Genomic DNA, 228623 nt, shown 5'->3' on the forward strand with positions numbered 1-228623 from the left:
CCAATCCCTTGACCAAAGCCTGATCAGAAAACCATATTTAAACGTGGCTCACTTCTCGGTGGAAAAACCGGCTCTGTTCCGCGTGAAAACCAACATTGAAGTCCAGATCGCCGGTCAAAAGAAAGCCGCTGTCCATGTTGCGTCGGAAGGCATGGGTAAGCATGTCAACCGCAATAAGAACGTCGACTTTCTTCTGTTCGTTCCCTTTCTTCTTTCGATAACGCGCATCGCCGGTGTAAACATGCAAGCCATTGACGCGTGAAGCCGCCGACAGCTCTTCATTGATAAAGCTAGATCGTCCGGCGTAGTCCTCGTCGGTCTCACCATGCAGTCTTACGGGTACCGCGTCGTATAGAAAGACCTTCGTATAATCACCTCGGAGACGCTTGTAATCGATCTCGAATTTTTGGCCGCTGAATAGCCTTTGAGCGGTCTGCTCTAAGTGCGCTCGCAACGAGCCGGCATCGACGAAAAAATAGGTTACCTGATGTTTCACATTGGCCGTTGAAAAGGACATATTGGGAATCCGTCATCTTAGCTTGCTGCGAGATACGCTATCCTTCTTATAATAAGTTGAGGCCTTGAAGGTAAATCCACCGATAGGTCATGGGCAAACCTCGGGCGAGGAGCGGAAAATCTGTAAGCGCCGACGTCATAGGCATTTCGCAAGGTCTGCCGGTGGTTTTCCCTCCAGGGCAAACCTCAAATTGGTTTTGGTGCGCCGTAGATGTTCGAAATCGGATTGTCGCCCACTCGGACGGGCCGAGGCTACTCTTAGGGTTTTCAATGATTTGAATGTCTATAAGACGATTTTAAAGCGGATTTGAGGGCGGTGCTGAAATTTCGCGTTTCCGGCGCGCTACCGGCGCTATTTTCGGCTTTTTGCTGCCGCGCGCTGTCAAATCTTACCTCGCGCGATTTTCCCGCACATACGGCGAAAGCCCTTGTTTTTCTGAGCTTTATCAATCAATCCCGCATATTCCCGGTTAATCCCGAATATTCCGGTTACTGGTGGCGGACAACAATCATGCAGCTGTTGGCCGATTGCATCGAGCCGATCGATGGTTTCCTGGTTCATAGCCGTCTCCTTCACAGGTCAATTCGGCAGGGGTGCATATGCCAATGCATGGTGCGGCTTATTTGTTCCGGGCGAACCTTATCGACGCGCGGTAACTGTAACCGGTATACCGCCCAACTTTGACGGGGAGCTATTTCGGATATTCATCCGGACGCCCATAGGAGTTGTGGGCGAGAGTGCCCTCACGCAAACTCGACGCCCATGCTGTTGATTTTGCGCCAGCGTACTGCACATGCCATCAATCTCTCGTCCGAAAGTTGCAGGTCGAAGGTGTTGGGTGCTGCGAGAGGATTTTCGATTTGGATCAGGGCGCCGGTATCGGACAAGTTTCGCACGAGGCAATCGAAGACCGAATGTCCATCGTTGAAGATAATTTTTGCGCCGAGAAGCGTTCGCTTTCGGGTCGCTACCCGGCCTTCGGGTGAGAATGCCGTCATGGGATTGGCTCCTTGACTTTTGTTTTTGCTAATATGGCATGTTCTAATATCCAAGAGATTAAAGAGAACCCGCAAATTGAGCACTTTCCACTTACTAGGGTGGTCGGGAGGCTAGTCCAAGTGTTGGGTGAATGCCCGTCGGTCGGAGCTTGGCGCAGCCGGAATGCATTGGCACTTCCCCATTCCCGAGAGGCCATCCTTCGGCACGCTTTCCGTTGAAAATATCTCGGCAGAGCCGGATGGACGACGTCGCCGGCGAACAACCCGCCGTCATTTGCGTTGTATTTTCAAATGGCCCATGGAAATCCACGCGACATATCTTGCAAGACGAAACCTGCTCTGGCACCGTGCTGCCATAGGGGATCGGGATTTTCAATGAAACTGTTTTTGGCGGCGGCCACCATGCTGGTGGGCGCCAGTTCCGCGATGGCGGCAGACGATGCCGTGAACAATGCGTTCCGGGTCTGCAAGATGATCGACAATACCGGCTTGTTTACAGCGCCGTGCCAGGTGTCCAGCCGCAGGTACGCCGTCATGGTGACAATAGATCTGCCGAGCGCCGACGCCAGAAAGGCCTGCGCGCAGATTACCGGCGTGGTTTCGTCAAAGGGGCTCCATTTCCCTGGAGGAGAATGGACCGTGCAGATCAAGTCACCCACCAGCGGCGACAAATCCATCGCATTTTGCAGATTGCCGAAATAGAGCAACTCCAGGAAAACTGATTAAAGGTTTTCCGTCCGGAACCGCGAAAAAACAAAGAGATAGAGTGTTCTCGCGATTCAAGAAAAAGCGGAGGGGCTCTAACGTCGTCAGGCCGAGGCGTTCAGTTCCTCTTCGGCATAGGTAAGCTGCAGTTCAATCTGCACCGCATGCATGAAGAGGCCTGCTTGCCGCGAGATTTCGCCGTCTTCCACTCCCTGTTCGCGCAAGGCGTTGGCAAAGATTGCCATTTCCGAACGCCAGAAGCGGTTTGCCGCTTCGCCATTTAGCTGCTGAAGGGCTGCGGCACACCGCCTGACATCACTGGTACGCCTGTCGGCCGGGAATGGTAGAAGCGACATATTCTCTCCGTCTTTGGCAGGGCGAATCGCCTGCCTCTGTTGGCAAGATCGCCGGCACTCGTTCACAAAAAGTGAATAATGTCAGAGAGATCCCGCATGCCGCGGGAAGGGCGGGATGATTTCATTGCATGACGGATATGCCAGCCTCCCGTGCAGCCTTGATCAAGGCCTCCCTTACGGCTTCGGCTGGGACGGCACCAAGCATCGCTTCGAGGCAGATCCGCACTGCCGCGACATATTCCTCGCCATTTTCCACCGGCCAATATTCCAGCAGCAACTCCGCCGCCTGATGCACTGAATTGATACGGCGGGTTCCGCCGTTCTCTCCCATGACAAGCGTGATAGCCGGAAATGGGCGTAAAGTGTTTCGTTTCAAAACGTATTACCTCCGAAACATTCATGCTTCGGTAAGACTGCAAGAAGCGTTCCGGACCGTAAGTCTTGCCCGACGCCTTCGCATTTGGGCCGCCATCAAAGCTCCGCGAAAACCGCGAGGATCTGACAGCGGTTTGAGAATGGATTGAACGTCGCGAGAGCTCTAATCCAATACGTTCGCTTCCACGCAGGCTGCGATGAACATCTTCCTGGCTTTATCACTCAGCAGGGGATCGATATCGGCTTGGAGGCAGAGGCTTCGGGCGGAATCATATTTTTCGCCTCTGATGGCCGGCCAACGGAAAAGAAGGTGATTGTGGGCTTCCCTAGGGCTTCGGACGGCCTCGGGCATTCCATAGCCGATGCGCAAATAGACTGGCTCGTGCCAGCGGCCATCGCCGGCACTAAAAATACTGGTCATTTCGATGATGCTCCGAAATTGCATCCCCCAACTCCTGCCGGGGCAAAAAGTTTCGCAATATCCGGAAAATTAGTCATTCTGCGCGGGAAAGCGGTCCGATCATACGGCAATAACCGGGAGGACGGTCATCCGCGACAGTGCCGCGATTGGTGCGCCCAGTCGCGCCGGCTGGTTCGCTGAACCATTCCATAACGAGACATGCGGCATGTCCCGTCCCCGAATGGATGAAAGAGGGCGATCGTTTTTACTGAACGACCGGCATTTCCAGAGGGACGCCAGCCTCGGATGCCGCGGCGACAAAGCTGTTGCGGGCCTCCAGTGATTGTCCCTGACCTCTTTCGACGTCGGCACAGATTTGCAGTGCCATCATGAACGCCCTGCCCTCCGCGACGGGCCATGCGTTCAGCAGCATGTTCAGTGCTTCTTTCGTGTTTGCGACCGTATAGACTTTTCCGGTACGCTTGCAGATGACCATGATGGGATTATTCCAGTCTTTATTATTCATGGCACGGGGCTCCGATCCGACGCGGCCGCAATTAACGCTACGGTGCGTGAAATCTCAAGTTAATTTCAAGACCATATCTGGAGCAGTCCGGAATTGTTTCAATCGCCGGGAAATCAATTCGAGTGCCAGCGTGATCAACTTTCGAACCGTAACTTTCGATAGGGTGTTTTTCACAGAAAATCATCGCACGGAGATTACATGCGCGGGGCAATGAGGTCATAAAAGACTTGTCGCGCGGCATGAGCGGGAGAGGATGATGGGAAGCTTTGCGGAGATCAGGGAGCGCGCCGAGAAGCGCAAGGGCGGCGCCGATGGACTGAGGGCGCTGATGCCCAGAATGCCGAACCATGAAGCGCTGCGTACGCTGCCCGACGATCGGATATTGTCGGAAATGACGCGCTACATCTTCTATGCGGGTTTCGTGCGCAACGTCATCGATTCGAAATGGACGGGCTTCGAAGCCGCTTTCTCCGGCTTCGATCCCGCCTTCCTCAATCTCGCACCGGACGATTACTGGCATGATCTGACCTCCGATGTCCGGGTCATCCGCAATGGCGCCAAAATCATGTCGGTCAGGGCCAATGCGCAGTTTGTCCGCCGGCTTGCCGACGAGCATGGCAGCGCCGGCCGCTTCTTCGCCGATTGGCCGATGGACGATCAGATCGGCCTGCTGGCTGTTCTGGACAAGCAGGGCAACCGGCTCGGCGGTATGACCGGACAATATCTGCTGCGCGCAATCGGTCGCGACAGCTTCGTCATGAGCCATGACGTTCTCGTCTGCCTGCGGCTTGCAGGCGTGCCCGTTTCGGAAAGCAAGCCCACCAAGAAGGATCTGCGGCTGATCCAGGATCAGTTCAATGCCTGGCACGCGGAGACGGGCCTGCCGCTCACCCATCTCTCGCGCATTTGCGCCTTCTCTGTCGGAATGCCAGGGGAGGAGGACGAGGCCTGATTGATCTCATCCATCGAATGATATTGGATCGCCTCGGGATACAGGAGGAGCAGAATGACGACCGACAGCAGACCCTTGGCCATCAGCGCGCCGGAGCCGCGTTCGCTTGCGCTTATCTTCACCAAGGATGCGATGTCGCTCCTTCATTCGAAATATCGCATCGTCGAAGTGGATGCGGATGATATCGGCGGGTTGGGTGACGATGTGCTCGGCGAGGCGCGCTATATCATCGGCCAGCCGCCCTTATCGAAGGAGACGCTCGACCGCATGACGCAGCTGCGCTGCATTCTGAATGTCGAGAGCAACCTCATCAACAATATGCCCTATGAAGTGCTCTTTGAACGCGGCATCCATGTCGTCACCACAGGTCTCGTCTTTGCCGAACCGGTTGCCGAAATCGGCCTTGGGTTTGCGCTAAGCCTGGCGCGCGGCATCGCCGATGCCGATCTTGATTTCCGCGAGGGCAGGGAGCTTTGGGGCGGCGATGGCAATGCCAGCGCCCGGCTGCTTTCGGGCAGCGATATCGGTATCGTCGGTTTCGGCGATCTCGGTAAGGCGCTGAACCGGGTTCTCTCCGGCTTCCGTGCCAATATCAGGGTGTTCGATCCCTGGATGCCGCCATCGATCCTGAGAGAGCATGGCGTGCAGCCCGCCAGGCTGGACGAGGTGCTGTCCGCCAGCGATTTCGTCTTCGTTGTTGCCTCCGTCACCAGCGAGAACAAGGGTTTTCTCGGCGCTGAGGCTTTCGCGAGGATGCGCAAGGGTGCAGCCTTCATCCTGCTCAGCCGGGCCGATGTCGTCGATTTCGATGCGCTGATGGCGGCGGTCGCATCCGGCCATATCGTGGCCGCGAGCGACGTCTATCCTGAGGAGCCGCTCGGCCTCGATCACCCCGTGCGCAAGCTCAAGGGCTTTCTGCGCTCGGCCCATCGTGCCGGCGCGCTCAACAGCGCCTTCAAGAAAATGGGCGACATGGTGCTGGAGGATATGGATCTGATGGATCGCGGCCTGCCGCCGATGCGCTGCAAGCGGGCCGAACGGGAAACGGTGTCGCGCATGCGTTCAAAGCCGGTGACGCGCAACTGACGGTGGTCGCACGAGGCATGAAACGGCAGGTGCATTTCCGAGTCGACTCATCTATCTCTCCCCCATAGCGTGCAGGTGGGGATATCGATGGCAAACCGGGAAATCGACATAGCATCCGTGGCGAACAAGGGTCGCGTTACGGCATTCATCGGCATCATCGCCGTGATAGCCGTGCTGATGCTCGTCTTCAGTTCGTGGTACACGATTGATCAGGGCGAGCGCGGCGTCATCCTGCGCACCGGTGCCATGGTCGGCACGGCGGAACCGGGCTTGCATTTCAAGTTGCCCTGGATCGAGACCGTCGTCAAAATCCCGGTGACCCAGCAGGTCACCTATTGGACCTGCCAGAACGGCTCGAACTGTCAGGCCAACGAGCATCAACAGATGCAGGCCTATTCGCAGGATCAGCAGCCGGCGGATATGCGCGTCACCATCTCCTGGCATGTGCCGGCGGATGCCGTGGAACATGTCTATTCGGAGTTCGGTTCGCTCGGCAATCTGGAATCACGGCTGATCGCACGGCGGGCTCCTCAGGATGTAAAGACCGTATTCGGCAAATTCACCGCCGCCTCCGTCATCCAGAACCGGGCGCAGTTCAACACCGACGTCCAGGCGGCGATCGAGGCAGGCATTCAGGGTCCGGTACAGATCGACAGCGTGCAAGTCGAGAATATCGATTTTTCGGATGCCTATGAGAACAGCATCGAGCAGCGCATGCTGGCGGAAGTCGAGGTGCAGAAGCTGCGGCAGAATGCGGAGCGCGAGAAGGTGCAGGCGCAGATCACCGTAACACAGGCCCAGGCCGCAGCGGACGCCCGTCGCGCCGATGCGCAGGCCCAGGCCGACGCCGTGAAGCTGCAGGCGGAAGCCGAGGCCGAAGCGATCCAGCTCCGCGGCGACGCCGAAGCGAAGGCAATCAAGGCCCGGGGCGATGCATTGCGCGACAATCCGAACCTGATTTTCCTCACCCAGGCGGAAAAGTGGAATGGTCAATTGCCAACCACCATGCTGCCAAACGCTTCGGTGCCGATGCTTAATCTCGATCAGCGCCAGAGCCCCGCCACGTCGGCGGAGCATGAATAGCATCGATTGCGCGTGATCAGGGAGCCGAGCTAGCGGCGGTCGAGCCGGTTGGCTAAGCGATCACCCAGCCATTGCATGCCGCAGACCAGAATGATCAGCACGATGACGACGGCGATCATGACGCCGGTTTCGAAGCGCTGATAGCCGTAGCGGATCGCAAGGTCGCCGAGGCCGCCGCCGCCGATGGTACCCGCCATTGCCGAAGCCCCGATCAGAGTCACCAGCGTCACCGTGAAGCCGGCGACGATGCCGGGCATGGCCTCGGGTACCAGTACTTCGCGGATGATCGTCCAGCGATTGCCGCCCATGGCGCGCACCGCATCGATCAAGCCGCGATCAACTTCACGCAGCGAGACCTCGGCGATACGGGCATAATAAGGGATCGCGGCGATGGTCAGCGGCACGATCGCCGCCGTCGTGCCGAGCGCCGTGCCGACGATCAGCCGTGTCAGCGGGATGAGGGCAATCAGCAGGATGACGAAAGGCACGGCGCGGAAGCCGTTGACGAGCGCGGCAAGGACGCTGTTGATCGCAGGCTGCTCGGCAATGCCGCCGCGACCGGTGACGACGAGGGCGAGGCCGAGCGGCAGGCCGATGACCAGGGAAAGGAGGCCGGACGCAGCCGTCATCCAAATCGTCTCCCAGAAGGAGCGCCAAAGCAGGCCGAGGATCACATCAGTTGTCATAGCCTAAAACCTCCACCCGGGCGGAGCGGGCTTTCAGAAAATCGCTGACCTGCGCCGGCAGATCCGGATCGCGCGTCGGGACGGCGACGAAGAAACGGGCAACGGGTTGGTTCTGGATGTGGTCGATGCCACCGTGAACCAGGCGAAAAGAGCGCGGCAGGGCAGCCGAGAGTTCTGCAAACAGTGCCCCTTGCGCGGCCGGACCGGCAAGATCGACGCTGAGGATCGCTTCGACGCCTGACGTCGGCGACAGGCGGGCGGCGATGTGCTCGGGAAGCTGCGGGCGGATGCCGCCGAGCAGGCTTGCCGTGATCTCCGTTTCGGGGTTGGCGAAGACCGTCCATACGGAGCCTTCCTCGACGATCCGTCCGGCATCGATGACCGCGACTCGGTCTGCGATCGAGCGCACCACTTCCATCTCGTGGGTGATGAGTAGGATCGTCAGGCCGAGCTTGCGATTGATATCCTTCAGCAGTGCGAGGATCGACCGCGTCGTTTCCGGATCGAGCGCCGACGTTGCTTCGTCCGACAGCAGAAGCGCCGGGCGGGCAGCTAGTGCGCGGGCAATACCGACACGCTGTTTCTGGCCGCCGGAGAGGGCGGCGGGATAGGCTTTTGCCTTATCGGCGAGGCCGACAAGATCAAGCAGCTCGCGCGCCCGTTGCAGCCGTTCGGCCTTGGCCACCCCCTCGATCTTCAGCGGTAGGGCGATGTTTTCCTCGACGGTCTTTGTGGACAACAGATTGAAATGCTGGAAGACCATGCCGATGCGGCGACGCAGCGGCTGCAGTTCCTTTTCCGAGAGGCGTGCGATGTCGCGGCCCTCGATATGGATCTCGCCGCTATCGGCGCGCTCCAGCCCGTTCAGGCAGCGGATCAGTGTCGATTTGCCGGCGCCGCTGCGGCCGATGATGCCGACGATCTCGCCACGGCGCGCGGTCAGTGAAATTCCATCAAGCGCAGGCGTCGTGCCGAACCGGCGGCGGACATCGACCAGGCGGACGATTTCGTCGCCCACCGCTCGTTCGGGCGGCGCCTGTCCGTCGATTGATGTGGCCGGGATGAAGGAATTCATGTCTGCTTCCCAATCTTCTTTTTGCGTTCGGCGCGGGTTGAGCGTGGCTTTAAACATCAAAGGCGGCCCGGGCAAGATACCCCGGCCGCCTCGCCGCTCAGCGCGGTCCCCGCGCCGTCCTGACATCAATAGGCGCTGATGCCCGTTCCCTTGTAAACCTTGTCGAACTCTGCCTTGACGGCGTCATTCTGGTAAGCCGCAACCAGCGTCTTAACCCAGGCCTCGTTCTCGCTGCCCTGCTTAACGGCGATAAAGTTGCGGTAGGGGTTGCCGTCGATCGGCTCCTGCGCAATGCGATCCTTCGGGGTCAGGCCGCTCTTCAGCGCCCAGTCGGTGTTGACGACGGCTGCGTCCAGGTCGTCGATCGAGCGGCCGACGATGCCGGCGTCCAGTTCCTTGATCTCGACGTTCTTGGGGTTTTCAACGATGTCGGCGGTTGTGGCGAGAATGCCGGTGCCATCCTTGAGCTTGATCACGCCTTCGTTCTGCAGCACACGCAGTGCACGGCCCTCGTTGGACGGATCGTTCGGTACGCCGATGACCGCACCCTTCGGAAGCTCTGCCACGGTCTTGTATTTCTTGGTGTAGAGGCCGATCGGCCAGACGCCGGTATAGCCGACGCTGACGATGTGGTAGCCGTGCTGCTTGATCTGATTGTCGAGGTAAGGCTTGTGCTGGAAAGCGTTGGCATCGATTTCGCCGCGCTCGAGGGCTTCGTTCGGCTGGGTGTAGTCGTTGAAGACGACCGTCTCGATCTTCAATCCTTTCTTGGCGGCTTCAGCAGTCACGACACGCCAGACATCTTCGTCTTCACCGCTGATGATGCCGACCTTGATTGTCTTGTCTGCCGCCAAAGATGGCGTAGAAGTCGCCGTCCAGCCGAAAACGGCGACAGCAGAGGCGAGGATGGCAGCAAGGCCGGCGCGGCGGGAAAGGCGCAGCGCGTCGAAACCTCTAGAGAGCTTTTCAGTCATGGGAAATCCTGTTCCTGATGATCGAGACCAATATCTCGTTGACGGCTTAATCATCTCAGACGCGTGTTCGCGCTGCCAAGCAGGATCATGCGTTGTGCGCCGCACTTCTGAAAAACTCTTTTCAGTGCGGTGCAAAGCGCAAACTAATTTTCTATAAATATTGTAGATTATTTATGCGGCAAATGAGATTTTGCCTGAAAAATGTGCAGATTAACGATGGATCGGGTCCTTCCAGAGGACTTCTTCCGGTTTTTCCACCGGTTCGATATCCAGATTGACAACGACCGGTTCCTGCCCGGATCGAACGAGAACACATTCCAGCGTTTCATCGCGGCTGGCATTGATTTCCTGATGCGGCACGTAGGGCGGCACGAAGATGAAATCGCCGGGGCCGGCTTCGGCGACGAATTCGAGGTTGTCACCCCAGCGCATCCGGGCCTTGCCCTTAACGACGTAGATGATGCTTTCGAGGTCGCCGTGATGGTGAGCGCCGGTCTTGGCATTGGCGTGGATCGTCACGGTTCCCGCCCAGATCTTTTCAGCGCCGGCGCGCGCATGATTGATCGCGGTCGCGCGGTTCATGCCGGGGGTTTGTGCGGTATTCGGATCCAGCGCATTGCCGGGAATGATCTTGATGCCGTGTTCGCGCCAATCGATGGGCTGAGGGTCGTGATCGTGCCCGTCGTGATGCTGATGTTCATGATCGCCGCACATGGCGTTCCCTTTGCTCTTGGGAGAGAGATTCGCGCGCCTTTCCTCGGCACCCGGTAATTTCATACTACGCGAAGTCATTCAAAAATAAAGAGAATTGCAGAAAATTCTTAAAGAGGCTTTTCAAGTCGAGATTAATCTATAGACTTGATCAAGTTAAATGACCGGTGGGAACATTTCGTGTGTGTCCCGCGTTGCGCCGGTCACGAGATGGTTTGCCGCGCCACGCCCCGTTCTTCCGGCGCGCCAAGCTGACGAAGCAGCGCTTGGGTCTCGGAGGAGAGACCATCCAATTTCATACATGCGCCGGACTTCCAATTGAAAGGAGACAGACATGTCGAATGCCTTGCCGCCCCTTCATGAGGGTCATGCACCCATCACCCTTCAGCAGCTCTTCCGCGAAGCGCTCTATGCCTTCGAGGAATGGGACAGCGAAGTAACCGAACCGATCGTGACGTTCGAAGGACGCATCCATCCCATCAGCGTTGTGTTCGAAGCGATGCGCGAATGCACAGACATTGTGCCCAACAACATTGTCTCGGCCGTAACCGAGCGGCTAACCAAGCCCTGGGAGGGCGAAGGCCCGCTTGACACGATGACCTTTTCGACGGCTGCCCGCGTGATGGGCGTTCTCGTTCGCAAAAGGCTGCTCGCCGTGAATAACGGACTCAACGTTGCCGCCCTTGCTGCAGACGCTCAGACGACGGAAAAATCCGATCGCTGAAAAGCGAAAGACCGTTTAAGGAAGGCCCGCCGGCACGCCCGCGGGCCTTCTGCATTTTCAGCGTTTGCGGACATCGAATTCCGGATCGACAGGGATCTGCATCGCCGTGACCAGATGGTTCGTTTGTCCGGCAAGGCCGATCACCGCCAGCAGCTCCGCATGCTGGGCATCGGTCATCCCTTTCGCCTTCGCGGCAGCCGTATGGGAATGGATGCAATAGCTGCAGCCATTGGCAGTGGAGACGGCAATGTAGATCATCTCGCGCACCAGCGGATCGAGCGCGCCTTCCGTCATCATGACAGCTTTCAGCCCTTCCCAGGTGCGCTTCAGCAGTGCCGGGTCGTTCGCCAGGCCGCGCCAGAAATTATTGACGAAATCGGATTTTCTCACTGCGCGAATATCGTCGAACACCGCCTTCACGGCCGGGATCGCCTCTGCCTCCGCATCATCGAGCAATTTAACCGTTGCCATTCCCTGCATCTCCTTCAGCAAATCCATTTGGGTCGGACAATAGCGCATTTTGTGGCGCTGGCGGCAGCATAGAGCCCGAATTCATGCTGTCTTTTCGATTGCAAAAATCATGCATATGTGAAAAAACTATTCACATAAGAAAATAAGGGCTCTCTGCAGAAACGACGGCAGGGTTAGGAGGAGAGGCGCTTTGAGGACGCATCCGCCTATCCGCATCGAGAGGTGATTGCTGAAATTCGAATATGCAGCTCGCATAATGTGGCCCTCTGGGAGGAGTTCGACCTCGGGTTAGAGGTTGAGAGGTCGCGATGGATTTAGAAGGAGTTTTCCAATGACGCGCATCACCAATCTTCGCGTTTTCGATTTGCGCTTCCCGACATCGCAGAGCCTCGATGGTTCGGACGCGATGAATCCGGATCCGGATTATTCGGCAGCTTATGTCATCCTCGACACCGACAAGCCGGGCCTTGCCGGCCACGGCCTGACCTTCACCATCGGCCGCGGCAATGACATCTGCTGCATGGCAATCGAGGCGATGCGGCATCTGGTCGTCGGCACCGAACTTGCGACGGTTCTGGAAAACCCCGGCAAATACTGGCGGCATCTGACCAGCGACAGCCAGCTGCGCTGGATCGGCCCGGAGAAGGGGGCGATGCATCTGGCAACCGGCGCTGTCGTCAATGCCGTCTGGGATCTGCTCGCGAAGGAGGCCGGCAAGCCGGTCTGGCGGCTGGTTTCGGAGATGAATGCCGAACAGATCGCCGATATCGTCGACTATCGTTACCTGACCGATGTGCTGACCCGCGACGAGGCCGTTGCCATCCTGAAGAAGGCGGAAGCCGGCAAGGCCGCCCGCATCGCCACGCTCGAGCGCGAGGGCTACGCCTGCTACACGACATCAGCCGGCTGGCTCGGTTACGACGATGCCAAGCTGCGCCGCCTGTGCCAGGAGGCGATCGATGCCGGCTTCAACCATGTGAAGATGAAGGTCGGCCGTGATCTCGAAGACGATATTCGCCGTCTCACCATTGCCCGCGAGGTGATCGGCCCCGATCGTTACCTGATGATCGACGCCAACCAGGTCTGGGAAGTCAATCAGGCGATCGACTGGGTGAAGAAGCTCGCCTTCGCCAAGCCCTTCTTCATCGAAGAACCCACAAGCCCGGATGACGTTGCCGGACACCGCAAGATTCGTGAAGCCATTGGTCCGGTAAAGGTCGCGACAGGCGAGATGTGCCAGAACCGCATCATGTTCAAGCAGTTCATCGCCGAGGGCGCGATCGACATCGTGCAGATCGATTCCTGCCGCATGGGCGGTCTCAACGAAGTGCTGGCGGTGCTGCTGATCGCCGCCAAGTATGGGTTGCCGGTCTGGCCGCATGCCGGCGGCGTCGGCCTTTGCGAATATGTGCAGCATCTGTCGATGATCGACTATATCGCCGTATCCGGCACCAAGGACGGCCGCGTCATCGAATATGTCGATCACCTGCACGAGCATTTCATCGACCCCTGCATCATCCGCGACGCCGCCTACATGCCGCCGGGCTTGCCGGGCTTCTCGATCGAGATGAAGCCGGAATCGATCGCGGAATATACGTTCGGGGGTTGAGCCCCAACTGTATTCGTCAACGCAAAAGCCCGCCAGATCGCGGGCTTTTGTCTTTCTGCTCAAGAGGTCGGTTTCAGGCGGACTTGTTGAGCCACTCTTGAATGACCGGCACATCGGCATCGTCAAACTCATGACCGGCGGGAACGGTTGCAAGTTCGACCTTTGCGTCGCCATCGCGCAGGCGTTCGGCCAATGGCTGAGCGTATGGGCCATACAGATCCTTCTCGCCGGCGACCACCAGCACATTGGCATCCGACATATCAGCCGCCGGCGGATTTTTGAGCACGGCCATAGAGCGCAGCAGCACGGTGCGGCGGATGAGATGCGGGTGCAGCGACAGCATGGCGTTCAGCAGGTTGGCGCCGTTCGAATAGCCGATATAGACGATGCGATCTGGATCGAGGCCATAGGCATGGATCGCGCCGTCGATGAAGGCAGCAAAGGCTTCGGCCTCGCTGGCGATATCCGCCTGATCGAAGGACATCGGCCCATTGCGGCGGAACCAGCGCGGCGCTCCTTCCTCCAGCGCACGGCCACGCACGCTGAGCAAGGTCGCATTGGGATCGATCTCGTGACCAAGCGGCAGCATTGTCGTTTCGTTGGCGCCGGAACCGTGCAGCAGAATGAAGACATTGCCGTTCGGCTCATCGGGCGTGAAGAAACGATGGATGAAGGGCAGGTCGCGATAGATGACGCGCGGCTCTCCGGGCATGGAGAACTGCGGCAGGATCACGTTCAGCTCGGCCAAAAGCTTGGGACTGTCGCCGGGAGCGAAGAGGCGCGTGCCGAGCGCTGGTTCGTCCTCGTCGATCAACATGCCAGGCGCATCCGTGGCGAGTTCGAACAGGATCTGGCCAGGTTCGCGGACATAGAGCGAGCGGAAATATTTGCGGTCATGCATCGTCGTTGGCCCGGAATCGATCGCCTGCAGGGCGGTGTGGACCGACTGCAATTCCGCATCGTCGGCGGCGCGAAAGGCGACATGATCGACGGTACCCGTACCCGGGGCGCTCGCCCAGAAGCCGCGGGCATCGCGGATGTCGAGGATATCGCCAGGCTCCGAGACGAGTCGGCTGATCGCCCCGCTGGTAGTAAGCGGCCGGTAGTCGAAATGGTCGACCAAAATGGCCTGCGTCTCCTCGGGCGTTTCGCTGAATAGCGTCGCGCCGCGGATACGGCGGATCGCGTGCTCCTGCGGAATGGTGTCGATTGCCCATGGAGCCGCCGCCTGTAGCGTGTTTGTTCCCACTAGTTTGACAATGACGCCATCCGGGTCCTTCAACCTCAGGACCGGCTCACCGAATTCCTCCGATGGGCCTTCCGGTTTGAGGCCGGCACTCAGGGCACGCGTCAGCCAGAAACCGATGCTGGCGGGATCGATGGCGAGAGAGATTTCGCCGATCTGCCCGACGCCGGCGCGGCCGGGCGAACCATCCTCCCAGACAAGGAAAGTAATCAGCGAGCCGGGCGAGCCCTTGGCGTCGCCATAGAGGAGATGAAGCTGGGTGGCGTCTTCAAAGCCGCCGGTGCGCTTGACTAGGCGCAGGCCGAGGAAGCCGACGTAGAAATCGACATTCGCCTGGACCTTGCGGGTGATCAGCGTGATGTGATGGATGCCGGCGACCATGGGATGCTCCAGATTGTTATTCGTTCTGGTCGCTATTTAGGTCGCCGCCACTGTTCAATGCAATGCACCGCCCGTGGAGGCACTGTTCACAAAAGACGCTATTGCCGCAGTTGGCGAGAGGCGAGCCTCAGTGCTCGGCGAGGCTGTCTTCCGGTGATTTGCGGCGGTGGCCGCTGATTTCCGAACCGGCTGTGCGCGAGAAGCTGGCGTTCCAGATGACAGCGAGAAGCGCAATGGCCGTGACGACGATGAAGGCGACGGAGAAGTCGACCATCTCCGGCTTGGCGTGACCAAGGAACTGTGTCGAGCCATGCAGCGCCAAGGCGGCGACGCAGATGCCGAGAGACAGCATCAGTTGCTGGAAGGTCGAGTAGAAACTCGTCGCAATGCTCATGCGGTCGCGCTCGATCTCGTCATAGGCAATCGTGTTGTAGGCCGTGAACTGGAACGACATGAAGAAGCCGCAGAAGAACAGGATCACGAAGATGACAGGCAGCGGCCAATCCGGCTTGAAGATGGCGCACATGCCATAGCCGAGCGTGCCGACGAGGCCGAAGATGATAAGGGCGGTGCGGAAGCCGAGCGTGCGCAGGATGCGAACCTGAAAAGGCTTCATCGCCATGGAGCCGAGAGCGGTCGCAATGGCGATCTGGCCGGCAGCGGCGGCCGAAAGACCAAAGCCGAGCTGCAGCATCAGCGGGATCAGGAAGGGATGGGCGCCCTGGCTGATGCGCGTCAGCGAACCGGCGATGACTGAGGTGCGGAATGTCGGCACCTTCATCAAGGAGAAATCCATGATCGGCGAGGGATGCTTGCGGGCATGGCGCAGATAGGCGATGCCGAAGAGCAGGCCGATAGAGATGAGGAAGACCGCGAGATAGCCTTCGCCCTCGCGGCTCGACATTTCGAAGCCGAAGAGCAGCGATCCCAGCGAAATGCCCGAGAGGATAAAGCCGGAGAGATCGAAGCGACCGGTGCGCGGGCCTTTCACCTCCTCGATGAACATCGTCACCAGGATGAAGCCGATAATGCCGATCGGCACGTTGATGTAGAAGATCCAGCGCCAGTCGAGGTAGGTCACGAACATGCCGCCGACCGGCGGGCCGAGAATGGGGCCGACGAGCGCCGGGATCAGCAGCCAGGACATGGCATTGACCATATCCTTGCGGGCGACGCTGCGCATCAGCACCAGACGACCGATCGGCAGCATCATGGCGCCGCCGAGACCTTGCAAAAGCCGTGCAAGGACAAGGAAGAACAGGTTCGGCGCTTGGGCACACAAAAGTGAACCGAGAACGAAAACCGCGATAGCGGAGCGGAAGACTGTGCGCGATCCGAAGCGATCGGCGATGGCGCCGCTGGCGGGAATGAAGATCGCGAGGCTGAGGAGATAGGATGTCAGCGAGATACTCATGGCCGGCGCGCTGACGCCGAAGTCTCTCGCCATGGTCGGAAGGGCTGTTGCGAGCACGGTCGCGTCGAGCTGTTCCATGAACATCGCGCTTGCTACGATAAGCGCTACTACACGAAAATTCGGTGCGGCCCGCCTGATGGGGGCGGCCTGAAATATCTGATCCGACATTGTCGGGGATCGCTCTCGATGGTGCGGTGGGGTCGCAAGACAGAACCGCAAGTCTGGTAACGGCGCGAAGGCCTGTTTGAACGGCGGTTTGTATACTCCTGCTTGCACGCGATTGCTATATCAGAAATCGCAAATCCCATTCATGGGATGAAAAAAATGACGCACATGCAGGGGCAAACGGCATCAAATGAACGTGAGGTGAATGAATAGGCGCGATATCGCGCCGAAATGCTCACGCTTGGTTTTTTCGCGTAAGATAATGTGCTCGTTTGGTCGGATGCCATAGGCAAAAAGACCGGTGCCAATTGGTGGTGGCACCGGTCCGAGTCGTCGTTTTCAGCAGGCACCGAGGCGATCAGTAGCCTTCGGCAAGCCCTGAGCCGGCACGGCTGTCCACGGCGCCGTTATAGCGGGCGCCACCGCCCTTGGCGATGTCGCTGAGGCTCTTGCCGCCGACAAGGATGCCGGCCGCCTGGCCCCAGATCGGCCAGCTGTTGTCCACCTGAACCGTGTAGCCCATGCCGGTCAGAAGCTTGATCGTATCGGGCGAGAGCGCGCGCGGCTCCATGTAGACCTTGTCGGGCAGCCATTGGTGATGGATGCGCGGCGCGTCGATCGCTTCCTGGATGTTCATGCCGAAATCGATGACGTTGATGATCGCTTCCAGCGTGATGGTGATGATGCGCGAGCCGCCGGGACTGCCGATCACCATGAAGGGCTTGCCATCCTTGGTGACGATCGTCGGGCTCATGGAGGAGAGCGGCGTCTTCTTTGGCTGGATGGCATTGGCCTCGCCCTGCACCAGGCCGTAAAGGTTGGGCACGCCGGGCTTGGAGGTGAAGTCATCCATCTCGTTGTTCAAGAGGATGCCAGTGCCGGGCGCAACGACGCCGGCACCGAAGGAGCCGTTCAGCGTATAGGTGACGGCGACGGCATTGCCGTCATTGTCGATGATCGAATAATGCGTTGTTTCGTGGCTTTCGCCGAGGCCCTTGGGCATCAGATCCTTGGAGATGCCAGCCTTGTAGGGCGAGATGCCGTCACGGATCTTCTGGGCATAGGCCTTATCGAGCAGCTTGCTGACGGGGTTGTCAACGAAGTCGGGATCGCCGAGCGCCGAATTGCGGTCGACATAGGCGTAGCGCATGGCTTCGACCATGTAGTGGACCGTGTCGGCCGAGGCGTAGCCGGTATAGGAGAGCGGATAGCCTTCCAGCACATTGAGGATTTCGCAGATGATGACGCCGCCGGAGGAGGGTGGCGGCGAGGAGATGATCTCGTAGCCGCGATAATTGCACTTCACGGGCTCGAGCTCGCGGACTTTGTATTGTTCGAAATCCTGGTTTGCGAGAATGCCGCCCTTATCCTGGCTTGCCTTGACGATGGCGTTGGCGACCGGCCCCTTGTAGAAGCCATCCGGTCCCTGATCGGAAATGCCGGATAGGGCATTGGCGAGATCCTGTTGCAGCAGCTTGTCGCCTGTCGCGAAGGGTTTTCCATCCGCCTTGGTGAAGATCGCCGCGGTGGCCGGATCGCGCGAAAGCCATGCCTTGCCCCCGTTCAGTTCGGCAGCATCGGCCTGGTTCAGCGTGAAGCCTTCCTTGGCATAACGAATGGCCGGCGCGATCAGATCCTGGCGGGACTTGGTGCCGTATTTCTCGCGGGCCGTCTCGAAGCCCATGACTGAGCCCGGAACGCCGACGGCGAGATAGCCGTCCGTGCTGGCGCCTTTGACGATATTGCCCTTGTCGTCGAGATACATGCCTTTAGTCGCCGCTAGGGGCGCGCGCTCGCGGAAGTCGAGGAAGGTCGTCTTGCCGTCGCGCATGCGGATGGTCATGAAGCCGCCGCCGCCGATATTACCGGCTGTGGGGTAAACGACGGCCAGCGCATAGCCGACCGCAACGGCGGCATCGACGGCATTGCCGCCATTCTTCAGCACTTCGACGCCGACATCGGTGGCGAGATGTTGAGCCGTGACCACCATGCCATGCTCCGCCTCGACCGGCGGCGGCGCGGCAGCTCTGGCGCTGACGGAAAAGAGAGCAAATGTGACCAGGGTTACCGACGAAATCGCCCGCTGGCGGAAGTGGCGCATGATGAATATGCCTCCCATTGTTATCTTGATGGAAAATCGCCAACGAATGACATGGCGTCGCGCGCGAAAATGGCGATATCCGCTGTCACAATTTTTTAATGGAGCGATCCCATCGCGGCCGGAAGCCGGCGCACTATGTCTTCCATGCACTACTATGGATAATTTCGGTCCTCCTGCCGCGCGGAAAATCGCTTCGCACTTGCAATATTTCTTTTATTAGTTGAATCTATTTTAGATTGTTGCTTGTCGAGGCGAGTATTGCGTGGAGGGTAATCATGGCCGTGACGAAGCTCGAGCAATGGAAGAGCGAGCGCAGGATCAAGACCAGGCCATTCATCGTTGGCGAAAGGACGCATGTCGTGGAAATCGAATGCGACCATTGCAGCCGACGTTTTCTTCGATGGGCATCGACGGCAGCCGCCTATTGGCGCTGTGACGATTGCACCGCAATTATTTAAGCTACCCGTTCCGGGGGTTACGCGATCAGCATGGCGCGGAAGTCGTTGACGTTCGTTCCCGTAGGGCCGGGGACGAAGAGATCTCCGATCGCGTTGAAGGCCGTCCACGCATCGTTGTTTGCCAGCATCTCAGCCGGAACCATTCCAGCCTTGCGCAGCCGTGCCACGGTGCTCGCATCTGCAAAGGCGCCGGCATTGTCCTCGCTGCCGTCAATGCCGTCCGTGTCCGCAGCCATGGCATGAATGCCGGTATGGCCGTCGATATCGATGGCCAGCGACAACAGGAACTCCGAGTTTCGCCCGCCCTTGCCTTTGCCTTTCAAGGTCACCGTGGTTTCGCCGCCTGACAGTAGCACGATCGGCTTGACGAAGGGCCGGTTGCGATGAAGCACCTCGCGGGCAATCGCGGCGTGGACATGCGCAGCTTCGCGGGCCTCGCCCTCGACGGCGTCGGAGAGGATGGCCGCTTCGATGCTGGCGGAACGCGCCACCTCAGCAGCAGCTTCCAGCGAGACACCGGCAGAGGCGATGACATGCACTTCATTGCCGGCAAAACGAGGATCGTCCGGGCGGGGCGCATCCGCTTCAATTTTCTCCATATGGGCGAGAACGGCCGGCGGCAGTTCGATGCGGTAGAGGCGGATGAGATCGAGCGCTTCGGCGCGCGTGCCGAGGCCGGGTACGGTCGGGCCGGAGGCCACGAGAGCTGGATCGTCGCCGGGAATGTCCGAGACGACGAGCGAGACGACCTTGGCGGGATGGGCTGCGGCAGCCAGCCGGCCACCCTTGACGGTCGACAGATGCTTGCGAATGACATTCATCGCCGAGATCGGCGCGCCGGAGGCGAGCAGCGCCTTGTTGACCGCGATTTCGTCCGCAAGGCCCAGGCCGTCCGCTGGCGAGGGAAGCAGCGCCGAGCCGCCGCCTGATATCAGTGCGATCACCAGATCGTCCTCCGTCAGGCCCTCGACAAGTTTCAGAAGCCGACGGGAAGCGACGAGGCCTGCTTCGTCCGGCACCGGATGGGCGGCTTCGATGATCTCGATCCGGCGGCAGGGGGCGGAAAAACCGTATCGCGTCACGACAAGGCCTTGCAGTGGGCCATCCCAGCATTGTTCCAGCGCGGCCGCCATTTGGGCAGATCCTTTGCCGGCGCCGATAACGATCGTGCGGCCCTTCGGTTTGGCCGGCATATGCGTGCGAATGCCGGTTAACGGATCTGCTGCACGAACCGCGGCATCGAACAGCGAGGTCAGGAAGGCGCGGGGATTGGTAACGGTCATATCGAACTGCCTGTCTTGCGATGAGCTTGTAACCATTTGGTGGCTTAACTGGCTGGAAGACGCAAGGGGTGGGAACTGCAATTGTGTACTGCGCGATGAATCCCTATGTAGAAGGAAAGGGTTTCCCGCTTTTATTTCAAGGATTTTCGATATGGCCGAACTGAAAGTGAAGACGAGGCAGACGGGCGCAACCGCTACGGTCGGCCGCACCGGCTTTCCGCATGTGACGTCGGTGACGGGCGGTGAAATCGACATCGTCACTTCACCATCGCAGCCGGGTTTCAATCCGCTTGATCTGCTCTATTCGTCGCTCTCGGCCTGCCTGGTCTTGAGCGCCCGCATGGCAGCCAGCAGCCTCGGCGTGCTCGACAAGCTCACGGAAGTGACTGCTGTCGTGACAGGGGAAAAGGCGGCGGAGGGCCTTTCTCGCGTGGAGAAATTCAACATCGCCTTCACCATCAAGGGCGATTTCAGTGATGAGGTGCGTAATGCGATCGCGCATGCGGCCGAAGATGAAATCTGCACCGTGAGCAACACTATCCGCGGCAATCCGCAGTTTTCGACAACGATTTCGGGGTAGGATGCAAGCCCCTCATCCGCCCTGTCGGGCACCTTCTCCCCGTTTTGACTGGGAGAAGGGGAAAGCGGCACCTGCTGCCCATCCCTAGCGATTTGCTTAGGCGAGGATACAGAGGTCGTCCCCTCTCCCCGCTAGCGGGGAGAGGGCTAGGGTGAGGGGTACTTCACTGCTTCGCCTGAAACTCAAACCCCTCAAGGTAAGGCCCAAGCTCCGGGTCGATATCCACCTTCACGGCATTGTTGTAGATCGCCGTCGCGATCATGATGCCGGCGAAGGCGACCAGGTTGGCGAGCGTCGGCTCGTCATAGCGGGCTTTTAGCCGCGCCCAGACGTCTTCAGGAATCGCGTTGGAATCCCTGACGATCGCCTTGCCGAATTCGATCAGCAGCGCCTCGTCGTCTGTCGGCACAATCGTTTCCGGCGTCAAGCCGGCATTGATCAGCGCACGCCGGAAGAAACCGACCGGGATGATCGAGCGGCATTCGAGTGCGATGGCATGGCAAAGGAGCCAGACGGCGCGATCGTCCAGCTCAGGGCGTAGCTCTTCGCGTAGAGGAAACCATTCCGCATAGATGCGATGCGCGACCGGCGAGTGCAGCAATGTCCGCTTCATATTCGTCATGCGGCCGCGCAGTTGCACTTCGCGATCATGCTCGGTGCGCACGGCCTCGGAAGCGGTCTCATAGTCGATCGGCGTGATATGACTCATATCAGTCTCTTATCGCGGGCTGTTACTGCGCTGCCGCAGCCGGTTTCGTGAAGAAGCGATTTTCCGGGCGCGGCAGGCCGAGGTGTTCGCGCAAGGTCGTGCCTTCGTAATCGCAGCGGAAGATGCCGCGGCGCTGCAGCTCTGGAACGACGCGGGTCGTCACGTCAAGCAGGCCTTGCGGCAGGAAGGGGAAGACGACGTTGAAGCCGTCAGAGCCTTCTTCGTGCAGCCACTGCTCCATCTCGTCAGCGATGCTCTGAGGTGTGCCGACAAAGGCGAGGCCGGCATAGCCGCCGAGGCGCTGGGCAAGCTGGCGCACGGTGAGCTTTTCGGTTTCGGCAAGCGCGATGACGCGCTCGCGGCCGCTCTTGCTGGCATTGGTCTCCGGAATCTCCGGTAGCGGGCCATCGGGATCAAACTTGGAAGCGTCATGCCCCAACGCGATCGACAGGGATGCGATGGCGCTATCGTAATGGACGAGGCTATCGAGCTTAGCCCGCTTGGCCTTTGCTTCCTCGATCGTGTCGCCCACAACGATGAAGGCGGCGGGCAGGACCTTCAGATGATCCGGATTGCGGCCGATCGCCTTCATCCGTCCCTTGATATCGGCGAAGATCGACTTGCCGTCCGCCAGGTTGCGCGGCGCGGCGAAGACCGCCTCGGCCGTTTCTGCGGCAAGCTGGCGACCGGCATCCGATTGCCCGGCTTGGACGATGACGGGCCAGCCCTGCGGCGGTCGCGCGATGTTAAGAGGCCCGCGGACGCTCAGTTCCTCGCCCTTGTGCCCGAGGACATGCATCCGCTCGGGATCGAAGAAGATGCCGCTTTCGGGATCGCGGAGAAAGGCATCGTCGGCGAAGCTGTCCCAGAGGCCGGTTACGACATCATAGAATTCGCGGGCGCGATGATAGCGCTCGCCATGTTCCATATGTTCTTCGAGGCCGAAATTAAGCGCGGCATCGGGATTGGATGTGGTGACGATGTTCCAGCCCGCACGGCCGCCGCTGATGTGATCGAGCGAGGCGAAGCGACGGGCGATATGATAGGGCAGGTCGAAGGTGGTCGACGCCGTGGCGACGAGGCCGATCCGGTCGGTGACGGCGGCCAGCGCCGAAAGCAGGGTGAAGGGCTCGAAGGAGGTGACAGTCTGGCTGCGCTTCAGGGCCTCGATCGGCATGTTGAGGACCGCCAGGTGATCGGCCATGAAGAAGGCATCGAACTTCGCCTTTTCCAGTTCCTGCGCGAAGCTCTTGATATGCTGGAAATTGAAGTTGGCGTCCGGATAGGCGCCGGGATAACGCCAGGCACCGGTATGCAAGCTGACGGGACGCATGAAGGCCCCGAGCTTCAATTGCTTCTGTTCGGTCATCGGCTCTCTCTCGAAAATCGTCGGGCTATCATGAAGTAGCGACGGCATTGCCCGTAGAGTAATGCACTACGACGTAGGCGTGCCGGCCGCGCATTCAAAGAGCCGATTTCATTTATTTGATCGCTTTCGCGGAATATTCATCCGGCTTGAGATTCCACACTGTTTTGTCCGGCGAAAACCTTGGCCAACCAATCTATGAAGACACGAACTCTCGGTGAAAGCTGGCGGCTGCGCGGATAGAGCATGGAAACAGGCGTTCGTGTTGGCGGATATTCTTGCAGGATGTGAAGCAGCTCACCCGATTGCAGCGCTTCCTCTGCGTGATAGCGCGGAACCTGGATCAGGCCGAGGCCGAGCTTGGCGGCGGAGAAATAGCTTTCGGCCGCATTGACGGAAATGGTCGACGGCAAGGTGATCTCGCGTACGGTGTTGTCGATCTGGAATTCCAGCGGCAGCAGCCCGCCCGTTGCGGACGAACGGAAACCGACCATGCGATGCCCGTCGAGCCCGTCCGGATGGGCTGGCATGCCGAACCGTTCGACATAGGCGGGCGCTGCAAGCGTCACCTCCGCCAGCATCGCGACGCGCCGGCCGATCATGTCGCTATCCTGCAGCGCACCGACGCGCAGCACGCAGTCGATCCCTTCTCGGATCAGATCGACGAACCGGTCGCCCTCGGTGATCTGCAGTTCGATATCGGGATAGGTTTCGAGGAAGGAAGGCAAGTTCGGCAGGACGAAGTGCCGCGCCAGCGTTCCGTGCACGTCGACGCGCAGAACGCCCTTTGGCTTGGCGCCGGCAAAGGCGCCTTCGGCATCCTCGATATCGGAGAGGATACGCAGGCAGCGCTGATAATAGGCTTCGCCGTCGAGCGTCGGGCTTACATGCCGCGTCGTGCGCTGCAGCAGGCGCACGCCGAGACGCGCCTCGAGCTGTTTGATCGCGTCCGTCACCGTCGAGCGGGGCAGGCCGGTGTCTTCGGCAGCCAGCGTGAAGCTGCGCCGTTCCACGACCCGGCAAAACACCCGCATGGCATCGAATCTGTCCATATTATTTGTTCGCTGATTTCGGATAGTGATGCCGATTAATGGTCGATTATCCGCCTCATGAAAAGAGGCATCTTCTCCTCATCGAAACGCGCTACGGCGCAAAGCAACGAAGGATGAGGAAAATGAGCAGCAATTCTAACAAGGTAGCAATCGTCACCGGCGCATCGCGCGGCATCGGTGCCGCCATTGCAGAGCGTTTGGCCGAAGACGGCCTCACTGTTGTCATCAACTATTCCGGCAGCGAAGCAGCCGCCGAAGAACTCGCTCGCAAGATCGAGGAAAAGGGCGGCAAGGCGCTGACCGCCAAAGCCGATGTTTCTGATGCCGAGGCTGTGCGCCGCATGTTCGATGCGGCGGAAACTGCCTTCGGCGGTGTCGATGTCCTCGTCAACAATGCTGGCATCATGCAACTGGCCAAGATCGCCGATGCCGACGACGCGCATTTCGACCGCCATATCGCCATCAACCTCAAGGGCACGTTCAATTCGCTGCGCGAAGCCGGCAGGCGCCTGCGTGACGGCGGGCGTATCGTCAATTTCTCGACCAGCATCGTCGGCCTCAAGCTGGAAACCTACGGCGTCTATGCCGCGACGAAGGCGGCGGTCGAGCTTCTGACCGGCATCATGGCGAAGGAGCTGCGCGGGCGCTCGATAACGGTCAATGCCGTCGCACCCGGCCCGACGGCCACCGATCTCTTTTTGAACGGCAAGAGCGACGAGCTCATCGATCGCATGGCCAAGATGAACCCGCTGGAGCGCTTGGGCACTCCGCGGGATATCGCCGCCGCCGTTTCCTTCCTCGTCGGCCCGGACGGCGGCTGGATCAACGGCCAGACGCTACGCGCCAATGGCGGCATGATCTGAGCCAACTTGGCGGCAGGGCAATTCCTGCCGCTCTCCAATTCATCGTCAACAACAGCCAATCCTCTGAAGGAACAGGATCATGAGCAAGCAAGTCATCGTAATCACTGGCGCATCGAGCGGCTTCGGGGCTCTGACGGCACGCGCTCTCGCCAAGGCAGGCCATACGGTCTATGCCGGCATCCGCGAAACCAAGGGGCGTAATGCGGCGCAGGTCGAGGCAGCGGCGGCTTTCGCCAAGGAGAACGGCGTCGATCTCAGAACCGTCGAACTCGATGTTGCGTCGGATGCTTCTGTCGAAGCCGGTATTGCCGCCGTCATCGCCGAGCAAGGCCGTATCGATACCATCATCCACAATGCGGGCCACATGTCGTTCGGCCCGGCAGAAGCCTTCACGCCCGAACAGTTCGCCGAACTCTACGACATCAACGTGCTTAGCACCCAGCGCGTCAATCGAGCCGTGCTGCCTCACATGCGCAGGCAAGGAAAGGGGCTGGTCGTTTGGGTTTCCTCATCCAGCACGCGGGGCGGCACGCCGCCCTATCTCTCGCCTTATTTCGCAGCCAAGGCGGCCATGGATTCGCTTGCCGTTTCCTATGCGTCGGAGCTGACACGCTGGGGCATCGAGACCGCTATCATCGTGCCGGGTGCCTTCACGAAAGGCACCAACCATTTTGCCCATTCCGGCTCGCCGGCTGACAAGGCTCGTGCCGCCGAATACGACAATGGTCCCTATGCAGGTGTTCCCGATCAGGCACTGAAGGGGCTCGCCTCGCTGGAGCCGGCCGACGCAGATGCAGCCTCGGTTGCGACCGCGATCGTCGATCTGATCGACATGCCGTTTGGCACACGCCCGTTCCGCACCCATATAGACCCCTCGGAAGATGGTGCGGAAATCGTCAATGGCGTTGCCGATCGGGTGAGGGCAGAACTCTTCCGGCGCATCGGCTTGGAGGATTTGCTGAGGCCTGTCGTCAAGAGCTGAGACCGCATTGCCATCTCCCAGTGTCAAATCGCCGCTTCTGTGCCACAGGAGCGGCGATGACTGACGTGCATCGAAACTATTTTGTGCAGGACGGCATTCCAAGCCTTAGAGTTTCGTACTAAAGCGAATCCTTCAGAGGGTCGGGAGATATCCATGGACGCGAAGGACATTGGCGAAATTGCCAGCTGGCTCATGCAGGCCGGCCTCAAGGGAATGACGGAAGTCGATATCCTCTCGGGTTTCTGCGAGCAGTGCCGTCAGCATGGTCTCAACATCGATCGGGCCATGGCGCTGATGGATACGCTGCATCCGGTCTATGAAGGGCGCGCCTTCCGCTGGGACGGCAATCAGATCATCGAGCGCGAGTTCGAATATGGCCCGACGCAACAGGGGATCGCCTCTGAAAACTGGCAGCGTTCCGCCTTCTATCATATGCTGACCACGGGCGGAGACGAGGTGCGCCGGCGCATCGGCTTCGGCGACCCGACCGATTTCTACGGGCTCGATACGCTACTGGCCGACGGTCACACCGACTATATCGCCATGATCCACCGTTTCGAAGAGGGCGGCACGATAGGCGAGATGGATTGCTTCTATTCCAACTTTGCCACCGCGCATGAGGTTGGCTTTCCGGAGGAAGATTTGCGCGTGCTGCGCAAGCTGACGCCCGCGCTGGCTTTGGCGATCAAATGTACCGGCATGAGCCGCATCGCCCGCACCATTGCCGAAGTCTATCTCGGCGAGGATGCCGCCCGGCATGTGCTTGAGGGCAAGATTACCCGCGGCAAGACCGAGCGGATTTCGGCGGCACTCTGGTTTTCCGATCTCGCCAACTACACGCGCATTTCCGATACGGCCGAACCGGATGAAATCATCCCGATGCTGAATGCCTATGCTGACGCGGTCATCTCCTCGATCCATGAGGCGGGCGGCAACGTGCTGAAGCTGATCGGCGATGGCACGCTGGCGATCTTCAAGGCTCGTAATTCCGCCGATGCCTGCGCTGCCGCCCTGATGGCGGAATCGCTGCTGCGCCAGCGGCTGCGCGACCTCAACTCGCAGCGGCAGATCGAGGGCCGGCCGGTGACGGACGTCTATCTCGGCCTGCATATCGGCGATGTCTTCTACGGGAATATCGGCAGCATGGACCGGCTGGATTTCACGGTGATCGGGCCGGCCGTCAACGAGGTCAGTCGCATCGCTTCGATGTGCCGATCGGCCGACCGCAATGTCCTGATGTCGTCGAATTTCGTCGAGGCGCTGTCAGGCCTGCAGAGCAACGATCTCGTTTCCGTCGGCCGCTATGCGCTGCGTGGCGTCAACCGGCCGCAGGAATTGTTCACGCTGCTCTCTTCGGCGGCCTGACCCGTCTGCGGTGACTGCTTTCAGCGACGGCCGGCCGCAAACATCGGGCCGCCCTTACTGGCCGGAAAGCCATAGCCATTGATCATGACGAGATCGATATCGCTGGCGCGCGCGGCAACGCCTTCCAAAAGCAACGCCTCGCCTTCGTCAACCATGGCTTTCAGCAGGCGGCTGACGATCTCTTCTGGGGTGAAGCTCTTCGGCACAATGGCTTTTTCGGTGCGCGCGGCTTCGATCATGGCCGTTACCTCAGGATCAACAGTCCGTTTGCCATCGCGGTAGGCATACCAGCCGCGGCCCGTCTTCTGGCCGAAGCGTCCCGCTTCGCAGAGCCGGTCGGCGATGACGACGTAGCGCTCTGAGGGATCGCGTGTCGCGGCCTGCCGCTTGCGGCGCGCCCAGGCGATTTCCAAACCCGCCATGTCGAACACGGCAAAAGGCCCCATCGGAAAGCCGTAGACCTCCAGTGCTGCGTCGATTTCCTGCGGCGAAGCGCCATCCTCGACCATGTATTCTGCTTCGCGGCGATAGGCGGAAAAGATGCGGTTGCCGATGAAGCCTTCGGTGACGCCCGACACCACAGGCAGCTTGCCGAGCCGTTTTGCCAGGGCAATGGCTGTCACCAGAACATCCGGCGCCGTCTGCTTGCAATTCACCACCTCCAGGAGCCGCATGATATTGGCGGGCGAGAAGAAGTGCAGCCCGACAATCCGCTCTGGCCGTTGCGTTGCGGCGGCGATCACGTCGGGGTCGAGATAGCTCGTATTGGTGGCAAGAATCGCGTCGTCGCGAACGATCGTATCGAGGTGCTGGAACAGCTCGGTCTTGACTGTGAGATCGTCGAAGACAGCTTCGATGACGAGATCGGCCTGCACCAGCAGCTGCATGTCGGCGGTGACGATCAGCCGACCGAGTCGATCTTCTCGCCCCGCAGCATCGAGGCGGCCGGATTGCACGGCCTTGTCGAGGAGGCCGGTGATGCGCTCGCGTCCCTTTTCCGCGACCTCGGCACTCTGCTCGACGCCGATGACCCGGTAGCCGCCATTGAGGGCGGAGACGGCAATGCCCGAGCCCATCAGGCCGGTGCCGACGATGCCGATGGTTTCGATCTTGCGCGGAGCGACGGCCTCCAGTCCCTCGACCTTGCCCGCGGCGCGCTCGGCGAAGAAGACATGACGCAGGGCTGCGGCCTCTTCGCTGTCGCGGAGGGCAATAAATGTGCGGCGCTCCTCGGCCAGTCCTTCTGATAAAGAGACGGTCGCCGCCAGGCGCACGAGGCGGATGGCTTCGGCCGGTGCACGCTGGCCGCGCGCCTTGCGCAATGCGTCCGATGCCGCCTTGTCGATCACATCTGTAGCTTCCGGAGGAACCGTCAGCGATCCCGTGCGGCGCAACGATGCGGCGTTGGTCATCTTGGCTTCGGCGATAGCTTCGGCGATCAGTTCGCCCTTGATCACGCCATCGATGATGCCCAGTGTCAACGCTTCGGCGGCGGATACGATGCGGCCATTGGCGATCATATCGATGGCAGCGGCGATGCCTGTCAGGCGCGGCAGGCGCTGCGTACCGCCGGCGCCGGGTACGATGCCGAGCTTGACTTCTGGGAGGCCGAGTTTCGCGGTCGGCGCGGCAAGGCGACGATGGCAGGCGAGCGCCACTTCCAGCCCGCCGCCCAGCGCAACACCGTTGATCGCGGCGACAACGGGTTTCGGAGAGGATTCGATGCGGGAGATGACATCAGGTAGATGCGGCTCGACCGGCGGTTTGCCGAATTCCTTGATATCGGCGCCGCCGATGAAGCTGGCGCCCGCCCCGGTCAACACGACGCCGGCGACTGTGTCATCTTTCTCGGCACGATCCAAAGCGGCCATCAGGCCGGCCCGGACATCGGCTGATAATGCGTTGACCGGTGCATTGTCGATGGTGACGACGAGGATCCCGTCGGCCAGCGCCGCCGAGATGGTGTCCGAAAAGCGCAATGCCGACATGAGCTGCTACTCCGTGCGATATTATTCTGGAATGACGGCGGTCGCCTGGATCTCGATCTTCGCGCGATCCTCGACGAGGGCGACGACCTGCACGGCGGCCATGGCCGGGAAGTGCCGGCCGATGATCTCGCGATAGGCCTGACCGATCCCTTTCAGATTGCCGAGATATTCCTGCTTGTTAGTGAAATACCAGGTCATCGATGTGATGTGCTTCGGCTCGGCGCCACCCTCGGCAAGGATGGCGACGACATTCTTCAGCGTCTGGCGCACCTGCTCGACGAAATCGTCGCTTTCGAATTCGCAGGCGGCATTCCAGCCGACCTGGCCGCCGACGAACACCATGCGGCCCGTCGCCGCCATGCCATTGGCATAGCCGATTGGCTTGGCCCAGCCCTCAGGTTGCAGGATGGTGTGCATTGGTCGTCTCCAGATGAGAGGTGAGTGCGGCACGGAGATCATCCGGCCATTCAATGGATCTATGCGTATCGAGCGAGGTGGCGACGACGCGGTGCCTGGCCGTCCATAGCACATGGCCGTTCGCCGAGACCTGATGTTCGAGATCGAGCGAGGAGCGGCCGACAACATGGACTGAAAGCACGAATTCGAGATCGTCACCCTGCAGGCCCGGCTTGATGAAGGTCAGATCGAGCCGCACGGTGGGGACACCGATGCGGCGGTCGTCGATCAATTTTCGCCAGGAAAAGCCGATCGAGGCGAAATAGTCTTCCAGCACTCCGACGAGGATGTTCAGGTACGAGGGGAAATAGGCGATCCCGGAGGGATCGCAATCTCCGAAGCGCAGGGGTCTGGTGGTTCTAAATGCCACGGCCGGCCTCAGTTCGAAAAGGCGGCGATGCCGGTGATGGCGCGGCCGAGGATGAGGGCGTGGATGTCGTGGGTGCCCTCATAGGTGTTGACCACTTCGAGGTTGACGAGATGGCGGGCGATGCCGAATTCGTCCGAGATGCCGTTACCACCCAGCATGTCGCGGGCAGCGCGAGCGATGTCCAACGCCTTGCCGCAGCTGTTGCGCTTGAGGATGGAGGTGAGTTCGACGGGCGGATGGCCTTCTTCCTTCATGCGGCCAAGCCGCAGGCAGCCCTGCAGGCCGAGCGTGATCTCGGTCACCATGTCGGCAAGCTTCTTCTGGATCAGCTGGTTGGCGGCAAGCGGACGGCCGAACTGCTTGCGGTCGAGCACATATTGCCGCGCCTTGGCATAGCAATCCTCGGCAGCACCGAGCGCACCCCAGGCAATGCCGAAGCGAGCGGAGTTGAGGCAGGTAAACGGACCCTTCAAGCCGGAAACGTTCGGCAGCAGGTTTTCTTCCGGCACGAAAACATTCTCCATGACCACTTCGCCCGTTATGGACGCGCGCAGGCCAACCTTGCCGTGGATGGCCGGCGCCGACAGGCCCTTCCAGCCCTTTTCGAGGATGAAGCCGCGGATGAGGCCATCCTCGGTCTTGGCCCAGACGACGAAGACATCGGCGATCGGCGCGTTCGAAATCCAGGTCTTGGCGCCGGTGAGGCTGTAGCCGCCATCGACCTTCTTTGCACGTGTGACCATCGAGCCGGGATCGGAGCCGTGGTTCGGTTCGGTGAGGCCAAAGCAGCCGATCCATTCGCCGGTTGCAAGCTTCGGCAGATATTTCTGCTTCTGCGCTTCCGACCCGAAGGTTTCGATCGGCACCATGACCAAGGAAGACTGAACACTCATCATCGAGCGATAGCCGCTATCGACACGCTCGACTTCGCGGGCGATGAGACCATAGGCAACGTAGCTCAGGCCAGCGCCGCCATATTCCGGCGAGATTGTCGAGCCGAGCAGGCCGAGCTCACCCATTTCGCGGAAGATCGCCGGATCGGTTTTTTCGTGGCGGAAGGCTTCCAGCACGCGGGGCGCGAGCTTTTCCTGCGCGTAGGAATGCGCGGTATCCAACACCATGCGTTCGTCGTCGCTCAGCTGCTCCGTCAGCCGGAACGGGTCGGCCCAGTCGAAAATCTCGCGGCTCATGTGCATATCTCCCATTGGAGCGGTTCAGTTTTACAGAGCGACTGAACCGCTCAATTTGTTTGTTCTACGCAATTCCGGACGGAAAACCGTTTCACACTTTTCCTGGAATTGCTCTATGCCTTCAAAAGTTCGCGCGCGACGATGAGTTTCTGAACTTCTGTCGCACCTTCATAGATGCGAAGCGCGCGGATCTCCCGATAGAGTTTTTCCGTTATCTCGCCCGATTTCACGCCGCGCCCGCCAAAGAGCTGAACGGCGCGGTCGATGACGCTCTGCGCGGTTTCCGTCGCCGTCATCTTCGCCATGGCCGCCTCGCGCGTCGTCGGCAACCGCTGCACGTCGCGGCGCCAAGCCGCCCGATAGGTGAGCAGTGCCGCCGCGTCGATGCCGGTCGCCATATCGCCGAGGGCGGCCTGCGTCAACTGAAGGTCGGCAAGAGTGGCACCGAACATCGGGCGCGACCGCGCGTGGGCAAGCGATTCATCGAGCGCGCGGCGGGCAAAGCCGAGGCCGGCAGCCGCCACCGAGGCGCGGAAAATATCGAGCGTGCGCATGGCGATCTTGAAGCCTTCGCCCGGTGCGCCGAGGCGGCGCGAAGCAGGAATGCGGCAATTGTCGAAACGGATCGACGCCAGCGGATGCGGCGCGATCACCTCGATGCGTTCGGCAATCGAGAAGCCGGGATCGTCGGCAAAGACGATGAAGGCCGAGATGCCGCGTGTTCCCGGCGCTTCGCCGGTGCGCGCGAAGACGGTGTAGACGTCGGCTATGCCGCCATTGGAAATCCAGGTCTTCTCACCGTCGAGAACATAGTGGTCACCATCGGAACGGGCAGCGCAGCTCATGGCGGCCACATCGGAGCCGGCGTCCTTTTCCGATAGCGCGAAGGCGGCGAGCCAGTCACCCGAGCGCACCTTGGGCAACACGGCGGCCCGCAATTCGGGCGAGCCAGAGAGGCCGATGGCGCCGGTGCCGAGCCCCTGCATGGCAAAGGCGAAATCGGCAAGGCCGTCATGCCAGGCCAGCGTTTCGCGGGCGAGGCAGACCATGCGGGAATCGATCAGCGGTTCGCTGTCGGAAGATCCAGTGGCGGCGGTGAGAAGCCCGGCTTCGCCCAGCGCCTTGACCAGCTTCCGGCATGCGCCATCGACATCGGCGTGATCGATGGAAGCAATGACGCTGGACTTTGCGAAGGCATCGACCTCGGCGGCAAACCGGTGGTGGCGATCTTCGAAGAAGGGCCAATCCAGATGGTCGCGGGTCGGGCCGGGGAGGCTGCTTGCCGTGGACATGGCCTCAATCCCCCTGGAATTCCGGCCGGCGCTTGGCGGCGAAGGCTTCGAAGGCGCGGCGGAAATCCTGCGTCGCCATGCAGATCGCCTGCGCCTGCGCTTCGGATTCGATCATTTCGTCGATGCCCATCGCCCATTCCTGGTTCAGCATGGTCTTGGTCATGCCATGAGCGAACCAGGGCCCGCCGGCAAGCGAACGGGCGAGCTTAACCGCTTCGCTCTCGAGGTCGGCGCTCGCGTGCAGTCCGTTATAGAAGCCCCAGGCCTGTCCTTCCGCTGCCGTCATCGAGCGGCCGGTAAAGAGAAGCTCGGCGGCACGGCCCTGGCCGACAATGCGGGGCAGGATGCCGCAAGCACCCATATCCGCACCGGCGAGGCCGACACGGGTGAAGAGGAAGGCGGTCTTTGCCTCGGGCGTCGCGAGCCGCAGATCGGAGGCCATGGCGAGGATGGCGCCAGCGCCGGCGCAGATGCCATCGACTGCCGAGATGATCGGCTGCGGGCACTTGCGCATTGCCTTGACGAGATCGCCCGTCATGCGCGTAAAGGCCAGAAGCTCGGGCATTGCCATGCGGGTCAGCGGCTCGATGATCTCGAAGACATCACCGCCGGAGGAGAAATTGCCGCCGGCGCCGGTCAGCACGATGGCGCGGATATCGGACGCATAGACGAGATCGCGGAAGAGATCGCGCAGTTCGGCATAGCTATCGAAGGTCAGCGGATTCTTACGTTCCGGGCGGTTGAGGCGGATGGTGGCGACGCGGCCATCTTCACTGACATCCCAGAGGAAGTGCTCAGGCTTGTAATCCTTGAAGGGCTTCAAATGCCCCTTCATCGTCATGTCCCGATCGTTCATCCCTCAAATCTCCCCACCGGCAACCGCAATTGCCTGTCCATTGATCGATGCCGCGGCCGGCGAGGCCAGCCATAGCACGGTATCGGCGACCTCTTCCGGCTTGACGAGGCGCCCCTGCGGATTGGATTTCGTGAATTCGGCAAGCGCCTGTTCGGCCGTGCGCCCGGTCTTGGCGACGATCGTCTCTATCGAGCGCTGGATGATCGGCGTATCGGTGAAGCCGGGGCAGACGGCGTTGACGGTGATACCGGTTTTCGCCAGTTCCAGCGCCAGCGAGCGGGTGAGGCCGACGACGCCATGCTTGGCGGCCACGTAAGCCGAGACGTAAGCGTAACCCTTCAGGCCGGCCGTCGAGGCGATGTTGATGATGCGTGCGCCGTGGCCACGAGCCTTTAGGTCGGGAAGGGCAGCCTGCGTCACCACGAAAAAGCCCGTGAGGTCGACCGACAGGACATGGTTCCATGCCTCGAGGCTCGTTTTCTCGAAAGGCGCGCTCGGCGCTTCCCCGGCATTGTTGACGAGGATATCGATCGGGCCGAACTTCTCACGCACCTTGGCAAGGCCCTGGGCAACGGCGTCGAGGCTGGTGACATCGAAGCCATCGACGACAAAAGCGTGCACGCCAACCTCGGCGGCAACCGCTTCCAGCGGCTCGCGGCGGCGACCGGCGAGACTGACGCGCGCACCCTCGGCGGCAAGCGCCTTGGCGATCGCGGCACCTATGCCGCTGCCGGCCCCGGTGACGAGGGCGTGACGGCCGCTGAGTTTGCCCGAAGTCGTCATATCTTCCTCACTTAGCCGGTGCTGCCGTGGCTGCGCGGGCAAGGTTGGTTTCATATTGCGTCTTGCCGGAAAGATATTGCTTCGGCCAGGGAATGGAAGTCAGCCCGATCTTGGCGGCTTCGTGCAGTGACCAGGCGGGGTCCGCCAGATGCGGGCGGGCAATGGCGCAAAGATCGGCGCGGCCCGCCGCAATGATAGAATTGGCGTGATCGGCCTCGGAGATTGCACCGACGGCGATCGTCGGGATGCCGATCTCATTGCGGATCTTGTCGGAGAAGGGCGTCTGGAACAGGCGGCCGTAAACCGGCTTTTCCTGTTTCGATACCTGGCCTGAGGAGCAGTCGATCAGGTCGGCGCCGGCTTCCTTGAACATGCGCGCGAAGATGGCCGCATCTTCCGGTGTGTTACCGCCGTCAGTCCAGTCATGGCAGGAGAGGCGGATCGAGATCGGCTTGCCCGCCGGCCAGATCGCGCGCATTGCACTGAATATCTCCAGGGGATAGCGGGCGCGGTTTTCATGGCTGCCGCCATACTCGTCGTCGCGCAGATTGGTCAGCGGCGACAGGAAACTCGACAGCAGATAGCCGTGGGCGCAATGGAGTTCCAGCCAATCGGCGCCGGTCTCGACCGCCAGTTCGGTCGAGCGGACGAAGTCGGCCTTGACGCGATCCATATCGGCGCGATCCATGGTCTTCGGCACCTGGCTGTTCTTGAGATAGGGAACTGCGGACGCCGAAATCAGCGGCCATTCGCCCTCTGGTAGCGGCTGGTCGATCCCTTCCCAGGCGAGCTTCGTCGCGCCCTTGCGGCCGGCATGGCCGAGCTGGATGCCGACTTTAGCGGCGCTGCTCGTATGGACGAAATCGACGAGCCGCTTCCATTGCGCGGCCTGCTCTTCGTTCCAGAGGCCCAGGCAGCCGGGGGTGATGCGCGCATCCGAGGTGACGCAGGTCATCTCTGCAAAGATCAGGCCAGCGCCGCCAAGCGCGCGCGAGCCGAGATGGACGATATGGAAATCGTTCATCACGCCGTCTTCAGCCGAGTACATGGCCATCGGCGAGACCACGATACGGTTGACGAGCTGGACCTCGCGCAGACGATAGGGCGTGAACATCGGCGGCAGGCAGCGGTCGTTACCGACCTCAAGGCCGGATTTTTCGGCAAACCAGCGCTCATAGCCTTCAAGCCAGGTCTTGTCGCGCAATCGAAGATTTTCGTGGCTGATGCGCTGGGAGCGCGTCAACATCGAATACATGAATTGCGGCGGCTCGAGCGTATCGGCATAGCGGCGGCCGACGACTTCGAACCATTCCATCGCATTGCGGGCGGCGTTCTGGATGCGGGCGACGTCGACGCGGCGGATTTCTTCATAGGTCTCAAGGACTGCCGGAATCTTGTCCTTCTCGTGCCCATGGATCTGGAACTGACGGGTCAGCTCGATGGCATCGTCAATGGCAAGCTTGGTGCCCGAGCCGATCGCGAAATGCGCGGTATGGGCGGCATCACCCATCAGCACGACATGAGAGTTGCCGTTGAAATGGCTCCATTTGCCGCAGATCAGGCGGTTGAAATTCAGCCAGGCCGAGCCGCGGATGTGGCGGGCATTGGTCATCAGCGAAGCGCCTTCGAGCACTTCGGAAAACAGGTTTTCGCAGAAGGCGATGGAGCCGTCCTGATCCATCTTGTCAAGGCCGTGGGCGAGATAGGCCTCTTCCGTCGTCTCGACGATGAAGGTCGAGGTCTTGTCGTCGAACTTGTAGATATGCGCCTGGAACCAGCCGTGATCGGTGCGGCGGAAATCGAAGGTGAAGGCGTCGAAAAGCTTGTTGGTGCCGAGCCAGATATAGCGGTTCGGCCGGGTGATCATATCCGGCTGGAAGACCTCCGGATAATGGTTGCGAATGCGCGAATTGAGGCCGTCCGAGCCGACGACCAGATCGGCATCCGGATAGTCGAGATCGGAATTGACGTCCGTTTCGAAGATAAGCTCCACGCCGAGCGCCTCGCAGCGGCGCTGCAGGATGTTCAAAAGCTTCTTGCGGCCGATACCGACGAAGCCGTGGCCCGAGGTGCGTTGGCGCGTCCCCTTGAACAGGACCTCGATATCGTCCCAATGGTTGAAGGCGTCCTCGATTTCGGCGGCACTTTCCGGGTCCCATTCCCGCATCGAAACCATGGTCGCATCGGAAAAGACAACACCCCAGCCGAAAGTATCATAGGGGCGGTTGCGCTCGACGACGCGGATGGAGTGCTCGGGATGGAGCTTCTTCATCAGAAGCGCGAAGTAGAGCCCTGCGGGGCCGCCGCCGATACAGACGATGCGCATCGCTTTTCCCTCCTCGTCAGACCGAAGCCGACCTCAAAATCATTTAAACTTAAAATATCTTGTCGATGCCATTCGTCAAGGCTTTTCCTGTTCGGATTTGCGGAGGGCTGATGGTCACAACATCGTGAAAATTGAGAATTTTCTTTCTAAATCAATGGGAATTTAAAAATAGTTTATGCTTAAAATTTCTTGCTTGAACATTGCGGGCTTCGGTGCGATCTTTTTTAGCAATGCCACATGCGCCGCGGGGAAACGGCTGTCGTGGCGATTTGATCGAGAAGAATGCGGGAGCAAGGCGATGCTGGGACCAACCGGTCATACCGATACATTCACGCGAGACAATCTGCCGCCTTTCGACGAATGGCCCGAGCTACGGATGGAGGGTTTCGACTATCCGGAATGGCTGAATGCCGGCTTCGAGCTGAGTGACCGGATGGTTGAGAAGGGTTTCGCCGATCACGTTGCCCTGATCGGCAACGGCCGCCGCCGCACCTACAAGGAGCTGGCGGACTGGACCAACCGCATCGCGCACGCGCTCGTCGAGAACTTCGGCGTCAAGCCCGGCAATCGCGTTCTCATCCGCTCCGGCAACAATCCCGCCATGATCGCCTGCTGGCTGGCGGTGACGAAGGTCGGCGCTGTTGCCGTCAATACCATGCCGATGCTGCGGGCAGGCGAGCTTTCGAAGATCATCGACAAGGCGGAAATCTCATTCGCGCTGTGCGATACAAGACTGCTGGAAGAGCTTGTCGCGGCGGCCAAGGACAGCCAGTTTTTGAAACAGGTTGTCGGCTTCGACGGCACCGCCAACCACGATGCGGAACTCGACCGCATTGCGCTCAACAAGCCCGTTCGCTTCGAGCCGGTGAAGACCGGGCGGGATGATGTGGCGCTGCTCGGTTTCACCTCCGGATCGACGGGCGTGCCCAAGGCGACCATGCATTTCCATCGCGATATCCTGATTATCGCCGATGCCTATGCCAAGGAAGTGCTGCAGGTGACGCCGGATGACGTCTTCATCGGCTCGCCACCGATTGCCTTCACCTTCGGACTCGGAGGTCTGGTCATCTTCCCCTTGCGCTTCGGCGCATCGACGGCGCTGCTGGAAAACGCTTCGCCGAAGAACATGGTCGAGATCATCCAGGAATATGGAGCGACCGTCAGCTTCACCGCACCGACGGCCTATCGTGCCATGCTGGCGGCGATGGAGGAGGGGGCGGATCTGTCTTCGCTTCGCATTGCCGTTTCCGCCGGTGAGACGCTGCCGGGGCCGATTTTCGAGGAATGGACGCGCAAGACCGGCAAGCCGATCCTCGACGGCATCGGCTCGACCGAGATGCTGCATATCTTCATCTCCAATCATCTCTCCGACGCCAAGCCGAATTGCACGGGCAAGCCGCTGAAGGGCTATGAGGCCCGTGTCGTCGATGACGGGATGAACGAGGTTCCGCGCGGGACCATCGGCAAACTCGTCGTTCGCGGGCCGATCGGCTGCCGCTATCTCGCCGACCACAGGCAGGCCGATTACGTGCGAGATGGCTGGAACCTGACGGGCGACAGCTTCATTCAGGATGAGGACGGCTATTTCCATTTCGCCGCCCGTTCCGACGACATCATTCTTTCGGCCGGTTACAATATTGCCGGGCCGGAAGTCGAGGCAGCCCTTCTTTCGCATGCCGACGTGCTCGAATGCGCTGTGATCGGCAAACCGGACGAGGAACGGGGTTATATCGTGCAGGCGCATGTCGTGCTGGTGCCTGGGGTCACAGGGTCGGATCTACTGGCTAAGGCGCTGCAGGATCACGTCAAGGCCGTCATCGCGCCTTATAAATATCCGCGCTCCATCGTCTTCGTCGACGCTTTGCCAAAGACAGAATCCGGCAAGATACAGCGCTTCCGCCTGCGGAACTAGGAATGCCGCAAGGCGAACGTCATGACGCGTTGATTTATTTGCCCGGATCTTTCGGGCTCCACAGCACGGTTTCGGCGTCCTTTTCGTAAGCCATGCCCTTGGGGTAGCTGATAGCCTCGAACTGCAGGCCCCAGGGTGCCTGGAAATAGAGGATCGAGTGGCCAGCTGCTGGACCGTCTGTAATGTGCAATGGCCCGAAGCGCGTCGCAACGTTTCTGCTGTCTAGATAAGCTTTTGCGGCGTCGATATCGTCGACATAAAGCGAGATGTGAAACGCGCCGATATCGCTGTTCTTCTGCTTGAGGTCCCGCTGATCGGGCGCCGAATATTCGAACAGTTCGATGTTCGATCCGAAACCGCATCGCACCTGGGTTATCTGCTTGATTTCAGCCTTGGGATCGACACCAAGCAAATCGGTCATGAATGTGCCCGTATCATCGGCAAACGGGCCGAACGACATAACGACCTCGCAGCCGAGCACGTTTTCGAAGAAATCGACCGCCTGCTTCATATCCGGCACCGTCAGTCCTGTATGGTCGTGGCCACGAAGACCGGGCAAGCCCGTGGTTTTTGTTGCTGCTGAAACAGGATCCGTCATAGGATCTTTCCTTTCCATATGCCGATGTTGTTGCAGTCTCGCTAACACCTGCAGCACATTTAATAACCTTTACGCAACGGGCGCTTCTTCCATCAGGTTTTCGCGACCAAGCCAGTGCGGGTCGACTTCCGGCAGGGGAATGGCGTCGAGCAGCATGCGGGTATAGGTGGAGGCGGGTGCGGTGAAGACGCGCTCGCAATCGCCTTCTTCTTCGACGCGACCGTGGCGCATGACATAGACGCGGTCGCAGACGGCGCGAATGACGGAAAGATCATGGCTGATGAAGGCCATCGAGAGGCCAAGATCGCGCGAAAGTTCCTTCAGCAGATTGAGAACCTGTGCCTGCGTCGACACATCGAGGCCGGAGACGATCTCGTCGGCGAGCACGAAATCCGGCTTCAGCAGGGCCGCCCGCGCGATGCCGATGCGCTGGCGTTGGCCGCCCGAGAGTTCATGCGGGTTGCGGTCGAGGCAGGCCTGCGGCAGCGTCACGCGCTCGAGAATTGCGGCCACATGGTGCTCGGCTTCTTTTCTGTCCGAAGCCAGCCTGTGCAGCAGCAGTGGCTCGACGAGGATGCGGCGGATCGTGTGGCGCGGATTAAGCGAGGCCATCGGATCCTGAAAGATCATCTGCATGCGGCGGCGCAGCGGCCGCATCTCGGAATCGGGCAGATGCGTGATGTCTCGGCCGTCGAAATGAATGCTACCTGCTGTCGCATCTATCAGCCGCAGCAGGGCGCGGCCGAGCGTCGTCTTGCCCGAGCCGCTTTCACCGACAATGCCAATCGTTTCGCCACGACGGATATCGATGTCGACACCGTGCAGCACTTTGATGCCAAGGCCTGGTGGTCCGAAAAGATGTCGCTTGGCACCATAAATGACTTCGATGCCCTTAGCGGACAGCAGATGATCGGAAACGCTCATCGGCCGCCCTCCGAAATGCCGATTTCGCGGCGCAGTTGTTCGAAGACTGCTTGCGGCACCGGCATCAGCCCGGCATCCGGCCGATCGTAACGGGGGCCAGCGGAAAGGAGCGATTTCGTGTAGACATGCCGTGGATGCGTAAGCACGTCGCTTGTACGCCCCTCCTCGATAACCTTGCCGGCGTACAGCAGCGTGACGCTGTCGCAGATCTGGGCGACGACGCCGAGATCATGCGTGACGAAGATGACGGCGGTGCCATGCGCTTCCTGCAAGCCGCGGATCAGCCGCAGGATCTGCTTCTGCACGGTGACGTCGAGCGCGGTAGTGGGCTCGTCGGCGACGACCAATTTCGGCTCCAGCGCGAAGGCGGCGGCAATCAAGATGCGCTGGCGCATGCCGCCAGACAGTTCATGGGGATAGGCGCGCAGCACGCGCTCGGGATCGCGGATATGCACTTCTTCCAGCAGCTTCAGCGCGCGCCGCCGCGCATCGCCCGATGACAGGCCCCGCTTCAACCGTAGTCCGTCGGTCAACTGAGCCTCGATGCGGCGACCGGGATTGAGTGCCGTCTGCGGGTCCTGCGGGATCAGCGAGATCTCGCTGCCCATGATGTCTCGCAATTCCTTGGCGGAAAGCGTGAGTAGATCGCGGTTTTCGAACAGGATCGAGCCGTTCGTGACGCGGACGCCGCGCGGCAGGATGCCGAGCAGGGCCTTGGCGATGGTCGATTTTCCGGCGCCACTTTCGCCGACGAGCCCGCGCACTTCGCCGCGTTCCAACGTCAGGGAAACATCGCGCAGGATCGGTGCGCCGCCGTCGCGGTCGGATACGGCGTTGAGGCCGGTAATGGAGAGGAGTGGAGATGTCATCGGCGCATTACCGGATCGAGGGCGCGGCGCAGGCCGTCGCCGAGTTGATTGAAGGCAAGCACCGTCGCAAAGAGCGCGATCAGCGGCACGACCAGGACCCACCAGCCTTGATAAATCATCTGACGCCCCTCGGCGATCATGCCGCCCCAGGTCGGCGTGTCGGAGGCAACCGAAAGGCCGACGAAGGACAGGATGGCTTCGACGATGACGGCAATTCCCATTTCCAGGCTGACGAGGGCGATCAGCACCGGCGTTACATTGGGCAGGATTTCGCTGAAGAGGATTCTGGCCCGCGAAAAGCCGATCGTGTGGGCAGCGGTCACATAATCCATCCGCGCCTGCGCCTGTGTTTCCGAGCGCACGACGCGACAGAAGCGTGTCCAGTCGATGATGACGATGGCCGCGATGACCGAATGCACGCCGGAGCCGAAGACGGCGACGAGGAGGATCGACAGCAATACGGGCGGAAACGCCATCCAGATATCGACGAGGCGGGAGATCACCTTGTCGATCCAGCCGCCGCCGTACCAGCCGGCGAGAAGGCCGAGCAGCGTGCCGATGAACGCTGCGAGCCCGGCGGCGACGAAGGCGACCGTAAGCGCGATGCGCGTGCCGAAGATGGCGCGGGAGAGCACGTCGCGGCCGAGATCGTCCGTGCCCAGCAGGAAGCCGGGATCGGCTCCCTCGATCCATGCCGGTGGCAGAGTGCCAGACATCAGATCCTGCTCCAGCGGATCCTTAGGCGCTATATAGGGCGCGAAGATCGCGAGGATGAGGAGGATGAGAATAAAGCCGCCGCCGAAGATCACCTTCGGCTCGGAAAGCAGCGCCTGAAAGCGTTTCGCGATTCTGGAGGGCGAGCGCGACATGGCGGGCGAGGTGACGTCAGCCATGGGCAAGCCTCGGATTGAAGGCCGCGACGAGAAGGTCGACCGCCAGATTGACGAGGATGAAGAGGGCGCCGAAGACCAGTACCAGTCCCTGGATCAGCGGCAGGTCGCGGTTGATGACGGCATCGATCGCCATGTTGCCAATGCCAGGATAGGCGAAGATGCGCTCGACGATGACGCTGCCGCCGATCAGGAAGGTGAATTGCACGCCGGTGAGCGCGATCGTCGGACCCACGGCATTGCGAAGCGCCTCCTGCAATACCAGTCGCAGCTCGGACATTCCTTTCAATTTGGCGAGCACGATATAGTCCTGCACCATGGCCTCGGAGAGCGCTGCCTTCAGCACACGGGCGATGATGGCGGCCAGCGGCAGGCCGAGCGCCAGGACCGGCATGACCATATGGGCGCAGATATCGGCGAAGATACCGAAGCGAAGCGTCAGCAGGCTTTCAATGAGGTAGAAGGGGGTCGCGAATTGTGCGTCGATGCTCGGATCGATGCGTCCGGAGAGCGGGAAAAGCGGAAAAAGAACGCCGAGGACCAACACAAGAGCTAGCGCCCAGACGAAATCCGGAACCGCCAGGAAAAGACCGTTCAAGCTATCGATCACAGGCTCGAAAATCGTGCGACGGGCAAGCGTGCCGATGATGGCGACCGCGCCGCCGAGAAGAATAGCCAACGCCAACGCGGCAAAGGCAAGCTCCAGCGTTGCGGGGAGGCGCTCGCCGAGCAGGGAGAGCACATCGCGCTTCAAGGAAATCGATGTCCCAAAATCGCCCGTCAGAACCGCTTTCAGCCAGAGCCAGAATTGCATGGTCAGGCTCGCATCGAGACCGTAATGGGCGCGCAGTGCGGCGATATCGGCAGGGCTTGCGCCCGGCGAGATCATCATCGCGATCGGATCTCCGGGTACGACACGCAGCAGGACGAAGACAATCACCGCCACGCCGAAGAGGGTGATTGCGGCCATGATGAGGCGGTTCAATATGGAGACTGCTATCATGCGTTATGAGTTCCGATCGCATGTGCTGACTGTAACATGGAGAGTACAGGCCTCTCATCCGGCCTATCGGCCACCTTCTCCCCGTTTTGACGGGGAGAAGGGGATAGAAGCACCCGGAGCCTTCCTTCCGACCGTTTTTCCAGACGAGGGTACAGAGGTCGTCCCCTCTCCCCGTCAGAACGGGGAGAGGGCTAGGGTGAGGGGCAGCCACATACTCAAAGCCTGATGCATCAAGCCTTCGACACGAGCGTCGGCTGCAGGGCGCCGGAGACATTCGGCGTGACCTTGAGGCTCGATTTGTAGACGATCGGCTGGGCATATTGCAGCAGCGGGATCACATAACCCTGCTCGGCAATATATTTGATCGCCGCCTTCCAGCCGGCAATGCGCTTCGTTTCGTCCTTTTCCACCCAGAGCGGTCCCAGCATGTCGTCTACATCCTTGGTCTTCCAGGCAGAGTGCGGCGAAGGGCCGAACATGGCAAAGCCCGTCGAGGTCGTCGGATCACCGATGGCGTTGCCCCAGTTGTAGAAGGCGGCCGGCCCGAGCTGATGGGCGGCACGCAGCTCGTAGTGCTTAGCGATTTCGTAGACTTCGATGTCAGCCTCAATGCCGACCTTGCGCCACATGCCGACGATCGCCTGGATCATCTCGTAATCCTTCGGCTTGAAGCCGCGGGTGGTCTTGATGGTGAACTTCACCGGCTTTTCCGGCGAATAGCCGCTGGCGGCCAGAAGCTTCTTGGCCTGTTCCGGATCGTAAGGGGTTTTGACGGAGGCGTCGTAGGCCTCATATTCCGGCGCTTCCAGCGTCGATAGCGGCTTGCCGTAGCCGCGCAGCAGCCGCTTGATGATCGCTTCCTTGTCGATCGCCATATTGGCGGCAAGACGGACATTCTTATCGAGCATCGGGTCGACATTGCTGATGAAGATCATGCCGATGTCGGAGATGGGGGTGGCGACGCCTGATAGCCCCGACTTCTTCTTCAGCCTGTCAAAATCCTCGTAGGGGATTTCCAGCGTCACGTCGGAAGAGCCGGATTCGATTTCGGCGACGCGGCTCGTCGTATCCGGCACGAACTTGAAGATGACAGTGTCGAAGGCGGGCTTGCCGCCGAAATAGTTCGGGTTTGCCTTCAGGCGCAGATAGGAATTGCCCTCATAGGCGTCGACCATATAGGGGCCAGTGCCGATCGGCTTCTTTTCGAAGCCCTGCGCGCCTACCTTGGTGTAATAGTCCTTCGGCAGGACGTAGCCGGTGAGGAAGGCCATCCATTTGAAATAGGTCGGCTCGAAGCGAACGACATCGCCAGTGATGCGGTTGCCTTCCACCTTGTAATTATTGGCGGTCGACCAGATGAACTGGATCGGGTTGCCGGTGTCCTGCTTGGCGGCGCGCTCCAGCGACCAGACGATGTCGTCGGGCGTAAACTTGGAGCCGTCATGCCAGGTCACCCCTTCGCGGACATCCATCCAGACCTTTGTCTTGTCGTCGTTCCAGCCCCAGGCCGTCAACAGGCCCGGCTGGAATTTCAGGTCCGGTCCCTGGCCGATATACTGGTCGAAGACCGAGCGGTAGATTGCCTGGATCGTCGGGTTGACGGCGGATGGGCCTGTCGTCGGATCGAAAGAAGGCAAATTGACGTTGAAGGCGATGGTCAGCGTGCCGGCTTCCGCTGCTTCGACAGGCGTCCTGCCGGCTAAAATCCCAGTCATGAATGCGGCCGCGCCGAGGCTGAGTGCCTCGCGCCGAGTAAGCTTAGTCATGGTCACTCCGTTCCCCTGTTAAGCGGCAGAAAAGCATGACGCCCAACTGCTGCTGGCGATTTATTGTCGGAATGTTTTAATCTTAAAATACATATTTTGGAGCGGCAAGCGCTTTCTCTGGTGCTTGTAAAGAATCCGATGCTTTTTTTGCATCCATATTAAATGCGTACGCATATATCTGCGCTGCAATCCGGGGAGCGAAAATTCCGATGTGGAAGAAGTAAGGCAATGGCTCGCCGCTTCGAACTTACTCCATCGAGCCGGATTTCATATTTGTTCGTTGACAGTTCAATGAAGTTCAAAATATGATTTTGCAAATGATTTAAAACAAGCCCACAAGGGCAAAGGGGTAACGTCATGGCCGAGCGATCGTTTGCGCGCGAGGTCGAGGATCTGAAGCTCGGGGAAGGCGACATCTTCCGCGGCGAGGGTATTCTCGCGATCACCAAGGCACTTCTGCAATCCGGTGTTTCCTATGTCGGCGGCTATCAGGGCTCGCCGATTTCCCATCTCATGGATGTATTGGCCGACGCCAAGGATGTGATGCAGGATCTGGGCGTCCACTTCGAGACATCAGCCTCGGAAGCGGCTGCGGCCGCCATGCTGTCTGCCTCCGTCATGTATCCGGTGCGCGGCGCCGTCACCTGGAAATCGACGGCCGGTACCAATGTCGCCTCCGATGCGCTTTCCAACCTGTCTTCGGGCGGGGTCACGGGCGGCGCACTGATCATCATCGGTGAGGATTACGGCGAAGGCTCCTCCATCATGCAGGAGCGCAGCCATGCCTATGCGATGAAATCGCAGATGTGGCTGCTCAATCCGCGCCCGAACCTGCCGTCGATCGTGCAGGCGGTGGAAGAGGGCTTTGAGCTTTCGGAAGTCTCGAACACGCCGGTCATGCTGCAGGTCGGCATCCGCAGCTGTCATGTGCACGGCCAGTTCGTCGCCAAGGATAACAAGCGACCGCCCTATACGCTGAAGCAGGCGCTGGAAAATCCTGTTCGCGACGTCAACCGCATCGTGCTGCCGCCGGCATCCTTCCTGCATGAGAAGGAGAAGCTGGAGAAGCGTTGGCCTGCTGCGGTCGATTTCATCAGGAAGCGGCAGCTCAACGAGTATTTCGGACCCTCCGAGGGTGATGTCGGCATCATCCTGCTCGGCGGCATGTATAATGGCGTGCTGCGCGCACTGCAGCAGCTCGGACTTGCCGATGTCTACGGCAATTCCGCCGTGCCGCTTTACGTCCTCAACGTCGCCTATCCGCTTGTTGACGACCAGATCGCCGAATTCTGCGCCAGCAAGAAGGCGGTGCTGATGGTCGAGGAGGGGGCGCCCGAATATATCGAGCAGTCCCTGAACACCATCCTGCGCCGCCGCGATATTCAGACCAAGGTCGCGGGCAAGGACGTGCTGCCGATGGGCGGCGAATATACCGCGCCGGTGCTGATGAAGGGCATTAAGAATTTCCTCGAAGTCCATCAGCGCGTGCTGCTCGGCAACCAGCCGCCGCTGCCGGACCCGACACCTATCCTCAACGATCCCAAGATCAAGGCGCTCGCCGAAGTCGTGCCGCCGCGGCCACCGGGTTTCTGCATCGGCTGTCCCGAGCGGCCGATCTTCGCTGCCATGAAGATGGTGGAGAGCGAACTCGGCCAGCATCACATATCAGGCGACATCGGTTGCCACCTCTTCTCGATCCTGCCGCCCTTCAATATCGGCAGCACGACCATGGGCTACGGGCTCGGGCCGGCGGCCGCTTCGGCCTTCAATGTCGCGGCGGATAAGCGCGTGATCTCCGTCATGGGCGATGGCGGCTTCTGGCACAACGGCCTGGCGACCTCTGTCGGTAATGCCGTCTTCAACAAGCAGGATGGTGTCATCCTCGTCGTCGACAACTATTATTCGGCAGCGACGGGCGGGCAGGACATACCGTCGTCGCGTGCGCTCAACCCACGCCGCAAGACCAACAATTCCATCGTCAATGCCGTCAAGGGCATTGGTGCGACCTGGGTGCGCCAGATCGACCGGACCTATGATGTCGCCAAGATGCGCGATACGCTGCGCGAGGCCCTGACCTCGAAGGAGCCGGGGCCGAAGATTATCGTCGCTTCCTCGGAGTGCATGCTCAACAAGCAGCGTCGCGTGAAGCCGCAATTCGCCAAGGCGGTGAAGGACGGCAAGCGTATGGTCAAGGAGCGCTTTGGCGTCGATGAGGATGTCTGCACCGGCGATCACGCCTGCATCCGCCTTTCCGGCTGTCCTTCACTGTCGGTCAAGCATACCGACGATCCGCTGAAGGACGATCCGGTGGCGGCGATCGATAATAATTGCGTCGGCTGCGGCAATTGCGGCGAGGTTTCCGAGGCGGCGGTGCTTTGTCCCTCCTTTTATCGTGCCGATATCATCCATAACCCTACGGGTTGGGATCGCTTCGTCGCTCGCATGCGCTCGAGCATCATCGGCTGGCTGCAGGCGCGTCGCCGCGCCGGCCGCATCGTCTTCGCAGATTGAGAGGGCGATATGAACGAGCATGTGAGCATGAGCGATCTCGGCGCCAACAGGCTTTCGACAGACAAACCGCTGTCGCTTGCCATCCTCGCCATGGGCGGGCAGGGCGGCGGCGTGCTGGCCGACTGGATCGTCGGCCTTGCGGAAGCCGAAGGCTGGATGGCGCAGACGACGTCTGTGCCGGGCGTTGCCCAGCGCACGGGCGCGACGATCTACTATATCGAAATGCTGCCGGCGAAGGATGGTCACGAGCCGATCTTCTCTCTGATGCCGACGCCGGGTGATGTCGATGTCGTCATGGCAGCGGAGCTGATGGAGGCTGGCCGTTCGGTGCTGCGCGGCCTCGTCACGCCGGACAAGACGCTGCTGATCGCCTCGACGCACCGCTCCTTTGCCGTTGCGGAAAAGGAAAAGCCGGGCGACGGCATCGGCAATGCCGAGGTGGTGGTCGATGCCACGGATTTTGCCGCCAAGCGCACCATCGCCTTCGACATGGAAACGATGGCCGTCAAGAATGGCAGCGTGATTTCGGCCTCCATGTTCGGCGCTTTGGCCGGCTCGGGTGCACTGCCGTTCGGCAAGCAGGCTTTCGAGGCGATGATCCGCGCCGGAGGCAAGGGTATCGAGCCCAGCCTGAAGGCGTTCAATGCCGCCTTCGACAGGGTCAAGGAAAAGCCGCGCGATGCGGTTTCCGCGACGCCGCCGAAGCATTTCGATGCGCTGCCTGAAACCGCCGGTCATCCGGCGCTGGACCGGCTGGTTAATCGCATCCGATCCGAATTTCCCGAAGTTGCCTGGCCGCTGCTGTTTGCCGGTGTCAAGAAGCTGACCGATTATCAGGATCCGGCCTATGCCGATGAATATCTGGGCCGTGTCGCGGCACTTCATGCGCTGGATCGAAAGGCTGGCGGCGCGAATAAGGATTTCGCCTTCATCGTGCAGGCGGCGAAATATGTCGCGGTCGCCATGGCTTACGATGATGTCATCCGCGTTGCCGATCTGAAGGTGCGTAGCTCGCGTTTCGAGCGCGTCCGTAAGGAAGTCGGCGCCAAGGACGACCAGATCGTTTACATGACCGAATACATGCATCCGCGCATGGATGAGGTCTGCGGCACGATGCCGAAGGCGATGGGCCTATGGATAGAAAACAGGCCGCGGCTGTTTGCCCGGCTGGACCGCTTCGTCAACAAGGGGCGGCGCGTTCAGACGGGCACGCTGTTCTGGTTCCTCGGCCTTTACATGGTCTCAGCGCTGCGCCGTATCCGTCGCGGCACGCTGCGGCACGCACGCGAGGTGGAGCATCGCGAGGCCTGGCTTGCGGCGGCCTCCAACCTGCTGGCCGCGAATTACGATCTCGCCGTCGAGGTGCTCGGCAACCGCCGCCTCGTGAAGGGCTATTCCGATACGCATGCGCGCGGGCTTTCCAAGTTCGACCGCGTCATGTCGGCGCTGCCGCTTCTTCGCGACCGCGAGGATGGAGCTGCGTGGATGCGGCGGTTGCGGCAAGCGGCATTGCTGGACGAGAAGGGGACGGCACTCGATGGCGCTTTGAAGACTGTGGAGACGCTGTGAGGTTGCTGAGAGCATAAGCCGCTCAGATTTCATGCTTCCTGATATTGTGCAGCACCTTGTGCAGGGTCGAGATGAAGGTGCGATATTCGGCCTCGTCGACGCCGTCGAACATTTGCAGGAAGAGGTCGTACATGGTCGGCCACACCTTCTCGAAGGCGGCGCGGCCTTCCTCGGTGATGGAGACATCGCGGATGCGCATGTCTTCGGCGCGGGGCTGGCGGCGGATGTAACCCTGTTGTTCGAGCGAGTCCAAAGTGCGGCTCATCGTCGATTGCTCGGTCACGGCGAAGACGGAGAGCTCGTTGATGGTGACGCTGGAGGAGACGCTGAGGACGGCAAGCGCACGCATCTTGGCGGTCGTCATATCGTATTCGCGCAGCTCTTCCGAAAGATTGGCGTTCCAACGCGCCATCAGCCGGTTCATGAGATAGGGCGCGAAGTGATTGAGGCCGATTTCGCCCATGGTCGGGCGCTTCGCGTTCTCATCTCGCGTGCGCCTCAAAACGGTGCCTGAAAACCGTTCCTCCATCGACGAAACTCCTCCTTCGGAAACGTGTTACTTCAGCGATGATGCGAGCAGGAAGCCGGAGCCCCCACCAAGGCCCGCACCGGGATGCGCCGAAGCGCCGATGTGGTAAAGGCCTGATATGTGGGTGCGGTGGTTAACAGATGACTTAAAGGGACGCCAGATGAAAAGCTGGTCGATGCCGCAATAGCCGCCATAGGGATCGCCGCCAACGAGGTTCATGTTCATCGCTTCCAGATCCGCCGGAGAATAGGCGCAGCGCGCGAGCTTGATGTTTGCAAAATCCTCGATATGGCTCGCAAGCAGAGCTTCGATGCGGTCGGCGTAGCGCTCGCGCACCTCTTCCGTCCAGCGGCCGTCTTCAGGCGTTTCGATCTCGCCGGCGGCATCGCCCTTGATATGGCGTGGCGCTTCGGGAAGCTGCAGCCAGAGGATCGACTTTCCTTCCGGTGCGCGGCTGGGATCGAGCGCCACAGGCTGCCCGATGCAGACCGTAGGTTCGGCAGGCAGAAGCCCGCGCTCGCATTCGTTGGCCGCACGCGAGACGCCGTCGAGGCCAGGGGTCAGGTGCAGCAGCGCCACCTTGCCGAGTTCGGCACTGGCCTTCCAGCGCGGCGGCTCGGAAAGCGCGTAGTGGATCTGCATATCGCCCTTGCCGTAGCGGTAGCTGGCAACGCCTGATTTGATCTCCGGCGGCAGCGGATCCGGCCAATCCTTCATCAGCCGCTCGTAGAGCTGGTTGGGGGTTACCGAGCAGATCACGCCGGCTTTCGCCTTCAACGTTTCGCCGTTCGCAAGACGCACGCCGTCGGCGCTGCGATTGTGGTCCGGAATGATGGCCGCGACATCGGCACTCACACGAATTTCACCGCCATGATCGGCAATCAATCGTTCGAAGGCCTTCAGCAGCTTCTCGGCGCCGCCCTTGACGATCGGCGCGCCACCCAATTCCAATGCAAAGCCGATCACCTTCAGCATTTCGGCGGAATAGGCGCTTTCGGGCCCGAGGCCGCAATGGAGCACCCAAGGCGCCCAGAGCGCATGGATATCCTCGGACCTGTAACTGGTTTCGAGATAGCCGCGTGCCGGCGTCAAAGCATCGCCAAACCAGGCGGCGAGCTTGCGCAACCCGCGGTTCCAGCCCTGCTTTGCAACAGTCTTCAGGGTCGATCCTGACCATAGCGCACCGCCAAGCAGGGAAAACAGGAATGGCGCGTCGGCCGCAAGTGCTTCCATCTCACGGGAAAAGGTCTGCCCGTCGCCGGGCGACAGTTTGTCGAAAGCGGCGATATTTCGCTGTCTGTTCTTGGAAAAGATCACATGCGAACCGTCGGGACGGAGCACGCCCGTGGGGAGCTCGGCATGGGCGAATTCCAGGCCTCGCGCCTCGAGATCCTTGCCGATGGCGCCATAGGCCGGCGAGGTCAGGAACAGCACCATGGTCGTTGCCATGACGTCGTGGATGAAGCCGGGCTGGGTGATCTCCTCGGTGCGCAGGCAACCGCCGATGCGGTCGTTGCGCTCGAGGACGAGCACCTTGTGGCCCTTTTTGCCGAGCATGGCGGCTGCGACGAGCGCATTTATGCCGCTGCCGACGATGATGTAGTCATGATCGCCCATTGCTGCCGCCCCTCATTGGCAAGATGAACAGAAAGGAGGAGCCTGCCCCAGGCTCCAGCCTATCATGCGATCAATGCCAGTGCGCGAACCGGCGAGCCCGTGCCCTTGACGAACTTCAGCGGTGCGGCGATCAGCACTGCGCCCTTGGCCGGAAGCTGGTCGAGGTTGGAGAGGCTGGCGAGGCCATAGCGATTGGCCTTGTGCATAAGGTTGTGCGCCGGGAAGGGCGGGTTCATGCCACCAGCAGAACCGGCATCGGTGCCGATCGTTTCCGAACCCCAGCCGATGATACCCTTGGTGAGCAGATATTCGATCGCTTCTGCTGTCGGGCCGGGAGAATGCGGGCCGTTTTCATCAGCGTTCAGGAAGGTTTCGGTCGAACCGTTCCGCTTGTACCAGTCTGTGCGCAGCAGCACCCAGCTGCCGGGCTCGATCGCGCCGTTCTCAGCTTCCCATTCCTTGATGCTTTCGACCGTCAGCAGATAATCAGGATTGGCGGCGGCTTCCTTGGAGCGGTCGATGACATTGACCGGCGCCACGAAGTTCTGCGGCGGGATGGTGTCGGTCGTGTTGTTCGGATTATCCTTGCCGGTGATCCAGTGGCAGGGCGCATCGAAATGTGTGCCGGTGTGCTCGCCGAGCTCCAGCCAGTTCCAGGCCCAGAAGGGGCCGTCCTGATTGTATTCCGAGATCGTATGGACCTTGACGTTCGGCGTGTTCTTGCCGAACTGTGGCGGCAGGTAGAGCACCGGTGTGTCGGGTCCGAGCGGCGCGGTGAGATCGACGACCTTGACGGAGCCCGAAAGCAGGGCCGAGGCGAGGCTGGCGAGTGTGGTAGCGGTCATTTTTTTGCGTTCCCCTTGTTGTTGCAGGATCCCGTGCGAAGAGCCTTTTTGCAGGTCTTTTGTTCAGGATCAGGCATGAAATCGACATCGCCAGACGCGGGTGCCTTTCCTCCTGGCACCGGGTTCGCGTGGCGGCGGAATGAAGGGAGCCTATGTCACAATATATGATATTGCAAGCATTCGGCTGGGGTTCGCGGCGCCAATTTTGACATAAAATCGCCGGCCATCATGAGTTTGTAAGTTACTGAAGTAAAACGGCATTCCTCGGCGTAATTCGATGAAATGTTACCAATGGTTGCTTGCGTCCCCTGTGATTCGCGCCAACGGATACTTGAAGCTTAAAACTCAAAATGTATGCATGTGATAATAATAATCACAAATCAGAAAGGGGCTGATGATGAGCTATGATGCGATCATAGTGGGGGCCGGCCATAACGGTTTGGCGGCGGCAGTGCATCTGGCTTCCAAGGGCTGGAAGGTTGCCGTCATCGAGGGAAATTCGGAGCCCGGCGGTGCAGTCAAGACGCGTGAGGTGACGCTGCCCGGTTTTCGGCACGATCTGTGCGCCATGAACCTTTCGATGTTCGCCGGCTCGGCCTTCTTTGCGCAGTATAAGAACGAGCTTCTGGCCGAAGGGCTGGGCTTTGTGCCCGCCGCGGATTGCTTCGCCAGCGTCTTTCGCGACAACACCTATCTCGGCGTCAGCACCGATCTGGAAAAGACCGCGGGAGCCATCGCCGATATCTCGCCGCAGGATGCTGCTGCCTGGCGCAATATGCTCTCGCAGTTCGGTGCGGATGCGCCGCATATTTTCGGCCTGCTCGGCTCGCCCATGCCTTCGATGGCCGCCGCCAGGGTCGTTTGGAAGGCATGGCGCGAAAAGGGAATGGGCTGGATTTATGAGACCGCGCGCATGCTCTTTGCATCGCCGCGCGATTTTCTCGATGCCCGTTTCCAGAATACCAAGCTCAAGACGATGATGGCCGCCTGGGGGCTGCATCTCGACTTCGCGCCCGACGTCGCCGGCGGCGCACTGTTTCCCTATCTCGAATCCATGGCCAATCAGGCATTCGGCATGGTGATCGGCAAGGGCGGTGCCGATACGATCATCAAGGCGATGGCGGCCGTGCTGAAAAACAAGGGCGGCGAGCTGATGCTCGGCACGCGCGTGGACAAGATCACGACCTCGGGCGGCAAAGCGACGGGCGTTGTGCTGGCCGATGGACGACGTTACGAAGCGAAGCGTGCGGTCATCGCCAATGTCCATCCGCAGATCCTGTTCGGCAAGCTTCTGGATCAGGATCCGTCACGGCAGGAGTTTGACGGCAAGATCAAGCGCTTCCGCGCCGGACCGGGCACGATGATGATCCATCTGGCGCTGTCGGGCCTTCCGGATTGGACGGCGGGCAAGGCGCTCCAGAATTTTGCCTATGTGCATATCGCGCCGGATCTCGAAATGATGTCGCGTGTCTATGCCGAGGCCATGGGCGGGCTGCTGCCGGCTGAACCTGCCCTGGTGGTAGGCCAGCCGACTGCCATCGATCCGTCGCGCGCGCCCGATGGGCAGCATGTGCTTTGGATACAGGTGCGCGTCCTGCCGGCGGAATTCCATGGCGATGCCGCCGGTCAAATCAGCGGCGCGGGTTGGGATGAGATTAAGGATATCTATGCCGAGCGCGTTTTCGATATCGTCGAACGTTATGCGCCCGGCTTGCGCGGCAAGATATTGGGGCGCTCGGTCTTTTCGCCCATCGACCTGGAGCGCGAGACCCCGAATCTCATCGGCGGCGACAACCTCTCTGGCAGTCATCATCTCGACCAGAATTTCCTGTTCCGCCCCGTTGCTGGCTATTCGCGATACAAGACGCCCGTGGCATCGCTCTACATGTGCGGGGCCTCGACATGGCCTGGCGCAGGAACGGGTGCAGGTTCCGGTTTCATGCTGGGGAAAATGCTGGCCAAGTGAGCGCCATATGACTTGACGTTCAAACCTTTGACATTTCAAATATCGTCCCCTAGATCGCTGGGATTAGCGATGCGGAACGATAGGCCGAGGCGACGTTATGACAGAGTCCGAGAGTGCAAGCGTTGATCTGGAGATCATCGTTCAGGGCGCGCAGGAAGGCAAGAAGCTCGAACTGCGGCTCTGGCTGCGGATGTTGTCGACGACCAAGCTGATTTCGCAGGAAATCCGCCGCCGGCTGCGCAATGAGTTCGGAGCGACTTTGCCGCAGTTCGACCTGATGGCGCAGCTCTATCGCGAGCGAGAGGGCTTGCGTCTTGGAGAGTTGTCGAAGCGCACCATGGTCACCAACGGCAACGTCACCGGTCTTGTCGAGAGGCTGGAGGCGGATGGCCTCGTGCTGCGTGTGACACCCGATGGCGACCGGCGCGTCACGGTCGCGAAGCTGACGGAAAAGGGCGAGACCCAGTTCAGCGCCATGGCCGCCGCCCATGAAGGCTGGCTGCGCGACATGATGGCGGATGTGGAGCCCGCGATCGTCAGTGAGCTATGGCGGGATATCGGCGCGGTGAAGTCATCGGTCAGCAACCATCTTTCCGGCGCCGACTTCGATTGATGGTAAAGCATGTCACGCAAAAGTGTGTAGCGGTTTTGCGGTAACGACATGCGTCAACGAGGGACTATCTCGCCCGCTCGTCCTTGAACTTCTTTTCGAGCACGCTGACGAGGCGGACCATTGGCCAGAGCAGGATGATGTAGATCAACGCGGCCATGATGAGCGGGGAGGGGTTGGCGTAGAAGCCTTGAGCGTTCTGTCCTTCCTTGAGCAATTCGGGAAGGGCCACAGTCGAAGCGAGCGACGTATCCTTGAACATCGACACGCAGTTGCTCGTCGTCGGCGGGATGACGATACGCACCGCCTGCGGCAGCACAACCTTATAGAGGGTGATCAGGAAGGGGATGCCGAGGGCTGCGGCCGCCTCGAATTGCCCGCGCGGCACACTTTCGATCCCTGAGCGAAAGACTTCCGCCGAATAGGCGGCAAGCACGATCGAGAAGCCGAGGATCGCCGACCACCACGCGGAAAAGCTGATGCCGACAAAGGGTAGCGCGTAATAGATCAGGATCAGCACGACCAGCATGGGCATGGCGCGCATGATGTCGATATAGGCAATCGTCAGGAGCTGCAAAGGTTTGGGAGCATAGAGGCGGATCAGGCTGATGACGAGGCCGCCGGTCACGCCGATCAGGATGCTGACGACGCCGAGCGCAATGGTCATCCAAAGCCCGCGCAGCAGCTGTGGGAAAGCCGAGATCATGACGTCGGAGTTAAGGAAGGTGTCGACGAAAGACATTGGCACTCCCGCGTGTGAAACGAAGACGAGGTTCTTGCAACCACGCCGATCGTTGCGACCGGCGTAGTTTCATTTCGATAATGATCTTTTGATCACGCTTTGGGGATAGGCAGTTCGGTGACGGTCGAGGAGCCTGCCGGCGCCTTGCCGCCGAACCACTTCTCGTGGATCTTTTCCAGCGTGCCATCCTTCTTCATCGCGGTGATAGCATCGTTGATCTTGGCGACGAGCGGCGAATCCTTGGTCATCATCAGGCCATATTGCTCGCCGGTCTTGATGCGATCCTTGATGGCGAAGCCCTTGGTCTTGACGAAGAGATACTGCATGCCGGGAATATCGCTGACGACGGCATCGATGCGGCCGGCGCCGAGATCGAGGAACATATCCTGCTGCGAGTTGTAGCCCTTGACGTCGGCAAAGCCGTGGGCGGCCTTGTTGTCATTGACCCATTTTTCACCCGTCGAGCCCGACAGTACGCCGATGGTTTTGCCCTTGAGATCGGCAAGCGCCTTGATCGAGCTGCCGTCCTTGGCGGCGACGCCCATATCGGAGTCGTAATAGGGCTGGGTGAAAGACTGCGACTTCAGGCGTTCCGGCGTAATCGTGATGGACGAGATCGCCACGTCGATGCGCTTGGAACTGGTTGCGGCAAACAGGGCCTGAAAGCCGTAGTCGGCGATGTTCGTGGTCATGCCGGCGCGCTTGGCCGCTTCGTTGACGATATCGACCTCGAAGCCTTCGAAGCCGCCATTCGCGGTCTTATATTCGAAGGGCGGGTTGTTTGGATAAGAGCCGACGTTCAAGACATCGGCGGCATAGGCAAAATGGCTTCCGCCGGCGAGGCCGACGGCGGTCGCCAGGATTAGCAGACCGCGACGAGTAATGGACATTTTTTAGTCTCCCTCTGGTTATGGCCGCGGGCTTTTCCTCTCACCCGCGGTATTCCCGTCCGCCCGACCGGCGGCCGTATCATGTCATCGCGTTGACCATGCGATCGAGCGCGATGCGCATCTGTTCGGTTTCGCGGAAGGTGCACATGCGCAGGAATGCGCGAGACGCCTCGCCGAAGTGATATCCCGGCGCTAGGCCGACGCGGGCCGTTTCGAGAATGCGCTCGCAGAGCGCCGTCGCATCGGGTTCGCCCTGCAGCGCGAAGAAGGCATACATGCCGCCGCGCGGCTTTTCGGGCAGGATGATGCCCGGTATCTTCGGCAGCTTCTCATAGGCCAGATCGAGGCCGGCCTTGATGCGTTCGCGGATTTCTGAAACCAGCGGCTCGCCTTCGCGCAGAGCGGCAGCGGCACCCGCCTGAACCATGGCCGAGGTGCCGCTATTGATATATTGCGTCATCGCGCCGAGCTGGTCGGCGACGGCCGATGGGTGCGTCAGCCAGCCGACCCGCCAGCCGGTCATAGCCCAGGCTTTCGAGAAGCTATTGATCGCGATGACGCGATCGCCGTCTTCGGCCACCTGCAGGATCGAAGGGGCGATGTCGCCATCGAAATAGAGGCGGGCATAGACCTCGTCGGAGATGATCCAGATGCCGGTGCGACGGCTGAAATCGAGTAGCGCCCGCATCTCATCGCGCGAGGCGGTCCAGCCCGTGGGATTGGAGGGCGTCGACAGGAAGATGGCTCGGGTGCGGGCATCGCAGCGGGCGAAGAGCTTGTCGAGGTCGAGGCGCCAGTCGGTATCGAAATCGAGTGACACGGCGCGCGGCTCGCCGCCGATCAGGTGGATGGCGTTATGGATATTCGGCCATTGCGGGGCGACGTAGACAACATTGGTGCCGACATCGACGAGCAGTTCAAGCGCCATATAGAGCGCCTGCATGCCGCCGGGGGCGACTGTGGTGCGCTCGATCGGGATAGGGCGGCCATGCCAGTGTGTCTGATAGTCGGACAGCGCTTCGTTCAGCGTCGCCAATCCGCGCATATTCGGGACGTAGAAGGTTGCCCCATCGTCGAGCGCCTTCTTCGCAGCATCGCGGATGAACTCCGGCGTCACGATATCGCCTTCGCCGAACCAGAGCGGAATGACGCCGCCGAGTTCGCGGGCGCGCTTGGCAAGCACGGCGATATTGTCGGTGCGCATGTCGCGGATCTGGGCGCGAATGCCTTCGAGAGCATCGCGGCCCGTCATCACGTTCGGCAGGTTATGCTGCGGTAGAAGAGACAAGAAATTTCCCCTGGGAATTCTGCATTGGAGGGTTCAAACGGCTGCGGCAACTTTCGCTTTTGCAACCCCTCAATTTCGAATGGTTATCCAAAAACAACGGCATTTCAAGGACAAATTTTAAGCTTAAAAAGTCTACCTTCCTGCTCAATTTCGCTTGCCCTTCGAAATGGTAACGCACTGATAGAAATCAGCTTTCCTTGTTCCATGGCGCATGCTTACCTTGTTTTGCGGCATCGACGCCGGCAGCCAGGCTGACGCCCAGAAACATCGTATCGCTTGCCAGTATGAAGAAGCTGATGCCGGCTTCCGACCATGCGCCGACATCGTCTGCTGAAGGTCGAAAGATGCCGACCGCGCGACCGGCGGACAGTGCGGCTTGCGTGATGGTTCTGATCGCCGCATCGAGCCTGTCCTTGCCAGCAGGACCCATGGCGTCGATCGAAACGGAGAGATCGCCAGGACCGATGAAGATGAGGTCGACGCCATCGACGGCGGCGATCTCGGCGATATTGGCAAGCCCTTCGGCTGTTTCGACCTGGATGGCAAGCACGAGTTCGGCATTGGCCTTGGCGAGGTAATCCGGAATACGGTAGCCATAGGCGGCCGCACGACCCGGACCGACGCCGCGGGCGCCGAGCGGGGGATAGCGGGTGGCCTTGACGACTGAGCGCGCCTGCTCCGCCGTCGAAACACGGGGCACGAGAACGCCTGCCGCACCTGCATCCAGAACGGCTGCAATATCCTCCGCCGCATGTCCGGGCACGCGGACCATGGCCGGAACGCGATGGACATCGGCGGCGCGGATCAGATCCTCGATGCGCTCGCGGCTGATCTGCGAATGCTCCCAGTCGATGCAGAGGAAATCGACGCCTGAGGCTGCCGTGACTTCGATGGCGACGGGATGCGGAATGGCCGCAAATGTACCGATGAGCAGCTTCTGCTCGATACAGTTCCGGCGAAAATCGCTCATCGTCATCCTCATTTTAGCGGTCTCTCAACGAGGGGTAGGTCGAAAGATACAACTGCGAAACGGCTATTTGCTCCGTACTCAGAACAGTTTTCCGTACCGATCCGGCACCGGCACGGGGGCATTGCGGTGGCGGAGTTGTTCGGGCGCCGCCACCGCTCACAGGCACGGTTTACTTGCGCCGCGCCATGATCTCGGTCAGGACCGCGTCAAACCGGGCGATCTCCTCGACCTTGTTATAATGCACCAGCGACACGCGGATGGCACCCGTTTCCATGGAAAGGCCAAGGCGTTTCATCAGGCGCGGTGCGAACATGTGGCCGTCGCGCAGGCCGATGCGCTGCTTGCCCATCTCATCGGCAAATTCCTGCGGCGTGATATCAGGCATGTTGAAGCAGATTGTGGGCACACGCTGTTCCAGGCGGTTTTCGTCGGAGATGCCGTATATGGTGGCGCCGTGGTGCTTCAAAACGGCAATCATCTCACGCGAGAGCATAAGTTCGTACTGACGGATCGCGCCCATGGCGGCGGCAAGCGCCTCGCGGCGACTATGGTCACCGGTCGGCAGGAAACGGCGGCCAAGGCCTTCGAGATATTTGACCGCCGCGTTCATTCCGGCGACGTTCTCATAGGTGAAGGTGCCGACTTCGATCTTGTAGGGCGGCACGTCCGGAATGAAGTCTTCCTTGAAGGTGGGAAGCTTGACCAGCGCGTCATAGCGGCCCCAGAGGAAGCCCATATGCGGCGAGAAATTCTTGTAGCCGGAGCAGACAAGATAGTCGCAGCCCCAGGCCTGCACGTCGATCAGGCCATGCGGGCCGTAATGGACGCAATCGAGAAAGGTTTCGGCGCCGGCGGCCTGCGCCAGCTTGCAGACGGCGGCGACATCGACGATCGTGCCGATCGAATGCGCTGTGACGGTGCAGGCGACGAGGCGGGTCTTGTCGCTGAGCAGCGGCTTCAGGTCTTCCACATGCAGCGTGCCGTCCTCGCGCATGCGCCACCAGATGATCTTCGCGCCATCGGCTTCCAGCGCCATCCAGGTGGCGATGTTGGCATCGTGATCCATGTCTGTGACGACGATCTCGTTGCGCTCGCCCAGCAGCTTGGCAATGCCGAGGCTGACAAGCCGAATGAAGGAGGTGGCGTTCTGGCCGAACGAAATTTCCTCCGGACGATAGGCGTTGACCAGCATGGCGACGCTTTCGCGCGCTTCTTCCAGATTGCGGTCGACGCCCTGGCTGTGCTGGTATTTCGCCATGCGCTGGACGTTGAAATCGATGAGGTGATTGGCAACCGCATCGACGACCGCCTGCGGCACCTGTGCACCGCCCGCATTATCGAGAAAGACGAAATCGCCAGCCTTCCGGATGGCGGGGAACATGGCGCGGATCTCGTCGACCGGGAAGCTGTTGTGGCCGGCGAATTGCGATGCGGAAGGGGCGGAGCTCATGGGATCTCGCTCTGAATATTGGGATTGAAATCTGATTTTGATCATTTGATCACAAAATACTTTAAGGTTCAACCAAATTCCTTGGTCTCTTGTTTAGGCCTGGCGGCGACCGGAGCTTGAGCCCTTGCGGGGCTCGTCCTGCGTGGCCGGGCAGTAATCCTGCAGGATTTCGTGGGTGCGGCTGATATCGGCGACAATACCGTCGCGGGCGGCGGCGAAGTCTCCGGCCTTCAAAGCATCGACGATGGCAACGTGCTCGCCGGCGGGATCGAGTTCGCCGCTGCGCATCAAAGGTTCTGCCGAGGCGGAGAGCATGCGCATATAGGGGCCGAAGCGCAGCCACAGGGTCTCGATCAATTGGAGCAGCACCTCGGAGCCCGAGGCGCGATAGATGGTGAAGTGGAACTGCTGGTTCCTGGCCATGAGATCATAGACATTAGCGCCTCGGCCGATCACATGCTGCTCCCCGGCGATGCGATCGAGCGTCGCTATGTCGCTGACAGTGAGGTTCGGAAAACCGAGCTCTGCGGCCAGACCTTCGACGGCAATGCGGGCACGGCAAAGATCGTTCAGCCGGGCAAGTGTAACGATCGGGATGCGGGCCGAGCCGTTGGCTGCGACCTCCAAAGCATTTTCAGCCGCCAGACGGCGCAGAGCCTCACGCACCGGCATATTGCTGGTTCCAAAGGTTTCAGCAAGCGAGGCGATGGTCAGCGTCTGACCGGGATCGAAATTGCCTACCATGAGCGCGTTCCGCAACTGCTGATAGACGCTCTCCTGGATCGTCGTTCTGGAGGACACCGGTTCCAGGGCTATGCGCACGCTTGCTTCCTCTCCGCTTCTCGGGACTCGTTCATGGTAGAACGAAGGGCGAGCGAAAGGAAAGGGGCCTCTCGGAGTGGCGGTCAGGCTTCCTCGGTTTCCCAGCTTTCGTCATCGGCCGGATCATTCTTCGCCCGAGGCTTGTGTAAGCCGAGCCCAACGCCGATGAGGGCAAGCGCACCGCCGATCGCATGATAGGAATGCAGTTGTTCTCCAAGCAGCGCCCAGGCCAGCGCTGCAACGACGATTGGCAGGAGATTGATCAACAGCGAGGTGCGGCTCGCGCCGAGCCTCTGGATACCGATCATCCAGCAAAGCGGCGCGAGGAGGGAGGTCGGGATTGCAGCATAAAGGATCAGCGGTAGGTTGGCGGTAGTGATTGGCGAGATATCGCCCATCAGGAAAATCGGGATCAGCAGCAAGGTTGAAAAGCCGATCTGCCAGAAAAGCTGCTGCCACATGGGAAGCGGCATCGCCCAGCGTCTCAGCATAACCCCATAGAGCGCATTTGAGAGAACGGCGATGATCATCAGGCCGTCGCCAATGTGGAAGCCGCCATTCACAAGGCGCATCGGATCACCCTGCGATGTCAAATAGATAAGCCCTATCAGCGAGATGGTGCCGCCTGCTAGGCTCGCCACGGTGAGCTTTTCGCCCGCCAGCAGGCCGGCTAGCACCGTCGAAAGAAGCGGCATTAGAGCGATCGTCACACCCATATTGACAGCTGATGTCGTCTTGGCCGCCTCGTAGGCGATGCTCTGATAGATCACCATGCCGAGGGCACCGAGGGTGGCGAGCTTCAGCCAGTGCTGCCGTAGCAGGGAACGATTGCGCCATGCCGCGCGGCCGACAAAGGGCATGAGCACGAGAAAGGCCAGCAGCCAGCGATAGAAGGAAATCGAGCCCGGCGAAATCAAGCCCGCGGATGCCTTGGTGACGACCGTGTTACCGGACCAGATCAGCACCGTCAGCAAGGGCGCAAGGCCCGCCGCGCTGACGATGGATGCGGAAGCATTCTGCTCGGTGCTCATGTGAATGGTCTCTCGTCGTCTTGTGGCTTGGGGCGAAACGAAGGAGGACGGATTGGGTTCGCCATCCCAAAGGCTTTGTACTGCCTGTCCGAATTCTGGTATATAGCGAGAATAAGACAGTCAGTAGCGAAATGAGGACATGTCCAGCAGGCCTCCACGCATCGAGGGTGATCCACCCAACCCGGTTTCCTTCCGAACCGAGAATTACAGAGCGGGTACGGTTTTCCCCAAAAAGAGCCAGCCGTGGGGCGAGCTTAATTATGCGATTACCGGCATCTGCGAGTTCGATATCGAAGGCATGCGCTATCTCTCGCCGCCACATTATGCCATCTGGCTGCCGCCGCAGACGATGCACGGCGCCGCGATCCAGCACGATCTGCGCTATGCCACCGTCTATGTCGAACGCGCTCTTTGCGCGAACTTGCCTGACAAGCCATCGACGCTCAGCATCAGTCCGCTGCTTAAGGCAATCCTGGCGGATTTTGCTGCGCGTGATGTCACCATACCTGAAACAGCCGAAGATTTGCGGCTCGCACAGGTTCTGGTCGATCAGATTCGCCTGGCGCCGCGGTGCGAGAGCTACTTGCCGCTTTCCGACGATCCGTTGCTCGGCCCGTTACTGAGCGCCTTGCAAGCCGATCCCGGCGACCGGCACTCCCTTGCGGAATGGGCGCGCCGGATGGGGACGACCGAGCGCACGCTGTCGCGCCGGTGCCAGGATGATCTCGGCCTTTCCTTCAATGAGTGGCGGCTGCGACTGAAGCTTGTTGCTGCACTGTCGATGATCGAGGCCGGAGAGCCCGTGTACCGGATTGCAACGCAGCTGGGTTACAGCAACGCGTCGGCCTTCATTGCTATGTTCCGCCGGCTCACAGGCACGAGCCCGACGCAGATGCGCTAATCTCAGGTTTCAATCAAAACGATCTCCAGCTTGTGCAGTTCTTCCGGATCGGCCATCGCGTCGATGACGGCAATCATGCCATCTGCATTGAGGGTGCAACGAAGGGCGATGCGTAGCTGTCCGTCGATGACGACGATGGCACCGACCGCGCCGTTGATGACCGCCAGCCGGGCTCCCCGCGCACGGCCCTGGAAGGTCTTGGCGACATCCATGCGCCCGCGGATTTCGCCTGCCGCCCCCATGCGGGCGGCAACCGCATCCGGACGGAAAACGGCTTCGGGATCGAGGACGGCGAGCAGCGCCTGCAGATCGCCGTCACGCGAGGCGGTGAAGAAGGCGTCGACGACGTGGCGCTGGCGGGTAAGATCGGCCTCCGTCGTTGATGGCGTGTCCTGCACGCGGCGGCGGGCGCGGCTCGCAAGCTGGCGTGTCGCGACCGCCGTGCGCCCTAGAATCGGGGCAATGTCATCGAAAGGGACGTCGAACATATCGTGCAGGACGAAGGCAAGCCGCTCGGCCGGGTTCAGCTTTTCCAACACGACCAGAAGGGCGAGGCCGACGGAGTCCGCGAGCAAGGCATCCTGCTCCGGGTCGGTGCCGTTGCCAGCCTCATGCACCACGATCGGCTCTGGAACATGGATGGTCAGCGGCTCCTCGCGACGCGATTTGCGTGATCGCAGCAGATCAAGACAGATGCGCGCCGTGACAGTCGTCAGCCAGCCGCTTAGATTTTCGACGCCGGACGTATCGCTCCTTATCAGGCGCAGCCATGTCTCCTGCACCGCATCTTCGGCCTCAGCGCGCGAGCCGAGCATGCGGTAGGCGACGGCGCGCAGATGCGGCCGGTTCGCCTCGAATTTCTCTGCCTGCCACTTTTTTTCGTCCATCGGTCACATCTCCTTATCCTCATCCGTCAAACCCATGACGAACGAAATCCGGCCGGTGTGACATCGGATCGGCAGGAAAGTGCATCGTCGGGAAATGAGCCGCAACAGGCTCTGATAAATGGAGGAAAGAAACATGCAAGCTCGTATGAAGAACCCAGTCCTTGTTCTGCCTGAAACGCTGCAAGCGCTTCTGGCCGTCAGCAATTCGATCAAGGATCAGGGTCTCTCGGAAAATATCATGGACCTCGTGCATCTTCGCATCAGCCAGATCAACGGCTGCAGCGTCTGCACGGATATGGGCTTTCGCAAGCTCCAGAAGGCCGGCGAGACGATGGAACGAATCGTCGGCGTCTCGGCGTGGCGCGAAATGCCCTATTTTTCGGATGCCGAGCGCGCGGCTCTGGCTCTCGGGGAAGCGGCCACCCGGCTTGCCGACCGGTCCGATGCCGTCAGCGACGAGATCTGGAACGAAGCAGCAAAGCATTTCGACGAAAAGGCTCTGTCGGCCCTGATCGTCTCGATCGCGATCGACAATGTCTGGAACCGGCTGAACGCCACGGTCCGGCAGCAGGCAGGCGCATCCTGGAACTGATCGTCCGCAATGAGCGCCACCGTCTTCCCACTGCATGGTCAGAAGACGGTGGTCCGCATTCTCAAGCCTCGCCCACTCGCGAGGTCACCAGCAATTTGGCCATCCAGTCCACGAAGACACGCACCTTGTTGCTCAGGTGCCGGTTGGGCGGATAGACGATATGCAAGGGCAGCGATGGTCGGGTCCAGCCGGAAAGAATGGGGACGAGCTCGCCGCGTGCAAGCGCATCGCGAGCCATGAAGCTCGGAACTTGCGCGATGCCGAGCCCCATCAAGGCCGCCTGGAGATAGCTGCGGCTGTCATTTACCGAAAGAATATAGCGCGGGCTGATTTCCAATGCCTCGTTGCCGTGTTCGAACAGAAACGGAATCGTACGGCCGGTTTGCGCGCGGAAATAGGCGACCGCATAGTGGTTGGTCTCAAGATCTTCCGGCCGTTCCGGCGTCCCATGCTTCTCGATATAAAGAGGGGCTGCGCAGGTGATGAGGTGGATCTCGCCGACGCGGCGGGCGATCAGCGACTGGTCGCTCGGCATGCCGGCGCGCAGCGCACAATCGACATTTTCGGCGAGATAATCGACAAGCCGGTCGCCGACACCGAGATCGATATGGATGTCGGGATAGCGCTGATGGAAATCGCAAAGCGCTGGCATGACGATTTTTTCGGCAAAGGCGCCGGCCATTTCCACGCGCAGGCGGCCGCTTGGCAGGCTCTGCGAATTGCTGATGCTGCCGTCCAGCTCCTCGATCTCCGAGAGGATCTGAATGGCGCGCTCGTAATAGAGCGCGCCATCGGTCGTCACCATGACGCGCCGTGTGGTACGATTGAGAAGCTTGGCGTGCAGATGCGCCTCAAGCGACTGGATGAGCGTCGTCACCGTCGCTTTCGGCATGGAAAGGGCTGCCGCGGCGCGGGTAAAGTTACCCGTCTCCACCACACGCGCGAATGCCCGCATTGCTGACAACTGGTCCATTCCATGACGCCCCTCGGCCGAAAATGAAGAGGCCGATTGTTTGTTATTCTGAATAGTCTGATCGAATGTAGGCTACTTATTCTCAGAGCGGAATAACAATATGTTGTTTCGTAAGTTGTTGCAATGCGGCATGGGGGCGCCAAAGACCGCATTTCGAGAATATGGTCACAAAGCGTGGTAAACCGCTTTTTGGATTGGGACATATTCGCTCGAGCAGACAGGGATTTGGGTTGATGAGTGCGCCGTGGAAAGATGTTGTGCTGGAAAACGTGCCTACAGGCCCGGTGGCAGCTCGGATCTACAACGGTGATGGTTTGAAGAAGGCGGCGCCGCTGGTGCTTTACCTGCACGGGGGAGCCTTTCTCGATACCGACCACGCGACCAACAGACCGGTGGCGGCAAGCCTTGCTGAGGCAGGCGCCATCGTGGTTGCAGCGGATTATACGAGCTGCAATCAGAATGCCTTTCCGAAGGTGCTGGAATGCGCCTACGGACTTCTCGCCTATCTCAGCAACAAGCGGAACATGCTTGCGCTGGGCGGGGCGAAAAAATCGCTGCTGTTTGTCGCCGGTGAGGAATCGGGTGGCAATGTCGCAGCGGGCGTCGCTTTAAAGGCGCGCGATCAGATGCCCGGTTCGTTGGACGGACAGGTGTTGATTTCGCCTTTGCTTGATCCGTTCATGGGATCGAAATCTTTCCTCCAGGCGGAGGAAAGCGGCATGCGCGAGCGCTGGACGGAGGGTTGGAACCGTTACCTGGGTTTCCTGGGCGGTGTCTGTCACCCCTATGCAGCGCCTCGATACTGTTCGCGGCTTTCGGGCCTCGCGCCGGCATTGGTGCTCACGGCCGAGGACGACCCGCTCCGCGACGAGAGCATGGAATACGGCAGTCGGCTGAAAGCGGCTGGCGTCCGTGTTCGCCAGCAAGTCCTTCCCGCCGGGACAGGCTGGCCCACCCTCTATGGCGGGCAGTCGAAGGACAAGCCTTCGTGGCAGCAGGATATCTGCTGTTGTTTCAAGGGTTTTGTCGAAGACGTGCAGGCTTGATCGACTAGGAGATCCCGTTCGCGAGGGATGAGCGCGGACTAGATCTATGTCGAAGGCATGAGACCGGAGCGATGGTCACGCGGATGCGCGGTGCTTCGGCCCCTGATTTTATTGAGACGATAGGAATTTGCGGTCCCGTATCCCAAGACGGGGCCAAAGGAGAGACTGACATGAAGTCCAACGATAAGCGCTGGGCCCTGTGGGGTGCTGGCATGGGTGTTGCTGCGGCTGTTGCAGGTGCGGCCTTCTATCTGGATTTGCCGCGCGGCGCCCAGGCGACCGAGGCGGCAAGCCAGGCTGCGAAGCCGGCGATCCCCGTTACGGTTGCCGCTGTCGAGCAGCGCGACGTAACCTCCTGGCAGGAATTTTCCGGCCGTCTGGAGGCTATCGACCGTGTCGAGATCCGTCCGCGTGTCGCCGGGGCGATTCAATCAGTGCATTTCCGCGAAGGCGCGCTGGTCAAGCAAGGCGATCTGCTTGTGACGATCGATCCGGCGCCCTATGAGGCGGTGGTTGCCCAAGCTCAGGCGCAGGTCGGGGCGGCAAAAGCCAAGCTCGATCTCGCCAAAGTGGAAATCGATCGCGGCCGGAAGCTCTTCGACAACAAGACGATTTCGCAGAGCGACATGGATACCCGCACCAGCAACTCTGCCGAGGCAGAAGCCAATCTGAAGGCAGCGCAAGCGGCCCTTCAGACTGCGCAGCTGAACCTCGACTATACGCAGGTCCGTGCCCCGATCGCCGGCCGGGTCGGCAAGATCGCCGTCACTGTCGGCAATCTCGTGGCGGCCGGCTCGACCTCGCCGGCATTGACGACGCTGGTTTCGGTCGATCCGATCTATGCGAGCTTCAGCGCCAACGAGCAGACCGTCACCCAGGCTCTGGCCGAACTGCCGACAACCGGAGGCGCTTTTCCACCGGTCGAGCAGATCCCGGTTCAGATCGGTACTGCAAGCGACAATGGCACGCCGATCAAGGGCAAATTGCAGTTGATCGACAACGAGGTCGATGCGGCGAGCGGCACCGTCAGCGTTCGCGCCGTCTTTGATAATCCGGGCGGCCGTCTTATCCCCGGTCAGTTCGTGCGGGTCCGTATGGGGCAGCCGAAGGCCGAGAATAAGATCGTCATCGATGATCGTGCAGTCGGCACCGACCAGGACAAGAAGTTCGTCTTCGTCGTGGATGGCGAGAACAAGGTCAATTACCGGCAGGTCCAGCTCGGATCGCTGGTCGACGGCCAGAGGGTGATCGAGAACGGCCTGAAAGCCGGCGAAAAGATCGTCGTCAACGGATTGCAGCGCATCCGTCCCGGTGCAGTCGTCGCGCCGCAGTTGGCCGAGAAGGTTGCGACCGCGCAGTAAGGCTTCGCCTTCTGCCCGTGGGCAGAAGGCTGACATTCCGAAATCACATGATCCGCCGGCGGCTCTCAAACCGTCGGACAGGAACTTTGCATCCGTTCTCACCCCAGAGGGGGCTTTGATATGAACATCTCCAGATTCTTTGTCGACCGTCCGGTTTTTGCCGGTGTTCTTTCGGTCCTCATCGTGGTCGCCGGCCTGATCGGCCTCAGAGCGCTGCCTATCTCCGAATATCCAGAGGTCGTGCCTCCCTCGATTGTCGTGCACGCCACCTATCCCGGCGCCAACCCGACCGTCATCGCCGAAACGGTGGCGACGCCGCTCGAAGAGCAGATCAACGGCGTCGAGGGCATGCTCTATATGTCCAGCCAGGCGACATCAGACGGCGCTCTCAACGTGACGGTCACCTTCAAGCTCGGCACCGATCCGGACAAGGCGCAGCAGCTCGTGCAGAACCGCGTTTCGCAGGCCGAGCCGCGCCTGCCCGCGGAAGTCCGTGCCCTCGGCATTACGACCATCAAGAGCTCGCCCAACTTCATCGTGGTCGTCAACCTCGTCTCGGACGGAGCCGACCACGACATCACCTATCTGCGAAACTATGCGACCCTGAACATCAAGGATCGCCTCGCCCGGATCGAAGGCGTCGGGCAGGTGCAGGTCTTCGGCGCCGGCGACTATTCCATGCGCGTGTGGATCGATCCGCAGAAGGCCGCCGAGCATAATCTTGCCGCCAGTGACATCAGCAATGCGATCAGCTCCCAGAACGTCCAGGCTGCGGCTGGCATCATCGGTGCCTCACCCAGTCGGCCGGGCGTGGATCTGCAGCTTAACGTCAATGCCCAGGGCCGCCTGCGCACACCTGAGGAGTTCGGCAACATCATCGTCAAGACGGGCGCCAATGGCGAAATCACCCGCCTTCGCGACGTCGCCCGCGTCGAGCTCGGCGCGGAAGACTATACGCTGCGTTCGCTGCTCGACGGCAAGCCGGCCGTCGCCGTCGCCGTTCTCCAGGCGCCTGGTTCGAACGCGATCGAGATCGCGAACAACGTGCGCTCGACCATGGACATGCTGCAGCAGGCCATGCCTGCGGGCGTTAAGTACGAGATCGTCTACGACACGACGAAATTCGTCCGCGCCTCGATCGAGAAGGTGATCGACACACTGCTCGAAGCCATCGCGCTCGTCGTCCTCGTCGTCATCCTGTTCCTGCAGACATGGCGTGCCTCGATCATCCCGCTGATCGCCGTTCCGGTCTCGATCATCGGCACGTTTGCGGTGATGTATGTCTTCGGTTTCTCGATCAACGCGCTTAGTCTGTTCGGCCTGGTGCTGGCGATCGGCATCGTCGTGGACGACGCGATCGTGGTGGTCGAGAACGTCGAACGCAATATCGAGAACGGGCTCAGTCCGCGAGACGCCACCTACAAGGCCATGAAGGAAGTCTCCGGTCCGATCATTGCGATCGCGCTGGTCCTCGTCGCGGTATTTGTGCCGCTCGCCTTCATCTCCGGCCTGTCCGGCCAGTTCTACCGCCAATTCGCGCTGACGATCGCCATCTCGACCGTCATCTCGGCCTTCAACTCGCTCACCCTGTCTCCGGCACTGGCATCCCTGCTCCTGAAGGGTCATCATGCGCCGAAGGATCGGTTGACGCGGATCATGGACGCGGTCTTCGGCTGGTTCTTCCGCGGCTTCAACCGGGCGTTCGGAGCCGGTTCGAAATACTACGGCAAGGGCGTCGGCGGCCTGCTGTCGCGCAAGAGCATCGTCATGGTGGTCTATCTCGCGCTGGTAGGAGCGACCTATAGCCTGTTCACAACGGTTCCAGGCGGTTTCGTGCCGTCGCAGGACAAGCAGTATCTGATCGGCTTCGCACAGTTGCCGGATGCCGCAAGCCTCGACCGTACGGAAGACGTGATTAAGCGCATGACGGACATTGCGCTGAAGCAGCCAGGCGTCGCCAATGCGATCGCCTTTCCGGGCCTATCGATCAACGGCTTCACCAATTCCTCGAATGCCGGCATCGTTTTCGTGACGCTGAAGGACTTCGAAGAACGCAAGACGCCCGACCTTTCGGGCGGGGCGATCGCCATGGCACTGAACCAGAAGTTCGGCGCCATCCAGGATGCCTTCATCGCCATGTTCCCGCCGCCGCCGGTCAACGGTCTCGGTACGACAGGCGGCTTCAAGCTGCAGATCGAGGATCGCGCCGGCCTCGGCAACCATGCGCTCGACCAGGCGGCCAAGGCGGTGATCGGCAAGGCCTACCAGACACCGGAACTCACCGGCATCTTCTCGAGCTTCCAGATCAACGTGCCGCAGCTCTTTGCTGATCTCGACCGCGCCAAGGCCGAGCAGCTCGGAGTCTCCGTCACCGACGTCTTCCAGACGCTGCAGATCTATCTCGGTTCGCTCTATGTGAACGACTTCAACGCCTTCGGCCGCACCTACAGCGTCCGCGTGCAGGCCGATGCCAAGTTCCGCGCTCAGCCGGAAGATATCGGCCAGTTGAAGGTTCGTTCGGCATCGGGTCAGATGATCCCGCTTTCAGCCCTGCTGAAGGTGGATGCCACGACCGGTCCGGAACGCACGAACCGCTATAACGGCTTCCTGGCGGCTGACATCAATGGCGGCCCGGCGCCCGGTTTCTCGTCCGGCCAGGCACAGGCGGCGATCGAGAAGATTCTGCATGAGACGTTGCCCCCCGGTATAGACTTCGAATGGACTGATTTGACCTACCAGCAGATCTTGGCCGGCAATTCCAGCGTCGTCGTCTTCCCGCTGGCGCTGCTCCTGGTCTTCCTCGTGCTGGCCGCCCAATATGAGAGCCTGACCTTGCCGCTCGCCATTGTCATGATCGTGCCGATGGGCGTCTTGGCGGCGCTGACCGGCGTCTGGCTCACGGGTGGAGACAACAACATCTTCACTCAGATCGGCCTGGTGGTGCTCGTCGGTCTATCAGCCAAGAACGCGATCCTGATCGTGGAATTCGCCCGCGAGCTGGAATTCGAGGGTCGCACGCCGGTTCAGGCTGCGATCGAAGCCAGCCGCCTGCGTCTGCGCCCGATCCTGATGACCTCCATGGCCTTCATCATGGGTGTCGTGCCGCTGGTCACCTCGACCGGTGCCGGTTCCGAAATGCGTGCCGCCATGGGTGTTGCGGTGTTCTCGGGCATGATTGGCGTCACCTTCTTCGGCATCTTCATGACGCCGGTCTTCTACGTGCTGATTCGCAGACTGACAGGCAACCGTCCGCTCAAGCAGCATCACCACAACGACAACGAACATTCGGCGGAGGTACTCCCGATCGCCGCCGAATAGGGGCCGTGCCGAGACTTAACTCCAGTACTCGACATGCCAGGGCGGGGCCGAAAGGTCCCGCCTTTTCTATGTTCATATTTTCGTTTTAGCTAATTTACCCTTATTTCGAAGAATTTGCTGGTGGTCGCTGATTTCCTTTGCATGATGGCACCAGAGGTTTATCAAGCTTTGGGAAGAGTTGATTGACGTACATCGGGCGTGGAGGCGCCCGTGGAATTTGGGAGTTGAGGCCACCGCAGCCGGAAGACCGTCGCCGCATTCGCACGGCGAAAAGGCTCCCGTTATTCTGTTTCGGTGTCCGATGCGTTCCATTCGGAGGATAGTTTATGCACGGCAGGAAGATCGCTTTTCTCGGAACGGGATTGATGGGCGCACCGATGGCGCGGCGGCTGCTCGCTGCTGGTTTTGCGGTGACGGTCTGGAATCGCGACCGGAGCAAGGCCGAGCCTCTGGCTGCCGATGGTGCGACGGTCGCCGATACTGCCGTAGAGGCTGCTCGAGGAGCGTCCGTTCTTTTCACCATGCTGACCAACGGCGGCGCCGTTGGTGAAGTCCTGTTCGGCAGCGGTGTCGCCGATGTGCTGGAGGCCGGGACGATCGTAATCGACCATAGCTCGATATCGCCGACCGTTGCCCGCGAACACGCCTTCAAACTCGCCGAGCGCGGCGTCAGGCACATCGATGCGCCGGTCTCCGGCGGTGTGGTCGGGGCGGCTGCCGGGACGCTTGCGATCATGGCCGGCGGCGATGCTGCGGTCATCGACAGCGTCCGCGATATAATGGCGCCCCTCGGGCGTATAACCCGCGTTGGTCCGAGCGGAACAGGCCAGCTCGCAAAGCTCGGCAATCAGCAGATCGTTGCAGTAACCATCGGGGCCGTTGCGGAAGCGATGCTGCTGGTCGAGGCCGGCGGCGGTTCGCGTGAGGCGTTTCGGGATGCCATTCGCGGCGGCTTTGCGGAAAGCCAGATTCTGGAGCTCCATGGCCAGCGCATGATCGAGCGCAACTTCGAGCCGGGCGGCACCGCTCGCAACCAATTGAAAGATCTCGATACGGTCCTGGCGGCGGCGCAGAACCTGTCGCTTCATCTGCCGCTGACCGAAGCCGTCCGTGCCGAGTTTGCCGAATTCGTCGAGAATGGCGGCGGCGAGCAGGATCACAGCGGTTTGCTGCAGCATCTGGAAGACAAGAATGCCCGAGGAAAGGCTTGAGGAAGAGATGAGCGATAAGGGTGCATCCAAGCGTCGTCTGCGTTCGCAGGACTGGTTCGACAATCCCGATCATATCGATATGACGGCGCTTTATCTCGAACGCTTCATGAATTACGGGATCACGCCGGAGGAGCTGCGGTCGGGCAAGCCGATCATCGGCATTGCCCAGAGCGGTAGCGATCTTACGCCCTGTAACCGCCATCACCTCGATCTCGCCAAGCGCGTGCGCGACGGCATCCGCGATGCGGGCGGCATTCCGATTGAATTTCCAACCCATCCGATCTTTGAGAACTGCAAGCGACCGACGGCGGCGCTCGACCGCAATCTCGCCTATCTCGGCCTGGTGGAAGTGCTCTATGGCTATCCGCTCGATGGCGTCGTGCTGACGACCGGCTGCGACAAGACTACGCCGTCGGCGCTGATGGCGGCTTCGACCGTCAATATTCCGGCGATCGTTCTGTCCGGCGGCCCGATGCTCGATGGCTGGCATGAGGGCGAGCTTGCCGGCTCCGGCACGGTGATCTGGCGTTCACGCCGCAAGCTGGCGGCGGGCGAGATCGACGAAGAGGAGTTCATGGAGGCGTCTCTCGCCTCGGCGCCCTCCATCGGCCATTGCAATACGATGGGAACAGCCTCGACCATGAACGCGATGGCCGAAGCGCTCGGCATGTCGCTCACCGGCTGTGCCGCCATTCCCGGCGCCTATCGTGAGCGTGGCCAGATGGCCTATCGCACAGGCCGGCGTGCCGTCGAGCTGGTTCTGGCCGATATCAAACCCTCGGACGTGCTGACGCGCGAGGCCTTCCTCAATGCCATCAGGGTCAATTCCGCCATCGGCGGCTCGACCAATGCGCAGCCGCATCTGGCCGCCATGGCGAAGCATGCTGGTGTCGAGCTTTATCCCGACGACTGGCAGGTGCACGGCTTCGACATTCCGCTGCTTGCCAATGTGCAGCCGGCAGGCGCCTATCTCGGCGAGCGTTTCCATCGCGCCGGCGGCGTTCCGGCTATAATGTGGGAGCTGTTGCAGGCCGGCAAGCTCGATGGCAGTTGTCCGACGGTTACGGGTCGGACGATGGCGGAGAACCTGAAGGGCCGGGAGGCGACAGATCGCGAGGTCATCCGTCCCTTCGCCGAGCCGCTGAAGGAGCGCGCCGGTTTCCTGGTTCTTAAGGGCAATCTCTTCGACTTCGCCATCATGAAGATGAGCGTCGTCTCGGAAGAGTTCCGCAGCCGCTACCTGCAGGAGCCGGGGCACGAGGGCGTGTTCGAGGGCAGGGCGGTCGTCTTCGATGGCTCTGAGGATTATCACAAGCGCATCAACGATCCCGATCTCGATATCGACGAAAAGACCATTCTCGTCATTCGTGGCGCCGGGCCGATCGGCTGGCCGGGATCGGCGGAAGTCGTCAACATGCAGCCGCCCGATGCGCTTCTGAAGCGCGGCATCCGCAGCCTGCCGACGATCGGCGACGGACGTCAATCGGGCACGGCCGACAGCCCGTCGATCCTCAACGCCTCGCCGGAAAGTGCGGCCGGTGGCGGCCTTGCCTGGCTCAGGACCGGCGACATCATCCGCATCGATTTCAATCAAGGGCGCTGCGACATGCTGGTGGAAGAGGCGGAGATTGCGCGTCGCAAGGGCGATGGAATTCCGCCGGTGCCGCCAGATGCGACGCCGTGGCAGCGCATCTATCGTCGTTCGGTCACGCAGCTTTCCGATGGAGCGGTGCTCGATGGGGCCGCCGATTTCCGCGACATCGCCGCCAATCCGCCGCGGCATAATCATTGACGGGGCATGGCCGGCGGCAGGGATTGCGGCGTTGCTGTTAATTTGGGTAGCTTGCGCAGCCATTAAAGTTCGCGAAAGGGAGTAGTGCAACTATCATTGGCTGCGGTTAGCTAGTCTCTTCTATTTCCGAAGGGGGTGGAGCTCTTTGGCAGAGACGATATCAGGGCGAAGCGAAGAAGAGTTCCAGGACCTTTTGAGGAGGCTGGAGCTGGCGCTGGAGGCGTCCCAAATCGGCGTGTGGCAGCATAACGTCAATGAGCAGCAACTGCTCTGGGACCAGCAGATGCATAAGCTCTACGAAACCGGGCTCCAAGAGCGCAAGGTTTCCTCCGACGTCTGGATGAATGCGTTGCATCCGGAGGATGTCGAAAGGGCCATCCAAGACTTCGATGCCGCGCTGGCCACGAAGGGTTTCTATAATTCCCAATTCCGCATCATTCTGCCAGGAGGCGAGGTGCGCCATCTGCGTTCGCGCGCGCATTACTATGAGGACGCCGAGGGGGCACCTTCCTTCATCGGCGCAGAATGGGACGTCACTGCCGACGTCCTGCTCAATCGCGAATTGTCCGGCCAAAAGGCTATCGCCGAAGCACGCGCCGTCGCCTTGGAGCACAGCCGTGCGCGAATAGAGCATGCCGCCGATCACGATTATCTTACGGGTCTTCCGAACCGCCGCTATTTCGACCGGCGTCTGGCCGAGCTGCGTAAAGACGCCTCTATCGAAACTTTGGCGATACTCCATATCGATCTCGATGGATTCAAGGAGATCAACGACAAATGGGGCCATGCGGCCGGTGATGCTACGCTGCAAAGCGCTGCCGCCCGCATTTCCGGAGCGATCACCGCCAACGATGTCGTTGCCCGCATCGGGGGCGACGAGTTCGTCGCCGTGCTGGTCAATATCAGCAGTATCGAACGGATCCAGGTGATCGCTGACGATATTTTATCGCGCTTACGCCGAGAAGTGCGTTTCGGCAATGAGATGCTGCGAATTCGTGCATCCATCGGCGTGGCGGTAGGCAAGACGAGCGGCACCGGCAATCTTTTGGCAGAATCCGATGTCGCTCTTTTCCAGGCCAAGAAACTCGGCCGCAACCGGGTGGAGTTTTTCACGCCGCAGCTCCAGTCCGATCTGCATGCGGAACGCCGTCTGGCCGACGAGCTGCGATTGGCACCTATGCTGCGGCAGATCGAACCTTTCTATCAGATCCAAGTGAATGCGCAGACTCGGCACATCGTCGGGCTGGAGGCGCTGGCACGCTGGCGCCACCCGGTGAGGGGATTGCTCAGTCCCGTCGCCTTCCTCAAGGTCGCAGACGAATATGGGATTACAGCAGAAATCGATGCCGCCGTCTTGAAACGGGCGCTGGCGGATCGGGCAGCTTGGGTTTCGCGCGGGCTTTCGCCGCCACGCATTGCCGTCAATATCTCCGGCCGTCGCCTTGCCGATCCCGATCTGATCGATGGATTGCGCGCGCTCAGAATACCGCGCGGCGCGATAGCCTTCGAGCTGGTGGAGACCATCTTTCTGGATGAGCCGGACGACGTGGTGCTTGCCAATATCGCTGGTATCAAGGCGATGGGGATCGATATCGAGATCGACGACTTTGGCTCGGGTCACGCGTCGTTGATCGGGCTCGTCAAGCTGAAGCCGAAGCGGTTGAAGATAGACCGGCAACTGGTGACCGCCGTAACGGTATCCGAAGAGCAGCGGCGTCTTGTCGGCTCCATCGTTGAAATAGCACGCGCATTGAATGTCGAGGTGGTTGCCGAGGGGGTCGAGACCGAGGACCACGCGCGCGTTCTGGCCGAGGTCGGTTGCGATGAGCTTCAGGGCTATGCCATCGGCTATCCTTCTTGCGAAAGTGAGACCGCTGCTTGGCTGAAATCAGCCGAAGCATCAACCGCGAGCTGATCCTCTTTCAGGAATGCGTCCTATGCTACTGGATCTGCAGGGCGGCGATCAGACCATAACTGATGGCGCCGAGAGCTAAAAGCGATAGTGTCGCCGCAGCGATCACCTTGCCACCGGCATGGGCGACCGAGCGAATGTTCACCGACAGGCCTAGAGCCGCCATCGCAACGACAGTGAGAATGCCGGAAGCCGTTTGCATCGGGGCCACCAGCGCATCGGGAATGAGTCCGAAGGAGCGAAGTGCCATCAGCCCGAGAAAGCCGCAGATGAACCAGGGAACCAGCGAATGGTGGCCGCTGCGTCCATCCGGCGCTGTGGTCTCGGTCTTGGTGAGGATGCCGAGCAGAAAGATGACCGGGCCTAGCATCAGAACGCGGACGAGTTTGACGAGCGTGCCGGTCTGGACGGCGAGCATCCCGACAGGGGCTGTCGCCGCCAGCACCTGCGGTACGGCATAGACCGTCAGTCCGGCGAGGGTCCCATATTGCGGTACGCTCATGCCGAAGTGGAAATAGAAAAGCGGCAGGAGAAATACGGCGACAATGCCAAGCACGGCGGTGAAGGCCAGTGCGGCGGCGATCTCCTGCGAGTCTGCCTCGATCACCGGCGCGACGGCGACGATGGCGGAATTGCCACAGATCGAGTTACCGCAGGCGATCAAGGTCGCGAGCTTCGGCGGCAGGCCGAGCGCCCGGCCGATGAGATAGGTGGCGGCGATCGACAGCACGACGACAATGGCAATGCCGGCGATCAGCCAGACGCCGGCGCCGCGGATGGCCGAAAGGCTGATGGAGGCGCCGAGAAGCACGATGGCGATTTCCAGAAGGAACTTGGCGCTGAAATCGATGCCCGGCTTCATGGCCGGTTTTAGCGGCTTGATCGTGCAAACCGCAATGCCGAGGGCGATGGCAAGCACCAGGCTTTCGATCCACCGCCCACCGAGAAGACCGGTTTCCACATGCTCTGCAACAAAGGCCAGAAGGGCAACGGCCGAGCTAAGCGCGAGGCCGGGGAGAATTTCATTTGCGCGTTGAGCGAGAGACATCGCGTGCCGTCATTCGTTTCTGATGATTGCTGATAGCTGGAAAGTCTCATCTGTCGATGTCGACATCCATCGAATATTATCCTATGTATCATTCGATAAATTAGAATGATTTCCCATGACTTTCGAACAGCTCGCAATCTTCGTCGCCGTCGCCGAGCGAGAGCATCTGACCAATGCCGCTGAAGCTATCAACCTGACGCCTTCCGCCGTCAGCTCGGCGATCAAGAACCTGGAAGCCTATTATGGCGTGGAGCTGTTTCATCGCGTCGGCCGGCGGATCGAGCTGACGGAGACGGGACGATCCTTCCTCGGAGAAGCCAGGGCGACCCTCGCACGCGTGCGTGCGGCGGAACTCATGCTTTCGGAATTGGGCGGGCTGCAGCGCGGCCGCCTTGGCCTCTATGCCAGCCAGACCATCGCCAGCTACTGGCTACCGCCCTTGCTGATGCGGTTTCGTCGCGAATATCCCGGCATCGAGCTGGACCTTACGATCGGCAATACCAGAACCGTCACCGAGGCGGTTATCGACGGTGCGGCCGAGCTGGGTTTCATCGAGGGCGAGGTGGATGCGCCGGCATTGTCGATGAAGATCGTTGCGGAGGATGCGCTTGTCATCGTCGTCCCGCCACACCATCCCTGGGCGGACGGGCGACAGCTCACCGCCGCCGACCTCATAAGCAGGACATCCTGGGTAATGCGGGAAGAGGGGTCGGGTACGCGTTCCGAATTCGAAAATGCCGTCGCAAGGCTTGGTGCTTCACCGCGTGACCTCGACGTGACGCTGGTCCTTCCCTCGAATGAGGCAGTGCTCTCCGCAGTCTGCGCGGGGCGAAGTGCTGCCGCCATTTCGAGTGCTGCGGCCAAAGCCTATCTCGGGCAAGGGCTGCTGGTTCAGGCAAAATTCGATCTGCTCGCCCGGAGTTTCCGGCTGCTTCGCCACAAGGAGCGCCATGCGAGCAAAGCCGCGCAGACGCTCGAGGCGATGTGTAAGGGCTGAGTATCGGCGAACCCGCTATCGCCGTTCGTCCCGCTGCCGGTTGGCGATGATAAGCTCGATCTCGTTGCGCTCCAGCATGGCGCGAATGTCTGCCGGCGGTTGTTCGTCCGTAACCAGAACGTTGAAGTTTTCCGGCTCGTTCAAAACGATCGGCGCGCTGCGGCCGAACTTGGCGCTGTCGGCAACGATGATGCAGTTTTCGGCGCGGCTGGCCGCCTCCCGCGAATATTCCGCTTCTTCGAGATCGTGCAGCATGAAGCCCGAGGCAGCGTTGATGGCGCCGACCGAAAGGATCGCGTGGCGCACATTGAAACGACGCAGGAAATTGGCGGCTTCCATGCCGAAAGTGCCGCCATCATGGCCGCGCAATTCGCCGCCGGCAAAGAAGACGCGATTGCCGTTGCGGGTGGCAAGCGCATGGGCGACCGCGACGGCGTTGGTGACGACGAAGAGGTTCTGATGCTTCTGCAGCGCGACGGCGATGAAGGCAGTGGTCGAGCCGACGTCGAGAAACAGCGCATCGCCATCCTCGATCATGGCCGCGACCGAGGCGGCGATCATGCGCTTGGCTTCGGCATTCTCGTTCATGCGCAGATGAAGCGGCGGCTCGATCATCGAGTCCTTGATGTGGACGCCGCCATGCACCTTGGTCACAAGCCCATTGGCCTCAAGGCTGCGGATGTTGCGGCGGATGGTTTCTTCGGAAACTCCGAGCCGTTCGGCCAGGAACTGGATGCGGCTGGCGCCGCCGGCTAACCGCAATTCCTCGAGAATCTCGCGTTCGCGATGGTTGGAGTGCTGCGGTGGCTGGGATGTGCCCGGCATGGTTCCTGATCCTGTTGTGGGTATTGATCCCAAACTTCTGTGGCTCCAACTGGCTGTCCTACCGCCGCTGGGGCCATAATGCGCGCAGCATCTATCCGGTTGCTTCGCGCCTGAGTTTTTAAGACAAATCTCACCTACGGTGAAGCGCAGTCTTTAGGATATCCATAGCTCATCCGATTGGAGACGGCCGTTCGATTCCAACAAAAAACCAAATATTCGTTTCATTTTGTGGGCTGCTTCTTGACAGCTTAACGTTTGTGGGGAACCTTCCACATCTGAAAGATGCTCAGCAGCAGGACCGGAGGGGGAATGACTGCGACAGCGGAAGACAGGATACATTCTCTCAGCCTCTGGCGCGGGCCGATCGACATCGAACCGCTTGTCGGCGGCATTACCAATCGCAACTATCTGGTCGGCAATGATGGTCGCCGCTTCGTCGTGCGGCTTGGATCGGACATTCCCGTTCATCACATCAGCCGCGCAAACGAAGTGGCTGCGAGCAGGGCTGCACATGCCGCCGGTCTTTCGCCTGCCGTCATACATCACGAGCCCGGCATATTGGTGCTCGACTATATCGATGCAAAACCGCTATCGGCCGATGATATAAGAAAGCCGGCAATGATGAGCCGCGTCGTGCTGCTCGTCCGGTCCTGTCATCGGGACGTCGCCCTGCATTTTCGCGGACCGGCAGCCATCTTCTGGGTCTTCCATGTGGTCAGGGACTATGCGGCCGTTCTCGAGGCTGGTAGTAGCCGGCACAAGTCGCGGCTGATTTCCTTCCTGGAAATTGCCGAGCGGCTCGAGCGTGAAGCCGGTCCTTTCGAGATTGCCTTCGGTCACAACGATCTGCTGGCGGCGAATTTCCTCGATGACGGCAAGCGGCTGTGGCTGATCGATTGGGACTATGCCGGCTTCAACACGCCGCTCTTCGATCTTGGCGGCCTTGCCTCCAACAATGAATTCTCCGAGGCGCAGGAAGAGGAGATGCTGGAGGCCTATTTCGAAGCTCCCGTCGCCGACGAACTGCGTCGGCGTTATCAGGCAATGAAATGTGCTTCGCTCCTGCGCGAGACGATGTGGAGCATGGTTTCGGAAATCCATTCCGACATCGAATTCGATTATTCATCCTATACAGCTGAAAATCTGCGGCGCTTCGAGAGCGCCTGGCAGGATTTTCGCAATTCTTGAGGTGACACGATGAAGGAACTGCCGGCTACAGCAAAGACCGTCGTCATCGGCGGCGGCATCATCGGCTGCTCGACCGCATACCATCTCGGCAAGCTCGGTTTTACCGATACGGTGCTTCTGGAGCGAAAGAAGCTGACCTCGGGCACGACCTTCCATGCCGCCGGTCTCGTCGGCCAGCTGCGCACCAGCGCCAACATCACGCAGATGCTCGGCTATTCCGTCGATCTCTACAAGAAGCTCGAGGCGGAGACGGGGCTTGCTACCGGCTGGAAGATGAATGGCGGTTTGCGTCTCGCCTGCAATGAGGAGCGCTGGACGGAGGTGAAGCGCCAGGCGACGACGGCACAGTCCTTTGGCTTGCAGATGCATCTGCTGACGCCCAAGGAGGCTTTCGATCTCTGGCCGCTGATGGATATCGACGACCTCGTGGGCGCCGCCTTCTTACCGACCGATGGCCAGGCCAATCCTTCCGACATCACGCAGGCGTTGGCAAAGGGCGCCCGCATGAGCGGTGTGTCGATCTTCGAGGATACGGAAGTTCTCGATCTGGAGATCGACAAGGGGCGAATCCGCACCGTCATCACCGAGAAGGGACGCATCGAATGCGAGCGCGTCGTCGTCTGCGCCGGGCAATGGACGCGGACCTTTGCCGGCCGCTTCGGTGTCAACGTGCCGCTTGTCTCCGTCGAGCATCAATATCTCATCACCGAATCCTTTGGCGTGCCGTCCAATCTGCCGACGCTGCGCGATCCCGACCGGCTGACCTATTACAAGGAGGAGGTCGGCGGGCTTGTCATGGGCGGCTATGAGCCCAATCCCATTCCCTGGGCGCTCGATGGCATTCCAAAAGATTTTCATTACACGCTGCTCGACAGTAATTTCGATCATTTCGAGCAGATCATGGAACAGGCGCTGGCGCGCGTGCCGGCGTTGCAAATGGCCGGTGTCAAGCAGCTGCTGTGCGGCCCGGAGAGTTTCACGCCGGACGGCAATTTCATTCTCGGCGAAGCGCCGGAACTGCGGAATTTCTTCGTCGGCGCCGGCTTCAACGCCTTCGGCATCGCGTCGGCCGGCGGGGCGGGCATGGCGCTTGCCGAATGGGTCGCCAAGGGCGAGCCGCCTTACGATCTCTGGCCCGTCGATATCAGGCGCTTCGGCCGTCCGCATTTCGACACCGACTGGGTGCGCACGCGCACGCTGGAAGCCTATGGCAAGCATTACACCATGGCCTGGCCGTTCGAGGAGCATTCCAGCGGCCGGCTGTGCCGTAAGTCGCCGCTCTATGATCGGCTGAAGGCGCAGGGCGCCTGCTTCGGTGAAAAGCTCGGGTGGGAGCGGCCGAACTGGTTTGCCGATCTCTTTGCCGGCGAGGAGCCGAAGGACGAGTATACGTATGACCGGCAGAACTGGTTTGACGCCGTCGGCCGGGAGCATAAAGCTGTGCGCGAAGCGGCCGTCATCTTCGACCAGACATCCTTCGCCAAATTCGTGCTGAGGGGCAGGGATGCCGAGGCGGCGATCTCCTGGATCGCTTCCAACGACGTCGCCAAGCCCGTCGGTTCTTTGACCTATACCCAGATGCTGAACGACCGCGGCGGCATCGAATGCGATGTCACCGTTGCCCGCATCGCCGAGAACGAATTCTACATCACCACAGGCACAGGCTTTGCCACGCATGACTTCGACTGGATCGCCCGCAATATTCCGTCCGAGATACATGCGGAGTTGGTGGATGTCACCTCGGCCTATTCCGTGCTGTCGCTGATGGGGCCGAAGTCGCGCGAGATATTGCAGGCCGTGACCTCGGCCGACGTTTCGAACGCCGCATTCCCCTTCGGCAAGGTGAGGACCGTCGGCATCGCCGGCTGCCCTGTACGGGCGCTACGCATCACCTATGTCGGCGAACTCGGTTATGAGCTGCATGTGCCGGTGGAATATGCCACCACGGTCTACGATGTGCTGATGGCGGCTGGGCGCGAGCACGGCCTTATCAATGCGGGCTATCGCGCCATCGAGAGCTGCCGGCTGGAGAAGGGCTATCGCGCTTGGGGCTCGGATATCGGGCCGGATCATACGCCGGTCGAGGCCGGGCTTGCCTGGGCTGTCAAGACGAGGAAGGATGTCGCGTTCCGCGGCAGGGAGGCGATCGAGCGGCAGCTGGCTTCCGGTGTGAAGAAGATGCTCGCCTGCTTCGTGCCCGACGATCCCGAAACCGTGCTTCTCGGCCGCGAGACGATTTATCGCGACGGGCAGCGCGTCGGCTGGCTGTCGAGCGGCGGCTACGGCTATACGATCGGCAAGGCCATCGGCTACGGCTATGTCCGCAATCCCGATGGCGTGACGGAGGCTTTCGTGCTTTCGGGGCGCTATGAGCTCGATGTCGCGCAGAGCCGCGTGCCGTGCCAGGTGTCGCTGAAGCCGCTTTATGATCCGCAGATGGAGCGGATCAAGGGGTGAGGTGGAAGGACTTGTTTCGACCGATGGTGACATTGGTTGGTGTGCGCCTGAAGTTGCCACTGGGATGCTAACAATGGGTTCTCATCGAGGACGAGGGGCTGTAGTTCAGACAGGGTCTTTGATATCTGGGCCGTACGTGTAAGTGACGTCACCTTCGACAAAGTCTTTTGGCCGAACCCACTTGAAATGGGATTTTATGGGTAACCCCGTATCAACTGATATCCAACTCTTAAAGTTATCCACCTGTTGGTACGATAAGTGGTGGTAGGACCAGATTTCGGTCTGGACGCCATCTATCGTTTCGCTGCCAAGATGTTCGCAGCTCTCGATATTACTGGGTTTTGAATATTGGCGTGGTTTTATGTGCCACGGTCCAGAATCATTATGCCACCACTGCTTGGTGTCAACATACAGCGTGGTGAAATGGGTCGTCCCGAGATAATCTGTGCCGACCACCCGGATTCGCGGTGTCGCATTAAATTTATCCACCATCGCCCTGATGGATGAGCATGCAGCGTCTGCAGCAAAAGCGGGTGTCATTTTGGCGATGTGGGCGTATATCGCAAGTACCGCCATCAGAGCCAAAACGTGTTTTTTCATGAAAGTCTCTCTTAGCGTGAGCGTCGATCATGGAATACCAGAGGTAGTAAAAGCTGTCACGTGGCTGATGAGAATTGCCGTCGCCCGCAGCGTCGCCGTGCAATCCACTAGTTGCTGCCTTGATTGAGAATAAATAGCTAATATGCTGTCCGCTTGCGCCAAAGGTCACTGCTGATGGCAATTTGCTCCATCGGATCGGGATAAGTCACGTCACCCTTCTAAAACCTGTGATCTCCCCATCCCATCCCAGCCATTTCCTTGACACGTCGGTACTTTCATCCTCAATCGGCATGCTGACAACTGACGGAGGCGAAAGACGATGGCGGAAGCGAACATCAAGCTTGAGGAGAGCTGGAAAGAGGCGCTGTCTCCGGAGTTCGAAAGCCCCTACATGCAGCAACTCAAATCCTTTCTCGTCGAGGAAAAGCAGCGCGGCAAGGTGATATTTCCCCGTGGCAGCGAGTATTTCCGGGCTCTGGATCTGACGCCGCTTGATGAAGTGCAGGTGGTCATCCTTGGACAGGATCCCTATCACGGCTTCGGCCAGGCGCATGGGCTCTGCTTCAGCGTACGCCCCGGCGTGCGCATTCCGCCATCTCTGGTCAATATCTACAAGGAACTGGAAACCGATCTCGGCATTCCGCCGGCGCGCCACGGCTTTCTGGAAAGCTGGGCGAAGCAGGGCGTGTTGCTGCTTAACAGCGTGCTGACGGTGGAGGAATCCCAGGCCGCGTCGCATCAGGGCAAGGGTTGGGAGCGCTTTACCGATGCGGTGATCCGCAGGGTCAACGACGAATGCGATGGCGTCGTCTTCATGCTCTGGGGCTCCTATGCGCAGAAGAAGGCCGCCTTCGTCGATACCGAGCGCCATCTGGTGCTCAAGGCAGCGCATCCTTCGCCGCTGTCAGCCCATAACGGCTTCCTCGGCTGCCGGCATTTTTCCAAGGCCAATGCCTATCTGGCCGAGCATGGAAGGGAGCCGATTGACTGGGCGCTGCCGAGCAATCCGGAGGCTCAGTGAGGCGCGGTCTTCTGGATTGCGCTTTACATCAGTGAACGATTGGAATTTATCGTTCACTCTTTGAAGACAATCCGTTTGGCACTTGAGGGCTATCGAAAGGCGGCCGACAAGACCATCTTCTGCCCATGAGAAACGCCTGCCGGTGCAGGCGAAACAAGGGGTTTAAGATGCTCAACCAGATCAAAGGTCTTCACCACGTCACCTCGATGGCCGAAGACGCCCGGACCAACAATAAGTTCTTCACCGATACGCTCGGCCTGCGCCGCGTCAAGAAGACGGTCAATTTCGACGCTCCCGATGTCTATCACCTTTACTATGGTGACGAGGTCGGCACGCCCGGCACGATCATGACCTACTTCCCGTTCCCGAAGATGGCGCGCGGCCGCCCGGGTACTGGTGAAGTCGGCAATACGGTCTATTCCGTTCCGGAAGGCGCCATCGGCTACTGGACCGAGCGGCTCGGCCAGCACGGTGTCGAGGGCCTGAAGGCCGACGAATCCTTTGGCCAGAAGCGCCTGCATTTTGCCGGTCCGGATGGCGACGGTTTCGCGCTCGTCGAGGTCAAGGATGACAAGCGTCAGCCCTGGACGCATAACGGTGTCGATGCCGAGCATGCCATCAGGGGCTTCCATTCCGTTGCTATGCGGCTCAGGGACGAAGGCGCTACTGCCGAGCTTTTGAAGTACATGGGCTACGAGGTGGTCGATACGCATGATGGCATCAAGCGACTTGCCATTCCCGGCGGCAACGGTGCCGACTATGTCGATCTCGAAACCATGCCGAACATCAACCGGGCGCTGCCAGGCGCCGGCTCCGTCCACCATGTCGCCTTTGCCGTCGAGAACCGCGCAAAGCAGCTCGAAGTGCGCAAGGCGCTGATGGATACGGGCTATCAGGTCACGCCGGTCATCGACCGCGATTACTTCTGGGCGATCTACTTCCGTACGCCTGGCGGCGTGTTGTTCGAAGTCGCCACCAACGAGCCCGGCTTCGACCGCGACGAGGATACGGCTCATCTCGGCGAGGCATTGAAGCTGCCGGAACAACATGCGCATCTGCGTGGGCTGATCGAGCAGCATCTCGAACCGCTGGAAGGCTAATCCAGGAGAGAACATCATGATGGATACGACTTATGTGCACCGGCTGAAGGCCGGTGCACCCGGAAAGCCTGTTTTCTTTACCTTCCATGGCACCGGCGGCGACGAGAACCAGTTCTTCGATTTCGCCACCCGCCTGTTGCCGGACGCCACCATCATCTCGCCGCGCGGCGATGTCTCGGAATATGGCGCAGCGCGTTTCTTCCGTCGGACGGGTGAGGGCGTCTATGACATGGCCGATCTTGCCAGGGCGACGGAAAAGATGGCGAAGTATGTCTCGGAACTGGCGGCCGAATATGGCGCATCGCAGGTGCTGGGCCTCGGCTTTTCCAACGGCGCCAACATCCTTGCCAACGTGCTTATCGAGCATGGCGATCTGTTCGATGCGGCCGTGTTGATGCATCCGCTGATCCCCTTCCAGCCGAAGGGCAATGCCAGGTTGGCTGGCAAGCGCGTGCTGATCACCGCGGGTGAACGCGATCCGATCGCGCCGGCGCCGGTCACCAAGGCGCTCGCCGATTATTTTGCGCGACAGGATGCGGAGGTTACGCTCGAATGGCATCCGGGCGGTCATGATATTCGCCCCAACGAGATCGAGGCTATCGGCAAATTCCTTGTGGCCTACGCGTAAGCTCCAAAAATGACCAGGCCACGCGGCAGACAGCTCCTGCCGCGTGGCCTGCTATTTGCCGATGAGGCGCACCATCGCCTTCGCTTGCGAGGCGGCTGCGAGTTTTCCGTTCTCGTCGAGATAGCCTGTTCCGCAGAAGCGGTTGAGATTGGCGAAATCCATACTGTCAGGCAGCGCATGCCTTGTTTCAGCAATGACCATGCGCCAAGCGCAGCCAAGCATTTTGTCAGGCTGGATTGCCTGATCGCAGCCTGTGCTCAGGCATAAAGCGACGTGTTTCTGCGCCCGATACCCGCCTGCGATGGCTTCCTCGTAATCAGCCTTCCAGCTATCCCTTGTATGTTCGCAGCGAGCCGGATTGCTGCTCTGACTGCATTGCACCGTCTTGTCGACATAGGTTTGCGCCGGCGGCCATAGCGGACCGTCGACCAGGCTGACGCAGCCGCACGCAAACAAGGTGGCTGACAGCAGGCGCAATTGATTCTCCTTCGACAAAGCCGCCGAAACCGTAGAGCGATCGCAAATATGTGCAAGATCAATGTGATCTTGCCAATAGCAACGGCGAGAAGGCGCTCCCTCGACCATCCGCGGCAACGTGTCGCGTGACCTTCCTGCAACCCTTTCCATCTTCCGGCATCCGCGAGCTTCAGCGGCGCAAGCTTTGCTTGTGGGTATCATGCCCGCCCGCTAATGCTCTGCCACTATAGGGCGGGGGGATTCCATCGTGACGCTGGCGGAACAGCAACAATACAGGCTCGGTGTGATTTATGTGGCCCTTTCGGCGCTTGCCTGGTCGACATCGGGCCTTTTCGTTCGGGCGATCCATGCCGATCTCATGACCATTCTGTTCTGCCGCGGCATCGTCTCCGGCCTCGGCGTTTTCGCGCTGTTCTTCTATATCGAGCGCCGCAACGCCTTTCGCATCCTGCGCTCCATGCGCGGCCCTTCCTTGGCCGCCACGATTTTTTCCACCGCGTCGATGATCAGCGGCATCGGCTCGATCTATTATACGTCGGTCGCCGATGCCATGGTCATCTATGCGACCGTGCCCTTTGTCACCGCGGGGGTCGCCTTTGTCTTCATCCGCGAGCGGCCGAATTCGAGGACGCTGATTGCCAGTGGCGTTGCCTTCATCGGCGTGCTCGTCATGCTTTCCGGCCATGCAAGTGATGGCGGCAGCTGGCTCGGCAAGGGGCTTGCCGCCGTCATGACGCTGACCGTCGCCTGTCTTGCCGTCGTCATGCGCCAGCATCGCAATGTGCCGATGCTGCCTGCCATGGCGCTTTCCGCCTGGTTGTGTTCCTCCATCACCTTCTGGTTCGCCTCGCCGCTTTCGATCTCCGGACAGGATCTCGGACTGATCATCGCCTTCGGCATTATCCAGAACGCCATGGGCCTCAGCCTCTATACCTTCGGCTCGCGGCTGGTTCCGGCGTCGGATGCCGCCCTGCTGACAGCGCTCGAAGTGCCGCTGACGCCCCTCTGGGTCTGGATGATTTTTGCCGAGCGCCCTTCGACGGCGACGCTCATCGGCGGGCCGATCGTGCTTGCAGCGCTTTTCGGACATATCCTGTTGGAAGTGCGGCGGAATCGAGCAGTGACATCGGCTCAGGCCCACTGACCGACTTGCCCCTTTCATCATAAAATGCTGGTATCGGCACGGTCATCAGGAGTCGGAATCGATGAAAAAGGTCTTCAATCCCGCATCTGTCCGCCGCCCTTTCGGCAATTACAATCACGGCCTACTGGTGCCGCCCGGTGCCAGCATGCTGGTCACCTCCGGCCAGCTTGGCATCGGTATCGACGATCGCATTCCGGCTGACGTTACCGGCCAGGCCGAACTATGTTTCAAGGCGATCGGGGCTATCCTTGAGGAGGCTGGCATGGGTTTTGCCGACGTCATCCGCATCGGTGGCTTCGTGACTACGCGCGAGGATTTTCCTGCCTACATGGCCGTGCGCGATCGCTATGTCCAAAATCCCGCACCGGTCTCCACGCTGCTGATCGTCGGCGGGTTTACGCGGTCCGAGTTTCTGGTCGAGGTCGAGGTTACGGCGGCGAAGGTGATGTGATGACGGCCGGTCATCCTGAGCATTTGGCCGACCCGTCAATCCCCCGCATTCTAGGACTTTACGAGACGCATCTGACGGTTGCCAATCTCCAGCGCTCGATTGCCTTCTATCGCGATGTCCTGAAGCTCGAAGTCGGGACGGTCATCGAGAGCAGGAATGTTGCTTTTCTCTGGATCGACGATAAACGGATGGGCATGCTCGGCCTTTGGGAAACAGGCAGCTCCCCTCTCAAGATGCGTCTCCATATCGCGTTCAGAACGTCTCTCACCGATGTAATCGGCTCCGCCGCTGCATTGAAGGCTCATGGTGTTCAGCCGAAGGGTTTCAATGGCGAGCCGCTCGATGAGCCGGTCGTTGTCGGTTGGATGCCGGCCGTCTCGCAATATTTTCGGATCCCGACGGACATTCGATCGAATTCATCCATGTGCTTGAAGAGGCGGCCGATCCGGATTTCGGCGTAAAGCCCTATTCACAGTGGCTATCGCGGCCAAAGCCGGCGGCTTGACCGGTACAGGCGGGACCTCCCTTTAACTGGCTTTTCGTCGGCTTGCTTATGGTCTAAGCGAAGAGGATACGAGCTATACCTGCGATACTGCCAGTTCCAGGGCGCGCAGAAGCGTGGAAGACCAACATGACGCAGAATATCTACGACAATCCGGGCTTTTTCGAAGGCTATAGTCGCCTACAGCGATCCATCGACGGGCTGGCGGGTGCGGCTGAATGGCCGGCCATCCGTGCCTTGATGCCGGACATGAAGGGTCTCGATGTCGTGGATCTCGGCTGCGGTTTCGGCTGGTTCTGCCGTTGGGCGGCCGAGCAGGGGGCGGCCAGTGTATTGGGGTTCGATGTCTCGGAAAAAATGCTGGAACGTGCGCGGGCGGAAACGGAGGATGCGCGGGTTCGCTACGATCGCGTTGACCTGGAGCAACTTCAGCTTCCGAAAGCGAGCTTCGATCTCGTCTACAGTTCACTCGCCTTCCATTATATCGAAGGCTTTGCCGGACTGCTGACGACGATCCGTCAGGCGCTGAAGCCGGGTGGTCGGCTGATCTTTTCAATCGAGCATCCGATCTATATGGCGCCCCGGCGGCCGGAATGGCTCGATGACTCCGACGGCGGCAAAATCTGGCCGCTCAGTGCCTATCAGATCGAAGGACCACGGGTGACGAACTGGCTGGCTGAGGGCGTCGTCAAGCAGCATCGCACCATGGGTACGACGCTCAACCTGTTGATCGAGTCCGGCTTCATCATTGCCCATGTCGAAGAATGGTCGCCGAGCGATAAGGATCTTGCAGCCCATCCGGAATGGGCAATCGAGCGCGAGCGGCCGATGTTTCTCCTGATTTCCACTCGGACCTGAGGCATCCCCAGCATGCCGTCGCAGCGTAGAAGCCCGAGGCGATCTGTTTTTCTTTTTGTTGATAGATTTTATAGAAAATTAATTGCTCGCGAAGGGCTACTTCCGCAAAATGTCGTTTCTTGAGGCGCATGCTCCCCATCGATAATGTGAGGCTGTCTGCGCGAGTTAAGGAAGAGTGCGATGAACATGAAAACTTCCGTGGCAATCGAGAAGGCGGTGCCTGTCGCCGATCCCGACATTGCGCGCATCGAGTTTCGCAATGCCATGGCGCGGATGGCAGCGGCAGTGAACATTGTCACGACCAATGGACCCGCGGGCATCGCCGGCTTTGCGGCGACCGCCGTCTGCAGCGTTACCGATAACCCGCCGACCCTGCTCGTTTGCCTCAATCGTGGCGCTTCCGTTCATCCCGCCGTCACGCAAAACGGCGTGCTCTGCGTCAACGTGCTGTCGGAAGCGCATCAGGACCTGTCGCGGCTTTTCGGCGGCAAGACCCCGGTTGCCGAACGCTTCGCCGGTGCCTCCTGGTCGGAACTATCGACAGGCGCGCCGGTGCTTGAGGATGCTCTTGTCTCCTTCGATTGCCGCATCGTCCGCCAAGCCGACGGCGGAACGCATGATATTCTGCTCTGTGAAGTCGATGCTATCCGTCAACGTGATGAGGGGCAGGGGCTTATCTATTTCGACCGCGCCTATCATCCCGCAGGCCGGGCCGAATAAGCGTTCGACTAGTCATGCCAGAAATTCTTCAATGGCCTTTATGACCAGGGCAGGGTGCTCGCGATGCGGCACGTGTCCGGTATCCCGCATGATGTGGACCGGGCCGCGTCCGGCCGCGATCCGGTGGGGATGAGCCTCGGAGCCATACTCGTCACGCTCGCCGTGAATGGCAAGCACCGGGCAACGGAGTTTTTCGAGGGCCGGATCGAGCGACCAGCCGGCACGTTCGGGAGTAAGCCACGTATCGATCCATGCATGCAGCACCCAATCGGTCTTACCGCCGTGATATTTTTCAAGCCGGGCGAAGGTCTCGGTGAATCTGAAATTCTGCTGTGCGATCCTGATGCCTTGCAGGGTTCTCTCTTCCACGAAAGCCTGCGCTGCGATGGTGATGACGGCCTGGCAGCGGTCGCTAAAACGTGCTCCTGCTTCCACCGCCATGCCGCCGCCGACGCTATGCCCGCAGGCAACGAACTCTTGAACGGAAAACTGCTCGCATAGCAACGGAACGGCCTGCTCGGCCTCCAGGGCCACGAAATTCTGCTGCAGAACGTCGATGCGAGCATCGGAGCGACCGAAGCCTAAGCGATCATAGGCGATCACCTGACGGTTGAGGGAAAGAGCGAGCTGTTGTGGAAAATCCCTCCAGAGCGCGATGCATCCGAGGGAATCATGAAACAGGATGATCGGCGGCAGGAAGGTCTCGGCATGCGGTGTCCATGATTTGGCATAGAGGCGCCTGCCGGGGATTTCGATCCAGTGTTCCGTTTCGACGATGCCTGCCATTTCGCTCAATAGTTTTCCTGATACCACTCGACGAAGCGCTTCACGCCTTCATCGACTTCGATCTGCGGCCTGAAGCCGGTCAGCGCCACCAGCAGATCCGGGACGGCATAGGTATTGTGTACGTCGCCGGGTTGCATGGGCAGCATCTTGCGTATCGCCTTCTTGCCGAGCATCGTCTCGATGGTTTCGACGAAGCTCATCAGCCCGACGGGCTGGCCGCCGCCGATATTGACGACGCGGAAGGGAGCGTTCTTCGACAGGGTGTCGATGACCGTTTCCGATAAGACGCGGTTTTCCTCCGACGGCACGACGCCAATGAGACGCACGATGCCTTCAACGAGATCGTCGATATAGGTGAAATCGCGGCTCATCTTGCCTTCGCCGTAGATTTCGATCGGCCTGTCGTTGCGGATGGCATCGACGAATTTGAACAGCGCCATGTCCGGGCGCCCCCAGGGGCCGTAAACCGTGAAGAAGCGGAAAGCGGTCGTTGGTATGTTGAAGAGATGGGCGTAGCTGTGCGCCATCAGCTCCATGCTCTTCTTGGTCGCTGCATAGATCGTCATCTGCTCGTCGGCCTTGTCGCTTTCGGCAAAGGGAATCTTTTCGTTGGCGCCATAGACCGACGAGGTGGAGGCAAGCAGCAGGTGCTTCGGCTGCAGGTTTCTCGCCAATTCCAGGATGTTGAACGAACCGACAAGATTGGAATCGACGTAGGAACGCGGATTTTCGAGGCTATAGCGTACGCCGGCCTGTGCGGCGAGATGGACGATCACATCAGGTTCGGCGAGTTCGGCGGCGCGATCCAGCGCTGCCTTGTCTTCCAGCATGCCAGTGACGGCCTTGAAGCCGTTGGAGCGGGCGAGAATGGCTGTACGCTTTTCTTTGAGCTTGACGTCATAGTAGGGCGTCATGCCGTCGAAACCGACGACAAAATGTCCCTCGTCAAGCAGGCGCCTGGCAAGGTGGAATCCGATAAAGCCGGCGGTGCCGGTGATGAGATAACGCATTGATCGGCCTTTGCTTAAAGCATTTCGAGGAAAGGTGCGTAGGGGTTTTCCGTTCGGAATGCGCAGACACTCTAAAGTGTGTCGTCGCTCGAGGGTCTGCCGACGCTTGTATAGGCAAAGCCGTGCTTTGCGACCTCGTCACGGCGATAGATGTTTCTGAGGTCGACGAGGACCGGAGCCTTCATGATGGATTTGAGCCGGGCAAAATCCAGCGCGCGGAACTGGTTCCATTCCGTCACGATGACGAGCGCATCGGCGCCGCGTGCGGCGCTATAGGCATCCTCAGCATAGGCGATGTTGTCGATCACCTGGCGGGCATTCTCCATGCCTTCGGGATCGTAGCCAGTCACCGTGGCGCCGGCATCCTGCAGCGTCTGGATGATCGAGATGGCCGGGCTGTCACGCATGTCGTCGGTATTCGGCTTGAACGTCAGACCGAGGACCGCTATCGCCTTGCCCCTGATGTCGCCGCCCATGGCCGCGATCACCTTGCGGCCCATGGCGCGCTTGCGGTTGTCGTTGATCGACACGGTCGTTTCGATCAGGCGCACGGGGCTGTCGTAATCCTGCGCCGTCTTGGCGAGCGCCAGCGTATCTTTCGGGAAGCAGGAGCCGCCGTAGCCCGGGCCTGCATGCAGGAATTTCGAGCCGATGCGGCCGTCTAGGCCGATGCCGCGCGAGACTTCCTGCACATTGGCGCCGACCTTCTCGCAGAGATCGGCCATCTCGTTGATGAAGGTGATCTTCATGGCAAGGAAGGCGTTGGCGGCGTATTTGATCAGCTCCGACGTGCGGCGAGAGGTAAAGAGCAGCGGCGCCTGGTTGAGGTATAGCGGCCGGTAGACTTCGGTCATGACGCCGCGGGCGCGTTCGTCGTTGAGGCCGATGACGATGCGGTCGGGACGCTTGAAATCCTCGATGGCCGCACCTTCGCGCAGGAATTCCGGATTGGAGACAACGGCGACATCGGCGCTGGGATTGGTTTCGCGCACGATGCGCTCGACTTCGTCGCCGGTGCCGACCGGTACGGTCGACTTGGTGACGATGACGGTGAAGTCCTTGACGTGCTCGGCAATTTCGCGAGCAGCGGCATAGACATAGGAGAGGTCGGCATGGCCGTCGCCGCGCCGGGAAGGGGTGCCGACCGCAATGAAGACGACATCGCTTGCGGCAACGCTCGTCTCTACATCAGTAGTGAAGGAGAGGCGGCCGGCTCGCACATTGTCGGCAACGAGCTGTTCGAGGCCCGGCTCGAAGATCGGTATCTCGCCGCGTTGCAGCGCGTCGATCTTGTTGGCGTCCTTGTCGACGCAAATGACATCGTGTCCAAAATCGGCAAAGCAGACACCCGATACAAGCCCCACATAACCTGAGCCGATCATCGTGATGCGCATGAAACTTCAATCCTTTTGCTGGCGCCGGGCGTCGCGTTGAAATGCAACGGCGGCATGGGCGATCATCTGCGTATATACACAGGATCGCGAGCGACGCCTATATGCGATGCCGGCTTTAAGAGGATTGCAACAGAAAGTGTCACGGAAGCTTCGTCGACCTCCGGCATGCGCGATCATCTTGTTTTTCAAGTGAAACGAAGCCTTTGCACTTTAAATCTATGATAGCCTATTGCTTGTGATTGGCAGCATGTTGCCACATGATGAATTGGGTGCGGTCGTGCGGCAGGGCGGCGGCGATATATGGGCGGTTCGGGACTTTTGCATGAAATCGACTTTTGCCGTGCGGACAATGCGGGCTGGCGAGCTGGAGCTTGCTCTGGAATGGGCTCGGCAAGAAGGCTGGAATCCCGGCATTGACGATGCACAGGCCTTCTGGGAGGCGGACCCGGCCGGCTTTCTGATCGGCGCCATCGGCGAGGTTCCCGTCGGTTGCATATCCGTCGTCCGCTATGGCGAGGCTTTCGCTTTCCTCGGTCTTTATATGCTTCATCCCGAGTTTCGCGGGCGGGGATATGGCAAGCAGCTCTGGAACAAGGGCATGACGCTTGCCGGCAATCGCGTCGTCGGGCTGGATGGGGTCGTCGCACAACAGGAAAATTACCGGCGGCACGGTTTCGAGATGGCTTATCGGACGCTGCGCTATGGCGGTATCCCCAAAGTACCTGAGGTGGATGAAGCGCAGGCAAGGCAGGTGATGCCTGTCGCGGACGGCAAGCTCGAGGCGCTGGTGCACTATGATGCTGAAATTTTCCCCGGCTTGCGTCACTCCTTCATCCGGGCCTGGTGCGGCGCTCCCCAAAGACGGGCATCATTCATCGTCGGTGGTGGTAGCAGGGTTCGCGGTTACGGCACGATCCGCCGCTGTTTCGAGGGTTACAAGATCGGTCCGCTGTTTGCCAACAAGCCGGAGGTCGCGCTTGCATTGATGAGCAAACTGCTTGCCAAGACCAATGGGCAGTCGGTCTCTCTTGATGTGCCGGTCGATAATGTGCAGGCGATCAGGCTTGCGGAAGATTGCGGTCTGTCTCCGGTATTTGAGACGGCGCGCATGTATCGCGGCAAAGCACCGGAAATCCCGCTCGATCGCGTCTTCGGCGTCACCACGCTTGAGCTTGGTTAGCTGCTCTTGATCCAGCGCCGTGCGAGGCCTTAACGATGGCGTTGCCCTAGCGGTCAAGCCGAGTTTTGATGAGCAGGGATCGCCTTCGGAGAGGGCCGTTGAAAGGCCATCGGAACTGCGACAGGGGAAAAATCCTGTTGGAGGCGCTGATTCGTCATGCAAAAAGCCGAATCTCCTGAGACAACAGGGTCGCTTTCCCAAAAACAAAGCTTTATAGATGCGCGGGTTTGAGCAAGGCGCGCCGCCGCGCGCAGGAAGCGGGATTGGATAAATGACGAATGTTGTAGTGATCGGCTCGCAATGGGGTGACGAAGGCAAGGGCAAGATTGTCGACTGGCTTTCGGAACGCGCCGATGTGATTGTACGCTTTCAGGGCGGTCATAATGCCGGTCATACGCTTGTTGTCGATGGTGTCAGCTACAAGCTTGCGTTGCTGCCCTCCGGGCTCGTGCGCGGCAAGCTCAGCGTCATCGGCAACGGCGTGGTCGTCGATCCCCATCATTTCGTCGCCGAGGTCGAAAAGCTGCGCGCCCAGGGCGTTGCCGTTACCCCCGACGTGCTGCGTATCGCCGAGAACGCGCCGCTGATCCTGTCGCTACACCGCGATCTCGATGCCATGCGCGAAGACGCTGCTTCCAATAGCGGTACGAAGATCGGCACGACGCGCCGCGGCATTGGCCCGGCCTATGAGGACAAGGTCGGCCGCCGCGCCATTCGCGTCATCGACCTTGCCGAACCGGAAACGCTGCCTGCCAAGATCGACCGGCTGCTGACGCATCACAACGCGCTGCGCCGCGGCATGGGCGTCGACGAAATCTCCTTTGACGCCCTGCACGAGGAACTGAGCTCCGTTACGGAGCATATTCTTCCCTATATCGATCAGGTCTGGCGCTTGCTCGACGAGCAGCGCAAGGCTGGTGCCCGCATCCTTTTCGAAGGAGCGCAGGGCGCTCTCCTGGACAATGATCACGGCACCTATCCGTTCGTGACCTCGTCCAACACGGTCGCCGGTCAGGCCGCTGCCGGCTCGGGCCTCGGCCCGACGGCGCTCGGCTATGTGCTTGGTATCACCAAAGCCTATACGACCCGCGTCGGCGAGGGGCCTTTCCCTTGCGAATTGCATGACGAGATCGGCAAGCATCTGTCGACCGTCGGCCGCGAAGTGGGCGTCAATACCGGCCGTCCGCGCCGCTGCGGTTGGTTCGATGCCGTACTGGTGCGCCAGACCGTCAAGACTTCCGGTATTACCGGCATTGCGCTTACCAAACTCGACGTGCTCGACGGTCTGGACGAGCTGAAGATCTGCGTCGGTTACAAGCTGGACGGCAAGGAAATCGATTATCTGCCGGCAAGCCAGGCAGCGCAAGCCCGCGTCGAGCCGGTCTACATCACGCTCGAGGGCTGGAAGGAATCGACTGTCGGCGCCCGCAAGTGGGCCGATCTGCCGGCGCAGGCGATCAAATATGTGCGTCAGGTGGAAGAGCTGATCGGCGCGCCTGTGGCGCTGCTTTCAACCAGTCCGGAGCGCGAGGACACCATACTTGTGACCGACCCCTTTGAGGGCTAGAGTTGCGCATCTATGACGAATCCCGGCCCGGCTGCACACCGGGCATCATGAGAAAGTACTGATGGCGGATTTTGTAGCAGTTATTCGACGGGCCGTTGACGGCCTGACGGACAATACTCCCGAAATGCGGGTCAAGGTTTACGATCGAGCTCGTGGTGCCGTGCAACGGCAGCTCGAGAGCATGAAGCCGCGCCCGCCCGAGGAAATGCTGCGTCGCCAGCTCGACAAGCTTGAGGCAGCCATCGTCGAGGTCGAGGCCGAACATGCCGAGGCTTTGCCGGGCAGCGAGGAGCCGTCGGTTGCGGAAGCGTCCGCGCCGCATGAAGAGGTCGCTTCCGAGCCCGCTCACGACCATCATGAGCCTGAGAAAGTCCATGCCGAGCCGCATGAGGAAGAGCCTGCGCCGGCACCGGCCGAGGTTCATGCCCATGAGGAGCCGGACGCTGTTGCTCCGATCGAGGAAGAGCCGGCTTATGAGGCGCCGGCCGCGCACGTCGAAGAGGGTCATGCGCAGGAACACGAGTCCATTGAGGAGTGGAGCGAGCCGCAGCCGTCAGACGAGCCTTTTGCTCCGGCCGCCGAGCATGTCGGCGCTGAACATCATGCCGAGGCTCACGAGGAACCGGCCCCTGAGCCGGTTTACCATGAGGAGACGCAGAGACATTGGGAAGAGCCGCAACAGCATGCGGAGCTGCACCATGTGGAAGAAGCGCCGGCAGTCGCTGCAGCAACCGCGCCGCATGTGCCGCCAAGGCAGGTTGACGATGTCATAAGCCAGGTCGAGCAGATCTGGGCCGAAGTGGATGCGCCTGCCTCCAACACTGCGCCCGAACCGGCGACGGCCCGTCATACCGACCCGGTCATGCCGGCCGCAGCTTTCACGGAAGCGCCCTTTGGCCAACCGGTCGAAGGGTCGGTCAATTCCAAGGCACCCGCCGTCAACACGGGCTTTACCTGGGACGCGGATGTTTTCGAGGAAATGCAGCCGGCATCGGCGGTTTCCAAGCCCGCGCAGCAGCCAGCTCGGCAAATGCCCGAAAATGCCTTCGATGATGTCGATCTCTTTGCGGATGTGCATCCGTCCAGGAAAGCGGCGTCCGAAGCCGATGCAAACAATGACGGCTGGCGCGAACTCAAGGAGCTTGCCGGCTTCGACAAACGCGCTGAAGACGACCGTGGCGATGGCTCCGCCGTTCCGCCCGATCTCGATCAGGCGATGGCGGCGAAGCTGCAGGGCCGCAGCTTCCGCATGGAACCGAAGCGTCGCCGGATCAATGTTACCGGTATCATCGTCACGCTCGTCGGTCTTGCCGTCGTTGGAGGCGGTGGCTACGCAGCTTGGCTGAACCGGGACGCACTCAACAATATGGCGACGAAGCTCGTCAGTTCCGCACCGAAGAATGCGACGGCACCCTCGACGTCGGATACGGCCGGCAGCAATACGCCGAACAACGGCAATGCTGCAGCCCCTGCCCAGCCGACGACCGCGCCCCAGCAGACCAATACGGCCGCTCAGCAGCCGGGTGCCGCAGCATTGGCCAGCGATCCGAATACGGTCAATACGAAGTTCACGCAGCGTCTCCTGGCGAATGGTACCGAAGAGGATAAAGGTCCCGCTCCAACCGGGCAGCCCGGCCTCGTTGAAGGCAAGTCCGTCGCTGAACAGAATGTTGCCTCTGCGGCACCTGCCGCCACGGCAACGCCGCCGGCCGCCAACAATGCCGGCGCGGCTGCTCCACAGACCCAGGCGCCCGCAACCGCCACGTCGAATACGCCATCTGCCTCTACGGATCAGCAGGCACCTGCCGCCAACCAGCAGCAACAGGCGGCCGCCAACCAGCCGCCGCCCGTGACTCAGCAGACGGCTCCGGCAACCGACGGACAGAAGGTTTTCCTCTATGAGGAGCGCCTCGGCCAGACGTCGCCCACGGCCTTCCAGGGCACGGTCAGCTGGTCGCTGCAGGAAGGCAAGGGGGCCGACGGCCGACCGGAGCCTTCGGTGCAGGGTCTCATTACCGTTCCGGATCGCGGCCTGACCGCGACGATCACAGTTTCGCGGAACTCGGATTCCTCGCTGCCGGCGAGCCATCTGATCGAGCTTGCCTTCCAGGTGCCGCCGAATTTCGAAGGCGGCGCGATCGACAACGTTCAGCGCGTCGCACTGAAGGCGACCGAGCAGGATCGCGGCGATGCGTTGATCGCGGTTCCGGCCAAGGTTACCGACGATGTCTATATGGTGGCGCTCAACGATTTCCCGGATGCGCGCAAGACCAATCTCGATCTGTTGAAGAGCCGCAACTGGATCGATATTCCAGTGGTCTATCGTAACGGTCGCCGGGCGCTGTTGACCATGGAAAAAGGCCCGACCGGAACGGATGCCTTCAACAAGGCGATTTCGGAGTGGCAGGCGCTTGGCGGCGTCGCCTCGAGCGGCCAGTAAGCCAGCGGACATCTATGGATATGGAAAAGGCAGGCTTTTGGCCCGCCTTTCTTTTATCGGTCAAAATCTTCTGTGAAGGAAACGTTACGCAGTTGCTTCGACAACGCGCAGGGCCTTGGCACGTTCTAGCGCATCCTTCTGGACGGCTTCCTGCACCTTTTCGAAGGCGCGAACCTCGATCTGGCGCACGCGTTCGCGGCTAATGTCGAACTCGGACGACAGGTCCTCCAGCGTTACCGGTTCCTCGGCGAGGCGGCGTGCCTCGAAGATCCGGCGTTCACGGTCGTTCAGCACGCCCATGGCGCGCGCCAGCATGCGGCGGCGGGTATCGAGCTCGTCCTGTTCGATCAGCACGTCTTCCTGGCTGTCGTGATCATCGACGAGCCAATCCTGCCACTGGCCGGAATCACCTTCGGAAGCCTTGATCGGTGCGTTCAGCGAAGCGTCGCCGGACAGGCGGCGGTTCATCGAAACGACCTCTTCCTCCGAGACGTTCAGCTTGGTGGCGATCTCGGTGACATGCTCCGGCTTCAAATCGCCGTCATCGATGGCCTGGATGCGGCCCTTCAGGCGGCGCAGGTTGAAGAACAGGCGCTTCTGGTTGGCCGTCGTGCCCATCTTCACCAGCGACCACGAGCGCAGGATATACTCCTGGATCGAGGCCTTGATCCACCACATGGCATAGGTTGCCAAACGGAAACCGCGTTCCGGGTCGAACTTCTTGACGGCCTGCATCAGGCCGACATTGCCTTCAGACACGACTTCGCCGATCGGCAGGCCATAGCCGCGATAGCCCATAGCAATCTTCGCCACAAGGCGCAGATGGCTGGTAACGAGCTTATGTGCAGCCTGACGGTCGGCATGTTCCGCGTAGCGCTTGGCGAGCATATACTCTTCCTGCGGCTCCAGCATCGGGAACTTGCGGATCTCGTCGAGATAACGATTGAGGCCGGCTTCTCCGGCAGCGATGGACGGTAAGGTATTACGGGCCATGATCTTGCACCCTCCTATTCGAGATTTGGTTCCTTCTGGGGGCGTATTTTGAGCGCCTTCTGCGAAGCGGACCAAGGCGTACGGGTCCTGGGACCCCGCACTTAACCAATGTAAAGATAAGTACGGCAAAACGGTGATTCAAGGATGTGGTCACGCAAGTGTTATCTCGGCGTGACCGAAGGTCTCGCCGGAACATCGCCCTTGGGATTATCCTCCCGAACAATCCAGCGCCATGCGGCATGACCATGTCGACCTCCCAAACGCAGTCGCGTTTTCGGTCAGCACAGGCGCTCGGACATCGGTCCTTCATACGCGATATTATAGGGCGGAAGGGGGCGGGCGTCCAGTCATTGTGATGTTCGGCGCCTATCCTCTGAGCGCCGCCGCCAGTTCTTCCAGATCCTCAGGCAAAGGTGCCTCGAAATGCATGACTTCGCCGGTACGGGGATGCTCGAATTGCAGCATGTAGGCATGGAGCGCCTGGCGCGTGAAGCGATGGACGGCCTGTTTTGCGGCTTCCGGCAGGAGATTGGCCTTGGTCTTGAAGCCACCGCCGTAAACGGCATCGCCGAGCAGCGGGTGGCCGATATGCGCCATATGCACACGGATCTGGTGCGTTCGGCCGGTTTCCAGATGGCATTCGATCAGTGAGGCAAGCGCGGTCGCGTCCGGTGTCTCGTGAAAGCGCTCCAGCACCTCGTAATGCGTGATCGCCTCGTCGGCATCCTGCGAATCCGGGCGCTTGACGGCGCGGCGCGTGCGGTCGCTGCTTGACCGGCCGAGAGGGGCATCGATGGTGCCGACGAGTTGGCGAGGGCGTCCCCAGACGATTGCCTGATAGGCACGCTCGAGCGAAGTCGTGCGGCCGTGATCGGCAAATTGTAAAGAGAGATGTCGGTGAGCCACGTCATTCTTGGCGACGACCATGACACCGGTCGTATCCTTGTCCAGCCTATGAACGATGCCCGGGCGGCGGACGCCGCCGATGCCGGAAAGGCTGTTGCCGCAATGATGGATCAGCGCGTTGACCAATGTTCCGGTCCAATTGCCTGCGCCGGGATGAACAACCAACCCTGCCGGCTTGGAGATGACGATGACATCGTCATCCTCGTAGAGCACGTCGAGCGGGATATCTTCGCCCTGCGGCGTCGGATCTTCCGGCTCGGGCAGCGTGATCTCGTAGACGTCGCCGGGGCGCACCTTGCGTTTGGCATCTGTCACCGCAGCGCCCTTGAGCGTAACGGCGCCCTCCTTGATGAGTCCTTGCACGCGGCTGCGGGAAAATTCCTCGCCGATCTCGGCCGTCAGCCAGGAATCGAGCCGTCCTTCAGCATTTTCATCGGCGGTTAGGACTTTTCTATTGTCCGCGGCTTCTTTAAAGGGGTCGCTCAAACATATTCTCCGGCGCACAAAGCGCTCTACTGTAAGCAAGGACGCATCGATGACGAATCTCGAGCCAGACGATCAAGAGGAAAAGCCCCTCGATCCGGCCCTGGAGAAAGTCCGACGCAAGATGATCCGCCTGCAGATCGTCTCTGCGGCCGTCATGGTGGTGAGCCTTATGGCTGTCTTCGGCGCCGTTGTCTACAAGACGATGAAACCGGCGGCCAAGCCTGCGGGCCAGGCGGCGACGGGCATCCCGTCCGATGCCCCGCTTGCTGTGACGGCTCTATTGCCGGCGGGCTTTACGGTGCAGTCCACGGCGCTGTCGGGCAATCAGGTGCTGTTCTACGGCACGCTTGCCAGCGGCCAGCGCCAGGCCATCGTCTTCGATTACGGTATCGGCCGCACCGTGGCGACCATATCGCTATCCAACTGACGGCTTCATGATGGCGAGTGAGCGGCTGATCGAGATTAGGCATCCCGACGATCCGCGTATCGCCGAATTCCGCAATATCCGCGAACGCGATCTGACGGGTCGAGAGAACCGCTTCATAGCGGAAGGGACCGTCGTGCTGCGGCTTCTTGCAGACGTGCATGCGGCGGCCGGGGATTTCCTCGCTGAGAAAGTGCTGTTGCTCAAAAACCGCGTAGCTGGCCTCAGCGATATCATCGACACCTTCCCAGCGGATGTCCCGATCTATGTCGCCGAAGCTGAGGTACTCGACGGTATTGTCGGCTTCCATCTCCATCGCGGTGTTCTGGCGCTGGGGCGTAGAACAGCGGAAGATGGGATGAGCGGTCTATTCGATCGCCTTCCAAAGCAATCGCTCGTGCTCGTCGGCTGCGGCATTTCCAATCATGACAATATGGGCTCGATGTTCCGCAATGCCGCAGCCTTCGGCGCCGCTGCCGTGCTGCTGGACGAAAGCTGTTGCGATCCGCTCTATCGCAAGGCTTTGCGGGTTTCGGTCGGCTCGATCCTCACCGTGCCCTATCGGCGGCAATCAAGCGCGGCCGAATTGCTTGCTGCGCTCACCGAGCGCGGGTTTGCAATCTGGGGCCTGTCGCCGCGCGGCTCCTCGGACATTCGCGATGTCCCCGCTTCGGAGCGCATGGCGCTCGTGGTCGGCACGGAAGGGGAGGGCTTGCCCGAAATCATTCTCTCCGCTTTCGGCAGCGTGCGGATTCCGCAGGCGCCGGGATTGGATAGCCTCAATGTCGCAACGGCGAGTGGTATCGCCCTTTTCGAGATGGCCGCGAAGAGCGGGCGCATCTGAGCAGGTTGCTCTTTAGAGCATTTCCGCTTTTCTTCGAATCGCGAAAACGCTCTATCTTCTTGTTTTTACGCAGTTCCGGACGCAAAACCGCTTCGCACTTTTGCTGGAACTGCTCCAGAGCTCAGGGGTGCTTCGGCAGTATGGCGGCGACGCGGTCGGCGAGGCTGATGCGGGCGCCGGGTTCGGCGGGCTCCCGATCCTTGGGCAGCAGATTGACGATCGGCGAGCCATCTCCTTCCTTGAGCGCCGTCAGGGCGACCATGTTGGCGGCGATCTTGGCGATTTCCTCGCGCATGGCATCGTCATGGGCCGGCGTGCGGGCTTTCAGCAGGCGGTCCGACAAGGCGGCGGCTCGGTTGCGAACCTCTTCTGTCATCAGAGCGATTTCATCTTCCACTGTTCGTTCCGGTTCCATTGCCTGCGGCGGCTCGGTTATGGCACGCTGCTCATCTGCTTTGCTCTCGACTATCGATGCGGCAGCGAGTTTCGGTGTTTTTGCCGTCTTCCTCAGCGGCGCGAGGCCGGCGGAACGCAGCGCCTTGCCGGCTTCCTTCGATTCCTTGATGGCTGCTTCCAGCCGCTCCCTGAGGCGGACGACGTCCTGCGCGTGGCGCTCGATCGCGGTTTCCTTGTCGGCATTGCCGGCGATCTCGCGGTTGAGTCGTTCTTCGAGACGCTTGTTCTTGTCACTTTCCTGACGCAGCGATTGTTCGGCATCCGTAGCGCGCAGGTTTGCCGCATTCAGATCCTGACGCAACGTATCGCGCTCGTCGCGCAATGTGTTGATGCGCAGCTTCAGGCTCTCGATTTCGGTTTCGCGGGCTGCCAGATCGATCCTGAGATTATCGGCATCGGCACCCATTTTCGTCATCCGTTTGCGCAAGCTGTCGATATCCGCTTCTTTCTCGGCGCTGGCCTGTTCGGCGGCGTGGATGCTCGATTTCAGCTGACTGATATAGCTCTCTTCATGGCGCAGGCGCGAGCGCAGTTCGCCTGCCTCCACCTCCAGATCGTCGATGCGGGTCTGCAACTCCGAGCCTGCGGCGGAAAGACGGCTTGCTTCCTGCTGAAGCTTGCCGTTCTGAATCTGCAGCGCAACGGTCTTATCGCGTTCCTGCGTCAGAGCATGTTCTGTCCGCGCGTTTTCGGCCGCGAAAAGCGCGCGTGCCATGTCCTTCTGCGCGCGCACTTCCTGCGGGCTCAAGGGCATGGTCGCCTTCAGACGTTTCTCGGTGAACCAGACGATGCGACGATGGATTGCCGGCGCTATGAGAAAGACCAGTAGAGCGGCCGTCAGAAAGCCCAATCCGAACAAGAGAGCAAATTGAATCACGACGCAGCCAGTATCCTGGAGTTATGTTCGATCTTGGTAAAATGATTAATCATGGGTTAGCCATGCGGGCAAGCATTTAACGCGGATATGGTTTATCGGCGCGGGGACGAATTTACGGAAAGAAAAGGCCCGCAACTGAAGCGGGCCAAGGCGTGCGCTGCTTGGGAGATCGTATCAGAGATCGGTTCAGAAAGGATTCCAGGTCGGGTTCGGCGTGACCTTCAGATAACCCATGTTGATGCCGAGGCGTGCGCCAAGGCCGGTACGGATCGGAACGAGCACGATATTGTTGTTCTTGAGGACCGTCATGCCAAAGCCGGCAACCACGAAGGCCTGGCCGCTGACGCCGCCGAAGCGCGTATAAACGCTGTTGATGCTCGGCAGATCGTAGACCAGCATCATGACGCGGGTGCCCTGGCCGCCATAGTCGAAGCCGAGCGAAGGTCCCTGCCAGTAGAGCGGATGCTCGCCGGCATTTTTCGTGTTCAACTGGCCTTCGCCATAGGTGAGGCCAGCCAGGAACGCGCCTGAGCCTTCCTGGCCAAGGATGTAGCCGTTTGGCAGGCCATATTGCTGGAAGGCCCGCTCGACCACCTTTGCAAGGCCGCCGCTGGTGGAGCCGAAGAAGGAGTGGCCGGCATCGACGATTTCCTGGGCCGAATACTGATTGGTGGGCGCGGCCGCAGCCTGACGGACCGGCAACGCGAAACTCACGAATGCGACAATAGCCAGAATCAGGCCGAGGCCGAGCGTTCTGGTGCCGGGGCTTGGCATTCTCTTCAGGATTTCATAGCGCATGGAAGTCTTCCGTTCATCATGGTCGGTAGTCGGGGCAAGGTAAGCACGACGCATTCGAAAAATTGCGCCAAGCACTGCGCACCCCTTATCTCAGACTTTCCACCCCTCCATCGCCGGACGATTCGCGTGCGAAAAAGTCTGATGGTGATGAATGCATTTTGCGTCGATGGTCTTAACAATCGGTTTACCAAATATGGTGTCATTATGGCGCGCGGTACACTGGCTGCGAAACCCTCGAGCAACCTTACCGTGGCAAGGTGGACCTATTCGCTTTGCCCTGTCAGCATTCAGGAGACAATGAATGTCGAAAAATCCCAATCTCGCTCTGACCGGACCGGATCTGGCCGCGCTGCTTTGCAGCCGCGTCTGCCATGATGTGATCTCGCCGGTCGGGGCGATCAACAATGGCCTGGAGCTGCTCGACGAGGGTGGTGCCGACGCCGACGCGATGGATCTGATCCGCACCAGTGCGCTCAACGCATCCGTCCGGCTCAAATTCGCCCGCCTTGCCTTCGGTGCCTCCGGTTCGGTCGGCGCCTCGATCGACACCGGCGAAGCGGAACGGGCCGCCAAGGATTTCGCCGCGGCCGAGAAGAAGACCGAGGTCACCTGGATCGGCCCGCGTGCAATCATCGCCAAGAACCGCGTGAAGCTGCTGCTCAATCTCTTCCTGGTTGCCTATGGCGCCATTCCGCGCGGCGGCAATATCGAGGTGACACTCGAAAATCCCGAGTTCGATGCCAAGTTCACGATCGCCGTTAAGGGCCGGCTGATGCGCGTGCCGCCGAAATTCGCCGAGATTTGCTCCGGCACGCTGGAGGAGGCGGTCGACGCACATTCGATCCAGCCCTACTACACGGTGCTTCTTGCCGAGGAGAGCGGCATGGAACTTTCCTACAATGCGACGCCGGAGGAACTGACCTTCGTTGCGACCATGGCTGCTCAACCCGCGCAATAAGCGGGTCGATCCATCGACGTTTTCGCCCGCAGTCGGTCATCGGCTGCGGGTTTATTATTTCGTGTATCGAAAATTCTGTGCAATCTTGAGGTTGTTCGTGCAATTGATAATGTAACGGTAACGAATCCTTAGCTTGCTGCTCCTATCGTTTCAATTTGAAGCCGACATCGATGATGGCGGCTGGTGCCAGGGAGCTCACACATGCAACGGTTCATGATAACGGACACGTCGGATGTCGTACGCAAGGTCGGCAAACGAATTTTGTCCGAGCTGGATTTTCTCGTGAGCGAAGCCGGAGACGCGCGCGAAGCGCTGATGCGCTGCCAGGCCGAAATGCCTGACTATCTGATCGTCGATGCCGGCATGGAAGGGGCGCTTGAGCTCATCGCCAGCATCCGCGCCATGCCTGATGGCAAGGATGTGAAGATCTATTACTGCGTAATCGAGGCCGATCTTCGCAAGCTGATGGCCGGGAAGCGCGCGGGTGCGACGGATTTTCTGCTGAAGCCCTTCGATCGCAAGATTCTCACGGCCATCTTCGGCAATCGCGCCGCTGCCGCCTGATTTCAACGAGACACATCGAAACAAGGATAGTCGCCCTTCGAGGCGGCTATTATTTTGCGCTCCATTGAAGCCAATAAAAATCCCGCCTGAAGAGGCGGGATTTCTGTGTGTCGGCAGTAAAGGCGGGGAGGCGGCTCAGGCGCTTTCGGCGAAATCGCTACTGTCGGGCTCGCGCAGCACATAGCCGCGGCCCCAAACGGTTTCGATGTAGTTGGCGCCGCCGGCGGCGTTTGCGAGCTTCTTGCGGAGCTTGCAGATGAAGACGTCGATGATCTTCAGTTCCGGCTCGTCCATACCGCCATAAAGGTGGTTGAGGAACATTTCCTTGGTGAGCGTCGTGCCCTTGCGCAGCGAGAGCAGCTCCAGCATCTGATATTCCTTGCCGGTCAGATGCACGCGCTGGCCGCCGACTTCGACGGTCTTGGCGTCGAGGTTGACGATGAGTTCGCCAGTCATGATCACCGACTGGGCATGGCCCTTGGAGCGGCGGACGATGGCGTGAATACGGGCGACCAGTTCATCCTTATGGAATGGCTTGGTCATGTAGTCGTCGGCGCCGAAGCCGAGGCCGCGAACCTTGTCCTCGATGCCGGCCATGCCGGAGAGGATGAGGATCGGCGTCTTGACCTTCGAGAGGCGCAGCGTGCGCAGCACTTCGTAGCCAGACATATCGGGAAGATTGAGATCAAGAAGAATAATGTCGTAGTCGTAGAGCTTTCCGAGATCCACGCCTTCCTCACCGAGATCGGTGGTATAGACGTTGAAACTTTCGGATTTGAGCATCAGCTCGATGCTCTGCGCTGTCGCGCTATCGTCTTCAATGAGTAGAACCCGCATAATTGTCCCCTTTACCGCCGCCGAAAGGTCGTCAGCCCCTTAACGCGATACCGATCAAATCACTGCTTGATTTGGAAGCTGCCATGTAATGGTTAACAAATTCTGATTCACTCTGGCAAGTCGTATCGAATTTATTAAATAATTTTTCCATTGCACTGTTTTCCAACGACAATCAGTAAAATCGACTCCTAAAGTATCGCATTAACAACTAACGCCAAGTGATTCATCTGACTCACCAATGCCGACATGTCGAATTCCGACCACACCATTTACCGAGCCTTAAATCATTACGCCTATCATTAACGATGCCCGTAAACGAAAGGTTACCAGCGGTAGGCTTTTATTAAGATCGCTGGAAATTTTTTTAACCAAGCCGTCTCAAAGCGGTTCGGCGGACGGGAATATCGAGAGCCGGGGTCTCGCATCACGGGAGTAATGCGTATGAAGTCACGTGAGAGCCTTGTTCGCCTGAAAGAGTTTCAGGTGAACGAAAAACGCCGTCAGCTGCAGCAGCTGCAGATGATGATGGCGGAATTTGACCGTATGACGAAGGAGCTGGAAAGCCAGATCGTCGTCGAGGAGAAGAAGTCCGGCATTTCCGATCCGAGCCATTTTGCCTACCCGACCTTTGCCAAGGCTGCCCGCCAGCGTGCGGACAATCTGCAGGTATCGATCCGGGAACTGCAGGTTCAGGAAGAGGCGCTGGAAAATTCGCTCGAGGAAATGCAGGCCGAATATGCCAAGGCCGCTGCGCTCGAAGAGCGTGATGGTTCGGGTCCGGCGCGGGCACGCGCCTGAGATAGCAATTCCGTCGCTCCTTCGGATCAAGCATCAAGGTGTTGGGGTGCAGGGTCCATCTTCGGAATGTGAAAGGTATAGCGGCGGTACTGAAAGCTGCGCATGACTGGCCGTGACGGGGCCGGCCATGCGCAGCTTTTGCATTTTGAGGAGTAATACGGCCGATTGGACGGATTATTGCCCGTGCCTCAGAGATTGACGACGTCGCGCCAATCTTCATGGCGTTGTGCCTGAGCCTTGAAGAAGGGGCAGAGCGGGATGATCTTCCAGCCGCCGCTCCGCGCTTCCTCAACGGCGTGAAGCGCGAGCGCCTGGCCGACGCCCTTGCCACGCAGAGCATCCGGTACGCCGGTATGGTCGATAATGATCAGCTTCGCAGATGTGCGGGAAAACGTCATCTCCGCCTCATGGCCTTCGACGGTTGCGACATAACGGCCGCCGGATGCGTTGTTTTCGTTGCGGATATCCATGATTTTCTCCCTTGTTGCGTCTTATGCAATAAGGATTGCATGTGCTCCGACATCTGCCAACCTTCGAGATTGTTAACGGATCGTCTTCGTTTAAGTCGATGTCGGAAATACGGATCCGGCGAGCCCATAGCGCTCCGCGGCCTGGACGCTAGGGGCGGCACTTCAACAAATAATTCGGGCCTCTTTCGCAACAAAAGAGGCCCGAACACAAATAGAATAAAGGTGGTGCTGTCGCTGCTGTCAGTGGCGATACTGCTGTATGCGGGTCGTCCGGAGGCCAGCGAGGCCATGGGTATTGATGGACGACTGCCAGGAGAGGAACTCTTCGACGGTCAACGTATAACGTTCGCAGGCTTCTTCCAAGCTCAGCAGACCACCACGCACGGCGGCGACAACCTCTGCCTTACGACGAATGACCCAGCGGCGCGTATTCGGCGGCGGAAGGTCTGCTATCGTCAGCGGGCTGCCATCGGGGCCGATGACATACTTCACTCGGGGACGTATCATTTCGGTCATTGGACTCTCTACACACACTCAAGACCACGTGTGGCACTCTAGCTTGCCACATTTAAAAATTGCCTAAGCACATGGTAAGACTTTGCTAATAATTTTAATCAATGTGGCGAAGTGCTGATTTGCGTATGTTTCGCCTGAGCAAAATGGGCAAAAGTCCCTGTTATTTCAGGGGAAATTGCATTTACTCTATGATTTTTCGTCAGTGAAAACTTACGCTTTTAGGCCGAAATCTCGGCAGGCGCTCTACTGTTCTCCGGCTCGGAAGCGGGCCCCAGAACTGTTTTTACTTGCAAAAATAAACTTACGCCGAGACGCTGTGCTTCTGTCCGCCCCAGCAGATGAAGTGCGGATTGGCGAAATCGGCATCCTCGCTCTGGTTAGTCTTACCGTAGGTCAAAAGGCGGCCTTCGATCGTGACCGTCTTGCCGCCCGCCGCCCGCAGCACGGCATCGCCGGCTGCCGTATCCCATTCCATGGTCCGGCCGAAGCGCGGATAGACATCGGCCTTGCCCTCGGCGAGGAGGCAGAATTTCAGCGACGAACCGATCGATGTGCAGCCGGAAACCGCATTGTCCGTGAGGAAGCCTTCGGTCTTGGCGTTGCTGTTGCAGCGGCTGGCGAGCGCGGTCAGCTTGGCCGGAGGTTCGCGCACGGCGATGGTCAGGCGGTCGGCAATGGAAAATTGCTCGTCGACGATCAGTTTGCGGGCACGGCCGGGCTCGCCGGTAAAAGCGACACCGAGCGCCGGCGCGTAGACGATGCCGATGATGGGGATGCCATCCTCGACATAGGCGATGTTGACGGTGAACTCGTCACGATGTTCGATGAATTCCCTGGTGCCGTCGAGCGGGTCCACCAGAAAGAAGGCGCGGCCGCGTACGTCCGGAATCTTGCCGGCGGCAACCTGCTCCTCGGCAATGGCGGGGATATGGGGGAAATCGCGTTCGAGGTGCCTGAGGATGATGTTTTCGGCGCGTTCGTCGGCCAGAGTGACGGGGCTCATGTCCTGCTTCAAGGCAACAGCATAGCCGGCACGATAGACCTCCAGAATGGCCTTTCCTGCTTCGAGCGCTGCCTTTTCAAATGTTGCAAGCATGTGCTTCTTCGTCTTCCGCGCGCGATCCGCGCCTGAATTCTCCGGACATTATATATAGGAAGTTGCGATTGCGAAGTTTAGATTTCCGATGTGCCGGCTTGTTTGCCTTAGCGCTTGCGCCAGGGCTTAGCAACAGCGCTCCATGTGGCGGGTTTCACATGCAGGCTTTTTCGCGGGTTGGCAGTGCATTCCTCTCAGAGCAGACACCGTCCATCACTGCGCATTCGGAAAAGAACATGTTCTGTTTGCGAAGCTTTTTCGTACTTTCGGGTCTTGTCGTTTTTATTGCATATGCGAATGTGCCGCCGGTAGTATCGGGATGAATGCATGCGTTATTCGGCTTATCAGCTTCTAAAACAGGCGTTTTCAGGCAATCGCCATTGGCAGCCGGTGTGGCGGACGCCGGAGCCGAAACCACATTATGACGTGATCATCGTCGGCGGCGGCGGGCATGGGCTGGCAACGGCCTATTACCTCGCCAAGGAATTCGGCATTACCAATGTCGCCGTGCTGGAAAAGAGCTACATCGGCTCCGGCAATGTCGGCCGCAACACGACGATCATCCGCTCCAACTATCTGCTACCCGGCAACGAACCCTTCTACGAGTTTTCGATGAAGCTCTGGGAAGGGCTGGAGCAGGATTTCAATTACAATGCCATGGTGTCCCAGCGCGGTATCGTCAACCTGTTCCATTCCGATGGCCAGCGCGATGCCTATGCCCGGCGCGGCAATGCCATGCGCATGCACGGCGTCGATGCGGAACTGCTCAACCGCGAGCAGGTCCGCCGGATGATGCCTTACCTCAACTTCGACCATGCGCGCTTCCCGATCCTCGGAGGCCTCCTGCAGCGGCGCGGCGGTACGGCGCGGCACGATGCGGTCGCCTGGGGTTATGCACGCGGCGCCGACAGCCGCGGCGTCGATCTCATCCAGCAATGCGAGGTGATCGGCATCCGCCGCGAAAACGGCATCGTCACCGGCGTCGAGACCAATCGCGGCTTCATCGGCTGCAACAAGCTGGCGCTTGCGGCTGCCGGCCACACGTCGATCCTCGGCAATATGGCCGATCTGGAACTGCCGATCGAAACGCATGTGCTGCAGGCCTTCGTTTCCGAAGGGTTGAAGCCTGTCATCGACAACGTCATCACCTACGGTGCCGGCCACTTCTATATCTCGCAATCCGACAAGGGCGGCTTGGTCTTCGGCGCCGATATCGACTATTACAGCTCCTACGCCCAGCGTGGAAACCTCGCCACCGTCGAGCACACGATGGAGGAGGGGGTGGCGCTCATTCCCGGCCTGTCGCGCGTGCGCGTGCTGCGTACCTGGGGCGGCGTCATGGATATGAGCATGGACGGTTCGCCGATCATCGATCGCACGCCCATCGAAAATCTTTATCTGAACTGCGGCTGGAACTATGGCGGCTTCAAAGCGACGCCGGCCTCGGGCTTCTGCTTCGCGCATCTGATTGCCAAGGGCGAAAGCCACGATGTCAGCCGCCTTCTGCGTCTTGACCGCTTCGAGCGCGGCTTTGCGATCGACGAAGGCGGCAAGGGTCCGCAGCCGAACCTGCATTGAGGCACAATACCAATGGCAAGCTTGATCAACTGCCCGCATTGCGGCGTGCGACCCAAGGAAGAATTCTCCATTCGCGGCGCCTCCGTCGTTCGTCCTGCGCCGACGGCGCCGGATGAGGACTGGAATCGTTATGTCTTCATCCGCGACAACGAGCGCGGCCGGATTGAAGAATATTGGCATCATAGCGCCGGATGTCGCCGTTGGCTGGTCGTCAAGCGCAGCAACGTCACCCATGAGGTCTTTTCCGTTACCGATGCCGAGGACAAGGCGAAGGAGGCGGCACGATGACCTCCTATCGTCTGTCGGCCGGCGGTCTCGTCAATCGCAGCCGTCCGCTTTCCTTCCAATTCGACGGCAAGGAGATGAAGGGTCTGGAGGGCGACACACTCGCCGCCGCTCTGCTCGCCAATGACCAGATGCTCGTCGGGCGCAGTTTCAAATATCACAGGCCGCGCGGCATTTTGACGGCGGGCTCGGCCGAGCCGAACGCGCTCGTCACCATCGGCAAGGACGGGCGGACAGAACCGAATACGCGCGCCACTGTCGCCGAGCTTTATCAGGGCATGAGTGCGGTGAGTCAGAACCGCTGGCCGTCGCTGAAGTATGATTTTGGCTCGGTCAACAGTTTGCTCTCGCCCTTTCTGGGGGCCGGCTTCTACTACAAGACTTTCATGTGGCCGGCTGCCTTCTGGGAGAAGGTCTATGAGCCGATTATCCGTCGCGCTGCCGGCCTCGGCAAGGCGGTCATGCAGGCGGATCCGGATCGTTATGAAAAGGCCTGGGCTCATTGCGATTTGCTTGTGATCGGCTCCGGTCCGGCGGGGTTAATGGCGGCTCTGACCGCTGCCCGCGCAGGCCTGCGTGTCGTATTGGCCGACGAAGGTTTTCGACTTGGCGGTTCGCTATTGTCGGAAAAGCTGACGATTGGCGGTGCTTCTGCCGACGTTTTCGTGCAGGCGACCCTTGAGGAACTACAGACCTTCGAGAACGTCACCTTGATGCCGCGTACCACCGTGTTCGGCTGGTATGACGACAATGTCTTCGGCGCCGTCGAGAAGGTGCAGAAACATGTGGCGATGCCATCGATCGACTTGCCGGCCGAGCGTCTGTGGCGCATTGCCGCCAAGCGCGCCATTCTCGCCTCGGGTGCCGAAGAGCGGCCGCTGGTGTTCGGCGGAAATGATCGCCCGGGCGTGATGATGGCCGGCGCCATGCGCAGCTATCTCAACCGTTATGGCGTCGTTGCCGGGCAGAAGGTGGTGGTCTTTACCAATGGTGGCTCCGGTTATCGAACAGCTGTTGATTTCGCTGCCTCGGGCGTCGAGATTTCGGCAATTCTCGATACGCGCGCCGCATCGGCGGATGTTGCTCCTCAGGGCGTTCGCGTCGTGTACGGCGCCAGCGTTCACGCGACGAAGGGCAAGTATCGCATCAGCGGCGTCATTGCAGACCGCGGCGGCCTGGATGAGTTGATCACCTGCGACGCGCTGGCCATATCGGGCGGCTGGTCGCCGATCATCCATCTTGCCTGCCAGCGAGGCGCCAAGCCGGTCTGGTCGGACGAGAAGCAGGCCTTCATGGCGCCGATCGTCTCCGGCGAGCTGGAGATTGCCGGCTCGGCTGCGGGCATCGAGAGCGTTTCCGGTTGTCTTGCCGACGGGGCGGAAAAAGCGCGAAAAATCGTTGAAGGTTTCGGCCGCAAGGCTCATGGGGCCGAACTGCCCGAAGTGGAGGGCGAATATGACCCGTCTTTCGCGGCGATCTGGCATGTGCCGGGCGCGAAGGACAAGGCATTCGTCGACTTCCAGAACGACGTTCACGCCAAGGATCTTGGTCTCGCTTTGCGCGAAGGCTTCGGCCATGTGGAACATGCCAAGCGCTACACGACGAGCGGGATGGCGACGGATCAGGGCAAGCTCGGCAATGTCAATGCCGCGGGCATTATCGCCGGCATGCGCGGTGTCAGCCCGGCGGCCGTCGGCACGACGACATTCAGACCGTTCTATACGCCGGTGTCCTTTGGTGCACTGGCGGGAACCGCGCGCGACAAGCATGCGCAGCCGGTTCGGGAATCGCCGCTGCATGGATGGGCGAAGAAGAACGGCGCAAGTTTTGTCGAAGCCGGCCTCTGGTATCGATCGTCCTGGTTTGCCCGGCAGGGCGAAAAGGGCTGGCGCGACAGCGTGGACCGTGAGGTTCTGACCGTGCGCAACAATGTCGGGATCTGCGACGTGTCGACGCTCGGCAAGATAGAGATTTTCGGCAAGGATGCGGCGGAGTTTCTCAATCGCCTCTATTCCAACGCCTTCCTGAAACTGCCGATCGGCAAGGCGCGCTACGGCTTGATGCTGCGCGAAGACGGCATGGTCTTCGACGACGGCACGACGAGCCGGCTGACGCCTGATCATTTCTTCATGACGACCACGACGGCGATGGCCGGCGAGGTGATGACGCATATGGAATTCGCAGCCCAGACGCTCTGGCCGCAGCTGGACGTTCGCTTCGTGTCCTCGTCCGATCAATGGGCGCAGATGGCGATTGCCGGCCCGAAGGCGCGGCTGGTGCTGGAGCAGATCGTGGAAGACGATATTTCCGACGCGTTCTTTCCGTTCCTTGCCGCTGCAGAGGTCATGCTGAAGGGTGGCCTCAGGGCACGTCTGTTCCGCATCTCCTTCTCTGGCGAGTTGGGCTACGAACTTGCCGTCCCGGCCGGTTATGGCGAGGCGGTCGCCGATGCCATCATAGAGGCAGGCAAGGCGCATGGCATCTGTCCTTATGGCGTCGAAGCTCTGAACGTGCTGCGTATCGAGAAGGGCCACGTCACCCATAACGAGCTCGATGGACGCACGACCCCTGACGATGTCGGGCTTGGCCGCATGATGTCGACGCAGAAGCCGGATTTCATCGGTAGGCGGCTGTCGACCCGCTTCGGTCTGACCGCTGCCGACCGCGGCCAGGTTGTCGGCCTGAAGCCCATCGATACGGCTAAGGAAATTCTCGCCGGTGCACATATTTTGAAGGAGGGCGCGAGACCTTCGACCGTGAACGATCAGGGGTATGTCTCCTCGGCGTGCTTCTCGCCGACGCTCGGTCATTCCATCGCACTCGCTTTCCTGAAGTCGGGTCGGGAACGCATCGGCGAGCGCGTGGTCGTCTGGGACGGATTGCGCGGTGAAGAAGTGGCGGCAGAGGTCTGCAGTCCGGTCTTTGTCGATCCCGACAACAAGAAGCTTTTGGGGTGATGGATTGATGAGCGTCGCGTTTCAGAACAGGCATGTGCTGGAAGATCATATTTCCGGCTTCGAAGCTGCCGCAAATCCGAATCACCTTGCCGTCGTGCGTCGTCCGGCGATTTTCTCCGTGCTCGCAAGGGCCGGCGACCAGGATGGCGTTCTGACGAGCCTGAAGGCGCTGAAGGATGTATCGGTTCGCGATGTCGGGCCGAGAGAATGGTTCGTTGTGTCGGCCACGCTCGGCGCCGACAGCGTTGCGCGGGATCTTTTCACCCTCGATCCCGCCCGGGCTTCCTTCTTCGAGCAGAGCGACGGCCGCGTACTGCTGCGCATTTCCGGCCCCAGCGTCCGCCGCATCCTCGCCAAATGCGTGGCCGTCGACCTGCATCCGCAGGTCTTTGCCGAGGGGCAGTCTGCCAGCATGCTGTGCTGCCATGTCAGCGCCAACGTTGCCCGCACCGGGCCCGATCACTTCGAAATCATCGTGCCGCGCTCCTATGCCGGCAGTGTCTTCGAGGAGATCATGGAGATGGGACGGGAGTTCGCGCTCACGGCCGGTTTCGCAGACTAAAAATCCTTCTATAGCCCGATGTCGGATGGCCTGCCAGCCGGCTTGCACCGCCAATCGTGGATGGCGCGATCCGAACAATTGCGATGACGCAAACAGACATATCGGTTTCGCAGTTCGGGCTATTTGGGCTATCGGATAGCCTTTAGGGTTCCTCTCAAATACGGTCGGTCGCGCGGGAAGACACCCGGCGGCTTCGTGCCGAAAACAGGGGATCCCCAATGAAAAGCCATGCCAAGGTCGTCGTTATCGGTGGCGGTGTCGTCGGATGTTCGGTGCTCTATCACCTGACGAAATTCGGCTGGACGGATGTGGTGCTACTCGAGCGTTCCGAGCTGACATCCGGCTCGACCTGGCATGCCGCCGGCGGCATGCATACGATCAACGGCGATCCGAACGTCGCCAAGCTGCAGAAATATACGGTCGAGCTCTATAAGGAGATCGAGGAATATTCCGGCCAGGATATCGGCCTGCACCTCACCTCCGGCCTGATGCTGGCGGCAACCCCGCAACGCTTCGACTGGCTGAAATCCATTCTCGCCAAGGGGCGCTACAACGGCCTGGAAGCGACGCTGCTGACGCCGAAGGAAGCGCACGAGATGATGCCGCTTCTCGATCCCGATCAGTTCGTCGGCGCTCTCTACGATCCCGTCGAAGGCCATCTCGATCCCTATGGCACGACGCACGCCTATGCTCGTTCGGCCAAGAAGAACGGTGCTGAAATCTACCTGCATACCAAGGTGGAAGAGCTGGTGCAGCGCGAAGACGGTTCCTGGCGTGTCATCACCAACCAGGGCGAGATCATCGCCGAGCATGTCGTCAACGCCGCTGGTCTCTGGGCGCGCGAAGTCGGCCGTATGGTAGGGCTGGAGTTGCCGGTGCTCGCGATGGAGCACATGTATCTCATCACCGAAGATATGCCCGAGGTCATCGACTTCAATAAGTCGACAGGCAAGGAGCTGATGCACTGCGTGGATTTCGACGGCGAGATCTATCTGCGCCAGGAGCGGCAGGGCATGCTGATGGGCACCTATGAAAAGGCCTGCCGTCCATGGTCGCCGCTAACGACACCTTGGGATTTCGGTCACGAACTGCTGGCCGAGGATATCGAGCGCATCACGCCGGAACTGGAAGTCGGCTTCCGCCATTTCCCGGCATTCAACAATGCGGGCATCAAGAAGATCATCAACGGTCCGTTCACCTTCTCGCCCGACGGCAACCCGCTTGTCGGCCCTGTCCGTGGCTTGAGGAACTATTGGTCGGCCTGTGCCGTCATGGCCGGCTTCAGCCAGGGCGGCGGCGTGGGGCTCGCGCTTGCCAATTGGATGATCTACGGCGATCCGGGCTTCGACGTCTTCGCCATGGACGTTTCCCGCTATGGCGACTACGCGACGCTCGCCTATACCAATGCCAAAGTGCGCGAGAACTATACCCGCCGCTTCTCGATCCGCTATCCGAACGAGGAACTGCCGGCTGCACGCCCGCTGCTGACGACTCCGATCTACGACAAGCTGAAGCAAGTCGGGGGCGTCTTCGGCGCTTACTATGGCCTTGAGCAGGCGCTGTGGTTTGCTCCGCAGGGCGAAGTGGATCAATTCTCGTGGCGGCGTTCCAACGATTTCGACGTCGTCGCCGCGGAAGCCAAGGCGGTGCGCGATAGCGTCGGCCTGATGGAAACGTCAGGTTTTGCCAAATATTCGGTCAAGGGGCCGGGAGCGGAAGCTTTCCTCGATACGCTGCTGACCTGCCGCATTCCGGCCGTGGGCCGAATGACACTGGCGCCGATGTTGAAACATGACGGCAAGCTGATCGGCGATTTCACGCTTGCCAAGCTCGGTGAGGAAGATTTCCTTCTCATCGGCTCCGGCATTGCCGAAGCCTATCACATGCGCTGGTTCGAAAGCCTCCTGCCGAAGGACGGTTCAGTCGAACTGAATGCACTCGGTCTTTCGCTTCTCGGCCTTTCGATCGCCGGCCCGAATGCTCGTAAACTGCTGCAGAAGCTGACCCATCAGGATATTTCCACTGCCGCCTTCCCCTTCATGTCGATCGGCCGCATGGATATCGGCATGGCGCCTGCCATCGTCGGCCGCGTCTCCTATACGGGCGATCTCGGCTATGAGATCTGGATGAAGCCGGAGTACCAGCGCTACATTTTCGACCTACTGATGCAGGAGGGTGCCGAGTTCGACATCCGGCTCTTTGGGTTGAGAGCGCTCAATGCACTGCGTCTCGACAAATCCTACGGCAGTTGGGCGCGCGAATACCGGCCGCTATATGGTCCGTTCGAGGCCGGGCTCAGCCGGTTCGTCGCGCTGTCCAAGGAAGCCGATTTCATTGGCAAGGCTGCGGCTGCCAAGGAAAAGGCGGAAGGCGGAACCTTGCGGCTGTGCACGTTCATTCTGAGCGCAAGGGATGCCGACGTCATCGGCGACGAGCCCATTTATCATGAGGGCGCGGTTTGCGGCTGGGTGACCTCGGGCGGCTATGCGCACGCTTCCGGTCTTTCCGTTGCAGTCGGCTATGTGCCGAAGGAGATCGCCGACGAGGCACAGGGCTGGGCGATCGAATTGCTTGGCGAGCTTTTGCCGGCAAGGCTTCAGGTCGAGCCGCTGTTTGACGCAGATGGAGGCCGCATGCGCGCCTGAAGGGCGCCTTCACAAGGCAGCGGTAGATCACGCACGACCTGCCGCTGACGAGAGCTTTTCAATTTGGGAGCGGCAGGAGGCGGCTTTGGCTAATTTTGAGCCACGGACTGCCGCTTTCGTGTCATTTTTGGTCGAATTCGCATCAGCGCACCGCGATTTGAAAAGAATTTGTCAATTTCTCGCCTTTTTGGCTTCACATTTCTTTCGAAACCAGTATGGAATCGCGGCCATAGGCCTCCAGAAGGAACCTAAAAAAGTAATAAGAGATGCGATCGTATGACGCCGCATCCAGGGGAAATGACATATGGATTATTTTATCCAGCAGCTCTTAAACGGGCTGACTCTCGGGTCGATCTACGGCCTGATCGCCATTGGTTACACCATGGTCTACGGCATCATCGGCATGATCAATTTTGCCCACGGTGATGTTTTCATGCTTGGCGGCTTTGCCGCTCTTATCACCTATCTCGTTCTGATTTCGCTGTTTGCCGGCCTGCCGGTTGCCATCCTGCTTTTGGTGATGTTGATCGTCGCCATGCTGATGACGAGTCTTTGGAACTGGGTGATCGAGCGCGTTGCCTATCGGCCGTTGCGCGGGTCGTTCCGGCTCGCGCCGCTGATCACGGCAATCGGTATGTCGATCGTTCTGTCGAACTTCATCCAGGTCGCACAGGGCCCGCGCAACAAGCCGATCCCGACGCTCGTGGGCGATGTCTACAATTTCGGCGGGATCTCGCTGTCCCTGAAGCAGATCATCATCTTCATCATCACCGTCGTGCTGCTCGCCGCATTCTGGTACATCGTCAACAAGACGGCGCTCGGGCGTGCTCAGCGCGCGACCGAGCAGGACCGCAAGATGGCGGCGCTGCTCGGCATCAATGTCGACCGGACCATTTCCATCACCTTCATCATGGGTGCGGCGCTCGCTGCCGTCGCCGGTACGATGTATCTGATGTATTATGGCGTTGCGAACTTCACGGATGGTTTCGTGCCGGGTGTCAAAGCCTTCACGGCGGCGGTTCTGGGTGGCATCGGCTCGCTGCCGGGCGCTGTTCTCGGCGGTCTGATGATCGGTTTCATCGAGTCGTTCTGGTCGGGCAATTTTCCCATCGCGTATAAGGATGTCGCGACATACGGTATCCTGGCCTACGTGCTGATCTTCAAGCCGACGGGTATTCTCGGCCGGCCGGAAGTCGAAAAGGTATAACGCCATGGCAAATTCAAACTTCGTTGCAGGCAAGACCGCACCCGGCCTTGTCCAGAAGGGGATTACGGACGCCCTCTGGACCGCGGTCATATCCTTCGGCATGTTCGTCCTCTATATCGGTCTCAAGACCGATCAGAATATTGACAATAAGCTGGTCATCGTGCAGCGCTGGGGTCTTCTTGCGACCATCGTTGCGATCGCTACCGTCGGCCGTTTCATCATGACGGTCTTCGTCCAGCCTTATCTGGCGGCGCGAAAGGCCGCCAAGGCCAAGATCGTGAGGGTTGAGGGCGAACAAAGTTTCGCCGCCAGGCATTTCAACACGATCGGGCTCCTGCTGCTGCTCATCTATCCTCTGGCGGCCGTTGCGATACTCGGTCCACAGGGATCGCTGACCTATGTCGACAATTTCGGCATCCAGATCCTCATCTACGTGATGCTTGCCTGGGGCCTGAATATCGTCGTTGGCCTCGCGGGCTTGCTTGACCTGGGATATGTCGCCTTCTATGCGGTCGGTGCTTACTCCTATGCACTGTTGTCGACGCATTTCGGCCTGTCCTTCTGGCTGCTGCTGCCGCTTTCGGGCATCCTTGCCGCACTTTGGGGGATGATCCTGGGCTTTCCGGTGCTGCGCCTCAGGGGTGACTACCTGGCGATCGTGACGCTCGCTTTCGGGGAAATCATCCGCATCGTACTGACCAACTGGACCGATGTGACGCAGGGAAGCTTCGGCATCTCCAATATCACCAAGGCATCGCTCTTTGGTCTTTATACCTTCGATACCAAGGATCCGCACAACTTCGTCCGTAGTTTCGGTCTGCCGATCTCGTCGGCGTGGTACAAGATCTTCCTGTTCTACGTGATCCTGCTGCTCTGCATGCTGACAGCTTATGTCACCATCCGGCTGCGCCGCATGCCGATCGGGCGTGCATGGGAAGCGTTGCGCGAGGATGAAATCGCCTGCCGCTCGCTCGGAATCAATACGGTGACGACGAAGTTGACGGCTTTTGCCACCGGCGCCATGTTCGGCGGCTTTGCCGGCTCTTTCTTCGCGGCGCGTCAGGGCTTCGTCTCGCCGGAATCCTTCGTCTTCCTGGAATCCGCGATCATTCTGGCGATTGTGGTCCTTGGCGGCATGGGGTCCCTGAAGGGCATCGCTATTGCGGCGATCGCCATGATCGGCGGCACCGAAGCGCTGCGTAATATGGGCTTCCTGAAGACCGGCCTGGTTTGGGGCGATACGACAATTATTCCCGGCTTCGGCCCGGATTTCACCCCGGAACTCTACCGCATGCTCATCTTCGGCCTCGCCATGGTGGTTGTCATGATCTTCAAGCCGCGCGGCTTTGTCGGTACGCGTGAGCCGACCGCCTTCCTCAAGGAGCGAAAAGCGGTCTCCGGCAGCTTTACCAAGGAGGGCCACGGCTGATGAGCGCTGTGACCGCAAACTCCAATGACGTTCTGCTGAAGGTCGATCATCTGTCGATGAAGTTCGGCGGCCTGATGGCGATCAACGACTTCTCCTTCGAGGCAAAGCGCGGCGACATCACCGCCTTGATCGGCCCGAACGGCGCCGGCAAGACAACGGTGTTCAATTGCATCACCGGCTTCTACAAGCCGACGATGGGTATGATCAGCCTGCATCAGAAGACCGGTAAGGAATATCTCCTGGAACGGCTTCCGGATTTCCGGATCACGCGTGAAGCCAAGGTGGCGCGCACCTTCCAGAATATCCGCCTGTTTTCGGGCCTCACCGTGCTGGAAAACCTGCTGGTGGCGCAGCACAACAAGCTGATGCGCGCCTCCGGCTATACGATCCTCGGTCTGCTCGGCATCGGTCCGTACCGTTCCGAGGCGAAGAATGCGATCGAACTTGCGCGTTTCTGGCTCGAGAAGGCCGATCTCATCGATCGCGCTGACGATCCGGCCGGCGATCTTCCCTACGGCGCGCAACGTCGCCTGGAAATCGCTCGCGCAATGTGCACGGGGCCGGAGCTGCTTTGCCTGGACGAGCCGGCTGCCGGTCTCAACCCTCGCGAATCCCTGGTTCTCAACGAATTCCTGCGCAGTATCCGCAAGGATACCGGCACGTCTATCCTGCTGATCGAGCACGATATGTCGGTGGTCATGGAAATTTCCGACCATGTCATCGTCCTCGAATATGGGCAGAAGATTGCCGACGGTACGCCGGATGAAGTCAAGAACGATCCTCGCGTGATCGCTGCCTATCTGGGCGTTGAGGATGAGGAAGTGGAAGAGGTGATTGCCGAAGTCGAACACCTCCAGGAAGGTGAACATTGATGACGGGGCAGCCACTTCTCAAAGTTGCGGGCGTGGAAACCTATTACGGCAATATCCGCGCCCTTGCCGGTGTCGACATCGAAGTCAACAGTGGTGAGATCGTCAGCCTGATCGGCGCCAACGGCGCCGGCAAGTCGACGCTGATGATGACGATCTGCGGCAGCCCTCAAGCTCGTACCGGATCGGTCACTTTCGACGGCCAGGATATTACGCGCATGCCGACGCACGAGATTGCGCGGCTTCGCATCGCGCAATCGCCGGAAGGGCGGCGCATCTTTCCGCGCATGACCGTCTACGAAAACCTGCAGATGGGCGCGAGCCTCGACAAGCTCAAATACTTCAACGAGGACGTCGAGAAGATCTTCACGCTTTTCCCGCGCCTGAAGGAGCGTCAGTCGCAGCGCGGCGGCACGCTTTCCGGCGGCGAGCAGCAGATGCTGTCGATCGGCCGTGCACTGATGGCGCGCCCAAAGCTGCTGCTCCTGGACGAGCCGTCGCTTGGCTTGGCACCGCTGATCGTGAAGGGCATCTTCGAAGCGATCAAGGTTCTGAACAAGAGCCAGGGGCTCACCGTCTTCCTCGTCGAGCAAAATGCCTTTGCGGCGCTGAAGCTTTCCGACCGCGCTTATGTGATGGTCAACGGCCGGGTGACGATGAGCGGTTCGGGCAAGGAACTGCTCGCCAATCCGGAAGTGCGCGCCGCCTATCTCGAAGGCGGACATCATTGAGTTTCGTTTCGCGGAGAATTTAAGATGCAGGGACTTCTCTTCGACAGCGATACCGGCGGCCGCATGGTCATCCGTGCCGTTATCGTCATCCTGGGTTTTTGGACTGCGTGGCGCGCAGGACGCGCCGTCGCTTCCGGCTGGGAAACCTATCCGATTGTCGTCGTCTACAGCTTTCTGATCGGCCTTGCGCTGCAGTTTCTGCACCATGCGCTGTTCAACGGCCCGGTATTCGACGTCACCATCTACATCATCGACGTCGTGCTTCTGCTCGTATTTGCGACCGCGGGATACCGGTATCGCCGTACCGATCAGATGGTGAATAACTACTACTGGCTTTATGAAAAGACCTCGGCCTTTTCTTGGAAGAAGAAGAATTGACACTGGGCCTAAACTAGGCACAGTCTGCGTACAACCAAGAGCGTCATCCAGCCCCATAAAAACAGACGGGAACGGGCAGGGTCATGCTTCCAGAGTTCGAAATGCAAGCGTTACCGGCGTGGTGATTGGTGGGTATCGCGCAGGGCAGATTAAACGGAACCCGCTTAAAAATTGGGAGTAATAATATGAAGAAGTATCTTCTGTCGGCGGTGGCTTTGTCGGCGATGATCGCTTTCGGCGGCGCTGCGAAGGCCGATATCATTGTTGGCGTTGGCGGTCCGTTGACGGGCCCGAATGCTGCGTTTGGCGCGCAGCTTCAGAAGGGTGCGGAACAGGCGGCAGCCGACATCAATGCTGCAGGCGGCATCAACGGGGAAAAGATCAAGATCGAACTCGGCGACGACGTCTCCGACGCCAAGCAGGGCGTTTCGGTCGCCAACAAGTTTGTTGCTGACGGTGTGAAGTTCGTCGTCGGTCACTTCAACTCGGGCGTTTCCATTCCGGCTTCGGAAGTCTACGCTGAAAACGGCATCCTGCAGATCACTCCCGCTTCGACGAACCCGAAGTTCACCGAACGCGGCCTGTGGAACACGTTCCGTACTTGCGGCCGTGACGACCAGCAGGGCGAAGTTGCCGGCAAGTACATCGCCGACAATTTCAAGGGCGCCAAGGTTGCCGTCGTTCACGACAAGACCCCTTATGGTCAGGGTCTGGCCGATGAAACCAAGAAGAACCTCAACGCCGCTGGCGTGACGGAAGTTGTTTATGAAGGCATCACCCCCGGCGATAAGGACTACTCGGCCCTGATCGCCAAGATGAAGCAGGCTGGCGTCGATTTCGTCTACTACGGCGGTCTGCACACGGAAGCTGGCCTCATCATGCGCCAGATGGCCGACCAGGGTGTGAAGGCTCACTTCATGTCGGGTGACGGTATCGTCTCGAACGAGCTCGCATCGATCGCCGGCGACGCCGTCGACGGCACGTTGATGACCTTCGCGCCGGATCCGCGCAAGAACCCGGCTTCCGCCGATCTCGTCGCCAAGTTCCGCGCTGCCGGCTACGAGCCGGAAGGCTACACGCTCTATTCCTACTCGGCTCTGCAGGTTATCGCTGCCGCCGCCAAGGCTGCCGGTTCCAACGATCCGATGGCTGTTGCCGATGCGCTGAAGGCAAAGGGTCCGTTCAAGACCGCTATCGGCGATCTGGGCTTCAACGCCAAGGGCGACATCACCCGTCCGGACTACGTCATGTACAAGTGGTCCAAGGGTTCCGACGGCAAGTACAACTACGACGAAATCTCGAAGTAAGCTTTGTGATGCCGGTTTTCCGGCATGGGCAAGATCTGAGAAGCCCGGCCACTGGCCGGGCTTTTTCATAATCGTGATATCGGTTCGCCATTTTCTTCAAGCCGAGGCTGCTTTAAATCTGCCTGATATCGGCAGGAGGATGACCGCATGAGCAAACCCCGTATTCTTGTGACCCGACGCTGGCCGGCCGCGGTCGAATCCGTGCTTTCCGAGCGTTTCGACGCAACGTTGAACAAGGATGACATCGCGCTCGACGCGGGGCAGCTGCGCGAGGCGCTGCTCGCCTATGATGCAGTCCTGCCGACCGTTTCCGACAAGCTTCCTGCAGCACTTTTCGAAGGTCAGGCGATCAGGACGAAGATCCTCGGCAATTTCGGCGTCGGCTTCAATCATATCGATATTGCCGCGGCAAAACAGAAGGGCGTGGTCGTCACCAACACGCCCGGTGTGCTGACTGATTGCACGGCCGATATCGCCATGCTGCTCCTTCTTTCCGTTGCGCGCCGTGGCGGCGAAGGCGAGCGTGAAGTCAGGGCCGGCGCCTGGAGCGGATGGCGGCCAACACATCTGGTCGGCACCAAAGTGACCGGCAAGACCGTCGGCATTATCGGCTTCGGCCGCATTGGCCGTGCCTTCGCGCAGCGCTGCCATTTTGGCTTCGGTATGGATGTCGTCTTCTACAATCGCTCCGCCATCGATCCCATGGAGGCGGCTCGCTATGGCGCCGTCCAGTTGCAGACCGTAGAAGATGTTCTGGAAGTCTCCGATTTCGTCTCCCTGCATTGTCCAGGCGGTGCCGAGAACCGGCACCTGATGAATGCGGCCCGTTTCGCGGCCATGAAACCGGAGGCCTTCCTGATCAATACCGCAAGAGGCGATGTCGTCGACGAGGCAGCGCTGATTTCGGCACTGGAGCGGAGGACGATCCGCGGCGCCGGCCTCGACGTTTATGAAGCTGAACCGCATGTTCCCGAGCGGTTGAGGGCGATGAACAACGTCGTGCTTCTGCCGCATCTCGGCAGCGCCACTGAAGAGACGCGCACCGCCATGGGGATGAAGGTGGTGGACAATGTCACCGCCTTCTTTGCCGGGCGCGAGCCACCGGATCGTGTGATCTAGGCAGAAATACAGAAACCCAGACTGCGATACGTCGTTGCAGGACAGGCGGCGCGTCCATGAGGTGGCGGCGTCAACCACTTGAAGCCGTCATGTGTGCCGTTTTCCGGCAAGGAGGAACAGTGTCTGATAATCACTATGATGCGTTCGCAGCCGCCTATCAGGCCGACAACGAGAACAATGCCTGGAATGCTTATTATGAGCGACCTGCAATTCTCTCGCTCGCCGGTGATGTTGCAGGCCTTTGCGTTCTTGATGCCGGTTGCGGAGGCGGGGCCCATGCCGCCGCCCTCGTCGATCGGGGAGCGGTCCTGACTGGCGTCGATGCGAGCGCGGGCTTGCTCGAAATCGCGCGACGCCGCCTGGAAGGGCGGGCGCGTTTGTTGCTAGCCGATTTGAACGAGCGGTTGCCTTTCGAAGACGGCGCCTTCGATTTGGTAATTGCCTCCTTGGTCATGCATTATCTGCACGATTGGTCGCGCCCTCTCTCGGAATTCAGGCGTGTCTTGTCAGATGGGGGCCGCCTGATTTTTTCGACACATCATCCTTTCATGGATCATGATCCGGCGAGCGGGGAAAGCTACTTCGAGACCTATAACTTCAGCGAGACGTGGCACCGCGGCGGCAAGGACATCACCATGCGATTTTGGCACCGGCCGCTTCATGCCATGTTCGATGCGCTGAAATCAGCCGGATTTCAGATCGATGTCGTGAGCGAGCCGCAGCCGGATCCCAGGGTCAGCACCCTTTTCCCGGAGGCATACCAGAACCTGACAACCAAGCCGCGCTTCCTCTTCTTCTCGGCAGTGAAGGGGTAGATGGTTTCGCAGGCGGAGCTTTCTGTAGATCTGCTTCCGATACCCGTTCGGTTCACTTAAATTTACTGCCTTTCTTTTCGGCGTTTGACGAAAAATGCAGCTGATGCGGCTGATATAAGACCAATATTGCACGGCGTCGAATAAGGCACAGGAATTGCTTGCATTTATTGCTCGCCGGGCTTCAATGGCCGGACTTGGCATATGCGATGCGTGGAGAGGCTGATGGCAATGACGGTGGCAGGGACGAGACCGCAGAGGGCGCGGGGTCGCGGCCATCTTGCGGCGAAGTCGCTTGGCGGCCGCACGCGCCTTTCCGAGCTCTTTCAGGAGGGCGCGGCCAAGATCAGGCTGCCGGAAACTTTCGATCATTCCATGGAGGCCGTCATTATCAATACGGCCGGCGGCTTGACGGGCGGCGACCGTATGGATTGGAGCATTTCCGCCGCGTCGGGTACACGCATCGATGTGACCACGCAGGCCTGCGAGAAGATCTACAAGGCTTCGGCCGGTACGGCAGAGGTCGAAACGTCCATTAAGGTTGGCCGTGGCGCCCGGGTCGATTGGCTGCCGCAGGAGACCATCCTGTTCGACCGCGCCTCGCTTTCGCGGACGTTGAATGTCGAGCTTGACGATGCGGCCGAGTTCCTTGCCGTCGAGGCGATCCTGCTTGGCCGCAAAGCCATGGGCGAGACGATGGAGCAGGGACTGTTTCGCGATCGCTGGCGCATACGCCGCGGCGGACGGCTGGTTCATGCCGAGGAACTGTGTCTGGATGGCGATGTGGCTGCATTGACGGCGAAAATGGCTGTGCTGGACGGTCAGGTCGCCTTTGCGACCTTGCTTTATGTCGGGCCGCTGGCCGAGACTTATCTCGGCCGGATCAGGCCGCTCCTCGAAACCCATATGGGGGGTGCCAGCCACTGGGGTGAGAAGCTTGTCGTGCGGCTTGTTGCCGTCGATGGCTTCGCGCTCAGAAAAATCCTCATCCCGATCATTTCCGCCTTGCGCGACGGTGCGCCTGTGCCGAAAGTCTGGAATCTGTAAATTGAGCAAACAGCAATCACATAGGTAGGCGATGAACCTCACTCCGAGAGAAAAAGACAAGCTGCTGATTTCGATGGCGGCGATGGTGGCGAGGCGGCGGCTTGAGCGCGGCGTGAAGCTCAATCATCCCGAAGCCATTGCGCTGATTACCGATTTCGTGGTCGAAGGCGCACGCGATGGCCGCCCGGTCGCTGAGTTGATGGAGACCGGCGCCCATGTCATCACGCGCGATCAGGTGATGGAAGGCGTTGCCGAGATGATCCATGACGTTCAGGTCGAGGCGACTTTTCCCGACGGCACCAAGCTCGTCACGGTCCACGAACCCATCCGATGAGGTTGCCATGCTGGAGCTGAGGCCAAATTGCGAATGCTGCGACAGGGATCTGCCGCCGGAAAGCCAAGAGGCTATGATCTGCACCTTCGAGTGCACCTTCTGTGTTGAGTGCGTCGATACCGTATTAGGCGGCATCTGCCCGAACTGCGGCGGTGACTTCGCGCAGCGTCCAATCCGCCCGGCGGCCTTGCTCGCCAAATATCCCGCTTCGACAAAACGTGTTCTGAAAGCTGAGGGATGTGCGCCCGTCCAGGCCGCATGAGGAGAGAACCATGATTCCAGGTGAAATTATTGCCGCAAGCGGCGACATCGAACTCAACGTCGGAGCGCCGACCACAACGCTTGAGGTTTCCAATACGGGCGATCGGCCGGTTCAGGTCGGCAGCCACTATCATTTCGCCGAGACCAATGCCGGGCTGTCTTTCGACCGCGACAAGGCAAGGGGCATGCGGCTCGATATTCCCGCCGGTACCGCCGTGCGCTTCGAGCCGGGGCAGACACGTTCGGTCACCCTGATCCCGCTGTCGGGCAAACGCGAAGTCTATGGCTTCCGTCAGCAGGTCATGGGCAAGCTCTAGCTTCTGGGGGTGTCGATGAAATTGCTTGCGCCCGCTGCCGTCGCTCTTGCTGCAGCCCTGATCTGCGGCCCTACCTTTGCGCAGAACAATCCGGATGAGCCGAAGATTGATTGCGCCAAAGCCGAGGCACAGACGGACCTCAACATTTGCGCCGCTCTCGAGTTCGACACGGCCGACAAGGCGTTGAACGCGCAATATAAGAAAACGCGCGCTGCGATGGTCGCCATCGATGCGGATCTCGATAACGACATGAAGGGCGCTGAAAAGGCGCTGGTTAAAGCCCAGCGCGCCTGGGTGGATTATCGCGACGGCGAGTGTGAGGCACAAGGGTTTGAGGCCCGCGGCGGCTCGATGGAGCCCATGCTCGTCTCCGGCTGCAAGGCGGAGCTGACCAAGATGCGGACCAAGGAATTGAAGGATCTCGCTGATGGGCCGGAGGGCGGTCAGTGAATTCCAGACACCAGGTGGTGATCGTCGGCAATGGTGAGGTTGCGGCCGGTGCAGCCGCTGTCATCGATGCCGCCGATCTCGTGATCCGTTTCAACGATTGCCGATCGATGGGAGCCGGTGGCAGGCGAACCGATGTCGTCGCTGTCTGCAACACAGGCCGGCCGGCCCGCGCCATGCTCGGCTCGGCGGAGTGGCGCAAGAGCCCTGCTGTCGCTGCCGCATCGGAAATCTGGAGCGTGCGTGATCCAGACAAATTCTCTGAGCTGCGCGTATCTTTGGCGATCTCGCATCCCGAGCTCGACGATTTCTGCGATGATTATACAGATCAGTTCACCGCGTTCTGCCAGGCCACAGGTAAGCGGCATGTGGTGATCGACCGAGCCATTCACGAAGGCGTCGATACGGCATTGGCGGATTACGATCCCGGCTCCTATGTCGTGCCGAGCAGCGGCATGATCGTGATCGCCGATGTGATGTCACGCCATCCTGACGACGATATTGCCATTACCGGTTTCAGCCACACAGGCTGGGAGGAACATCCGTTTGCCGCCGAGAAACAGCTGGTAGATGCCTATGTTTCCCTCGGTCGCCTCAGGCGCCTTGCCGCCACGAACCTTATCTCTGCCTCCGAAGGAGACTGAATCATGCCCTACAAGATTTCTCGTGCCGCCTATGCCAACATGTTCGGACCGACTGTTGGCGACAAGGTTCGTCTGGCAGACACCGAATTGTTCATCGAAGTGGAGAAGGATTTCACCACCTATGGCGAGGAGGTGAAGTTCGGCGGCGGCAAGGTCATCCGTGACGGCATGGGACAGAGCCAGGTGACGCGCGCCGGCGGAGCCGTCGATACAGTCATTACGAATGCGCTCATCCTTGATCATTGGGGAATCGTCAAGGCGGATATCGGTCTGAAGGACGGCCGCATTGTTGCAATCGGCAAGGCCGGAAATCCGGATATGCAGCCCAATGTCAATATCATCGTCGGACCCGGCACGGAGGCGATTGCCGGTGAGGGGAAGATCGTCACCGCCGGCGGCATGGACAGCCATATTCATTTCATTTGCCCGCAGCAGATCGAGGAAGCCCTGATGTCGGGCGTCACCACCATGCTTGGCGGAGGCACGGGGCCGGCGCATGGAACGCTGGCAACGACCTGCACGCCGGGACCGTGGCATCTGGCGCGGATGATCGAGTCCTTCGACGCCTTTCCGATGAATATCGGTCTCTCCGCCAAGGGCAATGCCTCCGTTCCCGCCGCACTGGAGGAAATGGTGCTTGGCGGCGCCTGTGCGCTCAAGCTGCATGAGGATTGGGGCACGACGCCGGCGGCGATCGACTGCTGCCTCAGCGTTGCGGACGAATATGATGTGCAGGTGATGATCCACACGGATACATTGAATGAAAGCGGCTTCGTGGAGGATACGATCGGTGCCATCAAGGGTCGCACCATTCACGCCTTCCATACGGAAGGCGCGGGCGGCGGCCATGCGCCTGATATCATCAAGATCTGCGGGCAGTCGAACGTCATCCCGTCCTCGACCAACCCGACGCGGCCCTATACGGTTAATACGATCGCTGAGCATCTGGACATGCTGATGGTCTGCCATCACCTGTCGCCGTCGATCCCGGAGGATATCGCCTTTGCCGAAAGCCGCATCCGCAAGGAGACCATCGCCGCTGAGGATATTCTACACGACATCGGCGCCTTTTCGATCATCTCCTCCGACAGTCAGGCCATGGGCCGCGTCGGCGAGGTGGCGATCCGTACCTGGCAGACCGCCGACAAAATGAAGCGTCAGCGCGGTCGCCTGCCACAGGAGGTCGGCGACAACGATAATTTCCGCGCGAAGCGCTACATCGCCAAATATACGATCAACCCGGCGATCGCGCATGGCGTCAGCCATGAGGTCGGTTCGATCGAAGTCGGCAAGCGTGCCGATCTGGTGCTCTGGAACCCGGCTTTCTTCGGCGTGAAGCCGGAGATGGTGCTGATCGGCGGCTCGATCGCCGCAGCACCCATGGGCGACCCGAATGCCTCCATTCCGACGCCGCAGCCGATGCACTACCGGCCGATGTTCGGCGCTTATGGCAAGAATCGTACGAATTCGTCGGTGACCTTCGTTTCCCAGGCGGCTTTCGATGCGGGGCTTGCCGGCAAGCTTGGCGTCGCCAAGACGCTGCTGCCCGTTCGGAACACGCGCGGTGGCATTTCCAAAGCATCGATGATCCATAATAGCCTGACGCCGCATATCGAGGTGGATCCGGAAACTTATGAAGTGCGTGCCGATGGCGAGCTTCTGACCTGCGAGCCGGCGACGGTGCTGCCGATGGCGCAGCGCTATTTCCTTTTCTGAGGATATTTCGGACGCCGATCTTTGGCCGATATGAAAGCCCCGGCTTCCCGGGGTTTTCGTATGCTGCGTACTGGGCGCAGCAATATCAATGACATGATGTGGTTGTGCTGCCATCGCGCATTTCTATCGGCAAGCTGGATTTTCTGGATGTAGCTTCCCGGCTGTTCACAACTTGGGAAATACACCGCTTTTTAATCATTCCATTAAAGACCTGGAAGCGTCTTCGCCCCTATCTCACATGATTGAAATAGTGGGCTGAGGAAGGTGAATCGCATGAAGCAATGGATTTCGCTGCAGGCCGAACTCGGTAATTTCCAGCAGCGACGTGCGATTTTTATTTTCGCGCTTAAGATGAGTTTTGTCGCGGTCATCATGTCGCTTGCCATCATCCTGGCGCTGATTTTTGTGATGCAATGGCTTGATCTTTTGCCATTGCCGATCGTCGAGGCGATGCGCTTTGGCGTTTTGTTGGCATGGATCATCGGCGGCACCGTGTCCGGCGCGCTTGCGGTGCTGGTAGGCTTTTCCATTCACAGGCTCGCGGTCTCTCGTGCCGAATTCGAGCGGTTGAGCCGCACCGACACGCTGTCCGGCCTGCTCAATCGCCGTGCCTTTACCGAGGTGTTGAATACGGCCAAGGACGGCGCGTCATTGGTGATCTTCGATCTCGATCGGTTCAAGACGATCAATGATCGCTTTGGGCACGCATCCGGTGATGCGGTGATCGTTGCGGTGTCGCGGCTATTTTCCGATGCCTTCACTGGAGAAAACGTGATTGCGCGACTTGGCGGTGAGGAGTTCGGCGTCATCATCCATGGCGGCGATACGGCCGAGCGTATCGCGCGCGTTGAGGAGATCAAGGAGCAGATCGCCGAACAGTCGATCGCCATTGAAGGCGGGTCGGTGAAGATCACCATTTCCGCTGGGATTGCCGACATCGGCGGCGATCGTAAGACGGAGGCCGTCTACGCTGCCGCCGATAAGGCGCTTTATCTTGCCAAGACGCTTGGCCGCAACCGTGTCATGCACGAGCGCGAGCGTCTGTCGCAGGTCTGGAATCGTTGCGCCTCCGAGCAGGAGCAGGAGGCAACGACGGATGTCAGGGAACTGCAACGCTATGTGCAGCAGATGTGAGGCTTCCACACGTCATTGATGCTTGCGCGGGCGGCGACAATTTTGCATGGTCTGCCAAAGTATAAATTGGAACAGCCATGCTACGCGTCACTTCCTATCTGCCGGCCGGCACCCCTTCCTCCAATCCGATCGATCGTGTCGTCCTGCCGCATGATCTCAGGCATCTGCGCCGCAAGCTCCTGCATCTTGAAAATGGCGAGATGGTCATGCTCGACCTCAAGGAGCCGGTGCTGTTTGCCAGCGGCGATCTGCTGGTGCGCGAGGATGGCGAGTTGATCGAGATCGTCGCCGCAGACGAAAAGCTTTTCGAAATCCGCCCACGCAACTGCCTGCATCTGATCGAACTTGCCTGGCATCTCGGCAACCGGCATCTTTCCGCTCAGATCGAGGAAGAGCGTATCCTGATCCTGCGCGATCATGTGATCCGCGCTATGCTCGAAGGGTTGGGCGCGACTGTGACGGAAGTCAGCGAGCCTTTCCAGCCGGCACGCGGCGCCTATCACTCCCATGGCAACCATTCGCATGGCCACGACCACCATCATCATGGCCAGGATCATCACCACCATTCGCACGATTGAACCGTGATGACCAACACTGCGGTTTCGGACGATGGCGACCTGCAGGCGCTGCTGCGGCTGATGGCATGGCTGTCGCCGGCGTTTCCCGTAGGATCGTTCGCCTATTCCGGCGGCCTGGAGCGTGCGGTACATGACGGCCTGGTGCGCGACAGCTCCGGCCTCAACCATTGGATTTCTGCACTCATTGAGCATGGTTCCGCGTGGAATGATGTGGTGCTGTTGGTCGAGGCGCATCGGGCTGACGCGGATGGGCCGCGGCTTGCGGCCGTTGCGGAGCTTGCCGAGGCACTGGCCGGTTCGAAGGAGCGCCATAACGAGACCATGCTGCTGGGAGATGCCTTTCTTTCGGCCGCCGCTGCCTGGCCGCATGCGATCTTTTCCATGCTCCCGGCAAAGACGGCCTATCCGGTTGCTGTCGGCGCCGTCGCAGGTGCGCATGGCATCGCCGCCGAGAAGGCGTCTGCCGCCTTCCTGCATGCGCTGGCCTCGCAGATGGTATCCGCCGGCATTCGCCTCGGCGTCAGCGGCCAGAAAGACGGCGTTGCCATTCTGGCGCGACTTGAAGGTCTCTTTGCGGATGTCGCGCGACGGGCCGCCCAATCCAGCCTTGACGATCTCGGAGCTGCGACCGTGCAAGCGGATATTGCGAGCCTGCGGCACGAAACCCAGAGTACGCGGCTTTTCCGGTCATGAGGGGCGTCATCAGGAAAATATTGAAATCGAAACATCGCCTATGTCATTCGCCGCTGTGCGACGGCCGGACGCTTGGCTATGCTAGCGTCATTCCGCCCTTCTTCGAAGGGCGAAAACGCGCTATCCCTTTGTTTTCACGCAATTCCAAACGGAAAACCGCTACGCACTTTTCCTGGAATTGCTCTCTTGCTTTATCGGAGTTGCGAGTATGAAATCGAGACATGGACCCTTGCGCGTCGGCATCGGCGGCCCCGTCGGTTCCGGCAAGACGGCGTTGACGGAGAAGCTGTGCAAGGCGATGCGCGACGACTATTCCGTCGCCGTCGTCACCAATGACATCTACACGACCGAAGATGCGGAAGCACTGGTGCGCATGCAGGCGCTGCCTTCGGATCGCATCGTCGGCGTCGAAACGGGCGGCTGCCCGCACACGGCGATCCGCGAGGATGCGACGATCAATCTGCAGGCCATTGCCGGCCTGAACGAGCGGCTTCCTGATCTCGACGTGGTTTTCATCGAATCTGGCGGCGACAATCTGGCTGCAACCTTTTCACCCGATCTTGCCGATATCACCATCTACGTAATCTCGGTGTGTCAGGGAGAGGAGATTCCGCGCAAGGGCGGCCCCGGCATCACCAAATCCGACCTTCTGGTCATCAACAAGAAGGATCTGGCGCCCTTCGTCGATGTCGACCTCGAGGTGATGGATCGCGATGCCACCCGCATGCGCCAAGCACGCCCCTTCGTCTTTTCCGACATGAAGCGGGGCGAGGGCGTCAGCAGGATCGTCGATTTCCTAAAGGAACAGGGCGGCCTTTGAGCCGCCCCGCGCTTATCTCCATGTCCGGCGAGGCTGTTTCATTCTGCCGCGAAGGGCGGCAGCTTTAGGACATTCGTACCCACGGATCTGTTTCTGCCGTCTTTGTTCTCGATGGTTTCAAGCCGCTCTTCCAGATTGGCAAGCGACTGGCGGTTTTCATTGACGGCGACGGCCAAGCCTTCCTTGGTGATGACCTCGTCATCCACATCCTTCCTTCCGACAAGTCTGCCGAAGAGATAGCCTAGCAGACGGGACAAGTCGTCCATGATGAGGAAGAAGGACGGCACGACCACCAGGCTGAGCACCGTGGAAACGATGATGCCGCCGATCACGGCAATCGCCATCGGTGCGCGGAAGGAGCCGCCTTCGCCTACGCCGAGAGCTGATGGCAGCATGCCGGCCGACATGGCGATCGAGGTCATGATGATCGGACGGGCGCGCTTGCGGCCGGCTTCGACCACCGCTTCCAGCCTCGGCATGCCCTGATGCATCATCTCGATGGCGAAATCGACCAGCAGAATAGCGTTCTTCGTCACAATGCCCATCAGCATCAGAATGCCGATCATGACGGGCATGGACAGCGCGTTGCCGGTTAGGATCAGGGCCAGCGCCACGCCGCCGATCGCCAATGGCAGCGAGAGCAGAATGGTGAAGGGCTGGATCACATCCTTGAACAGCAGGATCAGCACGGTCAGAACAAGCATGAGGCCGAGCAGCATGGCGTTGCCGAAGCTCTGCTGCATTTCCTTCTGGACCTTGGTATCGCCGCTTTCCGCCAGATGCACGGTTGCCGGAATCTTGGCGTTGTTGACGATTTCGAGGAAATGCTCGGATGCCGTATCCAATGCCACACCTTGCGGCAGGTCGGCGCCGATGGCGACCACGCGGAAGCGATTGTTGCGCTTGATGGACGACAGGCCTTCGGAATAGTCGATGTCGGCCACGCTCGACAGAGGTACGGTGTTGCCAGTGGCAGTCTTGATACGCAAGGCGCGGATCGCCGCCAGGTCTCGGCGCATGCCGAGCGAGGCCTGAACGCGGATCGGAATCTGGCGGTCGTCGAGCGAGATCTTCGCGAGCGAAGCGTCGATGTCGCCGATGGTGGCAACGCGGATCGTGTCGGAAATCATCTGCGGCGTGATGCCGAGGCGCGCGGCCTCGTCTTTGCGCGGATAGATCTGCAGTTCCGGCCGCGGCAGGGCGCCGTCGGCGCTGACATTGGCGAGCGCCGGATCGGTACGCAGCTTGGCTTCCAGGATGCCGACGGCCTGGTTGAGATCCTTCTCGCTGCGCGAGAGGAAGTTATAGGTCAGGTCGCGATCGCCGCGGTCGTTTAGCTTGGTGATGCGGACGTCGGGAATGGAGCTCAGCTTTGCAAAGACTTCCTTCTCGATGTCCCATTGCGGGCGTACGCGCCCGTGGACGGTGACCTTCGGCAGGTGAGGGCCGATGACAGGGAGCGAGCCCAGGACGTCGTTCACCAGCTTCTTTGCCAGCGACTGATCGAGCTTGCCAAGCGTCAGCGTTACGGTGGCGCGGCGCAGTTCCAGATCGCCCTTCGGCGAGGCGCCGCCGAGCACGAAGACGCTTTCGACACCATCTATGCTTTTCACGCGCCGATAGATTTCGTTGGTTGCCTGTTCGGTATCATCGAGCCGGGCGTTCGGCGGCAGTTCCGCCGACAGAACGATGCGCGAGGCGTCTTCCGGCGGGATGAAGCTTCCGGGAACGAACGTGATGAGAGCGAAGACCGATGCGATCGAGAAGGCGAAGGCGGCGAGCAGCGTCGGATAACGCGTGTACCACTTCTTCGTCGTCAGCCGCACCAGCCAGCTATAGCCACGCATGAAGCGGCCGTCATTGTCGTGATGATCGTCGACGCCATCTTCGGCGCGCATCAGATAGGCGGCCATCATCGGCGTGATCAGACGCGCCACCAGCAGCGAGAAGAACACCGAGAAGGCGACCGTCAGACCGAACTGAATGAAATACTGGCCCGGAATGCCCGGCATAAAGGAGACCGGCACAAAGACCGCGATGATGGTGAAGGTCGTCGCGATAACGGCAAGACCGATTTCGTCTGCAGCATCGATGGCAGCGCGATAGGGCGTCTTGCCCATCTTGATGTGGCGGGCGATGTTCTCGATTTCGACGATGGCGTCGTCGACGAGAATACCGGTCGCCAGCGTCAATGCCAGGAAGCTGACGAGGTTCAGCGAGAAGCCGATCTGGTTCATGATCCAGAATGTCGGGATCGCGGAGAGCGGCAGGGCAACCGCCGATATCAGCGTTGCGCGCCAGTTCCGCAGGAACAGGAAGACGACGATGACGGCCAGTATGGCGCCTTCGATCAGCGTGTGCATCGCCGATTCGTAGTTGCCATAGGTGTAGTAGACGGAGTCGTCGATCATCTCGATCGAGACGTTCGGGTTCTCGGCGCGCACCTTGTCGAGCGTGTCGGCGACCGTCTTGGCGACCGTCACTTCGCTCGCGCCCTTGGCGCGGAATACGCCGAAGGTGACAACGGGGGCGCTGTTGAAGCGCGAAAAGGACTTCGGTTCCTGATAGGTGTCCTTGATGGCGCCGAGATCGGAGAGCTTGACGAAGCGGCCGTTGGTCAGAGCGATCGTCGTATCGGCGAGCTGGGCGACGTTGCGGGCGTCGCCGAGCACGCGGATTGCCTGTTCGCTGCCGGCAACCTGGCCGCGGCCGGAGCCGAGATCGATATTGGTGCTGCGAAGCTGCTGGCTCACCGAAAGCGCTGTTATGCCATAGGCGTTCAGCTTGTTCGGATCGAGCTCGATGCGCACTTCCCGATCGGCGCCGCCATAGCGGTCGACGCGGCCGATGCCTGCTTTGCCCTGCAGCGCGCGCTTGACCGTATCGTCCACGTACCAGGACAGCTCCTCGAGCGTCATGTTCGGCGAGGACACGGCAAAGCTCTGGATCGCCTGGCCGACGACATCGACCTTGGAGACGATCGGCTCGTCGATGGTCGACGGCAGATTGCCGCGGATGCGGTCGATCGCATCCTTGGTATCCTGAACGGCCTGCTCGGTCGGCACTTCCAGGCGGAAGACGACGACGGTCTGCGATTGGCCATCCGTGACGGTGGATTGGATTTCGTCGATGCCGTTGATGCTGGCGACGGCGTCTTCGATCTCCTTCGTCACCTGCATTTCGAGCTCGGCCGGCGAGGCGCCGCTCTGCGTCACGGTGACATTGACGATCGGCACGTCGATGTTCGGGAAGCGGGTGATGGGCAGATTGAAGAAGGCGTGCGCGCCCACCACCATCAGCAGGAAGAAGCCGAGGAGCGGGGCGACCGGATTTCGAATGGACCAGGCGGAGAAGTTCATCTTGCCGTTCTCACTCAGTTGGAGGCTTGCGACGCGTCGCGCACAGGCGTGATATGGTCGCCGTCGCGAACATAGGCACCGGCCTTGGCGACGACGTCATCGCCCGCTTTCAGGCCTTTGAGGATCTCGACATAGCCAGCGTCCTGAATGCCTGTCTCGACAGTCAGGAATTTGACCACGCCATTCTCGACCTTGCGGACGGACGAGCCGTTTTCCTCGCTATTGACGGCCGTCAGTGGCAAGGCGACGCCATCTTCCTGGCGAATGATGATCTCGGCGCTGCCATACATGCCGGCGCGCGCCTTCTCGCCATCGTCGATCGTGATATGCACCGCGCCGAGGCGGGTGACGGGGTCAACGATCGGAGCGACGAGACGGACAGTTCCGGCAAGCTTCTCGCGGCTGCCGGAGAGCGCGATGGACGCTTTCTGACCGATCGTGATCTTGGTGATATCAGTCTCGGAGACATCGACCACCAGCTCGAGTTGGCTGTCGCGGATGATGGTGAAGAGCGGATCGCCATTGCCGTTCGCGATAGCCCCGACACGGGCATCGCGCGATGCGACGGTGCCTGCCACCGGGGTCTTGATGCCGGTGCGGGCAAGTTTCAGATCCGTATCGGCGATCTGGCTATCCGTGACCTTGAGATCGGCCTCCGCAACGGCGATCGCCTGTTCGGCGGAAACCACGCGCGCCTTGTTGGCGGCAGCCGAAGCAATGGCCTGCTCCACGGAGGAGGTCGACATGGTCCCCTTGGCACCCATGGCAACGGCGCGCACGCGCTGCAATTCGGCCTCTTCGGCATTGGCGCGGGCTTCGGCGAGCTGTGCGTGCAATTGCGCCAGGCTTGCCTCGCCCTTGGCCCGCGTCGCCTGCATCTGGCTCTTCTGCAGGATCAGCGCGTCGTCGTTCAGCGTGGCAAGCGTGCTGTTCGCGCTGACCTTGTCACCGACATCGGCATTGAGCGAACGGATGGAGAGACCGTCCACCTGCGGCTGGATGTAGACTTCTTCGACGGCCTTCACCGTGCCGTTCGCGACGACCTTGTCGGTCAGGTGGCGCATTGCGGCCGTGGTGATGACGATTGCGGGCAGGTTCTGTTTCGGCGTGGTGACGGCAGCCTGCTCTGCCATGGCAGCGGGAGCGGCCAGCAGGGAAAGCAGAATGGCAGTCGTGCTCAGAAGTCTAAACGGCGTGAAGGCCATGCGTCCGGTTCCAGTTCGGCATTGGTCAAAGGGATTTCGCGGTTTTCCGTCGCGAGCACGGGAGATCACTGCATGCGAGCCGGCTTCCCCGGCGGATGACTGCATAATTCCTTAAATCGAATCGATTCAAGGGTAAAATTATGCAGCAGATTTAAAGTGTTACAGCGACCTTTGCGCGTCATATTTGACGCGCGGCGCTGTAATATCCGTCTGTCATGCCTTGCAGGTCCTCATCCTAAAATCGCCCTTGTAGATGGGAGCGGTTTTCAATTCTCGCAAGATCACGAGAAAATGATTTCGCGGGCATTTCTATCGTCTACAACCATGCGAAGCAATCACGGCATTGTGATGTCAGCATTCGAATAATTGATAGGCGAAGGCTTTTCAGGCAATTCCTGCAAGAAAGCCAGCCTTTTGTGGCTGCTGTTACAAAATGAAAAAAAACGCGCGAGGCCGCAAACCTCGCGCGTTTTAGTCTCTGTGATTGCTTCAGCCTACTTCAGAGCAGCGTCCGTGATCTCATGCGTATAGGCGCCGGATGGCTTCTTGTTGATGATCTTCTGGTCGAGCAAGGCTTCGGCCGTACGGTCATAGGTCTTCATATCAAGTTTGCCGTTGCCGATAAGCTTGGCGACTTCGCCCGCCATGCGCTTCTGGTGGTTTTCATCCTGGCCGCCATTGTCCATGACGATTTCGGCGGCTTCGTCCGGATGCTCGACGGCATATTTCCAGCCCTTCATCGACGCGCGGACGAATTTCACCATATCAGCCTTGAACTTCGCATCCTTCAGCTTGTCTTCCTTGACGTAGAGGCCGTCTTCCAGAAGGTCGTTGCCGAGCTTGGTGTAGTTGAAGACGGTCAGGTCTTCGGCCTTGAAGCCGGCATCGATCGCCTGCCAGTACTCGTTATAGGTCATGACGGAGATGCAGTCGGCCTGCTTCTGGACGAGCGGCTGCACATCGAAGCTCTGCTTCAGAACGTTGACGCCATCCTTGCCGCCGTCGGTCTTCAGGCCGAGTTTGTGCATCCAGGCAAAGAAGGGATATTCGTTGCCATAGAACCAGACGCCGAGGGTGTGCCCCTTGAAATCCTTCTCAGTCTTGACCGGGCCGTCCTTCGGGCAGATCAGCTCCAGACCGGATTTTTCGAAGGGCTGCGCGATGTTGATGAGCGGCACGCCTTTTTCGCGGGCAACCAGCGCACCGCCCATCCAGTCGACGATCACATCGGCGCCGCCGCCGGCGATCACCTGTTCCGGAGCGATATCAGGGCCGCCAGCCTTGATATCGACATCGAGACCTTCTTCCTTGTAAAAGCCCTTGTCCTTGGCGACGAAATAGCCGCCGAACTGAGCCTGGGCCACCCATTTCAGCTGCAGCGTCAATTTATCCGCCGCCATCGCGCTCTGGGTGGCGGCAAGCGTCATGGCACTTGCCATCAATGCAAAGATTATTTTTTTCATGTCTTCACCCTTTCCCTCTGAAGTTATGCCTCGATCCCTTTGAAGAGATCCTGGATTACGCCTGCCCACCACGGATAGACGGATGCCAGAACGTCACCATTCGTTCGATGATGGCGACGATACCGTAAAAGACCGAGCCGGCGATCGCGGCAACCGCGATCTCGGCCCAGACCATATCGAGGTTCAACCGGCCATTTTCGGTTGAAATGCGAAAGCCCATGCCCGACATGGGCGTGCCAAAGAACTCCGCCACGATGGCACCAATCATCGCCAGGGTCGAGTTGATCTTCAGCGCATTGAAAATAAAGGGAGCGGCGGCCGGAAGCCGCAGCTTGAAGAGCGTCTGCCAGTAGCTCGACGCGTAGGTCCGCATCAGGTCGCGTTCCATATTGCCGGCGGCGGCAAGGCCCGTCACCGTATTCACCAGCATTGGGAAGAAAGTCATGATGACGACGACGGCGGCTTTCGATTGCCAATCGAAGCCGAACCACATGACCATAATCGGCGCGACGCCGATGATCGGCAGGGCCGAGACGAAATTGCCGATTGGCAGCAGACCGCGGCGCAGGAAGGCGAAGCGATCCGCGAGAATGGCGACGATGAAGCCGCTGGCGCAGCCGATGATGTAGCCGATCAGGACAGCGGTGAGGATCGTCTGGCGGACATCGATCCATAATGTTGGAATTGAATTGACGATCCTGGCGCCGATGGCACTCGGCGGCGGCAAAAGGACCAGAGAAACGCCGGCGCCGCGAGTGACGGCTTCCCAGATGATCAGTATCCATATGCCGAAGATCGCCGGGATCAGCAGCCGCAGCGTATAATTGCCGGCGGTCGAATGCGACCGCATCGACGATAGGACGGAAACGCAGCGCCAGGCCAGCAACCAGGCGGCGGCAATCAGAATGAAGAAGGACGCTTGCGCCTTGCCTTCATTGCCGGAAATTCCGGCAAGCAGCAGCCATGCCGCCGCATGCGCGCCGAAGAAGAGGGTCGCCGCGCTCAGGTCCGCGGATAGGCGCATGAAGGAGAGGGCGGCCGCTGCGGCAATTAGAATGAAGATGACGAAGGTCGTTCCGCTGCTGACGGGTGCCGCGGCATCCGCCGCAAGCATCGGCAACGCGGGGATCGCCAACAGACAGAGAAGAATGGCAAGCATGCCTTGCCAGGAGAAATGAAAGGATCTCATGCCGTTCTGCCTCCCATCGAACGGTCGACAATGCGGGCAGCGATGCTGACGATACCGACGAGGACCGCCGCGAGGACGGAGCCTGCGACGAGAGCTGCCCATATATCGATCGTCTGGCTGTAGTAGGAGCCGGCGAGCAGCTTTGCGCCGATGCCGGCGACCGCGCCCGTCGGCAGCTCGCCGACGATCGTTCCGACCAGGCTTGCGGCAATCGCAACCTTCATGGAGGTGAAGAGGAAGGGGACCGAAGCCGGCACGCGCAACTTCCAGAAGGTCTGCCAGCTGCTGGCATTATAGGTGCGCATCAGGTCGAGATGCATGATTTCCGGCGAACGAAGACCCTTTGTCATGCCGACGGTGACCGGGAAGAACGATAGATAGGTGGAAATCAGCGCTTTCGGGATCAATCCGTCTATGCCAAGGGCACTGAAGACGACGATGATCGTCGGCGCAATGGCGAGGATCGGGATGGTCTGCGACGCGATGATCCAGGGCATGAGACTGCGGTCGAGTGCGACGAGGTGAACGATGCCAACTGCAAAGAGGACGCCGAGGATTGTGCCGAATGCGAAGCCGACCGCCGTCGGCGCCAGCGTTATCCATGCATTGTAGACGAGGCTGCGATTGCTCGTAGGAACCCGCAGGAAAGTGTTTTCGAAGACATTCTGCGCTACCTGATGCGGCGCAGGCAGAGTCGGCTTCGGCTGCGCCAGCGTCTTGCCGATGAATTCCACCGTCGTCGGGGTGACATTACCGCGCCGGTCTAGATCGCGCTGGAATGGCGCGTTGAGGATGACGGCGAAGACGTACCAGAGCAGGATGATTGCCAGGACGATCGTCGTGACCGGCAGGAACTTGTGCTTGAAGAACTGTTCCTTTTCCATGCTCATGCCGTCCCCGTGCACGGGGGCAGGTCAAGGGTGAAGGGCTGTCGCGCGACGGAGCTATCCATCGTCCTATTCCTCATAGCTGTGCCCCGCTCTCAGTCCTTCCCGGACGCGGTGAGCGATTTCCAGGAATTCCGGCGTTTCGCGAATGTCGAGTGGTCGCTCTGCTGGAAGCGTCGATTCGATGACATCGGTGACGCGGCCCGGCCGCGGCGACATGACCACGATCTTGGTGGAGAGATAGACAGCTTCCGGGATGGAGTGGGTGACGAAGCAAATGGTCTTGTTCGTCTGCTTCCATAGCTTCAGAAGTTGTTCGTTCAGGTAGTCGCGGACGATTTCGTCCAGCGCGCCGAAGGGCTCGTCCATCAGCAGCAGATCGGCATCGAAGGCCAGCGCGCGGGCGATCGAGGCTCGCTGTTGCATGCCGCCTGAAAGCTGCCAGGGGAACTTGTGCTCGAAGCCATTGAGATTGACGAGGTCGAGGGTCCGCGCGATGCGCTTGGCCTGCTCTTGCCTGTCATAGCCCATGATCTCAAGCGGCAGGGCGATGTTCTTTTCGATCGTTCGCCAGGGATAGAGGGCTGCGGCCTGAAAGACGTAGCCGTAGGCGCGGGCCTTGCGGGCATCTTCCGGCGACATGCCGTTGACGGAGATGTCGCCTGATGTCTTTCGCTCAAGATCGGCAATCACCCGCAGAAAGGTGGTCTTGCCACAGCCGGAGGGGCCGATGAAGGAGACGAAATCGCCCTTGCGAACATCGAGATCCACATTGCTCAGCGCATTCACCGGCCCGTCGTTCGTATCGTAGGTGAGACAGAGATTCCGCGCGGAGACGACGGAGGAAGCGGATGACGTCATTAACACCTACCAGTCCTGTTTTCGCCGCATGGTTGGGGCGGATTGCGTGTTATCCTGTTTGGCATTGCCGCAGTCCGGAGAGGCGAGGGCGCCTTTTGGCTGCTGGACCGAGGGGAGCAATGCCATGAATGTCTCATCGAAGCCCACCTGCCGTGTTGTGCGGCCCGGCAGCGCCTATGCCGGAAAACAGGGCCTCAGCTATTTCGAAGGGATTGCCGCCGAGACGGTGGGCTCGACGGGGATCTGCATGCATCTTTTGACGATCCCGCCCGGCGCCCGCGCCAAGGCGCATCTTCACGCCTCGCATGAGACAGCGATCTATGCGATTTCCGGCGAGACGCATTGCTGGTTCGGCGACCGGCTGGAAGAACACGTCATCGTCCGCGAAGGCGAGATGTTCTATATTCCGGCCGGCGTTCCGCATCTTCCCGCGAATCTCAGCGACCGGCCGGCGACAGCGGTCATCGCCCGAACCGACCCGAACGAGCAGGAAAGCGTCGTCCTGCTGCCGGATCTGGAGCGGTATGTGCCGCGCTAGAGCATTTTCGCTTTTCTTCGAATCGCGAAAATGCTCTATCTCTTTGTTTTTACGCAATTTCGGACGGAAAACCGCTATGTACTTTTCCTGGAATTGCTCTAGGCGGCCGATGAGCCGAAGCGCCGTGCCCAAGCGTCATACCCCGCTGGCGGGGATGCCGCTGCGCTGCACCTTGCGCGGCGCTGTGACTTCTTTCCAGGTCGAAAGCGCGCGGTTGACGGCGGTGAAGGGATCACGCCTGACGAACTCGCCGTGGCCTTCCCGGGTCTTGACCGTGCCTTCCTCGATGGCCACCACGCCCCGCGTCAGCGTATAGCGTGGCAGGCCGGTGACTTCCTTGCCCTCGAAGACATTGTAGTCGATCGCCGATTGCTGCGTCTTGGCGGCGATGGTCTTAGAGCGCTTCGGATCCCAGACGACGATATCGGCATCGGCGCCGACAAGGATCGCGCCCTTCTTCGGATAGACGTTGAGGATCTTGGCGATGTTGGTCGATGTGACGGCGACGAATTCGTTCATCGTCAGGCGGCCGGTGTTGACGCCGTAGGTCCAGAGCATCGGCAGGCGATCCTCAAGGCCGCCGGTGCCATTCGGGATCTTGGTGAAGTCGTTGAGGCCGAAGCGCTTCTGCTCGGTGGTAAAGGCGCAGTGGTCGGTCGCGACCACCTGCAGCGAGCCGGAGGCAAGACCGGCCCAGAGGCTGTCCTGATGCTGCTTGTTACGGAAGGGCGGCGACATGACGCGGCGGGCGGCATGGTCCCAATCCGCGTTGGCATATTCGCTTTCGTCGAGCGTCAGGTGCTGGATCAGCGGCTCGCCGTAAACGCGCATGCCTTTCTGACGGGCGCGGCGGATGGCTTCGTGCGCCTGTTCGCAAGAGGTATGGACGATGTAGACGGGCGAACCGGCCATGTCGGCGATCATGATGGCCCGGTTCGTTGCCTCGCCTTCGACCTCGGCCGGGCGGGAGTAGGCATGCGCCTCCGGACCGTTATTGCCTTCGGCCAGCAGCTTTGCCTGCATCTGTGCGACCACATCGCCGTTTTCGGCGTGGACGAGCGGCAATGCGCCAAGCTCGGCGCAGCGCTGGAAGGAAGAGAACATCTCGTCGTCATCCACCATCAGCGCGCCCTTATAGGCCATGAAATGCTTGAAAGTGTTGATGCCCTTGTCGCGGACGATGGCTTCCATCTCGTTGAAGACCTGCTCGCCCCACCAGGTGATCGCCATGTGGAAGGAATAGTCGCAGGTGGCGCGAGTGGACTTGTTGTCCCACATGGTCAGCGCCTCGAGCAGCGACTGGCCGGGTGAGGGAAGTGCAAAATCCACCACCATGGTCGTGCCACCGGCAAGGGCAGCGCGGGTGCCGCTCTCGAAATCGTCGGAGGAATAAGTTCCCATGAACGGCATTTCGAGATGCGTGTGCGGATCGATGCCGCCGGGCATGACGTAACAGCCGGAGGCATCGAGCACTTCGTTGCCCGAGAGATTCTGCCCGATTTCGACGATCTTGCCGCCTTCGATCTTCACGTCCGCCTTATAGGTCAGGTCGGCCGTGACGATGGTTCCACCCTTGATGACTGTGCTCATTGTGTACTCCTGGTGTTGTCAGTCCCGTACCGGTCTTCCCAGGTCAGGTAACCAAGTCTTCTTGCGTCTTCCTCAACAGAGATGATTGCTTCCCAAACAATCAACGCCGCCGAACGCGACGCCTCCACGCTCAATTCGCCTAAACCGTTCGAAAAGCCTCTCGCGTCATATCTGTAGCTCTCCAAATATCCCCACAAGGCGTTTTTATTTCTGCCCTTGCCCAAAGAATAATCATCGAAGTGCTCCTCGTAATCCCGCAGATCTTTGAGGTTGGGAACTGCGCTATCAAAACGAGCGATAAAACTGCAATCTGGCTGGAGTGATGCCTCGATTTTCTGAAGCATCAACAGACACCTCCGAAGTCGACTTAGAAAAATTAATAACACTTCCCAGTCGTTCTTGAGAGTATAGTGAGAGTATCCAAGGTGGGTTTCCTCACTTCCTCTAAGTACCTCGCCCTCAGATTCTTGCAGCCTCTCAATTTGCCTTTCGACACCCCAGCAGTATCGACTTGCCAGTCGCCTGACCCTTGCATAATTCGAGACAGAGTCCTTCTGGCTCAAGCCACGATCTCCGCCGTCTCGACGACTGCGTGGAACAGCACATCCGCGCCGGCGGTCGCCCATTCCTTGGAGATTTCTTCCGCCTCGTTGTGGGAGAGGCCGCCGACGCAGGGGCACATGACCATGGTGGCGGGGGCGACCTTGGCAGCCCAGCAGGCATCGTGGCCGGCACCGGAGATGATGTTCATGTGGCTGTAGCCGAGTTTCTCGGCCGCGTTGCGCACGGAAGTGACGAGCTTCGGATCGAAAGTCACCGGCTCGAAATGGCCGATGGCTTCGACCGTGCAGCCGACGCCGAGGGCATCGGCGATCTTCTTGCCTTCGGCTTCGATCTTGGCACGCATGCGATCGAGCTTTTCCTTGTCGGGCGTGCGGATGTCGACAGTGAAGACCACCTTGCCCGGCAACACGTTGCGCGAATTCGGCGAGAAGAAAACCTGGCCGACGCCGCCGACGGCCCCCGGCTGGTTTTCCATCGCGACGCTCTGCACCATCTCGATGATACGCGACATGGCAAGGCCGGCGTTGACGCGGAGATTCATTGGCGTCGAACCAGTATGGGCCTCCTTGCCGGTCAGCGTGAATTCCAGCCACCAGAGGCCCTGACAGTGCGTGACGACGCCGATGGTCTTGTCCTCGGCTTCGAGGATCGGGCCCTGCTCGATGTGATATTCGAAATAGGCATGCATCTTGCGAGCGCCGACCTCTTCGTCACCAAGCCAGCCGATGCGCTTCAGCTCTTCGCCATAGGTCTTGCCGTCCGGATCCTTGCGGCCATAGGCATAGTCCAGTGTGTGCACGCCGGCAAAAACGCCGGAGGCGAGCATCGCGGGTGCGAAGCGCGCCCCTTCCTCGTTGGCCCAGTTGGTGACGACAATCGGGTGCTTGGTCTTGATGCCGAGGTCGTTCATCGTGCGGACAACTTCGAGCGCTGCGAGCACACCGAGGACGCCGTCATACTTGCCTCCGGTCGGCTGGGTGTCGAGATGCGAACCGACATAGACGGGGAGCGCAGCCGGGTCGGTGCCGGGGCGAGTGGCGAACATCGTACCCATCTTGTCGACGCCGACAGTCAGGCCGGCCTTGTCGCACCAGGTCTTGAAAAGGCTGCGTCCTTCGGCATCGGCATCGGTCAGCGTTTGGCGATTGTTGCCGCCGGCAATGCCTGGGCCGATCTTCGCCATGTCCATCAGCGTATCCCAAAGGCGATCGCCATTGATACGCATGTTTTCTCCTGGCGCTGCCACCATGATGCAATCCTCACCTGTTTGTCCTGGGGCACGCAAGGCGCATGCCCGAAATTGTTCCCGTTGGTCTTATTTCAAATTCCGGAGCGTCGTCTTGTTTTTCTTGCCCGGAAATCGCCAGTTGCCTTTAGGAGACATCTGACAGATAATTTGACCGATTGGTAAACATTACAACTTCCGTGGCGCGGCTCAAGACGAAAAGCACGAAAAATTCCGATAAAATTTCAGGCGATTGCCGAAATCCGATGCATCGACAAGGTGAATGAGGGAACGGCCGAAAGGCTTGGATTTCAAGGAGAAACAGAGCAGATATGGCCATCCCCAGAGCCGCCAGGACGCAGCGCCGCACCCGAATTCAGGAAGAGAAAGAGGAAATCATACTGGAAGCCGCGCTGGACGTGTTTTCTGTCAGCGGCTTTCGTGGCTCGACCATCGACCAGATCGCCGAAGTCGCCGGCATGTCGAAGCCCAATCTGCTTTACTATTTTCGCACCAAGGAGGCGATGCATCGGGCCTTGATCGACAGGGTGCTGTTTACCTGGTTGGAACCGCTACGCGCCTTCGATGCCAACGGCGATCCGGAAAGCGAGATTCGGTCCTATATCCGCCGCAAGCTCGAAATGGCCCGCGATTTTCCACGCGAAAGCCGTCTGTTTGCCAATGAGATGCTGCAGGGTGCGCCGCATGTGGAGGATGAGCTGCGCGGGCCGTTGAAAGCCCTTGTCGATGAGAAGGCGGAAGTCATCCGCACCTGGGCCCGGAACGGCAAGATCGCCAAATGCGACCCCTATCACCTGATCTTCTCGATCTGGTCGACCACGCAGCACTATGCGGATTTCGATGTACAAGTGCGTGCGGTCTTGGGACCGGAGCATTCAGGCGAGGGGCGCTTCGAGGATGCCGCCCGCTATCTGGAACAGCTTTTCGTCGACGGGCTTCGGATTCGCCATAGCTGAGCGGCGGTGCGATCCCGGAAGCATAGCGCTGCATATCGCAGGTGAACGAGTTAAAGTTCCCTAATTCGATCGTGCGGATCTCGGTTACGAAGAAGGCGGCCGCAGCAAGCTGCGACCGCCTTTTGAATGCTTGCCGATATTGCCGCAGTTATTCCGCCGCCTGCCGAGCCATCGGATTGTTCGGATGGGTCGTCCAGTTGGCGTAGTTCGGGTCGACGACCTTGCCGGTGCGCTTGTCGAGGCTGCCTGCCGGAAGCTCTTCCATGGTGATGCAGTTCTCGACGGGGCAGACGTTGACGCAAAGATTGCAGCCGACGCATTCCTCTTCCATCACCTCGAAGCGCCTGACGCCATCGACGAAGTTGGTGATCGCCTGGTGCGAGGTGTCCTCGCAGGCGATGTGACAGCGGCCGCACTTGATGCAGGCGTCCTGGTCGATCTTCGCCTTGGCGATGTAGTTGAGGTTCAGATATTGCCAGTCGGAGACATTCGGCACGGCGCGGGCGATGACGTCGTCCAGGCTGCGGTGACCCTTTTCGTCCATCCAGTCGGAAAGGCCCGTGATCATCTCCTCGACGATCTTGAAGCCGTAGGTCATGGCCGCCGTGCACACCTGCACGTTGCCGGCGCCGAGCACCAGGAATTCCGCCGCATCGCGCCAGGTGGTGATGCCGCCGATTCCCGATATCGGCAGGCCGTAGGTTTCCGGATCGCGGGCGATTTCTGCCACCATGTTGAGCGCGATCGGCTTGACGGCCGGGCCGCAATAGCCGCCATGGCTGCCCTTGCCGCCGACAGTCGGGTTCGGAGCGAAATTATCGAGGTCGACCGAGACGATCGAGTTGATCGTGTTGATCAGCGAGACCGCATCCGTGCCGCCGGCCCTGGCGGCGCGAGCGGGCTTGCGGATATCGGTGATATTCGGCGTCAGCTTGGTGATGACCGGCATGCGCGTGTATTGCTTGCACCAGCGCACGACCATTTCGATATATTCCGGCACCTGTCCGACCGCGGAGCCCATGCCGCGTTCGGACATGCCGTGGGGACAGCCGAAGTTGAGCTCGATGCCGTCTGCTTCCGTTTCCTCAACCAACGGCAGGATCGCCTTCCAAGCCTGCTCCTCGCAAGGCACCATGATCGAGGCAATCAGCGCGCGATCCGGCCAGTTCTTCTTCACCTGCTTCATTTCCCGCAGGTTGGTGTGGAGGTCGCGGTCCGTGATCAGTTCGATGTTATTGAGGCCGAGCAGACGGCGGTCGGCGCCCCAGATCGCGCCGTAGCGCGGGCCGTTGACGTTGACGACAGGCGGGCCTTCTTCGCCGAGCGTCTTCCAGACTACGCCGCCCCAGCCTGCCTTGAAAGCGCGCTCGACGTTATAGGCCTTGTCGGTCGGCGGCGCGGAGGCGAGCCAGAACGGGTTCGGAGACTTGATGCCAACGAAATTATTGCGGAGATCAGCCATGTCGGTTCCCCTTTCAGGCGACTGCAGCGGCCGCCTTGGCGGCAGCGAGCGCACGGTTGATGGATTCGGCCGCGTCGCGACCCTGTGCCACGGCCGAGACCGTCAGGTCATCGCCGCCAAGCACGCAGTCGCCGCCGGCCCATACGCCTTCGATCGAGGTTCGGCCTTCGCCATCAATGGCGATGCGGCCGGATTCCATGCGCAGCGCGCCGAGGCCCGATGCCTCGAACGTCTGGCCGATCGCCTTGAAGATCTGGTCGGCGGCGATGACGCCGACATCGCCCGTGCCAACGAGCTTGCCGTCGCGCAGCTCGGTATATTCGACCTCGATTCCAGCGACCTTGCCGTCCTTGTCGAGGATGCGCTTTGGGGCGAGCCAATGGCGGATGATGACGCCCTTGGAGGTAGCCAGATCCTGCTCGAATTCCGAGGCGTTCATGTGCTCCTTGCCGCGGCGATAGCAGATCGTCACCTCTTCGGCGCCAAGCAGTTTTGCCTGCACAGCCGCATCGATCGCGGTCATGCCACCGCCGAGAACGACGACGCGGCGGCCGATGGCGATATCGGCTTTGTTGCCGGCCTGGCGAAGGTCGGCGATATAGGCGACGGCATCGGCGACACCATCGAGATCCTCGCCTTCGGCGCGCAGCGCGTTGACGCCGGCAAGGCCGAGGCCGAGGAAGACGGCGTCATATTGCTGGGAGAGGTCGGAAAGGCTGAAATCGCGGCCCAGCGCCTGGCCGTTCTTGACCTCGATACCGCCGATCGCAAGCACGTAATCGACTTCCTTCTGAGCGAAATCGTCGACTGCCTTGTAGGTGGCGATGCCGTATTCGTTCAGGCCGCCGGCCTTTTCGCGGGCGTCGAAGATGGTGACGTCATGGCCGTTGACCGCGAGGCGGTGAGCGCAGGCGAGGCCTGCCGGGCCGGCGCCGATGACGGCGATCTTCTTGCCGGTTGACGCGGCGCGCGAATAGAACTGCTTGTTCTCAGCCATCGCCGCGTCGGTCGCGTAGCGCTGCAGCCGGCCGATCTCGACGGGGCGCTCTTCGGCAGTGTTGCGTACGCAAGCCTGCTCGCAAAGCTGTTCGGTGGGACAGACGCGGGCGCACATGCCGCCGAGGATGTTCTGATCGAAGATCGTCTTGGCCGAGCCGATCGGATTACCCGTCGAGATCTGGCGGATGAACATCGGAATGTCGATGGAGGTGGGACAGGCCGTCATGCACGGCGCGTCGTAGCAGAAATAACAGCGGTCGGATGCGACCAGCGCCTCATGCTTGGTGAGGCGCGGGTGAAGATCGGAAAAGTTTGCATCATATTCGGCGGGCGTGAGCCTGCCTTTATGAATCCCAGTTTCCAGTCGTCCCATTGAAGTTCCCTCTTATAGTAAACGGCTAGTACTGGAACGGTAACTCAGCTTAAAAAATTTATCAAACGGTAAAATTTTGGAGCAAAGCGTGCCGCTGGGCGTTCTTCAACCATGGAAGGACTAATTCAGGAGGGCGGCCGATCATTGCTTTAAGCATATGATTTAATTGGTTTTTTACTTTCTTAGAGCAAGGCCCCAAAGAGATCGGGGTGTGATGAGGATGGCGAGCACCCGCCTATGGGCCGATAAGCATCATCTCTGCGGTCGCGCTGAAATGTGAAAGACTGATGAATTTTTTTGGGTCTGCATGGAACCAAGGCCATGCAGCATCGTTATGTCGATGTCCTGACGATGATCGCATCTCCCGATGCACGCCCAATACGTCTCAGGACTTCTACTCACGGTCCCCTCCCGATGAGTGCAAAGCAGCCAGTGCGCCGCCCTCGCACTGGCTGTTTTATTTTGTCGCCGTTGTCAGCCTTAGCGGCGTCTCAGGATTTCATATTCAGTTTCGGGAATGGTGATTCGATAGCCGATGCTTCCGTCGTCAATGGCGAAGTCAGCGCGGCCGTTCATGGATGTCGGTACGACGCGCTCAAGCACCGTTCGGCTGAAGCTGTTGTCTTCGAACTCGTGATCGGAGGATGTGTAGAATCGTTCCGACCATGCCACTTCGATCGCCTTCTTGCCGTCGAGTTCGGCTTCCCTGCAGTTCAGCGTGATGCTGGTTGCGCCGGTCGAGATGGCGCCATGAGATGCGGAATTGACGATGAGCTCATGCAGAGCAAGGCCCAGATGCACGGCCGCATTGGGCGTCAGATGGGCATTGATGCCATAGATCGGCATGGGCACGCCGGCATCGGGCCAATAGGGTGCGAACTGCTTTTCCGCCAGTTCGAAGAGATAGGCGCCCCGCCAGCTGGAATCGGTGATGAGATCCTGCGAATTCGACAGGGATTGGAGGCGACCGCGGAACTTGATGAGGAAATTGTCGACGGAAAGCGTGTGTCGGGCCGTCTGCGTGGCGATGCCCTGAATGATGGCGAGCAGGTTCTTGGAGCGGTGCGACAATTCGCGCAGCAGCGACTTCAGCACTTTTTCGCGGTGGCGGCTTTCGGTGATTTCCGAGATGACCGACAGCACGCCCTGCGGCTTGCGCCCGCCGACTCGCTCTATTTTCAGCTCATAGATGCGTATGCCGTCGCCGCTGGCGATTTCGACCTCGGCGGTTGCCGGCCTGCCGCTGTCGAGCACGCCGCGCTTCAATCGGGAAAGATGCTCGCCGTCCTTTTCGCCGAAGAGATGTGAATCATTCCCGCCTATGACGACAGACGGCTGCAGATGATCCGGCAGATTGTCGGCATAACGGATCGAGAGATTTACATCCTGAAACAGAACGGACACACTGGCGCTCGCGAGCGCCCGCTCCATCAGAGCGGCCTTGCCTTCCAAACTCAAAGGCGCGCCGGGTAATGGTTCAGACGTATTCACCGGCTTGCCTTTCACACGCATTTTGGAAACCCCGCCGATAGGGCGTTCCCATTCGTAACAACTTGAACCGACCTATAGAATCGTCCCGGATAACAGTCGGTAAACCGGCCGTTTCGCACCCAAACGCCCGGTCATGGTCTTTGTTCCGCCGCAGGGTTTTCACTTGAATCAGGCAGCCACCTTTGTGGTTTCGTTAAAGAAGAGTGCCTGGCTGATGAGGGCCTTCACCATGTCTGGATTGAAAGGCTTGGTCACAAGGAAGGTCGGCTCCGGCCGTTCGCCCGTCAGCAGCCGCTCCGGGAAGGCAGTGATGAAGATCACCGGGATGCTGGCAGTCTTGAGGATGTCGTTGACGGCATCGATGCCGGAGCTGCCGTCGGCAAGCTGGATGTCGGCAAGCACCATGCTCGGTTTCGTCGCATTGTAGAGCGCGACCGCTTCCGCGTGTGTACGGGCGATGCCGGTGACGCGATGGCCGAGGCTTTCCACCATCTGCTCGATATCCATCGCGATCAGCGGTTCGTCCTCGATGATCATGATATCAGTCGCCACTTGGCGGGATATTTCCTGGGAGGCAGTGTCAAGCAGGTGCATCGCGTCGCTTTCCGAAACGTCGAGGATATCGGCTATCTCGCCGAGGCGGAAACTTTCAACGGAGGCAAGCAGGAATGCCTGTCGAGCAAGCGGCGAAACCTTGGAAAGGTTCACGGTGGCGCGTTGTTCCCAGGCAAAGGGAGATGCCGGTTCAGTAATCTGAAGTGTTACGGAACCGAACAGCTTGGTGAACAGTTTATAGAGTGCGACACGGTCGCTGTCCGTGTCCGGAAAGATGGATATGTCGGCGATGATGGCTTCCAAAACCGCAGCAACATAGGCGTCCCCCGACGTCTGCGTTCCGGTCAAGGCACGTGAATAGCGCCGCAAGTAAGGAAGATGCGGCGCAATGCGTGTGGAAAGTGTCATCAATGGCTCCCGCCTTTTATAACATTCTAATTAAATACAGCCCAAAGGCCGCAACAACTAAGAAAACGTCAGTTGAGTAAAAAAGTTCCTCTTTGTCGGAACTTTTTTTAGGCAGTCGCATTACAATGCTTACAATCAGTGGACCTCAACCTTTACGATTCGTTAGGCATTGTTTTGATTGGGGGCGATCGGTCTTCCGGACGGGAGACAAGGGCGTCTTATTCATGAACGCGAGAAAAGTGAAAAGCGAGCGGGTTAAATGACTATCCAGAATCACGAGGACGCAGACAAGAAGACATCGGACCTGCGCGCGGTGGATATCCTCGATCCCAATAATCAGATCGGCAACCGATTGCGCTCGTTTTATGCCGCCGTGCAGGATGAGGCTATTCCCGATCGCTTTCTCGACCTCTTAGAGAAGCTCGATCGGGCGGAAAGCATGGCCTCGGCAAAGGTCTCCGAATAGGAGGGCGCGCCATGGAAACGCAAACGAGCTTCAAGCGCGAACTTCTCGCAGCCCTTCCGAGCCTCCGGGCCTTCGCCATTTCGCTGACCGGCCGTCACGACCGGGCGGATGATCTCGTCCAGGATACGATCATGAAGGCGTGGGCCAAGCAGGATCATTTCGAAATGGGCACCAACATGAAGGCCTGGCTCTTCACCATCCTGCGCAACGAGCTTTACAGCCAGATGCGCAAGAGCGGCCGTGAGGTGCAGGATAGCGACGGCGTGTTCACGGAATCGATGGCGACGCACCCGCCGCAATATGGCGCTGTCGACCTGCAGGACTTCCGCAAGGCCCTGGATCAGCTGCCGCCGGATCAGCGCGAAGCCATCATCCTTGTAGGGGCGTCGGGATTTTCCTATGAGGAAGCTGCCGAGATCTGCGGCTGCGCGGTCGGCACCATCAAGAGCCGCGTCAATCGCGCGCGCCAGCGCCTGCAGGAATTGCTGGATATTTCCGGCGAGGCAGATTTTGGTCCGGATGCCACCTCGGCACCGCTGACATCAAAGGCATTCGCTTTCTAGAGCAGTTCCAGCAAAAGTGCGAAGCGGTTTTGCGTCCGGAACGGCGTAGAAACAAGAAAATGCTCTAAGAAAAGGCCCGGCGCTATAAACCGGGCCTTTTATCGTTACAACTTACTTATGGCTTCACAAGCTTCGTGCCAAGTTGTCGGCAAGGCGACGATTTTGCTTTGCGGGCGTTTGTCGATTTGGAAATGCCGGATCAATCGTCTTCGTCGCGCGCGCCGAACAGATTTCCGAAGAGAAGAGCGGCGGCGATGGCCGCAGTCATCAGCGGTTGCTTGCGCACCAGGCCGAGCGCTGCTGCTGCCATCGATTCCATCGCCAGCAAACGTTCTCGGGCCTGCCGTTTCTCCTGCTGATTGATGATGGCCATAATGACGAGGACGATCAGCCCTAGCAACAGGGCACCTGCGGCAATCAGCAGGGCAGAAACCGCCCCGCCATAGATCGTTGCCAGCCAGATGGCTGCCGCTATAAGCGCGAAGGCATAGGCCGTCAGCAGGAGGAGAGCCGCGATCACGATGAAAATACCGTTGCGCTTGGTTCGCGCAACGGTACGGTTGAATGTGCCTGACAGGAGCAGGCCGAGAATCGGGGCGATCATCCCGCCACCCTAGCGGCGAGACAGAAGCAGAGCGACGGCAAGGCCGAATGCAGCCGCCGCGCCGATCGTGGCGACGGGATGCTGGCGCACGGTCCTACGCACTTCGCGCGAACCTCTCGTATAGCCGCGCTGCAGATCGCGCAGCAGCTCCTCACCGCGAACCGTCAGATCGTCCAAATTGGATTCGGCGGTCGCACGCAATTTCTTACTATGCCTCGCACCACTCTCACCGATCAGCTTGGCAAAGGCTGCAACTTCTTCGCGCAGCGACTCGATTTGATCTTCGATGCTTGCCTCGACATCGTGCAGGCTGCTGCCGTTACGCTTGCCGCGCGCCGAATGAAGGATGGATGTAGCCATGTTCAGCTCCCTTTCGCTTTGCTTCGGCGCCCGAAGGCACCTGTTATTCGCAATGATCGGAGGTCATTTGACACACCGTTAGTGGTCGCGACATTGATTTCGATCACCCGCTCTCAACGCGCGGATGCAACAAAAGGTTCCAGAAGCCGCCGGATCGAGGGCCTCAGCCGTCGAGCGCGCTATGAGCGAGGACGAATGGAGCACCATCGGCGGGAACCAGATTGACCCGCAAATTGCAGCCGAAGACGTCCTGAAGATGCCGATCGGTCAGCACATCTTCGACCGAACCCCTGGCCTGCAGCCGGCCACCCTTCAGCAGGACCATCCGGTCGGCAAAAAGCGCAGTGAGATTGAGGTCATGCATGACGGCGATAACGCCGCCGCCCCGCCGGCAGAATTGCCGGGCAAGCGTCATGATGGTGAGCTGATGACTGATGTCGAGGCTGGAGACCGGCTCATCGAGAAGCAGCCAGCACGGCCTGCCGTCTATGATGGGCTCGGAAATCTGACATAGCACCCGGGCGAGCTGCACGCGTTGCTGTTCGCCGCCGGAAAGCTCCTGATAGAAGCGCCCTTCGAAGCCGTCGAGATCGACGGCGGCGAGCGCCTCCGTCGCGGTGCGGTCAGCCTGCTCCGGATGACGGTTGCGCCCGCTTGTCAGGCCCAGGCGGACAATCTCGCGGACCGTAAAGGGGAAGGAGATCGAGCTTGCCTGCGGCAGCACGCCCCGCATTTCGGCAAGTTGCCAGGCCTTGAGGCCGGCAATCTCAGTGCCGTTCATTCGGGCGCTGCCGCGATAGGCGAGTTCGCCGGAAATGGCTTTCATGGTCGTGGTCTTGCCGGAACCGTTCGGCCCGCAGATTGCCGTCAACGTTCCGGCCTCGGCCGTGAAGGATATGTCCTCAACGACCGGTTTGCCGGCAAGCCGGACGCTCAGATTGGAAACGTCGATCATCGCAGGCTCATAGGCTGAGGCGCGAGCGCTGTCTGAGCAGCATCCACAGGAAGAACGGACCGCCGACGCCGGCCGTCAGAATGCCGATCGGCAGCTCGGCCGGAGAAACGAGGATGCGGGCAACCACATCGGCAACGACCAGCAACGAGCCGCCGAGCAGTGCCGAGGCAGGTAGCAGGAAACGATGGTCGGGGCCGATCACCATGCGCAGAATGTGCGGCACTACAATGCCGACAAAACCGATGCCGCCGCTGACGGCGACCGATGCACCGACCGCCGCGGCCACGCTGACGACCGCTATATTCTTCAGCCGTTGCACCGATATACCCATGTGGAAGGCAGTGGCTTCGCCGAGCGTCAGCGCGTTCAGTCCGCGTGCCATGAAGGGAAGGGGCAGAAGCGAAAGGACGATGATCGGGCCGGCACCTGCGACCTTGCTCCAGGTCGAGCCCGCCAGTGATCCCATGCTCCAGAAGGTCAAGTCGCGCAACTGCCGGTCGTCGGCCATGTAAATGAGGATTCCGGTTGCCGCCAGCGCGAGTGAACCGAGCGCGATGCCGGCCAGCAGCATGGTTGCGATCGATGTCTGTCCGTACTGGGTCGCAACCTTATAAAGCAATATCGTCGTTGCCAGACCGCCGATGAAGGCGGCGATCGGCAGGGAAAAGATCCCGAAGAGATGTGCGAGAGGGGCGAGCACGCCGCCACCGAGGACGATCATGGCGACCGCACCGAGGCTGGAGCCAGCAGATACGCCGATCAGGCCGGGATCGGCGAGCGGATTGCGGAAGAGGCCCTGCATGACCGCACCCGAAACCGCCAGCCCGCCGCCGATCAGGAAGCCGAGGACGGCGCGGGGCAGGCGGATATCGAAAATGACGATGCGGTCGCGGATGCTGAGGGTGCTTTCCGCGCTGCCGCTCAGCATGCCCGTTATCACGTCGATGACCGAAGCATTCGACGCGCCTGTCGTGATCGAAAAGAGAAAGGCAACGGCCGAAACCATGACCAAGCCGGCGATGACGAGGATCGCAAGCGCGGTGCGATCCCCCTCACGTCGGCCTGCCGTGGTTTGCGACATCTGTTTCAGCCCTGCCACGGCATCGTTGAATGCCACGTCAGCCTCCGTAGATCGCCGCGTTCAGCTCGCGGATGGCGCTGGCCGTGCGTGGTCCGAAACCGAGCAAATGCAGGCCGTCCATGCGCACGACTGCCTTGTGGCTCGCGGCCGGCGTCAGCGAAATGGCCGGCTGCTTCAGCAGGTCTTCGTTCGACATCGACAGCGGTCCCTCGCGATCCATGATCAGGATGACGTCGGGCTTGGCTTCGATGATCGCTTCGTCCGTCACCGACTTGTAGCCGGAAAAGCCGCTGACCGCATTGATGGCACCCGTCAGCTTGATGATGGCGTCGGCGGCCGTATTGGTGCCTGAAGCCATGATCTTGCCGTTCTGGTTGCTGAGTACGAAAAGTACGCGCTTGCGCTCGGCCTCCGGGCGCTTGGTGGAATCAGTTATGGCCGCGTCGAGATCGGCGGCGACCTTGCCTTCCAGGGTCTTGGCCTTGTCCGGCACGCCAAGCAGCGCGCCGACGACTTCGATCTTTTTCAGAATGCCGTCGCGATCGTAGGTCTGGGGCACGGTCTCGAAAGGGAGGCTGGCATTGCGCAGCACGGCCAAGGCTTCCGGCGGGCCGGAACCTTCCACCGCGATGATGGCTGTAGGATTGACGGCCAGAATGCCTTCCGGCGACAAAGCGCGCATGTAGCCGACATCTGGAAGCTTGGTCGCTTCCTTTGGATAAAGGCTGGTGGAGTCACGGGCGATGAGCCGCTTTTCTTCGCCGAGCGCATAGACGATCTCCGTGACATCGCCGCCGATGGTGACGAGGCGCGAGGTATCGATCTTCGGTGCCGCATCGGCAGCGTGTGCGTGTCGCATGAAGCTACCGAGCACGGCGATCGGATTGGCAGGCACGAGCGGCAGGGTCATCACCACCATGGTCAGGGCGATTTCCCGCGGCCTGATGTGCTTCAAGTTCTTAAACATCGTCATGAGCATCTCTTATGCGGCGACACTGGCGCCTGATCTCGTCAGGTTTTCCAGGATAGCGCGCCAATCACGGCGCTCATCGAAGCCTTCCTTCCGCTTGCCGAAGAACTGGATGATCATCTCGCCCTTGGCATTATAGGCCTCGAGCGAGGTGACGTGGCCGTCCTTGGTCGGCTTGCGCACGACCCATGCCTCGGCGATGTGGTCCTGACGCAGATGCAGATGGAAAGTCGGGTCCATGACGTTGATCCAGGGACCCATGGTCTGCACGTTGTGGATCGGGCCGGAATGAATCTGCACGGTGCCTTCGTTGGCGACGAAGCACATGATCGGCAGGCCCTCGCGCACGCAGGCATGCATCATTTCAGCGACGGCACCGGCATCCAGTTTCCACGCGTAATCATCGCCGACGGTGCGGATCGCGTCCTGGCGGCCGATCTTCAGTTTTTTCAGCATGCCGAAGAATTCGTGCGTATCGGTCATGCGGCTCCAATGGTCGCGCAGTTCGTCGCGGCTGACGTCGCCGTCCGTCGCACCATTGTCGTAACCGGAGCGATCCTCCGCGAATTCCTGCGACTGGTCTTCGACGCGCAGTTCGGCGACCATGGCGTGATAGGCTTCGACATTCGAATCGGGGCGCAGATGCACCTTGTGGACGGCATCGCCGGCCTTGTCGAAGAACTGCAGGCTGAGCCTCTTCTGATCGCCGTCGGTCTTGGTGACGGCAAAGCCATGCACCCAGCGCTTCGGAAAGATGCGCAGGTCGATATTCTCGCCAAGCACGATCGCCGCCTGCGCGCCGAATTTCATGTTCTCATAGACGCCGATTTTCTCATGCACGGCGCTTTCGTTGCGCGATAGCGCCATGATCTCGCCGAGCGAGGCGATCCGCTCCAGGAGGCGATCGACGCTGGCATCGATGCGGGTGGCCGAAATGCCAACTTCGGCTGCGACGAGGGCCGCTTCGGAAATCTCGAGGCGGGCAGCGATGTCGCGCTCGCGCATTTTCGGGTTCTCGGCGCGGAAAGCGCGAATTTCGGCGGGGGTCGGGCGGCTCATCTTATTCATCTGTCATGCCTATTTGTTGAGTATGAGTTTGCCTTGGCGCGTAATCTTCATGCGGTAGATGACGCCCTCGTGCTTGATCATGATTTCGGTCTGGCCCCGGAAAATATCCGTGCTCTCGACAATTCTTACCTGCGGTGCGGCCATGCATTGCACCGGCGGCGTAGGGGTCTTCTCAGCAATCATCCTGTTTAGTTTTGCCTGAAATTCATCTGGGGCCGAACCGTTGTGCGGCCAAATTTATCTTGACTCTCTTACTCATGGTTTCATAAACACACAATAGGATACCTATAGAGTCAAGTTTAAAATTTCGCCGATACACGCCAAGGCCGCGCTGGTCGGGCGAGCGGCGTCAAGCACATACAGGAGACATGCCGATGCTGACGAAAACGATCTTGGCGCTCGCCGCCTCGGGGCTGTTTGCAGCGGCATCTTCTGTTTCTGCTTTCGCTCAGGATGCGAATTCCGCGGCACCCGCATCGGCTGCGCACAAGCTCACCGTCGAGCTCAATGCATTGGCTCCCTCGCAGAAGGGATGCATGATGACCTTCGTTGCCGAAAACGATATGGCGACACCGATCAACAAGATTTCTTTCGAGCTTGCCTTCTTCAACGACAAGAATGCCGTCGACCGGGTTACCGTGCTTGATTTCCGCGACCTGCCGCTCGGCAAGAAGCGGGTGCGGCAATTCGACATGCCAGGCGTCAAATGCGAAACGGTCTCCCGGATCATCATCAATGATACGCCGGTCTGCGATGGTCCGGCCGCAGGTGAGTGCAAGGCCGCATTAACGACCCGCTCGCAGACCTCAGTTCTTTTCGAGGGCTGAAGCCATGGCAATGCGCTCGGCGAAAGTTTCCATCGCACGCCGCGCGGATGGCGGCATGAATGACAACTATCCGAGCGTGCTGCCCGGCCACGAACTGGCCGGCCTTGAGGGCGTGCCGCGACCGCCGGCCGGCGAAGCCGTGGCGCATTACAGCCGTTTCACGCAGATCAGCTCCTATCCGGATCATCCGAGCGGGGCTGCACCGATTGAGGTAGCGGAGCATCTGCCGATGGACGCGCTGCCTGAAAGGGCGCGAGAAACGGTTGCCGGGCGCAGGACGTCGCTGCTTTTCTCCGGCGTGGGATCCTGCCTGTTTCATGCCGCTATCGTTATTGCGCTGTTGTTTACCTTCGTCGCCACGCCTGAGGAAGCGCAGGAGGAGGCGGGCGATACCGTCAGTGTCATCATGATCGGCAATTCCGATGCCGATCAGATGGCTACGGGCGAGGAAAACCCGCAGACGGAGCCGGAGCAAGTGACCGCTGAGGCCGTGCAGCCGCAGCCGACCGAAGTCACGCCCGAACAGGCACAACCGCCCCAACCGGATGTCGTTCAACCGCAGACAGTAGAGACGCAGCAGCTTCAAACGGTTGAGCCCGTGGAGCAGACCCAGCCCACCGCAGTCGCGCCTGAGCAGCCGCAGATTTTGGCGACGCAGGTGCCGGCCGAGACGACGGTCATCCAGTCCGCCGAACCGGTGCAGCCTGTCGATAGTCAGGTTGCCGAAGCTCAGCCGACAGAGCCTCCGCCTGAGGTTGTGGCGCCGGTGGAGAAGCCGAAGCCGGTTGAACGGCCGAAGGAGGTGAAGAAGCCTGTTGCAAAGGTCGCTAAGGCAAAGTCAGGTTCACGCGGTGAGAGCGAGCAGGATTCCAAGCGGGGGTCCGCCGATGGCACCGAGGCAGCGCAATCCGATCAAAATTCTCAGTTGAATGCGCGTAAGACGGGCTCTGGCGATGCGGCAATTGCGAATTATACCGGCAAAGTGCAGGCCCGCATTAAACGCTACGTGCAACGCGTACCGTCGAAGTATGAAAAGGGCCTGACACTCGTCGTGCGTTTGACGATTGGTTCGAACGGCGAACTTCGGTCTCTTTCCGTGGCGCGCAGTTCCGGAGATTCCGGCTTGGATCAGGCTGTGATCGAGCAAGTGCGGAAGGCTGCCCCATTTCCCTCGCTGCCTTCCGAATGGGGTAAGCCGACTTGGCCGTTCACGCAGGCGGTTCAGGTCGGAGGGCGATAATAGCCGCTCTCTCGTCTAAAATATGATGAAAACTATCAACTTTATACTTTACTACAAAACTCATGTTTATTAAGGTCGCCTCACGCTCGGTGGAATCGAGCGTGGAAGAGCAACCAGCAAACGGGTGATGTATGGCGCGTAAGGGGAAGAGGGGTTCTGGCCGCGAGAGCCGCGAAGTGCAGACACCGGCGCAGGCTTCCGGGAAATCCACTCTCGATGGACGCAGCTTCCTCTATGTCGGCGGCCGCGATTGCCAGGTGGCGCATCTGCGCCAGATCGCCAGCAATTTTGGTGCCGAACTGATCCATCACGATGGCGGCCTGCGCGAGGCGGTTTCGCGCATCGACACCGTGCTGCCATCGGTCGACTGTGTGTTCTGCCCGATCGATTGCATCAGCCATGATGCCTGCCTGCGGGTCAAGACAGGCTGCAAGAAGTTCGGCAAGGCCTTCATCCCCCTGCGCAATGGCAGCAAGTCCAGCCTCGAGCGGGCGCTGCAGACCATGAACGAACGAGACGCTTGAAGATGATCGATAATGGCCCTGACGGGTTTGCGCTGATCGGCCTGCACAAGCTGGCCGCACAGAATGGCGATGGGCTTGTGCCCGAACTCTATGAATTGCTGATGCGCCGCGCCAATGACCAACGGCGGGCAGCAAATGTCGCGACATTTCCCGCCTGGAAGACGCGGCAGCCGGGAGACGCGCCGGAGCAACCGCTGGACGCGGCGAGCCGCAATGGCGCAAATGTCGTTGCCTTTGCGCCCGACGCGGATAAGACTGTCGTCCGTCGCAAGAAGGTCTGATCGTCGAACGAGGTTGCCATGTATATCGCCATGAACCGCTTCAAGGTCGTCATCGGTTTGGAGGGCGAATTCGAAGAGGTCTGGAGAGGCCGCGATTCCCGGCTATCGGAAGTGCCCGGTTTTCTCGAGTTCCGTCTCCTGCGCGGAAAATCAAGCGTGGAGGAGGGCTATACGCTGTTTTCCTCGCACACGACCTGGCACAGCGAAGATGATTTCATCAATTGGACGAAATCGGAGCATTTTCGCACGGCGCACCGCAATGCCGGCGAGAACAAGCGGCTCTATTGGGGGCCGCCGCAATTCGAGGGCTTCGCTGTCGTTCCGGGGATTTGAAGCAGCGTCCCTTACCTTGGTAAAATAGTTTTCTCTCAGGCCTTGGCCGTACCGGTTCTGAAAAAGGCGCCGAGCGCTATCGCCGCCCAGCCGGCAATCATGCCCGTTCCGCCCGTCGGAGCCGCCATCGGAAAGAGCGAGCCGCCGCCGAAATGCCTGTTGATGAGATCGCCGGTGAAGATCAGCGTTCCCAATCCGAGCAAGATTGCAGCAATAGGCGCTGTGCGGATACGGTCATAGCCGGCATAAAGCGACAGGAGGGCAGGGGCGTGGGCGAGGCTCATAGTGGAGGCTGCGCCGAGGAAATGCGTGTCGCCGCCATGAGTTGCGGCTGCGGCCAGCGCGACACCGCCGCCCCCGAGGATGCCGGCGATAAACAGGGTGGCCGGACGGATTATGGCGCCGATGCTCATGTTTTTCTCATTCCCTGTTCTGCATGTGGAAAGCCAGACGCTCGACCGGCTCCCAGATGACGGCCCGCAGCTTTTCGTTTTCGATGGTCTCGTCCATGGCGCGGCGGAAGCAGAGCAGCCATTCGTCGCGCTCCTTTGGACCAATGGCGGCGACGAAATGCCGGCTGCGCAGGCGCGGGTGGCCGCGCTTTTCGATGTAGAGCTGCGGCCCGCCGAGATAGCCGGTCAGATATTCGTAGAATTTCTCCTGCGAGCCTTCGAGGCTCGGCGGGTGCACGGCGCGGCAATTTGCGGCCTCCGGCAGCGTATCCATCAATTCGTAAAAGCGTGATGTCAGCGCCCGCACCGTTCGGTCGCCGCCGATCGCTTCGTAGAGTGTGATGGTTTCTTCGCTCAAGCCCAGGCCCCTGTTTGCGATGTCCTAGATGGCAACTCAGGAGCGCTGTCGCAACTGTCCAAGCGGCCGGTGCGGCGTTTCGGCGCTACTATTTTTTGACAGTCAGCTGGAAAGCATCGCTTTCGCCAGGGATGAGCTCGAGCGGCCACACCGTTTGGCGTATCTTCCTGGGGTATTCCTGACTATAGGCGGGCATGCTGGAAAGCAGGATTTCCGCCAACTCGACGCCAAGATCGTGCACGGACGTGCGAAAGCAGGTCAGCGCCGGCTGCAGGAATTTGGCGCGCGGCGCCTCGCGGAAGCTGACGACCGCTATATCACGCCCAGGGATGATGCCGGCTTCCATCACGCGCCGATAGAAGCCGATCGCCATCAATTCATAGATCAAGATCACAGCTGTCGGCCCGCTTTCGAGGCTCAGCAACTCGTCGGCAACCTGATAGCCGCCTTGTTCGCTCGATTTGGCACGAATGACGAGCGCAGGATCATAGTCGATGCCATGCCGCTCCAGCGCCCGGCGATAGCCTTCGACAAAGATGAAGCCGAGATTGATGTCGCTTGAGGGTGCGCTGACCGCGATGCGGCGATGTCCATGCGCGACGAGCCGATCTACGGCGGCATTGGCGACGCCGTCAAAATCGAGGTCGGCCCAGGGGTGCTGCGTGCCCGACAGGCTGCGGCCAAGCGCTGCGAAGGGGATTTTCGCCTTGGCAAGCAGGTCGAAGCGCTTGTCAAGGCGCTGCGTCTCCGAGATGATCAGCGCATCCACGATCCGTCTCGCCACCATGCGCTTCAGATATTCATAAGGGTCCTCGTCATGCGGGCAGGGGAGCATGATGAGATCGAGCTTGTGGCGGGAGAATACGCTCTGCAGCCCGCCCGTCACCGTCAGGAAGAAATTGTCGCTGTTTTCAACCGTTTCCCGGCTGGACTGGATCATCAGGCCGATGACATTGGTCGTGCCCTGCCGCAGGCTGCGCCCGGACTGGTTGGCGACATAGCCGAGCTGCTCGGCAGCGGCGAGCACGCGCTTGCGGGTCTCCTCGTTGACATCAGGCTTGCCGTTCAATGCGCGTGATACTGTGCCGATCGAGATATCGAGATGCTCGGCAAGCTGACGAATTCCCTTCATCGGCCGCGGTTTTCCTCCATGCGCCATTTTCCGTAGTCCTCTTCTATTGACACAGGAAAATCTTTTCGCATAGTATCGTAAACGTTTACGGAGCGCGTGTCATGAGGGGTAATGCACGGCCCGCAGGAGGATATCGTGAAATTTAATGCCATTTTGTGCGGGTGCGGAGCTATGTCCAAAGGCTGGCTCAGGGCTATCGCCTCGACGCCGGCGCTTGCCGAATCCATTCAGATTGTCGGCCTGGTCGATCTCAATCGGGCGACCGCCGAAAGCCTTGCGAAAGAATTCTCTCTCGAAGGCGCCGTCATCGGCTCCGATCTCGCCGAGGTCATTGCTGCCACCAAGGCGGATCTGGTCTTCGATATCGTCATTCCGGCTGCACGCTTTGGCGTCGTGTCGACAGCGTTGAAGGCTGGCTGCCATGTGTTGAGCGAAAAGCCGATGGCGACGTCGTTGGCCGAAGGTACCGCTCTGATCAAGCTTGCGGCAGAGACGGGTAAAGTTCATGCCATCATCCAGAATCGCCGCTTCATCTCCGGCATCCGTCGTCTGCGACGTTTCGTCGAGGAGGGGGCGATTGGCGAGCTGACGGGCGTCCATTGTGATTTCTTCCTCGGTCCGCATTTCGGCGGCTTCCGCGAGGAGATGGACAATGTGCTGTTGCTCGACATGGCGATCCACACCTTCGATGCCGCTCGCTTCGTGTCCGGCAAGGTGCCGCTCTCGGTCTATTGCCTTGAAAAGAACCCGGTAGGCTCCTGGTACAAGCATGGCGCATCGGCGCATGCGCTCTTTGACTTTTCCGATGACGTCGTCTTCAGCTATCGCGGTTCCTGGTGCGTCGAGGGTCGGCGCACGAGCTGGGAAAGTGAGTGGCGGCTCACCGGCAGCAAGGGCATGCTGACCTGGGACGGCGAAGAGAATTTCGAAGCGGCCGTTGCTGGTAGCGAGCCGGGCCTGCTGCACGGCTTCACCTCAATCGAGGTCCCCGGGCCGAAACATGACGAGGAGACGCACGGCCACGCCAGCGTCATCGCATCCTTCATCGAAGCGATCAAAACCGGCAAGCCGCCCGAGACAGCGAGCTCTGACAACATTCGCAGCCTTGCCATGGTTCTAGGCGCCATTGAGAGCGCCAAGACCGGCCGGCGTGTCGACATTTCAGCACAAGGACAATGACATCATGACAAATCCGGCAAAGGCCATCCGCATCGGCACGATGATCAGGGCGACGAACGAGGATGCTGCCCAGAACATCGCGAAGATCGCCGATCTTGGCTTTGAGAGCTTCGAGCCCTTCTTCTGGCAGAGCACCAACGGTCAGAACCTTGCGGAACTCGGCAAGCGCTGCCGCGAGGCCATCGGCGACCGCGACATCACAATCTCGACTCTCGGCATGTTCGGCAACCCGCTCGAAGAGCGTGAGATGGACCTGCAGACGCTGCAGGGCTGGAAGGATTGCATCGACAACGCCCATCATTTTGGTGCGACCTGCGTTGCCGGCTTCACCGGCCGTATCCGCAACCAGCCGCTCACAGACAGCCTGCCGCGTTACAAGCAGATCTGGAGCGAGCTTGCCAAGCGTGCGGCCGACAAGGGCATCAAGATCGCCTTCGAAAATTGTGCCATGGACGGCAACTGGGCGACCGGCGATTGGAACATCGCGCATAATCCGGATGCGTGGGAGCTGATGTTCAACGAGACCCCGGATGATAATCTCGGCCTCGAATGGGAACCGTGCCATCAGATGGTCTATCTGATTGAGCCGCTGCCGCAGATCCGCAAATGGGCGAAAAAGATTTTCCACGTCCACGGCAAGGATGCGACGATCCGCTGGGATGTCATCAAGGAGCACGGCATCTTCGGCAAGGAGAAGTTCGTCTTCATGCGCACGCCGGGCTTCGGCGACAGCAACTGGACCGACATCATCTCCGAACTGCGCTTGGCCGGCTGGTCCGGCTCCATCGACATCGAAGGTTGGCATGACCCGGTCTATCGCGATGCACTCGAAATGACTGGCCAGGTGCATGGTCTGAACTATCTCAAGGCAAGCCGGGGCGGGGACTTCGTCGAGTAATGCATGCATTTGCAGAACTGCATCGCTTTAGAAGGCAAGTTGTGCGTTAATGAAATGCCCTGAGTGATCGACGCTTAGGGCATGACGGAAACCCGAACGGAGGAACCCGAGCGTCCGCACCTTGCCCCATGGGACAGGCGGGCGCTTGGCGCAGGTAAGAGGAAAACGCCGATGGCAGCGCGGGCCATGTCATCGGACAGATACCGTCACGGTTCGCATGGTGGAGGAGAATGTATGAATATTTTTTCGAAGCTGGCGATCTCCGCCGGCATGTCGCTTCTGCTTGCCGCCGGTGTGGCGCAAGCGCAGGGCAAGACATTTAACGTCTGGTGGTTCGAACTGCCGGATACTTCGCAGGCCAAGGCATGGGCCAAGGCGCTCGAAGAGCTGAAAGCCAAGCATCCTGACGTTACCATCAATTTCGAGCAGAAGACCTTCGAGCAATTGCAGAAGGCAGGCAGCCTCATCCTCAATTCCGATCAGGCCCCGGATGTTCTGGAGTATAACAAGGGCAATGCCACGGCTGGCCTCGTCGCCTCGCAGGGCCTGTTGACGCCGCTCGACGATCAATTCAAATCGCGCGGATGGGACAAGATCCTCAACGAAACCAATAGCCAACTCAGCAAATACGATGGCAACGGCATCTACGGTTCCGGTCCGATTATCGGCATTCCCGTCTATGGCGAATTCGTTTCGGTTTTCTATAATATCGACATGTTCCAGGCCAATGGCGTGAAAGTGCCGACTACGCTCGACGAATTCGAAGCTGCGCTGGACACTTTCAAGAAGAAGGGCATTACGCCGCTCGCCTATGGTACGGTGGATTCCAACGCACAGCACCTGGTCTATACGCTTGCACTGACGCAGGCTGACGATACCTGGGTCAAGAACTATCAGGGGCTGAAGGCACCGCTTGATACCAAGCCCTTCCTGTTCGCCGCCCAGAAGATCGCCGACTGGGTGAGCAAGGGTTATATTTCGAAGGATTCGACCGGCCTGAAGGGTACCGGCGGCGCCGACAATCTCTTCTCGTCGGGCACAGCTCCGATGTTTGTCAGCGGCACCTGGAACAACGGCAACTTCGCGAGCTCGATCAAGACCTTCAAGTGGAGCCAGTTCATCTTCCCGACCCCGAAATACAGCGTGGGTTCGACCGGCAACCTGTTCATGGTGCCGAAGAGCGCGAAGAACAAGGATCTCTCCTACGAGTTCATCGATCTTGTTCTGAGCAAGGAAAACCAGAACATGCAGGCCAATCTCGGTGGCGTTGCCATTGCCGCCGATCCGGCCTCGGTCACTGACGAAGTCGGCAAGCGCAACGTCGAGCTCTTCAACCAAATCTCCAGCAAGGGCGGCCTCGGCTTCTACCCGGACTGGCCGGTGCCTGGCTACTACGAACTGCTGATCCAGGCGACCACGGGTCTTGTCAACGGTTCGACCACACCTGATCAGTTCGCGGCGCGCCTGAAGAAGGCCTACGACGACGTGCAGGCAGCGCAGTAACACCATCGGCGACAATCACAACGGCAAGACGGCTTTGATGCCGCCTTGCCGTATCGGACTGGAGGATTTCGATGGATAAGTCGAAGAGCGCCGGCAGGGCGGGGTACTATTTCTACATGATCCCCGGCGTGCTCGGGTTTGTTCTCGTCGTGCTCGTTCCGCTGATTGCCAATTTCGTCATCAGCTTCACGACATGGAAGGGCGGCGTTATTCCGCCGCGATATGTTGGCTTTGAGAATTATCAGCGGCTGCTTCACGATGCGGCTTTCTGGGGTTCCATCCAGCACACGCTGCTGTTCATCATCTCGATGACGATCGTGCCCATCATATTGGGGCTGGTGCTGGCGGCGGTGCTATTCGACTATATCAGTGCGCAATTCAGCCAGACGTGGTCGAGCTTTTTTCGCGCAGGCTTCTACCTGCCGCAGATCCTGCCGCTGACAGCCGCCGGCGTGCTGTGGGCCTGGATTCTCAACCCCATCGGCATCATCAATGCAGTGCTGAAGGCGATCGGCCTGGATTTCATGGCGAAGAACTGGCTGGGCGACGCCACCTATGCGCTGTGGGCGGTTTCGGCCGTCATCGTCTGGGTGCAGGTCGGCTATTGTCTGGTCGTGTTCATGTCCGGACTGGCACGAGTCGATCCTTCGCTGTACGAGGCCGCCGAGCTCGACAATGCGAGCTGGTTCGCGCGTTTCCGCGCCATCACCATTCCGATGCTGATGCCTGAAATTTTCGTCGTCGCGCTGACGACGCTGATTGCGGCGCTCAAGGTCTTCGCGCCGATCTATGTTCTGACGTCGGGCGGACCGGACAATGCAACGACGGTCCCATCCTATCTGTCATACTATCATTTCTTCACGACGAACCGCGTCGGATATGCGGCAGCCATCGCGACGCTGCAGACGGTCATGACCATCATACTCGGCATCCTCTTCCTGCGTATGCAGTCGAAGCAGGCCGAAGGAGGGCATTGAGATGGCAACGGCATCCTCGATTTCCACACACGTCGTTTCGACTGAACATCGCGCAAGAAGGGGTTTCGGCCGCTGGGTCGTTCTGGGCATCCTGCTGGTTTTCCTTGCAGGCACGCTCTTTCCGTTCTTTCTCGCGGCAGTCAACGCTATCAAGACGCCCTCCGACTATGCCGCCAATGGTCCGCTTGCTCTTCCGCACAGCTTCGATCTGACGGCTCTTAAGAACTTCTGGGCCACCGTCGATTTCCCCCGCAAGCTTTTCAACAGTATCCTTATCAGCGGATGCACCGCCATTCTGGCCGTCGTTCTCAGCTTGCTGAATGCCTATGCCATCGGCATAGGCCGCGTGCGTGGCGGGCAAGGGCTTCTCGTCCTGCTGTTGATATCCATCATGGCGCCGCAGGAGGCTTTGGTCTATCCGCTTTACTATATGTCGAAGCAGGTCGGACTGTTCGACTCGATGCTCTCGGTTATCCTGATCATCGGCGTGCTGCATACCGCGTTCGGGACCTATCTTCTGTCTTCCGTGCTGGCGACCTTTCCGCGCGAGATCATCGAGGCGGCGCAGATCGACAATGCCAGCCGCTGGCAAATCCTCTGGATGGTGATCGTGCCGGTGCTCAGACCGACGCTCGCAGTGCTTGCGACCTTCTTCTTCATCTGGACCTGGAACGAGTTTCTGATCCCGCTGGTATTTCTCGTTTCCAACAACAATCAGACGGTGTCGGTCGCCATGGGCGTGCTGTCGGGTGCCAATACCCAGGACCCGACGGCAATTGCCGCGGCCTCTCTGCTTGGCATAACGCCGACGATTATCTTCTTCCTTATTTTCCAACGGACCCTGACGCGCGGTGTCGCGGTCGGTGCCGTCAAATAACCAATGCGGAAGCCCCGTTCGGCGAAAGCCGCCGGGCGGGGCGCGACGAATGGCAAGTTCGATAAATTCGATGTTCCGCAGGAGGCGTAAAGTGGCAGGTATCAATATCAAATCCCTCACCAAGCATTTCGGTGCCGTGCAGGTTCTGAACGACATCGATCTGACGATCGAGCGCGGCGAGTTCGTCGTCTTCCTCGGCGGCTCGGGCTGCGGCAAGTCGACCTTGCTGCGCATGATCGCTGGTCTGGAGACGATCACCAGCGGCGAAATCTGGATCGGTGGAAAGCGGGTCGACCAACTGCCGCCCGGCGAGCGCGGCGTGTCGATGGTCTTTCAGTCTTATGCGCTCTATCCGCACATGACGGTTCGCGATAACATGTCCTTCGGCCTGAAAAATATCAAAACGCCCAAGCACGAGATTGCCAGGCGCATCGAAGAAGCCGCGAAGATCCTGGAAATGCCGCATCTCTTGGATCGCAAACCTTCGGCTCTCTCCGGCGGTCAGCGCCAGCGTGTCGCGATCGGCCGCGCCATCGTGCGAGAGCCGGATGTGTTCCTTTTCGACGAGCCGCTTTCCAACCTCGATGCCGGTCTGCGCACACGTACGCGCGTGGAATTGGCGCAGCTGCATGAGCGGCTCGGCGCGACGATGGTGTTCGTGACGCACGACCAGGTGGAGGCGATGACACTCGCCGACCGTATCGTGTTGCTCAACAACAAGAAGATCGAGCAGGTGGCGACCCCCGTCGAGATCTACACGCGCCCGGCGACGCGCTATGTCGCCCAATTCGTCGGCTCACCCGGCATGAACTTTATCAATATAGCCGGCCTGAATGAAGCGGGCGGGCTGGCGACGGCAACGCTGCCGGATGGCTCTGTCATCAAAACGGCGGTTGCGCTCAATGGCCTTGCGAATTCCGGACTGACGCTCGGCATCCGTCCGGAGCATCTGGTCGTTACGGCGGCGGAGAAGGGTGATATCGGTGGTCAGGTCGAGACCATCGAACGCTTGGGCGACCGTTCGCTTGTTCACGTCCGGCTCAAGGATGGCTCGAAGATCATCGGTACGGATCCCGGCATGACGACGATCACGACCGGCTCGCCGATTGCCTTTACCGTTGACGCAGCAAAGGTGAGCATCTTCGATGAGAACGATGCCGCCCATCATTCCGTAAACTAAGGAGGGAGGACACAAGATCAGCCATTTTCGATAAGCTTCAGAGGCGATCAAGTAGGTCGTTGACGAAACCGTCCAACTGGTATGTTATGCCACCATGTCCACTGCGCACCATAGAAAGAAGCAGCCCTTGTTCGTCCGCCAGCAGTTGCTGGAGGTCGCGGCGCGGCTTGCTTCCGAAAAGGGGATGACGGCGGTGACGCTGGATGCCGTTTCCGGCGCCTCCGGTGTCAGCAAGGGTGGATTGCTGCATCACTTCCCCAGCAAGCACATGCTACTGGAAGCGCTGTTCGACAGCCTGCTGGAGCGGCTGGATGCTGCGATCGAGGAAGCGATGCGCGCCGATCCGCTGCCGCATGGCCGCTTTACCCGCGCTTATCTGCATGCCTGTCTGGCGCTGCGGGACCAGCCGCAGGGCGCCAAGGATTGGGCGCAGGTGACGATGGTGCTGCTCACCGAACCGCAGTTGCGGCAGCGGTGGCATGAGTGGGTACGCGAGCGCAGCGAGGAATATGTCGGTACGGACTCCTCGGTGGATGCGGCAATCGTCAGATTGGCGGCCGACGGGATATGGCTCGCCGACCTGCTCGGCAGCCACGAGTTGGACGAGAGCGCCCGCCAAAGGCTGATCGACCGGTTGATCGAGCTGACGCAGCTCTAACCTTATCGGAGACAATGGAATGGCGAACGCATCGGTTTATGCAATGCTGCTGGTCGCGATCGTGCTGGAAGTGATCGGCACGACGGCGTTGCAGATGTCTCAGCAGTTCACCCGCCTCGGCCCGACAGTGGTTTTGGTGATCTGCTATACGGCCGCCTTCTATTGTCTTTCGGTGACGTTGCGGGTCATCCCGGTGGGCATCGCCTATGCTATCTGGAGCGCGCTTGGCATCGTGCTGATTTCGATGGTGGGGGTCGTGCTTTTCCGCCAGAAACTCGACCTCGCTGCCGTCATCGGCCTGGGGCTGATCATTGCCGGCGTGCTCGTCGTCAATCTCTTTTCAAAATCCGTGTCGCACTGAAAACACAGGTGTTGTCTATGGTCGTTTTTGTCTTTGTCAAATTCGCGGGGAGGCTTTATCTCTTGCCCCGAACGGGCTGATGGACGCTTGAAGTACGGCGCTTTCCCAAAGCGCTTTGGATCGCATAACCCATTCAATTTTAATGGTATAAGAGGAGTGCCGTAATGACTATTCGTGCCGTCGTTTGGGGCGAGAACATTCATGAGCAGACAAACAAGGTCGTCGCCGAGATCTATCCGGAGGGCATGCACAACACCATCGCCAAGGCACTCAATGCCGATGCGGGTATCGAGGCGACCACGGCGACGCTACAGGAGCCGGAGCACGGTCTCAGCGAAGCCCGTCTGAAGGATACCGACGTCCTGTTGTGGTGGGGGCACAAGGACCATGGCGCCGTCAAGGACGAAATCGTCGAGCGCGTGGCAAAGCGCGTGTGGGAAGGCATGGGCCTCATCGTCCTGCATTCCGGCCATTTCTCCAAGGTCTTCAAGCGCCTGATGGGCACGCCCTGCGCGCTGAAGTGGCGCGAAGCCGGCGAGCGCGAGCGCCTCTGGGTCATCAATCCCCGCCATCCGATCGCAGCCGGCCTCGGCGAGCATTTCGAGCTTGAGAATGAGGAAATGTACGGTGAGCAGTTCTCCGTTCCGGAGCCGCTGGAAACCGTGTTCATCTCCTGGTTCCAGGGTGGCGAGGTCTTCCGCTCGGGCATGACCTGGCGCCGTGGCGCCGGCAACATCTTCTACTTCCGTCCAGGCCACGAGACCTATCCGACCTATCACAACGGCACCGTTCAGAAGGTTCTGATCAATTCCGTGAAGTGGGCCCATAACCCGCTCGGCACTCAGGTCAGCATCCATGATGCGCCGAATGTGCCGGTCGAAAAGGCACTGGAGCCGATCGTCGAACGTGGTCCGAAACTGCACCAGGCCGGCGAAGCCGGTTATCGCTGAGGTATCAGATGCGTCTCATAGTAGTTGGCACGGGCGGCATGGCGAAGAACCATGTGGAGCATTTCGCCCGCATTCCTGGCGTCGAAATCGTCGGCGCCGTCGATACGGATGCGACGAGGCTCACCGCCTTCTGCGACACGTTCGATATCAAGAAGCGCTTCTCGTCGCTCGACGAGGCGCTCACCTGGGGCGAGTTCGATGCGGCGACGAATGTCACGCCGGATAAGGCGCACCACCCGACGACCCTGCCGCTGCTTGCCGCCGGCAAGCATGTTCTCTGCGAAAAGCCGCTTGCGGAGAATTATGAAAAGGCGCTCGAGATGACGGAAGCTGCCGAAAGGGCGGGGGTCGTCAACATGGTCAACCTGACCTATCGCAATGTCGCGCAGCTGCAGAAGGCGCGCGAGATGGTGATTTCGGGCGAAATCGGTACCGTCAAGCATGTGGAGGCGTCTTACCTGCAGAGTTGGCTCGTCTCCAAGGCCTGGGGCGACTGGCGCAGCGAATCCAAGTGGCTGTGGCGTCTGTCGACCGGTCATGGCTCGAACGGCGTTCTCGGCGATATCGGCATCCATATCCTCGACTTCGCCGCCTATGGCGCCGCGACCGATATCGATCACGTCTTTGCCCGTCTCAAGACCTTCGCCAAGGCGCCGGGCGAGCGCATCGGCGAATATACGCTCGATGCAAATGACAGCTTCTCGATGTCGGTCGATTTCGCCAACGGCGCGCTTGGCGTCGTGCATGCAAGCCGCTGGGCGACGGGACATTTGAACGAGCTGAAGCTTCGCATCTATGGCGAGCGCGGCGGCCTGGAAGTGAACCATAGCCCCAACGGTTCCGAACTGCGGGGTTGCCTGGGCGATGATACGGAAACGGCGACCTGGCGCGTTCTTGAAGTACCTCCGGTGCCGACCAACTACCAGCGCTTCGCCGAGGCTGTGATGACCGGCAGCAGCCAGGACCCGAGCTTCCGTCACGCAGCCAACTTGCAGCGCGTGCTGGATCTTGCCATGGTGACGGAAGTTGAACGGCGCGAACTGAAGGTCTGATATCACAGTCAGCCTTCAGGCAGGGCCTTGGGAGTGCACGTATGTCTACCGAGGAAAAAGTGGCCAGCCACTATACGCACGGATCGCTGGAAGCGGCGATCCTGCAAAGCCTTGCGGCCGACGGCAAGGATGTCGACAATCTTCGCATCCGCGATCTGGCTGATATCGATGAATTCCATCTGGGGCGACATGCGGCGACGGTGGATTTCGCGAGAGATCTGGATCTTTCCGCCGGCCTGCGCCTCGCCGATATCGGCTCCGGGCTCGGCGGGCCTGCCCGCCATTTTGCCGACTCCTACGGATGCATCGTATCAGGCGTCGATCTCACCGAAGAGTTTGTTCAGGTCGCCAATTCGCTGACGGCTCGCTGTGGTCTCGCGGACCAAGTCTCCTTTCAGCAAGGCAGCGCCTTGGCGCTGCCCTTCGAGAGCGACAGTTTCGATCGGGCGACGCTCATTCATGTCGGCATGAATATCGAGGACAAGGCGAGACTGTTCGGGGAGATCAGGCGCATTCTCAAGCCGGGCGGCCGTTTCGGTCTCTATGAAATCATGCAGATGCGTGACGGCACACTCCCCTTTCCCATGCCCTGGGCAATGGAGCAGGAGACGAGCTTCGTCCGTAGCCCCGATGTCTATCGTCATCTGCTCGCCGAAGCCGGCTTCACGGTTGAGCTTGAGCAGGACCGCAGTGCTCTCGTAATCCGGCTGGCGCATGAAGCGCGAGCCAGGGCCGCTGCGGCTGGCGAGGTGCGAGACCAAAGTGTCCGTACGCTGATGGGTCCACGGGCTGGCGAGCGCATGAGCAACGTCAACGTGTCGGTCGAGGGCGGCCTGCTTGCGCCGATCGAGATGATTGCCCGGGCGGTGTGAGGTCTGCCGCACGTTGACAGCGGCGGGCCTGTTTCTGTATGGAAAATATAACGGTAATGGATTTCTGCCGGGCCATGGTGGCCGAACCGCTGCTCTGATTTTTTCAGAGAAGCTGATGACTCCTACTCAACACGCCTGAAAGGCGAAAGAGTAGAGTCATGCCTGTTATCTTACCGTTATCCCACTGTTTCTTGTTCACCGTCCCCGGAAGACCGCATGCTGGCTTCGCGGGAGGGGCAAACTGATGTCCGTATCCGCCTATTTTCATCATCGTTTTCAGCAATTCCGCAGCCTGTACAAATGGATCGTTCTCGTGGTGCCGATGGCTGTGGTCGTCGGCTCGCTCTGCGCGCTGTTCCTCTGGAGCTTGGACAAGGCGACAGCCGCGCGCTTCGATCATCCCTGGCTGATCTTTCTTATGCCGGTTGCCGGTTTCCTGATGGTGCTGGTTTATCAGCGCTTCGGCCGAGGCTCGGAGGGCGGCAACAATCTGATCGTCGACCGGATCCATGAGCCCGGCGGCGGCGTGCCGCTGCGCATGGCGCCCTTTATCCTGGTTTCGACGGTTCTGACGCATCTGGTCGGCGGTTCGGCGGGACGCGAAGGGACGGCGGTGCAGCTTGGCGGCAGCATTGCCAGCGCCTTTGCGAGGGTCTTCCGGCTCAGTCACGCCGAGATCCGCATCCTCCTCATGGCAGGCATTGCCGCCGGCTTCGGTGCGGTCTTCGGCACACCGATCGCCGGCGCCGTCTTCGCTCTCGAAGTCCTGACGATCGGGCGGATGCAATATGAGGCGCTGATCCCGAGCCTCGCTGCGGCAATCGCGGCCGACTGGACCTGCCATGCCTGGGGCATCGAGCATATCCAGTACCACATCAGCTATCTCACCGGCACTCCGGCCAGCACCTTCCACCTTGATGCGCTGCTGCTCGCCAAGGTCGGACTTGCCGGCGTCATCTTCGGCTTGGCCGCACGTTGCTTCAGCGAGCTCTCGCATTCTGCGTCTGCGGCGTTCAAACGGTTCTGCACCTACGCGCCGTTACGGCCCATCATCGCCAGTGCGATCTTGATCGGTCTCGTTTACCTGCTCGGCACGCGGCAATATCTCGGGCTTGGCGTGTGGTCGCCCAATCCAGACGATGCGACGATCCTCGGCTTCTTCGATCCGGCTCGTGTCGATTACTGGAGCTGGTTCTGGAAGGTAGTCTTCACCATCGTAACGCTGAGCGCCGGCTTCAAGGGCGGCGAGGTGACGCCGTTGTTCTTCATCGGTGCCGCGCTCGGCAATGCGCTTGCCGCCATTCTCGGTGCGCCGGCCGATCTTTTTGCCGCGTTGGGCTTTGTCGCCGTTTTCGCTGGCGCGACCAATACGCCGCTTGCCTGCATGATCATGGGCATCGAGCTCTTCGGCGCGACGCACACGGTCTACCTCGCGGTCGCGTGCTTCCTTGCCTATATCTGCAGCGGCCATACCAGCATCTATCTGTCCCAGCGTCTCGGCATCGCCAAAAGTGCTTCCGATAATATCCCAGCCGACATGCCGATTCGCCATATTCGCGAACACGGTGTGAAGACGCGGCGGGGAAATGCCAACAAGACCAAAGAGGTTTGACGCAAGGGCGGTTGGAGGTTGTCGTGCTCTCTGGGAGCGCGGCCGATGGATGCCGGCCATCGCCTATATTGACCATCCGTTTTCCTGTCGATCGAGGCTCTGATGGCGGGACTTGCAATTGTCCGGCTAATAATTCAGGCTCAAACGGCATAGTGATTGGAGATCGGCAGATTTCGCCGCATTTTTGCCGATTCTGAGGTGAATCCCTCTCGAGAATCGCGGAGATTTATTCCACGACAAACCACCGCTCGTTGCGAACGGACTCTCTTGCGAAATTCGACTAATCAACTCATATAATCGCCTGTTAAGATCACAGCATAACACAAGGAGTCGGGCGTCGATCAGGATAAGCACCGGCAAAGCATTCCCAATGACAAGCCTGTTCTCGCTCCGGGATTCGCATGCGGATTCCCCGGGCAACTTCCTCCCGGACCGCACCGCCCCAAAAGACAGACATGACGGAGAGTCCCTTGAGCGCACCTGCTCCCACTTCCAACCAATCTCCTGCTCCGGAACAGACCTTCGGCACCGCCGGCATCGCGCCGATGGACCGCCCGAGCGCCATGACCCGCTTTTTCATGGGCATCGTTGCCTGGGCCGAAAGCCTCAACCTGAAATATGCCAAGCTCGGCAATCCGCCGGTCTATGACACCGCGACTTTCCCCTGGGCGGCCGAGATCGAGAAGGATTATCCGGCCATCCGCGCCGAGCTCGAAAAGGTTCTGCTGCGCCAGAGCGAGCTGCCGACCTTCCAGGACATCTCTACTGACGTGAAGACCATTTCCACCGATACGCGTTGGAAGACGTTCTTCCTTCTCGGTTTCGGCGTGAAATCCGAGCAAAACATCAAGGCGTGCCCGAATACCTGGGCGGCCGTGCAGAAGATTCCGGGGCTGACGACGGCGATGTTCTCGATCTTCGAGCCGGGCAAGCATCTCCCCGCGCATCGCGGCCCCTATAATGGCGTGCTACGCCTGCATCTTGGCCTCATCGTGCCGGAGCCGAATGACAAGCTCGCCATCCGCGTCGACAAGCAGGTTTGCCATTGGCAGGAAGGCAAGGCGCTGATTTTCGACGACGCCTATGAGCACGAAGCCTGGAACCACACCGACAAGACCCGCGTGGTGCTTTTCGTCGATTTCGTCAAGCCGCTGAAATTCCCGGCCCGTTTCGTCAACTGGGCCCTGATGAACCTGGCGATCTTCACGCCCTTCATCAAGGAAGGTCTTGATAATCACAAGGAATGGGAAAAGAAGTTCTACGCCGAAGCCGAGGCGTTCAGAAACCGTCCGAAGCCCTGATCGCGTCGGCCGTTTAGCTTCATAAACCCCGGTCTCTCTGAGGGAGGCCGGGGTTTTGTTTTATTCAGTCACGCGCAGCCGCAGGGAGGCGTCCAGAGAGTGGAACCCTGCCTATTTCGCCGTTCGCACGATTGCAGCGCCTGCCGTCATGCCGCCACCGAAGGCCACGAGCCCAAGGTTCAATGGCTCGGAGCGCTCATTGGCGACATGCAGCATGGCAAGCGGAATGCTTGACGAGCTGGTGTTGCCATAGGTTTCAATGACGCTGAGGGCCGGGCGGCCGCTGCGCTTGGCGATCGTATCGATGATGCGCTGGTTGGCCTGGTGCGGCACCAGAAGATCGAGGTTGGCAAGCTCGATGCCCGCATCGACGCAGGCGTTTTCGATCGAGCGGGTCATCGAATGTACGGCTTCGGTGAAGACCGAGCGGCCGTTCATGGCAATGACGCCATCGTCCGGCAGCGGAACATAGAGCAGGTCCCCCGGTTCCGGCCGGCCGCTGACGATCGGGCGGCTTGCGGTGAAGAGCGGGTTGCGTGCCATGTCGCGGCTGGTCACGAGGCTGGCGGTCGCGGCGTCGCCGAAGAGGATCGCGGTGGAGAAATCATTCATGTCGAGCAGCGGCGACAGGACTTCCGAGGTGATGATGAGCACCTTGGCGTCGTTCTGCTGGGCAATGAAATCATAGGCTTGCTGCAGGGCGTAGAGATAGCCGGAGCAGGCCGCACCCATGTCATAGGCCGCAAGCGAAGGCCGCACGCCGTCTTCGGCGACGGCAACCGCGACGCGGCTTGCGAGCGACGGCGTGGCGATGTCAGGCGTGCCGGTGGCGGCGATCACCAGATCGACATCGTGAATCGACATCTGGTTCTGCCTGAGGAGATCGCGCGCCGCCTTGGTGGCAAGGCTCAACGTGCCTTCGTCGGGTCCGATCCAGAATCGGCTCTTGATGCCCGTCAGCGCCAGGATTTCGTCGGCCCGGCGGTTCGGCCAATTGTGGATGATTTCTTCGTTGGTGACGCGGCGGGCACCGGTCGCGATGCCAATGCCGTTGATGACGACTTCCGAGAAGCTGCCGGTATGGCGGCGCAGCGCCGGGATGACATGCGATTTCAGCCGCCGCAGCACGAATTTGTTTTGGATTTCAGAGGCGAGCGCGAAATTCTGCTCGCTCAGATCGCGATTGGCATCGACGGTCAGAAGCGGGCTGTCCGTGGCGATCTGGTCGCCGACCTTGGCGAAGACTTCCTGCACGACGCCGCCGATATTAGCGCAGATCTCGACCGAGGCCTTCGTCGCCTCGACGACGGCCACCAGCTGGCCGACTTCGATCTTGTCGCCGGGCTTGACGAGCATATCGGTCACCAGGACGTTTTCGTCGGCGGGGCCGGAGCCGATTGCCTTGATCGCTGCCGTCGGGCCGCTGTCGTCCTCTTCGTGCCAGGTGACCTCGCATTCGAGAACCTCTGCCATCAGGTCCACCAGCTTGCGATAGGAGGGCAGGGTCTCGAGCTGATTGCGGAAATTGAAGGGAATGTGAGCGTCCGAGCGGGCAAGCCGGCGCACGACAACCGGGACATCGGTCTTTTCGGTGACGGTCGCGATGATTTCCGCACCCATGCCGACAGTGCGGTTGTCTTCATGCACGACGATCAGGCGGCGGGTGCGCCGTGCACTCGCCAGCACTTCCTTCTCGTCCCAGGGCGAGATCGAGCGCAGATCGATCACCTCGACGGAGAAGCCCTGAGCCTCGAAAGCGCTTGCGGCATTGGCGCAGAGCGAAACGGTGTTGCCGTAGCTGACGAGGGTAATGTCGCGACCGCGGGTAACATGGCGCGACAGGCCGGGATGGACGAAATGCTTGTGCAGATCCTCGGAGGTGCGGCCGTCGGAATTGTTGAGTACGGCCTTCGGATAGAGGAAGACCGTCGGACGTCGCGACTCGAAGGCGGCATTCAGCAGACCGGCAGCATCGCCAGCGCTGGAGGGCATGACGACATCAATGCCGGGCGTATGCGCCAGCATTCCCTCGAAGCTCTGGGCATGGAAGGGGCCGAGACCGGGCTTGTAGCCGCCGCAGCTCACCATCAGGATGACGGGTGCTTCCCAGGCGCCATTGCTGCGCCAGAACATGCTGCCCATTTCCGAGACGATCTGGTTATAGGCAAGCGGCAGGAAATCTGCGAACTGCAGGAAGGCGACAGGGCGCTGGCCGGCCAATGCGCGGCCGACGGCGGTGCCGACGATTGTCGATTCGGTGAGGGCGGCGTTGTGCACGCGGTCGGGATATTTCGTGCTGAGGCCGCGTGTCACACCGAAAACGTCGCCCTTCGGATCCTCGATATCCTGGCCGAACAGGACGACGTCGGGATTTGCGGCCAGCTGCTTGTCTAGAACGACATTCAGCGCCTCGCGCATCGTCAGTGTCGATGCGGTCTCGTTGCCGCGATATTCCGCCTTGCCATTGAACGATGCGGGGTAGGGAGCCTTAGCTTCCGGCTCCACCTTCGGAGCGTCTTCTTTGCGGGCAAGGGCGGCTTCAGCGTGCACTTCCGCAATCAGTTCCTGTTCGATCTTCTGTAGCGCATCGGCGTCGACACCGGCTTTGTGCAGCATTGCCCGCAGGTTCGGCAGCGGATCGCGCGAAGAGCCTGCCTCGATTTCGAGCAGGGTGCGATAGGTCTTCTGATCGTCGGCGTTGGTATGATCGGAAAGGCGCTCGACGTTCAAAAGCACGATGCTGGGCGTGCGGTTGTTGCGGCTATGGCGTACGGCCTTGTGGAAGGCGTCGCGCGATGCGGTGAGATCGTCGCCATCCGTGCGGATGATATCGATGCCGTAGAAAGAGGAGGCGGGGCCGGCGGGCAAATCGAAGAAGGTCTGCTTGCCGGTGCGTGTCGAGATGGAGAAGCTGTTGTCCTCGATGATGAAGACGACAGGATATTGGCTGCGCACGGCTTCGGCGATGGCTTCGAGGAATTCGCCCTGCTGCGTGGTGCCGTCGCCAACGCAACAGATGGCGATCGGCATTCCCGGCTTGTGCTTCAGGGATGCTGCGACGCCAACGGCATGCAGAGCATTGTTGCCGACCGGTCCGACGATCGATGTGATATTGAGGGCGCGGGATGAAAGATGCGCGCTCATCTGCCGGCCGGCGGAATGGGAATTGGCTGTCGCAAGCAGGCTGGAGAAGAACTCACGAATGGGCATGCCGCGTGCCAGCATGAGGGCTTTGTCGCGATAATGCAGATGCAGCCAATCGTCGTCCTGAAGGAATTCGTTGAGAAGCGCCGTGGACTCGTGTCCGGCGCCGGAAACATGGAAATGTGCTATGCCCTGCTTGATGAATTCTCGCTCAAGACGGTCTATTTCTCTGGAAACGAAAAATATTCTGTGAAGTTGCTTGAGGTATTCTGTTGTAAACCTCCCTTCCATCTCAATGATTTTCCTAATCTTTCGTCTAAAACCGCTGGAGGGACCTAGGTAGACCCCTAGGCTGCCTTTTTCAATACACGTTAAATGACAATATTTTCTCGGTTTGAAACGGAAATAAGTGAATTGCCAGGCTGCAAATTTTCGCGATGTTTCTATCCATGGCCACGCGTCCGTAAATGCACCCGTCCGCGCGCGGCGCGATTGCCGCGTTTATCGAAAGCGATCCTAGCCTGATTTGCGGATTTTAGCGTTGGCGTTCCGCCTTGCCGCAGCGGCCTTTGCGGCCTGTTCTTCCTGAAGGATCAGTTCCTTCGGCTTCTTGCCGATGATCTCCTTGCGGCCTTTCCGGGAGAAGGGCTGCGCGAGTTGAGCGAGGAAACCCTTGGCGACCTTGCCGGTGATGCCGATATCCGTGGAGGAGGGGCGCGGCGGGTTATGGAAGGTGCCGAGAAGCTGATCCCAGATCACGAGGTTTTCCCCATAATTCGTATTGCCTTCAGCAAGCACCTTGGAATGATGCCAGCGATGCAGGCGGGGAGTCGAGAATATGAGATCGAGCGGGCCGGTGTGCATATCGACATTGCAATGCGTCAAGAGGCCGATGAAGGCCGTGACCGCGCCGATCCAGAGGAAGACCGGTAACGGCGCACCGAGCAAATAAAGTGGGATCTGGCCGAGCGCGATCTTGAAGAGTGTATCGATGAAGTGGAAACGGCCGGTGTTGATGACCCAAAGACGCTCGACGCTGTGATGAAGGGCATGGAAGCGCCACAGCGACAGATGCTCATGCGCTAGGCGATGCGCCATGTAGAGGCCGAACTCGGCGATAACGAGGCCGAGCACCACCTGGAAGGCCATAGGCCATTGATCCGGCCAGAAATGCGAATGGTAGCTGAGCGCCGGCTGCGCGACCGTCGCGACGGCCATCGGGAAGGAGGTCCCGATCGCAGCGGCGATCTGCACGCCGCCCTTGCTTAGCAGCGTATGGGCGATATCGTTGAAGGTCTCGCCATCGCGCTTCTGCCAAGTCTTCTCGTAAGGCATCAACCGCTCGAAGAGGGCGATGATGGCTACCGTCGAAAGATAGACGACATTGAACCAGAGAAGATGCATATCCGACCGGAAGGCGAAATAGGCTCCCGTTAGTCCACCGCATAGGATGGCTGGCCACAACAGGGAGGAAACAGCAGCGTAAAGACGCGAACTGCTTTGAAATGTCATTCCATCATCCTCAGATTCTGATCGGCGAAATAGCGCGTGAATATGCGCGATATGTAGCGCGATGATTGTGGAGTCGAAAGCGAAATTTTTCCTGTGGTCGGCAACAGGCAGTTGGGTAGGAGATCGAGACATGCGCATAGAGCAGGCGGCAGGCGAACATCTGGAGGCGTGGGCTCGGTTGCGCTTCGAACTTTGGCCCCATAGTTCGCTCGAACATCATCGGGCGGAACTGGCGCAATTTCGCGCTCATGAAAATGCTTCTGCGTTTGTCGCGATCGATTCTGCCGGTCATGTCGTCGGTTTTGCCGAAGCGACATTGCGGCATGATTACGTCAATGGCTGCGAGACTTCGCCGGTCCTGTTTCTGGAGGGCATCTATGTGCGTCCCGAAGATCGGCGCGGAGGGGCGGCGCGGGCGCTTTGCCAGGCTGTCGCCGCATGGGGGCGGGAGGCTGGCTGCACTGAGTTTGCCTCGGATGCACTGATCGACAATCTTGCGAGCCACGCCTTTCATGGCGCGCTCGGTTTCGTCGAAACCAGGCGCGTGGTCTACTTCCGAAAGCTGCTTTAGGCCGAAGCCACAGGACTGTGCCTAGCCGAATGTCAATTTCGTCTTCTGCTGGCCAGCCTCGTCGAAATTCTCCGGGCTCAGCCAGCGCTCGTAGCCGGCCTTAAGGCGCGGCCAGTCGGCGTCGATCATGGCGAACCAGGCGGTGTCACGGTTCTGGCCCTTGGCGACCATGTGCTGTCGGAAAATGCCTTCGTAAACGAAGCCGAAACGCTCGGCTGCCCGCTTCGAAGGTTCATTGAGATTGTTGCATTTCCATTCAAAGCGGCGATAGCCGAGCGTGTCGAAGACGTAGGATGCGAACAGATAGAGCGTTTCGGTCGTCACGCGGCTGCGGGCAATGGCAGGTCCCCACAGGATGCTGCCGATTTCGATGACGCCATGCGCGTTGTCGATGCGCATCAATGCCTGTCGGCCCTCGGCGCGTCCGGTCCGCTTGTCGATTGTCGCGAAGAAGAGCGGATCGGCGCTGGATGCGGCTTTCTCGAGCCAGGGCGAAAAGGCGGCGCGATCGGCCGGGGCATCCTCGAAAAGATAGCGAAAGCGATCTTCCGCGCCGGGTGCGCGGGCCGAGGCAAGGAGATCGTCGCCATGACGGGCCGTGTCGAGCGGCTCGATCCGGGTGTAGTGGCCTTCAAGGGCGATGCGCTCGGGGCGGGCGACGCCCTTCCAGTTCGTCAGATCCATATCAAAGTCCTTTGGTCATTAAATGTAGTTCAGCGAAGCCGGCCGGATTGTATCAGGTCTGCTAGGGATTGTGGCAGTTCCATTCCGTCGGGCATGCCCGGTGCCGGTTGCGGTGGCACAAGTTGGCTTTCGATGGGCAGGATGCCGGCCCAGACGGGATGATCCGCTTCGTCCATATCGCCCGGCGGCCCATTGCGGATCTTGGCGGAGGCCTCGTCGATTTTCATCCGCATGACCGAAGTCGCCTTGACCTCCTGCTTGGTCATCGGTCTCAGGCTATCCCAGCGGCCGGGAAACAGGTCTTCGATCAGGCGGCGCAGTGCATCGGTCTTTTCCTCGATGTCATCGACGAGACGGGCCGTGCCGAAAACCATGGCCGAGCGATAGTTGACCGAATGGTTGAAGGCCGAGCGGGCCAGCACATAGCCGTCGATGATGCTGCAGGTCAGACAGACCGGCGTGTCTTCGGCGGCGCGCAGGAAGCGGCTGGCAGACGAGCCGTGCCAATAGACGTAATCGCCTTCGCGCCAGTGCAGGGTCGGCGTCACATAGGGCGCACCGTCGATGACATAGCCGACGTGACAGAGCGGGGAGGCATCCAGAATGGCGTGGACATCGGCATGGGCGTGGCTGCCGCGCTTCGGGCTGCGCCGCACGCGGGTGCGCTCGGTGGTCGGGTAGGTCTTGGCGTCGGGCGGATAGTGATCGGCCATGTCTTCCTCACAGATCGGACGTTGATCTCTGCCAGAAAAGAGGTAGGCTATAAGCGGCCAGTTTTTTGATTTTTAGCAGACCAGTTGAGGTTTCATGACATCGGTGGCGCAGTGGCCGGCACTGGACCGGTCTTCGGGCGACCTAGAGGGGCAAGTCTACCGCTTGATGCGCGATCGTATCCTGCGCGGGCAGATGCCGGCAGGGCAACGGGTGCCGTCGACGCGGACGATGGCCCTCTCGTTCGGCGTTGCGCGCTCGACCGTGGTCAACGCCTATGATCGGCTCAAGGCGGAAGGCTATCTTCACGCGACATCTGGCGCGGCGACACGCGTCGCTGCGTTCCCGACGACGCCGTTGTCGGGTCAGGCTGCACCACCGCCCCCAAATTTGCCGCGTGTTACGGAATTCAAGACCGGGGGATTGTGTGAACCCGGCGTGCCCGATGTCTCCACCTTTCCCCATGCCGCCTGGGCGCGCTGTCTCGGTGCTCGGGGTCGATCGTTGCGGGTGCATGATCTCGGCTACAGCGATCATGGCGGCATTCGCGAGTTGCGCGAGGCGATCCTCGAACACATCTCGGCGACGCGTGGCGTGGTCGCCCGGCCCGAGCAGATCGTGATCGTGCCGTCGACGGGTGCTGCAATCGGGCTGCTAGCGAGCGTGTTGCTTCAGCCCGATCATCGAGGCGACATCGTTTGGATGGAGGACCCGGGCTATGCCAGCGCGCAGGCGATCCTGCGGATGGCTGGGGCCAGCCTCGTGCCGGTGCCTTGCAATGCCGAGGGCATCGATATCGCGCAAGGGGCCGGGCCACCGCCACGCCTGATCTATGTCACACCTTCGCATCAATATCCGACCGGAGTCACCATGAGCCTGCCGCGTCGTCTCGCCTTGCTGGAGTTTGCCCGCGCCAATGGCGCGATCGTGCTGGAAGACGACTATGACAGCGAGTTCCAATATGCGTCGCGCCCGATCGCCGCCCTGCAGGGCATCGATCACGGCGAAGTGGTCGCCTATATCGGCACCTTTTCGAAGACTCTCGCGCCCGGTCTGCGCGTCGCTTACGCCGTCATTCCCTCGCGGCTTCTGGCGGCGACGGAAGCGGCCCAGCGGCTTAGAGGCGCCGTCGTGCCCGTTCATATGCAGGCGGCCTTGGCCGATTTCATGCGTGAGGGGCGGTTTCGTGCTCATCTGAGGCAGATGAACGCCATTTATGCGGAGCGCATGGCAGCAACCGTTGAGGCGCTTCGTCGCCATTGCGGCGATTGGCTGGAGGTTGGAGTGGGTGGCGGCGGGTTGCAGCTGGTCAGCTGGTTCCACGACGGAAAGACCGATGATGTCGCCGTCGCGCGCGCGATTAACTCCAACGGTTTCGCCGTGCGGCCGATATCGGCGCTGTATCTGGGACCTGCTCGACCCGGGCTGCTGCTTGGTATCGCGCGCATGGAGGCTCAGGCCGCGGATGCTGCAGCGGCAAGTATTGCCCGGCTGCTTGCGACGATGCCCGTCAACGCCTGAGAAACATCGCCCGGTATTCCCGTGGCGTCATGCCTTTCAGCGCCCTGAACTGCCTGTTGAAATTGGCAAGCGAGAGATAGCCGACGGCATCGCTGATATGGTGGATCGCCTGGTCGGTAGAGGAGAGGCGAGCGCAGGCGTCGCCGATACGCATGCGCATGAGATAGTCCGATATCGTTCCGCCGGTATGGCGGCGAAACATGCGGTGCAGACCGGAGACGCTGAGTGCCGCGATATCGGCCAGCTCATCGAGGCTGATCGCGCGGGCATAGTGAAGATGCATATGCGTCAGCACGCGGTCGATGCGCTCGCGGCTTTCCTTGAGATCCGGTGCTTGCGCCGGCGCGCTTGCGAGCGGCGTCGCCTGACGATCCTCCGCAACCCTTACCAGAATGCCGAGCAAAGCCAGAAGGCGCTCGACGGGTGGCTTTTCGAAAATGGTTTCGAACGAGGAGCGGACGACGGCCGAGGTCGTCTGCGAAAAGCGAAGGCCGTTGTCTCCACGCTGCAGCATCGCTTCGATGGATCGGAATTCGACGGCGCCGCCTGTTATCTGCAACAGCCAGTCGCGATTGAACCAGAGAACCAAAGCAATATGCGGCTTTTCTTCTTCGATCTTGGCGCGCGAAACCCAGCTATGCGGCAGATTGGGGCCGACGAGAACGAGATCGCCGTCACCGTAGTCGCCACTGTGATCGCCGATGAAGCGCTGGCCGATGGAATTCAGCGTCAGCGTCAGCTCGAATTCCGGATGGTGGTGCCACTGGAACGGAATGCAGTCGTCAAGCCTGCGGTTCAGCATGCTCCAGGAGGCTTCCGGCGAACGGGGCAGAACTTCGAGATAGGGCCTCATGGGGCGTCCGCAGTGTCATTGGAGCCAGAATAGTATCAGAATTGGCCAAAGCTAGGCAACATGGAAACTCTGGTTAGAGCTACAACTTCCCCCGTCACCCGAAACCAAAGGGGCCAGCGAGATGGAGGAAACTTATGCAGCCTGCCTTGAAACGAGACGCGCACCCGACCGCGTCAGCAGTCACAACGCAATTGAAGGATATCCAGAAGACATTGCCGCTCAGGGTGCTGTCGAAGGAAGATTGGCAGCATTGGATCACGAAAGGCTATGTGATCGTGCGGCAGGCTGTGCCGGCAGCGAATATCGAGCGGCTTGTCGACCTTTTGTGGCGTTTTGACGAGAAGGACCCGAACGATCCCTCCACCTGGTATGCGCCGCAGCGGCGCGAGCACAAGATGAAGGAGCTCAACAATACCGGCATGCTGGAGATCTACAATCACCAATACCTCTGGGACAACCGGATGGAAAAGCGGATCTATGATGTCTTCGTCGACATCTGGGATCGGGAGGATCTCTGGGTCACGATCGATCGCGCCAATCTCAATCCGCCGAAGAAGGTGAGGGGCAATCCGAACGGCTTTATCCACTGGGATGTCGACACCTCGATCCGTCCGCTGCCGATCGGCGTCCAGGGTGTTTTGAGCCTGAAGAAGCAGGACGGCGACGTCGGCGGATTCCAGTGCGTGCCGGAGCTCTTCGAGCATTTCGAGGAATGGGAAAAGACGCAGCCGGCCGATCGCGATCCCATGCATCCCGACATGACCGGCCTGTCGGTCGTCAACATCGACATGGAACCCGGTGATCTGATGATCTTCAATTCGCTGCTGGCGCACGGCGTCCGCCCCAACCATTCGGACAACCGCGTTCGCATGGCGCAATATATCTCCATGCATCCCGCCGAATACGACAATGTCGGCGAGCGCGAGGAACGTATCCGCCTATGGCGGGAGCTAGACTCTCCGAAGCGCGACGCCTTTCCCGGCGATCCCCGTGAATGGGAAAAGCACAACGCCACGACGGCCAAACTCACGCCGCTCGGTGAAAAGCTGCTGGGTCTCAAGCGCTGGTGAGCGACCGCGACTAACCTCTCAAAAAATATCGAGCGGCTTGTGGCCGCTCGATTCAGTTATGCCGATGCGGGGATCAGCGCGTGGCCGTCAGATGTCGTTCCAGCTGCGGATGACCGGCTCGGTCAGGTCGTGCTCATAACCAAGCACGCTGATGCTCGTGGTATCGAGAACCAGATGCGCGCCACCTTCCGGCGGCAGGCCGACCCAGCGGGCGGCGAAGACGCGCAGGAAATGGGCGCTGGAGAAGATCAGGACGGAGCCATCGATGCCGCGAAGTTCGCCGATGATCCGGTCGGCACGCGCGCCGACATCGGCGGCATATTCGCCGTTCGGGCAGCCGTCGCGAAAGACCTGCCAGCCGGGGCGTTCGGCAAGGATCGCCTTCGTGGTGATGCCCTCATAGGCGCCATAATCCCACTCCGCCAAATCGTCCTTGACGACGCGGCGGTCGCCGAAGCCAGCCAGCGCGCAGGTGTTTTGCGCGCGCTGCGAGGGGCTTGACCAGACGGCGGCGAAATCGATGAGGGGTAGGCGGCCCGCGAGTTTGCGGGCGGCTTCCTCGCCTGCAGCGGTCAGGGGAATATCGGTCCGGCCGGTATGCCTGCCGGAGAGGCTCCACTCCGTCTGTCCGTGGCGTACCAGATAGACTTCGGGATAGGCGCTGCTCATGCCGTTTCTCCTTTTCGCTACAGCATCGGCCTGAAAATCGGGATCGCTTTTCGGAAAGCCTGATGCGTAGATTCAAACATTGAGAGCGTCCATTGTGCGTCCGTACGGACGCACGGCGTTCTCGCGTGCGAAATTCTTCGCATCTGCGAAGGGTTCTGTCGAGAGTTAAGGCTGTTCGGTAAGTGTCGCGACAACCCTCAGCAAATCCAGGCTCTTGCGGAGGGTTGTGAATCTTATCGTTTCACGGCGCGGCGGACGCTGTGGAGCAGAATGGCGAGGCAGCCTATCAGCAGGAGAAGGCCACCTGCGAGCGGTGGCAAGGCGAGAAACTCCACCGCTCCGGCAATGACGAGAATGAGGATGAGGCAGAGCGTGGCGAGACTGCCATCATCGATGAACATGCCGACGAGTTCGGAGAGGGCGATGCGCAGGATGGTCATTGGGCTGCCTTTGCTGTTGGGTTGCCGCGCATGGCGCGGATGATGGCGTAGGAGGCGAGCGAGACGATCGCGAAGATGGCGATCAGTGCGAGGTCCTCGCCCGGCCAGTGCGCGCCGATGCCTTCACCGGTCCAGAAGATGCCGAAGCTTGTCAGCATGAGGCCGACGACGAATTTGAGCGTGTTTTCCGGCACGGTGGCGAGCGGACGATGGACCAGCAGCCCGATCAGCATCACAAGCACGAAGGCGGCAAGGGCGCCGAGGCCGGCATAGAGCGTCAGGCCATGGGCACCGCCGACGGCAATCACGATGAAGACCACTTCGACACCTTCGAGCAGCACCGCCTTGAAGGCGGCAAGGCCGGCGAGATAATCGGCCCGGCGGTCCGTGGACTGCGCCTGCAAGGCGGCCGTCTCCTTCGAGAAGGCCGCTTCCTCGTCGTGCAGGGCGATGACGCCGAGCGACCGGAGGATGGCTTTGCGCAGCCAGCGCATGCCGAACAGGATGAGGAGAACGCCGACGACGAACTGCAGGATTTCGATCGGTATCAGCGCCAGCAGCGGTCCGAAGATGAGAACGAGGGCCGCCAGCACGGCAAGCGCAAGCGCGGCGCCGGTCAGTGCCGGGCGCCAGCTTCGCGTGACGCCGACGGCAAGGACGATGGTGAAGGCTTCCACGACCTCGACAAACGAGCCGAGGAAAGATGCCGTCACGGTGGAGAGAATGGGCGTGAGGCTGTTCATGAATTGATTCCCGAATGACCGTTATGGCGTTGAATGCGAATGGTATTTTCCGGACGATTGTTCTTCATGTCTTGGATGAGCCGAGGCTTGGCCATATGCCGATATTGCGTGCGCGCTGCACTTCGGCGTCGTCACTTGCGTTTCCTCGTGCCGCGCTTGCTCCATGTCTTGTCGATGGTGCCGCGCAACTGGCTGAGCCGGTCAAGGCTGTCGATGGCGATATCCTTGCCCTTGGCGGCCAATGCGACGATCAGGGATTCAATCAGCACCATCGTGCCAGCATGCATGGCGAGGTGGCCGGCATTGCCGCGCGGAACGGGCAGGATTTCAGCCACCCTGTCGGTAACAAGCAGGCCGAGATCGTCGCTGATCAGAATGACCGGTACATCGAGCTTGCCGGCCTGGTCGAGCAGCACTTCGACCTCCCGGTAGAGCGGCGCATAAGCGATCATCAGCACCGCGTCGCCCTCGCCGATCCAGAGCAGGCGATCGGCGAGCGCGATGCCGGAGGCCGAGAGCGCGCTAGTCGGCAGGCCGATGCGGTTGAACTGCAGGCTGGCATAGTCCGCAATGGCGCCCGAGGGGCCGATGCCGAAGACATGACGTCGCGCTGCCTTGGCAAGAATATCGATACAGCGTTCGAAGCTTACGGCAAATTCCTTGCGTCGCAGAACCTCCAAAGCCTGCTCGTGCATGCCGATGACATGGTGAAGCGCATCGCTAGACTGGCTGCCGGTTTCAGCCAACGTGCGTTGCAGCCGCGTTCCGGGTGACGGCGTTCCGGTCAGCTCCTCAAGCAGGGCGGCCCGCAGCGTCGACAGGCTTTCGAAGCCGAGGTTGCGCGCCGTGCGGACGACCGTCGCGTCGCTGGTGCCGGCGAGCTGCGCGATCTGAGCGGCCGAATTCAACAGTGCGGCCTGCTTCTGATCGACGAAGAAACGCGCGATGCGTTGCTCGGCCGGTGCCAGCGTTTCGATTACATCGAGAACGCGATCTTCGAAAGCGCGAGGTTTCTGCGTCGTTTCTGCCATCGGGGACGTTTCTCGTAGTGAATACTACCAATTATATTATCTGTAGCATTTGCTGCAAGAGGATGACAGCGCAAAACAAAGGGCACTTCGCTGTATTGCGAAGCGCCCTTTTTGATCGCGTTGAAAGCCAAGCGCGCAGAGCTTGCTGTGACTATGCCGCCAACGCCGCGCGCACCGCCGGGATCACCTTCTGGCCGTAGAGTTCGATACAACGCAGCATCTTCTCGTGGCCGAGCGCGCCGGCGCTGTATTTCAGCTGGAAGCGGCTGATGCCGAGTGTCTTGACGACGGGGGCGAGCTTGGCGGCGACCGTTTCCGGTGAGCCGACATAGAGCGAGCCCTTTTCGATCTCATTGTCGAACTCAGCGCGCGTCATGGGCGGCCAGCCGCGCTCGCGGCCGATGCGGTCGCGCATCGCCTTGAAGCAGGGCCACAGCTCCTCGCGGGCCTGTTCGTCTGTTTCGGCGATATAGCCCGGAGAGTGGATGCCGATGGGCCGCACGGGCTTGCCGAGCTGTTCGAAGGCGCGGTGGTAGAGGTCGACATAGGGCTGGAAGCGATAGGGGCTTCCGCCGATGATCGCCAGCATCAGCGGCAGATCATAGTGAGCGGCACGCACCACCGATTCCGGGCTGCCGCCGACGCCGATCCAGGTCTTCAGCTGGCCGCTTTCGATGGTCGGGAAGACCTTCTGGTTGCGCAGCGGCGGGCGGATGCTGCCCTCCCAGTTCACAGGCTCGTTTTTAAGGAGAGCCGCGAACAGATCGAGCTTTTCCTCGAAGAGCTGCTCGTATTGCGACAGCTCGAACCCGAACAGTGGAAAGGACTCCGTAAACGAGCCACGGCCGAGAATGACCTCGGCGCGGCCGTTCGAAACCGCGTTCAGGCTGGAGAAGCGCTGAAACACACGGATCGGATCGTCCGAGCTCAGCACGGTAACGGCGGATCCCAGATGGATTTTTGATGTGCGGCTGGCGATGGCGGCCAGGATCGTCTCGGGCGAGGAGACGGCGAAATCCTCGCGGTGATGCTCGCCTATGCCGAAGAAGTCGATGCCGAGCTGATCGGCAAGGACGCCTTCCTCGACGACATTGCGCAGCACCTGCGCATGCGGCAGCGGCGTGCCCTTGTCGTCAAAGGTCACGTCGCCGAAAGTATCCAGGCCGAATTCGACATTGTTTGTCGTCATGATTTTTCCTGTCATGTGTCGAAATGATAATGTTGAGACAGCATGTAGTGCCGCTCCCGACCATCCACTACCCGGAAAGTTTCGGCTGAAATCTTCGAAGAATTCGATATGCCGATGGCAACCGACGATATTCGGCAACGCCGCCGTTGCGATCAGTGGCACTCAATCCGATATTACTTCGACGTCAGCACAGTCGGATCAGGAGAGGAAACACATGGTCGCACTGAAAAAGGTCAATCTTACCAAAGCTTTTGCCGCCTTCGATGAGACATGGAGTCCGCGCGTCGGCGGCGATATCAACGATTTCCAGGTGAAGCTCACGAAGCTGGAGGGTGCCTTCCATTGGCACCATCATGAAGAGGAGGACGAGCTCTTCCTGGTCGTCAAAGGCACGCTGCGCATGAAGCTGCGCGAGGAAAACGGCGGTGACGTCGTGCTCGGGCCGGGCGAATACATCATCGTTCCGCATGGGGTAGAACATTGTCCGGTCGCCGAGCCGACCTGCGAAGTCGTGTTGTTCGAGCGCAATACGACGCTCAATACCGGCAATGTCGAAAACGAGCGGACGATCCGCGAGCCCAAGCGTCTTTGAGCGATCCCGATGCTCCGGCGACCCTTAAAAAAGGCCGCCGGACATCATCTAGCCCATCATTTCAGCGCCAGCTTATTCGACGGCGTGCGGCAGGTGGCGAAAACATCCAGCTTCGGATCATAGACCTTCGTCGAGACGTCCATCATGCCGAGAATGCTGTGAAAGATGTTGTCGTGAGAGTAGGTACCCTCGGCGGCCTGCTTGGCGAGGCAGGCCATATCGAAGCCGGCGACCTTGGCGAGATCGTCAGCCATCCATACCAGCATCGGCACACGCGTCTGCTGTGAAGGGGCGATGATATAGGGCGTGCCGTGTAGATAGATGCCGTTTTCGCCGAGCGACTCGCCGTGATCGGAGAAATAGAGCACGGAGCCGGATATCGAGTTCGAGCGCTGCTTCAGCTTGTCGATAACCATGGCGACGATGTGATCCGTATAGAGGATCGTATTGTCATAGGCGTTGGCGATTTCCTCCTGCGAACAGGAGCTGAAGTCGTTGGAGCGGCAATCCGGCTGGAACCGGCGGAATTCTTCCGGGTAGCGCTGATAGTAGGCCGGGCCATGGCTGCCGAGCTGGTGCAGCACCAGCACGCTGTCGCCCTTCACCTTGTCCAACCAGCCGTCAACCTTATCGACGAGGATCTCGTCCTTGCATTCGCCGTCCTGGCAGAAGCGCGGATCGGCAGAGTGTGGCAGGAAGGTGTATGAAACGCGATTGGTGACGTCGTAGCTGCCTGTGTCGTTGTCGAGCCAGGTCACATCGACCTTGGCGTGGGTCAGCACATCGAGCAGGTTTTCCGTCTCCAGCCCCTTGCGATGGCTATATTGTTGGCGCGTGTAGACCGAGAACAGGCAAGGTATCGAGGTGGCCGTCGCGGTACCGCAGCTGCTCGTATTCGGGAAATAGACGACGTTGCGCTTTGCCAGCTCCGGATTGGTCATCTTGGCATAGCCGCCAAGCGAGAAGTTCTGCGCGCGGGCCGTCTCTCCGGCAACGATGATCGTCACACGCGGCTTGCCGTTGTTGACGGCGCCGACCCTGCGGGCATCCGTGCCCAGTGGCTCAGCCACGACATTTGCATTCCTTTGCGCATCGATGACGTATCGCACCGCGCTTGTGATCGGCATCACAGGATTGAGCGTATCCATCATGTCTCGGTGAGCGCGGCCGATGCCGGCATAGGTCTTGTAGAACGTCGTTCCGGCGGCGATGAAGATCGCCGAACAGGCAAGGATGACGGTGGTATTGTAGGCGAGCTTCTTGAGGATCGGGCGATGGACGATCCGAATCCACACGATGACCAGAGATGGCAAGACACCCGTCAGCAAAACATAGGTGATGAAGCGCGTCGTGATCAGATGGCTGCTTTCCGCGCCCGTCGAAACAGCCGCGTTGCGGATCATCTCCTTGTCGATAATGACGCCGAACTGGTCGTTGAACCAGGAAGATACCGAAGCCACCAGCACGAAGAAGATAAGAACCGGCTTCGTGACGTATTTGGCGGAGAAGAACGTGAAGAGCGCCATGATCGCCGCGGAGATACCAATGACGAAAGCGGCAAAGGCGGCCGGCTCGGCGATGAAATAGCCGTAAGCCTTGGTCCAGAACATCCGGTTTGTCACAAGAAGTACATAAAGCGTCGCTACAAGGCATAGCGTAATGCTGCCGATTGCTGGCGCGAACTTTTGTCGGCCAGGTGCTATTTTTTCGTTGGTCAATGATTGTCTCCGAGGCATGGGCTGGCGGCTGACGCAGAAAAGCCCATCACTACAGGTGTGCTTTGGCGGTCAAAGCACGCCACCATGGTGATCAATCCTGACATTTACCTGAACGGCGATTTGCCGCGCGGAGCCGGTTTGGCTCGAATTCAAGCTGTCTTTCCTTTTTGTCGATGTTGTGTCGAAAGTTCAGGTTGTCGTCAGAAATACGTCCCATAGGTTCCCGATTGCAATTGGGGATGCAATCGTGCGGCTTCTATTGGTCGAAGACAACACACTGATAGGCAATGCCGTGCAGGATCATCTGAATGCGGACGGCTGGTCGGTGGACTGGTCCGTGGATCTGGAATCCGCCAAGCTTGCCGCTGCAGCCGAAGCCCACGACGTCATGCTTCTCGATCTTCGATTGCCCGATGGCAGCGGCCTCGATCTGCTCAAGCTCATGGAAGCGCGCGGGGATAGAACCCCCATCATTGTCATGTCGGCCTATGATCAGCTGTCGGATCAGATGACGGCCATGAATATCGGTGCCGTCGATTATCTGGTGAAGCCTTTTGCACTGAGCGAAATGGCGGTTCGTGTTCGCAAGGCGGCAAGGCGCGGCCGCTTGATGCGGATGCGCACTGCCAGCTGAACCGACCCGGCTTCAGGATTTAGCCTGCGTTCCCGACCGCAGGAAATCGATGCTAGCCATCGCCGCGGCAAAGACCACCAGAGACAAGAGCCAGCCGAGCACCGCGTCGGACAGATAATGGGCTCCTGTCATTACGCGCATGACCGGCATCATGATCGAGATGATGGCGAGCGGGATACCCACGGAGAAGCGCAGCCGCGGCGGCAGAAGCAGCACAAGGCAAAGCAGCCAGCCGCCAGACGACGCTTCGCCCGAGACGAAGGAACAGTTTGCAAGACATCGACCGGCGAACGAACCTGCCTGAACGAAATCCAGCGAACCGCCGAAGAGATCCGTGGTGCGCGGTCTTGGCCTGCCGCCATAGGTTTTGAGCAGCGCGTTCACAATGAGGCCGCAGCCGACGCCGAGCGATATCAGTGCGGCGATATACCGATCCGCTTTCAATGTCCGCCAGCCTGCGCCGTCTTTATACCGAGATGAAATCAGGGCGGCGAACAGGACAAGAATGGCGATGTATGGCAGGGCGAGCGTCACGTTTCGCACCATGCGAAGGAGAGGATTTTTGGCGAGGGCAAAGGTACCGCAGACGTTGCCGACGGGGGAGGTCGATGCACAAGGCTCCGCCGTGAAGACGCTTTTTGCAACGGCGAGATCGATGCTTGGAAATCGATAGAAGACAAACAGCAGTGTCCACCAAAGCACGAACAGCGCGACAAACACAAAAAAGTATCTGCTTACCGGAGCGTTCCGTTTTGTGCAGGCAATGGAGTTGTCGTACATCTAAAAGTCGGCCGCTGTCTGAACACGTTCAAAGTGGATGCCCGCCCGCGTTGTGAAGGCGTCAGGAAACCACAATCGAGCGACTATTATGACAGAAGCCTTAAGCCAGGCTGAAAGGCAATGATCGGGAAGGCCTATCAAGGCCGCACAACCGCGCCGGATGCATGCGGCAAAGTGTTTGCGTTCTCTTTTGTCCCGGGCGGCGATCTATTCGCCGGTCTTGAAATAGGCTTCCAGCCGATAGCCGTCGGGATCGATGACGAAGGCGGCATAGTAGAATTGGCTATAGTCCGGCCTGATGCCCGGCTTGCCGTTGTCTTCGCCGCCATTGGCGATGCCTGCGGCATAGAAGGCGTCGACGGCTGCCTGGCTCGGGGCTACGAAACAGAAATGCAGCCCGGAGCCGCGATCGGCCGGCACGGGATGTTCCACCTCGCTCACCCAGAATTGCGCGCGTTCCGCGCCATATCCGACCGTACCGTCGAAGTTGGTGACGCGCTCATAGCCGAGAGGAGAAAGGGCCGCGTCATAAAATTTCTGCGCCCGCGCCAGATCTTTGACGCCGATCGAAATATGGTCGAACATGAAACAAGCTCCTGCCGTATTGTCTGCGAAGCTTTACGGAAGGCCCGCTCCTGGGGAAGCGTCGGCTTTCGAAACTCCGCGGATCGATTTCGTCTCACCATCTTGCAACGATCATGGGAAGTCAACAAAACGAAGGGAGGGTTTGTCTGGTCGCTTGATCCGGCTGCTTCTTCTATAAAGCGGTCCGGTGCCGCCGCGCCGCCGAGATAAACGGATGGGTGTCGAATTTACAGCTGTGCGGCTGCGATCTGATTTTTTGCAACGACTGTCGATTTCCAGAGCGCTGCTTCGTCGTCAATATGAGCGGGTTTGTTGAGCGGCAATGGTGCCGGCACCTCGCTTCCGGAGGACACTTTCGATGCGTTTCATGTCTATCGTCACTGCTAAGGATTTCATGCATCCGACGCCGGAGCTTGCCGAGGCCATTCACAAGATCGCCGATCGGGAAATCAAGGCCGGCCGTATGATCGATACGGCGGGGCTGATGCCGCTTGCGACGGGCGCCCGCGTCACGATCAAGGATGGCAAGTTGAACGTGGTCGACGGCCCCTTCGTCGAGGCCAAGGAGGTTGTCGGCGGCTATGCCATCTTCGAGCTGCAAAGCAAGGAAGAGGCCGTAGCGCTCGCGGTCGAGTTCATGCAATTGCACAAGGATTTCATGCCAGGCTGGGAAGGCACATGTGAAGTACGTGCCTACTTCGAGCCAAATGCCGAGGGTGTATGCGACCCGCTCGCCGAAGCAAGGGCATAATGCTTTCAATCTGTCATCGGGGCGGGCGGCCTTGAAAGCCGCCGGCGCCCATCAGGCGATCCTGGCCGTCTGGCGGATCGAACAGCCGCGGCTGATCACCAGTCTCGCACGGTTGCTGCGCGACGTGCCGCTGGCTGAAGATCTGACGCAGGAAGCGTTGATTGTCGCCTTGGAACGATGGCCGAAGACGGGCATCCCCGAGCGACCTGGCGCGTGGCTTATGACCACAGCTAAGCGCCGGGCGCTCGACCATTTGCGGCGGCGTCGGATGCTGGACCAGAAACACGAAATGATCGTTCGGGAGATGGAGGAGGACGAGCAGATCATGCCCGATCTAGATACTCCTCTCGACGACGATATCGGCGATGAAATGCTGCGCTTGATCTTCACGGCATGCCATCCGCTGATCTCGCGCGAGGCACGGGTGGCGCTTGCCCTGCGAATGATCTGCGGCTTGACGACCGAGGAAATCGCCCGGGCGTTTCTGGTGTCTGAGGCAACGATCGCCCAGCGCATTGTCCGCGCCAAGAAGACCTTGTCGGAATCCGGGCTTTCCTACGAGACTCCGCACGGAGAGGAGCTGTCGCGGCGCCTCGCCTCGGTGTTGGAGGTCGTCTATCTGATCTTCAACGAGGGATATACGGCTGCGCGCGGCGAGAATTGGATGCGGCTGCAATTGTGCGGCGAGGCGTTGCGGCTCGGGCGAATATTGACGTCTGTGGCACCGCAGGAGCCGGAGGCACATGCTTTGCTGGCGCTGATGGAGATGAATGCGTCCCGAGCGGCGGCTAGGACGGACGCCGACGGTAATCCGATTTTGCTGCTCGATCAAAATCGTGACCGCTGGGATCGGCTGCAGATCCAGCGCGGCCTGAAAGCGCTGATGCGGGTGCATGAACTCGGCGGTGCCGGTGGAGTTTACGCGTTGCAAGCCGCGATCATCGCATGTCACGCAAAAGCGGGAACGGCCGATGAAACCGACTGGAGGCGGATTGCCGATCTCTATGCGAAGCTTGCCTTGCTTGTTCCTTCCCCAATCGTCGAACTCAACCGCGCTGTCGCGGTCGGCATGGCCGTAGGTCCCGAGATGGCATTGGAGATCATCGATGGTCTCCGCGATGAGCCTGCATTGAAGGATTATCATCTTCTGCCGAGCGTTCACGGCGATCTTCTTTACAAGCTCGGCCGATATGATGAAGCGCGGCAAGCATTCGAGACGGCAGCCGCGCTTGCTGAAAATCAGAGGGAGCGTGATCTCCTCCTGCGCCGCGTCGCCGAAGCCGCTGGCGCCGAGAAGAATTGACCCGCCGGCGAGGCGGGTCATCTTGGTTCGAGCTATTCCGCAGCCTGATAATTTGCGGCCTTGGCGGCGGACGAACGCGGGCCGACTGCTGCGAGCAGCGTGATGGCGGCAGCAAGGATCGTCACGAAACCGATGCCAGCGACATAGGGATTCCAACCGAAGTTCGGAGCTGCACTGAAGACGGCTGAGGCCGCCGCCAGGATGATGCCGCCGCCGATCTGGAAGGAGGCAAACAGCATGCCCGAAGCCAGGCCGGATTCGTCGTCGCCGACGTCAGAAAGGGCCGCGACCTGGATCGACGGATAGGTCATGGCATAACCGACGCCGAGCAGGAGCTGCGAGATGGCGACGAGCACTATCGTATCAATATGCCCGGCCGAAAGCACCCAGAAGAGATAGCTGATGGCCTGCAGTCCAACGCCGAAGGTCATGAGAAGTGTCGTGCCGCGGTTCTGGCCTATCGTCGCAAAGCGTGGTGCCAGGAACATGACGCAGGTGCCGCCGATGGCGAAGGCAAAGCCCGTAGCGAAAGCCGACCAGCCGACGACGGTCTGATAATAGAGTGTCGCGATGAACTGGAAGCCGACATAGGCTCCCTGATACAGCGCAGCGATGGCATTAGCATGGCTGAGCTTGGTGCGGCGGAACATGGCAAGCGGCACCATCGGATCATGATGGCGCGATTCCACGATCAGGAACAGCACGATCAGGATCAACGCGGCGAGGAGCGAACCCCAGGTCGCGAAGGCCTGCCAGCCATCGGCGGCGGCATTGGTGACGCCGAAGACGAAGAGCAGCAGGCCGGGCGTGATCGTCAGGGCGCCAGCCCAATCGAAGCGGGCGCGTGGGCCGTTTCGCTTATGATCGGCAGGCAGGACAAGCGGGGCGATGATAAGCGCCAGGATGGCGACGGGAGCCCCCATGACGAGCGTCGCGCGCCAGCTGATGAGCGTTGCCGCTCCGCCCAGCACCATGCCGAGCACGAAGCCGGCAGCACCGGTGGAGGAGAAGACGCCTAGGGCCTTCGCGCGAGCATTTCCTTCTCCAAAGACGGAGAGAAGGAGGGCCAGCGCCGCCGGCGCGGTGAAGGCCGCGGCAATGCCCTTGATCAGTCGAGCGGCGATCAGGGTCGGGGCGCTATCGACGAAACCGCCAGCAATACTGGCGGCGGCGAAGACGCCGAGCGACCAGAGGAAGACGCGGCGGTGGCCGAAGAGATCGGCAACACGGCCGCCGAGCAGCAGGAAGCCGCCATAGCCGAGCACATAGGCGCTGACGGCCCATTGCAGCGAGGTCGCCTGCATGCCTAGCTCTTTCTGGATTGCGGGTAGGGCCACGCCAATGGTGGAGACGTCCATGGCGTCGAGGAAATTGGCGGCGCATAGCAGCACCAACGCCAATCCCGCCCCGCTTCGGGTTTGGGAAGAATTCATCGGGATCGTTCCTTTCTAGGCTGCCACCTCTTGGGAGGATGAAAGCGGCAGGGAACGAGAAAATGTACATCTTCCAACCCTATTGCAAATTGATAGTAACCATGTCAGGTATTACTCATAATGATGAATGATGCCACGCTTCGAAAAATCGATCTCAATCTGCTGCTCGCCTTCTCCGTGCTGATGCAGGAGCGGAATGTGAGCCGTGCGGCCGAGCGGCTGCTGCTCGGTCAGCCTGGTCTTTCCGCCGCACTTAAGCGCCTGCGCGAGACACTGGATGATGAATTGTTCGTGCGCGTCGGACGCGGCTTGCAGCCTACGCCGCGGGCGCTATCCATCGCGCCGGCGATCGAGGATGCGCTCTCCGGCATCGAGCGCGCCATTCGCCCGCCGGCAGCCTTCGAGCCTGAAAACTGGCACGGCGAGTTCCGCATCGGGCTCTGCGACAATCTCGAATCCTCCTTCTTCGGGCCGCTGGTGGCGCGGTTGCGTCAGCTTGCGCCGAATGCGCGGCTGACCAGCGTGGCGTTCGACCGGCGCGACGCCGTGCGTCTGTTGGACGAGGGCGTCTTCGACTTCAGCATCTCGGTGCATGACGAACCGGCCTCCTGGCATGTTCGCGCGCCGCTGTTCCAACAGGCGTCGCTCTGCATCTACGACGGCCGGCATCTGAAATGCGCTGCGCCGCTGAGCCTGAAGCATTTCGCCAACGCGCCGCATGTCACCGTTTCGCTTGAGGGTGCCATATCCACCGGCGTCGATGTCGCTCTCGCGCGCCTCGGCCATCGCCGGCAAGTCGTGGCGACTGTTCCTCGTTTTTCCGCACTGCCGCCGACGTTGCGAGCGATTCCGGCCATTGCGACGGTTCCGGAGGCCATCGCCCGCTGCATGGCGCAACTGCACGACTTGACGATTTCGGAGCCGCCGTTCGAACTGCCGGCCGACCCTGTGACGATGCTCTACCGCCGCGTCGATCAGGCCGACAGCCGCTCGGTATGGTTCCGCCGCCTTTTCGTTGAGGTTGTCAAGGAAGCGCTCGAGGCCAGCGGATGCCGCATGGGCGTTTCCACGGATGCCTGCTGCTACGATCCGCCTGAACTCGCAGAAGCTGTGTGACCCTTCGAGCGGAGGCGCCATGATCCGCCGTACCTCACGCCTTTCCCTGCGGATGCCGGAAGAGGGGGACATCGGCTTCCTCACAGCCTTGTTCTTACGGCCGGAACTGGTCGCCCATAGGCCTGATCCCAGACCGGATTCTCCCGAAGAGAGCGCTCGGCGTCTGGCTCGTGACCGGACGCATTGGCGCCTGCATGGATTCGGGCGCTGGGCGATCGAAGCGGAGGGGCAGCTGATCGGTTTCGGAGGCGTTACCGTTTCAACGGAATTTGAGGGGCTCAATCTCTCCTATCATTTGCATCCTGATAATTGGGGAAAGGGCTATGCGACAGAACTGGTGACCGAGGCGCTGGCTTTCGCCCGCGGCGATCTGCGGGCAAAGCGCGTCATCGGACTTGTCCGGCCCGTAAATATCGCCTCCCGGCATGTGCTGGAAAAGTGCGGTTTCGGTTTCGAGCGGGAAGTCATGCTCCATGGAGCGCCGACTCATCTGCTTTCCTATCGGATGGCAGCGGCTGACATCGACCGACCGGCTTAGCCGTCCGGATAGGGCATGCCATCCTTGTGCACGAAGCGGCCATCGGTGCTCGAGCTCATCATATCGACATCGGAACAGGTGATGAGGTCGGTCGGAGAGCGCGTTCCGACCTCGAGATAGACAGCCGTGGTGCTCGACTTGTTGATCATGTGATGACCATTGCCCGAGCCTTTCGGGAAGGCGGCACAATCGCCAGCGCGCAGCACTGTCTCCCCGCCATCCTCGACCAGCGTCAGTTCGCCCTCCAGCACATAGACGAACTCATCCTCCTCCGAATGCCAGTGCCGCTGGCTCGACCAATTGCCCGGCGGCAGCCGCATGAGATTGACCCCGAAATCCGTGAGGCCGCCGGCATCACCCAGCCGCTGGCGTATGCGCTCAGCGCAGGGTTCATTGAAGGGGGCGGGGTAACGCGTGCCCTTGATCTTCGATACGGCTGTAATGTCGATCTTTGGCATGATGGGGCGCCTGTGATTTGTTGTGGGGATGGCGCCGAGGAGTCTAGCAGGGGTTGCTGCACATGGTCCTGCAATGCGCCACGGACACCTTGATGCCCTTATCTTGTCAAATAACAAAGTTCTCGCGCTCCTGCCCGATAGAATAGCCTCAGCTAAATTCTGATCAATCGGGGAGGCGATTGCTCATAAGCCGAGCTAACGCAACGTGCCTGCTTTGCAATTTGGCTGACATACCAAGTCGTCAATTTTTGATGATCTGTCGGAGATCCTCAAGCCAGATAGGATAATAGTGGCGAAACTGCGCAAACGGATTACTTAGAAAAGATCCGTTTTCGAGCCAAAAGTGGCAATCCCAACTACCGCGAAGCAAGTCTCCAATCACAAAGCAAAACTCCAAGGAACGAACAAAAAATGCGCGCATAGTGACATTGTTTTCGTAGTCGAACTTGGGGGTGCCGCCATGCACATAGAAATTTCTGCATTCGACGGCTTGGTCGGTCACAAGGTCAATCTCACTGAATTGGTCACCGAAAGCGATTTTTATCGGTTGAGACCAGTACCGAATTTTCTGCTTTAGGTTCGGTTTCTGCACCCTTCCAAGCGCTCCCAAGACGCTGTCTCGTTCCGGTGAAACGGGAAATGCCTTGAACTGAGCTTTGGCAGTTTCCAAGGCTTCGGCAAAATCATTCTCTAAGTCGATGCGCTTAGGGAAAACATCACTTGGAAGAACGTCGAAAGTATTCGCCGCTACTATAAGCCGGTCGATCTCAAAAAGATTCTCTTTCTCGAACGAACTGAAAAAACGTCCGCGCGCAAATTTCATCTGATCATCACTTGCAATCCAGTATTTGGTGATCTTCTCCATTTCCGACGGGTGTCTTATCGCATCGATCAGGGCGTCCCGCGCGGCCGGCCCCGATTTTTGCTGCATATCAGCGTGCGTGCTGATTACCTCCATGGGCAGGCTTAATTCGGAAAGTGGGGCAGTTTGCACAGTGACACCGAATTGTGCCTGACTTCGGCCCGCTAGCACCGAGATAAGCCTATTTACTCGATACATCCGGCCCCATGCTTCGTCGAAGGTGATCGGCGCCGGAAACTTAATGTTGAAACGTAGAGCGCTGTCGATGTGAACCCCGGTCGATTTGCTCGATCTACGGCGAATGTGATGGCCCACCATTATTGTGCCGATTGCAGTTTCACATTCAAAGATGCGGGCACGGCCTGTAAAATATTGTACGATTGGGAACCCGCCAACTTCTATCGGGCGTTTCACTCGGCTAGCAGTATCTCCGACCAGATCGGCGATGTAACGGTTTGGTTCAAAAGAAGTGCCAAATGCGTCAAGGTCATCGAATACAACGGCACCATCAGGCAATTCGAAGCCGATCTCGATAACTGTTGGTTCGCGGGCACTCAGTTCTGCGTCACCGAATGCTATGTAGTGAGGAAATAGAACCGCGTTATGGATCGTTCCGGCAGAAGTGGTGGTTTGGCCGTTTGAAATTTGAATACAGCGAAGCAATGTGACCTGACGGAGGTCAGTGAGCCTTCCAACTATATCGCATGGGGTCTCGACGTGGATGGCGTCGTCGTGATGCAACCTCAATTCTGTGTTGCGCCCATTGATGACTAATTGACCATCAACCTCTGAATCCTCAACGCGAAACTTGCCATATACATGCAAGGCCTCAGTGTTCTGATATTCAGCGGGCATTTTTGGACTCCAGGCGCTGTGTATACATTGAATCGACACGATAATTCTGGGCAGTTTCACGCGATAGTTATGCGGGTGCCCCTTGCAAAGGCTCTCGTCGTTCACATGCTATGCTGGCCCACAGGCCAGGCGGTTTACATAGTGGTAAGCTGAGAACGATATTCACGCCGTCTTCAGGAGCAAATGTCGTCTACTCATCGCGTCCGAGATTGCTCTTTCGGGAAGCCTGCCAGCCAGTTCTCGTAATCTTTGTCTGGTGGTAAAAGTCCGGCTTTCAACATTGGCGATAAATCCATTTCGCTCAGCTTCGGAAGGGAATCTCTAAACCAACTAGAGTGCTTTTTTCGGACTGCCGCACCATGTCGTGAGAGATCTTCAGCAAGGGTCTTGGCAAAGAAGATACAATCGCTCGCGTATAAATTGATGGCTTTAACACTGTCTGGATATCGCGTGTCTGAGTGGCCCACAGAATTTCGGTCGCCCAAATAGAAGGGTATCGACTGATCTGAAGGCAAGTTTTGCCGCTTAAAGTCGATCAGTAACGCCTCCCGAAAATCTATCGCAGCATTCAGATTGTGAACAGCGCCCACCAGTGCATTGAAGGCGGCCAGTCCACGACCCTGCATCGCGATCTTCTCGAACACCAGTCGTTCTAAAAGTTCGATCGGCGTTTTGACAGGTGAGATCGTTCGAAGATCCAACGGAGACTGCAGCACCAAGCTCAATGGCGCGCTTAGAACCTTGTTTTTCTCCGCAATTGCATCGCGTTCGGCCCGAATCTTTTCGATCGACTCTAGCATTGGCAGAGCGTGCTGCTTTTTCTGACTTCCGTAGACGTTACAAATCGAAAAGCAAAGGTTCAAAGCAGCGTTTATGCTGTTAAGTTCTGCCACCACTAGCTGCCTTCGCTGTCCACTACTGATAACGGCTTGCGCGCCCCATGCTCCGAAAAAGGCACCGAATGCACCAAGAGCAAGATTGTTGAACGCGGTAGACTGTAGAGCACCGGATAGGAGATCTGTGAGTTGTGGAAGGTCCATGCGCCGCCTCTTGGGTATCACGACTTGAAGCCCGACTCGACCGGAAGCTCCCTAATGCGCATTGTCACACCCCTACACCCTGAAGTCACCTCTCGACTGTTAACGGTTCACTTTTGCCGCGCAAAAGCTAAGGCCGAGCTGCGCCAAGGGCCACGGCATGTCACTGCAGTGTTTCCTACGCGGTAAGAGCTTTTAGTTTCTAAAGGGGGTAAATAATTGAAAATAGTGGCGCACCCGACAGGATTCGAACCTGTGACCTTTGGAATCGGAATCCAACACTCTATCCAGCTGAGCTACGGGTGCATGCCGTGGCGGTTTGAATCGCCTGTCCGATGGCTGGTTCTTAGCCTAGGAAAGGCTTGGCTTCAATCGAGAAAATTCAGGAAAGCGTGAGATCGGACGTTTTGTTGGGATAAGGCCGCGGGCTTTGAGCGCGCGGCCTTGGTGTCATCGGCCGTTCCGGCTCATTCCTTCATCGCGCCGGGGCCGGGGATGGCTTTGGGCGGCACCTTGCCGAGGATGATCATGCCCAGCACCTCGTCCTTGGTGACGTCTTCGGTGCGGGCGTGGCCGACAACCTGGCCGTTCTTCATGACCGAGACGCGGTCGGCAAGGTCGAAGACGTCGTGGATGTCGTGGCTGATGAGGAAGATGCCGATGCCTTCCTTCTTCAGCTGCTTGATCAGTTCGCCGACCTGCGCCGTCTCCTGGGGGCCGAGTGCTGCGGTCGGCTCGTCCATGATCAGGATGCGGGCGTCGAAGAGAATGGCGCGGGCGATCGCCACCGACTGGCGCTGGCCGCCGGAAAGCGCCTTCACCGGCTCCTTGAAGCGCTTGAAGTTGGGGTTGAGGCGTCCCATCACTTCGCGTGCCTTGGCTTCCATCGCGACGTCGTCGAGCGTACCCCAACGGGTCTGCAGCTCGCGGCCAAGATAGAGGTTGGCGGCGGCGTCGACATTGTCGGCGACGGCGAGCGTCTGGTAGATCGTTTCGATGCCGTATTTCTTGGCGTCGCGCGGGGTGCGGATATCGGCGGGCTCGCCGTTGATCAGGATATCGCCGCTGTCGCGCTTGTAGGCGCCGGAGAGAATCTTGATCAGCGTCGATTTGCCGGCGCCGTTATGGCCGAGAAGGGCGACAACTTCGCCGGGGTAGAGGTCCACCGAGGCGTTGTCGACCGCGTGGATGCCGCCGAAGGAGATGGAAATGTTCTTCATTTCCACAAGCGGAGTGGTTTGATCCGTCATGGTTCAGAATTCCTTTTACTTGGCGCGCGAGCGGTAGACGATGTCGAGCCAGACGGCGACCACCAAGACCACCCCGACGACGACGTTTTGAATCGGTGTGTCGACATTGGCGAGCCCCATGCCCGATTGCAGCGACTGCATGACCAGCGCGCCAAGCATGGCGCCGGCGACCGTGCCGCTGCCGCCGGCGAGCGACGTGCCGCCGATGACTGCAGCAGCGATGGTGAAGAGTTCGTAGGTGGTTCCCTGTGAGTTCACCGCCGAATTGAGGCGAGCGGTCGAAATCGCGGCTGCGACGGCGGCGAGCAGGCCCATCAGCGCGAAGATCTTCACGATGACCCAGCGGGTCTTGATGCCGGCAAGCTCTGCCGCTTCCGGGTTGCCGCCGATCGCGAAGACATAACGGCCGAAGCGCAGGCGGGTCGCGATGAAAGTCATCACGATGCCGATGAGAACGGCGATGAGGACCGGCACCGCGATGCCATAGGGGATATCGAGGCCGTTCTCGGGCCACGTGATATTGTGCTCGCTGGCGTAGCGCTTGGCGATGCCGACCGGCCAGTCATAACTGTTGAAGAGATAGACGGTACCGAGGACGAGCAGGGAGCCGAGGCCGGCAAGGAAGTATTCCGCCCAGAGGGGGCGGCGCGGAAAGTGGAAGCGCTTTCTTTGCTGGCGTGAGCCGACGATGCCGACAATGATCAGCAGGCAGGAAATCACGCCGACCACCCAGCTCCAGGTGGCGCCGATCGAGCCGGTGGCGCCGCTACCGCCCATGATGACGAAGGTGGAATCCATCGGCGCCACGGTCTGACCGCTGGTGACGTACCACGCAAGGCCGCGCCAGACGAGAAGGCCGCCAAGCGTCACGATGAAGGAGGGAACGTTCATGAAGGCGATGATCGCGCCCTGGAAGGTGCCGATGGCCGTGCCAATCGCCAGGCCGCAGAGGAGGGTGATGATCCACGTCCAGGAGCTGTCGAAGCCGAGATATTGCGGCAGCCATTTTGCCTGCATGACGCCCATGATCATGGCGACGAAACCGAGCACGGAGCCTACCGACAGGTCGATGTTGCGCGTGACGATGACCAGTACCATGCCCGTGGCGAGAACCGCGATTTCGCAGGTCTGCACCGAAAGGTTCCAAAGGTTTCTCGCCGTCAGAAATTCCCGGCCGTCGAAGACCCTGAGATAGAGATCGAAGCCGATCCAGATGATCAGTAGCGCTCCTATCATGCCGAGCAGGCGGGTATCGATTTCCGTGGCGCGCAGAAACCGGGTGATCGCGCCGGCATCCGCGTTCCTAGGCCCGCTCGATGTGGTGGACTGTGTCATGTCGGCCATCGCTTTGCCGTTCTCCCTCTGTCGGGCGCGGCCGGCGACGCGTTCTGGCAATCGCTGGCAATCGCGCCAATCTCAAAAATGTCTGCCATCGCCTGCAACCCGGCCTTTATCCGGTCCCGATGACCGCCGTCCGACGGACCATGGGATGCGGCGGCATACCACACTGCGGGGAAGCTCCGTCTCCAGCTGCAAGGGAGGGTTGTCTGCTTCCAATCCGCATTCGACGCCGCAACGGTGTGCCGCTGCGGCGTCGCTCTTTCGATGAGTAAGCTCGTTCTAAAGTCGGTTTATTTGCAGGCCGCGACAGCGCCTGCCTTGACACCCTGGCAGGCTTCAGCCTTGGAAATCCAGCCGGCGTCGATGACGACGTTCAGATTGTCCTTGGTGATAGCAACCGGGGTCAGGAAGACCGACTTCATGGCGACGTGCTTCGGGCCGCCGTTGAAGGTCTGAACGCCGGAGATCTCGTCGAGCTTCTTGCCCTTGGCGAGGTCGATGGCGATTTCAGCGGCGCGCTTGCCGAGTTCACGCGAGTCCTTCCAGATGGAAACGGTCTGCGTGCCAAGCGCGATGCGATTCAAGGCTGCCTTGTCGGCATCCTGGCCGGAAACCGGAACGGAACCGGCAAGGCCCTGGGCGTCGAGAGCGGCAACAGCGCCGCCGGCGGTGCCGTCGTTGGAGGCGACGACCGCGTCAACCTTGTTGTTGTTGGCGGTCAGGAACTGCTCCATGTTGCGCTGCGCATTCTGCGGCAGCCAGCCGTCCGTATAGGCTTCGCCGACGTTCTTGATCTTGCCGGCGTCGATGGAAGGCTTCAGCACTTCCATCTGGCCGGAGAAGAGAAAGTCGGCGTTCGGATCGGACGACGAGCCCTTGATGAAGACGTAGTTGCCAGCCGGCTTTGCCTTCAGGACTTCGCGAGCCTGCATACGGCCCACTTCCTTGTTGTCGAAGGTGATGTAGAAGGCTGCCGGATTTTCGATCAGGCGGTCATAGCCGACAACCGGAATGCCTTCGTCGGCAGCCTTTTCAACGGCCGGGCCGATGGCATCGGAATCCTGGGCGAGAATGATGAGGGCGTTGGCACCCTGCGAAATCAGCGACTCGACGTCGGTCAGCTGCTTGGAAGCGGACGACTGGGCGTCGGCGGAAATGTATTTGGCCCCGACGGCTGCCAGAGCCTTCTTGATGGCTGCCTCATCGGTCTTCCAACGTTCTTCCTGGAAATTCGACCAGGAAACGCCGACGACGAGATCCTTGGCGAAGGCGGTCGTCTGCATGGTCAAAACGATGGCCGCGCCCGCAGCCAGCTTGATGAAAGCTTTCATGTGATCCTCCCGAGTGAATGCGACCGCACGTATCCTTAACTCCCGTCGGCCGCGGCGAAAATGCTGACAAGAAAAGTCTTGGACTTTTTTCTCGACAGTCGAGAAATTTAGTGTCAGAGATTTTTTCAGCTGTCAACACCCGCGCCGCTAGGTTTAATAGGTCGTCCGAAAAAGCTATCAGGGGCTGCGCAGGAGGAGGGTTGAATGAGCAGGGAGTTTGCCGATGCTGGCCAAATCGAGCACCGAATTGGTCCGTCAGAAGAACAGCGCCTTGGTCTTGTCGGCGCTGCGCCGGCACGGCCCGCTCGCCCATACCGAGCTCTCTGATTTCACCAGGCTCTCTTCCGCGACCGTATCGGTCATCACTGCCGATCTCGAGCGGGCGCAGATCATCGAAAAGGCGGAGCAGCAGCCGGCCAGCGGCCGCGGGCGGCCGCGTGTTTTGTTTTCGCAGCGGCGCGATTGTGGCTATCTCATCGTCATCGTCATCTCGTCGGATGCCGTGCAATATTCTCTCGTCGATTATACCGGCCGCCTGATCGACCGCTTTACCGAGGATAGGCAGCAGAACGTTGCGGGCGTCGAGCGCTTCGTGGCCGCCTTGCGCGATGCCTTGAGCCGCATTGTCTCCCGATCGCGATTGCCGCGCGACAAGGTGCTGATGATCTCGATCAGCAGCAAGGGGCTCGTCGATACTTCAGCGCCGGTGCTGCGCTGGTCTCCGATCTTCGGGCGCGACGAGATCGATTTCGCTGACGTGCTGCGCGATGAATGGCCTGCGCAAGTCATTCTCGGCAACGAAACCCTGCTTGTGGCTGCAGCGCTTGGGCGGCAGGAGGAAATCAACACCCGCGGCGACTTCCGCTCGCTGGCGGCGCTGTCGCTCGGCCATAGTATCGGGCTTGGCATCGTGCGCCGGGAACAGGAAGGCGGCCATCATATATCGGCGCCCAATTTCGGGCATATGATGCATGTGCCCGGCGGCGGTCTTTGTCGCTGCGGCGCGCGGGGATGTATCGAGGCTTATGCTGGTTTCTACGCGATGCTGCGGACGGCCTTCGACGTGCCGCTGGACACGATCCCGGCGAAGTTCGTGCCGATTGCCGAGCTCGACAAGATCGCTACGAGTGCGCGCCAGGGCGGGCGCCGCAACTTACTGGCCTTCCGCCAGGCGGGCCTGGCGCTCGGCAATGGCCTTTCGCGTGTCTTGAGTCTGCACGAGCGGATGCCGATCGTCATCACCGGTCCTGGCGTGAGGTACTACGATCTGCTGATCGAGGGCATAACCGAGGGCCTGGCGGAATCGCATGTCGTGCGCATGGAGGGCATGCCGGAGCTGCGCGTCATCGCCGACGAGCCGACGCTCGTTTTCGAAGGGCATCTGAACCGCGCATTTTCGATCATCGACAATGACATCGTGAAGAGGGGAGCCTCGGTCGTCGAGCTGCGCGACCAGGCGGGTTGAGAGGCGAGGGCGCCGCAAGCTGTGGCCCTGCGCTTGGCCGCAGGATTGTCATCTCAATCAATCCGCCAAGCCCAAAGGCTGTTCGTCTTCGCGGACCTGAAGAATACGGTCGATCAGCCCCCATTCCAGAGCCTCTTCCGCCGTCATGAAGTGATCGCGGTCCATGGCGCGTTCGAACTCCTCATAGGAGCGTCCGCAATGCTCGGCATAAAGCCGCGTCATGCGATGCTTCGTTCGCCTCATTTCTTCGGCGTGGATAAAGATGTCCGATGCCTGTCCTTGGAAACCGCCCAATGGCTGGTGAATATGGATGCTGGCATTTGGAAGCGCAGTGCGCTCACCCGGCTGACCAGACATCAAGAGGAAGGAGCCCATCGAACGGGCCGTTCCCATGCAAAGCGTATGCACCGGCGCACGAACGTAACGCATGGTGTCATACATCGCGAGACCGCTGGTTACGACGCCACCGGGCGAATTGATATAAAGGTGGATCGGTCTCTTGGGATTTTCGGCCTCGAGAAACAGCAGTTGCGCGCAGACGAGGGCCGAGACGTCGTCGTTCACCTCACCATTCAGGAAGATGATTCTCTCGCGTAGCAGGCGGGAGTAGATGTCGAAAGATCGCTCTCCTCTGCTAGACTGCTCAACGACCATAGGGACGAGTTGCATCGCTTCGCGCATCGGCGAACTCCCATATTCTTGAGATTTGATGTGTAGCCGATGCCGTCAGGCGGCGCGCATGATGGTCAGGCTGTTATTGTTTGCTGCAGTTCTTTCCGTTTCGCGAAGCCGAACGTCATCGAGCTCGTGGATGATCCGCAGGCTGGTGCCGCCGTTTGCATTCGAAGATATTTTGAAAGTCACGGTGCTTTCGAGGAAGGGCGCTGCATCGTCCCGCAGCCTGTAGGTGACTTCCTTGCCCGGCGTGACCGATATGGCCTCGGGATTGGCCAAGGCCTCCTGCGGCAGCCAGTTTTCACGAAGCTCAGGGGTGCTGATTGCACGCCAAACTTTTTGCGGCGGTTCGTCGAGCTGGTATTCCAGCTCGATGCCGTTCTTTCGCTCGGGGATCTTGGGATTGTTCATTGATCCATATCCTTCAGCAACACCTTGAGAGCTTCGATGCGGGCGGGCCAATATGCGCGGTATTTCGCCAGCCATTGGGCGATGAGGGCAAGCCCTTCCGGATCGACTTCGTAGTTCACGAAACGCCCCTGTCGTTCTTCCCTGACCAGCCCGGCGCTCCGCAGAACTGCGAGATGTTGGGACATGGCCGGCTGGCTGATGTCGATACCGTCTCGCAGGGCGCTGGCATTCATGCCGCCTGTCGCCAGCTTCTCGAAGATGGCGCGGCGGGTCGGATCGGCCAAAGCCCGGAATATCTCATTCTCTACCATGACAACAGATAAGCATGTACTTATGTGATTCGCAAGAGGTTTTTATCGAAACCTCTTCGTGAGCTCTGGATCGCGCCAAAGAAAAAGTCCGCCGCGAATGGAGATCGCGGCGGACTTTTGGGAGGATCGCATTCCTGGAGGAATGGAGACGGCTCAGTTAATCTTGACGAGGCGGCCTTCCTTGACCGACTGCAAGGCGGCATCCGCCAGCTTCAGTGCAGCAAGACCATCGGCGCCCGATGGTGTGATGGTGGCGCCCTCTTCGATCGCGGCGATGAAGCTTGCGATCTCGTTGGCATAGGCTTCGGTGTAGCGCGTCATGAAGAAATCATGCAGCGGCGGGCGGGTGTAGCCATCGCCGTTGGCGACTTCGATGGAGAAGGGGCGTTGGTTTTCAGCCGAAACCAGACCCTTCGAGCCATGGATTTCGATCCGCTGATCGTAGCCGTAGGTGGCGCGGCGCGAATTGGAGATGATCGCCTGCTTGCCCGATGCCGTCTGGAGGATGACCGAAACGCTGTCGTAATCGCCGGCTTCGCCGATTGCCTTGTCGACCAGAACTGCGGCAGTTGCAGTGACGGCAACCGGTTCTTCGCCGAGCAGGAAGCGCGCCATGTCGAAATCATGGATCGTCATGTCGCGGAAGATGCCGCCGGAGCGCTTGATGTAATCGACCGGCGGGGCGCCCGGATCGCGCGAGGTGATCGTCACCATTTCGACCGTGCCGATGCGGCCTTCGTCGATGGCTTTCTTGACAGCCATGAAATGTGGGTCGAAGCGGCGGTTGAAGCCGACCATCAGCTTGCCCTTGGTCTCATTGACGACCTTGATGCAGGCCTGGACGCGCGCGACGTCGAGATCGACAGGCTTTTCGCAGAAGATGGCCTTACCGGCGCGGGAGAAGCGCTCGATCAGATCGGCATGGGTATCCGTCGGCGTGCAGATGACGACGGCATCGATATCCTTGGCGGCTTCGATCGCTTCGATGGTGCGGACTTCGCAGCCATAGGCGGACGCGATTGCTTCCGCAGCCGCCGGAAAGGCATCCGCGACGGCGACGAGCTTGGCGTTGGCATCGCCGCTGACGGCTTTCGCATGCACTTTGCCGATGCGTCCGGCGCCGAGCAGACCAAATCTGACAGTCATTATTACCTCCCTGAATTCGGAATAAATGGACCGAATATCAATTGCTATGGAATTTTCATTCCATCTTCCGGCGGCGGCGTCAAGCCGCCTGGACTTCACAATTCTGAAAAATTCCGGCTCTCGGCTTAGCCGAAATCCGGACGTGAAACCTTATTTTATGCGGACGACTTCACAATTTTCCTGAGGATGCGCTAAAGACATGTCTTCTTAAACAGGCAAAAGTGACCCATGCAACTGATCGATCCCAGCCATCCCATCTACAAGCCGCTTTGGGTGCGCATTCTCATCGTGGCTGTCTGCTTTGGCTGGGCAGCCGTCGAAACGCTGGGCTCGCAGCCGTTCTGGGCAATGCTGTCCGGGGCGCTCGGCGCCTATTCGGCGTGGATGCTGCTCTTGAATTTCAAGCCGCAACCGCCCGCGGCGACTAGCGATGCGCCAGTGCAGGACGATGCTGCCGAGGATGATGAGCCGCCCTCCGAAGACAAGAAATAATCATCGTCTGAGGCGGCGTATGGCTTCGTCGATCAGCTGATTGGCGAGCGTCATGCGGATTGTCGCCTGTTCGCGGAAGAGGGCTGCGACGCTGTCGGGGTGATTGGCCTTGGCAAAACTGCGGCGTTTTTCCTGCAGGGCTTCGCGCGTGAGGTCAGAGGTGATTGCGAGCTCAGTGGCGACTTCTTCCCGCGATGTTCGTGCCAGATGCTCGGGCATGACCGGCAGTACCGGTTCTTGCGGAGCGGGTTCGGGTTCCGGCAGAATGTTAGGGTCGCCGAGATTGTCGCGGTAGGCTTCGTCTGGCCGATGGGCGTCCGGCGTCTCACCGCCCAACACAGTTGCGGCAAAGCTGACGTTCAGGCCGCGGATGCGGTGCGCGGCTTCTTCCTGTTCCGCAGGCTCCTGTTCGCTATCGAGGCGATCGAGCACGGATTGAAACAATGATTGCTTGAACAGCATGCGTGGTCTCCACGCCAAGCTTCATAGGAGCGCAAGTTGGCGTGGAGCTTATGGCGGCAACGGTTCTCCGTTCATGTCGGCGAGAGATGCCGGCTCTCTTCCAGGATCATGTCATGCAGCAGCCGCGCGCTCGGCGGCATGGCGCGTTCGCGGGCGGTGATGAGACTGTAGGGCCTGACGTCGATATCGAAATCGATCGGCAGGATGGAGGATTCGCCTGCCTGGGACGTCTGCCCGCAGATGAATTGCGCCATGTCGAGCGCAATCGGCGCGATCGCGTCCGTCTTGCAGACCACCGCCAGCGTCAGCAGCAAGGATGAGGTGTTGACGACATTTTCCGGCAGGGGCACGCCAGCAGCGAGGAAAATGTCTTCCACCTTGCGGCGAAGCAATGTGCCCGGCGGTTGGAATACCCAGTCGTAACCGGCCAGATCGTGCAGGCTGGCTACACCTCTTTCAAGCAGCGGATGGCCGTTGCGAACCACCAGGCAGGCCTTTTCGACACCGATCTCATGGGCCGTGAACAGACGCGGATCGAGATCGTCCGGGATGCGGCTGATGATGAAGTCATGGCGGGCCGCCAGCAGCTCGCGCGCGAGCACATTGCTGTTCTCGACTTCGATATTGATCTCTATGCCGGGATAGGTGCGCGTCACGCGCTGGATCGCCGGGACGACAAGGCTGATTGCCGGCGCGGTCACCGCCCCCAGAAAGACCGAGCCACCCCTGCCGGTTCGCAAGGCGCCAAGCTCCCGGCCTGCCTCGCGCAGCTCCAGTAGGATCTTGCGTGCCCGCTTGGCCAAAGCGAGCCCGAAAGGGGTCAAAACGACGCCCCTGGCAACACGCTCGTAAAGCGGGCTTTTGACAATCGACTCCATTTCTGAGAGCATGCGTGAAGCCGCAGGTTGTGACATGTTCATGGACTCAGCGGCCGCGGAAATTTGCCCGTGATCCTCGATCGTGACGATCATCCGCAGGTGATTGAGCTTCAAACCGGCTTTCAACAACGCGTCGTCGCGAAAATTATCGGAATGAATCTCGATGCCTTCGCTCAAATAATCGTTATATATTTTCTCCATAACGGCCATTTTTCCCCTTCGCCGGCAAAAAAGTACTATTTTTTAACATTATACCAAAGTTGGTATATGTTTAGCCAGTTATTCTATTTGACAGTTATACGAAATCGTACGAGTTTGCCGATTGTGGGCTGGGTACAGCTCATAAACCGTGAGAGCGTGGAGGAGACCTACTTCGTTTCTCACAATTAGAAGTAAATCATTCCTTCTACGGAACCTGCCGCAGTTTCGGGCGGGCATTTTTTGTCCGCCGCATTTAACAACAAGGGAGAGAGTAATGAAATCCATTATCTCATTGATGGCCGGCGCTGCGTTCGGCGTCGCTACGCTGGTGGTACCTGCCTTCGCGGCGGATAAGGGCACGGTAGGCATCGCCATGCCGACCAAGGCTTCGGCGCGCTGGATCGATGACGGCAACAACATCGTCAAGCAGCTCCAGGCTGCTGGTTACGGCACCGACCTTCAGTATGGCGACGACGATATCCCGAACCAGCTCTCGCAGATCGAGAACATGGTCACCAAGGGCGATAAGGTCCTCGTCATCGCTTCGATCGACGGCACCACGCTGTCCGACGTCCTGCAGAAGGCTCACGATGCCGGCATCAAGGTCATCGCCTATGACCGCCTGATCCGCAACAGCGGCAACGTCGACTATTATGCGACGTTCGACAACTTCAAGGTCGGCGTTCTGCAGGCAAACTCGATCGTCGACGCCCTCGGCCTCAAGGACGGCAAGGGCCCGTTCAACATCGAGCTGTTCGGCGGTTCTCCGGACGACAACAACGCCTTCTTCTTCTATGACGGCGCAATGTCGGTCCTGAAGCCCTACATCGACAGCGGCAAGCTGGTCGTAAAGTCCGGCCAGATGGGCATGGATAAGGTCGGTACGCTGCGTTGGGATCCGGCAACGGCCCAGGCCCGCATGGACAACCTGCTGTCGGCCTACTACACCGACAGCCACGTCGACGCCGTCCTGTCTCCGTATGATGGCCTGTCGATCGGCATCCTCTCCGCGCTCAAGGGCGTCGGCTACGGTTCCGGCGGCGTGAAGCTCCCGATCGTTACCGGTCAGGACTCCGAAATCCCGTCGGTGAAGTCGATCATCGCTGGCGAGCAGCACTCGACGATCTTCAAGGACACCCGTGACCTCGCAAAGGTCACAGTCGGCATGGTCAACGCGCTGATGGAAGGCAAGACGCCCGAAGTCAACGACACGAAGACCTACGACAACGGTGTCAAGGTTGTTCCGTCCTACCTGCTGACCCCGGTCGCAGTCGACAAGACCAACTACGAGAAGGTTCTCGTCGAGGGCGGTTACTACAAGGCTGATCAGCTGAAGTAGTCTTCCGACATAGCGGTCAGGGCTCGCTCAATGCGAGCCCTGGCTTTGATATTTAAGACGATCGCGCGGTCTGCTATGTTTGATCGCGGCGTTGGATACGGACAATGGACAATACCATTCTCGAAATGCGGAACATAACCAAGTCGTTCCCCGGTGTGAACGCCTTGGAAAATGTGAATTTGAAAGTCCGTCAGGGCGAGATTCATGCTTTGGTCGGCGAAAACGGAGCCGGCAAATCCACCCTCATGAAGGTGCTGTCGGGCGTCTACCCGGCCGGCACGTACGACGGCGATATCTATTACGATGGCGCGGTTCGTCAGTTCAAGACCATCAGGGATTCCGAAGATATCGGCATCATCATCATTCACCAGGAGCTGGCGCTCGTTCCGCTTCTGTCGATCGCCGAAAACATCTTCCTCGGCAACGAGGTCGTCGCCAATGGCATGATCAATTGGCAGGAAACCTTCAGCCGAACCAAACAGCTTCTTTCCAAAGTGGGCCTCAAGGAATCTCCGAACACGCTCGTGACCGACATCGGTGTCGGCAAGCAGCAGCTCGTCGAGATCGCCAAGGCTCTATCGAAGAGCGTCAAGCTACTCATTCTCGACGAGCCGACGGCATCGCTGAACGAAAACGATTCCGATGCGCTCCTCAATCTCCTCATGGAGTTCCGCAATCAAGGCATCACCTCGATCATCATCACGCACAAGCTCAACGAAGTGCGCAAGGTGGCCGACCAGATCACGGTGTTGCGCGACGGCATGACGGTGAAGGCGCTGGACTGTCATGAGGAAGAGATCAGCGAAGACATCATCATTCGCAACATGGTCGGCCGTGAGCTGGCGGATCGCTATCCGCCGCGCTCGGTGCCGATCGGCGAGACGATCTTCCAAGTGAAGAACTGGAATGCCTTCCACCAGCAGCATCGTGATCGCCAGGTCCTGCACGATATCAACATCAATGTGCGCAAGGGCGAAGTGGTCGGCATTGCCGGCCTGATGGGCGCAGGCCGTACCGAATTCGCCATGAGCGTCTTCGGCAAGTCCTATGGCCACAAGATCAGCGGCGAAGTCTTCCTTGACGGCAAGCTGGTCGATACCAGCACGGTGCGCAAGGCGATCGATGCCGGTCTTGCTTATGTGACCGAAGACCGCAAGCAGCTTGGCCTGGTTCTGACCAACAGCATCCTGCACAACACGACGCTTGCCAATCTGCTTGGCGTTTCCAAGGCGACCGTCATCGATGACGTGCGGGAACTGCAGGTGGCGACGAACTATCGTTCCAAGCTGCGCATCCGTTCGGCCGGCGTCTTCCAGGAAGCGGGCAATCTTTCCGGCGGCAACCAGCAGAAGGTAGTGCTGTCGAAATGGCTGTTCTCGGATCCGGAAGTGCTGATCCTCGATGAACCGACGCGCGGTATCGACGTCGGCGCCAAATACGAAATCTATTCCATCATCAACCAGCTTGCCGCCGACGGAAAGGGCGTTCTGATGATTTCATCGGAAATGCCCGAGCTTCTCGGCACCTGCGACCGCATCTACGTCATGAACGAAGGTCGCATCGTCGCCGAACTGCCGAAGGCAGAGGCAAGCCAGGAGAGCATCATGCGCGCTATCATGCGCTCAGGGGAGAAACAACAATGAGTTCGGCCAACCCAGCCACAGAAAGCAGCCACGTGGTTTCCATCGGCGACCACATCCGCAACAACATCCGCGAATACGGCATGTTGATCGCGCTCGTGGTCATCATGTTGCTGTTCCAGTACCTGACGAACGGCGTTCTGTTCAGGCCGCAGAACCTGACCAACATCGTGCTGCAGAACTCGTTCATCGTCATCATGGCGCTCGGCATGCTGCTTGTTATTGTGGCCGGCCATATCGATCTTTCCGTCGGCTCCGTCGTCGGTTTCGTCGGCGCGGTCGCCGGCGTTCTTGTCGTGCAAATGCATATGAATCTCGCACTCGCGACGGTCATTTGTCTGCTGATGGGTGCCGCGGTCGGCGCCTGGCATGGATATTTCATCGCCTATCACCGCATTCCGTCATTCATCGTGACATTGTCGGGCATGCTGGTTTTCCGCGGCCTGACCTATACCATCATCAATACGACCGGCAACGGCAGCAGCATCGGTCCGTTCCCGCCGGCGTTCCAGATCGTCGCAACGGGCTTCATTCCGGATTTCGTCGATATGGGCGGTATCCATTCGACATCGATGTTGCTGACGGTCGCCATCCCGATCATCATGTTCTTCCTGTCATGGCGTCGCCGCAGTGTGAACGAGAAGCACGGTATCGATGTCGAGCCGTTCAGCTTCTTCGTCGCCCAGAATCTGGTGGTTGCTGCCGCCGCCATCTTTATCGGCTACCAGATCTCCTCCTACAGGGGCTTGCCGAACGTTCTGGTTCTCATGCTGCTTTTGATCGCGCTCTACAGCTTCGCCACACAGCGCACCACGATCGGCCGTCGCATCTATGCCATGGGCGGCAATGAGAAGGCGACGAAGCTTTCGGGTATCGATACCCGCCGTCTGACCTTCTACACCTTCATCAACATGGGCATCCTGGCGAGCATCGCCGGCATCATCATCGCGACGCGCCTGAATTCGGCAACCGCAAAGGGCGGTGACGGCCTCGAACTCGACGTCATCGCGGCCTGCTTCATCGGCGGCGCTTCGGCCTCCGGCGGCGTCGGCAAGGTAACGGGTGCCGTCATCGGCGCCTTGATCATGGGTGTCTTGAACCAGGGTATGTCAATCCTCGGCTACCAGACGGACTCCCAGAAGATGATCAAGGGTGCGGTGCTGCTCGCTGCCGTGTTCATCGACGTCTACAACAAGAACAAGGGTTGATCGTCTAGCGATCAACTCAGCTTTTAAAACCAAATCCATGACAGAGTCCGGCTCTCGCTGAGAGCCGGAACGGTAGAACGCATCCGATCTCTGTCTGTTAGGAAAGGATGAAAGACATGCTCATCTCGCAGATCAAGGGTTCGAACGGCGAGATCGTCGTTGCGGTCCGCAATGGACCCGGCGAAGCTGCCAAGGCCGTCGTCAATGGCGGCAGCGTCTACAAGCTTGCGATCGAAGCCGCCGATAGCGGCAAGTCGCTGGCATCGGTCATCGAGTCCCATGGTCTCGGCGAGTCAATCGATCTCGAAAAAGCCTATGCCGAAGGCCACTTCCTGCCGCCAATCACGCATCCCGACGCAGCTCATCTGCACCTGACAGGCACCGGCCTGACGCATCTTGGCTCCGCTGCCACGCGCGATTCCATGCACAAGAAGACGACGGAAGCTGCCGAGGAGACGCTGACCGACTCCATGAAGATGTTCAAGATGGGCATCGAGGGCGGCAAGCCGAAGGCGGGCGAGAAGGGCGTACAGCCAGAGTGGTTCTACAAGGGCAATGGCTACGGCGCTGCGGCCCCGGGTGCGGCACTCGTGTCTCCATCCTTCGCGCTCGACGGTGGCGAAGAGCCCGAAATGGCCGGTGTCTACGTCATTGCCAAGGATGGCACGCCGTTCCGTATCGGCTTTGCACTCTCGAACGAATTTTCCGATCACGTCACCGAGCGGATCAACTATCTTTATCTCGCCCATTCCAAGCTCCGTCCGGCAAGCTTCGGCCCGGAAATCCGCGTTGGTGTGGCGCCGGAAGATATTCGCGGCACGTCGCGCATCAAGCGCGGCGACAAGGTAATCTTCGAAAAGCCGTTCCTATCGGGCGAAGCGAACATGTCGCACACCTTTGCGAACCTTGAATATCACCACTTCAAGTACGGCATCTTCCGTGTTCCCGGCGATGTGCATGTGCACATGTTCGGCACGGCGACGCTTTCCTTCGCGGAAGGCATCAAGCCCGAAGTCGGCGACGTCTTTGAAATCGAAGTTGGCGAATTCGGCCTGCCGCTGCGCAATCCGCTGGCGATCGATGCCGAGGAAGAAGTGGCTGTTCGCCAGCTGTAATGCATCGAGCCCGGCCGCAAGGGATCGGCCGGGCATTTCCAATACGATCCAGGAAGGCATGACGCCATGACCATTCATCAGAACTTGATCGCCGGGGAGTGGACGGGGACGAACGTCACCGAGAACATCAACCCGTCGGATACGAACGAGGTCGTCGGCCTCTATGCGAGCGCAAGCGCGCAGGATGTCACGGATGCGATCGCTGCCGCCAAGGCCGCTTTTCCAGCCTGGTCGCGTTCTGGTATTCTGGAGCGCCACACGATACTGAAGAAGGCCGGCGACGAGATCCTGGCACGCAAGGATGAACTCGGCGCGCTGCTCGCCCGCGAAGAGGGCAAGACGCTGCCGGAAGCGATCGGCGAGACCATCCGCGCTGCGCAGATCTTCGAATTCTTCGCCGGTGAAGCGCTGCGCCTGGCAGGCGAGGTGCTTCCTTCCGTGCGCCCGAATATCGGCGTCGAGATCACCCGCGAGCCGCTTGGCGTCATCGGCGTCATCACCCCCTGGAACTTCCCGATCGCCATTCCTGCCTGGAAGATCGCGCCGGCGCTCTGCTACGGCAACACCATCGTCTTCAAGCCGGCCGATCTCGTGCCCGGCTGCTCGTGGGCAATCGTCGATATTCTGAACCGCGCCGGTCTGCCGAAGGGGGTGTTGAACCTCGTCATGGGCAAGGGCTCGGTCGTCGGTCAAGCTATGCTCGACAGCCCGGTTCTTTCGGGTATCACCTTCACCGGCTCAGTCGGCACCGGCAAGCGCGTCGCGCTTTCCTCCGTCGAGCACGGTCGTAAGTACCAGCTCGAAATGGGCGGCAAGAACCCGATGGTCGTACTTGACGATGCTGATCTGACGGTCGCCGTCGAAGCGGCTGCCAATTCCGCCTTCTTCTCGACCGGCCAGCGCTGCACAGCCTCGTCGCGCCTGATCGTCACCGAAGGCATTCACGACAGGTTCGTGGCGGCGCTGACGGAAAAGCTGAAGACGCTCAACGTCGATAACGCCATGAAGTCCGGCACGCATATCGGCCCCGTCGTCGATGCCAAGCAGCTGAAGACGGATACGGATTATATCGAGATTGGGAAACAGGAAGGCGCCAAGCTTGCCTTCGGCGGCGAACTCGTCAGCCGCGACACACCCGGCTTCTATCTGCAGCCGACGCTGTTCACCGAAGCGACGAACCAGATGCGCATCAGCCGCGAAGAGATCTTCGGCCCGGTTGCTTCCGTCATCCGCGTCAAGGATTACGAAGAAGCCTTGGCAACAGCCAATGACACGCCGTTCGGCCTGTCCTCGGGCATTGCCACGACGAGCCTGAAGCATGCGACGCATTTCAAGCGCAATGCGGAAGCGGGTATGGTGATGGTCAACCTGCCGACGGCCGGCGTCGACTTCCACGTGCCGTTCGGCGGCCGCAAGGGCTCGTCCTTCGGTCCGCGCGAGCAGGGCAAATATGCCGCTGAATTCTTCACCACCGTCAAGACGGCTTACACGCTCGCCTGATCATCGATTTCAAAGTCCAGGCGCGAACGAGGCGGCCTGGGCGACGCAAAGGGTACTGAGACATGAAAAAGAAAGCTGAATGGCCGCGCAAGCTGCGCTCCTACGATTGGTTCGGCGGCACCGGCAAGAATGCGATCATGCATCGCTCCTGGATGAAGAACCAGGGCCTGCCGGCCGATACGTTCGACGGACGTCCGATCATCGGCATCTGTAACACCTGGTCGGAACTGACGCCCTGCAACGCGCATCTGCGCGATCTTGCAGAGCGTGTGAAGCGCGGCGTCTACGAGGCGGGCGGTTTCCCCGTGGAATTCCCGGTCTTCTCCGTCGGCGAAAGCACGCTGCGCCCGACGGCCATGATGTTCCGCAACCTCGCTGCCATGGACGTGGAAGAAGCGATCCGCGGCAATCCGGTCGATGGCGTCGTGCTGCTCGGCGGCTGCGACAAGACCACGCCAAGCCTGCTGATGGGCGCGGCTTCCGTCGACATTCCGGTCATCCTCGTTTCCGGCGGCCCGATGCTGAACGGCAAGTGGCGCGGCAAGGATGTCGGCTCCGGCACGGCGATCTGGCAGTTCTCCGAAATGGTGAAGTCCGGCGAGATGTCGCTGGATGAATTCATGGATGCGGAGCAGGGCATGGCCCGCTCGGCCGGTAGCTGCATGACGATGGGTACGGCCTCCACCATGGCGTCGATGGCCGAAGCGCTCGGCATGACCTTGCCCGGCAATGCCGCGATCCCGGCTGTCGATGCGCGCCGTCGTGTTATCTCGCAACTGTCAGGCCGCCGCATCGTCGACATGGTCAAGGAAGACCTGAAACCATCGGACATTCTGACCAAGGAAGCCTTCGAAAACGCTATCCGCGTCAATGGCGCCGTCGGCGGCTCGACCAACGCCGTTCTGCACCTCCTCGCGCTCGCGGGCCGCATCGGCGTCGACCTGTCGCTTGACGATTGGGATCGTCTGGGCCGCGAAGTGCCGACCATCGTCAACCTGCAGCCTTCGGGCAAGCACCTGATGGAAGAGTTCTACTATGCCGGCGGTCTGCCCGTCGTCATCAAGGCAGTCGGCGAAATGGGCCTGCTCCACAAGGACGCCATCACGGTCACGGGCGACACGATCTGGGCAGGCGTCAAGGATGTCGTCAACTACAATGACGACGTTATCGTTCCGCGCGAAAAGGCGCTGACGCAGTCGGGCGGCATCGCTGTCCTGCGCGGCAATCTCGCGCCGAAGGGTGCCGTCTTGAAGCCATCGGCCGCTTCGCCGCATCTGATGCAGCACAAGGGCCGCGCCGTTGTCTTCGAAAGCATCGAGGACTATCACGCCCGCATCAACCGTGACGATCTCGACATCGACGAGAACTGCATCATGGTGCTGAAGTATTGCGGTCCGAAGGGTTATCCGGGCATGGCCGAAGTCGGCAACATGGGCCTGCCGCCGAAGGTGCTGAAGAAGGGCATCACCGACATGATCCGCATCTCCGATGCGCGCATGTCCGGCACGGCCTACGGCACCGTCATCCTGCACACGGCTCCGGAAGCTGCCGATGGCGGCCCACTGGCGCTGGTGCAGAACGGTGACATCATCGCCGTCGACGTTCCCGCCCGTACCATCCAGCTTGAGGTTTCGGATGAGGAACTGGCAAAGCGCCGCGCCGCCTGGGTTTCCCCGGTCAAGCCGCTCACCGGCGGTTACGGCGGTCTCTATGTGAAGTCGGTCATGCAGGCCGACACCGGCGCCGACCTGGACTTCCTCGTCGGCCCGCGGGGCTCGGAAATCCCGAACAATCGCGACAGCCACTAAGGTCATCGTCTAAATTGAAAGGGGCGGGGCGAAAGTTCCGCCCCTTTTTCTTCTGTGAGTCGCTAACTCTGGCTCTGGCTTTGACTCTGCCCTTGGGTCGCGACTGTTACCTTGACCATAAGGGTTTCGCCCGGCGTGCCGATGCGCATGCCGGACACGGGAGCGGCGTCGCGATAGCAGAGGCCGGTTGCGATGCGGACGTAGCGGGCGTCGGGGCAGACGTCGTTGGCCGGATCGAAGCCGACCCAGCCAAGGCCGGCAATATGCGCCTCTGCCCAGGCATGGGTAGCAGCCTGCTCGTTCTTGCCTTCCATCATCAGGTAGCCGGAGACGTAACGGGCAGGGATCTGCAATGCACGGGCGCCGGCTAGAAAGATGTGCGCATGGTCCTGGCAGACGCCGCTCTTTGCCTCCAGTGCCTGTTCCGCCGTTGTCTCCGTATTGCTGGTGCCTGGTTTGTATTCCACGGTCTGATGGATCGCTCTCATCAGCGCATGCATCTTGCCGAGCTCGTTGTCGCCTGAAACGCTGCGCAGCAGTTCCTTCGTCAGCTTGCCCGCCTTGGTGCGCGGCGATTCCCGCAGGAAGAGCCAGAGCGGGCTGAAGCCCTGATGCGGCCCGACAACGCCGTTGAGGTCCTGCGTCTCGACTTCGCCTGAGGCAATGATCTTCGTTGCGTCCTGCTGCCCGTCGAGGGAAACCAGCGTGGCGCGATTGCCGAACTGGTCGTCATATTCCACTTCCGGCTTGGCGCCTTCGACCGAGAGCTTCCAGTCGATAACTGTTTGTCCCACGCCCGTCAGCGGCGTCAGGTGAAGCCGTTGCAGGGAAAACTGCGCCGGCTCGTCGTAGCGATATTCCGTGATATGGCTGATCGTCAGTCTCATGATATCGCCCGCCTATTCGTAGAACCGGTAGCCGTCGGAGATCTCGGCGCCCAGCTTGTTGTTCTGGGCTACGAAATCCTCGAGGAACTCATGCAGGCCCTGGTCCATGATGCGCTTGATCGTCAGCTTCTGCAGCGACTGGCGGATGGCCTCCGCGGTATCGTGCGCGGGTAGCCGTTTTTCATGTTCGGCGCTGAGATAGCCGATATTGCTGACGATCTTCTCATAGCAATAGGCAAGCGAGCGCGGCATTTGCCCGTTGAGGATCAGGAAGTCGGCAATGTTGGCCGGCTTATATTCGGGATCGTAAGCCCATTTATAGGCCCGGTGCGCGGAGACCGATCTGAGGATCGACTCCCATTGCGCATTGTCGAGCGAGGAGCCGACATGCGAGACGGATGGCAGCAGCACGTAATATTTGACATCTAGGATGCGGGCCGTGTTATCGGCGCGCTCGATGAAGGTGCCGATGCGGGCGAAATTATACAGTTCGTTGCGCAGCATCGAGCCGTGGAAGGCGCCGCGGATCAAGCCGGCGCGCCGCTTGATGACGTCGATCGTCTCCGGTAGCTCTGCCGTCTTCAGCTTCTTGCCGAGCAGCGACTTCAGCTCGATCCAGCATTCGTTGGTCGCTTCCCAGGTGTCGCGGGTCAGCGCCGTACGCACCATGCGGGCATTGTTGCGGCCATATTCGATGCAGGACATGACGCTCGATGGATTGGAGCGGTCGCGCATCAGATAATCGATCGCGTCGGTCCCGGTCAGCTTGTCGTGCACCTCATCGTAGGCTTCGCGCACCCCGGCGCTTTGCAGGACGCCGTCCCAGTCATCATCGACGGCGTCGCTGCGGGTCAGCGACATGCGCTGGCCGGCGTCGACCAGGCGGGCTATGTTTTCGGCGCGCTCGATGTAACGGAACATCCAGTAGAGGCCATTCGCGGTTCTTCCCAGCATGTCCGATCAGTCCTCCAGAACCCAGGTGTCTTTGGTGCCGCCGCCCTGGCTGGAGTTGACCACCAGCGAGCCTTCCTTCAGCGCCACGCGGGTCAGCCCGCCGGGGATGATCCGCACCTTGTCGGAGACGAGGACATAGGGCCGCAAATCGACATGCCTCGGCGCAATGCCCTTGTTGACCAGGATCGGCACGGTCGAGAGCGAAAGGGTCGGCTGCGCGATGTAGTTGTTCGGCTTGCTCTTGAGCTTTTCGGCAAAGGCCGTCCGCTCCTTCTTAGTGGCCGTCGGTCCGACGAGCATGCCGTAGCCGCCGGAGCCGTGAACTTCCTTGACGACGAGATCGGCAAGGTTATCGAGCACATATTGCAGGCTGTCGGGCTCAGAACAGCGCCATGTCGGCACGTTCTCGAGGATCGGCTTGCGGCCGGTGTAGAATTCGACGATTTCAGGCATGTAGGAGTAGATCGCCTTGTCGTCGGAAATGCCGGTGCCGGGCGCATTGGCGATGGTGATGTTGCCCGCGCGGTAGACGTCCATGATGCCGGGAATACCGAGCGCGGAATCCGGACGGAAGGTGAGGGGATCGAGGAAATCGTCGTCGACGCGGCGGTAGAGCACGTCGATCGCCTCATAGCCACGCGTCGTGCGCATCTTCACCTTGCCGTCGATGACGCGCAGATCGGAGCCCTCCACCAGCTCCACGCCCATCATGTCGGCGAGGAAGGAATGCTCGTAATAGGCGGAGTTATAGATGCCCGGCGTCAGCACGGCGACGCGAGGCTTGCCCTTGCATCCGGGAGGGGCGAGCGATGCCAGGCTCTGGCGGAGCAGCAGCGGATAGTCCTCGACGCGCTGCACCTTGTTCTGGTGAAACAGTTCGGGGAACATCTGCATCATCGTTTCGCGGTTTTCCAGCATGTAGCTGACGCCGGAAGGCGTGCGGGCATTGTCCTCGAGCACATAGAATTGGTCTTCGCCGGTGCGCACGATGTCGGTGCCGACGATATGGGTGTAGACACCGCCCGGCGGACGAAAGCCGATCATTTCAGGCAGGAAGGCGTCGTTCTTTTCGATCAGCTCGCGCGGGATGCGGCCGGCGCGGATGATTTCTTGCTTGTGGTAGATGTCGTCGAGGAAGGCGTTGAGGGCGACGACCCGCTGTTCGATGCCCTGGGCGAGCTTGCGCCATTCGCGGCCTGATATGATGCGGGGGATGATGTCGAAGGGAATGAGCTTTTCGGAGGAGTCTGCGTGTCCGTAGACCGCGAAGGTAATGCCCGTCTTTCGGAAGATGGTTTCCGCATCGCGGGATTTGGCAATGAGGTGGCCCCTGTCCTGGCCTGAGTACCACTCGAAGTATTTCTCGTAAGGCGCGCGCGGACTTTCATCCGCAGTAATCATTTCATCAAATGCCAAAGGTGCGGTCCCCGTGTTTTTACCCATTTGAATACAACGGTTTTTACAATGCAAGAACTATGCGCAGTTGCCATCGCGAATTTCTGAATATCGAAAAATGCCGGATTTACAGGCATTTAAGAGTAATGGCGCTGTTGCCTGCCGGCTCTTGTCGCAATGTTCGGATCAAAATTTAAGCATCTGCTTCTTTTGCGGACTGAGCGCCTGGGTAGTGGCTGAGGCTTCTGAAGCCAGGGCGGTAGCTCGCCGGACGTGAAGAAAAATTGATTGCTGTGTTCAGCAGATCGATTTTGACCGCTCAACCGCCTTCGGCTATCAGCCTTCAACCCCTCCGCGCGACACCCTGAGTTCGACCAGGATTCCGGCTCCGAAGCGCCAAATATATCGGTCCGATTTTCATGTCCCTCGATAAACTTGCGCCGGCGATTTTTGTCCTTCTCTGGTCCACCGGCTGGATCATCGCAAAATATGCCTCGCAGCATGCAGGCCCCTTCACCTTCCTGATGATCCGCTACAGCCTGTCGGCGCTTGCCTTCGTGCTGCTTTGTTCGATTGTCGGCGCCCGGTGGCCGCGTGACTGGACGAGCGTGTTTCGCGCCATCTATTCTGGGATTTTTCTGCATGGCATCTATCTGGCGGGCCTTTGGTGGGCGATTGCCGAGGGCGTGCCGGCCGGCATCGCCGGCGTCATTGCGGCGCTGCAGCCGCTGATGACCGCCATGGCCGCACCGCTTCTCGTCGGTGAGCGGCTGGGGCCGATCCAGAAGGTCGGACTGCTGCTCGGCTTCCTCGGCATTGCCATCGCGATCTCGCCGAAACTTCTAGCGACGGACACGGCCAATCTCTGGCAATCGGCGGTGCCACTCGTCGTCAATCTGTTGGCTATGGTTTCTGTGACTTACGGTACGCTCTACCAGAAGCGGCACCTGCAGACCGGCGACCTCAGAACCATCGCGACCTTGCAATATGTCGGCGCGCTGATCGTCACCGTGCCGCTCGCCTTCATTTTCGAAGGCCTGCGCTTCGACGGCACACAGACGGCGATCCTGTCGCTGCTCTGGTCGGTCTTCGGCCTGTCCATGGGCGCCGTCGGTCTGCTTCTCTATCTCATCCGCCGCGGGCAGGTGTCGCGCGCCGCATCGCTGATCTACCTGATGCCGCCCGCTGTCGCCATCGAGGCGGCAATCGCCTTCGGCGAGCCACTGACACTGCCGATTATCGTTGGCACGGTGATTGTGGTGATCGGTGTTTACCTCACCAACCGGCGTCAGGTGGAAATCGTGCCGGAATAGATCTGCATCATTCCGAAAAAAAGGGGGCCGGTAGGCCCCCTTGAACTTTGTCAAGCACGTTCGCGGCGCTGGCCGCCATTGCCTGGGCCACGACGCTTCATGCGGCCGTTGCCGCCATTGCGCTGCTCGCCCTGGGCGCCGCGCTCTTCGTTGTGGCGGCCTGCGGGACGGCCATGGGAATGGCGCTGGCCGCGATGTGCTCCGCCCTCATGCGCGGCACCGTTGCCGTTGGACTGGCCGTTGTGCTGCTTGCGAGCGGGACGGAAGTCCGAGGTCGAGGCGAGGTCGTTGTCGGGTTCCGGACGCGGCGTCGGTTCGTTGCGACGCTGGCCACGGAAATCGGCATTGCGATTGTTTTCTCGCTGCGGGCGATCGTTGCGCGGGCGGCGATCCTGGCGATCGCCAGCCTCAGCACGAGCCTCGCCGTTTTCCTTGTCGAAGAACGGACGGCGGGCGGGACGAGCCGGGCGACCTTCGGCGCGACCCTGGCCTGCGCCACGGCCTTGGCCCTGACTCTGACCTTGGCTACCGCGACCCTTACCGCGAACGGGGCGACCGCGATCGGCGGGCGCTTCGCCACTGGCAACGGCGATTTCGATGCCCATCAGGCGCTCGATGTCGCGCAGCAGGCGGATTTCATCGGGCGCGCAGAAGGCGATGGCGATGCCGTCGCGACCAGCACGGGCGGTACGGCCGATGCGGTGAACGTAGGCGTCGGGCACTTCGGGCAGATCGAAGTTGTAGACATGGGAAACGCCGGGAATGTCGATGCCGCGGGCGGCGACGTCGGTTGCGACGAGAACGCGGACGTCACCATCACGGAAGCCCTTGAGCGCGCGCTCGCGCTGGCCCTGGCTCTTGTTGCCGTGAATGGAGGCAGCGGCGAAGCCGACGTGATCGAGGTGCTTCATCAGCTTCTCGGCGCCATGCTTGGTGCGCAGGAAGACGATGGCGCGGCCATCCGGATTGGCCGAGATCGTTTCCTTGAGGATTTCGGTCTTGTGGTTCTGGCCGGCAACGAAGTGGACATATTGCTCCACCTTGTCGGCCGCCTTGCCCGGAGGGGAGACTTCGACCTTGACCGGATTGGTCAGGTAGTCGGATGCGAGGTCAGCGATCGCCTTCGGCATGGTGGCCGAAAACAGCAGGGTTTGGCGCTTGGCCGGAACCATCTTGGCGATCTTGCGCAGGTCGTGGATGAAGCCGAGATCGAGCATCTGGTCGGCTTCGTCGAGGACGAGGTGGGTGACATGGCCGAGCGAGAGGGCGCGGCGGTTGATGAGATCGAGGAGGCGGCCGGGCGTTGCGACCAGAATATCAGTGCCGCGCTCGAGTTGAAGCTGCTGTTTGTTGATCGACGCGCCGCCGACCACGAGGTTGATCCGCAGCTGCGTCTTGCGCATGAAGAGACGGAGGTTGTCAGCGATCTGGTTTACCAGTTCGCGGGTCGGAGCGAGGATCAGTGTGCGGACGGTGCGGTTGTCGGGACGCTTGGCTTCCTTCAGCAGCATCTCGATGATCGGGAGGCCGAAAGCGGCCGTCTTGCCGGTGCCGGTCTGGGCGAGGCCGATGAGATCACGGCCCTGGAGAACGAGCGGGATGGCCTGAGCCTGGATGGGCGTTGGCGTCGCAAAGTTGTTCTGCGACAGTGTATCGACGATCTGCTTGGAGAGACCAAGCGAGTGAAAATCGGTCAATTCAATACCTTTCGGGGCGCCAAAGCAAAAAGGCCGGATCGCACCATGCGGTCCGGTCTGTCTCTGGCGTCAAGAACCCCGCGTGAAGTGGGAACTTGTAAGTTGGAAATAGCTTTCCCAGCGCATCGGCCGCAGCGCTTGGCGCGGCCTCATTCATAAAAGCGCTTTTGTCCTTCTCTTGCGTACAGATTGTCCCGCAGGGCACGCTCACGCGGCGGCCGGAAGGTGAAAGCTGAGGCGCATTTGGTCTTAAATGCGAGGAATGTCAAGAGGTGTAAGCGAAAGCTTTTCATCAGGCGTACAAAAATGCCGCCGAAATCCGGCGGCATCCGAGATCCGATAAGGGCGATGCGCTCAATGCAGAGATTGCTGATCCTAGCGGCAAACCTCGACGCGATAAGGACGGCCCCAGCCATCGTGACGCCATGCCCAGTAGCAGCTGGGATAGGGGCGTACATAGACGCGCTCGTAAACCGGGCCGTCGTAGTAGGCCGGATATGCTGGATAATATGCGGGGTAGGCGGGTCGCGCAGCCCCGGCTATCAAGGCGCCGCCCACAACACCGGCGGCAAGACCACCGAAGAAGGCGCCGCGGCCGGACGCGTTGGCGGAAGTGGCGGTTGCGGTGGCGGCGCTGCCAAGCGTCAGCGCGATCAAACCGGCCGTCGT

General features: G+C 59.9%; 220 protein-coding genes, 1 tRNA gene, 1 pseudogene and 1 riboswitch (1 of these 223 running past the window's edge). Of the genes and pseudogenes, 107 read left to right on the forward strand and 115 right to left on the reverse strand.

Going from position 1 to position 228623, the window contains the following annotated elements; all coding sequences use genetic code 11:
• Positions 1–37: 37 nt before the first annotated feature.
• From FHT73_RS00005 to FHT73_RS00030, 6 genes are all read right to left on the reverse strand, one after another.
• On the reverse strand, positions 38–517 hold the full coding sequence (locus FHT73_RS00005; RefSeq protein ID WP_183709127.1) for an NYN domain-containing protein: 480 nt from the start codon (positions 515–517) through the stop codon (positions 38–40).
• A gap of 381 nt (positions 518–898) precedes the next feature.
• The gene (locus tag FHT73_RS00010) at positions 899–1078 is read right to left on the reverse strand and encodes a hypothetical protein (protein ID WP_183709129.1); all 180 of its coding nucleotides are present in this window, start codon (positions 1076–1078) and stop codon (positions 899–901) included.
• Positions 1079–1260: 182 nt separating this feature from the next.
• The gene (locus tag FHT73_RS00015; RefSeq protein WP_183709131.1) at positions 1261–1515 is read right to left on the reverse strand and encodes a PilZ domain-containing protein; all 255 of its coding nucleotides are present in this window, start codon (positions 1513–1515) and stop codon (positions 1261–1263) included.
• A 287-nt stretch (positions 1516–1802) separates the two neighbouring features.
• Positions 1803–2192, reverse strand: coding sequence for a hypothetical protein (locus FHT73_RS00020; protein WP_183709133.1), 390 nt, complete (start codon positions 2190–2192; stop codon positions 1803–1805).
• Positions 2193–2324: 132 nt separating this feature from the next.
• A complete protein-coding gene (locus tag FHT73_RS00025; protein ID WP_183709135.1) occupies positions 2325–2576 on the reverse strand; it encodes a DUF6074 family protein in 252 nt (83 codons plus the stop codon).
• A gap of 121 nt (positions 2577–2697) precedes the next feature.
• A complete protein-coding gene (locus FHT73_RS00030) occupies positions 2698–2952 on the reverse strand; it encodes a DUF982 domain-containing protein (RefSeq protein ID WP_112335012.1) in 255 nt (84 codons plus the stop codon).
• A 144-nt stretch (positions 2953–3096) separates the two neighbouring features.
• Between FHT73_RS00030 and FHT73_RS29390 the strand changes: the two genes are divergently transcribed.
• Positions 3097–3552: a hypothetical protein gene (locus FHT73_RS29390; protein WP_246778822.1), complete on the forward strand. Its 456-nt coding sequence runs from the start codon at positions 3097–3099 to the stop codon at positions 3550–3552.
• Positions 3553–3616: 64 nt separating this feature from the next.
• Here the strand turns inward: FHT73_RS29390 and FHT73_RS00040 are convergent, their stop codons facing one another.
• The gene (locus FHT73_RS00040) at positions 3617–3877 is read right to left on the reverse strand and encodes a DUF982 domain-containing protein (protein WP_183709136.1); all 261 of its coding nucleotides are present in this window, start codon (positions 3875–3877) and stop codon (positions 3617–3619) included.
• 256 nt (positions 3878–4133) lie between these two features.
• Here FHT73_RS00040 and FHT73_RS00045 point away from each other — a divergent pair, with 256 nt between their 5' ends.
• The 3 genes from FHT73_RS00045 (at position 4134) to FHT73_RS00055 (ending at position 6998) form a co-directional block, all read left to right on the forward strand.
• A complete protein-coding gene (locus tag FHT73_RS00045; protein WP_183709138.1) occupies positions 4134–4829 on the forward strand; it encodes a DNA-3-methyladenine glycosylase I in 696 nt (231 codons plus the stop codon).
• A gap of 54 nt (positions 4830–4883) precedes the next feature.
• The gene (locus FHT73_RS00050) at positions 4884–5915 is read left to right on the forward strand and encodes a hydroxyacid dehydrogenase (RefSeq protein WP_183709140.1); all 1032 of its coding nucleotides are present in this window, start codon (positions 4884–4886) and stop codon (positions 5913–5915) included.
• Between the two features lie 87 nt (positions 5916–6002).
• Positions 6003–6998 carry a prohibitin family protein gene (locus FHT73_RS00055; RefSeq protein ID WP_112335007.1) on the forward strand — a complete coding sequence of 332 codons (996 nt, stop codon included), beginning with the start codon at positions 6003–6005 and terminating at the stop codon, positions 6996–6998.
• Positions 6999–7027: 29 nt separating this feature from the next.
• Here FHT73_RS00055 and FHT73_RS00060 read toward each other — a convergent pair whose 3' ends face one another.
• The 4 genes from FHT73_RS00060 to FHT73_RS00075 all read right to left on the reverse strand — a co-directional run bounded on the left by FHT73_RS00060 (position 7028) and on the right by FHT73_RS00075 (position 10447).
• On the reverse strand, positions 7028–7684 hold the full coding sequence (locus tag FHT73_RS00060) for a methionine ABC transporter permease (protein WP_015340947.1): 657 nt from the start codon (positions 7682–7684) through the stop codon (positions 7028–7030).
• The gene (locus FHT73_RS00065) at positions 7674–8759 is read right to left on the reverse strand and encodes a methionine ABC transporter ATP-binding protein (RefSeq protein WP_183709142.1); all 1086 of its coding nucleotides are present in this window, start codon (positions 8757–8759) and stop codon (positions 7674–7676) included. The genes FHT73_RS00060 and FHT73_RS00065 overlap by 11 nt, the downstream gene beginning before the upstream one ends.
• A 125-nt stretch (positions 8760–8884) precedes the next feature.
• Entirely contained in the window at positions 8885–9733 is an 849-nt protein-coding gene (locus FHT73_RS00070) for a MetQ/NlpA family lipoprotein (protein ID WP_183709144.1), read from the reverse strand.
• Between the two features lie 210 nt (positions 9734–9943).
• A complete protein-coding gene (locus tag FHT73_RS00075; RefSeq protein ID WP_112335003.1) occupies positions 9944–10447 on the reverse strand; it encodes a cupin domain-containing protein in 504 nt (167 codons plus the stop codon).
• Between the two features lie 331 nt (positions 10448–10778).
• Here FHT73_RS00075 and FHT73_RS00080 point away from each other — a divergent pair, with 331 nt between their 5' ends.
• Entirely contained in the window at positions 10779–11168 is a 390-nt protein-coding gene (locus FHT73_RS00080) for a hypothetical protein (RefSeq protein ID WP_112335002.1), read from the forward strand.
• 57 nt (positions 11169–11225) lie between these two features.
• On the opposite strand, the gene FHT73_RS00085 is transcribed toward FHT73_RS00080, so the two are convergent.
• On the reverse strand, positions 11226–11639 hold the full coding sequence (locus FHT73_RS00085) for a carboxymuconolactone decarboxylase family protein (protein WP_112415381.1): 414 nt from the start codon (positions 11637–11639) through the stop codon (positions 11226–11228).
• A 331-nt stretch (positions 11640–11970) separates the two neighbouring features.
• Between FHT73_RS00085 and FHT73_RS00090 the strand changes: the two genes are divergently transcribed.
• Positions 11971–13248, forward strand: coding sequence for an L-fuconate dehydratase (locus FHT73_RS00090; protein WP_183709146.1), 1278 nt, complete (start codon positions 11971–11973; stop codon positions 13246–13248).
• A gap of 73 nt (positions 13249–13321) precedes the next feature.
• On the opposite strand, the gene FHT73_RS00095 is transcribed toward FHT73_RS00090, so the two are convergent.
• The 3 genes from FHT73_RS00095 to ggt all read right to left on the reverse strand — a co-directional run bounded on the left by FHT73_RS00095 (position 13322) and on the right by ggt (position 18555).
• A complete protein-coding gene (locus FHT73_RS00095) occupies positions 13322–14875 on the reverse strand; it encodes a VOC family protein (RefSeq protein WP_183709148.1) in 1554 nt (517 codons plus the stop codon).
• Between the two features lie 127 nt (positions 14876–15002).
• A complete protein-coding gene (locus FHT73_RS00100) occupies positions 15003–16457 on the reverse strand; it encodes an MFS transporter (RefSeq protein ID WP_183709150.1) in 1455 nt (484 codons plus the stop codon).
• Between the two features lie 355 nt (positions 16458–16812).
• Entirely contained in the window at positions 16813–18555 is a 1743-nt protein-coding gene (gene ggt, locus FHT73_RS00105; protein ID WP_183709152.1) for a gamma-glutamyltransferase, read from the reverse strand.
• A gap of 275 nt (positions 18556–18830) precedes the next feature.
• Here ggt and FHT73_RS00110 point away from each other — a divergent pair, with 275 nt between their 5' ends.
• Positions 18831–19013 carry a hypothetical protein gene (locus tag FHT73_RS00110; RefSeq protein ID WP_112334997.1) on the forward strand — a complete coding sequence of 61 codons (183 nt, stop codon included), beginning with the start codon at positions 18831–18833 and terminating at the stop codon, positions 19011–19013.
• Between the two features lie 17 nt (positions 19014–19030).
• On the opposite strand, the gene FHT73_RS00115 is transcribed toward FHT73_RS00110, so the two are convergent.
• A complete protein-coding gene (locus FHT73_RS00115) occupies positions 19031–20296 on the reverse strand; it encodes a glycerate kinase (RefSeq protein ID WP_183709154.1) in 1266 nt (421 codons plus the stop codon).
• A 151-nt stretch (positions 20297–20447) separates the two neighbouring features.
• Between FHT73_RS00115 and FHT73_RS00120 the strand changes: the two genes are divergently transcribed.
• The gene (locus FHT73_RS00120) at positions 20448–20876 is read left to right on the forward strand and encodes an OsmC family protein (protein WP_112334995.1); all 429 of its coding nucleotides are present in this window, start codon (positions 20448–20450) and stop codon (positions 20874–20876) included.
• Positions 20877–21039: 163 nt separating this feature from the next.
• On the opposite strand, the gene FHT73_RS00125 is transcribed toward FHT73_RS00120, so the two are convergent.
• The 3 genes from FHT73_RS00125 to FHT73_RS00135 all read right to left on the reverse strand — a co-directional run bounded on the left by FHT73_RS00125 (position 21040) and on the right by FHT73_RS00135 (position 24003).
• Entirely contained in the window at positions 21040–21585 is a 546-nt protein-coding gene (locus FHT73_RS00125; protein WP_183709156.1) for a hypothetical protein, read from the reverse strand.
• Between the two features lie 22 nt (positions 21586–21607).
• Positions 21608–22954: an LLM class flavin-dependent oxidoreductase gene (locus FHT73_RS00130; RefSeq protein ID WP_183709158.1), complete on the reverse strand. Its 1347-nt coding sequence runs from the start codon at positions 22952–22954 to the stop codon at positions 21608–21610.
• A gap of 137 nt (positions 22955–23091) precedes the next feature.
• Positions 23092–24003, reverse strand: a complete 912-nt coding sequence (locus FHT73_RS00135) for a LysR family transcriptional regulator (RefSeq protein ID WP_183709160.1) — start codon at positions 24001–24003, stop codon at positions 23092–23094.
• Between the two features lie 122 nt (positions 24004–24125).
• On the opposite strand from FHT73_RS00135, the gene FHT73_RS00140 reads away from it, so the two are divergent.
• The 3 genes from FHT73_RS00140 to FHT73_RS00150 all read left to right on the forward strand — a co-directional run bounded on the left by FHT73_RS00140 (position 24126) and on the right by FHT73_RS00150 (position 27213).
• Positions 24126–24866, forward strand: a complete 741-nt coding sequence (locus FHT73_RS00140; protein WP_183709162.1) for an SDR family oxidoreductase — start codon at positions 24126–24128, stop codon at positions 24864–24866.
• Between the two features lie 79 nt (positions 24867–24945).
• Positions 24946–25848 carry an SDR family oxidoreductase gene (locus FHT73_RS00145; protein ID WP_183709164.1) on the forward strand — a complete coding sequence of 301 codons (903 nt, stop codon included), beginning with the start codon at positions 24946–24948 and terminating at the stop codon, positions 25846–25848.
• Between the two features lie 153 nt (positions 25849–26001).
• Complete coding sequence (locus FHT73_RS00150; RefSeq protein ID WP_183709166.1) at positions 26002–27213, forward strand: adenylate/guanylate cyclase domain-containing protein; 1212 nt, start codon at positions 26002–26004, stop codon at positions 27211–27213.
• 20 nt (positions 27214–27233) lie between these two features.
• On the opposite strand, the gene FHT73_RS00155 is transcribed toward FHT73_RS00150, so the two are convergent.
• The 8 genes from FHT73_RS00155 to FHT73_RS00190 all read right to left on the reverse strand — a co-directional run bounded on the left by FHT73_RS00155 (position 27234) and on the right by FHT73_RS00190 (position 36474).
• Entirely contained in the window at positions 27234–29201 is a 1968-nt protein-coding gene (locus FHT73_RS00155) for a 3-hydroxyacyl-CoA dehydrogenase NAD-binding domain-containing protein (RefSeq protein ID WP_183709168.1), read from the reverse strand.
• Positions 29202–29222: 21 nt separating this feature from the next.
• Positions 29223–29618 (reverse strand): RidA family protein, encoded by a 396-nt coding sequence (locus FHT73_RS00160; protein ID WP_183709170.1) that lies wholly within the window; start codon positions 29616–29618, stop codon positions 29223–29225.
• Positions 29596–30027 (reverse strand): thioesterase family protein, encoded by a 432-nt coding sequence (locus FHT73_RS00165; RefSeq protein ID WP_183709172.1) that lies wholly within the window; start codon positions 30025–30027, stop codon positions 29596–29598. Before FHT73_RS00165 ends, FHT73_RS00160 begins: the two co-directional genes overlap by 23 nt.
• A gap of 8 nt (positions 30028–30035) precedes the next feature.
• Positions 30036–31223, reverse strand: coding sequence for an acyl-CoA dehydrogenase (locus FHT73_RS00170; protein WP_183710101.1), 1188 nt, complete (start codon positions 31221–31223; stop codon positions 30036–30038).
• A 107-nt stretch (positions 31224–31330) separates the two neighbouring features.
• Complete coding sequence (locus tag FHT73_RS00175; protein WP_183709174.1) at positions 31331–32509, reverse strand: acyl-CoA dehydrogenase family protein; 1179 nt, start codon at positions 32507–32509, stop codon at positions 31331–31333.
• A 4-nt stretch (positions 32510–32513) separates the two neighbouring features.
• Positions 32514–33365 carry an enoyl-CoA hydratase family protein gene (locus FHT73_RS00180; RefSeq protein WP_183709176.1) on the reverse strand — a complete coding sequence of 284 codons (852 nt, stop codon included), beginning with the start codon at positions 33363–33365 and terminating at the stop codon, positions 32514–32516.
• A gap of 3 nt (positions 33366–33368) precedes the next feature.
• The gene (locus tag FHT73_RS00185; protein WP_183709178.1) at positions 33369–34148 is read right to left on the reverse strand and encodes an SDR family NAD(P)-dependent oxidoreductase; all 780 of its coding nucleotides are present in this window, start codon (positions 34146–34148) and stop codon (positions 33369–33371) included.
• 7 nt (positions 34149–34155) lie between these two features.
• Entirely contained in the window at positions 34156–36474 is a 2319-nt protein-coding gene (locus tag FHT73_RS00190) for a bifunctional salicylyl-CoA 5-hydroxylase/oxidoreductase (protein ID WP_112604366.1), read from the reverse strand.
• 298 nt (positions 36475–36772) lie between these two features.
• Between FHT73_RS00190 and FHT73_RS00195 the strand changes: the two genes are divergently transcribed.
• Complete coding sequence (locus FHT73_RS00195; protein ID WP_112604368.1) at positions 36773–38386, forward strand: AMP-binding protein; 1614 nt, start codon at positions 36773–36775, stop codon at positions 38384–38386.
• A gap of 34 nt (positions 38387–38420) precedes the next feature.
• Here the strand turns inward: FHT73_RS00195 and FHT73_RS00200 are convergent, their stop codons facing one another.
• The 6 genes from FHT73_RS00200 to FHT73_RS00225 form a co-directional block, all read right to left on the reverse strand.
• The gene (locus FHT73_RS00200) at positions 38421–38984 is read right to left on the reverse strand and encodes a VOC family protein (RefSeq protein ID WP_183709180.1); all 564 of its coding nucleotides are present in this window, start codon (positions 38982–38984) and stop codon (positions 38421–38423) included.
• A gap of 69 nt (positions 38985–39053) precedes the next feature.
• Positions 39054–39908 (reverse strand): ATP-binding cassette domain-containing protein, encoded by an 855-nt coding sequence (locus tag FHT73_RS00205; RefSeq protein ID WP_183709182.1) that lies wholly within the window; start codon positions 39906–39908, stop codon positions 39054–39056.
• Positions 39905–40777, reverse strand: coding sequence for an ABC transporter ATP-binding protein (locus FHT73_RS00210; RefSeq protein ID WP_183709184.1), 873 nt, complete (start codon positions 40775–40777; stop codon positions 39905–39907). Before FHT73_RS00210 ends, FHT73_RS00205 begins: the two co-directional genes overlap by 4 nt.
• Positions 40774–41670, reverse strand: coding sequence for an ABC transporter permease (locus FHT73_RS00215; protein ID WP_183709186.1), 897 nt, complete (start codon positions 41668–41670; stop codon positions 40774–40776). The genes FHT73_RS00210 and FHT73_RS00215 overlap by 4 nt, the downstream gene beginning before the upstream one ends.
• Positions 41663–42670 (reverse strand): ABC transporter permease, encoded by a 1008-nt coding sequence (locus tag FHT73_RS00220; protein WP_183709188.1) that lies wholly within the window; start codon positions 42668–42670, stop codon positions 41663–41665. The genes FHT73_RS00215 and FHT73_RS00220 overlap by 8 nt, the downstream gene beginning before the upstream one ends.
• Before the next feature lie 230 nt (positions 42671–42900).
• The gene (locus tag FHT73_RS00225; RefSeq protein ID WP_183709190.1) at positions 42901–44436 is read right to left on the reverse strand and encodes an ABC transporter substrate-binding protein; all 1536 of its coding nucleotides are present in this window, start codon (positions 44434–44436) and stop codon (positions 42901–42903) included.
• Positions 44437–44793: 357 nt separating this feature from the next.
• Here FHT73_RS00225 and FHT73_RS00230 point away from each other — a divergent pair, with 357 nt between their 5' ends.
• Positions 44794–46947, forward strand: coding sequence for an indolepyruvate ferredoxin oxidoreductase subunit alpha (locus FHT73_RS00230; protein ID WP_112415400.1), 2154 nt, complete (start codon positions 44794–44796; stop codon positions 46945–46947).
• Positions 46948–46956: 9 nt separating this feature from the next.
• Complete coding sequence (locus FHT73_RS00235; RefSeq protein WP_183709192.1) at positions 46957–48516, forward strand: indolepyruvate oxidoreductase subunit beta family protein; 1560 nt, start codon at positions 46957–46959, stop codon at positions 48514–48516.
• A 22-nt stretch (positions 48517–48538) separates the two neighbouring features.
• On the opposite strand, the gene FHT73_RS00240 is transcribed toward FHT73_RS00235, so the two are convergent.
• The 3 genes from FHT73_RS00240 to FHT73_RS00250 form a co-directional block, all read right to left on the reverse strand.
• Positions 48539–49045: a MarR family transcriptional regulator gene (locus FHT73_RS00240; protein WP_112334973.1), complete on the reverse strand. Its 507-nt coding sequence runs from the start codon at positions 49043–49045 to the stop codon at positions 48539–48541.
• Between the two features lie 27 nt (positions 49046–49072).
• Positions 49073–50662 carry an NAD(P)/FAD-dependent oxidoreductase gene (locus tag FHT73_RS00245; RefSeq protein ID WP_183709194.1) on the reverse strand — a complete coding sequence of 530 codons (1590 nt, stop codon included), beginning with the start codon at positions 50660–50662 and terminating at the stop codon, positions 49073–49075.
• 62 nt (positions 50663–50724) lie between these two features.
• A complete protein-coding gene (locus FHT73_RS00250; RefSeq protein ID WP_112334971.1) occupies positions 50725–51507 on the reverse strand; it encodes a cyclase family protein in 783 nt (260 codons plus the stop codon).
• A gap of 394 nt (positions 51508–51901) precedes the next feature.
• On the opposite strand from FHT73_RS00250, the gene FHT73_RS00255 reads away from it, so the two are divergent.
• On the forward strand, positions 51902–53473 hold the full coding sequence (locus FHT73_RS00255; RefSeq protein ID WP_183709196.1) for an NAD(P)/FAD-dependent oxidoreductase: 1572 nt from the start codon (positions 51902–51904) through the stop codon (positions 53471–53473).
• A gap of 97 nt (positions 53474–53570) precedes the next feature.
• On the forward strand, positions 53571–54086 hold the full coding sequence (locus FHT73_RS00260) for a MarR family transcriptional regulator (RefSeq protein WP_112604390.1): 516 nt from the start codon (positions 53571–53573) through the stop codon (positions 54084–54086).
• A gap of 64 nt (positions 54087–54150) precedes the next feature.
• On the opposite strand, the gene FHT73_RS00265 is transcribed toward FHT73_RS00260, so the two are convergent.
• The 7 genes from FHT73_RS00265 to FHT73_RS00295 form a co-directional block, all read right to left on the reverse strand.
• On the reverse strand, positions 54151–54825 hold the full coding sequence (locus FHT73_RS00265; protein WP_112334969.1) for an amino acid ABC transporter permease: 675 nt from the start codon (positions 54823–54825) through the stop codon (positions 54151–54153).
• 92 nt (positions 54826–54917) lie between these two features.
• Entirely contained in the window at positions 54918–55715 is a 798-nt protein-coding gene (locus FHT73_RS00270) for an ABC transporter substrate-binding protein (protein ID WP_183709198.1), read from the reverse strand.
• Positions 55716–55794: 79 nt separating this feature from the next.
• Positions 55795–57003: a pyridoxal phosphate-dependent aminotransferase gene (locus FHT73_RS00275; protein ID WP_246712021.1), complete on the reverse strand. Its 1209-nt coding sequence runs from the start codon at positions 57001–57003 to the stop codon at positions 55795–55797.
• A 187-nt stretch (positions 57004–57190) separates the two neighbouring features.
• Entirely contained in the window at positions 57191–57973 is a 783-nt protein-coding gene (locus tag FHT73_RS00280; protein WP_183709200.1) for an aldolase/citrate lyase family protein, read from the reverse strand.
• 169 nt (positions 57974–58142) lie between these two features.
• The gene (locus FHT73_RS00285) at positions 58143–59423 is read right to left on the reverse strand and encodes a cysteine desulfurase-like protein (RefSeq protein WP_183709202.1); all 1281 of its coding nucleotides are present in this window, start codon (positions 59421–59423) and stop codon (positions 58143–58145) included.
• A gap of 93 nt (positions 59424–59516) precedes the next feature.
• Positions 59517–60245 carry a GntR family transcriptional regulator gene (locus FHT73_RS00290; RefSeq protein ID WP_112604396.1) on the reverse strand — a complete coding sequence of 243 codons (729 nt, stop codon included), beginning with the start codon at positions 60243–60245 and terminating at the stop codon, positions 59517–59519.
• Positions 60246–60328: 83 nt separating this feature from the next.
• Positions 60329–61276 carry a DMT family transporter gene (locus FHT73_RS00295; protein WP_183709204.1) on the reverse strand — a complete coding sequence of 316 codons (948 nt, stop codon included), beginning with the start codon at positions 61274–61276 and terminating at the stop codon, positions 60329–60331.
• Positions 61277–61415: 139 nt separating this feature from the next.
• Between FHT73_RS00295 and FHT73_RS00300 the strand changes: the two genes are divergently transcribed.
• On the forward strand, positions 61416–62177 hold the full coding sequence (locus FHT73_RS00300; RefSeq protein WP_183709206.1) for a helix-turn-helix transcriptional regulator: 762 nt from the start codon (positions 61416–61418) through the stop codon (positions 62175–62177).
• Positions 62178–62179: 2 nt separating this feature from the next.
• On the opposite strand, the gene FHT73_RS00305 is transcribed toward FHT73_RS00300, so the two are convergent.
• Positions 62180–63064 (reverse strand): sigma-70 family RNA polymerase sigma factor, encoded by an 885-nt coding sequence (locus tag FHT73_RS00305; protein ID WP_183709209.1) that lies wholly within the window; start codon positions 63062–63064, stop codon positions 62180–62182.
• Between the two features lie 133 nt (positions 63065–63197).
• Here FHT73_RS00305 and FHT73_RS00310 point away from each other — a divergent pair, with 133 nt between their 5' ends.
• Positions 63198–63656 (forward strand): carboxymuconolactone decarboxylase family protein, encoded by a 459-nt coding sequence (locus tag FHT73_RS00310; RefSeq protein ID WP_183709211.1) that lies wholly within the window; start codon positions 63198–63200, stop codon positions 63654–63656.
• 61 nt (positions 63657–63717) lie between these two features.
• Here the strand turns inward: FHT73_RS00310 and FHT73_RS00315 are convergent, their stop codons facing one another.
• Positions 63718–64629 (reverse strand): LysR family transcriptional regulator, encoded by a 912-nt coding sequence (locus FHT73_RS00315; RefSeq protein WP_112604404.1) that lies wholly within the window; start codon positions 64627–64629, stop codon positions 63718–63720.
• A 233-nt stretch (positions 64630–64862) separates the two neighbouring features.
• Here FHT73_RS00315 and FHT73_RS00320 point away from each other — a divergent pair, with 233 nt between their 5' ends.
• The 6 genes from FHT73_RS00320 to FHT73_RS00345 all read left to right on the forward strand — a co-directional run bounded on the left by FHT73_RS00320 (position 64863) and on the right by FHT73_RS00345 (position 75272).
• Positions 64863–65675, forward strand: coding sequence for an alpha/beta hydrolase (locus FHT73_RS00320; protein WP_112399207.1), 813 nt, complete (start codon positions 64863–64865; stop codon positions 65673–65675).
• 170 nt (positions 65676–65845) lie between these two features.
• Positions 65846–67036: an efflux RND transporter periplasmic adaptor subunit gene (locus FHT73_RS00325; protein WP_112334957.1), complete on the forward strand. Its 1191-nt coding sequence runs from the start codon at positions 65846–65848 to the stop codon at positions 67034–67036.
• Between the two features lie 120 nt (positions 67037–67156).
• Positions 67157–70354 carry an efflux RND transporter permease subunit gene (locus FHT73_RS00330; protein WP_112399206.1) on the forward strand — a complete coding sequence of 1066 codons (3198 nt, stop codon included), beginning with the start codon at positions 67157–67159 and terminating at the stop codon, positions 70352–70354.
• Positions 70355–70680: 326 nt separating this feature from the next.
• Entirely contained in the window at positions 70681–71565 is an 885-nt protein-coding gene (locus tag FHT73_RS00335; RefSeq protein ID WP_183709213.1) for an NAD(P)-dependent oxidoreductase, read from the forward strand.
• A gap of 7 nt (positions 71566–71572) precedes the next feature.
• Positions 71573–73357: an IlvD/Edd family dehydratase gene (locus tag FHT73_RS00340; RefSeq protein WP_183710105.1), complete on the forward strand. Its 1785-nt coding sequence runs from the start codon at positions 71573–71575 to the stop codon at positions 73355–73357.
• Between the two features lie 145 nt (positions 73358–73502).
• Complete coding sequence (locus FHT73_RS00345; RefSeq protein ID WP_183709214.1) at positions 73503–75272, forward strand: GGDEF domain-containing phosphodiesterase; 1770 nt, start codon at positions 73503–73505, stop codon at positions 75270–75272.
• Positions 75273–75297: 25 nt separating this feature from the next.
• Here the strand turns inward: FHT73_RS00345 and FHT73_RS00350 are convergent, their stop codons facing one another.
• On the reverse strand, positions 75298–76317 hold the full coding sequence (locus FHT73_RS00350) for a YeiH family protein (protein WP_183709216.1): 1020 nt from the start codon (positions 76315–76317) through the stop codon (positions 75298–75300).
• Between the two features lie 115 nt (positions 76318–76432).
• On the opposite strand from FHT73_RS00350, the gene FHT73_RS00355 reads away from it, so the two are divergent.
• Positions 76433–77314 carry a LysR substrate-binding domain-containing protein gene (locus tag FHT73_RS00355; RefSeq protein ID WP_183709218.1) on the forward strand — a complete coding sequence of 294 codons (882 nt, stop codon included), beginning with the start codon at positions 76433–76435 and terminating at the stop codon, positions 77312–77314.
• A gap of 15 nt (positions 77315–77329) precedes the next feature.
• On the opposite strand, the gene FHT73_RS00360 is transcribed toward FHT73_RS00355, so the two are convergent.
• Positions 77330–78139, reverse strand: coding sequence for a DeoR/GlpR family DNA-binding transcription regulator (locus FHT73_RS00360; RefSeq protein ID WP_112334951.1), 810 nt, complete (start codon positions 78137–78139; stop codon positions 77330–77332).
• Positions 78140–78448: 309 nt separating this feature from the next.
• Here FHT73_RS00360 and FHT73_RS00365 point away from each other — a divergent pair, with 309 nt between their 5' ends.
• Positions 78449–79327: a choline/ethanolamine kinase family protein gene (locus tag FHT73_RS00365; protein ID WP_183709220.1), complete on the forward strand. Its 879-nt coding sequence runs from the start codon at positions 78449–78451 to the stop codon at positions 79325–79327.
• 9 nt (positions 79328–79336) lie between these two features.
• Positions 79337–81784 (forward strand): FAD-dependent oxidoreductase, encoded by a 2448-nt coding sequence (locus tag FHT73_RS00370; RefSeq protein WP_183709222.1) that lies wholly within the window; start codon positions 79337–79339, stop codon positions 81782–81784.
• 105 nt (positions 81785–81889) lie between these two features.
• Here FHT73_RS00370 and FHT73_RS00375 read toward each other — a convergent pair whose 3' ends face one another.
• Positions 81890–82384 (reverse strand): hypothetical protein, encoded by a 495-nt coding sequence (locus FHT73_RS00375; RefSeq protein ID WP_183709224.1) that lies wholly within the window; start codon positions 82382–82384, stop codon positions 81890–81892.
• Between the two features lie 319 nt (positions 82385–82703).
• Here FHT73_RS00375 and ung point away from each other — a divergent pair, with 319 nt between their 5' ends.
• The 3 genes from ung (at position 82704) to FHT73_RS00390 (ending at position 85133) form a co-directional block, all read left to right on the forward strand.
• Positions 82704–83405: a uracil-DNA glycosylase gene (gene ung, locus FHT73_RS00380; RefSeq protein ID WP_183709226.1), complete on the forward strand. Its 702-nt coding sequence runs from the start codon at positions 82704–82706 to the stop codon at positions 83403–83405.
• 167 nt (positions 83406–83572) lie between these two features.
• On the forward strand, positions 83573–84505 hold the full coding sequence (locus FHT73_RS00385; RefSeq protein ID WP_183709228.1) for a VOC family protein: 933 nt from the start codon (positions 83573–83575) through the stop codon (positions 84503–84505).
• Between the two features lie 16 nt (positions 84506–84521).
• Positions 84522–85133, forward strand: a complete 612-nt coding sequence (locus FHT73_RS00390; RefSeq protein ID WP_183709230.1) for an alpha/beta hydrolase — start codon at positions 84522–84524, stop codon at positions 85131–85133.
• 51 nt (positions 85134–85184) lie between these two features.
• Here the strand turns inward: FHT73_RS00390 and FHT73_RS00395 are convergent, their stop codons facing one another.
• Positions 85185–85610: a hypothetical protein gene (locus FHT73_RS00395; RefSeq protein WP_183709232.1), complete on the reverse strand. Its 426-nt coding sequence runs from the start codon at positions 85608–85610 to the stop codon at positions 85185–85187.
• Between the two features lie 247 nt (positions 85611–85857).
• On the opposite strand from FHT73_RS00395, the gene FHT73_RS00400 reads away from it, so the two are divergent.
• The 5 genes and pseudogenes from FHT73_RS00400 (at position 85858) to rutF (ending at position 89285) form a co-directional block, all read left to right on the forward strand.
• Positions 85858–86754 (forward strand): DMT family transporter, encoded by an 897-nt coding sequence (locus FHT73_RS00400; RefSeq protein ID WP_183709234.1) that lies wholly within the window; start codon positions 85858–85860, stop codon positions 86752–86754.
• 61 nt (positions 86755–86815) lie between these two features.
• Positions 86816–87205 carry a RidA family protein gene (locus tag FHT73_RS00405; protein ID WP_112415422.1) on the forward strand — a complete coding sequence of 130 codons (390 nt, stop codon included), beginning with the start codon at positions 86816–86818 and terminating at the stop codon, positions 87203–87205.
• Positions 87205–87710, forward strand: a pseudogene (locus FHT73_RS00410) (VOC family protein). Before FHT73_RS00405 ends, FHT73_RS00410 begins: the two are co-directional and overlap by 1 nt.
• A 126-nt stretch (positions 87711–87836) precedes the next feature.
• A complete protein-coding gene (locus FHT73_RS00415; RefSeq protein WP_183709235.1) occupies positions 87837–88565 on the forward strand; it encodes a class I SAM-dependent methyltransferase in 729 nt (242 codons plus the stop codon).
• A gap of 186 nt (positions 88566–88751) precedes the next feature.
• Positions 88752–89285, forward strand: a complete 534-nt coding sequence (rutF, locus tag FHT73_RS00420) for an NADH-dependent FMN reductase RutF (protein ID WP_246712035.1) — start codon at positions 88752–88754, stop codon at positions 89283–89285.
• A 12-nt stretch (positions 89286–89297) separates the two neighbouring features.
• On the opposite strand, the gene FHT73_RS00425 is transcribed toward rutF, so the two are convergent.
• The 3 genes from FHT73_RS00425 to FHT73_RS00435 all read right to left on the reverse strand — a co-directional run bounded on the left by FHT73_RS00425 (position 89298) and on the right by FHT73_RS00435 (position 92475).
• Positions 89298–90071: an alpha/beta hydrolase gene (locus tag FHT73_RS00425; protein ID WP_183710107.1), complete on the reverse strand. Its 774-nt coding sequence runs from the start codon at positions 90069–90071 to the stop codon at positions 89298–89300.
• Positions 90072–90076: 5 nt separating this feature from the next.
• Complete coding sequence (locus tag FHT73_RS00430) at positions 90077–91081, reverse strand: NAD-dependent epimerase (protein WP_183709239.1); 1005 nt, start codon at positions 91079–91081, stop codon at positions 90077–90079.
• A 71-nt stretch (positions 91082–91152) separates the two neighbouring features.
• Positions 91153–92475, reverse strand: coding sequence for a UDP-glucose/GDP-mannose dehydrogenase family protein (locus tag FHT73_RS00435; RefSeq protein WP_183709241.1), 1323 nt, complete (start codon positions 92473–92475; stop codon positions 91153–91155).
• Positions 92476–92797: 322 nt separating this feature from the next.
• Between FHT73_RS00435 and FHT73_RS00440 the strand changes: the two genes are divergently transcribed.
• The 3 genes from FHT73_RS00440 to FHT73_RS00450 all read left to right on the forward strand — a co-directional run bounded on the left by FHT73_RS00440 (position 92798) and on the right by FHT73_RS00450 (position 97662).
• A complete protein-coding gene (locus FHT73_RS00440) occupies positions 92798–93655 on the forward strand; it encodes a GNAT family N-acetyltransferase (RefSeq protein WP_183709243.1) in 858 nt (285 codons plus the stop codon).
• Between the two features lie 271 nt (positions 93656–93926).
• A complete protein-coding gene (locus FHT73_RS00445) occupies positions 93927–95222 on the forward strand; it encodes an adenylosuccinate synthase (RefSeq protein ID WP_015340867.1) in 1296 nt (431 codons plus the stop codon).
• A gap of 61 nt (positions 95223–95283) precedes the next feature.
• On the forward strand, positions 95284–97662 hold the full coding sequence (locus tag FHT73_RS00450; RefSeq protein WP_183709244.1) for a hypothetical protein: 2379 nt from the start codon (positions 95284–95286) through the stop codon (positions 97660–97662).
• Between the two features lie 84 nt (positions 97663–97746).
• Here the strand turns inward: FHT73_RS00450 and rpoH are convergent, their stop codons facing one another.
• Together rpoH and FHT73_RS00460 are read right to left on the reverse strand one after the other, a co-directional pair.
• Positions 97747–98655 carry an RNA polymerase sigma factor RpoH gene (rpoH, locus tag FHT73_RS00455; protein WP_015340865.1) on the reverse strand — a complete coding sequence of 303 codons (909 nt, stop codon included), beginning with the start codon at positions 98653–98655 and terminating at the stop codon, positions 97747–97749.
• A 366-nt stretch (positions 98656–99021) separates the two neighbouring features.
• Positions 99022–100047, reverse strand: coding sequence for an RluA family pseudouridine synthase (locus tag FHT73_RS00460; protein ID WP_183709245.1), 1026 nt, complete (start codon positions 100045–100047; stop codon positions 99022–99024).
• Positions 100048–100096: 49 nt separating this feature from the next.
• Between FHT73_RS00460 and FHT73_RS00465 the strand changes: the two genes are divergently transcribed.
• Positions 100097–100474 (forward strand): hypothetical protein, encoded by a 378-nt coding sequence (locus FHT73_RS00465; protein ID WP_183709247.1) that lies wholly within the window; start codon positions 100097–100099, stop codon positions 100472–100474.
• A 10-nt stretch (positions 100475–100484) separates the two neighbouring features.
• On the forward strand, positions 100485–101315 hold the full coding sequence (locus FHT73_RS00470) for an RNA methyltransferase (RefSeq protein WP_183710110.1): 831 nt from the start codon (positions 100485–100487) through the stop codon (positions 101313–101315).
• A gap of 121 nt (positions 101316–101436) precedes the next feature.
• Here the strand turns inward: FHT73_RS00470 and FHT73_RS00475 are convergent, their stop codons facing one another.
• Together FHT73_RS00475 and FHT73_RS00480 are read right to left on the reverse strand one after the other, a co-directional pair.
• Entirely contained in the window at positions 101437–102648 is a 1212-nt protein-coding gene (locus FHT73_RS00475) for a hypothetical protein (RefSeq protein WP_183709249.1), read from the reverse strand.
• A 186-nt stretch (positions 102649–102834) separates the two neighbouring features.
• Positions 102835–103446, reverse strand: a complete 612-nt coding sequence (locus FHT73_RS00480; RefSeq protein ID WP_112334931.1) for an EipA family protein — start codon at positions 103444–103446, stop codon at positions 102835–102837.
• A gap of 301 nt (positions 103447–103747) precedes the next feature.
• Between FHT73_RS00480 and FHT73_RS00485 the strand changes: the two genes are divergently transcribed.
• Both FHT73_RS00485 and FHT73_RS00490 read left to right on the forward strand, forming a co-directional pair.
• A complete protein-coding gene (locus FHT73_RS00485; protein ID WP_183709253.1) occupies positions 103748–104404 on the forward strand; it encodes a histidine phosphotransferase family protein in 657 nt (218 codons plus the stop codon).
• 201 nt (positions 104405–104605) lie between these two features.
• The gene (locus FHT73_RS00490; RefSeq protein ID WP_112334930.1) at positions 104606–104968 is read left to right on the forward strand and encodes a response regulator; all 363 of its coding nucleotides are present in this window, start codon (positions 104606–104608) and stop codon (positions 104966–104968) included.
• A gap of 135 nt (positions 104969–105103) precedes the next feature.
• Here the strand turns inward: FHT73_RS00490 and ctrA are convergent, their stop codons facing one another.
• Positions 105104–105805, reverse strand: coding sequence for a cell cycle two-component system response regulator CtrA (gene ctrA / locus FHT73_RS00495; protein WP_069611718.1), 702 nt, complete (start codon positions 105803–105805; stop codon positions 105104–105106).
• A gap of 441 nt (positions 105806–106246) precedes the next feature.
• Here ctrA and FHT73_RS00500 point away from each other — a divergent pair, with 441 nt between their 5' ends.
• Positions 106247–106603, forward strand: coding sequence for a flagellar export protein FliJ (locus FHT73_RS00500; protein WP_075851407.1), 357 nt, complete (start codon positions 106247–106249; stop codon positions 106601–106603).
• 188 nt (positions 106604–106791) lie between these two features.
• Here FHT73_RS00500 and FHT73_RS00505 read toward each other — a convergent pair whose 3' ends face one another.
• From FHT73_RS00505 to cysQ, 3 genes are all read right to left on the reverse strand, one after another.
• Positions 106792–107073 (reverse strand): GNAT family N-acetyltransferase, encoded by a 282-nt coding sequence (locus tag FHT73_RS00505; protein WP_112334929.1) that lies wholly within the window; start codon positions 107071–107073, stop codon positions 106792–106794.
• Positions 107074–107313: 240 nt separating this feature from the next.
• Positions 107314–107589: a DUF1153 domain-containing protein gene (locus FHT73_RS00510; protein WP_004107124.1), complete on the reverse strand. Its 276-nt coding sequence runs from the start codon at positions 107587–107589 to the stop codon at positions 107314–107316.
• 301 nt (positions 107590–107890) lie between these two features.
• Positions 107891–108685: a 3'(2'),5'-bisphosphate nucleotidase CysQ gene (gene cysQ, locus FHT73_RS00515; protein ID WP_183709255.1), complete on the reverse strand. Its 795-nt coding sequence runs from the start codon at positions 108683–108685 to the stop codon at positions 107891–107893.
• A 327-nt stretch (positions 108686–109012) separates the two neighbouring features.
• Between cysQ and FHT73_RS00520 the strand changes: the two genes are divergently transcribed.
• The 24 genes from FHT73_RS00520 (at position 109013) to ureG (ending at position 132555) form a co-directional block, all read left to right on the forward strand.
• Complete coding sequence (locus tag FHT73_RS00520; protein WP_015340853.1) at positions 109013–110263, forward strand: sarcosine oxidase subunit beta family protein; 1251 nt, start codon at positions 109013–109015, stop codon at positions 110261–110263.
• A gap of 12 nt (positions 110264–110275) precedes the next feature.
• Positions 110276–110551 carry a sarcosine oxidase subunit delta gene (locus FHT73_RS00525; RefSeq protein ID WP_112334927.1) on the forward strand — a complete coding sequence of 92 codons (276 nt, stop codon included), beginning with the start codon at positions 110276–110278 and terminating at the stop codon, positions 110549–110551.
• Positions 110548–113505, forward strand: coding sequence for a sarcosine oxidase subunit alpha family protein (locus FHT73_RS00530; protein ID WP_183709257.1), 2958 nt, complete (start codon positions 110548–110550; stop codon positions 113503–113505). Before FHT73_RS00525 ends, FHT73_RS00530 begins: the two co-directional genes overlap by 4 nt.
• A gap of 7 nt (positions 113506–113512) precedes the next feature.
• Positions 113513–114067 (forward strand): sarcosine oxidase subunit gamma family protein, encoded by a 555-nt coding sequence (locus FHT73_RS00535; protein ID WP_183709259.1) that lies wholly within the window; start codon positions 113513–113515, stop codon positions 114065–114067.
• Between the two features lie 218 nt (positions 114068–114285).
• Entirely contained in the window at positions 114286–116712 is a 2427-nt protein-coding gene (locus tag FHT73_RS00540; protein ID WP_112604462.1) for an FAD-dependent oxidoreductase, read from the forward strand.
• A gap of 304 nt (positions 116713–117016) precedes the next feature.
• On the forward strand, positions 117017–117919 hold the full coding sequence (locus FHT73_RS00545; protein ID WP_112334922.1) for a branched-chain amino acid ABC transporter permease: 903 nt from the start codon (positions 117017–117019) through the stop codon (positions 117917–117919).
• A gap of 4 nt (positions 117920–117923) precedes the next feature.
• Positions 117924–119348, forward strand: coding sequence for a high-affinity branched-chain amino acid ABC transporter permease LivM (gene livM / locus FHT73_RS00550; protein WP_112604464.1), 1425 nt, complete (start codon positions 117924–117926; stop codon positions 119346–119348).
• Positions 119348–120220 carry an ABC transporter ATP-binding protein gene (locus FHT73_RS00555; RefSeq protein WP_112604466.1) on the forward strand — a complete coding sequence of 291 codons (873 nt, stop codon included), beginning with the start codon at positions 119348–119350 and terminating at the stop codon, positions 120218–120220. The genes livM and FHT73_RS00555 overlap by 1 nt, the downstream gene beginning before the upstream one ends.
• Positions 120220–120948: an ABC transporter ATP-binding protein gene (locus FHT73_RS00560; protein WP_112334919.1), complete on the forward strand. Its 729-nt coding sequence runs from the start codon at positions 120220–120222 to the stop codon at positions 120946–120948. Before FHT73_RS00555 ends, FHT73_RS00560 begins: the two co-directional genes overlap by 1 nt.
• A gap of 24 nt (positions 120949–120972) precedes the next feature.
• Complete coding sequence (locus FHT73_RS00565; RefSeq protein WP_112604468.1) at positions 120973–121326, forward strand: DUF6867 family protein; 354 nt, start codon at positions 120973–120975, stop codon at positions 121324–121326.
• Between the two features lie 185 nt (positions 121327–121511).
• Positions 121512–122633, forward strand: a complete 1122-nt coding sequence (locus FHT73_RS00570) for a branched-chain amino acid ABC transporter substrate-binding protein (RefSeq protein ID WP_015340842.1) — start codon at positions 121512–121514, stop codon at positions 122631–122633.
• A gap of 147 nt (positions 122634–122780) precedes the next feature.
• Complete coding sequence (locus FHT73_RS00575) at positions 122781–123752, forward strand: D-glycerate dehydrogenase (RefSeq protein ID WP_112604472.1); 972 nt, start codon at positions 122781–122783, stop codon at positions 123750–123752.
• Between the two features lie 119 nt (positions 123753–123871).
• On the forward strand, positions 123872–124567 hold the full coding sequence (locus FHT73_RS00580; protein WP_183709261.1) for a class I SAM-dependent methyltransferase: 696 nt from the start codon (positions 123872–123874) through the stop codon (positions 124565–124567).
• Positions 124568–124789: 222 nt separating this feature from the next.
• Complete coding sequence (locus FHT73_RS00585) at positions 124790–125611, forward strand: urease accessory protein UreD (protein WP_112415438.1); 822 nt, start codon at positions 124790–124792, stop codon at positions 125609–125611.
• A 31-nt stretch (positions 125612–125642) separates the two neighbouring features.
• Positions 125643–125945, forward strand: a complete 303-nt coding sequence (locus FHT73_RS00590) for an urease subunit gamma (RefSeq protein WP_015340839.1) — start codon at positions 125643–125645, stop codon at positions 125943–125945.
• A 7-nt stretch (positions 125946–125952) separates the two neighbouring features.
• Positions 125953–126207, forward strand: coding sequence for a DUF1272 domain-containing protein (locus FHT73_RS00595; protein WP_112334915.1), 255 nt, complete (start codon positions 125953–125955; stop codon positions 126205–126207).
• 10 nt (positions 126208–126217) lie between these two features.
• The gene (locus FHT73_RS00600) at positions 126218–126523 is read left to right on the forward strand and encodes an urease subunit beta (RefSeq protein WP_112334914.1); all 306 of its coding nucleotides are present in this window, start codon (positions 126218–126220) and stop codon (positions 126521–126523) included.
• 15 nt (positions 126524–126538) lie between these two features.
• Positions 126539–126973, forward strand: coding sequence for a lysozyme inhibitor LprI family protein (locus tag FHT73_RS00605; protein ID WP_112411494.1), 435 nt, complete (start codon positions 126539–126541; stop codon positions 126971–126973).
• Between the two features lie 17 nt (positions 126974–126990).
• Entirely contained in the window at positions 126991–127614 is a 624-nt protein-coding gene (locus FHT73_RS00610) for a Urease operon accessory protein (protein ID WP_183710111.1), read from the forward strand.
• 3 nt (positions 127615–127617) lie between these two features.
• On the forward strand, positions 127618–129330 hold the full coding sequence (ureC, locus tag FHT73_RS00615; protein WP_183709263.1) for an urease subunit alpha: 1713 nt from the start codon (positions 127618–127620) through the stop codon (positions 129328–129330).
• A 273-nt stretch (positions 129331–129603) separates the two neighbouring features.
• Complete coding sequence (locus FHT73_RS00620) at positions 129604–130464, forward strand: GGDEF domain-containing protein (protein WP_183709265.1); 861 nt, start codon at positions 129604–129606, stop codon at positions 130462–130464.
• Between the two features lie 77 nt (positions 130465–130541).
• The gene (ureE, locus tag FHT73_RS00625) at positions 130542–131042 is read left to right on the forward strand and encodes an urease accessory protein UreE (RefSeq protein WP_112399197.1); all 501 of its coding nucleotides are present in this window, start codon (positions 130542–130544) and stop codon (positions 131040–131042) included.
• Positions 131043–131048: 6 nt separating this feature from the next.
• Positions 131049–131735: an urease accessory protein UreF gene (locus FHT73_RS00630; protein ID WP_112604499.1), complete on the forward strand. Its 687-nt coding sequence runs from the start codon at positions 131049–131051 to the stop codon at positions 131733–131735.
• Positions 131736–131943: 208 nt separating this feature from the next.
• The gene (ureG, locus tag FHT73_RS00635; protein ID WP_112415441.1) at positions 131944–132555 is read left to right on the forward strand and encodes an urease accessory protein UreG; all 612 of its coding nucleotides are present in this window, start codon (positions 131944–131946) and stop codon (positions 132553–132555) included.
• 38 nt (positions 132556–132593) lie between these two features.
• Here the strand turns inward: ureG and FHT73_RS00640 are convergent, their stop codons facing one another.
• From FHT73_RS00640 to FHT73_RS00665, 6 genes are all read right to left on the reverse strand, one after another.
• On the reverse strand, positions 132594–135914 hold the full coding sequence (locus FHT73_RS00640; RefSeq protein ID WP_183709267.1) for an efflux RND transporter permease subunit: 3321 nt from the start codon (positions 135912–135914) through the stop codon (positions 132594–132596).
• A gap of 14 nt (positions 135915–135928) precedes the next feature.
• Positions 135929–137119, reverse strand: coding sequence for an efflux RND transporter periplasmic adaptor subunit (locus FHT73_RS00645; protein WP_183709268.1), 1191 nt, complete (start codon positions 137117–137119; stop codon positions 135929–135931).
• 494 nt (positions 137120–137613) lie between these two features.
• The gene (locus FHT73_RS00650) at positions 137614–138582 is read right to left on the reverse strand and encodes an ABC transporter substrate-binding protein (RefSeq protein ID WP_112604507.1); all 969 of its coding nucleotides are present in this window, start codon (positions 138580–138582) and stop codon (positions 137614–137616) included.
• Between the two features lie 55 nt (positions 138583–138637).
• Positions 138638–139771, reverse strand: a complete 1134-nt coding sequence (locus tag FHT73_RS00655) for an ABC transporter permease (protein ID WP_183709270.1) — start codon at positions 139769–139771, stop codon at positions 138638–138640.
• Complete coding sequence (locus tag FHT73_RS00660) at positions 139768–140655, reverse strand: ABC transporter permease (protein WP_112334903.1); 888 nt, start codon at positions 140653–140655, stop codon at positions 139768–139770. The genes FHT73_RS00655 and FHT73_RS00660 overlap by 4 nt, the downstream gene beginning before the upstream one ends.
• A gap of 72 nt (positions 140656–140727) precedes the next feature.
• Complete coding sequence (locus FHT73_RS00665; RefSeq protein ID WP_112604513.1) at positions 140728–141519, reverse strand: ABC transporter ATP-binding protein; 792 nt, start codon at positions 141517–141519, stop codon at positions 140728–140730.
• Positions 141520–141643: 124 nt separating this feature from the next.
• Here FHT73_RS00665 and FHT73_RS00670 point away from each other — a divergent pair, with 124 nt between their 5' ends.
• The gene (locus FHT73_RS00670; RefSeq protein ID WP_015340823.1) at positions 141644–142057 is read left to right on the forward strand and encodes a cupin domain-containing protein; all 414 of its coding nucleotides are present in this window, start codon (positions 141644–141646) and stop codon (positions 142055–142057) included.
• Between the two features lie 135 nt (positions 142058–142192).
• Here the strand turns inward: FHT73_RS00670 and hydA are convergent, their stop codons facing one another.
• The 3 genes from hydA to FHT73_RS00685 form a co-directional block, all read right to left on the reverse strand.
• Complete coding sequence (gene hydA, locus FHT73_RS00675; RefSeq protein WP_112604516.1) at positions 142193–143647, reverse strand: dihydropyrimidinase; 1455 nt, start codon at positions 143645–143647, stop codon at positions 142193–142195.
• Positions 143644–143991, reverse strand: a complete 348-nt coding sequence (locus tag FHT73_RS00680) for a hypothetical protein (RefSeq protein WP_162708019.1) — start codon at positions 143989–143991, stop codon at positions 143644–143646. The genes hydA and FHT73_RS00680 overlap by 4 nt, the downstream gene beginning before the upstream one ends.
• 215 nt (positions 143992–144206) lie before the next feature.
• Positions 144207–145460, reverse strand: a complete 1254-nt coding sequence (locus FHT73_RS00685) for a Zn-dependent hydrolase (RefSeq protein WP_112604522.1) — start codon at positions 145458–145460, stop codon at positions 144207–144209.
• A 308-nt stretch (positions 145461–145768) separates the two neighbouring features.
• On the opposite strand from FHT73_RS00685, the gene FHT73_RS00690 reads away from it, so the two are divergent.
• Positions 145769–146413 (forward strand): TetR family transcriptional regulator C-terminal domain-containing protein, encoded by a 645-nt coding sequence (locus tag FHT73_RS00690; RefSeq protein WP_112415444.1) that lies wholly within the window; start codon positions 145769–145771, stop codon positions 146411–146413.
• Positions 146414–146561: 148 nt separating this feature from the next.
• Here the strand turns inward: FHT73_RS00690 and preA are convergent, their stop codons facing one another.
• The 4 genes from preA to FHT73_RS00710 form a co-directional block, all read right to left on the reverse strand.
• Entirely contained in the window at positions 146562–147875 is a 1314-nt protein-coding gene (gene preA / locus FHT73_RS00695) for an NAD-dependent dihydropyrimidine dehydrogenase subunit PreA (RefSeq protein WP_112604525.1), read from the reverse strand.
• Positions 147876–147888: 13 nt separating this feature from the next.
• The gene (locus tag FHT73_RS00700; protein WP_112415446.1) at positions 147889–149247 is read right to left on the reverse strand and encodes an NAD(P)-dependent oxidoreductase; all 1359 of its coding nucleotides are present in this window, start codon (positions 149245–149247) and stop codon (positions 147889–147891) included.
• Between the two features lie 480 nt (positions 149248–149727).
• Positions 149728–150759, reverse strand: a complete 1032-nt coding sequence (locus FHT73_RS00705) for a sensor histidine kinase (RefSeq protein ID WP_112604528.1) — start codon at positions 150757–150759, stop codon at positions 149728–149730.
• A gap of 147 nt (positions 150760–150906) precedes the next feature.
• Positions 150907–151701: a response regulator gene (locus tag FHT73_RS00710; RefSeq protein ID WP_015340816.1), complete on the reverse strand. Its 795-nt coding sequence runs from the start codon at positions 151699–151701 to the stop codon at positions 150907–150909.
• A gap of 259 nt (positions 151702–151960) precedes the next feature.
• Between FHT73_RS00710 and FHT73_RS00715 the strand changes: the two genes are divergently transcribed.
• Positions 151961–152167 carry a NepR family anti-sigma factor gene (locus FHT73_RS00715; RefSeq protein ID WP_112334893.1) on the forward strand — a complete coding sequence of 69 codons (207 nt, stop codon included), beginning with the start codon at positions 151961–151963 and terminating at the stop codon, positions 152165–152167.
• A gap of 11 nt (positions 152168–152178) precedes the next feature.
• Entirely contained in the window at positions 152179–152730 is a 552-nt protein-coding gene (locus FHT73_RS00720) for an RNA polymerase sigma factor (RefSeq protein WP_112334892.1), read from the forward strand.
• Between the two features lie 199 nt (positions 152731–152929).
• Here FHT73_RS00720 and FHT73_RS00725 read toward each other — a convergent pair whose 3' ends face one another.
• The 7 genes from FHT73_RS00725 to FHT73_RS00755 all read right to left on the reverse strand — a co-directional run bounded on the left by FHT73_RS00725 (position 152930) and on the right by FHT73_RS00755 (position 157951).
• Positions 152930–153334: a hypothetical protein gene (locus FHT73_RS00725; protein ID WP_112334891.1), complete on the reverse strand. Its 405-nt coding sequence runs from the start codon at positions 153332–153334 to the stop codon at positions 152930–152932.
• Between the two features lie 9 nt (positions 153335–153343).
• Positions 153344–153694: a DUF883 family protein gene (locus FHT73_RS00730; protein ID WP_183709271.1), complete on the reverse strand. Its 351-nt coding sequence runs from the start codon at positions 153692–153694 to the stop codon at positions 153344–153346.
• Between the two features lie 163 nt (positions 153695–153857).
• Positions 153858–154649, reverse strand: a complete 792-nt coding sequence (locus tag FHT73_RS00735; RefSeq protein WP_183709274.1) for a heme ABC transporter ATP-binding protein — start codon at positions 154647–154649, stop codon at positions 153858–153860.
• Between the two features lie 7 nt (positions 154650–154656).
• Positions 154657–155730, reverse strand: coding sequence for an iron ABC transporter permease (locus tag FHT73_RS00740; protein ID WP_183710113.1), 1074 nt, complete (start codon positions 155728–155730; stop codon positions 154657–154659).
• Between the two features lie 37 nt (positions 155731–155767).
• On the reverse strand, positions 155768–156703 hold the full coding sequence (locus FHT73_RS00745; RefSeq protein ID WP_183709276.1) for an ABC transporter substrate-binding protein: 936 nt from the start codon (positions 156701–156703) through the stop codon (positions 155768–155770).
• A 9-nt stretch (positions 156704–156712) separates the two neighbouring features.
• A complete protein-coding gene (locus FHT73_RS00750; RefSeq protein WP_183709278.1) occupies positions 156713–157768 on the reverse strand; it encodes a ChuX/HutX family heme-like substrate-binding protein in 1056 nt (351 codons plus the stop codon).
• A gap of 9 nt (positions 157769–157777) precedes the next feature.
• Positions 157778–157951 carry a hemin uptake protein HemP gene (locus FHT73_RS00755; protein ID WP_112604556.1) on the reverse strand — a complete coding sequence of 58 codons (174 nt, stop codon included), beginning with the start codon at positions 157949–157951 and terminating at the stop codon, positions 157778–157780.
• 191 nt (positions 157952–158142) lie between these two features.
• Here FHT73_RS00755 and FHT73_RS00760 point away from each other — a divergent pair, with 191 nt between their 5' ends.
• The 5 genes from FHT73_RS00760 (at position 158143) to FHT73_RS00780 (ending at position 160973) form a co-directional block, all read left to right on the forward strand.
• Positions 158143–158595 carry a hypothetical protein gene (locus tag FHT73_RS00760; RefSeq protein ID WP_112411514.1) on the forward strand — a complete coding sequence of 151 codons (453 nt, stop codon included), beginning with the start codon at positions 158143–158145 and terminating at the stop codon, positions 158593–158595.
• Positions 158596–158599: 4 nt separating this feature from the next.
• Positions 158600–159835 (forward strand): energy transducer TonB, encoded by a 1236-nt coding sequence (locus FHT73_RS00765; RefSeq protein ID WP_183709280.1) that lies wholly within the window; start codon positions 158600–158602, stop codon positions 159833–159835.
• A gap of 131 nt (positions 159836–159966) precedes the next feature.
• Positions 159967–160359, forward strand: a complete 393-nt coding sequence (locus FHT73_RS00770; RefSeq protein ID WP_183709282.1) for a DUF2325 domain-containing protein — start codon at positions 159967–159969, stop codon at positions 160357–160359.
• A gap of 2 nt (positions 160360–160361) precedes the next feature.
• Entirely contained in the window at positions 160362–160640 is a 279-nt protein-coding gene (locus FHT73_RS00775) for a hypothetical protein (protein WP_183709284.1), read from the forward strand.
• Positions 160641–160658: 18 nt separating this feature from the next.
• Positions 160659–160973: an antibiotic biosynthesis monooxygenase gene (locus FHT73_RS00780; protein ID WP_183709286.1), complete on the forward strand. Its 315-nt coding sequence runs from the start codon at positions 160659–160661 to the stop codon at positions 160971–160973.
• A 35-nt stretch (positions 160974–161008) separates the two neighbouring features.
• Here the strand turns inward: FHT73_RS00780 and FHT73_RS00785 are convergent, their stop codons facing one another.
• The 3 genes from FHT73_RS00785 to FHT73_RS00795 form a co-directional block, all read right to left on the reverse strand.
• Positions 161009–161386: a DUF423 domain-containing protein gene (locus FHT73_RS00785; protein ID WP_183709288.1), complete on the reverse strand. Its 378-nt coding sequence runs from the start codon at positions 161384–161386 to the stop codon at positions 161009–161011.
• 7 nt (positions 161387–161393) lie between these two features.
• The gene (locus tag FHT73_RS00790; RefSeq protein WP_112334881.1) at positions 161394–161783 is read right to left on the reverse strand and encodes a group II truncated hemoglobin; all 390 of its coding nucleotides are present in this window, start codon (positions 161781–161783) and stop codon (positions 161394–161396) included.
• An 88-nt stretch (positions 161784–161871) separates the two neighbouring features.
• A complete protein-coding gene (locus FHT73_RS00795; RefSeq protein ID WP_183709290.1) occupies positions 161872–162915 on the reverse strand; it encodes a substrate-binding domain-containing protein in 1044 nt (347 codons plus the stop codon).
• A 135-nt stretch (positions 162916–163050) separates the two neighbouring features.
• Between FHT73_RS00795 and FHT73_RS00800 the strand changes: the two genes are divergently transcribed.
• The 13 genes from FHT73_RS00800 (at position 163051) to FHT73_RS00860 (ending at position 176335) form a co-directional block, all read left to right on the forward strand.
• The gene (locus FHT73_RS00800; RefSeq protein WP_183709292.1) at positions 163051–164094 is read left to right on the forward strand and encodes a Gfo/Idh/MocA family oxidoreductase; all 1044 of its coding nucleotides are present in this window, start codon (positions 163051–163053) and stop codon (positions 164092–164094) included.
• Between the two features lie 4 nt (positions 164095–164098).
• The gene (locus tag FHT73_RS00805) at positions 164099–164992 is read left to right on the forward strand and encodes a sugar phosphate isomerase/epimerase (protein ID WP_112334879.1); all 894 of its coding nucleotides are present in this window, start codon (positions 164099–164101) and stop codon (positions 164990–164992) included.
• A gap of 234 nt (positions 164993–165226) precedes the next feature.
• Positions 165227–166495: an extracellular solute-binding protein gene (locus FHT73_RS00810; protein ID WP_183709294.1), complete on the forward strand. Its 1269-nt coding sequence runs from the start codon at positions 165227–165229 to the stop codon at positions 166493–166495.
• A 71-nt stretch (positions 166496–166566) separates the two neighbouring features.
• Positions 166567–167472: a sugar ABC transporter permease gene (locus FHT73_RS00815; protein ID WP_015340796.1), complete on the forward strand. Its 906-nt coding sequence runs from the start codon at positions 166567–166569 to the stop codon at positions 167470–167472.
• 1 nt (position 167473) lies between these two features.
• Positions 167474–168349 carry a carbohydrate ABC transporter permease gene (locus tag FHT73_RS00820; RefSeq protein WP_112604577.1) on the forward strand — a complete coding sequence of 292 codons (876 nt, stop codon included), beginning with the start codon at positions 167474–167476 and terminating at the stop codon, positions 168347–168349.
• A gap of 91 nt (positions 168350–168440) precedes the next feature.
• Entirely contained in the window at positions 168441–169529 is a 1089-nt protein-coding gene (gene ugpC / locus FHT73_RS00825) for a sn-glycerol-3-phosphate ABC transporter ATP-binding protein UgpC (RefSeq protein WP_112399191.1), read from the forward strand.
• A 94-nt stretch (positions 169530–169623) separates the two neighbouring features.
• Positions 169624–170187: a TetR/AcrR family transcriptional regulator gene (locus tag FHT73_RS00830; RefSeq protein ID WP_112411521.1), complete on the forward strand. Its 564-nt coding sequence runs from the start codon at positions 169624–169626 to the stop codon at positions 170185–170187.
• A gap of 19 nt (positions 170188–170206) precedes the next feature.
• On the forward strand, positions 170207–170548 hold the full coding sequence (locus tag FHT73_RS00835) for an SMR family transporter (protein WP_112334874.1): 342 nt from the start codon (positions 170207–170209) through the stop codon (positions 170546–170548).
• A gap of 164 nt (positions 170549–170712) precedes the next feature.
• Entirely contained in the window at positions 170713–171498 is a 786-nt protein-coding gene (locus tag FHT73_RS00840; RefSeq protein ID WP_112399189.1) for a ThuA domain-containing protein, read from the forward strand.
• Between the two features lie 8 nt (positions 171499–171506).
• On the forward strand, positions 171507–172550 hold the full coding sequence (locus tag FHT73_RS00845; RefSeq protein WP_112334872.1) for a Gfo/Idh/MocA family oxidoreductase: 1044 nt from the start codon (positions 171507–171509) through the stop codon (positions 172548–172550).
• A 41-nt stretch (positions 172551–172591) separates the two neighbouring features.
• Positions 172592–173422: a methyltransferase domain-containing protein gene (locus FHT73_RS00850; protein WP_183709296.1), complete on the forward strand. Its 831-nt coding sequence runs from the start codon at positions 172592–172594 to the stop codon at positions 173420–173422.
• Positions 173423–173465: 43 nt separating this feature from the next.
• Positions 173466–173554, forward strand: a riboswitch (Fluoride riboswitch).
• A 112-nt stretch (positions 173555–173666) separates the two neighbouring features.
• Entirely contained in the window at positions 173667–175034 is a 1368-nt protein-coding gene (locus FHT73_RS00855; RefSeq protein WP_183709298.1) for a voltage-gated chloride channel family protein, read from the forward strand.
• A 455-nt stretch (positions 175035–175489) separates the two neighbouring features.
• Entirely contained in the window at positions 175490–176335 is an 846-nt protein-coding gene (locus tag FHT73_RS00860; protein WP_112334869.1) for an aspartyl/asparaginyl beta-hydroxylase domain-containing protein, read from the forward strand.
• 111 nt (positions 176336–176446) lie between these two features.
• Here the strand turns inward: FHT73_RS00860 and FHT73_RS00865 are convergent, their stop codons facing one another.
• Both FHT73_RS00865 and FHT73_RS00870 read right to left on the reverse strand, forming a co-directional pair.
• Positions 176447–179770 (reverse strand): thiamine pyrophosphate-dependent enzyme, encoded by a 3324-nt coding sequence (locus FHT73_RS00865; RefSeq protein WP_183709299.1) that lies wholly within the window; start codon positions 179768–179770, stop codon positions 176447–176449.
• Positions 179771–179995: 225 nt separating this feature from the next.
• The gene (locus FHT73_RS00870) at positions 179996–180991 is read right to left on the reverse strand and encodes a sterol desaturase family protein (RefSeq protein WP_183709301.1); all 996 of its coding nucleotides are present in this window, start codon (positions 180989–180991) and stop codon (positions 179996–179998) included.
• A 130-nt stretch (positions 180992–181121) separates the two neighbouring features.
• Here FHT73_RS00870 and aac(6') point away from each other — a divergent pair, with 130 nt between their 5' ends.
• On the forward strand, positions 181122–181562 hold the full coding sequence (gene aac(6') / locus FHT73_RS00875) for an aminoglycoside 6'-N-acetyltransferase (RefSeq protein WP_112604594.1): 441 nt from the start codon (positions 181122–181124) through the stop codon (positions 181560–181562).
• A gap of 21 nt (positions 181563–181583) precedes the next feature.
• Here aac(6') and FHT73_RS00880 read toward each other — a convergent pair whose 3' ends face one another.
• Together FHT73_RS00880 and FHT73_RS00885 are read right to left on the reverse strand one after the other, a co-directional pair.
• Positions 181584–182246 (reverse strand): GNAT family protein, encoded by a 663-nt coding sequence (locus FHT73_RS00880; RefSeq protein WP_112604596.1) that lies wholly within the window; start codon positions 182244–182246, stop codon positions 181584–181586.
• A 29-nt stretch (positions 182247–182275) separates the two neighbouring features.
• Positions 182276–182959 (reverse strand): pyridoxamine 5'-phosphate oxidase family protein, encoded by a 684-nt coding sequence (locus tag FHT73_RS00885; protein WP_112604599.1) that lies wholly within the window; start codon positions 182957–182959, stop codon positions 182276–182278.
• Between the two features lie 94 nt (positions 182960–183053).
• On the opposite strand from FHT73_RS00885, the gene FHT73_RS00890 reads away from it, so the two are divergent.
• On the forward strand, positions 183054–184478 hold the full coding sequence (locus FHT73_RS00890) for a PLP-dependent aminotransferase family protein (RefSeq protein WP_183709303.1): 1425 nt from the start codon (positions 183054–183056) through the stop codon (positions 184476–184478).
• On the opposite strand, the gene FHT73_RS00895 is transcribed toward FHT73_RS00890, so the two are convergent.
• Entirely contained in the window at positions 184468–185331 is an 864-nt protein-coding gene (locus tag FHT73_RS00895; RefSeq protein WP_183709305.1) for an AraC family transcriptional regulator, read from the reverse strand. The two genes, FHT73_RS00890 and FHT73_RS00895, sit on opposite strands and share 11 nt — an antisense overlap.
• A 134-nt stretch (positions 185332–185465) precedes the next feature.
• On the opposite strand from FHT73_RS00895, the gene FHT73_RS00900 reads away from it, so the two are divergent.
• Entirely contained in the window at positions 185466–186401 is a 936-nt protein-coding gene (locus FHT73_RS00900) for a phytanoyl-CoA dioxygenase family protein (RefSeq protein WP_183709307.1), read from the forward strand.
• Positions 186402–186488: 87 nt separating this feature from the next.
• Here the strand turns inward: FHT73_RS00900 and FHT73_RS00905 are convergent, their stop codons facing one another.
• The 5 genes from FHT73_RS00905 to FHT73_RS00925 all read right to left on the reverse strand — a co-directional run bounded on the left by FHT73_RS00905 (position 186489) and on the right by FHT73_RS00925 (position 190473).
• A complete protein-coding gene (locus tag FHT73_RS00905) occupies positions 186489–187070 on the reverse strand; it encodes a histidine phosphatase family protein (RefSeq protein ID WP_183709309.1) in 582 nt (193 codons plus the stop codon).
• Between the two features lie 233 nt (positions 187071–187303).
• A complete protein-coding gene (locus tag FHT73_RS00910) occupies positions 187304–187510 on the reverse strand; it encodes a hypothetical protein (RefSeq protein ID WP_183709311.1) in 207 nt (68 codons plus the stop codon).
• Positions 187507–188253: a COG4280 domain-containing protein gene (locus FHT73_RS00915; RefSeq protein WP_112415467.1), complete on the reverse strand. Its 747-nt coding sequence runs from the start codon at positions 188251–188253 to the stop codon at positions 187507–187509. Before FHT73_RS00915 ends, FHT73_RS00910 begins: the two co-directional genes overlap by 4 nt.
• A 131-nt stretch (positions 188254–188384) precedes the next feature.
• Complete coding sequence (locus FHT73_RS00920; RefSeq protein ID WP_183709313.1) at positions 188385–189284, reverse strand: MurR/RpiR family transcriptional regulator; 900 nt, start codon at positions 189282–189284, stop codon at positions 188385–188387.
• A 151-nt stretch (positions 189285–189435) separates the two neighbouring features.
• Positions 189436–190473 (reverse strand): LLM class flavin-dependent oxidoreductase, encoded by a 1038-nt coding sequence (locus FHT73_RS00925; RefSeq protein WP_112604617.1) that lies wholly within the window; start codon positions 190471–190473, stop codon positions 189436–189438.
• A 214-nt stretch (positions 190474–190687) separates the two neighbouring features.
• Here FHT73_RS00925 and FHT73_RS00930 point away from each other — a divergent pair, with 214 nt between their 5' ends.
• Entirely contained in the window at positions 190688–191065 is a 378-nt protein-coding gene (locus FHT73_RS00930) for a cupin domain-containing protein (RefSeq protein WP_112334855.1), read from the forward strand.
• A 56-nt stretch (positions 191066–191121) separates the two neighbouring features.
• Here the strand turns inward: FHT73_RS00930 and FHT73_RS00935 are convergent, their stop codons facing one another.
• Positions 191122–192801 carry a phosphoethanolamine--lipid A transferase gene (locus FHT73_RS00935; protein WP_112604620.1) on the reverse strand — a complete coding sequence of 560 codons (1680 nt, stop codon included), beginning with the start codon at positions 192799–192801 and terminating at the stop codon, positions 191122–191124.
• 229 nt (positions 192802–193030) lie between these two features.
• On the opposite strand from FHT73_RS00935, the gene FHT73_RS00940 reads away from it, so the two are divergent.
• Complete coding sequence (locus FHT73_RS00940; protein ID WP_112415471.1) at positions 193031–193417, forward strand: response regulator; 387 nt, start codon at positions 193031–193033, stop codon at positions 193415–193417.
• 12 nt (positions 193418–193429) lie between these two features.
• On the opposite strand, the gene FHT73_RS00945 is transcribed toward FHT73_RS00940, so the two are convergent.
• Together FHT73_RS00945 and FHT73_RS00950 are read right to left on the reverse strand one after the other, a co-directional pair.
• Complete coding sequence (locus FHT73_RS00945) at positions 193430–194137, reverse strand: phosphatase PAP2 family protein (protein ID WP_348648112.1); 708 nt, start codon at positions 194135–194137, stop codon at positions 193430–193432.
• A 267-nt stretch (positions 194138–194404) separates the two neighbouring features.
• Positions 194405–194782, reverse strand: coding sequence for a VOC family protein (locus tag FHT73_RS00950; protein ID WP_112415473.1), 378 nt, complete (start codon positions 194780–194782; stop codon positions 194405–194407).
• Positions 194783–195140: 358 nt separating this feature from the next.
• Between FHT73_RS00950 and FHT73_RS00955 the strand changes: the two genes are divergently transcribed.
• Positions 195141–195533: a YciI family protein gene (locus FHT73_RS00955; RefSeq protein ID WP_183709315.1), complete on the forward strand. Its 393-nt coding sequence runs from the start codon at positions 195141–195143 to the stop codon at positions 195531–195533.
• Positions 195534–195564: 31 nt separating this feature from the next.
• Positions 195565–196836 carry an RNA polymerase sigma factor gene (locus FHT73_RS00960; RefSeq protein WP_183709317.1) on the forward strand — a complete coding sequence of 424 codons (1272 nt, stop codon included), beginning with the start codon at positions 195565–195567 and terminating at the stop codon, positions 196834–196836.
• A 32-nt stretch (positions 196837–196868) separates the two neighbouring features.
• Here FHT73_RS00960 and FHT73_RS00965 read toward each other — a convergent pair whose 3' ends face one another.
• Positions 196869–198269: an MFS transporter gene (locus tag FHT73_RS00965; protein ID WP_183709319.1), complete on the reverse strand. Its 1401-nt coding sequence runs from the start codon at positions 198267–198269 to the stop codon at positions 196869–196871.
• A 120-nt stretch (positions 198270–198389) separates the two neighbouring features.
• On the opposite strand from FHT73_RS00965, the gene FHT73_RS00970 reads away from it, so the two are divergent.
• Positions 198390–199385: a LysR family transcriptional regulator gene (locus tag FHT73_RS00970; protein ID WP_183709321.1), complete on the forward strand. Its 996-nt coding sequence runs from the start codon at positions 198390–198392 to the stop codon at positions 199383–199385.
• A gap of 19 nt (positions 199386–199404) precedes the next feature.
• On the forward strand, positions 199405–199923 hold the full coding sequence (locus tag FHT73_RS00975) for a GNAT family N-acetyltransferase (RefSeq protein WP_183709323.1): 519 nt from the start codon (positions 199405–199407) through the stop codon (positions 199921–199923).
• Here FHT73_RS00975 and FHT73_RS00980 read toward each other — a convergent pair.
• From FHT73_RS00980 to xylF, 7 genes are all read right to left on the reverse strand, one after another.
• Positions 199920–200381, reverse strand: a complete 462-nt coding sequence (locus FHT73_RS00980; RefSeq protein WP_183709325.1) for a cupin domain-containing protein — start codon at positions 200379–200381, stop codon at positions 199920–199922. The two genes, FHT73_RS00975 and FHT73_RS00980, sit on opposite strands and share 4 nt — an antisense overlap.
• 241 nt (positions 200382–200622) lie before the next feature.
• Entirely contained in the window at positions 200623–202098 is a 1476-nt protein-coding gene (locus FHT73_RS00985) for a HEPN domain-containing protein (protein WP_183709326.1), read from the reverse strand.
• 194 nt (positions 202099–202292) lie between these two features.
• Positions 202293–203138 carry a hypothetical protein gene (locus tag FHT73_RS00990; protein ID WP_183709328.1) on the reverse strand — a complete coding sequence of 282 codons (846 nt, stop codon included), beginning with the start codon at positions 203136–203138 and terminating at the stop codon, positions 202293–202295.
• A 226-nt stretch (positions 203139–203364) separates the two neighbouring features.
• Positions 203365–203441, reverse strand: a tRNA-Arg gene (locus FHT73_RS00995).
• A gap of 161 nt (positions 203442–203602) precedes the next feature.
• Positions 203603–204385, reverse strand: coding sequence for an ATP-binding cassette domain-containing protein (locus tag FHT73_RS01000; RefSeq protein ID WP_015340760.1), 783 nt, complete (start codon positions 204383–204385; stop codon positions 203603–203605).
• A gap of 15 nt (positions 204386–204400) precedes the next feature.
• Positions 204401–205729 carry a sugar ABC transporter permease gene (locus FHT73_RS01005; protein WP_183709330.1) on the reverse strand — a complete coding sequence of 443 codons (1329 nt, stop codon included), beginning with the start codon at positions 205727–205729 and terminating at the stop codon, positions 204401–204403.
• A gap of 287 nt (positions 205730–206016) precedes the next feature.
• The gene (gene xylF / locus FHT73_RS01010; protein WP_112604649.1) at positions 206017–207057 is read right to left on the reverse strand and encodes a D-xylose ABC transporter substrate-binding protein; all 1041 of its coding nucleotides are present in this window, start codon (positions 207055–207057) and stop codon (positions 206017–206019) included.
• A 223-nt stretch (positions 207058–207280) separates the two neighbouring features.
• On the opposite strand from xylF, the gene FHT73_RS01015 reads away from it, so the two are divergent.
• Positions 207281–208522 carry an ROK family transcriptional regulator gene (locus tag FHT73_RS01015; RefSeq protein WP_183709332.1) on the forward strand — a complete coding sequence of 414 codons (1242 nt, stop codon included), beginning with the start codon at positions 207281–207283 and terminating at the stop codon, positions 208520–208522.
• A 57-nt stretch (positions 208523–208579) separates the two neighbouring features.
• Here FHT73_RS01015 and FHT73_RS01020 read toward each other — a convergent pair whose 3' ends face one another.
• The 4 genes from FHT73_RS01020 to iolG form a co-directional block, all read right to left on the reverse strand.
• Positions 208580–209203: an ATP-dependent Clp protease proteolytic subunit gene (locus FHT73_RS01020; RefSeq protein ID WP_015340756.1), complete on the reverse strand. Its 624-nt coding sequence runs from the start codon at positions 209201–209203 to the stop codon at positions 208580–208582.
• A gap of 45 nt (positions 209204–209248) precedes the next feature.
• A complete protein-coding gene (locus FHT73_RS01025; RefSeq protein ID WP_112604655.1) occupies positions 209249–209608 on the reverse strand; it encodes an SRPBCC domain-containing protein in 360 nt (119 codons plus the stop codon).
• The gene (locus tag FHT73_RS01030) at positions 209605–209919 is read right to left on the reverse strand and encodes a metalloregulator ArsR/SmtB family transcription factor (protein WP_112334207.1); all 315 of its coding nucleotides are present in this window, start codon (positions 209917–209919) and stop codon (positions 209605–209607) included. The genes FHT73_RS01025 and FHT73_RS01030 overlap by 4 nt, the downstream gene beginning before the upstream one ends.
• Before the next feature lie 153 nt (positions 209920–210072).
• A complete protein-coding gene (iolG, locus tag FHT73_RS01035; protein ID WP_112604658.1) occupies positions 210073–211065 on the reverse strand; it encodes an inositol 2-dehydrogenase in 993 nt (330 codons plus the stop codon).
• Between the two features lie 228 nt (positions 211066–211293).
• On the opposite strand from iolG, the gene FHT73_RS01040 reads away from it, so the two are divergent.
• On the forward strand, positions 211294–211557 hold the full coding sequence (locus FHT73_RS01040) for a hypothetical protein (RefSeq protein ID WP_112334209.1): 264 nt from the start codon (positions 211294–211296) through the stop codon (positions 211555–211557).
• On the opposite strand, the gene FHT73_RS01045 is transcribed toward FHT73_RS01040, so the two are convergent.
• Together FHT73_RS01045 and FHT73_RS01050 are read right to left on the reverse strand one after the other, a co-directional pair.
• Positions 211558–212019 carry a hypothetical protein gene (locus FHT73_RS01045; RefSeq protein WP_183709334.1) on the reverse strand — a complete coding sequence of 154 codons (462 nt, stop codon included), beginning with the start codon at positions 212017–212019 and terminating at the stop codon, positions 211558–211560.
• Positions 212020–212090: 71 nt separating this feature from the next.
• The gene (locus tag FHT73_RS01050) at positions 212091–213098 is read right to left on the reverse strand and encodes a LysR family transcriptional regulator (protein ID WP_112334211.1); all 1008 of its coding nucleotides are present in this window, start codon (positions 213096–213098) and stop codon (positions 212091–212093) included.
• Between the two features lie 274 nt (positions 213099–213372).
• Here FHT73_RS01050 and chvE point away from each other — a divergent pair, with 274 nt between their 5' ends.
• The 6 genes from chvE to araD all read left to right on the forward strand — a co-directional run bounded on the left by chvE (position 213373) and on the right by araD (position 221708).
• Entirely contained in the window at positions 213373–214437 is a 1065-nt protein-coding gene (gene chvE, locus FHT73_RS01055; protein ID WP_112334212.1) for a multiple monosaccharide ABC transporter substrate-binding protein, read from the forward strand.
• A 104-nt stretch (positions 214438–214541) separates the two neighbouring features.
• The gene (gene mmsA, locus FHT73_RS01060; protein ID WP_112334213.1) at positions 214542–216080 is read left to right on the forward strand and encodes a multiple monosaccharide ABC transporter ATP-binding protein; all 1539 of its coding nucleotides are present in this window, start codon (positions 214542–214544) and stop codon (positions 216078–216080) included.
• Positions 216077–217285 carry a multiple monosaccharide ABC transporter permease gene (gene mmsB, locus FHT73_RS01065; protein ID WP_112334214.1) on the forward strand — a complete coding sequence of 403 codons (1209 nt, stop codon included), beginning with the start codon at positions 216077–216079 and terminating at the stop codon, positions 217283–217285. Before mmsA ends, mmsB begins: the two co-directional genes overlap by 4 nt.
• Before the next feature lie 116 nt (positions 217286–217401).
• Positions 217402–218400: an AraD1 family protein gene (gene araD1, locus FHT73_RS01070; protein WP_112605599.1), complete on the forward strand. Its 999-nt coding sequence runs from the start codon at positions 217402–217404 to the stop codon at positions 218398–218400.
• Positions 218401–218466: 66 nt separating this feature from the next.
• Complete coding sequence (locus FHT73_RS01075; protein WP_183709336.1) at positions 218467–219900, forward strand: aldehyde dehydrogenase family protein; 1434 nt, start codon at positions 218467–218469, stop codon at positions 219898–219900.
• Between the two features lie 62 nt (positions 219901–219962).
• Positions 219963–221708 (forward strand): L-arabinonate dehydratase, encoded by a 1746-nt coding sequence (araD, locus tag FHT73_RS01080; protein WP_112411546.1) that lies wholly within the window; start codon positions 219963–219965, stop codon positions 221706–221708.
• A 62-nt stretch (positions 221709–221770) separates the two neighbouring features.
• Here araD and FHT73_RS01085 read toward each other — a convergent pair whose 3' ends face one another.
• Genes FHT73_RS01085 through FHT73_RS01095 form a run of 3 tightly spaced genes read right to left on the reverse strand, consistent with a single transcriptional unit; the run spans position 221771 to position 224965 of the window.
• Positions 221771–222595 carry a transglutaminase family protein gene (locus FHT73_RS01085; RefSeq protein WP_183709337.1) on the reverse strand — a complete coding sequence of 275 codons (825 nt, stop codon included), beginning with the start codon at positions 222593–222595 and terminating at the stop codon, positions 221771–221773.
• A 12-nt stretch (positions 222596–222607) separates the two neighbouring features.
• Positions 222608–223549, reverse strand: coding sequence for an alpha-E domain-containing protein (locus tag FHT73_RS01090; protein ID WP_183709339.1), 942 nt, complete (start codon positions 223547–223549; stop codon positions 222608–222610).
• 6 nt (positions 223550–223555) lie between these two features.
• Positions 223556–224965: a circularly permuted type 2 ATP-grasp protein gene (locus FHT73_RS01095; protein ID WP_132717242.1), complete on the reverse strand. Its 1410-nt coding sequence runs from the start codon at positions 224963–224965 to the stop codon at positions 223556–223558.
• Between the two features lie 398 nt (positions 224966–225363).
• On the opposite strand from FHT73_RS01095, the gene FHT73_RS01100 reads away from it, so the two are divergent.
• The gene (locus FHT73_RS01100; protein WP_183709340.1) at positions 225364–226257 is read left to right on the forward strand and encodes a DMT family transporter; all 894 of its coding nucleotides are present in this window, start codon (positions 225364–225366) and stop codon (positions 226255–226257) included.
• A gap of 50 nt (positions 226258–226307) precedes the next feature.
• Here the strand turns inward: FHT73_RS01100 and FHT73_RS01105 are convergent, their stop codons facing one another.
• Both FHT73_RS01105 and FHT73_RS01110 read right to left on the reverse strand, forming a co-directional pair.
• On the reverse strand, positions 226308–227954 hold the full coding sequence (locus FHT73_RS01105; RefSeq protein ID WP_183709342.1) for a DEAD/DEAH box helicase: 1647 nt from the start codon (positions 227952–227954) through the stop codon (positions 226308–226310).
• A gap of 375 nt (positions 227955–228329) precedes the next feature.
• On the reverse strand, positions 228330–228623 hold the 3' portion of the coding sequence (locus FHT73_RS01110) for a hypothetical protein (RefSeq protein WP_015340735.1). 21 nt of this gene lie beyond the right edge of the window; the window shows 294 of its 315 coding nt (coding positions 22–315); its start codon lies beyond the right edge, outside the window — the gene reads right to left on this strand; it ends in the stop codon at positions 228330–228332.

The sequence above is a fragment of the Rhizobium sp. BK098 genome, assembly GCF_014193155.1.
Taxonomy (GTDB): Bacteria; Pseudomonadota; Alphaproteobacteria; order Rhizobiales; family Rhizobiaceae; genus Rhizobium.

Coding starts and splice junctions, on each gene's coding strand:
- FHT73_RS00005 (WP_183709127.1), bottom strand. CDS start 517: ATGTCCTTTTCAACGGCCAATGTGAAACATCAGGTAACCTATTTTTTC.
- FHT73_RS00010 (WP_183709129.1), bottom strand. CDS start 1,078: ATGAACCAGGAAACCATCGATCGGCTCGATGCAATCGGCCAACAGCTG.
- FHT73_RS00015 (WP_183709131.1), bottom strand. CDS start 1,515: ATGACGGCATTCTCACCCGAAGGCCGGGTAGCGACCCGAAAGCGAACG.
- FHT73_RS00020 (WP_183709133.1), bottom strand. CDS start 2,192: ATGGATTTGTCGCCGCTGGTGGGTGACTTGATCTGCACGGTCCATTCT.
- FHT73_RS00025 (WP_183709135.1), bottom strand. CDS start 2,576: ATGTCGCTTCTACCATTCCCGGCCGACAGGCGTACCAGTGATGTCAGG.
- FHT73_RS00040 (WP_183709136.1), bottom strand. CDS start 3,877: ATGAATAATAAAGACTGGAATAATCCCATCATGGTCATCTGCAAGCGT.
- FHT73_RS00045 (WP_183709138.1), top strand. CDS start 4,134: ATGGGAAGCTTTGCGGAGATCAGGGAGCGCGCCGAGAAGCGCAAGGGC.
- FHT73_RS00050 (WP_183709140.1), top strand. CDS start 4,884: ATGACGACCGACAGCAGACCCTTGGCCATCAGCGCGCCGGAGCCGCGT.
- FHT73_RS00055 (WP_112335007.1), top strand. CDS start 6,003: ATGGCAAACCGGGAAATCGACATAGCATCCGTGGCGAACAAGGGTCGC.
- FHT73_RS00060 (WP_015340947.1), bottom strand. CDS start 7,684: ATGACAACTGATGTGATCCTCGGCCTGCTTTGGCGCTCCTTCTGGGAG.
- FHT73_RS00065 (WP_183709142.1), bottom strand. CDS start 8,759: ATGAATTCCTTCATCCCGGCCACATCAATCGACGGACAGGCGCCGCCC.
- FHT73_RS00070 (WP_183709144.1), bottom strand. CDS start 9,733: ATGACTGAAAAGCTCTCTAGAGGTTTCGACGCGCTGCGCCTTTCCCGC.
- FHT73_RS00075 (WP_112335003.1), bottom strand. CDS start 10,447: ATGTGCGGCGATCATGAACATCAGCATCACGACGGGCACGATCACGAC.
- FHT73_RS00080 (WP_112335002.1), top strand. CDS start 10,779: ATGTCGAATGCCTTGCCGCCCCTTCATGAGGGTCATGCACCCATCACC.
- FHT73_RS00085 (WP_112415381.1), bottom strand. CDS start 11,639: ATGGCAACGGTTAAATTGCTCGATGATGCGGAGGCAGAGGCGATCCCG.
- FHT73_RS00090 (WP_183709146.1), top strand. CDS start 11,971: ATGACGCGCATCACCAATCTTCGCGTTTTCGATTTGCGCTTCCCGACA.
- FHT73_RS00095 (WP_183709148.1), bottom strand. CDS start 14,875: ATGGTCGCCGGCATCCATCACATCACGCTGATCACCCGCAAGGTCCAG.
- FHT73_RS00100 (WP_183709150.1), bottom strand. CDS start 16,457: ATGTCGGATCAGATATTTCAGGCCGCCCCCATCAGGCGGGCCGCACCG.
- ggt (WP_183709152.1), bottom strand. CDS start 18,555: ATGCGCCACTTCCGCCAGCGGGCGATTTCGTCGGTAACCCTGGTCACA.
- FHT73_RS00110 (WP_112334997.1), top strand. CDS start 18,831: ATGGCCGTGACGAAGCTCGAGCAATGGAAGAGCGAGCGCAGGATCAAG.
- FHT73_RS00115 (WP_183709154.1), bottom strand. CDS start 20,296: ATGACCGTTACCAATCCCCGCGCCTTCCTGACCTCGCTGTTCGATGCC.
- FHT73_RS00120 (WP_112334995.1), top strand. CDS start 20,448: ATGGCCGAACTGAAAGTGAAGACGAGGCAGACGGGCGCAACCGCTACG.
- FHT73_RS00125 (WP_183709156.1), bottom strand. CDS start 21,585: ATGAGTCATATCACGCCGATCGACTATGAGACCGCTTCCGAGGCCGTG.
- FHT73_RS00130 (WP_183709158.1), bottom strand. CDS start 22,954: ATGACCGAACAGAAGCAATTGAAGCTCGGGGCCTTCATGCGTCCCGTC.
- FHT73_RS00135 (WP_183709160.1), bottom strand. CDS start 24,003: ATGGACAGATTCGATGCCATGCGGGTGTTTTGCCGGGTCGTGGAACGG.
- FHT73_RS00140 (WP_183709162.1), top strand. CDS start 24,126: ATGAGCAGCAATTCTAACAAGGTAGCAATCGTCACCGGCGCATCGCGC.
- FHT73_RS00145 (WP_183709164.1), top strand. CDS start 24,946: ATGAGCAAGCAAGTCATCGTAATCACTGGCGCATCGAGCGGCTTCGGG.
- FHT73_RS00150 (WP_183709166.1), top strand. CDS start 26,002: ATGGACGCGAAGGACATTGGCGAAATTGCCAGCTGGCTCATGCAGGCC.
- FHT73_RS00155 (WP_183709168.1), bottom strand. CDS start 29,201: ATGTCGGCATTGCGCTTTTCGGACACCATCTCGGCGGCGCTGGCCGAC.
- FHT73_RS00160 (WP_183709170.1), bottom strand. CDS start 29,618: ATGCACACCATCCTGCAACCTGAGGGCTGGGCCAAGCCAATCGGCTAT.
- FHT73_RS00170 (WP_183710101.1), bottom strand. CDS start 31,223: ATGCACATGAGCCGCGAGATTTTCGACTGGGCCGACCCGTTCCGGCTG.
- FHT73_RS00175 (WP_183709174.1), bottom strand. CDS start 32,509: ATGTCCACGGCAAGCAGCCTCCCCGGCCCGACCCGCGACCATCTGGAT.
- FHT73_RS00180 (WP_183709176.1), bottom strand. CDS start 33,365: ATGAACGATCGGGACATGACGATGAAGGGGCATTTGAAGCCCTTCAAG.
- FHT73_RS00185 (WP_183709178.1), bottom strand. CDS start 34,148: ATGACGACTTCGGGCAAACTCAGCGGCCGTCACGCCCTCGTCACCGGG.
- FHT73_RS00190 (WP_112604366.1), bottom strand. CDS start 36,474: ATGCGCATCGTCTGTATCGGCGGCGGCCCCGCAGGGCTCTACTTCGCG.
- FHT73_RS00195 (WP_112604368.1), top strand. CDS start 36,773: ATGCTGGGACCAACCGGTCATACCGATACATTCACGCGAGACAATCTG.
- FHT73_RS00200 (WP_183709180.1), bottom strand. CDS start 38,984: ATGACGGATCCTGTTTCAGCAGCAACAAAAACCACGGGCTTGCCCGGT.
- FHT73_RS00205 (WP_183709182.1), bottom strand. CDS start 39,908: ATGAGCGTTTCCGATCATCTGCTGTCCGCTAAGGGCATCGAAGTCATT.
- FHT73_RS00210 (WP_183709184.1), bottom strand. CDS start 40,777: ATGACATCTCCACTCCTCTCCATTACCGGCCTCAACGCCGTATCCGAC.
- FHT73_RS00215 (WP_183709186.1), bottom strand. CDS start 41,670: ATGGCTGACGTCACCTCGCCCGCCATGTCGCGCTCGCCCTCCAGAATC.
- FHT73_RS00220 (WP_183709188.1), bottom strand. CDS start 42,670: ATGATAGCAGTCTCCATATTGAACCGCCTCATCATGGCCGCAATCACC.
- FHT73_RS00225 (WP_183709190.1), bottom strand. CDS start 44,436: ATGACTAAGCTTACTCGGCGCGAGGCACTCAGCCTCGGCGCGGCCGCA.
- FHT73_RS00230 (WP_112415400.1), top strand. CDS start 44,794: ATGGCCGAGCGATCGTTTGCGCGCGAGGTCGAGGATCTGAAGCTCGGG.
- FHT73_RS00235 (WP_183709192.1), top strand. CDS start 46,957: ATGAACGAGCATGTGAGCATGAGCGATCTCGGCGCCAACAGGCTTTCG.
- FHT73_RS00240 (WP_112334973.1), bottom strand. CDS start 49,045: ATGGAGGAACGGTTTTCAGGCACCGTTTTGAGGCGCACGCGAGATGAG.
- FHT73_RS00245 (WP_183709194.1), bottom strand. CDS start 50,662: ATGGGCGATCATGACTACATCATCGTCGGCAGCGGCATAAATGCGCTC.
- FHT73_RS00250 (WP_112334971.1), bottom strand. CDS start 51,507: ATGACCGCTACCACACTCGCCAGCCTCGCCTCGGCCCTGCTTTCGGGC.
- FHT73_RS00255 (WP_183709196.1), top strand. CDS start 51,902: ATGATGAGCTATGATGCGATCATAGTGGGGGCCGGCCATAACGGTTTG.
- FHT73_RS00260 (WP_112604390.1), top strand. CDS start 53,571: ATGACAGAGTCCGAGAGTGCAAGCGTTGATCTGGAGATCATCGTTCAG.
- FHT73_RS00265 (WP_112334969.1), bottom strand. CDS start 54,825: ATGTCTTTCGTCGACACCTTCCTTAACTCCGACGTCATGATCTCGGCT.
- FHT73_RS00270 (WP_183709198.1), bottom strand. CDS start 55,715: ATGTCCATTACTCGTCGCGGTCTGCTAATCCTGGCGACCGCCGTCGGC.
- FHT73_RS00280 (WP_183709200.1), bottom strand. CDS start 57,973: ATGAGCGATTTTCGCCGGAACTGTATCGAGCAGAAGCTGCTCATCGGT.
- FHT73_RS00285 (WP_183709202.1), bottom strand. CDS start 59,423: ATGAGCTCCGCCCCTTCCGCATCGCAATTCGCCGGCCACAACAGCTTC.
- FHT73_RS00295 (WP_183709204.1), bottom strand. CDS start 61,276: ATGAGCACCGAGCAGAATGCTTCCGCATCCATCGTCAGCGCGGCGGGC.
- FHT73_RS00300 (WP_183709206.1), top strand. CDS start 61,416: ATGTCCAGCAGGCCTCCACGCATCGAGGGTGATCCACCCAACCCGGTT.
- FHT73_RS00305 (WP_183709209.1), bottom strand. CDS start 63,064: ATGGACGAAAAAAAGTGGCAGGCAGAGAAATTCGAGGCGAACCGGCCG.
- FHT73_RS00310 (WP_183709211.1), top strand. CDS start 63,198: ATGCAAGCTCGTATGAAGAACCCAGTCCTTGTTCTGCCTGAAACGCTG.
- FHT73_RS00315 (WP_112604404.1), bottom strand. CDS start 64,629: ATGGACCAGTTGTCAGCAATGCGGGCATTCGCGCGTGTGGTGGAGACG.
- FHT73_RS00320 (WP_112399207.1), top strand. CDS start 64,863: ATGAGTGCGCCGTGGAAAGATGTTGTGCTGGAAAACGTGCCTACAGGC.
- FHT73_RS00325 (WP_112334957.1), top strand. CDS start 65,846: ATGAAGTCCAACGATAAGCGCTGGGCCCTGTGGGGTGCTGGCATGGGT.
- FHT73_RS00330 (WP_112399206.1), top strand. CDS start 67,157: ATGAACATCTCCAGATTCTTTGTCGACCGTCCGGTTTTTGCCGGTGTT.
- FHT73_RS00335 (WP_183709213.1), top strand. CDS start 70,681: ATGCACGGCAGGAAGATCGCTTTTCTCGGAACGGGATTGATGGGCGCA.
- FHT73_RS00340 (WP_183710105.1), top strand. CDS start 71,573: ATGAGCGATAAGGGTGCATCCAAGCGTCGTCTGCGTTCGCAGGACTGG.
- FHT73_RS00350 (WP_183709216.1), bottom strand. CDS start 76,317: ATGTCTCTCGCTCAACGCGCAAATGAAATTCTCCCCGGCCTCGCGCTT.
- FHT73_RS00355 (WP_183709218.1), top strand. CDS start 76,433: ATGACTTTCGAACAGCTCGCAATCTTCGTCGCCGTCGCCGAGCGAGAG.
- FHT73_RS00360 (WP_112334951.1), bottom strand. CDS start 78,139: ATGCCGGGCACATCCCAGCCACCGCAGCACTCCAACCATCGCGAACGC.
- FHT73_RS00365 (WP_183709220.1), top strand. CDS start 78,449: ATGACTGCGACAGCGGAAGACAGGATACATTCTCTCAGCCTCTGGCGC.
- FHT73_RS00370 (WP_183709222.1), top strand. CDS start 79,337: ATGAAGGAACTGCCGGCTACAGCAAAGACCGTCGTCATCGGCGGCGGC.
- FHT73_RS00375 (WP_183709224.1), bottom strand. CDS start 82,384: ATGAAAAAACACGTTTTGGCTCTGATGGCGGTACTTGCGATATACGCC.
- ung (WP_183709226.1), top strand. CDS start 82,704: ATGGCGGAAGCGAACATCAAGCTTGAGGAGAGCTGGAAAGAGGCGCTG.
- FHT73_RS00385 (WP_183709228.1), top strand. CDS start 83,573: ATGCTCAACCAGATCAAAGGTCTTCACCACGTCACCTCGATGGCCGAA.
- FHT73_RS00390 (WP_183709230.1), top strand. CDS start 84,522: ATGATGGATACGACTTATGTGCACCGGCTGAAGGCCGGTGCACCCGGA.
- FHT73_RS00405 (WP_112415422.1), top strand. CDS start 86,816: ATGAAAAAGGTCTTCAATCCCGCATCTGTCCGCCGCCCTTTCGGCAAT.
- FHT73_RS00415 (WP_183709235.1), top strand. CDS start 87,837: ATGACGCAGAATATCTACGACAATCCGGGCTTTTTCGAAGGCTATAGT.
- rutF (WP_246712035.1), top strand. CDS start 88,752: ATGAAAACTTCCGTGGCAATCGAGAAGGCGGTGCCTGTCGCCGATCCC.
- FHT73_RS00425 (WP_183710107.1), bottom strand. CDS start 90,071: ATGGCAGGCATCGTCGAAACGGAACACTGGATCGAAATCCCCGGCAGG.
- FHT73_RS00430 (WP_183709239.1), bottom strand. CDS start 91,081: ATGCGTTATCTCATCACCGGCACCGCCGGCTTTATCGGATTCCACCTT.
- FHT73_RS00435 (WP_183709241.1), bottom strand. CDS start 92,475: ATGCGCATCACGATGATCGGCTCAGGTTATGTGGGGCTTGTATCGGGT.
- FHT73_RS00440 (WP_183709243.1), top strand. CDS start 92,798: ATGAAATCGACTTTTGCCGTGCGGACAATGCGGGCTGGCGAGCTGGAG.
- FHT73_RS00445 (WP_015340867.1), top strand. CDS start 93,927: ATGACGAATGTTGTAGTGATCGGCTCGCAATGGGGTGACGAAGGCAAG.
- FHT73_RS00450 (WP_183709244.1), top strand. CDS start 95,284: ATGGCGGATTTTGTAGCAGTTATTCGACGGGCCGTTGACGGCCTGACG.
- rpoH (WP_015340865.1), bottom strand. CDS start 98,655: ATGGCCCGTAATACCTTACCGTCCATCGCTGCCGGAGAAGCCGGCCTC.
- FHT73_RS00465 (WP_183709247.1), top strand. CDS start 100,097: ATGACGAATCTCGAGCCAGACGATCAAGAGGAAAAGCCCCTCGATCCG.
- FHT73_RS00470 (WP_183710110.1), top strand. CDS start 100,485: ATGGCGAGTGAGCGGCTGATCGAGATTAGGCATCCCGACGATCCGCGT.
- FHT73_RS00480 (WP_112334931.1), bottom strand. CDS start 103,446: ATGCGCTATGAAATCCTGAAGAGAATGCCAAGCCCCGGCACCAGAACG.
- FHT73_RS00485 (WP_183709253.1), top strand. CDS start 103,748: ATGTCGAAAAATCCCAATCTCGCTCTGACCGGACCGGATCTGGCCGCG.
- FHT73_RS00490 (WP_112334930.1), top strand. CDS start 104,606: ATGCAACGGTTCATGATAACGGACACGTCGGATGTCGTACGCAAGGTC.
- ctrA (WP_069611718.1), bottom strand. CDS start 105,805: ATGCGGGTTCTACTCATTGAAGACGATAGCGCGACAGCGCAGAGCATC.
- FHT73_RS00500 (WP_075851407.1), top strand. CDS start 106,247: ATGAAGTCACGTGAGAGCCTTGTTCGCCTGAAAGAGTTTCAGGTGAAC.
- FHT73_RS00505 (WP_112334929.1), bottom strand. CDS start 107,073: ATGGATATCCGCAACGAAAACAACGCATCCGGCGGCCGTTATGTCGCA.
- FHT73_RS00510 (WP_004107124.1), bottom strand. CDS start 107,589: ATGACCGAAATGATACGTCCCCGAGTGAAGTATGTCATCGGCCCCGAT.
- cysQ (WP_183709255.1), bottom strand. CDS start 108,685: ATGCTTGCAACATTTGAAAAGGCAGCGCTCGAAGCAGGAAAGGCCATT.
- FHT73_RS00520 (WP_015340853.1), top strand. CDS start 109,013: ATGCGTTATTCGGCTTATCAGCTTCTAAAACAGGCGTTTTCAGGCAAT.
- FHT73_RS00525 (WP_112334927.1), top strand. CDS start 110,276: ATGGCAAGCTTGATCAACTGCCCGCATTGCGGCGTGCGACCCAAGGAA.
- FHT73_RS00530 (WP_183709257.1), top strand. CDS start 110,548: ATGACCTCCTATCGTCTGTCGGCCGGCGGTCTCGTCAATCGCAGCCGT.
- FHT73_RS00535 (WP_183709259.1), top strand. CDS start 113,513: ATGAGCGTCGCGTTTCAGAACAGGCATGTGCTGGAAGATCATATTTCC.
- FHT73_RS00540 (WP_112604462.1), top strand. CDS start 114,286: ATGAAAAGCCATGCCAAGGTCGTCGTTATCGGTGGCGGTGTCGTCGGA.
- FHT73_RS00545 (WP_112334922.1), top strand. CDS start 117,017: ATGGATTATTTTATCCAGCAGCTCTTAAACGGGCTGACTCTCGGGTCG.
- livM (WP_112604464.1), top strand. CDS start 117,924: ATGGCAAATTCAAACTTCGTTGCAGGCAAGACCGCACCCGGCCTTGTC.
- FHT73_RS00555 (WP_112604466.1), top strand. CDS start 119,348: ATGAGCGCTGTGACCGCAAACTCCAATGACGTTCTGCTGAAGGTCGAT.
- FHT73_RS00560 (WP_112334919.1), top strand. CDS start 120,220: ATGACGGGGCAGCCACTTCTCAAAGTTGCGGGCGTGGAAACCTATTAC.
- FHT73_RS00565 (WP_112604468.1), top strand. CDS start 120,973: ATGCAGGGACTTCTCTTCGACAGCGATACCGGCGGCCGCATGGTCATC.
- FHT73_RS00570 (WP_015340842.1), top strand. CDS start 121,512: ATGAAGAAGTATCTTCTGTCGGCGGTGGCTTTGTCGGCGATGATCGCT.
- FHT73_RS00575 (WP_112604472.1), top strand. CDS start 122,781: ATGAGCAAACCCCGTATTCTTGTGACCCGACGCTGGCCGGCCGCGGTC.
- FHT73_RS00585 (WP_112415438.1), top strand. CDS start 124,790: ATGGCAATGACGGTGGCAGGGACGAGACCGCAGAGGGCGCGGGGTCGC.
- FHT73_RS00590 (WP_015340839.1), top strand. CDS start 125,643: ATGAACCTCACTCCGAGAGAAAAAGACAAGCTGCTGATTTCGATGGCG.
- FHT73_RS00595 (WP_112334915.1), top strand. CDS start 125,953: ATGCTGGAGCTGAGGCCAAATTGCGAATGCTGCGACAGGGATCTGCCG.
- FHT73_RS00600 (WP_112334914.1), top strand. CDS start 126,218: ATGATTCCAGGTGAAATTATTGCCGCAAGCGGCGACATCGAACTCAAC.
- FHT73_RS00605 (WP_112411494.1), top strand. CDS start 126,539: ATGAAATTGCTTGCGCCCGCTGCCGTCGCTCTTGCTGCAGCCCTGATC.
- ureC (WP_183709263.1), top strand. CDS start 127,618: ATGCCCTACAAGATTTCTCGTGCCGCCTATGCCAACATGTTCGGACCG.
- FHT73_RS00620 (WP_183709265.1), top strand. CDS start 129,604: ATGAAGCAATGGATTTCGCTGCAGGCCGAACTCGGTAATTTCCAGCAG.
- ureE (WP_112399197.1), top strand. CDS start 130,542: ATGCTACGCGTCACTTCCTATCTGCCGGCCGGCACCCCTTCCTCCAAT.
- FHT73_RS00630 (WP_112604499.1), top strand. CDS start 131,049: ATGACCAACACTGCGGTTTCGGACGATGGCGACCTGCAGGCGCTGCTG.
- ureG (WP_112415441.1), top strand. CDS start 131,944: ATGAAATCGAGACATGGACCCTTGCGCGTCGGCATCGGCGGCCCCGTC.
- FHT73_RS00640 (WP_183709267.1), bottom strand. CDS start 135,914: ATGAACTTCTCCGCCTGGTCCATTCGAAATCCGGTCGCCCCGCTCCTC.
- FHT73_RS00645 (WP_183709268.1), bottom strand. CDS start 137,119: ATGGCCTTCACGCCGTTTAGACTTCTGAGCACGACTGCCATTCTGCTT.
- FHT73_RS00650 (WP_112604507.1), bottom strand. CDS start 138,582: ATGAAAAAAATAATCTTTGCATTGATGGCAAGTGCCATGACGCTTGCC.
- FHT73_RS00655 (WP_183709270.1), bottom strand. CDS start 139,771: ATGAGATCCTTTCATTTCTCCTGGCAAGGCATGCTTGCCATTCTTCTC.
- FHT73_RS00660 (WP_112334903.1), bottom strand. CDS start 140,655: ATGGAAAAGGAACAGTTCTTCAAGCACAAGTTCCTGCCGGTCACGACG.
- FHT73_RS00665 (WP_112604513.1), bottom strand. CDS start 141,519: ATGACGTCATCCGCTTCCTCCGTCGTCTCCGCGCGGAATCTCTGTCTC.
- FHT73_RS00670 (WP_015340823.1), top strand. CDS start 141,644: ATGAATGTCTCATCGAAGCCCACCTGCCGTGTTGTGCGGCCCGGCAGC.
- hydA (WP_112604516.1), bottom strand. CDS start 143,647: ATGAGCACAGTCATCAAGGGTGGAACCATCGTCACGGCCGACCTGACC.
- FHT73_RS00680 (WP_162708019.1), bottom strand. CDS start 143,991: ATGCTTCAGAAAATCGAGGCATCACTCCAGCCAGATTGCAGTTTTATC.
- FHT73_RS00685 (WP_112604522.1), bottom strand. CDS start 145,460: ATGGTGGCAGCGCCAGGAGAAAACATGCGTATCAATGGCGATCGCCTT.
- FHT73_RS00690 (WP_112415444.1), top strand. CDS start 145,769: ATGGCCATCCCCAGAGCCGCCAGGACGCAGCGCCGCACCCGAATTCAG.
- preA (WP_112604525.1), bottom strand. CDS start 147,875: ATGGCTGATCTCCGCAATAATTTCGTTGGCATCAAGTCTCCGAACCCG.
- FHT73_RS00700 (WP_112415446.1), bottom strand. CDS start 149,247: ATGGGACGACTGGAAACTGGGATTCATAAAGGCAGGCTCACGCCCGCC.
- FHT73_RS00705 (WP_112604528.1), bottom strand. CDS start 150,759: ATGCGTGTGAAAGGCAAGCCGGTGAATACGTCTGAACCATTACCCGGC.
- FHT73_RS00710 (WP_015340816.1), bottom strand. CDS start 151,701: ATGACACTTTCCACACGCATTGCGCCGCATCTTCCTTACTTGCGGCGC.
- FHT73_RS00715 (WP_112334893.1), top strand. CDS start 151,961: ATGACTATCCAGAATCACGAGGACGCAGACAAGAAGACATCGGACCTG.
- FHT73_RS00720 (WP_112334892.1), top strand. CDS start 152,179: ATGGAAACGCAAACGAGCTTCAAGCGCGAACTTCTCGCAGCCCTTCCG.
- FHT73_RS00725 (WP_112334891.1), bottom strand. CDS start 153,334: ATGATCGCCCCGATTCTCGGCCTGCTCCTGTCAGGCACATTCAACCGT.
- FHT73_RS00730 (WP_183709271.1), bottom strand. CDS start 153,694: ATGGCTACATCCATCCTTCATTCGGCGCGCGGCAAGCGTAACGGCAGC.
- FHT73_RS00735 (WP_183709274.1), bottom strand. CDS start 154,649: ATGATCGACGTTTCCAATCTGAGCGTCCGGCTTGCCGGCAAACCGGTC.
- FHT73_RS00740 (WP_183710113.1), bottom strand. CDS start 155,730: ATGTCGCAAACCACGGCAGGCCGACGTGAGGGGGATCGCACCGCGCTT.
- FHT73_RS00745 (WP_183709276.1), bottom strand. CDS start 156,703: ATGACGATGTTTAAGAACTTGAAGCACATCAGGCCGCGGGAAATCGCC.
- FHT73_RS00750 (WP_183709278.1), bottom strand. CDS start 157,768: ATGAATAAGATGAGCCGCCCGACCCCCGCCGAAATTCGCGCTTTCCGC.
- FHT73_RS00755 (WP_112604556.1), bottom strand. CDS start 157,951: ATGATTGCTGAGAAGACCCCTACGCCGCCGGTGCAATGCATGGCCGCA.
- FHT73_RS00760 (WP_112411514.1), top strand. CDS start 158,143: ATGCTGACGAAAACGATCTTGGCGCTCGCCGCCTCGGGGCTGTTTGCA.
- FHT73_RS00765 (WP_183709280.1), top strand. CDS start 158,600: ATGGCAATGCGCTCGGCGAAAGTTTCCATCGCACGCCGCGCGGATGGC.
- FHT73_RS00770 (WP_183709282.1), top strand. CDS start 159,967: ATGGCGCGTAAGGGGAAGAGGGGTTCTGGCCGCGAGAGCCGCGAAGTG.
- FHT73_RS00775 (WP_183709284.1), top strand. CDS start 160,362: ATGATCGATAATGGCCCTGACGGGTTTGCGCTGATCGGCCTGCACAAG.
- FHT73_RS00780 (WP_183709286.1), top strand. CDS start 160,659: ATGTATATCGCCATGAACCGCTTCAAGGTCGTCATCGGTTTGGAGGGC.
- FHT73_RS00785 (WP_183709288.1), bottom strand. CDS start 161,386: ATGAGCATCGGCGCCATAATCCGTCCGGCCACCCTGTTTATCGCCGGC.
- FHT73_RS00795 (WP_183709290.1), bottom strand. CDS start 162,915: ATGAAGGGAATTCGTCAGCTTGCCGAGCATCTCGATATCTCGATCGGC.
- FHT73_RS00805 (WP_112334879.1), top strand. CDS start 164,099: ATGACAAATCCGGCAAAGGCCATCCGCATCGGCACGATGATCAGGGCG.
- FHT73_RS00810 (WP_183709294.1), top strand. CDS start 165,227: ATGAATATTTTTTCGAAGCTGGCGATCTCCGCCGGCATGTCGCTTCTG.
- FHT73_RS00815 (WP_015340796.1), top strand. CDS start 166,567: ATGGATAAGTCGAAGAGCGCCGGCAGGGCGGGGTACTATTTCTACATG.
- FHT73_RS00820 (WP_112604577.1), top strand. CDS start 167,474: ATGGCAACGGCATCCTCGATTTCCACACACGTCGTTTCGACTGAACAT.
- FHT73_RS00830 (WP_112411521.1), top strand. CDS start 169,624: ATGTCCACTGCGCACCATAGAAAGAAGCAGCCCTTGTTCGTCCGCCAG.
- FHT73_RS00835 (WP_112334874.1), top strand. CDS start 170,207: ATGGCGAACGCATCGGTTTATGCAATGCTGCTGGTCGCGATCGTGCTG.
- FHT73_RS00840 (WP_112399189.1), top strand. CDS start 170,713: ATGACTATTCGTGCCGTCGTTTGGGGCGAGAACATTCATGAGCAGACA.
- FHT73_RS00845 (WP_112334872.1), top strand. CDS start 171,507: ATGCGTCTCATAGTAGTTGGCACGGGCGGCATGGCGAAGAACCATGTG.
- FHT73_RS00850 (WP_183709296.1), top strand. CDS start 172,592: ATGTCTACCGAGGAAAAAGTGGCCAGCCACTATACGCACGGATCGCTG.
- FHT73_RS00855 (WP_183709298.1), top strand. CDS start 173,667: ATGTCCGTATCCGCCTATTTTCATCATCGTTTTCAGCAATTCCGCAGC.
- FHT73_RS00860 (WP_112334869.1), top strand. CDS start 175,490: ATGACGGAGAGTCCCTTGAGCGCACCTGCTCCCACTTCCAACCAATCT.
- FHT73_RS00865 (WP_183709299.1), bottom strand. CDS start 179,770: ATGGAAGGGAGGTTTACAACAGAATACCTCAAGCAACTTCACAGAATA.
- FHT73_RS00870 (WP_183709301.1), bottom strand. CDS start 180,991: ATGACATTTCAAAGCAGTTCGCGTCTTTACGCTGCTGTTTCCTCCCTG.
- FHT73_RS00880 (WP_112604596.1), bottom strand. CDS start 182,246: ATGGATCTGACGAACTGGAAGGGCGTCGCCCGCCCCGAGCGCATCGCC.
- FHT73_RS00885 (WP_112604599.1), bottom strand. CDS start 182,959: ATGGCCGATCACTATCCGCCCGACGCCAAGACCTACCCGACCACCGAG.
- FHT73_RS00890 (WP_183709303.1), top strand. CDS start 183,054: ATGACATCGGTGGCGCAGTGGCCGGCACTGGACCGGTCTTCGGGCGAC.
- FHT73_RS00895 (WP_183709305.1), bottom strand. CDS start 185,331: ATGAGGCCCTATCTCGAAGTTCTGCCCCGTTCGCCGGAAGCCTCCTGG.
- FHT73_RS00900 (WP_183709307.1), top strand. CDS start 185,466: ATGCAGCCTGCCTTGAAACGAGACGCGCACCCGACCGCGTCAGCAGTC.
- FHT73_RS00905 (WP_183709309.1), bottom strand. CDS start 187,070: ATGAGCAGCGCCTATCCCGAAGTCTATCTGGTACGCCACGGACAGACG.
- FHT73_RS00910 (WP_183709311.1), bottom strand. CDS start 187,510: ATGACCATCCTGCGCATCGCCCTCTCCGAACTCGTCGGCATGTTCATC.
- FHT73_RS00915 (WP_112415467.1), bottom strand. CDS start 188,253: ATGAACAGCCTCACGCCCATTCTCTCCACCGTGACGGCATCTTTCCTC.
- FHT73_RS00920 (WP_183709313.1), bottom strand. CDS start 189,284: ATGGCAGAAACGACGCAGAAACCTCGCGCTTTCGAAGATCGCGTTCTC.
- FHT73_RS00925 (WP_112604617.1), bottom strand. CDS start 190,473: ATGACGACAAACAATGTCGAATTCGGCCTGGATACTTTCGGCGACGTG.
- FHT73_RS00930 (WP_112334855.1), top strand. CDS start 190,688: ATGGTCGCACTGAAAAAGGTCAATCTTACCAAAGCTTTTGCCGCCTTC.
- FHT73_RS00935 (WP_112604620.1), bottom strand. CDS start 192,801: ATGCCTCGGAGACAATCATTGACCAACGAAAAAATAGCACCTGGCCGA.
- FHT73_RS00950 (WP_112415473.1), bottom strand. CDS start 194,782: ATGTTCGACCATATTTCGATCGGCGTCAAAGATCTGGCGCGGGCGCAG.
- FHT73_RS00955 (WP_183709315.1), top strand. CDS start 195,141: ATGCGTTTCATGTCTATCGTCACTGCTAAGGATTTCATGCATCCGACG.
- FHT73_RS00965 (WP_183709319.1), bottom strand. CDS start 198,269: ATGAATTCTTCCCAAACCCGAAGCGGGGCGGGATTGGCGTTGGTGCTG.
- FHT73_RS00970 (WP_183709321.1), top strand. CDS start 198,390: ATGATGAATGATGCCACGCTTCGAAAAATCGATCTCAATCTGCTGCTC.
- FHT73_RS00975 (WP_183709323.1), top strand. CDS start 199,405: ATGATCCGCCGTACCTCACGCCTTTCCCTGCGGATGCCGGAAGAGGGG.
- FHT73_RS00980 (WP_183709325.1), bottom strand. CDS start 200,381: ATGCCAAAGATCGACATTACAGCCGTATCGAAGATCAAGGGCACGCGT.
- FHT73_RS00985 (WP_183709326.1), bottom strand. CDS start 202,098: ATGCCCGCTGAATATCAGAACACTGAGGCCTTGCATGTATATGGCAAG.
- FHT73_RS00990 (WP_183709328.1), bottom strand. CDS start 203,138: ATGGACCTTCCACAACTCACAGATCTCCTATCCGGTGCTCTACAGTCT.
- FHT73_RS01000 (WP_015340760.1), bottom strand. CDS start 204,385: ATGACGGATCAAACCACTCCGCTTGTGGAAATGAAGAACATTTCCATC.
- FHT73_RS01005 (WP_183709330.1), bottom strand. CDS start 205,729: ATGGCCGACATGACACAGTCCACCACATCGAGCGGGCCTAGGAACGCG.
- xylF (WP_112604649.1), bottom strand. CDS start 207,057: ATGAAAGCTTTCATCAAGCTGGCTGCGGGCGCGGCCATCGTTTTGACC.
- FHT73_RS01015 (WP_183709332.1), top strand. CDS start 207,281: ATGCTGGCCAAATCGAGCACCGAATTGGTCCGTCAGAAGAACAGCGCC.
- FHT73_RS01020 (WP_015340756.1), bottom strand. CDS start 209,203: ATGCGCGAAGCGATGCAACTCGTCCCTATGGTCGTTGAGCAGTCTAGC.
- FHT73_RS01025 (WP_112604655.1), bottom strand. CDS start 209,608: ATGAACAATCCCAAGATCCCCGAGCGAAAGAACGGCATCGAGCTGGAA.
- FHT73_RS01030 (WP_112334207.1), bottom strand. CDS start 209,919: ATGGTAGAGAATGAGATATTCCGGGCTTTGGCCGATCCGACCCGCCGC.
- iolG (WP_112604658.1), bottom strand. CDS start 211,065: ATGACTGTCAGATTTGGTCTGCTCGGCGCCGGACGCATCGGCAAAGTG.
- FHT73_RS01040 (WP_112334209.1), top strand. CDS start 211,294: ATGCAACTGATCGATCCCAGCCATCCCATCTACAAGCCGCTTTGGGTG.
- FHT73_RS01045 (WP_183709334.1), bottom strand. CDS start 212,019: ATGCTGTTCAAGCAATCATTGTTTCAATCCGTGCTCGATCGCCTCGAT.
- FHT73_RS01050 (WP_112334211.1), bottom strand. CDS start 213,098: ATGGAGAAAATATATAACGATTATTTGAGCGAAGGCATCGAGATTCAT.
- chvE (WP_112334212.1), top strand. CDS start 213,373: ATGAAATCCATTATCTCATTGATGGCCGGCGCTGCGTTCGGCGTCGCT.
- mmsA (WP_112334213.1), top strand. CDS start 214,542: ATGGACAATACCATTCTCGAAATGCGGAACATAACCAAGTCGTTCCCC.
- mmsB (WP_112334214.1), top strand. CDS start 216,077: ATGAGTTCGGCCAACCCAGCCACAGAAAGCAGCCACGTGGTTTCCATC.
- araD1 (WP_112605599.1), top strand. CDS start 217,402: ATGCTCATCTCGCAGATCAAGGGTTCGAACGGCGAGATCGTCGTTGCG.
- FHT73_RS01075 (WP_183709336.1), top strand. CDS start 218,467: ATGACCATTCATCAGAACTTGATCGCCGGGGAGTGGACGGGGACGAAC.
- araD (WP_112411546.1), top strand. CDS start 219,963: ATGAAAAAGAAAGCTGAATGGCCGCGCAAGCTGCGCTCCTACGATTGG.
- FHT73_RS01085 (WP_183709337.1), bottom strand. CDS start 222,595: ATGAGACTGACGATCAGCCATATCACGGAATATCGCTACGACGAGCCG.
- FHT73_RS01090 (WP_183709339.1), bottom strand. CDS start 223,549: ATGCTGGGAAGAACCGCGAATGGCCTCTACTGGATGTTCCGTTACATC.
- FHT73_RS01100 (WP_183709340.1), top strand. CDS start 225,364: ATGTCCCTCGATAAACTTGCGCCGGCGATTTTTGTCCTTCTCTGGTCC.